Raw genomic sequence first — 223,900 nt, forward strand, 5'->3', positions numbered from 1 at the left:
GGGGCGACCGAAGTCAGCCCGCGCCGCGTCTGTGGATCCGATCAGGCAGAGACGATCGGCTTGTCGTTCAGGCGCACACCCGACTCGATGTCGAACGCGTGCACGTGGCCCGCGTTCGCAGCCAGCGTGACGGTCTCGCCGGCGTTGGGGTGGCTGCGGCCGTCGACACGTGCGACCAGGTCGGCGCGCTTGCCGTTGATCTCGGTGTGCCCGTAGAGGTAGCCGTCGGCGCCGAGCTCCTCGACGAGGTCGACGACGACCGAGAGGCCCTTGCCGTCGGCGGGGCCGACGGTGATGTCCTCGGGGCGCACACCGACCGTGACCTGCGAGCCGTTGGCGCGGCCGACGGTGTCGCGGTCGAGCGGGACGATCTCGGTGCCGAAGCGCACGCCGCCCTCAGCCAGGTCTGCGCTGAAGAGGTTCATGGCGGGGGAGCCGATGAAGCCGGCGACGAACACGTTCTCGGGCTTCTCGTACAGGTCGCGCGGCGTTCCGACCTGCTGGAGCAGGCCGTCCTTGAGCACGGCGATGCGGTCGCCCATGGTGAGCGCCTCGGTCTGGTCGTGCGTGACGTAGACCGTGGTGACGCCGAGACGGCGCTGCAGCGACGCGATCTGCGTGCGGGTTTGGACGCGCAGCTTGGCGTCGAGGTTCGACAGCGGCTCGTCCATGAGGAAGACCTGGGGCTGACGGACGATCGCACGGCCCATCGCGACTCGCTGACGCTGGCCACCCGAGAGGGCCTTCGGCTTGCGGGTCAGGTACTCCTCGAGGTCGAGCAGCTTCGCGGCCTCGAGAACGCGGGTCGCGCGCTCTTCCTTGCCGACGCCGGCGATCTTGAGCGCGAAGCCCATGTTCTCGGCGACGGTCATGTGCGGGTACAGCGCGTAGTTCTGGAACACCATCGCGATGTCGCGGTCCTTCGGCGGCACGTCGGTGACGTCGCGGTCACCGATGAGGATGCGGCCGGCGTTGACCTCTTCGAGGCCGGCGAGCATACGAAGCGAGGTGGACTTTCCGCAGCCGGACGGGCCGACGAGGACGAGGAATTCGCCGTCGGCGACCTCGAGGTTGAGCTTGTCGACAGCCGGGCGGGTTCCGCCGGGGTAGAGGCGGGTGGCCTCGTCGAAAGTCACAGATGCCATTGTGTTTCTCCTTCACCGGCAGGTACGTGCCGGACGATCCGTAGTGATAGAGCGGCGGAGTGATCCGCCGTGACCCCTCATTGGGTCGGAATCAGTATGGCAGAAGCCCGTCCATCTGGGTATTTCTCAGCCTGGCTGGTTAACATCGATCTCGGCCGCCTTTCGCGGCGTTCGCCGCCCGAGTGGCGTCCGGGGCCACCCTGCCCCCCTGAGACTGTCTAGAGGAACGATGTCGAGCGACGAGACGCCGAACGTCCCCAGCACTCGCAATACGCGTGAGGCTGTGCGGGAGAAGGCCCAGAAGGTGCACGCCCAGCAGTCGAGGGCGCGCGTGATGCGACGGATCATCCTCGGCGCGATCGCCATCGTCGCCGTCGGTGCCATCGGAACCGCCATCACCCTCGCCGTTTCGGCGCAGGTGTCGAAGCCTCAGCTCACCCCGGGCGGTATGGACGACGACGGCATCCTCGTCTCGGACATCAGTGCGTCGGCGATGTCCGACGAGACCGTCGCACCCCCGAGCCCGGGGGAGACCGAAGCGGGTGGCGAGGCTGCGCCCACTCCGGAGCCCACCACGTCGAGCACGGTCGACATCCACATCTACGTCGACTACCTGTCTCCGGACGCCGGAGAGTTCGAGCGTGCGAACGCGCGGCAGCTCGTCAACTGGATCTCCGAAGGCGCGGCGACCGTCACCTACCACCCGGTCGCGCTGCTCACCGCGAGCTCGAACGGCACCAAGTACTCGCTTCGCTCGGCGGCGGCCGCGGCCTGTGTCGCGACGCACTCGCCCGCGCAGTTCTACGCGTTCAACCACGACCTGCTCGACGACCAGCCGGAGGTGAACACCGACGGCTTCTCCGACGAGGAGCTCGCCGCGATCGCCGGCGCCGTCGGCTCCGACAACGTGAAGAGCGTCCGGTCGTGCATCGAGAACCAGGACTACGTCACGTGGGCGAAGGAAGCCACCTCGCGCGCACTCGAGGGCCCGCTCGTGGGCTCGGATGATCTCGTGCTCACCGCGGCTCCCATGATCGTCGTGAACGGCGAGGCCTACGTCGGCGCGCTCGACGACCCGAGCGAGTTCTCACAGTTCGTGCTCACCGTCGCCAGCGACGCCTACTACGCCACGGAGACGCCGACCCCGACGCCGGCACCGACCGTGACCACGGAGCCGGCACCCTCGGAGACTCCCGCGTCGTAGTTCGTCGCCGCCCGCCGCCCATCGCTAAGCTGGGAGGCATCCGCCGACTTGGCGCAATTGGTAGCGCACCGTACTTGTAATACGGGGGTTGCAGGTTCAAGTCCTGTAGTCGGCACCAGAAATCTCAGGTCAAAACGAAGAAGACCGCCCCGGTTCCGTTTCGGAATCGGGGCGGTTCGTTGTTTACTCATGGTTTCAGGCGGCGTGCCCGAGATGCGAGCTGATGGCCGTCGGGATGCAGCCATTCGAAGGACGATGACGGCGTCTGACTTCCGTGTTCGTTGAGGCGGCGCCGCCGGACATCCGCGTGCACGACCCGCGATAGCTGACCCTCGTCGACGCAGCTCGTCTTGTCGATCGCACGCCAGGCACGGCTCCTTCCTGGTTTGTCGTTGACGGCCCGACGGCGGCGTTCGACATCACCGAGATCACGACCCCATCACCGCCGGTTTGCTCTACTGTCGAGCCTGTTCGGCTTTGCGGTCACCGTGCCGAATGTGCCAACGCCGGGCGCCCTCCTGCGCCGCGACGTCCGCTGAGCGCAGCGCGCACGAGAGACCCCCACCTAGCCTTCGGGCCTGGTGGGGGTCTTCCTCCGTGAAAGGACCTACTGAGTGGGTGCACCGATGTACTGTGCCAAGAAGGTGAACGTCTCCCAAGTGATGCCTGGGACCGTGGCGAGCTCCGGAAGGGGCATCAGATCGGTGGCGCCGAGGCTCCGAAGGGTGTTCACTTGCATCCGGAAGGCGTTGTATTGCTCGACGCTGCCGAAATCGGTCTTTCCTCCAGTGCGAAGGTGAACGATTGCGCCTGTGGGAACCTTGACGATTGCTTCCATGTTGTCCTCTTTGGTGGTGGGGGTTTCGGGCGAGCCGGGGCTGTTGTTGATGTACGAAACTGGGTCGATTGCGGCACCAGCGGGCGTGCGCACTTCCAGGTGCAGGTGTGCGCCCGTGGTCCAGGTGCCAGTGTTGCCAATCTGGCCCAGGACGGCGCCGACCGCTACGGTGGTACCCACGCTGAGGGGCGAGCGGCTCAGCATGTGCATATATGTCGAGGTGTGATTGTCCGCATGTCGAATCCGGATCACGTTGCCACCTCCGCCCCAGACCTCATTGAGAACGACGGTTCCACCGGTTATAGCCCGGATCGGCGCTCCCGACCATGAGTTGACGTGATATTTTCCGTAGTCCTGGCCCTCGTGCAGCTTGATTACCCCGGTGACCGGATGCTTCCGCAGACCGAATACGTCGCGGTACTCGAACGGTGCGTCGAGCGGATGGCGCATGCCTGCCGCTGCATGTGCAGGTGTGGCATCAAATGCATCGACACCCAGAGCGGCAGCGCCGACTGCGACGCCAGCGCCGACTAGCAGGGCGCGTCTGGAGATCAGGTACTTCGCGATCTCAGGCGGTGGTGGTTGCTTCATATACGAACATTATCGGCGCGCTCGTGTCCGGCGCTGTCAGCATTTTGGCCTACAGACAATCGCTTGCTCGTTCGATAGGATCACCGGCACGATCCATCGGGCTGCCTCGAACATGGGCCCTCAAGATGAAGAAGACGCCCACGTACCTTCGGGCAGAGTGGGGTTTTCGTCGTTCCGCGGCTGCCGCTGGGTCGAAGAGCCGGGCTCAGGACTGACCAGCCAGGGTTAGGCCTGGCAGCTCGCGAAGCGCCATCGCGAGCGCGATCGTATAGTCGTCCTCGTGGTACGCCCTGGAATCACCGGGGATGCGGGCCTGTGATCTCTATACCGCGGGCACTCGGTTGAGGAATCGCTCCACCGTCTGACCCAGCACGACGTCAGGTCGCAGTTCATCCACGAGATCCCAGTCGACGTCCGGTCCCCAGTGGAAGTGGAACTCTCGGAACAGGTGTTTTCCCCACCACGACAGGTAGCCGGCGAAGTCGCCGGTCCCGAAGAACGAGTTGCCGAAGACGAGCACCCTGAGCGGGCTCGGAGCGGTGCTGTTGGTCCACCGGAACCGCCGGCCCCTCATGCCACCCTCGGCAGGGAAGTGCTTCTCGACCATCGTGATGCCGCCCGCGTAGGCGGCAAGCTCATCGTCGCTCGGCTCGACGATCCGCGAGTAGACGGGCAGCCCGAAGCGCCCGGTGAGGTCACCGACGGCATACCTGAACTGGTACATGCGAACGGCGTCCGTGAGAGGCACGAGCTGCGGGTCGATCTGAGCGGCCAGGGCAGAGAACATCCTCTGAGCGCCGACCGCCGAGAAATGCGTGTCCGTCATCAGGTACGGATCGTCGATATCGCTCCACTGCTCGAAGGGGAAGAGGCCGCTGACGTAGAAGTCGGCGTCGCGCAGCCTGCTCTCGATCTCTTGGAGAACGGGGCTCGCACCCTCGATATCGAGAGGTGCGTCGTCGCGCAGGACGGTCAGCTTCTCCGGAATGATGGTCTGCACGAACCGCATCCCACGTGCGTCGCATTCTTCTCGTCGCTGGTCGAGCACGTCCATCCAACGGTCGACTCGCGACATGAGCGCGTCGTCGACGGGTTCCTGGTAGAGGGAAAGCAGAGAGTTGCTCCCACCGGTGAGGAAGAGATGCCCGCGCAGCCCGATGACCGCCGACCCATCCATCGACGGCAACCCTGCCGGGAGGAGCATGGGGGACAGGTTGCCCGCCTCGACCAGTGGTTTGACCGCGTCACGCTCAGCCCGAGACCACAGGGCGGGTGACGACACTCCATCGAGCTCTTCGACGGCAGCCTTCTTGAGGACGGCGAGACCGTCATTCCCGAGGCTCATCGGATGCGATCTGCCGTCGCTGTGTGCGGTGACGACAAGCCGGCCGGAAACGACATCGAGCGCGGTGATTCGTCGTGAACACTGTAGGGAGAACGTCGTGTCTTGGCTCGTGATCTTCAGCAGATCACCACGGGAGCCGCTCGGATTGGTTTCCCCGACGGCGTCACCGTCGAAGGTTGCGACCACGCGAACATCCCGGTTGTCCTGCGTCTCCGCGTCGAACACCCAGCCACTGATGGTCTGTCGGTCGAAGTCGAAGCGTTCCGCGTATCCGTGCACCCGGCTTACTGTAGCGAACACGCTCAATGCCACGTCCGGGCCACGAAGCACCCGCGTGCGCGGTCGGGTCCCGGTGGTCGGGCTGCACCCGCCGGTGCCCGCACGGGCTATGACATGTCACACATCGTCACACGGGAAATAGCGCGAGCAGGTCACGGGTTGTCCCGAGTATGACTCTCATCGGACACAGTGATCTCGACGTCTTCCCCCTCTCGCTCGGCGGCAACGTGTTCGGCTGGACGGCCGACCGCGATGCATCGTTCGCGGTGCTCGACGCGTTCGTCGACGGGGGTGGCGACTTCATCGACACTGCCGACGTGTACAGCGCCTGGGTGCCAGGCAACTCGGGCGGCGAGAGCGAGACGATCATCGGCGAGTGGCTCGCATCCCGCAAGCCGGAGAGCCTCGTCGTCGCGACCAAGGTGAGCCAGCACCCGGAGTTCACGGGCCTCTCGGCGTCGAACGTGCGCAGGGCCGCCGAGGCCTCGCTCGCTCGCCTCGGCGTCGACACGATCGACCTCTACTACGCCCACTACGACGACGAGAGTGTGCCGCTCGAGGAGACGGTGGGCGCGTTCGCGCGGCTCGTCGACGACGGCCTGGTTCGGCATGTCGCCGTGTCGAACTACTCGGCCGACCGCATCCGCGAGTGGGTCGAGATCGCCCGTCGCACCGGCGTCGATCGTCCGGTCGCGGTGCAGCCGCATTACAACCTCGTGCATCGGAACGACGTCGAGGAGACGATCATCCCGGTGGCCGAGGAGTTCGACCTCAGTCTCGTGCCCTACTACTCGCTGGCGAGCGGCTTCCTCACCGGCAAGTACCGCTCGGTCGATGTCGAGGGGCAGACGTCTCCGCGTGCGTCGGGCGCGGCGAAGTACGCGACCGAGGCGGGGCTGCGGATCATCGACACCCTCGAGGAGATCGGCGACGCGCACGGCGCCTCGATCGCCGCGACCTCGCTGGCCTGGCTGCGTGCTCAGCCGACGGTCGCCGCGCCCATCGCGAGCGCTCGCACGGTCGAGCAGGTTCCCGATCTCCTCGCCGGCGGGCGGCTCGATCTGGCCCCTGACGAGGTCGAGGCTCTGAACCGCGTCTCGGAGTGGACCTCGGCGAAGGCCTGAGGGCCCTCGTTCTGCCCTCCGCCCCGAGCTAGGGACCGGAGGGCAGAGCGTCGTCGTCGACGAGACCGAGACGATGCGCCAGGATCACCAGGTGGATGCGGTCACGGGATCCGAGCTTCGAGAGGATCCTGCCGACGTGCGTCTTGACGGTCGATTCGCTGACGAACAGCGCCTGGGCGATCTCCGCGTTCGTGAGTCCGCGCGCGATCTCGACGAAGACGTCGTGCTCACGGTCGGTGAGCTGCGCCGTGATGTCGTCGATCGCAGGCGTCTGCGGTGCAGCGGGCGTCGCACCGAGCGTCGGTGTCACATGCTCCAGCAGCATCCGCGTGATCCGTGGCGAGAGCGCGGCATCACCCCTGTGGATGGCGCGGATCGCCGCGATCATCTCGTGCCGCTGGGCGTCCTTCAGCAGGAAACCGCTCGCCCCGGCGCGGATCGCACCGAAGGCGTACTCGTCGAGATCGAACGTCGTCAACACCAGCACGCGGGTCTGCGGGTGCTGGCGGACGATGGCCTCGGTCGCGGCGATCCCGTCGAGCCCCGGCATCCGGATGTCCATCAGCACCAGGTCGGGGTGCAGCTCGGTCGCCTGTGCGATGGCGTCGTGCCCGTCTGCGGCTTCGCCGACCACGACCATGTCGGGCTCGGCGTCGAGCACCATCCGGAATCCCACACGGATGAGGGCCTGGTCGTCGACGAGGAGCAGTCTGATCGGATCGGTCATGGTCTCTCCTTCGGTTCGCTGTCTGTCGCTGCCGGTGACGTCGTGGGGAGCTCGGCGCGCAGCATCCACCGCCCGCCGTCGACGGGTTCGGAAGTGATGGTTCCTCCCGAGTGCGCTGCACGCTCGGCGAGACCGCGCAGGCCGAACCCCGATGACCCGACAGGGCCGACGACGCCGTCGTTCGCGATCTCGATGGTCACCGCATCCGCGGCGTGCACGAGTCGCACCTCGATCGACGTGGCCGCCGGAGCGTGCCTCATGGCATTCGTGACGCCCTCCTGCACGATGCGCCCGACCGCGTGCGCCAGGGCGGGGGAGAGCGAGGTGGCTCCGTTGACCGAGAGCGACACGGGAAAGCCGGCTCGCTGCGCCGCAGCGACGGTCTCCTGAGGCGGCGTCGGCTCGAGGGGTGCCAGGGGCAGCGGCGAATCGTCGGCTCGGAGCACGCCGAGCATCGCACGCATCTCGGTGAGCGCGCTGCGGGCCGTTTCGGCGGCGGAGGATGCCGCTGATCGCGCCTGCTCCTGGTCGGGGGTCGCAGCCGCGCCCTCGGACAGCGCGACGATCACGGTGAGCGAGTGCGAGACGATGTCGTGCATCTCGCGGGCGATGCGGGCGCGCTCTCCCGCGGCGGCCAGCTGAGCCTGCTGATCGCGTTCGACGAGCAGCTGACGGGAGCGGTCGATCACGGCGGCGAGGTAGCGCTTGCGCCCGCCCACGTTGACGCCGATGAGAGTGCCGATCAGGCCGAGCACGAGCGACATGATCACCGCGTTCGCGGCGATCTGCAGAGTGATGACGCCGGAGAGCACGAGCAGGCCGCCGAACGCGGCGAGCGACGCGAGGGCGATGCCGAAGCCTGTCCACGCGGCCCGCGACGAACGGTAGACGGCGAGCGAGTAACAGGTGACCAGCAGCAGCGGCGAGCCGATCGGCTGCAGCGCGAAGAGGAACCCGGCCTCGAGCGCGAAGGATGCGACGAACGGCACGAGCGGCCGACGGCGCCGCCACAGGAGCGTCGCGCAGGCTGCGACGACCGACGCGGGCACCAGGATCGCGACGCCGATGGCGAGAGGCATCGGGAGGTCGCGGGTGATGACACCGGCCGGAACGAGCGAGAGCAACAGGCACACGAGCGCGATCAGGACGTCGGCGACCACCGGATGCCGCGCCCAGAAACGACGCAGGACGCCCGGGGGACGCGGCAGCCGCAGCCCCTCGTCCTCGCGGACTGAGGTGCTGCGGCTGCGCGTGCGGGTCACCGGGCGACTCTACGCGGGTTCATCGTGTGGCGATCTCGCATCACGCATCGCGAGTGCGGAGAACGGCCCAGGCTGCGAGCATGCCCGCAGCGACCCAGCCGGCGAGCGTGAGATATGCGGCCGGGCCCTCGAGAGCAGCGCCCTCGGGGAGGATCGCACTCTGGGCTGCGGCCACCGGGAGGTAGTTCGCTGCATCCATGACCCAGGCCCAGGCCTCGCCGGCGACCGCGAAGAAGCTCGCGACGATCGGCAGCACGAACAGCAGACCGACGGTTGCGGCGATCGCTCCGGCGCCCGAGCGCAGGACGAAACCGAACGCCACCCCGATCAGGGCGAACACGGCCATCGCGAGCGATGAGACCACGATGGGCAGGATCGACGTTGCGGGGTCGCCCCAGTCGATGCCCTGATCACGCGAGGCGACGACCGCGGAGACCGCCACAGCCGCTGCCGCGAAGATGACCAGCGACGACACGAACATGAACAGACCGACGACGACCGCCTTGGCGCCCAGCACGGATCCGCGCTTCGGGTTGGCGGCCAGCGTCGAGCGGATCATTCCGGTCGAGTACTCGCCGGTCACCGAGATCGCGCCGAGGATGCCGGCGAGCAGCATCGTGAACTGGATCGGCATGACGACGGCCTGGATCGGTTCGAAGCCCGGCATGTCGATCGCCTGAGCGATGAGCACGGCGATGCCGATCGTGAGGATCGCCGCGATGCCGATCGACCACCAGGTCGATCGGAGCGTGGCCAGCTTGATCCACTCGCCGCGCACCGCCCGGACGAACGAGAGACGGTGGCCGGTGTCGACATGCTGACGGCGGAGGGGAGGAGCCTGGACGGTCATGAGATCTCCTTGGTGCGGTACTCGACCGAGTCGCCGGTGAGGGCGAGATACGCGTCTTCGAGCGATCCGGTGGTCGGGGTGAGTTCGTGCAGGGGGATGCCGCGCTCCGCGGCGAGGTCTCCGATGCGTGACGCGGGCAGACCCACGATGTCGATCAGATCGGGAGCCGAGCTCACGATCTCTACCGACGGGCCGCCGACTGCGGCAGCCAGGTCGGCTGCTCGGGGCGTGCGTACGCGCACGGTGTTGGTGGTCCAGGCGCGCACGAGCTCCTCGAGCGGAGCGTCGGCGAGCACCTTCCCCCGGCCCATCACGATGACGTGATCGGCGGTCTGCGCCATCTCGCTCATCAGGTGGCTGGAGAGCAGCACGGTGCGTCCCTCGGAAGCGGCATGACGGACGAACTGCCGCACCCAGCGCACACCCTCGGGGTCGAGACCGTTGACCGGCTCGTCGAGGATCAGCGTGTGCGGATCGCCGAGCAGGGCGGAGGCGATGCCGAGCCGCTGGCCCATGCCGAGCGAGAACTTGCCCGCACGCTTGCGGGCGACGGGACCGATGCCGGCGAGATCGATGACCTCGTCGACGCGGGATGCGGGGATGCCATGGGTCGCCGCCATCGCACGCAGGTGATTGCGCGCCGTGCGGCCGGTGTGCACGGCCTTGGCGTCGAGCAGCACTCCCACCTCGGTGAGCGGGGCGCGGAGCTTGCGGTATTCGCGCCCGCCGACGGTCGCGATGCCCGAGGTCGGCCGGTCGAGGCCGACGATCATGCGCATCGTGGTGGACTTGCCCGCGCCGTTCGGCCCGAGGAACCCCGTGACCGTGCCCGGCTGCACCGTGAACGACACGTCCTGGACGGCTGTCTTGTCTCCGAATCTCTTCGTGAGGCCTTCTGCTGTGATCATGTCTACGACGCTATCGACCGGCGCATCGCCCTCGCGTCCCCCCTGGGTACCGTTCCATGAACGTCAGGAGTCATCCTCTCGGCGGATACTGTGGGCCTGGCCGCCTCAGACGTCGGGACGCCCGAACAGCTCGGGGTCGACCGGACGCTGCGCTCGGGGAAGCTTCTGGACCACCAGTCGGTACGACTCGGTGACGAGCTCGGTCACGAGGTCCTCTTCGAGCGACGGCCCCGGCATCAGGGTGATCCAGTGCTTCTTGTTCATGTGATAGCCGGGCACGATGTCGGGGAACGTCTCGCGCAACGCGAGGGAATCGTCGGGGTGGGATTTGAGCGTCACGCGCCCTGTGCCGTCGAGGGGAATCAGCAGGAAGACACGCCCTCGCACCTTGTAGACGTCCCACTCGGGGCCGAACGGATTGTCGCGCGCCGCACCGGGAAGCTCTTCGGCACGCGCAGTGGCGGCAGCGCCCAACTGTGTCGAGTCCATGCTCAGAACAGCCGATCCGCGCCTTTGTCGTCTGCCCGGGGCGCAGCCTGAACTCGCTCGTCGATCCCGGCCGCCGCGAGCAGCGCCTCGTCGATGATCTCCTTGGTGGGCTGGGCGGTCAGCCAGTCTTCGCTCAGCGCCGCGGGGATCAGCAGCGGCATCCGATCGTGGATGCCTGCGAGATGCGGCGGAGCCGGGCGCATCACGATCGAGTAGCAGGTGAAGGACTCGCCGTCGGCCGTTCGCCCTCGCTGGGTGACGGCCGCCATCCCGAAGAGCGCACCGTCGTCGACGACGAACTCGTGCCAGACGCGCTCGGGCTTCTTCATCTCGTACCAGCTCGTCGCCGGCACGAGAGCCCGGGTCTTCAACCCGCCGGGGCGCTCCTGCAGGCGCTCGGAGCGCGTGTTGATCGACGGGAACTTCGAGGGCTCTCCACCGATCAGGAACCCCCACCAGGCGGGTTCGAGCACGGGCTCGCCCTCGGGCTGCACCACGATCGGGTTGAGGTTGCGCAGATTCCTGCCTGTGGGGCGCACGGTCTCGCGCGCGTTCTGCTCGGCCCAGCCACGGAGACCGTCGAGCACCGCCTCGTCGGCGGCGGCCAAGAGCTCGGTGTCGGTGAACCGGGGGTCAAGTCCGTAACTCGCGCACATGCCGTCAGGGTACGCCCGGCCACCGACATCGTGCGCCCGACGGGAAGGCGGCCGACGCTCGGCTAGGGTCGACAGGTGACCCAGGCCCGTCGACTGCCTCCGCCCCTCGCGCTCGGCGGAGCAGTGGCCATCGGAGTCATGACCGCGATCCAGGCGCGCATCAACGGCGTGCTCGGCGTCGAGGTCGACAACGGCATCGTGGCCGGCCTCATCTCCTTCGCGGTGGGTCTCGCGGCTCTCGCGGCGGTGATCGCCTGCGTCCCCTCGGCGCGTCGAGGCGTCGGACGCCTGCTCGGCGGCATCCGTGATCGGTCGATCCCGTTCTGGATGCTGCTCGGCGGCGCCTGCGGCGCACTCACCGTCTCGACTCAGGGCATCACGGCCGGAGTGCTCGGCGTCTCGCTGTTCACGGTGGGAGTCGTCGCAGGACAGACCCTCCACGGGCTCGTGCTCGACCGCATCGGGTTCGGTCCGGCCGGCGTCGTCGCGATCACGCCGGGGCGCGTGCTGGGCGGAGCGCTCGCGCTCGCCGCGGTGGGCATCTCGCTGAGCGGAGACGTCCTGACCACGGCGCCGCTCTGGATGCTCCTCCTGCCGTTCGCGGCCGGCGTCGGCATCGCCTGGCAGGCCGCGACCAACGGCCGTCTGTCGCAGCGGGTGCACTCGCCCCTCGCGGCGACGTTCATGAGCTTCATCGCCGGCACCGTCGCCCTGCTGGTCGCCGCCGGCATCAGCATCGCGGTGCGGGGTGCACCCGACGTGCCGCCGACCGAGCCGTGGCTGTACCTCGGCGGATTCCTCGGTGCCGCATACATCCTGCTCGGCACCTTCATCGTCGCGCACACCGGCGTGCTGCTGATGGGACTCGGATCGGTGCTGGGTCAGCTCGCGACCTCGGTGATCATCGACCTGCTCTGGCCAGCCGCCGCAGGGCCAGCGCCCTGGCAGATCGTCGGGATGGTGGTCGTCGCCGTGGCATCCGTCGCCGTCGCGCTGCCCCGCCGCAGGCGCAGCTGACCTACTGCTTCTTCTTCGCCTTCGGCTTGGGCTTCGGCATCCGCGTCACGAGACCGCGGGCATCGACGGGCTTGCGACGACCGGGCCTGCGGCCGGCGGGCTTGCCGCCGACGTACAGCCATCCGAGCAGCTCCTCGTTCTTGCCGAGTCCGTGGGCCTTCGCGACGGCCTTCGAGCGCGTGTAGTGGCCCGTGCGCCACAGCACCCCGAATCCGGCCTCGTCGAGCAGCAGGCTGAGCATGTGGGCGACTCCCGAGGCCACGGCCTCCTGCTCCCAGCGGGGCACCTTCTCGCTCTTGCGGTAGCTGGCGACGACCGCGATCAGCAGCGGAGCGCGAAGCGGCTTCGTCGAGGGGGACTTGTCGCCCTCGGCCTTCGCGATCGCGGCGCCCAGCAGCTCTCGGTCGGATCCGCGCAGCTCGATCAGGCGCCACGGGCGCAGCGACGAGTGGTCGGCGACGCGTCCGGCGGCGGCGACGAGCTTCAGCAGCTCGTCGCGCGAGGGCGCCTCGTCGGTGACCTTCGAGGAGGACTGCCGTGCGCGTACGGCCTCGAGGGCGCTCACGACTCTTCGGGCGTGAAGTTCAGGGCGATGGAGTTCATGCAGTAGCGGTCGCCGGTCGGCGTGCCGAAGCCGTCGGGGAAGACATGCCCCAGGTGCGAGCCGCAGTTGGCGCAGCGCACCTCGGTGCGCACCATGCCCAGGGTCGTGTCCTCGATGAGCTGCACCGCGTCGGGGCGGATCGATTCGTAGAAGCTCGGCCACCCGCATCCGGAGTCGAACTTGGTGCCGCTCTTGAACAGCTCCGCATTGCACGCGCCGCAGGTGTAGAGGCCGGCGCGGCCCTCGTCGAGCAGCTCGCCCGTCCATGCACGCTCGGTCGCGGCTTCGCGAAGCACGGCGTACTGTTCCTCGCCGAGCTCGTTGCGCCACTCTTCTTCGGTCTTGTCCACGCTGTACGACATAGGTCCTCCTGGGGTCTGCTCCATTCTCTCGCGTTCAGAGGCACTCGGCGTCACGAGAGAATGGACGCATGACGGATGCCGTGCGGCTGCGCTATCGGCGCTTCGCCGATGAGGAAGCCCCGGGGCGCAGCGACCTGTATGTCGAGTGGGCGTCCGGTGTGGCGGACGACCCCGAGATGCAGCGGGTGCTCGCTCGGATTCCGGAGAACCGCAGGCAGCCGCCGCTCGTGTTCGCCGTGACGCGGATGCTGGGTGTGGGCCTCGGCCGCTACGGCGCCTGGCGTGCGTTCGTGCTCGCCCGCGCCGACGAGATCGTGCGCGAATGCGGCGATCGGCGCCTGCAGACCAACGAGCCGCTCCGGCTCGCCCCGCTGCTCCCGGTGCTGTCGGAGATCGACGGACCGATGGCCCTGCTCGAAGTCGGGGCCTCGGCCGGTCTGTGCCTCTATCCCGATCGCTACTCGTACCGCTTCGTCGGGGCCGACGGTCGGATGCGCGCGGCACTCGATCCGGCGGACGGACCGAGCCCCGTCGTGCTGCAGAGCAGAGTCGACGGGCCACTCCCCGCCGTGAGGATGCCGGACATCGCCTGGCGCGCCGGCATCGACCTCGCGCCGCTCGATGCACGAGACGACCGAGATCGTCGTTGGCTTCAGGGACTCGTCTGGCCGGGGGAGGAAGGGCGCGAGCAGCGGGTGCGAGCGGCGCTCGACATCGCGGCATCCGATCCGCCCCGCCTCGTCGCCGGAGACGCGCTCGAGAGGATCGACGCGCTCGCAGCCGAGGCGCCCCGGGGTGCGACTCTCGTGATCACGACCCCCGGCGTGCTCGTGCACATCCCGAGAGAGACGCGCACGGCGCTCGTCGAGCGCATCAGAGCTCTCGACGCCCGCTGGGTGACGATAGATCCTCCCGCGCTGCTGGACGTATGGCAGCCCCCCGTGCTCGCCGAGGAGTGGCCCGGCTTCGTCGTGGCGCTCGACGGGGAGGTGCGCGCGGCGGCAGATCCGCTCGGCAGATGGTGGGAGTGGCGCACCGGAGTCGGCGCTTCCGCGACCTAATCTGGTCACATGCTGGGAGATCTGAGCGAGCGTGATCGCGCGATCCTCGCGCTCGAGACCGCGTGGCCGCGGCACAGTGGTGCGAAGGAAGAGGTCATCCGCACTCAACTGGGCATGAGCGCGGCCCGCTACTACCAGCTCCTCGGTCGCCTGATCGAGTCGGAGGCCGCATTGGAGTACGACCCGATGCTCGTGCGACGGCTGCGTCGCATCCGTGATGCCAGGTCGTTCCAGCGCGCCGCACGCACCCCGGGCTTCGTGGGCTGACGAGTCCCGCGCCACGCGTCGGTGCCGCTCGATGCGGATACACGGGTCGGTGCCATTAGCATCGAGGAGTGTCAAAGCTCAGCCGAGATCGATTCGACGACGTCCCCCGATCGTCCGGACGCGTCGGAGCGCATCGCGCCGAAGCCCCCGGGATGAACGGCTGGGTGGTCCTCCTGTGGTCCTTCGTGGCTGCTCTCGTGCTCATCATCGGCGGCATCTTCGGCTCGCTCGTGGTGATGGGGCGCATCAGCCTCTTCCCAGAGGCTGTGCCCACATCGAGCCCGGCGCCAGTCGAGACCGGTGTCGTCGACGTCACATACTCGGTGATGATCCTCAACGCGTCGCCGGGCGAGGGTCTCGACGAGCAGATGCGTGATGTGCTGATCAACAACGGCTGGGCCGCCGATGTCGTGTTCGCGAGCGACAGCGCGAGCCAGGACTTCTCGACGACCACCGTCTATTACGTCGCAGAAGAAGACGAGCTCGCGGCCCTGGGGCTCGCGAACCTGATCGGCGGTGCCGAGGTCGAGCAGAGCGACTTCTACTCCGATCTGAACGACACGGGCGCGAAGCAGCTGACGGTCGTGATCGGACTCGATCGTGCGACGACCACGCCGGAGACGCCTGCAGACTCTCCTGCCCCGTAGACCGCCGCGCGGTCCGTCGGCGCAGCTTGCACTCGATGGGGTCGAGTGCCAGAATGGCGTTAGCACTCTCTCACTCTGAGTGCTAAACCCAACGTCTACGTCCAGGAGGGACGAAAAAACTCATGGCAAAGATCATTGCTTTCGATGAGGAGGCCCGACGCGGCCTCGAGCGCGGCCTCAACATCCTCGCCGACGCTGTCAAGGTGACCCTCGGCCCGCGCGGTCGCAACGTCGTGCTGGAGAAGAAGTGGGGCGCCCCCACGATCACGAACGACGGTGTCTCCATCGCCAAGGAGATCGAGCTCGACGACCCGTACGAGAAGATCGGTGCGGAGCTCGTCAAGGAGGTCGCCAAGAAGACCGACGACGTCGCCGGCGACGGAACCACCACCGCCACGGTGCTCGCTCAGGCTCTGGTGCGCGAGGGTCTGCGCAACGTCGCAGCCGGCGCTGACCCGATCTCGCTCAAGCGCGGCATCGAGAAGGCCGTCGCGGCCATCACCGAGGAGCTCCTCGCCAGCGCGAAGGAGATCGACTCCAAGGAGCAGATCGCCGCCACCGCATCGATCTCCGCTGCTGACCCCGCCATCGGCGAGCTCATCGCCGAGGCGATCGACAAGGTCGGCAAGGAGGGCGTCGTCACCGTCGAGGAGTCGCAGACCTTCGGCACCGAGCTCGAGCTCACCGAGGGCATGCGCTTCGACAAGGGCTACCTGAACCCGTACTTCGTGACGGACCCCGAGCGCCAGGAGGCTGTCTTCGAAGACGCCTACATCCTCATCGCGAACCAGAAGATCTCGAACATCAAGGACCTTCTGCCCATCGTCGACAAGGTGATCCAGGACGGCAAGGAGCTCGTCATCATCGCCGAGGACGTCGAGGGCGAGGCTCTCGCGACTCTCGTGCTCAACAAGCTCAAGGGCATCTTCAAGTCGGTCGCCGTCAAGGCTCCCGGCTTCGGCGACCGTCGCAAGGCGCAGCTGCAGGACATCGCGATCCTCACCGGTGGTCAGGTCATCACCGAAGAGGTCGGCCTGAAGCTCGAGAACGCCACGCTCGACCTGCTGGGTCGCGCTCGCAAGGTCATCGTCACCAAGGACGAGACCACGATCGTCGAGGGTGCCGGTGAGGCAGACCAGATCGAGGGTCGCGTCACGCAGATCCGTCGCGAGATCGAGAACACCGACAGCGACTACGACCGCGAGAAGCTGCAGGAGCGCCTCGCCAAGCTCGCAGGTGGCGTCGCCGTCATCAAGGCGGGAGCGGCAACCGAGGTCGAGCTCAAGGAGCGCAAGCACCGCATCGAGGACGCCGTTCGCAACGCGAAGGCAGCCGTCGAGGAGGGCATCGTCCCCGGTGGTGGCGTCGCGCTGATCCAGTCGGGCACCAAGGCCCTCGACGCTCTCTCGCTCACGGGCGACGAGGCGACCGGTGCGAACATCGTTCGCGTCGCGATCGAGGCTCCGCTGAAGCAGATCGCCCTCAACGCCGGTCTCGAGCCGGGCGTCGTCGCGAACAAGGTCTCTGAGCTTCCCTCGGGCCAGGGCCTCAACGCGGCAACGGGTGAGTACGTCGACATGTTCGCCGCAGGCATCATCGACCCGGCGAAGGTGACCCGCTCGGCTCTGCAGAACGCAGCGTCGATCGCGGCTCTCTTCCTCACCACCGAGGTCGTCGTCGCTGACAAGCCTGAGAAGGCTGCTGCTCCGATGGGTGACCCGTCGGGTGGCATGGACTTCTGATCCATCAGCACTGACAGAAACGCCCCGACCTCGGTCGGGGCGTTTCTGCGTTCGCGGGTGATCGAACCCGTGGATCAGCGGAACAGGCTCGCCGAGTACTGATCGGCGTCTGCATACTGTGTCGCCGCGCTGCCCAGCGAGTGCCCGATCGATTCGAGCACCTGCTCGACGTGCAGCTGCGCTCCTCGCCATTCCTCGGCACACGACTGGAATGCGGCCGATGCAGTGCCGACCCACGTTGCCTGCAGCTGGGTGAGCTGCGACATGAGCGTCGCGGACTCGGTCTGCAGGCGCTCCATCGTGGCCAGCGCCGCGCCTTGCGCGGCACCTACGGCTTCGGTGTCGACGGTGATGACGGACATGGGAACTCCTCTCGATTGGTGCTCTGACGATAGGGGAGAGGAGATTCCCGAATGCGGGGCGCGTGAACCTCCCGACGCCCGCTGTGGAGAACCCGCGGATGCCCGTAGACGTGCAGAAGCGCCGTGCAGAACTGCGAAGGGTGGGCGGTCAGAGATCCAGTCGCTCGAGCGGCTGAGTGTCCTCCAGAAGGTGGGCGGGCGTCGCGCGTGAGGGGGCGAGGGGCAGGGTGACGGTGAAGGTCGCTCCGCCACCCGGCGTCTCCGACACCGCGACGCTTCCGTGCAGCGCCTTGACGATGGATGACACGATCGCGAGCCCGAGTCCGGACCCGCCGGTCTCGCGTGCTCGCGAGGTGTCGGCGCGCCAGAAGCGCTCGAAGATCTGCTCGCGGATCTGGGGTGGGATACCCTCGCCGTGGTCGACGATCGCGATGCTCGCCGTGCCTCGCACGCGATCCGCGTCGACGACGATCTCGATCGGACTCTCCTCGGGTGAGAAGCGACGCGCGTTGCCGAGCAGGTTCGTCACCACCTGACGCACCTTGTTCTCCTCGCCGAGCACGATCGGCGGGGTGCGCACGGGGATGTCTGCGGCTTCGGTGAAGTCGATCGCGGGCACGTCCGCCGCGGAGGTTCGCGAGCGACGGCGCAGGCGGGCGAGCGTACCGCGCGAGAGCCCACGCGGAGCCGGCATCTCGGGTGCGGCGGGGACGACAGGCGTCGACCGAGTGGTGACATCGATGAGCGGAGCGTCGACCGTGCGATCGACGACGGTCACGGTGCGCGCCGGAGCAGCGGCCCGCAGATCGAGGGCGGCGTCGCGGGCGATGGGGCGGAGGTCGAGTGCCTCGATCTCGGGTTCGCGCTCTTCGTCCAGGCGCGCGAGCGCAAGGAGATCCTCGACGAGCACGCCCATGCGGATCGCCTCCTTCTCGATGCGCTCCATGGCACGTGCGGTGTCCTCCTCTCCCTTGATCGCGCCCATCCGGTAGAGCTCGGCGTACCCGCGCACGCTCACCAGGGGCGTGCGCAGCTCGTGGCTGGCATCGCCGATGAAGCGACGCATGTGCTGCACGGTGCGGTCCCGCTGCGCGAGAGATCCGTCGACGCGATCGAGCATCGTGTTGATCGCGCTGTTGAGGCGGCCGACCTCGGTCGTCGGCTCGAGATCGGTGAGACGCTGCGTGAAGTCGCCCGCGGCGATCGACATCGCCGTGGACTCGACCTGCCCGAGCCTTCTGAACGTCAGAGTCACGAGCCCTCGGGTGAGCAGCGCGGCCAGGAAGATGGTGACGAAGGCGACCGTGATGTAGATGCCGAAGTACTGACTGATGATGCGATCCGCGTACTCGAGCGGCATCGCGACGATCTGGATCCGCAGCGACCCGTCACCCTCTCCCGGCACTCGCGCGACGGCCGCGCGGAAGCTCGAGCCCTTGGTGCCCTCGATCGTGAACCGGGTGTCCTCGTTGGCCTGCACATCGAGGGGGGAGTACGACGATGGGAAGAGCGGGGCTCCGTTGGCCGAGTTGCCTGTGGTCGTCTGCAGCACGCCCTCGGCATCGTAGATCGCGACGAAGAAGTCACGGGGTGAGTCGGTGGGGGTGTAGACGGTCCTGCCGTCTTCGACCGTCACCTCGAAGTACCGATTCGCGAGATCGGCGGACACCAGGGCGGGCAGCTGTGCATCGATGTTGTCGACCAGCGAGTTGCGCAGGATCGGCGCTGTGCCGATGCCTGCCGCGAGCAGCCCCAGGGCGAGCACGGCGACCGTGACGCCCGTCACCTTGGCGCGCAGGCTGATCGACCGCCACCACTTGGTGATCGCGTCAGGCTTGTGCGCCATGCGGACCTCCCTGGAGACGGATGCTGTGCGGCGTCAGCGTGCGGCGGTGAGCCGGACTACTTGCCGACCTTGAGCATGTATCCGAAGCCGCGCTTCGTCTGGATCACCGACTCCTCGGTGTGCGGGTCGATCTTGCGACGAAGGTACGAGATGTAGCTCTCGACGATGCCGGCATCCCCGTTGAAGTCGTACTCCCAGACGTGATCGAGGATCTGCGCCTTCGACAGCACGCGGTTGGGATTGAGCATCAGATACCGCAGCAGCTTGAACTCAGTCGGGCTGAGCTCGATCGACTCCTTGCCCACGTGCACGTCGTGGGTGTCCTGGTCCATCGACAGCTCGCCTGCGCGGATGATCGACTCCTCGTCGGCCTGCATGGTGCGGCGCAGGATCGCCTGGGCGCGGGCGACGATCTCGTCGAGGCTGAACGGCTTGGTGACGTAGTCGTCGCCGCCGGCGTTGAGCCCCTCGATCTTGTCGTCGGTGCCGTCCTTCGCGGTGAGGAACAGGATCGGCGCAGTGAAACCCGCGCCGCGAAGACGCTTTGTCACGCTGAAGCCGTTCATGTCCGGAAGCATGACGTCGAGGATGATGAGGTCCGGCTCTTCCTCGAGCACCGCCGAGATGGTGGCGGCGCCATTGGCCACCGTCTTCACCTGGAACCCGGCGAAGCTGAGACCTGTCGAGAGCAGGTCGCGGATGTTGGGTTCGTCGTCGACGACCAGGATGCGCGCATCAGTCATGTCCCCATTATGGTGACTTCGGCCATGCGGATGCTGACTATCCGTCGGAGCGGCGCTTTCGCCCTCCGCGTAGCGGTGCTGTGCGGAGGGCCCTCGAGGTGGTCAGGCCGCGATCGCGTCCGCGTCCATGATCGTGTAGCTGTACCCCTGTTCGGCGAGGAACCGCTGGCGATTCTGGGCGTAGTCCTGGTCGATCGTGTCGCGGGCGACCAGCGTGTAGAAGCTCGCCGTGTGCCCGGACTGCTTGGGGCGCAGCAGCCGACCGAGGCGCTGAGCCTCTTCCTGCCGCGACCCGAACGAACCGGAGACCTGGATGGCGACGGACGCCTCGGGGAGGTCGATCGAGAAGTTCGCGACCTTCGACACCACGAGCAGCGAGATGTCTCCCTCGCGGAAGGCGCGGTAGAGCTCCTCGCGCTCGTCGATGGGCGTGGAGCCCGTGATCTGCGGGGCGTTCAGTGACTGCGACAGTGTGTCGAGCTGGTCGAGGTACTGACCGATCACCAGGATCCGCTCGCCCTCGTGCTTGGCGATGAGCTCACGCACAGCCGAGATCTTCGCGGGTGCGGAGGCCGCGAGACGATAGCGCTCATCGTCTGTCGCGGCGGCGTACTCGAGCCGGTCGTCCGGCGGCAGGTCGACCCGCACCTCGTAGCAGACGGCGGGGGAGATGAACCCCTGCGCCTCGATCTGCTTCCACGGAGCGTCGAAGCGCTTGGGGCCGATCAGGCTGAACACGTCGCCCTCGCGGCCGTCCTCGCGGACGAGCGTGGCGGTGAGGCCGATCCGGCGTCGAGCCTGGAGATCGGCGGTCAGCTTGAACACGGGCGCGGGCAGCAGGTGCACCTCGTCGTAGACGATGAGGCCCCAGTCGAGGGCGTCCAGCAGTGCGAGGTGGGCGTACTCGCCCTTCCGCTTCGCCGTGAGGATCTGGTAGGTCGCGATGGTGACCGGCTTGACCTCTTTGGCCTGGCCGGAGTACTCGCCGATCTCCTCGGGCGTGAGGCTCGTGCGCTTGAGCAGCTCGTCGCGCCACTGTCGTGCCGAGACGGTGTTGGTCACGAGGATCAGGGTCGTGGTCTTGGTGGCGGCCATGGCTGCGGCGCCGACGATCGTCTTGCCTGCGCCGCACGGCAGCACCACGACGCCCGAGCCGTCCTTCGAGAAGGCGTCGACGGCATCCTGCTGGTAGGGGCGGATCTGCCAGCCGTCCTCGGCGAGCTCGATCTCGTGAGGGGTTCCGGGGGTGTACCCGGCGAGGTCCTCAGCCGGCCAGCCGATCTTCAGCAGCTCCTGCTTGATCTGCCCGCGCGCCCACGCATCGACCACGAACGTGTCGGGTGCCGGGTGGCCGATCAGCAGCGGCTGGATGCGCTTGTTGTTCGCGACCTGGGCGAGCACGGCGGGGTCGGTCGATCGAAGGATCAGGGTCCCCTCGTCGTCACGCTCGATCACGAGGCGTCCGTAGCGGTTCACGGTCTCGCGCAGGTCGACGGCGACCGACGGCGGCACGGGGAAGCGCGACCAGCGGTCGAGCGTCTCGAGCATGTCTTCGGCGGTGTGCCCTGCTGCGCGCGCGTTCCACAGTCCGAGCCGCGTGATGCGGTAGGTGTGGATGTGCTCGGGCGCGCGTTCGAGCTCGGCGAAGATCGCCAGCTCGTGGCGGGCGCTCTCGGCGTCGGAATGGGCGACTTCGAGCAGCACTGTGCGATCGCTCTGGACGATCAGGGGTCCATCAGACATAGCTGTCCAGTTTACTGGGGTATCACGACGGCGGCGCGGATGCTCGACACCGGTAGCGTGCGTTCTACATCCGCCGCGCGATCTCGACCGCGGAGGCGTCCGCCGCCGAGCCCGGTGGCTTCGAGGATCAGCTCTCTCGTCGACCCGTCCGGCATGCCGACGCTCACGCGGAGCACCGCCTTCGCCCGGACCGCGGCGTCGAGTTCGCGGTCGAGCCAGGCGGCATCCGCGTCCGGCCCCTGATGCGCGCGCATGGCGGCGATGAGCGAGGAGTAGTCCGGAGCGGGGTCGGGCGTCGTTTCGGAGATCGGATTCCGTTCCCGTGCGATCGGGTGTCCCTCGTCGTCGACGAGCGTCGCGGGGTACCGTGCGTCCGTCAGCGCCCAGTAGACGGTGTCGCGCCCCACGCGCGTGGTCAGAGAGGCGACGTGCTTCGTGAGGGCCAGCGGCCGCAGCCCCTGGTCGACGGCCATCGCCTCGATCAGATGCTGGTCGCTGCTCTCGATGCGCGTTCGACCGGTCTCGGGGTCGATCGACACGCGAACCAGGCCGTGACGCTGCGCGGTCTGGGTGACGAGGTAGCGGAGCGGCTGCGGGATGCCGGTGAGTGAGAGCGATTCGAGGAACTCGAGGATCGACTGCTCGGTCTCGCCGGCGACGAGCGCGTGGGCGATCGATTCCGGGGTGAAGCGATAGGTGGAGGCCTGGGCTGCGGACTCTCTCGCGGCGATCGTGCGCAGCCGCACGTCGAGCCCGGGGGCGAGAGGGCCCGGCGAGATCGCGCTCAGGTCGTTCTGAAGGAAGATGCGATCGACCTCGTTCGGGAGCAGTGCGACGAGCGCAGCGGCGTCGACGCTCGCGCCTCGGCGGATCGATGCCGCCCATGCGGGTTCGCTGTCGCCATCGACGATGAGCCCGAGCAGGCGAGCGCGCTCGAGCAGCGCGGCGCTGCGATCGGCCCAGGCGGGGTCCCACGGGTGCGCCTGTGCCCAGGTCATCGTGGGCAACCACCCGCCGTCTGACGTGCGCACCCCGCGAGGGAGAGCGTCACGGAAGCCCTCCACGAGCGCGCTCCACCGGTCCGCCACCGGCGATCGCAGCCACTCCTCGGTCCGCGGAGTGGTGCGCAGCCTGCGAGCATCGGGCGCGACGAGACCCGAATCGATCGCGATCGCGATCAGTGCGTCGATCGACTCGGCGGTGACGCCCGATTCGCTGAGCTGCCGCTTCTCTCCCGCGCTGACGTTGCCGCCGGTGAGAAGGGCGAAGGGCTTCTCCCGTGCCAGCAGCAGCAGATCGGCGAGGGCGGAGACGGTCGTGAAGGCCCGCTCGGCCGCGTGGGCGGTCTCGGAGTCGGTCGCCGGCGTCGGTGCCCAAGGGCTGAGCGGAGTCGGCTCGGGACGGTCCTCGACGGCGGCGATGACCGGAGGAAAGGGCGCTCCGTCGGGGCGCAGCAGTGCGAGGTTCTCGAGCGTCGTCCGGTGGGCGGACCGCTCTGCGGCAGGGGTGCTCGCAGCTGCAAGGAGCATCGCTGCCTCGCCGTGCGTCAGCAGGGGCAGGACCCGCGCGATAGACGCCGGGTCGAGGAGTGCCTCTGCGGCGTCGAAGAAGTCCTGCCAGCCGACGTCGGCACGCACACGCCGCGCTGAGAACAGAGTCGTGAGCTGCTCGTCGCTCGCCGCGGAGAGCCATTCGGCCAGCGGACGGGCGTGCGTGCTCATGACGGATACCTCAGGGCCGCGATGCCGCGCGCCCCTTGCGGATGAAGCTCATGGCGAGGAGCACGATGATCATGACGAATGCGGCGGGAAGCCCCCAGTAGGGGATCGCGGCGATGAACGGCCAGGCGCCGGTGCCGAAGTCCTCCTGCTGCATGCCGACGGCGGTGCCGATGATGATCGCGAAGAAGCAGATGATGGACGCCGCGGCGAGTCCGAGTGCCGTGAACGCCAGGATGCGATCGATGCGGCGAACGGGAACCTCAGGTTCGGGACTCTTGGTGCTCATCCGTCTCAGCCTAGTCGCTGCGGGGTCTGGCGGTTCCGCATCGTGACCTACGGATTCCCTGCCCGGCGACCGGTAGGCTGGAGGTGGTCGCACACGTGCGTCCGATCCAGCTCCACACCGACTCAGCGAGGTTTCTCCCATGCCCACCGGCAAGGTCAGGTTCTACGACGAAGACAAGGGTTTCGGCTTCATCGCCAGCGATGACGGCCAAGACGTCTTCCTGCACGCTTCCGCCATGCCCACCGGCGCGGCAGTCAAGGCGGGTTCACGCGTGGAGTTCGGTGTCGCCGACGGCAAGCGCGGCCTCCAGGCGCTGTCCGTGCGGGTGCTCGAAGCCCCGCCGAGCCTCTCGAAGGCGAAGCGCAAGCCGGCGGACGACATGGCGATCATCGTCGAGGACCTCGTGAAGCTCCTCGACGGGATGGGCGGCGATCTGCGACGCGGCCGGTATCCCTCGTCGGCGCACGGCCGCAAGATCGCGGCAGTTCTGCGCAAGGTAGCCGATGACCTCGAAGCCTGAGGTGGACCAGCGTCTGATCGACGCTCACGATCTCGCGCTCGCCGCGCTGCACGAGATCACTCCGCCGTCGACCGTCGGACCCGCAGCCGACTACATCCCCGAAGAGGGCGGCTCTGTGTCGCTGCGCTTCGAGAACCGACTTCCCGGGTACCCGGGCTGGTACTGGACGGTCACGGTCGCGCGCGTCGACGACGAGGAGCCGACCGTGCTCGAGCTCGAGCTGCTGCCGGGCGACGGAGCGCTGCTCGCGCCCGAATGGGTGCCGTGGGCCGAGCGCCTCGCCGAGTACCGCGCCCACCAGGTGGAGCTCGCGGCGCAGGCGGCCGCGGCCGCTGCGGACGGCGCGGACGCGACATCGGTCGACGACGAATCCGAAGACGACGACGATCTCGATGACGACGACCTCGACGACGATGACGACGACATCGACGAGGACGAGCTCGCCACCGAGCCGCGCGTGCTGCATGCGGGCGACCTCGACGGAGTCGACATCGACGAACTCGATGACTCGGCCGCTGCGGACGACGACTCGGACTCGGATGACGAGGACTCCGACGACGGTGACTCCGAGGACGACGAGGACTCCGATGACGAGGACTCCGATGACGAGGACTCCGATGACGAGGACTCCGATGACGAGGACTCCGACGACGAGGAATGACCGTCCGCTGAGGCGAACGAGAGAAGGGGCCGCGTGCGAACGCGGCCCCTTCTCTCGTTGACTCCCGGCGTCAGGCGCTCTGCTGCTCGAGCACGTAGTCGAGAGAGCGAGTGAGCTGTCGGATGTCGTCCGGTTCGATCGACACGAAGGTGGCGACCCGCAGCTGGTTGCGGCCGAGCTTGCGGTAGGGCTCGGTGTCGACGATGCCGTTGGCCCGCAGGGTCTTGGCCACGGCTGCTGCGTCGACGCTGTCGTCGAAGTCGATGGTCGCGACGACGGGCGAGCGGTGTGCGGCATCCGTGACGAACGGGGTCGCCACGGCGGATGCCGATGCCCAGTCGTAGAGGAGTCCCGAGGACTCCGCAGTGCGGCCTCCGGCCCACGACAGGCCGCCGTTCGACAGGATCCAGCTGAGCTGGCTGTCGAGCAGGTGCAGGGTCGTCAGTGCCGGCGTGTTCAGCGTCTGGTTGAGCCTCGAGTTGTCGACGGCGTTCTTCAGGCTGAGGAACTCCGGGATGTACCGGTCGGAGGCGGCGATGCGCTCGATCCGGTCGACCGCGGCAGGGGACACCGCGGCGAACCACAGGCCTCCGTCGGAGCCGAGGTTCTTCTGAGGCGCGAAGTAGTAGACGTCCGCCTGCGCGGCGTCGAAGTCGATGCCACCGGCAGCGCTGGTCGCGTCGATGACGGTCAGAGCGCCGTCAGCGGCCACGCGCTCGATGGGCGCCGCGACGCCGGTGGACGTCTCATTGTGCGGCCAGGCGTAGACGTCGACGCCCTCGACCACCTCTGCGGCCGTGCGTGAACCCGGCTCGGACTTGCGGACGTCGGGGGCTTCGAGCCACGGGGCGGCGGCTGCGGCGGCGAACTTGCCGCCGAACTCGCCGAAAACGAGGTTCTGACTGCGGCGCTCGATCAGGCCGAAGGCCGCAGCATCCCAGAACGCCGTCGAACCGCCGTTGCCGACGATGATCTCGTAGCCCTCGGGAAGGCGGAAGAGCGCTGCCAGCTGCTCCCGGACGCTGCCGACCAGGTTCTTGACCGGCGCCTGGCGGTGCGAGGTGCCGAGCAGTGTCGGAGCCGCGGCGAGCAGCGCCTCGAGCTGCGCGGTGCGCACCTTCGAAGGACCGCAGCCGAAGCGGCCGTCAGCGGGCAGGAGGTCACGGGGAATCTCGATCGCCATGCGTCGATCCTACGGCGTGAACCCCGAGCGCCCCGACCTCATGACGCCCTGATGTCCGCGCGGGAATGTAGGCTTGCCTAAGAAGACCCGGAGGGCCACATGACGGACTTGATCGACACCACGGAGATGTACCTCCGCACCATCCTCGAACTCGAGGAGGAGAACATCGTGCCGCTGCGTGCGCGAATCTCCGAGCGTCTCGGCCACTCGGGTCCGACGGTCTCGCAGACGGTCGGGCGCATGGAGCGCGACGGTCTCGTCGTCGTGTCCGAAGACCGCACTCTCGAGCTGACCGACGCGGGCCGCCGCAAGGCCGTCAACGTCATGCGCAAGCACCGTCTTGCCGAGCGTCTGCTCTCCGATGTCATCGGTCTCGACTGGGCGTACGTGCACGAAGAAGCCTGCCGCTGGGAGCACGTCATGAGCGAGCAGGTCGAGCGTCGACTGGTCGAGCTGCTGGGCCACCCGACCGAATCCCCGTACGGCAACCCGATCCCCGGACTTGACCAGCTGGGAGACACCCCGGCGCGCACTTTCGACGAGGGCGTCATCGGGCTGGTGCAGAAGCTGAACGCCGCAGGCGCCCCGATCGACGGAACCGTACGTCGTCTCGCCGAGCCCGCTCAGGTCGATCCCGAGCTGCTCGAGCAGCTCCGCGATGCGGGAGTCGTTCCGGGCGCGAAGGGCGACTACCGCTTCAACGAGGGGTACGTCCTCATCCAGATGGAGGGCAAGGAAGACGGACTGGAACTCCCCGTCGAGCTCGCCTCGCACATCTTCCTGGTCGGCGAACCCGCCTGACGCATCGGTCCGATCGGCCCGAAATCCGCGTGATTCCGCCTCTCCGAGGATTGCCAGGTTCGTGGGGTGACAGGATCGTTATCTTCCGGTAACCTCGGACAAGTCGTCGCAGAAGCCCACTGATGACACCCGAGAGGACTCGCCTTCCAGGCTCGTCGACCTCTCGGTCAGACCGCACAACGTACCCGAGCTACATTCGTGCCACGAGAGCAGAGTGCCGACGAGCCAGCGCTACCCGAGCGCGCAGGCGCTGGAGGATCAAGTTTTGGCCAAAGACATCGAATCGCCCATGAAGACAACTGAAGATCGAGCAGTCGCACGCAGCTCTCGCAGCCGCGTCGACGCTCGCAAGGTCGTGAAGCCCTTGCGTTCGATCGCCATCTTCGGGGCCGTCGGTGCTCTTGTCGCCGCTGTCGCTCTTCCCGCCTACGCCGCGACGAAGCCGGCCGAGACGGCGACGACTCTGCAGCAGATGGCTGCTGTCGACGCCCAGTCGCTGGTCGTCGCCTCGGATGCCACCTCTGCCCCGCTCAGCCGCGGCACGTTCACCGCCACGACTCCGGGCGAGATCGAGAAGAAGAAGGCGGAAGAAGCAGCCGCGGCCCGTGCGGCCGCCGCTGCCGCCTCCGTCGCTTCGACGTCGGGGACCAAGATCGACATAGGGCGCTATGCGCTGGTGTCACCCGGCTCCGGCGAGGTCCGGTATCCGCTTCCGCAGGGTTCGTACAACGTCAGCCGCACGGTCGGCGGCGCCCACCAGGGTGCTGACATGCTTGCTCCTGCCGGAACCCCGATCTATGCCGCCGCTGCGGGCGTCGTGCGTGCCTCGGCAGAGAGCATCGGCGGGTACGGCGTCGCAGTCATGCTCGACAGCGTCGTGGGTGGCCAGCGCGTGCAGACCACGTACGGCCACATGATCTACGGCTCGCGCCAGGTCCAGGCAGGCCAGACGGTCGCCGCTGGTCAGCTGATCGGCTTCGTCGGCAGCACCGGGCGTTCTACCGCCAACCATCTGCACTTCGAGGTCTGGGTCAACGGCGGGCTCATGGAGCCGATCGCCTGGCTCGGCGCCAACGCGGGCTGATCGCGCTACCCACCTCGCTTCCTCCCGGACACGCCTCCGGGAGTTCACCCGCAGTTTCGCCCTCGGGCACTCCTGATGGGTTAGCCTGAACCCGTTGTCGCACAGGCGGGAGAAGCTGATGGAGCGAATACCGAGCATCCGAACCATGGATGCCCTCGGTCGTCACGTCCTTCTGCATCGTCCGCAGGGACACCACGGCGTTGCCGTGCGTATGAGGCGCTGTCTGTAGACAGCGCCTTTTTTCGTCCCTGCGAACGCTTCCACTCCGTGCGGCTTCGTGTGAGTCGAGAGTGCCGGGAAGCCGTCCCGGCGGATCGAGAGGATGACGATGCGCACACTTGTACTGAACGCAGGATACGAACCGCTCGCGATCGTGTCGTTCAAGAGAGCCCTGGTCCTGGTCATGAACGACAAGGCCACCGTGATCGAACGCGTGGAAGACGACCCCGTCTGGGGCAGCCACGGCGTCTACGACCGCCCCGCCGTCATCGTCCTCTCGCGTTACGTGCGCATTCCCGCAAGCAGACGGGTGCCGGTGACCCGGCGGGGAGTCCTGCGCCGCGACAATCACCGCTGCGGCTACTGCGGCAAGGCGGCGTCGACCATCGACCACGTGATGCCGCGATCACGGGGCGGAGCCGATTCATGGGAGAACCTCGTCGCCTGCTGCCTGCGCTGCAACAACACCAAGAGCGACCGCACTCCGCAGGAGATGCGCTGGGAGCTGCGGTTCGCGCCGCGTCCTCCTCACGGCACGGCGTGGACGGTGCGTGGCACCGAGCGGAGCGATCCGAGGTGGGAGCCGTACCTCGCCCTCGCGGCGTGAGCGGAAGGCGGGGGCGAGGCTTCCTCTAGAATGGAATCCTCGCCCCCGTAGCTCAGCAGGATAGAGCAGCCCTCTCCTAAAGGGCAGGTCGCTGGTTCGAATCCAGTCGAGGGCACCCCTCAGTCGCGACCGCTGCGCCACAGCTTCGACGGCCACCAGATCACTCGGCCCAGGTCGTAGGCGAGCGCCGGCACGAGCAGCGAGCGCACCACGAACGTGTCGAGCAGCACGCCGAACGCGACGATGAACGCGAGCTGCGCCAGGAACAGGATCGGGATCACACCCAGCGCGGCGAAGGTCGCAGCGAGCACGAGGCCGGCGGAGGTGATCACGCCTCCTGTGATCGAGAGCCCTCGAAGAACGCCCTCGCGTGTGCCGTGCTCGAGAGATTCCTCGCGCACCCTGGTCATCAGGAAGATGTTGTAGTCGATGCCGAGCGCGACCAGGAACACGAACCCGTACAGCGGCACGGCAGGGTCGGCGCCGGGGAAGTCGAACACGCCGTTGAACACCAGCGCCGAGACGCCCATGGCCGTGCCGAACGACAGCACGGTGGTGATGATGAGCAGCACCGGGGCGAGGATCGAACGCAGCAGCAGCATGAGGATGAGCATGATCACCACGAGGACCACCGGGATGATCAGGTTGCGATCGTGGATCGAGGCATCGTTGGTGTCGATGGCCGTCGCGGTGACTCCTCCCACCAGCGCATCGATCTCGTTCAACTCTGCGCGCAGATCACGCACCGTGGCGGCAGCCGCATCCGAGTCCGCTGCGTCGGTCAAGGTGCCCTGCAGCAGGACCTCGCCGTCGACGACGGTGGGCTCGGGAACCGGGGTCCCCGGAGGGCCGACCGCCACCAGTCCGTCTTCGGTGACCGTGGCCGCGCCGCTCGGCGAATCGGCAGCCGTCACCGAGACCCCGTCGACGCCGTCGTCGGCGAGAAGCACGTCGGCGGCATCCTGCAGGCGGTCCTCCTGGACCACCACGTAGACGGGGCTGCCCGAACCGCCGGGGAAGTGCTCGCCGAGGGCCACCTGTCCGTCACGGGCTTCAGAGGCGCCGAGCACGAGGTCGGACTGCGGCACGCCGACGGCGTTGAGCTGCAGCACGCCGGAGGCGCCGGCGAGCAGCACCAGGGTCGTGACGATCCAGATGACGCGCGGACGCTTGGTGATCAGGCGCGCGAGTCGCGCCCACAGCCCCGTCTTGCGCATGCCGTGCTCCTCGGCGACGACCTCGGGCTCGAACTTCGGCCGCCGGGGCCAGAACACCGCACGGCCGAACAGCAGCAGCAGCGCAGGAAGCAGTGTGAGCGCGGCGAGCATCGCGAACACGATGCCGATCGCGGCCACGGGCCCGAGAGTGCTGTTGGACTTGAGGTCGCTGAGCAGCAGGCACAGAAGACCGGCGATCACCGTGCCGCCGGAGGCGACGATCGGCTCGAACGAGCCCTTCCACGCCGCGAGCACGGCCGTTCCTTTGTCCTGAGACACTCGGAGTTCTTCGCGGAACCGCGCCACCAGCAGCAGGGCGTAGTCGGTGGCGGCTCCGATGACCAGGATGAACAGGATGCCCTGGGTCTGGCCGCTGAGCAGCAGCACCTCGAACTTCGCCAGCCACCAGACGACGAGCAGCGCCACGCAGAGCGCGAACAGGCTCGTCGAGAGCACGACGATGGGCAGCAGGAACGAGCGGTAGACCAGCACCAGGATGACGAGCACCGCGAGAAGGGCGACGCCCAGCAACAGTCCGTCGATCCCCGCGAACCCGGCCACGAGGTCTGCGCTGAAGCCCGCAGGACCCGTGATGTAGACCGTAACACCGTCCGGAGCCGCTTCGCGCAACTGAGACCCGAGTGCGTCGATCGCATCGGCGAGCTCGGCGTCGCCCTCGATGGGGATGAACGCCTGCACGGCCTTGCCGTCTTCCGAGGTCAGAGCGGGGGAGACATCCTCGCTCACGCCCTCGACGGACGGCGCGTCGGCCACGGCATCCGAGATGTTCTGGACATCCGACTCCGAGAGTTCGCCATCGGAGACGAAGACGGCGATCGCCGGGATGGCGTCGCTGTCGTTGAACTCGCCGAGGAGCTTCTGCACCTGAGTGGCATCGGCCGACTCGGGCAGATAGCTCGTCTGATCGTTCGACGAGACCTCGTCGACCTTGCCGAACAGCGGGCCACCGAGCCCTGCCCCGACCAGCCACACCAGGATCAGCGCGACGGGGATGAGGACGCGCGCCCAGGAATGGCGCCGCGTACGCACTCTGGTCGGCGGGGTCGGCGCGTGCTCAGGGCGGGACATCGGGTTCCTCTCGGGACGTGCAGGGTGGGGATCAGCGGTGATGGGCGTCAGGAGACCCAGGCGAGGATGAGGATCATCGTCGCGAGGAACCCGGCGAAGTAGTTGAGGAAGATGAATCGCCGCCAGGCGCGGTTGGTGCCCGCGGAGGTCTCGTCGGTGACGTTCCACCAGGGTGCGGCGTTCACGATGTAGGGCAGCGCGAGCGCGGCACCCAGAGGGCCCGGCCACGAGGTGAACAGCATCGCGACTCCGGCCATCGCCCAGAGCGCGATCGACAGACGCACGGTCGCACGGGCTCCGATCACGGTCGCGATCGAGCCGATGCTCCCTTCGCGGTCGGGTGTGATGTCCTGCACCGCTCCGAAGGCGTGTGCGGCCATGCCCCACAGGAAGAAGGCGACGAGCACGATGACCGCCGTGGGCGTGACGGACGCGTCGGCCAGGGCGAGACCCACGATCGCCGGGGTCACGAAGTGCAGGCTCGACGTCGTCGAATCGACGAACGGCCGCTCCTTGAAGCGGAGCTTCGGCGCGGAGTAGGCGATCACGGCGAACACACTGATCGCGAGCCAGAGCCAGGCCGCAGGGTTTCCGACCGCGACGAGGTAGACGAGGAACGGCACGTTCGTCACGACCGCCGCCCACAGGGTGGCCCGGTGGATGCGCGGAGAGAGCAGCGCGCCCTCGATCCCGCCCTTGCGCGGATTGGCGAGGTCGGACGCGTAGTCGAACACGTCATTGATGCCGTACATCGCCAGGTTGTAGGGCACCAGGAAGTACAGCGTGCCGATGATCAGCGTGAGGTCGATCTCGCGCGTGGAGAGAAGGTAGGCGGCTGCGAACGGGAAGGCGGTGTTGATCCAGCTGATCGGACGGGATGACAGAACGATCTGAGCGATGTCGCGACCGACGGAACCGCGCGTCGATGAGGTCATGAGGGCTCCTCATCGGTGGCGCGGATGCGAGCGCGTCGACGGGCGCGCAGCGCCGCCCACAGGGCCGGAAGCAGCACCGCCCCGGCGAGCGGATAGGCGAAGTCCTCGAGAGGCGCGAGGCCGATGTGCAGACCGAGCAGATGATCGGCGGAGTAGTGGAACAGGCCCGTCGCGATCATCACCGTGTCGAACACGGCGGTGAGGATGAGGAGCACCGCGATGGTAGCGGCCATCGCGCCGAGATGGGCGCGATGCCGACCCGAGATGACGGACAGGACGACGGCCGCCACCACCGCTGCGCCGACGAACCATGCGGAGAGCTCGATGTAGGTCACTGCGCGACCTCGCTCGGGCGGCGGCTCAGTCGTGTCAGGATCCGCACGGCACCGGTGTAGACGATCATCGTGCACACGACGAGGAAGACGAGGAAGACGGGCTCCTCGATGGGCAGCTCGGGTGCGAGGACGATCCCTGTCGCGATGGCCGAGTCGCCGCGGAAGAAGATCCCTCCGGCGATGCCCGCGACGTCCCAGACGAGGAAGAACGCGAGCCCGACGGCCGTGACGACGGCCGCGGTCACGGCGTCGCGCCAGAAGAACAGTCGAAATCGCCAGTCGAGCAGCAGCATGCATCCGAGTGTGGCGAGCAGGACTGCCGGATACACGAAGCCCATCACGCTGTTCCGCTCGGGGACGCAGCGGTGGCCGAGACATCGAGGGGTCCGCTGGAGTGGTCGCCGCGGATCCGCTTGAGGACGATCTCGGCACTGATCAAGCACATCGGCACACCGACTCCCGGAGCGGTCGTGGCACCGGCGTAGTAGAGGCCGGACACCTGTCGCGACTCGTTCTGAGCCCGGAACATCGCACTCTGGGAGAGGATGTGCGCAGGCCCCAGCATCCCGCCGCGCCATGAGTTGTAGTCCGTGAGGAAGTCGGCGGGGCCCTTCGTCTCACGCACCACGATGCGCTCGCGCAGATCGTCGATTCCGGCCCAGCTCGCGATCTGGTCGATCGCGGCATCCGCCGCATGCTCGATCGCGGCTGATCCGCCGCCGTCGGAGCCTCCCGCGCCCAAAGCCGTGTCGGCCGGGATCGGCACGAGCACGAAGAGATTCTCGTGCCCTTCGGGTGCGACGCTGCTGTCGGTGGCGCTCGGCCGGCAGACGTAGGTCGAGGCGGGGGAGGGGATCTCGGGCGCATCGCCGAAGATGGCGTCGAAGTTGGCATCCCAGTCTTCGGTGAAGAACAGCGAGTGGTGCGGCAGCTCGGGCAGAGAGCCGCGGACGCCGAGCATCACGAGCACGGCACCCGGTCCGCTCGTCCGCCGCTGCCACCACGAATCGGGGTACGTGCGAAGGTGCGGTGGGAGCAGCGCCGTCTCGGTGTGGTGCAGATCGGCGCCGGAGACGACGATGTCGGCGTCTGCCGTGTGGGCCACTCCGTCGGAGTCGCGCCACTCGACACCCGTCACGGTGGGTGCGCCCGAACGGATGCCGGTGCTGATCGCCGTGACGTCGGCATCCAGCACGATCTTGGCGCCCGCCTTCTCGGCCAGATCCGCGATGCGCTCGACGACCCGCCAGAACCCGCCCTGCGGATAGCTGACGCCCTCGTCGAGGTCGAGAGCGCTCATGAGGTGATACATCGCCGGCGCGGTGCGGGGGTCGGTGCCGAGGAACACCGCGGGGTATCCGAGCAGCTGACGGATTACCGGATCGCGGAAGCGTCGAGCGGCGAACGACTGCAGGCGTGTGCCCAGCAGCGTGAAGAGACGAGGGAGGGCTCGCAGCACCTCCGGCGTCATAAGCGTGCGCAACCGCGTGAACGGGTTGTAGAGGAAGTAGCGTTCGGCCATGACGCGCGCATCGTGCGCCGAGTCGAGGTACGCGTCGAGCGCCTGCGCCGAGCCGGGCTCGCGAGACTCGAACAGACGGGACACGGCTGCGCGCCCGGTGGGCACCGTGACGGAGGGCGAAGGGCGCCCGTCCGACTCCGGCGCCTGGAAGACCCGGTACCCGGGATCGAGCAACGTCAGGTCGAGCTGATCCTGCGTCGAGGTGCCCATCATCTCGAAGAAGTGATCGAACACCTCGGGCATGAGGTACCACGACGGCCCGGAATCAAATCGGAAGCCGTCGCGCTCGATCGTTCCCGCGCGACCGCCGACCCGGTTGTTCTTCTCGTAGACGGTCACATCGTGACCGTCGCGGGCGAGCAATCCGGCGACAGCGAGACCGGCGACGCCTGCGCCGATCACCGCGACCCGACTCATCGGTTCCGCTCCATCGCCGTCACGAGCACCGATCGCGCGGCCAGCAGCGCCTTGATCGGATCGGGGACCCGCACTCGGCGCTCGTAGAGGCTCGAGGCCGGAGTCCTCGCGACGCGTCTCGTCAGTGCGGCGAACAGCGCGTGGGCGCTGCGCACGGCTGCGCGCGAGTCTTTGGGCAGCAGGGGGATCGAGCGTGCCGCGTCGTCGAGCTGCGCTGTGATCGTGCGAACCCAGTCGTCGCGGTCGGCGTCGGTGAGCCGGCCGCTGTCCCCGAGATACCCGCGCTGCAGGCGCTCGGTGTCGTCTGCGAGGTCCCGCAGGAAGTTGACGTTCTGGAAGGCCGCGCCGAGCTGTCGCGCTCCGTGGGTCAGGGTCTCGAGCTCGCCGGTCGTGCGCTTCTCGTCTCGTAGGAACACGCGGAGGCACATCAGTCCGACCACCTCGGCAGAGCCGTACACATAGCGCTCATGCGCCGCCGCGTCGTACGCGGTGAAGTCGGTGTCGGACGCGATGTCAGCGGCCATCGAGTCGAAGAAGGGCTGCGTGAGGTCCTCGCCGATCCCGCTCTCCCTCGCTGTGCGCGCGAAGGCGTGCAGCACGAGGTCCGTGCTGTATCCGACGCTCATCGCCCGGTGTGTCTCGGCCACATAAGACGCGAGCGCGTCGGTCTGGGCGGACTCGTCGAGTCCTGCCTGCGCGGCGACCCCGTCGACGATCTCGTCGGCGATGCGCACCATGGCGTAGATGTTGCGCACGTGCTGGCGATGTCTCTCGCCGAGCAGTCGCGTCGCGAGCCCGAACGACGTCGAGTAGGTGCGGATGACCTCGGTGGATGCGGTGTCGGCGGCGCGGTTGAATCGCCCCAGACTCGCACTCGACGCGTCGTGAGGGGTCGGGCTCATGCCTGGCGTCCTTCGAGGCGGGACGCGGAGACCAGGATCGACCGCGCGGCGTCCGAGCTGATCTCGCCGGCGAGCTCAGCCTCGGACAGCAGCGCGTAGACCGCGTCGAGCTGATCGCCGATGAGCCCGACGACGAATCGCTCGGCTCCGCATTCGCGCAGCAGATCGCGCATCGCGGTGGCGTCCTGCAGGCTCAGGTCTGCGGAACCGAATCGGGGCGCGATGCTCTCCCAGGTGCTCGTCGAACGGGCGAAGGCGATGAGGGCGGTCTCCTTGCCCTCCCGCAGATCGGAGAACGCGTCCTTGCCGTGCGTGCGGTGGTCGCCGAACACACAGAGCAGATCGTCCTGCAACTGGTAGGCGAGGCCCAGGTGGCGGCCGACGGACTGCAGTGTCGCTTCGGCAGAAGCCGAGGATTCGGCCAGGAGCGCGGCCGCTCGCAGCGGCAGGGAGAACGAGTAGGTGGCCGTCTTGTAGACGCTCATGCTGAGAACGGTGTCGACATCCGAGGCGATGATCCCATGGCTCAGCGCGACGTCGGTGTGCTCGCCGGCCACCGTCTCGATGATGGTCTGTTCGACGAGATCGAGCAACCGTCGCCGCGCGTGCGCCGAGACCTCTGCCCGGGCGAAGCCCATGATCGCTGCCGAGAGCATCAGGTCACCCATCAGGATCGCACTGGACCGTGCCCAGTGCAGCGCGCCCTCTTCGGAGGTGCCTGGCGCGCCTGCCGCGAGCTGTCCGATCAGGTTCGGTCGCTTGCGGCGGGTGAGGTCTCCGTCGATGACGTCGTCGTGGAGCAGGAAGGCGTAGTGCAGCAGCTCGATGTGCGTCGCGATGTCGACGGCGGCCGTCGTCGCGCTCTCATCGGCGGACGGGACCAGTGCGCGGTGGATGTCGAGCAGCAGCCGCGGGCGCACGAGTTTGCCGCCGAGGGCATGGTCGGCGGTCGCGCGCCAGAGTGCGGCGAACTCGCTTCCGTACGCCTCGGCGTTCTCGCAGTGCAGGTCGAAGCGCTGACGGAGCACCGATTCGACCCGCATGCTCATGTCTTCTCGCGGCGCGGCCTGCGTCACGGTCACGGTCATGGTCACACCACCCCGAGGTCGCGGAGCTGGGGGAGCTGCTCGACGAGCCAGGGGCTGAAGGCGAAGGGGGCGCCGATCACGGAGTCGGCGAACTCCGCCGGGTCCACCCATTCCCACTCGGCGACCTCGTCAGGGTCGGGGGAGAGGGGGCCGTCCGCGATGGCCACATGGACGGGACAGATCTCGTTCTCGACGATCCCGCTCGCGTCGACGGCCCGGTAGCGGTAGTCGGGCAGCACCACGGAGACGTCGGTAAGGCGGAGCCCGAGCTCGTCATTCGCGCGGCGATGCACCGCGTCGGTCATGTCCTCGCCGGGTCGCGGGTGACCGCAGAAGCTGTTGGTCCAGACGCCGGGCCACGTGCGCTTCGCGAGTGCTCGTCGCGTCACCAGCAGTCGCCCGTCACGGTCGAAGACGTGGCAGGAGAAGGCCAGGTGAAGAGGGGTATCGGTCGTGTGGACCGTGTCTTTCGCACTGGTGCCGATCGCGACTCCGTCTGCAGAAAGGAGGGTGACCTCATCCAACGGGGGAACCTCCTAGATTTTCGCTAGCTTAGCTAATAATCAACATAACATGAAACATTCGTGTGTAGCATGATGTCATGCACGACGGACCCGACGCCACCCCCCGCGGAAGCGGCGCGTCCGACGTCCTCTCTCGACAGGAGGCGGGCTCGCCGGACGGCGTCGCGCACGCGGCGATCTACGACGTCGAATCCGCGGATCCGCGGAGCACCCTGATCGACCGGTCGGGAGTCGCGCCGGAGGACCTGCGCCAGATCGCGCTGGTGATGGGAGCACTTGGCGAGCTCAGGGACGCTGAGCAGAAGCTGTCGCTCGCCTCGCGCCGCTACATGCGCCTCAATGACACGGACATGCGAGCGCTGCATTATCTGATCGTCTGCGCGAACCGCGGTGCGACGGCCACTCCTGGGGGCATCGCCACCCACCTCGGCATCTCGACGGCGTCGACGACCAAGCTACTCGACCGCCTGGAGAAGGGCGGCCACATCCGGCGCGCACCGCATCCGACCGACCGGCGCGCTCTGGCGATCACCATCACTCCGGAGACGCGACAGGCGGCGATGGAGACGGTGGGTCGTCAGCAGGCCAAGCGCTTCTACTCAGCGGCGCGGTTGACGGCGGACGAGCGTGACGTCGTCATCCGATTCCTGTCGGACATGGCGAAGGAGATCACGCTCCGGGATGAGCCGTGGGCCCAACCCGGAGTCGCGACCTCCGAGTGAGTCAGTGCGCGGCGTTGTACGCCTCGACGACCGGAGCAGGAATCCGGCCCCGCTCTGAGAGCGTGTAGCCGTTGTCGTTGGCCCACGCCCTGATCGCGGCGACCTCCGGATTGCGGCCGGCACGCTTGCGAGGTGCCGCCGATCGCGCAGACACGGCGGAGCCGGCCCGACGCCCTGCCGAGATATACGGCTCGAGTGCCGCGCGCAATTCCTCTGCGTGAGCGGTATTCAGATCGATTTCGTACGAGGTTCCATTCAGCGAGAAATGCACGGTCTCGCCTTCACCGACGTCCAGAACGCTTCCGTCGATGTCGTCTACCAGCTGGTGCACAATTCTTCTTGCCATGGAAATGACAATACTCCGAATTGACGAGTCTGAGGATATTACTCGTGACCGGGGTCGATCAATTTCAAACCGACGATGCATCCGACGAGTCCGAGAAGCAACAGGATGCGCGCCCAGGAGATCTCGCTGTCACCCGTGACCATCGCCCAGACGACGGTGAGTGTCACCCCGATTCCGACCCACACCGCATAGGCGGTGCCGGTCGCGATATCACGCATCGCGAATGCGAGCCCGATCATCGAGAGCGCGAGTCCGCCCACGAAGATGAAGCTGGGCCACAGTTTGGTGAGTCCCTCGGATTTGCCCAGGGCAGTCGCCCACACGGCCTCGAGGACTCCGGAGATGATCAGCACTATCCACGACATGACGGTCCTTTCGGACCAGTCTTTTCGCTCACCGGGTACTGGTCTGCCTCGTCCGGGGCCGGGGTTCACCGACCGGTATTCACGATAGCCGTCGGCGCTGGGCAGTGCCTGTGCAGCTCTTGCTCGGCGATTGTCGCGCGTGCAGAAGGCTCAGGGGAGCAGCCCGGCGCGGCGCGCCTTGGCCACGGCGGCGTGGCGGGTCGACGCGTCGAGCTTCGACATCGCGGTTCCGAGGTAGGCCTTGACCGTGCCCTCGCGGAGGCCGAGTTGGCCGGCGATCTCCGCATTCGTCGCCCCCAGGGCCGCGCAGGCGAGCACATCGGTTTCACGACGGGAGAGATGAACGGTCGAGATCGGTCCGGTGCCCGTCGGCACAGCGTCCTCCGCGAGCATCACGAGACGCTGCTCCACCTGCGCGATCCGCGCGCGCAGCTCGGCATCGTCGACGGACGCCCCGATGCTGCGAAGCTCTGCGAAGCTCTCGCGCAGCTCTTCGCGATGGCGAGGCGCGACGGATTCAGATGCCGGCGTCACCGCGCGCAGTCGCCGCTCCACCTCGTCGCGAACGCGAAGCTCCTCCGCCACCGACTGCGCGACCTGCATCGCCGGAGCGGTCGTCACGCCTCCGACGGGTGTCGTGTCCCAGGTGCCGGCGTAGAGCACGCCCCGAGGGCGACCGCTCACGATGATCGGCAGAGCGAGCAGCGTCCGCAGCCCCTCTCCGAGCACGAACACGTCGTAGTCATGGGTGATCTGCTGCGAGGAACCGTAGTCGCTGGTCATCCGAGGGCGCAGCTCCATCATCGCCCGCCCGCCGAGACCACGCTCGGGTCTCACTCGCAGTCCGTCGAGGCTGCGAGTGCGATTTCCGACGATGCTGGTGACGCTGACGACACCCTCGTCGACGAGTCCTCCGAAGGTGACGGGGAACCGGGTGCGCTGAGCGAGCTCGCGCACTGCTCTGGCGACGAGCTCGGTCTCTGATTCCATCTGGGTCGATGTGCTCACGACTACCTACTTTCGGGGGTGACGGCGCTGTTCCCCGTTTCGTAGCGTCGACCCTATCATTCGCCTGGGAAACCGGGGCGAGCCGCAGCACATGAGGCAAGGAGGCCCCATGACCGACCATTCAACGGCAGATTCGCCGGGAGCGATCGACTACATCGCTGTCGAGCAATCACCACGATTCCGCGAGTTGAAGAAGACGCAGCGATCGTTCATCTTCCCGCTCGCGGCGTTCTTCCTCATCTGGTACTTCGTCTACGTCTTGCTCGCCGCATTCGCGATCGACTTCATGTCGCAGAAGGTGTGGGGCGATATCACCGTCGGACTGCTCATGGGTCTCGGGCAGTTCGTCACCACCTTCGCGATCACGATGGGCTATGTCGCGTTCGCGAATCGCAGGCTCGACCCGATAGCGACCGAGATCCGTGACGAACTCGAGAAGGCGCAGGCGGAGGCATGAACATGATCCAGACTGCAACCCAGGCGGTCGAGGTCGAGAGCAATCCCATTCTCAACATCTCGATCTTCGGTGCATTCGTCGCGGTGACGTTGTTCATCGTTATTCGCGCGAGCAAGAACAACAAGACGGCGGCTGACTACTATGCCGCCGGGCGCTCGTTCACGGGGCCGCAGAACGGCTTCGCGATCGCCGGCGATTACCTTTCCGCGGCGTCGTTCCTCGGAATCTGCGGAGCGATCGCGATCAACGGCTATGACGGATTCCTCTATTCGATCGGATTCCTCGTCGCCTGGCTCGTCGCGTTGCTTCTCGTCGCAGAGCTCATGCGCAACACCGGCAAGTTCACAATGGCCGACGTGCTGTCCTTCCGTCTGAAGCAGCGCCCGGTGCGCATGGCGGCCGCGATCACGACGCTCGCCGTGTGCTTCTTCTATCTGCTGGCGCAGATGGCGGGTGCCGGCGGCCTCGTCTCGCTGCTGCTCGGCATCGACGGCCGCGTCGGGCAGTCGATCGTGATCGCTGTGGTCGGTCTGCTGATGATCGTGTACGTCCTCATCGGAGGCATGAAGGGCACGACCTGGGTGCAGATCGTCAAGGCGTTCCTGCTCATCGGCGGGGCCATCGCGATGACGATCTGGGTGCTGGCGATCAACGGGTTCAGCCTCAACACGCTGCTCGAGGCGGCCGTGGCGAACTCCGACAAGGGCGACGCGATCCTCGGGCCGGGGCTGCAGTACGGTGCGAACCCGTGGGACTTCGTGTCGCTCGGCATGGCTCTCGTGCTCGGAACAGCTGGACTCCCGCACGTGCTGATGCGCTTCTACACGGTGCCCACGGCCAAGGAAGCCCGCCGTTCGGTGGTGTGGGCGATCTGGCTCATCGGCGGCTTCTACCTGCTGACGTTGGTGCTCGGGTACGGAGCGGGCGCGCTCGTCGGCGCGGATGTGATCGCGGCGGCTCCGGGTGGACCGAACTCCGCCGCTCCGCTGCTAGCGCTGTACCTGGGCGGACCGGTGCTGCTCGGCTTCATCTCGGCGGTCGCGTTCGCGACCATCCTCGCCGTGGTCGCCGGACTCACGATCACGGCAGCCGCCTCGTTCGCGCATGACATCTATGCGAACGTGATCCAGAAGGGCAAGAAGGACTGCGCGGGCAACCCGGTCGAGCCCGACCCTGACGGCGAGGTGCGCGTCGCGCGGCGAACGGTGGTCGTGATCGGCATCCTCGCGATCGTCGGCGGCATCGGCGCGCAGGGGCAGAACATCGCCTTCCTCGTGGCGCTCGCCTTCGCGGTCGCCGCCTCGGCGAACCTGCCGACGATCCTCTACTCGCTGTTCTGGAGACGATTCAACACACGCGGGGCCGTCTGGAGCATGTACGGCGGTCTTGCGGCGGCGATCATCCTCATCGTCCTGTCGCCCGTGTTCTCCGGTTCGCCGACGTCGATGATCCCCGGAATCGACATCGTCCTGTGGCCGATGAACAATCCGGGCATCGTGTCGATCCCGCTCGGCTTCTTCCTCGGCTGGCTCGGAACCGTCACGAGCCGCACCAAGGAGTCGCCACTCCTGGCCGCCGAGATGGAGGTGCGCTCGCTCACCGGGTTCGGAGCGGAGAAGGCCGTGGATCACTGATCCGGCGGTGATGCGAACGTGGACCCCGACGGCCTACACGTCGGGGTCCACGTCGTGTGCGGTCAGCGGTGCGACTCGAGGTCGAGAAGGAATCTCTTGCGCTCGGGATGCGCGCCGTACTGCCCCGCCGTTCCGTCCCACCGCACCACGCGGTGAACGGGGACGACGATCGAGAAGGGCGTGAGGCGGCAGGCGGTGCCGACGGCGCGCGCGGCACCGGGGCGACCGGCGAGAGCTGCGATCTCGCCGTAGCTCATCGTCTCTCCCCACTCGATCGTGCTGATCGTCTGAAGCGCGGTGCGGGCGAACCCGTCGACGAGCCGCCAGTCGAACGCCAGATGATCCTGGAAGCGCACCGGCGAGCCGTCGAAGTACGCATCGAGGAGCTCGGTGACCTCGTCGGCTGCTCCCGGGTCCGGCTCGGGCACGGCGCGAAGCTGGCCCGAGACGTTCTCGAGAACCCAGGGAACCGAAGGGTCGTCTGATTCCGAGAGGTCGAATCGGACGAGACCCTCGTCGGAGAACACGGCGAGGACGTCTCCGAACGGGGTCGGTGCGAAGTCGTAGCGGAAGGTCATGCATCCATACTGACCGCAGCGATCCGGCACGGGCATCATCGTGAGCGCGACCGGGGGAGACCCTGCCGACTCGCTGCCTGCGTGCAGAAGCAGTCCGCATGCGCCCGGTGCAGGCCTCTGATGGGCGGAAATACGGCGAAACCCGCCAGGGATACCGGCTGTGCGGCGAGGCGCGCTTAGTGTGTGAGGTGTGTGGCGACGTGAAGGCAAGGCTGCGGATGACGCAGCGACCGATGCCGCAGTGACCCTCGGCGAGTTGCACGAGCCGGTCTCCGGTATCGGCATCGCGCATGCCGCAGAGGCGGAGCGCACCCGTCTGCGTGCGGAGGCCGCCGACCTCGGCGGCTCATCGCCGCTCGTCAACTTCCGCGACACGGTCGAGTCCGGCATCGACATCTCGAAGGCTCACCCCGGCAGCCTTCCGCAGTTCATCACCGGCAAATCAACCCTGCTGTCGAACCTCTATCGCGACGAGGTCGGTCTGCGGACCGCGAGGCTCGCCGCCGAGCGGATCACCGCGAAGAACACCGAGCTGCGCACCGTCCGAGGCATCGAAGCCGTGCATCTCGCGGTCGGAGTCGCGGGATGGCGCATCGGCGGGGCGGAGTTCTCGGCACCCGTGCTGCTGCGGCCGCTGGCGATCCGTCGGCACCACTCCGACTTCGAGCTCAAGCTGCAGGGGGCGTTCGAGGTGAACCCGGAGCTCGTGCGGATCGCGCGCGAGCACTTCGGCATCACGATCGACGCCGCGGCGCTCGCCGCCCTCGCCTACGACGGCGGGATCTTCAAGCCGCAGCCGGTGATCGACAGCCTGCGGGCCACGACGCGATCGATCGACACGTTCACGGTGCTGCCGAGGCTCGTGGTCTCGACCTTCGCCGACGTCGGCGGCGCGATGTCCCGCGACGGCGGCAGCCTCGACCATGTCGTGCTCAACGCGCTCGCCGGGCACGTGGGCGACCGCGAGCAGGTCTCCGCGCGCAGACCCGACCCCCATCACACCGGACCGGATGACCGCGCGCCGGCATCCGACAATCTCCTGCTCGACGCGGATGCCGAGCAGGAGGCGCTTCTCGCGAAGATCGCGGCCGGCCACTCCCTCACTGTCGCGACCCTCCCCGGCACCGGCGGCACGCAGACCGTGATCAACGCGCTCGGCGAACTCGTGCGTGCCGGCAAGCGCGTGCTCGTCGTCTCGGCTCGGCGCTCGACCCTCGACGGCGTGCGGCATCGCCTGGCGGGCATCGGTCTCGACAGCCTGGCCGTCTCGCCCGCCAGTGTGCGCCGCGACCTCGTGCGTGCGATCGGCCGGAACGAGAAGGCGACTGCTCCGAAGGTCAGCGACGTCGATGACGCACTGGTGCGTCTGCGCGCCGTGCTGCGGGACTACCGGCAGGCGCTCACCGCTCCGGTCGCCGGGACGAACTCCTCGGTGCTCGACGCCACGCGCCACCTCACGAGGCTCGCCTCGCTGCCCACTCCGCCGTCGACCACGGCGCGCCTCAGCGCCGAGACCCTTCGCCGTCTCGCCGATGACCGCTCGTCTGCTGCCGCCGCGCTCGCGCAGGCGGCGCGCCTGGGCGAGTTCCGCTTCGGCCCTGACGACTCGCCCTGGTACGGCGTGACCTTCTCGAGCACGGAGGCGGCGAAGTCCGCGCATCAGCTGGCGGCGCGCCTGCACTCCGAGAGCGTGCCTGCGCTGCTCGAGCGGGGCTACGCGCTGATCGCCCAGACGCACATGCGTCCGTTCTCGACCATCGACGAGCTCGGCGAGTACATGCGGCTCCTGCAGGGCATCCGTGATTCCCTCGACCGATTCAGCCCCACCGTGTTCGAACGCCCGCTGGGGGAACTGATCCAGGCCCACGGTTCGCGACGCGATGCGCCGGCGATGTCCGGAGCCAACCGGCGCCGTCTGCGTCGACTCGCCAAGGAGTACGTCCGCCCGGGCGTGCACGTCACCGAGATGCACGAGTCGCTGCTGCGCATCCAGGCGCAGCGCACCCAGTGGCAGCGATTCGTGGAAGCCGGTGTCGCACCCGAGGTGCCGCTCGGCCTCGCCGACGTCTACGCCTCCTGGCAGCGCGTCACCGCCGAGCTCGCAGAGCTGGATGTCGCACTCGGACGCAGGGAGCCGCTCTCGACGCTCCCCGTCGCGCGACTCGTGCGCACTCTCGCGGGCCTCGCCGCCAAGTCCGATGTCTTCGACAACCTCGTGGAGCGCGCGCAGCTGCGCGATCGGCTGGCCGAACTGGGTCTCGAGCCGCTGCTCGCGGAGTTGTCCGTTCGCCATGTCGCCGAGTCGCGCGTGGGCGACGAGCTGGAGTTCGCCTGGTGGCAGACGCTGCTCGAACGCGCTCTGCGGGAGGACCGTGCGCTGCTCGGCGCGAACACCGCTGTGGTCGATCGGCTCGAGCGGGACTTCCGTCTCGTCGACGAGGCGCATGCCGCGATGGCGGGCCCGCTGCTCGCGTGGCAGCTCGCGAACCAGTGGAAGATCGCGATCGTCGACGAGCCGCAGGAATCCCAGAATCTGAGGCGCGCACTGAAGCAGCCGGCGACGACGACGGCCGAGATCGTGAGCTCTGCGCCCACCCTCGTCGACGTGCTCGCACCGGTCTGGATCTCGTCGCCCTACCTCGTGCCGCAGATCCCCGACTCGGTCGAATTCGACACGGTGCTCCTCGTCGACGCGGCCGCCATCAACCTGGCAGAGGCCGCCCCGGCGATCCGCCGCGCTCGTCAGGTCGTGGCGTTCGGCGACCCGGTCACGCAGCTGCCGACCGCGTTCCACGTCGCCGTCGACCCCGGGTCCGAGTGGGAGCACGAGGTTCCCTTCGACTCGGTATCGGTGTTCGAGCGGCTCTCCGAGCTGCTCCCGGTGATGACCCTCACGCGCAGCTACCGCGCCGGCGGCGAAGACCTCGCCGAGCTCATCAACGACGCGTTCTACGGCGGCGAGATCGTCTCCCTGCCCTGGGCGGGCTCGTACCTCGGCCGTGGCAGTCTCACCGTCGACTATGTCGAAGGCGGCACCGGAGCCCCCGACCCCGTGTCGGGTGCGGTGGAGAGCCCCGAAGCCGAGGTCGCGCGCGTGGTCACGCTGGTCGTGGAGCACGCCGTGCACCGCCCGGACGAGTCTCTGATGGTCGTCACGGCGAGCAGACGTCACGCTGAGCGTGTGCGCGCCGCGGTCACCTCCGCCTTCGCCGGACGATCGGATGTCGCCGACTTCGTCGGCCGCGACACCGCCGAGCCCTTCGCGGTGCTCACTCTCGAGGAGTCGGTCGCCGAGAGCCGCGACCGCGTGATCTTCTCGCTCGGCTACGGGCTCACCAAGCACGGCCGGGTGCTCAGCGACTTCGGAGATCTCTCGACGCCGGATGGCGAGCGGCTGCTCACGGTGGGGATGACCCGCGCGCGGCGATCAATGGTCATCGTCTCGTCGATCCGGCCCTCTTCGTTCGACGACGGTCGCCTCGAGTACGGTGCGGCCACGCTGATGTCGATCCTGGGCGGCCTCGCCACCCGCGCACGCGATGCGCGCCTTGAGGATCTCGCGGATCCGCTGACGCTCGCGCTCGCGCGCGAGCTGCGTCGCCTCGGCGCGGCCGTCGACGTCGACTACCGCGGCCTGCTGCCGCTCGTCGCCCAGCACAACGGCAAGGCGGTCGTGATCGAGTCAGACCCGGAGTCTCGGGGGGAGTCGCTGCGCGAGACGCTCCGACTGCGCCCGCATGTGCTGCGTCGCCTCGGCTGGCACTACGTGCGCGTGCATGCGTTCGACCTCTACAGCGACCCGGTCACCGCGGCCACGCGTATCGCGGGAGTCCTGGGCATCTCGGCATCCGCCGCTCGCGCCGAGAACGACACGCAGCCGATCGATCTCTCAGATCCGCAGAATGACTGACGAGCGCGACCCTGACGCGCCCCGGCAGAAGGTCGTTCGGGTCGTCGGATCGAGACGGGCCCGGCTGACTCCGGTGGCGGGAACCGACACCGACCCGGAGCGGGTCTCGAAGGAGACGCATCGGCCGAAGGGCCCGAAGGGTCCGAACGACGATCAGCTGATGCAGGACGTGCCCCCGCACTACTGAGCGACTGCCCCGAGTTCTCCGCAGGGGATACGACGAAGCGCACGGCCCGATCAGGACCGTGCGCTTCGTCGTAGGACGACGGTGCGTCAGCTGCGCGAGCTGTTCCTGGCGAGCAGGTCGCGGATCTCGACGAGCAGCTCGGCCTCGGTGGCCGCGGCCGGCTCCTCCTCGGGCTGCTCGGCCGGGGTGCCCTTGCGGGCCTCGACGTGCGCCTTGAACGTGTTCATCGGCAGGACGAAGACGAAGTACACGACCACGGCGACCGAGAGGAAGCTGATGATCGCCGAGATCAGGTCGCCGATCGGGAACGTGACCTGGTCGCCGTAGATGCTCGTCAGTTGCGGACCGAAGTTGCCGGTCGCGTCGGCCTTGAAGAACAGCGAGACGAGCGGGGTGATGATGCTGTTGACCACGGCGGTGACGATCGCCGTGAACGCGGTGCCGATGACGACCGCGACCGCGAGGTCGATCACGTTGCCGCGGAGGATGAAGTCCTTGAAGCCTTTGAGCATGAATGCCTCCGAAGAGTCGATGTTGTCAGGAAGAAGTGCTGGTCGACGCGGGTGCCGGAGTGGTGCTCTTGGCCGGCTCCGACTTCGATGATGCCGGGGCGGGGGCGGAAGCGCCGGAGCCCGCGCGCGAGTCGGTGCGATAGAAGCCCGATCCGTTGAACGTCACGCCGATCGATCCGTACTGCTTGCGCAACTCGCCGCCGCACTCGGGGCACACGGTGAGGGCGTCGTCCGAGAAGCTCTGCACGGCGTCGAAGGCGTGGCCGCACGAACGGCAGGCATAGGCATAGGTGGGCATTGCGATCCTCGCGGGTCAGCGTCGCGTCGGCGACAGGTGCAGGGTCTGCGTCGGAGTCACGATGCCGGAGACCGGCTGATCGTGCACCTCCCTCGGCAGGAAGTCGAGTACCTCGGAATCATAGATGACTGCGTAGACAGGTGGGCACTTCTCCATCGATCCGATGGTCTTGTCGAAGTATCCGCGCCCCCAGCCCATGCGCATCCCGGTGCGGTCGACAGCGGCGGCGGGGATCACCATCAGATCGACGTCGTTGACCGCGATCGGACCGAGGACCTCACCGGTGGGCTCGGGCAGCCCGAACAGGCCCTCGGTGATGTCGTCGTCATCGGTCGCCACCGCCCAGTCGAGCAGACCGTCTGCGCGCGTCACCGGAAGCAGGACCCGGATGCCGCGGCGCACGGCCCCGGTGACGAACTCCCTCGTGCCCGGCTCGGTCGTGGTCGAGAGGAAGCACGAGATCGATCGGGCGCCGAGCGACTCGACGAACTCATCGAGTCGCTGCGTGATGGCGGATGCCGCGGTCTCTCGCTGCGCGTCGCTCAGCCGCTGGCGGCGCTCGCGGAGTTCGGCGCGAAGCGCGCGCTTCTCATGCTCGACGTCATGGGACATGCCTCCGAGTCTACGGTGGCATCCCCACTAGGCTGTGTGGATGGGTATTAGGAAGATGAAGGCTGTCATTCCCGCTGCAGGACTGGGAACACGGTTCCTGCCGGCGACGAAGGCGATGCCGAAGGAGATGCTGCCGGTCGTCGACAAGCCGGCCATCCAGTACGTCGTCGAAGAGGCCGCCTCCGCCGGGATCGACGACATCCTCGTCATCATCGGCCGCAACAAGAACGCGATCTCCAACCACTTCGACTCGGTTCCCGAGCTCGAGGTGAAGCTGATGGAGAAGGGCGACACCGGTCGCCTGGCGCGGGTCATCCACTCGAGCGATCTCGCCGACATCCACTTCGTCCGACAGGGCGAGCCGAAGGGCCTCGGTCACGCGGTGCTGCGTGCTCGCACGCACGTCGGCGACAGCTCCTTCGCCGTGCTTCTGGGCGACGACCTCATCGACGAGCGCGACCAGCTGCTCACCGAGATGATCGCGGAGCACGAGCGCACCGGCGCCGCCGTGATCGCCCTCATGGAGGTCGACCCCGCGAGCATCCACATGTACGGCGCCGCAGCCGTCGAGGACATCGAGGGGTCGGACGCCGTGCGGGTGACCGACCTCGTCGAGAAGCCGGCTGCCGAAGACGCTCCGTCGAACCTCGCGATCATCGGTCGCTACGTGCTTCCCGCGTCGATCTTCGAGGTGCTCGAGCGCACCGAACCGGGCAAGGGCGGAGAGATCCAGCTGACCGATGCGCTGCAGGAGCTGGCGACCAGCCCCGAGGGCCCCGGTGTGGTCGGCGTGATCTTCCGCGGACGCCGGTATGACACCGGTGACCGCGTCGACTACATCAAGGCGATCGTGCAGCTGGCATCCGATCGCGAAGACCTCGGTCCCGAGCTGCGTCCGTGGCTCAAGGAGTTCGCGGAACGCCTCTAGGCGTCGTCGCGGTCGTGGGCGCGCGGATGGATCAGGCGACGGGGATGCGGCACGGGCCCATCGAGCTGCGCCTCGTGCGCTCCCGGGACGCGAGGGCTCTGCAGCACGAGCTGCTGAGCAACCGCTCCTGGCTGCAGCCGTGGGAGGCAACCGTGCCGTACGGCTCGGTCTCGTTCGACATGCGGCTCAGCATCCGTCGTCTGCTGCAGCAGTACCGCGACGGTGCGGGCTATCCGTTCGTCATGGAGTATGAGGGCGAGATCGCCGGGCAGCTCAACGTCTGGGGGGTCTCGCGCGGGTCGCTGTGCTCGGCGACCATCGGCTACTGGGTGAGCGAGCGCTTCGCGGGCAAGGGCATCACTCCGACGGCTGTCGCACTCGCGACGGACGCGTGCTTCACGGAGTACGCCCTGCATCGGATGGAGATCTGCATCCGGCCCGAGAACGTCGCGAGTCTGAGGGTCGTGCAGAAGCTCGGGTTCCGCTACGAGGGGCTGCGTCGCCGGTACATCCACATCGACGGCGACTGGCGCGATCACTACGCGTTCGCCCTGACGCGCGAGGACGTGCCGCAGGGTGTGCTCGCCAGGTGGCTGAACGGCGAGGTGCCTCCCGACGCCGCGACGATCCCTCCCTCCGACCGTTTCGCGCTCTGACACGCCGCGGAGTTCAGAACTCGTCGCGACACACGCTGCCACTGAGCGTCGTGACCACCGATGTTCCCGTACCGTTGTCGACATGGACGGGCCAGTGCTGAGCGGGGGAGTGATAGTCCTCGTCGCCGTGCTCCTGTGGATGCTCTATCTGCTGCCGTCGTGGCGCGGACGCTTCCAGTACGACGCCGCAGAGCGCAACGCCGTCCGCCTGAATCAGGCCCTTCGGGTGCTCGCCGAGACCAGCGAGACTCCCGGCGAAGTGCGCCTCGAGCTCAACGCGCGGACCGCTCTCGCGCAGCAGAAGCTCGCGAAGCGCCTGCAGTCGGAGAAGGAAGCGGCCGAGCTCATGGCTCTCCGTGAAGAGCTCGCGGCAACGAGGGCTGATCCTGTCATCCGCCAGGCACGCGCTCGTCGCCGCGTGCGCATCGTCGCCACCTCGACTCTTCTTCTCGGTCTCGTCATCGCAGGACTGGGCGTGTGGCAGCTGATCGCCCTTCAGGCTCAGCTGCTGCTGTGGGTCGGCGGCGCGTTGATCGTCGTGGCCGGTTACGCCCTGCAGCGCATGTCGGCGGTCGCCGCCCGCGCCGCCCGACGTTCCGTCCGGGTCGCCGAGAAGCCCGTGCAGAGGGTGGCGCCCGAACTGCACGATCAGGGTCGAGCGACGTGGACTCCGCGTCCGTTGCCCGAGCCGCTGGTGAGCGTCGCAGGCTCTCGCGCGCAGGTCGCGCGAGCAGAGTTCGATGCGCAGGAGGAGCGCCGGACCGCGGCTCGCCTCGCCGAGCTGCGCGAGCGTGCCGAGCGCCTGGCACCCGCGGCACCCGTGCAGATCCCCGCCGCCGCTCCGGCAGCCGCTTCTCCCTTCTCGAAGATGGGATACGTGGACGACGCCGAGATCGAGGCGCACGTCCGCGACCTGCTCGCGAAGCGTGCAGCAGGCTGATCCGCGCGGCACGAACGGGTCTTCGAGCGTGATAGCGTAGAAGACGTCAGGGCCTATGGCGCAGTTGGTAGCGCGCCTCGTTCGCATCGAGGAGGTCAGGGGTTCGAATCCCCTTAGGTCCACAGACAGACGAGAGCCCCCCGAGCGAAGCACGGGGGGCTCTCGTCTGTCTATCCGGCTGAGTGATTCGGGGAGCCACCGCAGCGCAGCGCGGATGGCGGAGTCCCCTTAGGTCCACAGACAGAGGAGAGCCCCCCGAGCGAAGCACGGGGGGCTCTCGTCTGTCTATCCGGCTGAGTGATTCGGGGAGCCACCGCAGCGCAGCGCGGATGGCGGAGTCCCCTTAGGTCCACAGACAGAGGAGAGCCCCCCGAGCGAAGCACGGGGGGCTCTCTTCTATCTGTCAGACGTGTGCGCGACGACGTCGGCTGACCATCACGTCGACGAGGGTCGCGACGCCGGCACCCACCGCGTACGCGATGAGATCGCGCGCGTCGAAGCCGACCCCCAGGACGAGCCGAACAGGCCAGACGGTCTGAGCCCACAGCGCCGGCAGGCCGGTGAGCTGGAAGCACTCGATCAGCGTGCACAGGGCCAGCGCGGTCGCTCCAACGAGCCAGAAGGCGGCGCGTGGGAACGCGATGGCGATGACGAGGTAGATCATCACCGCGTAGAGGGCGTCGCCGGCGAAGTCCGCTATCGGACCGGTGCCGGAGATGTGCGTGACGAGACCCGCCCCGACCACCAGCACGGCGCTGACGAGCAGGCGACGTCGACGCGCACGGACCGATGGATCGCGGGGTGAGAGCGACGGCATGTGCGTCTCGGTCTTCACCTACTTCCGATTCGCGCGGTAGTACGCGAGCAGTGCCTTCGTCGATGCATCCTGAGCCTCGATCGCCGACTCGTCGCCGCCGATCGCCGGGGCGATCTGCATCGCGAGCTGCTTGCCGAGCTCGACGCCCCACTGGTCGAACGAGTTGATGCCCCAGATCGTGCCCTGGGTGAACGTGATGTGCTCGTAGAGCGCGATGAGCTGGCCGAGCACCTGCGGCGTGAGTGCGGGCGCGAAGATCGAGGTGGTCGGACGATTGCCGGCGAACGTGCGTGCGGCGACCAGTGCTCCCGTGGTTCCCTCGGCCTCGACCTCTTCGGCGGTCTTGCCGAAGGCCAGGGCCTTGGTCTGAGCGAGGAAGTTCGCCAGGAACAGCTCGTGCACGTCCTGCCCGCCATCGGTCAGCGGGTAGGCCGGATTCACGAAGGCGATGAAATCGGCAGGGATCAGTCGTGTGCCCTGATGGATGAGCTGGTAGAACGCGTGCTGGCCGTTGGTGCCGGGCTCTCCCCAGAACACCTCACCGGTGTCGGTGGTGACGGGTGTGCCGTCCCACCGGACGGACTTGCCGTTGGACTCCATCGTGAGCTGCTGCAAGTAGGCAGGGAACCGGCTCAGCTGCTGCGCGTAGGGCAGCACCGCGTGCGACTGCGCGCCGTGGAAGTTCACGTACCAGACGTTGAGCAGACCCATCAGCACGGGGACGTTGCGCTCGAGCGGGGTGGTGCGCACATGCTCGTCGACGGCGTGGAAGCCCGCCAGCAGCTCGCGGAACGCGTCTGGGCCGAGCGCGATCGCGAGCGACAGCCCGATCGCGGAGTCGACCGAGTAGCGACCGCCGACCCAGTCCCAGAACCCGAAGGCGTTGGCCGGATCGATGCCGAACGCGGCGACCTTGTCGAGAGCGGTGGACACCGCGACGAAGTGGTGTGCGACGGCGTCTGTGCGGGCGTCTTCGTCGTCGGAGATGGCGCCGGAGGCCAGGAGCCCGGCCCACAGCCAATCGCGCGCCAGACGGGCGTTCGTGAGCGTCTCGAGGGTGGTGAAGGTCTTGGACGCCACGATGAAGAGGGTCGTCTCGGGGTCGAGGTCCGCGGTCTTCTGCGCGAGGTCGGTCGGATCGATATTCGACACGAACCGCGCCTCGATGCCGGCATCCGCGTAGGGCTTGAGCGCCTCGTAGACCATGACCGGTCCGAGGTCTGAGCCGCCGATGCCGATGTTGACGACGTGCGTGACGCGCTTGCCGGTGATGCCGAGCCACTCGCCGGAGCGAACCCGGGTAGCGAACGCGCTGAGCGCGTCGAGCACGGCCTGCACATCGGCATCCACGTCCTGCCCGTCGACGACGAGCGCGGGGGAGGACCCGGCCGGTCGGCGCAGCGCGGTGTGCAGCACGGCCCGGTCTTCGGAGGTGTTGAGGTGACTGCCCTCGAGCATCGCCGCGTATCGATCGGCGACACCCGTCTGCTCGGCGAGGCGCAGCAGCGCCGCCAGCACCTCCTCGGTGATGAGGTTCTTCGACAGGTCGACATGCAGATCGGCGAGGGGGAACGTGAGGCGCTCGGCGCGGTGCGCATCGGCGGCGAACCAGCCTCGCAGATCGGCGGTGATCGACTCGCGCAGCGCGGCGAGCTCGGACCAGGCGGGAGTGTGTGTCGGATCAACAGGAGCGGTCATGGAACCACGGTACTGCCGCATGCGGCGCGATGCGCCCGCGATGACGTCGGGTCTCACCCTAGGATTGCTGCGATGACCGACACCGCGCCCGAGGCGACCTCAGAGAGGCGGCTGAGGCTCGAGATCGCTCGCAGGTTCGTGCGTGCCCCGCTCGCGTGGGGAGTGTTGCTCTTGATCGCCGCGATGGTGCGGACCATCGCGGGTGACGACCTGAGCTTCTTTCCGTTCCTGCTCATGCTGCTCGGCGGCTGGAGCGTCGCGTTCTCGTTCGCGCCGGGTCTTCCGACGGCTCGAACTCGCGGGGTTGAGCGTGGAACGCTCGCGCCGTGATGAGGTCGTGACGTTCCGCCGCCCCTGACCGCGCACGCGTGTACACGATGACGCGCGCCCCGGGGTACGGTTTCCTTCATGGGAAGACTGCGATACGACGGCACATCGGAGCCGATCCTCATCGACGACGAGACGCTGGCTCATCTGAAGGTCATCGTCGGCACGAAGCTGCGTCGCCAGGAGAGCTTCATGATGACCTGGCTTCCTCCCGAGGGCGGCGATCCTGGGCGTGTCACGGTATGGATCCATCCGGCGATCCCCCTGCAGTTCCTCTTCAGCTCAGCTGAGCCCCAGGCCATCCAGAAGCCGCGCATCGAAGAGATCATGCACGCCCTCAACGCGACCGGGGAGCTCGTGATCGACGACTACGTGCAGGCGAAGATCGCCGACGGGAGCACCTCGAAGTCCTGAGCTACTCGGCCGGGTAGCCGTCCGTCTTGAGCAGGCGTGCCAGGTGCGCCGCATTGCGCGCGGCGGTCGCGGTCGCCTGCGCGACCTTCTCGGGGGTCTCGTCGAGATCCTTGTAGTCGACGGTCTGCATCGCCTCGCCGTTCCAGTAGATCGACGCCTGAGCGGGCACGGAGTATCCGACATCGTTCAGAGATTGGAACAGGATCGCGGCGATGTGGTGTGCGCCGTCTTCGTTGCCGACGATGCCGGCGATAGCGACCTTGTCGAAGAGGATAGGCCTGCCCGCGTCGTCCGTCTCGCTCAGCTCGGCGTCCAGCCGTTCGAGCACGCGCTGCGCGACGCTCGAGTGCTGACCCATCCAGGTGGGCGTCAGAAACACGAGGATGTCGGCGGCATGAACCTTCTCGCGCAGCGTGGGCCACTCGTCGTCGCCGCCCATGTCCGCCTCGACCCCGGGGCTGATGACGTGATCGACGGCGCGAACGAGTTCGCCCGTGACCCCGTGCTCGGCGAGCGCCGACAGGATCTGCGAACCGAGAAGGTCGGAGCTCGATTCGGCGGGGGAGGGCTTCAGTGTGCAGGAGATGGCGAGGGCGGTCAGTCGTGTGCTCATGACTTCACGAAATCACCGTCCGGAGCGAACGCCCAGGGGGTTCCGTCGCTGGGTCGTCTGCGCTAGACGGTATCCTGGATGACGGCCGCTACGACTAGGAGATCCCGTGATCCTCAGCTTCATCTTCTTCATGATCCTCTTCCTCGGAGGCATCTGGCTCATGGGGCTCGCGCAGTCGCTCGAAGACTTCCAGGCGATCGTCTTCATCGGCGGACTCCTCGTCACCAGCCTGTCGATCGCATTCATGATGCGTGCGGGCGGTTCGGCCACTCGTCGCAAGGACAACTGGTCGGGCAACGCCACCGAGTAGTCAGCGCCGTCTGGCCAGCCTCGCCTCGAGGTTGGCCTTCACCGCCGGCCATTCCGGCTCGATGATCGAGAACTCGACGCTGTCGCGCAGCGCGCCGTTGCGGTATCGGCTGATCGCGCGCATGACGCCGTCCTGCTTCGCGCCGAGGCGTTCGATCGCGGCGCGCGACTGGAAGTTGACCCACTGCGTGGTCAAGCCCACTCTGAAGACCCCGAGCTCTTCGAACGCGTGCGTGAGCAGCAGCAGCTTCGACTCGGCGTTGGTGCCGGTTTCGTGCGCCGACGGGCGGTTCCACGTATAGCCGATGTGCAGCCGTGGGACGTCTGCTTCGAGGTCGTAATACGAGGTGAGACCGAGAATGCGGCCCGAGGCGTCGAACGCCGTGAAGGGGACCATGCCGCCGCTCTCGATCAGACCGATGCGGCGGTCGATCTCGGCGGCGAGACCCTCGGGAGAGGGAACCGAGGTGTACCAGGCCTGCTTCCACAGATCGCCTTCGCTCAGCGCATCGAGGAGGCCGTCGTGATGCGAGGTCTCCAACGGGCGGAGTTCGACGAGGCGTCCGGTGAGGGTGATCGGGGCCGGGGCGGTGCGGAAGGTCATGCAGCCATTCAATCAGCGCCGCGCCCGGTGGCGGATCACGCGATCAGCGTGCGGTGCTCCCACTGGCCTCGGCCCATCTTCGCGCTGACGTACGTGGCGTCGCCGACTCGGCGGAGCAGTCGCTGGTAGGCGGTCACGATCTCGATGGTCACTCCCAACTCGAACGCGAGGCTGGCCGGATGGGTGCCTCGCACCTTCTCGGCTTCGGCATAGGCGTCGGCGCTGATCAGTAGACGCGCAGCCCATTCGTCGGCGCGTCGCTCCTGTCGCGCGCGGATCGACGGATCTGCGGTGGGGATGTGACCGAGCACGGCGTGCGCCAGCTCGTGCGCGATCACGCTGCAGGTCGCTCTGCGGCTGAGGCCAGGGGCGACGCGGATGGTCGCCGTGTGGGGTTCGTAGCCGCCGTGGCTGCGACCCCGGCGTTCGACGAGGTGCAGCCCGTTCTCTTCGAGCAGGCGGAGGAGGGCTTCCATCGTCCTCCTCGTCGCAGGGGCGTCAGTCGTACAGGTCGTCGGTGTCGTCGGCGTGGGCGAGGGGAGACTCGAACGCGACTTCGGATCGATCTTCGCGTCGACCACTGACATCGGTGCGGGGGCGGAGCGGGGTGATCGTGGCGCCGCCACGCTCGACCTCGGAGCGAAACCGCTCCTCCGCGCGAGTGATCATGATGTGGGGCGCGAGGTCGACGGACGCGCTGACCGCGTACACGATGGGAACCGGGATCGATCGCTTGCCCGTCACGTAGTTGTCGAGTGCGCTCCTCGCGATGCCGATCTCCCGTGCCATCGCGGCGATGCTGCTGCCCGCAGCGCCGATCTCGGCACGGAGCTGGCGGCCGACCGCCGCGTTGAACTGCTCACCCGGTGTCTTCACGTGAGTCACGATAGCACCGTGATGAAGCCAGGATGCTGTCATACTGGTGCGCGGAACGCTTGCTGCTCCACGTATGCAGCGATACTGTCTATGAATGACGACAGATGTGCGACGTGTGGTGGCGACCGCGGTCGAATACGAACTGCTGCGCGCGGGTCGCAGCGCTCAGTGGCTCTCCCGACAGGTGGGGATCACCGGCGCCGAGCTGCGTGAGAGGCTCGCAGGCGAGGCCGACTTCACCGTCACCGATCTGGCCGAGATCGCGCGGGCGCTCGACATCGCCGTCGCGCAGCTCACCCCTCGCCCGCACTAGCGTGGGGGTATGAAGACCATCCCGTTCGGATCCGCCACCGCCCCCGCCGTCGTCGCCGGAATGATGCGCATCGACGACAAGAATGACGCTCAGATCCGCGAACTCTACGACACGGCCCGCAGTGCGGGCATCGACTTCTTCGACCACGCCGACATCTACGGCGGGAGCATGCACTTCTGCGAGGGGCGCTTCGCCGAGGCGCTGGGTCTGAGCACCGCAGAGCGTGACGAGATCGTGCTGCAGACCAAGTGCGGCATCCACCCGGCTGAGGGCACGTTCGACTTCTCGTACGAGCACATCGTCCGTCAGGTCGAGGGGTCCCTCGCGGCGCTGCGCACCGACCACATCGACGTGCTGCTGCTGCACCGTCCGGACGCGCTGGTCGAACCCGAAGAGGTCGCCAGGGCGTTCGACGAGCTCGAGGCCGCAGGCAAGGTCCGCGCGTTCGGCGTCTCGAACCACACGCCTCGGCAGATCGATCTGCTCCGCACCGCGGTCACGCAGCCCCTGGTCGCCAATCAGCTGCAGCTCTCGATCACACATGCGCCGATCCTCGCGCAGCCCGTGGCGGCGAACATGGCCGGCGAAGACCAGAGCGTCGTCCGCGACGGCGGCGGCATCGTCGAGTACTGCCGCATCAACGGCATCACGATCCAGGCCTGGTCGCCGTTCCAGGGCGGCTTCTTCACCGGTGTCTTCCTCGGCAACCCCGAGTACGCGGAGCTCAACGTTGTGATCGATCGACTGGCGGCGTCGTACGGAGTCGCGCCGATCGCGATCGCGACCGCGTGGATCACGCGTCACCCCGCCAAGATGCAGGTCGTTCTCGGAACCACGACTCCGCAGCGGATGCAGGATGCTGCTGCGGGTGCCGACATCGAGCTCACCAGGGCCGAGTGGTACGAGCTCTTCCGCGCGGCCGGGCACCTGCTGCCGTAGCCCCGGCGGGTGACGCGCGCGTCGTCTACCCTGAACACATGCCGTTCCTGTTCTCGCTCCTCGTCATCGCGCTGATGGTCGCCGCGATGGTCGACATCATCAGGAGAGACGACGCGCAGGTGAGGTACCTGCCGAAGATGGCGTGGGTCATCATCGTGATCCTGCTGCCGCTGATCGGCAGTCTGCTGTGGTTCGCGATCGGCAGGGAGTACTCCGAGGCCGGTCTTCGGATCCCGCGGATCCCCCGCATGCGGCCGGCTGCTCGACCTGCGGCTGCTCGACCTGAACCGCGCCCGACACCGCCCGTCGACGCCCGCAGCACCGAGCAGCAGATCGCCGATCTCGATCGTGAGATCGAGGAGTGGCGGTTGCGTCAGGAGATCGAGAAGCGCAGGCGCGAGGGCGGGGACTCGTCGAGCGGCGCCGCTGACGCTCCTCGCTAGCCGACGCGCTCGAGGTCGAACGACTCCCGCAGGGCGTCTTCGAGGTGCGGGTACGCGAACTCGAATCCGGCGACAGTGAGCTTCTCGGGGATCACCCAACGGCTCTTGAGGATCAGCTCGGTCTCGGTGCGGATGCCGATGGCGCCGAGCTCGAGCATCCACCGCGGCATCGGCGGCCCGATGCGCGCGCCGAGCAGCCGCCGTACGGTCGCCATGAAGTCGGCGTTGTCCGTCGGGTTCGGGGAGGCCGCGTTCACCGGCCCATCGAGGGTCGGCGTCACCTCGAGGAAGTCGATGATGCGGGCGATGTCCTCGACGTGCACCCAGCTGAACCGCTGCCGCCCGCGGCGTGCTCCGGGGTGGTGCGCAGTGCCGGCGGCCCTTCGGGCACGACTGATCGGCCACCAACCGTCGTACTGGGCCCCGCCGAGCCCGAGCCGGGCCAGGTTCTTGAGCGGGCCGAGCACGCCGCCGTGGCCCAGCACGATCGCGCTGCGCAGAGCCACCCGGCGCGTGTGCGGCAGATCGTCCGCGAACAGGGCGCGCTCCCACGCCTTCGCGACCTCGACGGAGAACCCTGTGCCGATCTCGCCTGACGACTCGGTCATGGGTCGCTCTTCCGCATGGCGGTAGATCGTCGCCGTCGACGAGTTGATCCACAGCGGGGGAGGACTCGCGGCTCTCGAGATGGCGGAGCTCAGCGACGCGGTTGTGTCGAGGCGCGAGCGGAAGATCGCTGCGCGATTCTCGGGTGTGTAGCGGCAGTTCACGCTCTTGCCCGCCAGGCCGATCACGAGCGATGCGCCGTCGACGGCACGATCGATCGCCCCCTGGTCGCCCCAGGAGATGTCGGCGCCTGAACGCGAGATCGTGATCACCTCACGGCCTGCCGACCGCAGGCGCGGGATCAGGTACTGCCCCATGAACCCGGTCGAGCCGCCGATCACGACGGGGCCTGCCGAGAGGGAGGTCGGGTCTGTCACGGGGTCTCGCTCTCGATCGCGTACTCGAAGAAGCCGGTGTACTCGTAGACCCGACCGAGCAGAGGGGCATCGATGGTCATGTTCACGTGGTGCCGCTCGCGCTGCTCATCCCAGCGCTCGACGAGACCGATGCGCGGGCGGAGGAAACTCGGTGCGGCGATGCGCAGCCGTCCGAAACGCATCCCGACGCGGCGGATCGTCAGCACGACGGCCCCGTCGTGCACGTCGATGTCGAAGGTCGTGACGACCGTGCGATGCGGGCCGATCTCGTTGCGCAGGATGCGGTTCGCGCCGAGGGAGACGACATCGGGCATGACCCACGTGCGCCCGGGAAGGTCGAAGTGCCTGACGGCCAGCGCTTCGCCGTCGACCGTGCGGTTCTCGATGCGGAACGGCACGTCGTGCTCCCACCCGGCGAACGCGACTCCGAGGGACTCCGCGATGCGGAACACGGGCCACAGCCAGCGATGACGAGACCCCGCGGTCGTGAAGACCCCGGTGCCGACACCGACGTGACCTTCGGGGATCGTGCGGAAGTACCAGGCTGTCTTCGGGTGGAGTTCCGAGATGCGCTCGCCGAGCGCGCGCTCGTAGGGCGACCGTCGATCAGTGCCTGGTGCTGTCACCCCTTCACCCTAGCGAGAGGTCGGCCGCAGCAGTCGGTCGAGCAGCGCGAGCGCCTCGTGCTGCGGGGCGGTGTCGTCGAGCAGCCACTGCGTCTGCAGGCCGTCGGAGGCGGCGACGACCAGGGCGGCGACGGCCTCGGCATCCACGTCCTCGCGCATGCGTCCGGTCTCCTGCTGCTCCCGCACGACCTCGGCCATGTCCGCGCGCAGCCGCGCGAAGCGGGTCGTCGCGAACTCGCGGGCGGCGGGGTGACCTTCTTCGAGCGCGGCGGCGACCAGCATCGAATACAGCTGCACGAGACCGGGGACCTCGCGGTTGGTGCGCGCGGATTCGATCATCCGCTCGACGGGGGTCGCGTCCGGCTGGAACGAGTCGGGGTGCTGACGCTCCGGCGCCGTGCTCTCCTGGTAGACCGCGACGAGCAGCTCTTCGAGCGACCCGAAGTAGTGCGTGAGGGCTGAGTGCGTGACGCCGACGGCGCTCGCGATGGAGCGCAGGCTCGTGCGGTCGGCCCCGCGCGCGGCGAACACCTCGATCGCGCGATCGAGGATCTCCTGGCGCCGGGCGATGCCCTTCGCATACGCACCGCGCTGGCGCGGGCGATCCTGATCGTCGGTCATGGTGAGAGTGTAGCGATATGAAAACTTCCGCGCGGAGGTATTTGGTGGTAGCGTGCTCGGACAGACGGGCGAAGACAGCCCGCACGTCACCGACGACCGAAGGAGACCCCGTGGCGATTCAGACTTCCATCCAGCTGTTCACGATCAAGGATCAGCTCGAGACCGACCTCGAAGGCTCGCTGAAAGAGGTCGCCGCCAGAGGCTTCACGGCCGTCGAGCCCTACGACTTCGTGCGCCGTGCCCAGCCGCTCGCCGACGCGCTGTCCGTCGCCGGTCTCACCGCGCCCTCCGGTCACGCATTCCTCGCCTCCGAGTCGTTCGTGAACCCCGACGGCAGCGGAACCACGCTCCCCGTGCCGTCGCCCGCCGAGGTCTTCGCCGCGGCGAAGGTGCTCGGCATGGACACGGTCATCGACCCGTACACCGAGCCCGCGCGCTGGGAGACGGTCGAGCAGATCGAAGAGACCGCACGTCTTCTCAACGAGGCGGCCGCCGTGGGCGCCACCGTCGGCGTGCGCGTCGGCTATCACAACCACGCTCACGAGCTCGAGGCCGTCTTCGACGGCGTCACCGGACTCGAGGTGCTCGCGGGCCTGCTCGACGAGCGCGTCGTGCTCGAGGTCGACCTGTACTGGGTCGCCCGCGGCGGCGTCGACCCTGTCGCGCTGCTGCAGCGCCTGGGCGACCGGGTCATCGCCGTGCACGCCAAGGACGGTACGCTCGACCCCGCGCTGCTGAGCGCCTACCCGCCCGCCGACCAGGTCGCGGCCGGAGAGGGCGAGGTTCCGCTGGTCGAGGCCATCGCTGCCGCCCCGGCGCTCGAGCTCGCGATCGTGGAGTTCGACCACTTCGAGGGCGACCTCTGGGACGCGATCGAGCGCAGCCGCGTCTACCTCGACGAGAAGGTGGCCGGCTGATGGCGATCGGCAACGGCCCCGTCGGCGTCGGCATCATCGGCGCGGGAAACATCAGCGACCAGTACCTGTCGAACCTGACGACCTTCCCCGATGTGCGGATGATCGCGATCGGCGACCTGCTCGAGGAGCGCGCGAAGGCGCAGGCCGAGAAGTACGGCGTCCCGCGGGCGGGCGGCGTCGAGCTCGTGCTGAACGACCCCGAGATCGACATCGTGGTGAATCTCACGATCCCCGCGGTGCACGTCGAGGTGTCCGAGGCGATCCTCGCCGCCGGCAAGCATGTGTGGACCGAGAAGCCGATCGGCGTCAGCCGCGACGAATCGCTGCGCCTGCTGCAGAAGGCGGATGCAGCGGGACTGCGCGTCGGCGTCGCTCCCGACACCGTCCTCGGGCCTGGCGTGCAGACGGCGAAGCGCGCGATCGCCCGGGGCGACATCGGTCGTCCGCTGTTCGCCCAGACCACGTTCCAGTGGCAGGGGCCGGAGATCTTCCACCCGAATCCCGCGTTCCTGTACGCCAAGGGTGCGGGTCCGCTGCTCGACATGGGGCCGTACTACGTCTCGGCTCTCGTGCACGTGTTCGGACCGGTCGCCGCCGTCGCCGCCCTCGGCCTTCAGGGCGCCCCGACCCGCACCGTGCAGGTCGGCGAGCTCGCCGGTCAGGAGTTCCCGGTCGAGATCCCGTCGACGCTGAGCGTGCTGATGGACTTCGAGCAGGGCGGACAGGCGCAGAGCCTCTACAGCACCGACTCGCCGCTGCTGCGCACGGGCATCGTCGAGATCACCGGCACGGAGGGCACGATCGTGATCCCCGACCCCAACACCTTCGGGGGCGAGATCACGATCACCCGGCCGCTGACGCAGGCCTTCGTCCCGCCGGCGCCCATGACGCAGGAGGTCATCGACGTCGTCCAGGAGGGCGTGCTCTCGGGCCGCGGTGTCGGTCTGCTCGACATGGCTCGATCCATCGCCGCCGGCCGGCCGCATGTCGCCACGGGTGAGTTCGGCTACCACGTGCTCGACACGTTGCTGTCGATCGAGGAGGCTGCCGAGTCGCGCAGCTTCGTGCAGGTCGCGAGCACGATCGACGAGGTCGGCTCGCTCGACGCTGACTTCGACCCGTTCGAGGCGACTCTCTGAGATCCGCCGATGTGGCGACGAGGGTGCGGTCAGCGCGCCTTCGTCGCCACATAGCGGTCGACGTTCGCGGGTGAGAGCACCTCGCGGGCGACCATGATCGCGGCCCCGAGCACGGCGGCCCTGTCGCCCGCCTGTGACTGCACTATGGCGAGATGCTGTGTCGCCAGGGGGATGGACCGCCGGTAGACGACCTCGCGCACCCCGGCGAGCAGGTGCTCGCCGGCCCGGGCGATGCTTCCGCCGAGCACGATGATCGACGGATTGAGAAGGTTCACCACCGTCGCCAGAACCTCGCCCACATCGCGTCCTGCCTGCCGCGTCGCCTCGATGGCGGCCGGGTTGCCCGATCGAACCAGATCGATCACGTCCGCGGGGCTGTGCGCCTCGTGCCCGGCGTCGCGCAGCGCCGTCGCCAGAGCCGACCCGCTCGCGAGTGCCTCCAGGTCGCGCTCGTCGCCGGGTTCCCTCGTCGACCCGGCGCCGCTCGGCACCTGAACGTGCCCCATGTCGCCGGCTGAGCCCTGCGCGCCCCGCTGCAGCTGCCCGCCGGCGATGATGCCGGCTCCGATGCCGGTCGAGACCTTGACGAAGATCAGGTCGTCGACGTGCGGCCACATCGTCGCGTGCTCGCCGAGGGCGAGGATGTTCACGTCGTTGTCGACCAGCACGGGCACGTCGAACGTGCGCTGCACATAACCGGGCACGTCGAAACGATCCCAGCCGGGCATGATCGGCGGGTTGGTCGGCCGACCCGTCGAGTGCTCGACCGGTCCGGGGACGCCGATCCCGATGCCGAGCAGCGGGATGCCCCCGGCGGTCGGGGTCTCGAGCAGCGTCGCCCCGTCGGCGAGGATCACGTCGAGCAGGCTCTCGGGCCCGTCGGCGATGTCGATCGTGCGGGTGCGCGAATCGAGGATCACGCCGGCGAGATCCGCGACGGCGATCGTGGCATGCGTGGCGCCGAGGTCGACGGCGAGCACGACTCCGGCGCGGGAGTTGAAGGCCAGCCGCGCCGGCGGACGCCCGCCGGTCGAGACGGCCTCGCCCGCGGGGCGGAGAAGGTCGGCGGTGAGCAGGGCGTCGACGCGCAGTGCCACGGTCGAACGGGCGAGGCCGGTGATGGCTGCGAGCTCGGCCTTGGTGCGAGCGGTGCCGTCGCGGAGGATCTGGAAGATCTCGCCTGCGCCGGGGTTCGCGGCCGCGGCGGTGCGGAGTGCGTCGACCATTTCGTCAGTAAACCACAGACTTGGCACAGCTCTCGATCGACTTCCGATTCGTTACAAAGAACTTTTGACAAAGCTCTAGCAAAAGTCGGAGAGCCTGTGCCAGACTCGCCGGCATGACAACGGATGTCACTGGCACCGGTCTCGGGACGATCCGAGCCGGCATCCTCGGCGGAGGATTCATGGCCCGCGTGCATCGCACTGCGGCCAGAGACGCGGGCGGCGAGCTCCGCGCCGTCGCCACCCGCTCCGCCTCGGGCGGACGCCAGGCCGCAGACGAACTCGGTGCCGTGCGGGCCGAGATCGACGCCGCCGCCCTGCTCGACGCCGACGACATCGACGTGGTGCACATCTGCACCCCCAATGCCACCCACGCCGAGCTGGCGCTCCGAGCGCTCGAGTCGGGCAAGCACGTCATCTGCGAGAAGCCTCTGGCCACGAACGCCGCAGACGCCCGCAGGCTCGCCGAGACAGCGGCGTCGCGAGGGAGAGTCGGCGCGGTCCCCTTCGTCTACCGCTACCACCCGATGGTGCGGGAGGCGCGTGCGCGCGTCGCGCGGGGAGACATCGGCGAGCTCCTCACCCTCGACTGCTCGTATCTGCAGGACTGGATGCTGCGCGACACCGACGACGACTGGCGGGTGCGCTCGGCATCCGGTGGCTCATCGCGGGCGTTCGCCGACATCGGGTCGCATCTGTGCGACCTCATCGAGTTCGTGATCGGTCAGCGCATCCGCTCCCTGAGCGCTCGCACCCGTCGGGTGTTCGCCGAGCGGGCAGGCCAGGCGGTCGACACCGAGGACATCGTCGCGATTCTCGTCGAGACGGAGTCCGGTGCCCTCGGAACGCTGCTCATCTCGCAGATGGCGGCGGGTCGCAAGAACGCCCTGACGCTCGAGCTGCACGGCTCCAGGCAGGCACTCCGTTTCGAGCAGGAGCGGCCGGAGGAGCTGTGGATCGGCATGCGCGACGAGTCCCGGCTGCTGCTTCGCGACCCCGCCACGGCCGCGCCCGACTCGGCCCGCCTGCAGCGGGTGCCGTCGGGGCACGGGATGGGCTACCAGGACGCGTTCAACGGCTTCATCGCCGACGTGTACGCGGCGATCGCCGGTGCGACTCCCGACGGGCTGCCGACGTTCGAGGACGGATTCCGCTCGGCCGTGCTGACCGAGGCGGTCCTCGCCTCTGCCGCCGCGCACGGACGATGGACGGAGGTGGCGACATGACCGCGACGATCACCCAGCCGGTGCTGGAGGTGTCGGGCATCCGCAAGTCGTTCTTCGGCGTCGAGGTGCTGAAGGGCATCGACTTCGACGTGCGGCCGGGCGAGGTGCACGGCCTCGTCGGCGAGAACGGCGCCGGCAAGTCGACGCTCATGAAGATCATCGCCGGGGTGCAGCCCGCTGACGAGGGCATGGTGCGGTACCGCGGCGCAGAGGTGCGACATGCCCACCCCCGACAGGCGATGGATGACGGCATCGTGACCGTCTTCCAGGAGTTCACGCTGCTGCCCGAGCGCACGGTCGCGCAGAACGTCTACCTCGGGCGCGAGCCCCGCCGAGGCGGTTTCGTGGATCAGAAGGCGATGATCCGTCGCACCGGAGAACTGCTCGCCGACCTCGGCGTCTCGTTCATCGACCCTCAGGCGCGGGTCGGGTCGCTGACCGTCGCCGAGCAGCAGATCGTCGAGATCGTCAAGGCGCTGTCGTTCGAGGCGCAGGTCATCTCGATGGACGAGCCGACGGCCGCTCTCAGCGACCGCGAGGTCGAGCTGCTCTACGCCATCATCCGTCGGCTCACGTCTCGCGGGGTGGCGGTCATCTACGTCTCGCACCGACTCAAGGAGATCTTTGACCTGTGCGACCGCATCACGATCCTCAAGGACGGCGCTCTCGTGTCGACCGATGAGAAGGGCGCGCTGACGACCGACGAGCTCGTGCGCCGCATGGTCGGCCGCTCGATCCAGTCGTACTACCCGGATGCCGTGGCAGACACGGTCGTGGGCGAGCCGCGTCTCGAGCTCGACGGCTGCGGCAACGCGTTCGTCGACGGAGTGTCGCTCACCCTGCGCGCCGGGGAGATCGTCGGCATCGCAGGACTCCAGGGCTCCGGGCGCACCGAGCTGGTCGAGGGGATCTTCGGGATCGATCCGTTCGTGCGGGGGGCGATGCGCGTCGACGGCTCTCCGACGCGCATCACGAGCGCCAGGATGGCGGTCCGGGCAGGACTCGCGCTCGTCTCGGAGGATCGCAAGGCCCAGGGCCTGGCGCTGGGCCAGTCGGTGCTCGACAACACCCTGCTCGTGATCCGCAGCGTCTTCGCCGGTCGGACCGCCCCGTCACGACGCGAGGTACCGGGAGTGCTCAGCTCGCTGGAGATCAGCTCGCGGGGTCTCGACCAGGAGGTGCGGTTCCTCTCCGGCGGCAACCAGCAGAAGGTCGTGCTCGCCAAGTGGCTGCTCACCCAGCCCCAGATCGTGCTCTTCGACGAGCCGACACGCGGCATCGACGTCGGGGCGAAATACGCCGTGTATCAGCTCATGCGCGAGCTGGCGGCTCAGGGCAAGGCGGTGCTGATGGTGTCGAGCGAGCTGCCCGAGGTGATCGGCATGAGCGATCGGATCCTCGTGATGCACGACGGCGAGCTCGTCGCCGAGCTGCCTGCAGGGTCGGCCGAGCATGAGATCCTCGGCGCGGCCACAGGAGCGACCATCGACGGAGGTGCACGATGAAGCGGCTCCGGATCGACTCGACGGTCATCGTGCTCGGCATCCTGATCCTGACCCTCATCGTCGGCGCCATCCTCGTCGGCACCGTGGGGCGCAACTTCTTCAGCCCCGGCAACATCCGCGACATCCTCACCGGCATGAGCGTGCTCGGACTCGTCGCGATCGGCCAGACCCTGGTGGTGCTGGGTGCGTCGCTCGATCTGTCGGTCACCTATGTCGTGAGTCTCTCGAGCCTGCTGGCCGCGACGATCATGAACGGCAACCCCGCGAACGTCCCGGCGGCCGTCGCCGTCACCCTGCTCGTCTGCGCCGCCATCGGCCTGGTCAACGGCCTGATCGTCACCGTGCTGAAGGTCAACGGCTTCATCGCCACCCTCGGCGTGGGCCTCATCCTGCAGGGCATCCTCAACACGAACTTCGAAGGCTCGGCAGGCAGCGTCCCCTGGGAGTTCCAGCTCATCGGCGCCACCGGCGTCGGACCCGTTCCCGTCTCTACCATCATCATGATCGTGCTCGCGGTGCTCGTCTGGTTCCTGCTGAACCGCACCCGCACCGGCGCCCACCTGTACGCGGTCGGCGGCGACCCCGAGATCGCCCGCCTGTCGGGCGTGCGAACGAAGCCGCCGCTGATCGCCGCGCACGTGCTGTGCTCGGTGTTCGCAGGACTCGCCGGTCTGCTGCTCGCCAGCCGTCTGGGAGTCGGCAGCCCCACCGTCGGACAGCAGGGCGGCTACGCGCTGCTGTCGATCGCCGCGGTCGTGCTCGGCGGCACGCTGCTGCTGGGTGGACGAGGCTCGATCTGGGGCGCGATCGGCGGCGTCGCGATCCTCGCGGTCGTCGACAACGTCATGAGCGTCATGCAGGTCAACCCGTTCCTGAAGGACGTCGTCCGCGGCGTCGTGATCGTCGCCGCCGTCGCGGTCTACAGCCGGCGCTCGATCGTCCGTCGTCGCCCGCGCTTCGGAGCAGGCGGCACGCGGACCGGGGGAGACGATGCCGCCAAAGCGGCGGAGTCCGAGATGGCGGCCGCAGCATCCGAACTCGCCGATACGAGCCCCACCGCGGAAGGAGGACGCGCATGAACGCGCTGCGTACACTCGTGAGCCCTCGGGGCGCGGTGTTCCTGCTGCTGGCGATCCTGCTCGTGGCGGTCATGATCCTCAATCCGAGCTTCGCCGAGCCCGGCCAGTTCATGAGGTTCATCCAGCGGGTCGCCCCGATCGCGATCGTCGCGATCGGTCAGTACTTCGTGATCATCGCGGGCGAGTTCGACCTGTCCCAGGGTTCGCTGATCACGGCGCAGGTGATCATCGCCGGCAACCTCGTCGGGCAGGACGATTCGCGCACGATCCCCGTGCTGCTGCTCATGATCGTCTTCGGAGCGATCGTCGGACTCGTCAACGGCGTCATCACGACGCTGCTCAAGGTGCCGTCCTTCATCGTCACGCTCGGCATGATGCTCGCGCTTCTCGGCGGCGTCATGTGGTGGACGGGCGGAGCGGCCACCGGAAACCCGGCAGACAGCTTTCGCGAGATCGGTCGCGGCGGCATCCGCGATGTGCCGCTGCTCGAGTTCATCCCGTGGGCGGTGTTCATCCTCATCGGCTGGCTCGCGCTCGGCATGTGGATCACCAAGCGCCCGCTCGGCAAGCTGCTCATCGCGGTGGGCGACAACGCCACGGCGGTCGACTTCGCCGGTGCGCGCAGCGCCTGGGTCACGACCCGCGCCTTCGTGATCTCGTCGCTCTCGGCGACGCTCTCGGCCGTGCTGCTCGTCGGATACGCCGGGGTGCACCCCTCGGTCGGCCGCGGCTACGAGTTCGTCGCGATCACCGCGGTCGTCCTCGGCGGGGTCGTGCTGGGCGGCGGTCGGGGGTGGATCGTCGCGGCGGCGGCCGGTGCCTTCGCTCTCGAGGCCCTCTTCATGCTCCTGAACATCGCCGGCGTTCCGTCGACACTGCGAGACGCCGTGCAGGGCGTCATCATCATCGCCGCCGTCGCGTACTCCGCGGTCGCCTTCCGCGCACGACGCAAGCGCGGCCCACAGACTTCTCCGGTCCTCGAGACCGCAGAACCCGCAACAACCAGCACCATCCACACAGAAACCAGAGGAGATTAGCAATGCGACGATCAATGAAGATCGCCACCGCAGGGGTGGCTCTCTTCGGCCTCATCGCGCTCGCCGGGTGTACGACAGACCCGTCCGTGGCGCCGGCGGAGTCGGAGAACCCGGAGGAATCGGCGGAGACCACGGAGTGGTTCGACCAGGAGCTCTTCGACAAGCAGATGGAGGAGCGCGGTGTCGAGCCCCAGGGTCCGGCTGACGAGCCGTACCTCCAGCACATCAACGCCGAGATGGTCGACACCTCCGAGTTCGCGAGCGAAGGGCCCAAGAAGGCCTGCTTCGCGAACGCCTCGATCTCGAACCCGTGGCGGCAGACCGGCTGGATCACGATGAACGAGCAGCTGAAGGCGCTGCAGGAGGCGGGCGCGATCAGCGAGATGGAGACCCGCGACGCGCAGGACTCGGATGACACGCAGATCGCGGACATCGACTACTTCATCTCCGAGGGCGGCTGCGACGTCTTCCTCATCTCGCCCAACAGCACCGCGGCGATGACCCCGGCCGTCGAGCGTGCGTGCGAGACCGGCAAGCCGGTGATCGTGTTCGACCGCGGTGTCGACACCGACTGCCCGGTCACGTTCATCCACCCGATCGGCGGATTCGCGTGGGGCATCGACACCGCCGAGTTCCTCATCGACAACCTCGAAGAGGGCGACAAGGTCGTCGCGCTGCGGATCCTCCCCGGCGTCGACGTGCTCGAGCACCGGTGGGCCGCGGCGGAGAAGCTCTTCGACGAGGCCGGCATCGAGGCTGTGGACTACTTCACAGGCGCGGACCCGGCGGAGATCAAGAGCATCATCAGCGACGAGCTCGCCAAGGGAGATGTGCAGGGCGTCTGGATGGATGCCGGTGACGGCGCTGTCGCGGCGATCGAGGCGTTCGAGGACGCCGGCGCGGACTACCCGGTGATGACCGGTGAAGACGAGATGAGCTTCCTCCGCAAGTGGAAGGACACGGGGCTCACCGGGCTCGCACCGGTGTACTCGAACTTCCAGTGGCGGACGCCGCTGCTCGCCGCGCAGATGATCTTCGCCGGCGAAGAGGTGCCGAAGGAGTGGGTGCTGCCGCAGAAGCCGATCACCGAGGGTGAGCTCGACGACTACCTCACCGCCAACGAGGGCATGCCGGACGGGCACTACGCGAAGTTCGGTGGAGAGAACCTTCCCGGCTACCCGACGGTGTGGCAGGAACGTCAGATCCCGTAACGAGCAGTGACGCTCCCACTCTTCCGTCCGCGCACCCGCGGATGGGAGGGTGGGAGCACACGCGTCATCCCCGAAGGAGCAGGATGCCTCGCACGATCGCCGTCAACACCTGGGTGTGGACGTCTCCGCTGACCGATGCGACGCTCGGTCCGCTCGCACGCAAGGCCGCGGGCATGGGGTATCAGGCGCTCGAACTGCCTCTCGAGAGCATCGGGGACTGGGATCCGGCGCGGGCCCGCGACGTGCTCGACGACCTCGGTCTCGGCGCGATCGTCATCGGAGCCATGGGACCGGGCCGATCGCTGCTCGCCCAGGCGGGCGACGTCGCTGCGACTCGGGACTACCTGCGGTCGTGCATCGCGGCGGCCACGACGCTCGGCTCGGCCGTGGTCGCCGGCCCGTTCTACGCGCCCACCGGCGTGGCCTGGCGGATGACGGCCGACGAGCGCGCTCGGGTGGTGCGGGAGCTGCGCGAGAACCTCGAACCGCTGGCGTCGGATGCCGCGGATGCCGGGGTCACCCTCGCCGTCGAACCGCTCAACCGCTATGAGACCAGCGTGCTCAACACCGTGGAGCAGAGTCTCGACGCACTCGCACCGCTGCTCGGTGCGGGGGTGGGGCTGGCGCTCGACACCTACCACCTGAACATCGAGGAGAAGAAGCCGGCGGAGGCGATCCGCTCGGCGGGGTCGGCGATCGCCCACGTGCAGGTGTGCGGGAGCGATCGGGGCGCGGTCGGCGACGACCACACCGATTGGCCGGAGATCCTCCGCGCCCTCGACGATGCGGGGTATCGGGGGCCGCTCGGGCTCGAGAGCTTCACGGGCGAGAACGCGACGATCGCCGTCGCCGCGTCCGTGTGGCGACCACTCGCGGCGAGTCAGGACGATCTCGCCGCACGCAGCATCCAGGCGCTCAGAGTGCTCGGTGCCTGAGCCGTCCAGCGATACGAAGGAGTGTCCATGACCATGCACCCGGTCACCCTGTTCACCGGCCAGTGGGCGGATCTGCCCTTCGACGAGGTCGCCCGGCTCGCGGCCGAATGGGGATACGACGGCCTCGAGGTCGCCGCCTCCGGCGATCACCTCGACCTGCGGCGGGCAGACGAGGATGACGCCTACGTCGCCTCGCGCCTCGAGATCCTCGACCGGCACGGACTGCGGATCTTCGCGATCTCGAATCATCTCGCCGGTCAAGCGGTGTGCGATGCGCCCATCGACTTCCGTCACCAGGCGATCCTGCGCGACTACGTGTGGGGCGACGGGGAGGCCGAGGGCGTGCGCGCACGGGCGGCCGACGACATGAGGCGGGCCGCGCGAGTGGCCCGCAAGCTCGGCGTCGACACCGTGGTGGGGTTCACCGGCTCGTCGATCTGGCCGTATCTGGCGATGTTCCCGCCGGTGCCGGCATCCGTCATCGAGGCCGGCTTCGAGGACTTCGCCACCCGCTGGAACCCGATCCTCGACGTGTTCGACGGCGAGGGCGTGCGCTTCGCGCACGAAGTGCATCCGGGCGAGATCGCCTACGACTACTGGTCGTCGGTGCGGGCGCTGGACGCGATCGACCACCGCGAGGCGTTCGGATTCAACTGGGACCCGTCGCACATGATGTGGCAGAACATCGACCCCGTCGGGTTCATCGTCGACTTCGCCGACCGGATCTATCACGTCGACTGCAAGGACACCCGGATGCGGCCGCACAACGGGCGTGCGGGAGTGCTCGGCTCGCACCTGCCCTGGGGGGATCCCCGACGCGGGTGGGACTTCGTCTCGACCGGTCACGGCGATGTGCCGTGGGAGGACTCGTTCCGGGCGCTCGACGCGATCGGATACGACGGGCCCATCTCGATCGAGTGGGAGGATGCCGGAATGGACCGCCTGCACGGAGCGCCGCAGGCGCTCGCCTACGTGCGGTCGCTGCTGTGGCCCGTGCCCACTGCATCCTTCGACGCCGCCTTCAGCAACCAGACGACCGGAGACACCGCATGACCATTCAGCACACCGTCGTCTTCCGCCTCGTGCACGAGGCGGGCGGCCCCGAGGAGCGCGAGTTCCTCGCCACCGGCAGAGCCGTGCTCGCTTCTATCCCCGGGGTCGAGGACTTCACGATCCGTCGCCAAGTCAGCCCGAAGAGCGACCTGGAGCACCAGGTCTCGATGGTGTTCCGGGACAGGGAGGCGTACTGCGCTTACGACGCGCACCCGGCGCACACCGCTTTCGTGGCGGAGCGCTGGGTGCCCGAGGTCGCCGCCTTCCAGGAGTACGACTTCGAGGAGTGACCGGACCGACCACGCGACCGGCCGGTCGCGTGGCGCTGATCAGGCCGAGTCGCGCAGCTTCACCAGACGCTCGTGCCCGGTCTCCTCGAGCTCTGCGATGCTCTCACGCGACTTGAGGAAGTCCGAGAACGACCGGTATCCGAGGGCCTTCTCGCTGAACGACGGGTCCATGCGGCGCATATGCGTCTTCACGGCCGAGCTGTGCAGCCACTCGTCGGCGTCGGCCTTGTCGTGCCCGAGGCGCAGCGCGCGATGCAGCAGCTCCGTCGCCTCACCCTGCTCTGTGCCCTCGGCGTGCTCGTCGACCTTGACCGGAGCCGCGGTCGCAGCTGTGGCGGCGGCCGCCTGTGCCTTGGCCTTGGTGGTCTTGGCCGGCGGCCGGGACTTCGCCTTCGCAGCTGGCTCTGCGGCGGGCTCGGCGGCGGGCTCAGCCGCGACCTCCGGCACCGCGACGACGGTCGCCGGAGCGGTCTTGCTCGGACGCACCACACCGGGAAGCGAGTCGTATGCCTCGAACTCGTCGCACGCGGCGGCGAGCGACTTGGCCGTCGACCCCGCGACGCCGACGCCGATGACGTAGCGGCCCAGGCGCTTGCAGCGCTGCGCGAGGGGGACGTAGTCGCTGTCGCCGGCGACGATCACGACGTGCGTGAGGTCGGGCAGACGGAACATGTCTTCGACCGCGTCGACGGCGAGGCGGATGTCAGCGCCGTTCTTCGCATAGGCGGCGGCCGGGAAGAGCTGCACCAGATCGACGGCGCGGGCCACGAGCTGCGAGCGGTACACGGCGTTCACCGGCGACGACCAGTCGGCGTAGGCACGCGTGAGCACGAGCGTGCCGAAGGACGCGGCGTAGTCGATGATCGCGCCGACCTCGATCATGGCGCGGGAGAGCCGCTCCATGACCTCGGGGTCGGTCGGGTTCTCGGTGATGCGCTGACGATCTTTGCCGTAGGCGTTGCGTCCGTGCACACGGTCGTACCAGGAGATGACGATGTTGTCGAAGTCGAGGTAGACGGCGACACGGGCGTCGTTGGCCTCAGCCATGGTTGACTCCTTCGCGCGGGTAGCGCACCCCGATCTGGGCGCGGATCTCGTCGAGTGTGCCCATGATCGCGACGCTCTCGGCGATCGGCAGGATGTCGCCCTCGAGCACGCCGTCGGCGACGAGGCGCTCGGCCGCATGGGCCTGGTACTGCATGCCTCGGCCTGCGACCTCGGACACGTACTCCTCGACGACGCTGCCGTCGGGGAGCACGACACGGAACGTCGTCGGGGTGTACCAGACGCGATCGATGTCGATGCGCGCCTTCGTGCCGATGATGCTCGCGGCGTTCGGGCCGGCGGCACGCGACGACGAGAGGGTGGTCGAGATCGCGCCGCCTTCGTGGGTCATGACGGTGGCGACCTCGGCATCCGCTCCGGTCTCGATGAGCCGGGCCACGGAATGGATGGAGGTCGGTGCGCCCAGGACGTCCCACACGAACGAGACGGGGTAGATGCCGAGGTCGAGCAGTGCACCCCCGCCGAGCTCGAGAGCGTTCAGGCGGTGGCCGGGGTCGTCGGGGAGGAGCTGGGTGTGGTCGGCGCTGACGGCGCGGATCTCGCCGAGCGTGCCGTCGGCGATGATCTCGCGGATGCGCACCATGTGCGGCAGATACCGCGTCCACATGGCCTCCATCGCCAGCAGCCCCCGTTCGGCGGCGAGGCGCTGCAGGTCTTCGGCCTCGCTGCGGTTGAGGGTGAACGCCTTCTCGACGAGCACGTGCTTGCCGGCTTCGAGTGCGAGACGGGCGTTCTCGTGGTGCATGGGGTGCGGGGTGGACACGTAGATGATGTCGACCTCGGGGTCGGCGACCAGCGCCTCGTACGAGGGGTGCGCCCGGGCGATGTCGAAGCGGGCGGCGAACGCGTCTGCCGACTCCTGCGAGCGCGAGCCGACGGCGACGAGATCGAGCCCCGCCGTGCGCAGATCGGATGCGAACGCGCCGGCGATGCCGCCGGTCGCGAGGATTCCCCAACGAAGACCAGTCATGGTCTCAGCGTAGAGGTTCGCACCGACAGCCGGATCGTCGCGAGGATGTGTCGCCGTATTGCGCTCCGTGTCTCCGAGCTTCCGCGGCGATTGGCAGCGGCCAGGGGCGCTCGTACTTTCGGGGCATGACCGAACCGCTCATCATCGGCGCCATGGTGCGCACCCTCGGCGCCTACCCGTCGGGCTGGCGCCAGCCGGGCGCGCATCGGGATCCCTCGTCGGATGCCGACATCCTCCGTCGCATCGCGCGCGAGGGTGAGGACGCCGGACTCGACTATCTGTTCTTCGGCGATTGGCTGGCCACCGGGCCCGACCTCGAGTTCCGCGACCCGTATCTGCTGGCGCGCATCGATCCGGTGAGCGCGGTTCTGTTCCTGGCCGGCGTCACGTCGCGCATCGGCCTCATCGCCACCGTGAACACGACCTACTCAGACCCCTATGCGACCGCTCGCTCGCTCGCCTCGCTCGACGTGCTGACACGGGGCCGCGCCGGCATCAACCTCGTCACGGGTGCCGAGCCGCGCGCCGCGGGCAACCACGGTCGAGACGCGCACGCCGACAACGAGACCCGGTACGACCGCGCCGAGGAGTTCGTCGCCGCGCTGCGACGCCTGTGGGATTCGTGGAGTGACGACGCCTGGATCGCGGATGCCGAACGCGGCGTGCTGATCGATCCTGACGGCCTCCGCGGCGCCGACCTGCACGGGGAGCACGTGCGGGTCTCGGGGCCGTTGAACGTGGCCAGGCCGCCGCAGGGGCAGATCCCGATCGTGCACGCGGGGACGTCTCCTCGGTCTCGCGCACTCGCGGCCACCGAGACCGACCTGGCCCTGATCGCCGCGCCGCACCTCGCGGATGCGATCACCACCCGTCGTGAGCTGCGCGACATCGCGGCCGCTGCCGGACGCTCGCCCGAGACGCTCGCGGTGATCGCCCCGGTGCTGCCCGTCGTCGCGGACTCGGATGCCGAGGCCCGCCGCATCGTCGAGCGGCTGCTCGCCCTCGTGCCCCTCGCCGAAGGGCATCAGCCGTCGCGCACGGCCTTCCCGGCGAACCGATCGGTCGCGGCTCTGGCCGACGCCTTCGGGGTGGCGCCGGACGACCGGCTGCGAACGGCCGGTTTCGACGACGAGGTGTCCGCCGACGAGGCCCGTCGACTGGGCGAAGCCGGTGCCGCACTCATCGATCGGCTCACGCGCATCGCGGGCGTGCGCGTCGCGGGGCAGGGGAGGTCCGCTGCGCTCACCTGGCGTCATCTTGTGGCGGCGCACGCCGTGCCTGCCGCCTTCGTGGTCGGCGATGCCGCCACGATCGCCGACCACTTCGAGACCTGGCGCGACGAGGGTGCGGCAGACGGTTTCAACGTGCTCTCGGCCTTCCAGCCGGCGCAGTTCGAAGCGTTCACCCGCCTCGCGGCCCCGGAGCTGCGTCGCCGCGGCCTCCTCGGGCGCGCAGACATCGGCCACACCGGCACCCTGCGCGACCGTCTCGGCGTCGACCGGCGAGACGGGGCCGCGGCCATGCTCGCGACCTGGTGACTCCCCGGATCATTACGTCACGTTGCGCCGGGTGACCGGTCATGACGCCTCGTGACAGGGCACGTCCGTGCATGACGACTCCATTGGCGGCGGGGCTCGGAGAGTCCCTAGCGTGACCATCACCCGCACACACCACGAACCACAGCATCCCTTCTCAGGAGGACCGCATGACCCGCCGTCTCATCCGCGCAGCAGCAGTCGCGCTCCCGCTCGTCCTCGCCGCGAGCCTCGCGGCGTGCGCCTCGTCGCCGGCGCCCTCCGGAGCGTCGGACGCCTCCGGTGCCCCCGTCACCGGAGGTACGCTCACGTACCTCGAGCACCAGACGTTCACGAACCTGTACCCGCCGCAGGCGGGGTTCTATCCGAACGGCGGCGTGGTCAACAACATCACCGCGCGCCTCACCTGGCAGAACCCGGACTCGCTCGAGATCGAGCCGTGGATCGCGTCGGACTGGACCGTGAACGACGACGCCACCGAGTACACGTTCACCCTGAAGCCGGACGTCACTTTCTCGGACGGCACCCCGGTGGACGCCGCGGCCGTGGCGAAGAACTTCGACACCTACGGCCTGGGCGACCCCGAGCGCGGCCTCACTGTCTCTGAGGCGATCAACAACTACGCGTCGAGCGAGGTCGTCGACGACGACACCGTCACGTTCCGCTTCTCGGCCCCTGCTCCCGGCTTCCTGCAGGCGACCTCCACCATCAACTCCGGGCTCCTCTCGCCCGAGACGCTCGACGGAACGATCGAGGACTTCGGCGCGGGCAATGCCGAGGCCATCGTCGGCGCAGGGCCCTTCACGGTCACCGACGAGAAGCTCGGCACCGAGTTCACCCTGACGGCCCGCGAGGACTACGCGTGGGCACCCGAGAGCGCCGAGAACCAGGGGCGCCCATACGTCGACGCCGTGCACGTGCTCGTGACCCCCGAGGACTCGGTGCGCATCGGCTCGCTGCTCGCCGGTCAGGCCGACTACGTGCGCTACGTGCAGGCCTTCGACGAGGACCGCGTCGAGAGCGCAGGCTTCACCCTCTATGCGCCGCAGACCCGCGGAGTGAACAACTCGATCTCGCTGCGGCCGGAGAACCCGCTGCTCGCCGACATCACGGTGCGCCAGGCGCTCGTGGCTGCGGTCGACGCGCAGGAGGTCGTCGACACCCTGTTCACCGAGAACTACCCGGTCGCGACGTCTGTGCTGTCGCAGGAGGCGCTCGGCTACAAGGACGAGTCCGAGCACTACGCCTACGACCCCGAGAAGGCCGAGGAGCTGCTCGACGAGGCCGGATGGGAGGCGGGATCAGACGGCATCCGCGAGAAGGACGGCGAGCGTCTGTCGATCACCGTCTACGAAGCCGCCCCGCAGCCGCTGTCGAAGCAGACGCTCGAGCTCGTCGCGCAGCAGCTCGCCAAGGTGGGCGTCGAGCTCACGGTCAAGCCGGCGGATGCCGGTTCGTACGCCGAGGACACTCGTGACCCGCTGAAGACGGGGTTCTACCACTCGATGGTCGGCCGCGCGGACTTCGATGTGATCAAGAGCCAGTTCCACACGAAGAACCGTGACGCGCTGATCTCGAACGACGCCGAGCTCGATGCTCTGCTCGAGGCTGTCGCCTCTGAGCCCGACACCGAGAAGCGCGCTGAGGCGTCGCAGGCGGTGCAGGACTACATCGCCGAGCAGGCGTACGTCATCCCGCTGTTCGAGGAGCCGCAGGTCTACGGCGCCGCGACCTATGTGCACGGCGTGGACTTCGAGTCGGTCGGTCGCCCCACCTTCTCGGGCGTCTGGCTCGCCGAGCACTGAGCCTGAGCGACGGTGCATCGATGAACTTCGTCCTCCGACGAGCCGGGCAGGCCGCGATCGTCCTGATCGCGGCCTTCACGGCCACCTTCTTCCTGCTGCAGCTGCTGCCGGGCGACGCGATCCTGATCAAGTTCTCCGACCCCAGTCTCGGACTGTCGCCCGAGCAGCTCGACGGGATCCGCGCCACCTACGGCACCGACCTGCCGTGGTGGCAGCAGTACCTGCACGCGGGGCTCGGGTTCCTCGGAGGCGACTTCGGCTTCTCGACGCAGTTCGGCACCCCGGTGCTGACGATGCTCGGCGAGGCACTTCCGTCGACGCTGCTGCTCGCGTCGCTCGGACTCGTGGTGGCGCTGCTGATCGCGGTGCTCGTCGCAGGGCTCTCGTCGCTCGCACCGTTCGCGTGGCTGCGCGACGGCATCCGCCAGGTGCCGGGTCTGTTCGTCGCCGTGCCGGTGTTCTGGCTCGGCATCCTGCTCATCCAGGTCTTCTCGTTCGGTCTCGGCTGGGTGCCGGTCGTCGGCGCCGACCCGATCGCGGGGCTCATCCTGCCGGTGCTCACGCTCGCCGTGCCGATCTCGGCGCCGCTCGCACAGGTGCTGGTGCGGGCGATCGACCAGGTGCAGGCGCAGCCCTTCATCACCGTAGTGCGCGCCAAGGGCGCGCCGCCGTCGTGGGTCCTGACCCGCTCGGTGGCGCGCAACGCGGCACTGCCGACGCTCACGATCGCCGGCGTGCTGTTCGGTGAGCTGGTCGGCGGCGCGGTCGTCACCGAGACCGTGTTCGGCCGCACCGGCATCGGCAGGCTCACCGAACAGGCGGTGTCGAACCAGGACATCCCGGTGCTGCAGGGCGTCGTGCTGCTGTCGGCGCTCGGCTTCGTGCTCATCAGCTTCGCCGTCGACCTCGTCACCCCGCTGATCGATCCCCGTCAGCGCACCCTCTCGAAGGCAGGAGTCTCGGCATGACCGTCGCAGCCATCGCCGCATCCGCCGACCCCGCCGTCGAGCCCCCGCACGAGGATGTCGCGGCATCCGCCCCGAGCAGACGGTCCCGGCGACTCGGGGCCCGACCCTGGGATCTGTACCTCGCCATCGCCGTGGTGGCTCTCGCGGTGCTCTGGGCTGTGATCCCGGGCGTCTTCGCGCCGGGCGACCCGCTCACCGGCACCCCCGCAGACAAGCTGCTGCCGCCGAGCGCGGCGCACTGGTTCGGCACCGACACCCTGGGGCGCGACCTGTTCGGTCGCGTCGTGCACGGGTCCGTGCACTCGCTCTCCGGCGCCCTCATCGCCGTCACCCTCGGCCTCGCGCTGGGCACGATCCTCGGCGCGATCGCCGGGGCCGTCGGCGGTGTCGTCGACGACATCCTGATGCGCGTGGTCGATGTGCTGCTGGCGATCCCCGGCCTGCTGCTCTCGCTCTCGGTCATCATCCTGCTCGGCTTCGGCACCGTGAACGCGGCGATCGCCGTCGGGCTCGGCAGCGTCGCGGCATTCGCCCGTCTGATGCGATCGGAGGTCGCACGGGTGCGCCGCAGCGAATACGTCGAGGCGGCGTACGGCAGCGGCGGCACCTTCTTCACGGTGCTCCGCCGGCATGTGCTGCCCAACTCGCTCACCCCGATCGTGGCGCTCGCCGCACTGCAGTTCGGCACCGCGATCCTGGCGATCTCGACCCTCGGCTTCCTCGGTTACGGTGCTCCGCCGCCCACACCGGAATGGGGACTGCTCATCGCCGAAGGGCGCAACTACACGGCGACCGCGTGGTGGCTGACCGCTCTGCCCGGTCTCGTCGTGGTCGCGGTCGTGCTGAGCGCCAATCGCATCTCGCATCGCATCGGAAGGAAATCACGATGACCGTTCTCGCCGTCGACGACCTCAGGGTCTCGTACGCCACCCGGGAGGGGCGGCGCGAGGTCGTGCACGGCGTCTCGTTCGAGATCGCCGAGGGCGAGGCGCTCGCGCTGGTGGGGGAGTCCGGCTCGGGCAAGTCGACCACCGCGCACGCCCTGCTGGGTCTGCTGCCTGCCGGCGGCAGGGTCGAAGGCGGCGCGGTGCGCCTCGGCGACCTCGACATCTCGGGCTGGACGGATCGTGCCCTGCGCAGCATCCGCGGCCCCGAGATCGGTCTCGTCCCGCAGGATCCGGTGACTTCGCTCGACCCCGTGCGCACGATCGGCGCGCAGGTCGAGGAGGTGCTGAAGCTGCACGGTCACCGCGACCGTCGCTCGCGCCGGGCGCGGGCGATCGAGCTGCTCGAGCGGGTCGGCATCGACGACCCGGAGCTTCGCGTGCGCCAGTATCCGCACGAGCTCTCCGGTGGCATGCGGCAGCGGGTGCTCATCGCATCCGCGATCGCCCTGCGCCCCCGACTGCTGATCGCCGACGAGCCGACCAGCGCGCTCGATGCCACCGTGCAGCGCAAGGTGCTCGATCTGCTCGACGAGCTGCGCCGCGAGGAAGGCACGAGCATCCTGCTCGTCACCCACGACCTCGGAGTCGCCGCCGACCGTGCGCAGCGCCTGGTGGTGCTCAAGGACGGGCGCATCGTCGAGCAGGGCGCGAGCGAGAAGGTGCTCGCGTCACCGTCCGACGGCTACACGAAGCAGCTGCTCGCCGACGCCCCAGCGTTCGTCACCGGGTTCCGTCGGCCCGAGGCGCCGCCGTTCCTGCGGGATGCCGCGGCGGTGGCCGCCGAGAACCCGTTCGCGATCACCGCGACCGGACTCGTCAAGGAGTTCGCGGTCGCCCGACGCGAGCGCTTCCGTGCGGTCGACGACGTCTCGTTCCGGGTGCGCCGGGGCACGACGCACGCCCTGGTCGGCGAATCGGGATCGGGCAAGACCACGACCGCGCGCCTGATCACGCGGTTCCATCAGCCGGATGCCGGGGCGATCGAGATCGACGGCGAAGATGTCACCGGCCTGTCGGGGCAGCGCCTGCGCGCCCTGCGCCGCCGCATCCAGCTCGTCTACCAGAACCCGTTCGCCTCGCTGGACCCGCGGCAGCAGATCGTCGACATCATCGCCGAGCCATTGCAGAACTTCGGTGTCGGGTCGCGCGCCGAGCGCAACGACCGCGCGCAGGCGCTGCTCGACAGGGTGTCGCTGCCGAGCGACGTCGCCCGGCGCACGCCGCGTGAGCTCTCGGGCGGTCAGCGCCAGCGGGTGGCGATCGCGAGGGCGCTCGCCATCGACCCCGAGATCGTCGTGCTCGACGAGGCGGTGTCGGCTCTCGATGTGACGGTGCAGGCGCGCATCCTCGAACTGCTCACCTCTCTGCAGTCGGAACTGGGGCTGACGTACCTGTTCATCTCGCACGACCTCGCCGTCGTGCGTCGGATCAGCCACACGGTCTCGGTCATGCGCCGCGGCCGCATCGTCGAGGAGGGCAACACCGAGCACCTCTTCCACGACCCGCAGCACGAGTACACCCGGGAGCTGCTCGCAGCAGTCCCGGGACGAACGGAGCAGCCCGCATGACCGGACCCACGATCGCCTTCTTCACACGTCTGCTCGACGACGCACCTCCTGCCGAGCGGTATGCGCTCGCGACCGAGCAGATCCAGCACGCCGAGCGACACGGCGTCGGTCGCGCCTGGGTGGCGCAGCATCACTTCCGCGCCGCAGAGGGCGGGCTCCCTTCGCCCCTCGTGTTCCTCGCGAACGTCGCGGCGCAGACGTCGCGCATCCGCCTCGGCACCGGGGTCGTCACGCTTCCGCTCGAAGATGCAGTGCGCGTAGCCGAGGATGCCGTGGTCGCCGATCTGCTCGCGGGCGGGCGCATCGATCTGGGCCTGGGAAGCGGCGGGACGCCGTCCTCGTTCATTCCGTTCGGAGAGGACGTGCGCGACAAGGCGTCGACCTACGACCGCAAGCTCCGCCTGCTCCTCGACGCGCTCTCGGGGCGAGACATCGGCGCGGACAACACTCTCTATCCGGATGCAGGCAGCCTCGCCGACCGCATCTGGCAGGCCACGTTCTCGTCGCCGGGCGGTCACCGCGCCGGCATCCACGGGCACGGCCTGCTGCTCTCTCGCACTCAGCCGAGATCGGCCGATGACCTGCACGCACCTCTCTCGGCGCTGCAGGATCCGGTGATCGATGCCTACCTCGACGCTCTGCCCGCCGGCATCGCTCCGCGCATCACCGCCTCGCGCACGGTTTTCGTGGCGGACGACCGCGCCGAGGCCCTGCGCTTCGCGGAGGTCGGCCTGCGCCGAGCGGCCGAGGGATTCCGGCGTCAGGGGCAGACGATTCCGGGTGACGACCTCGACGAGCTGATCGTCGCGCTCGATACCCATCTCGGCACCCCCGAGCAGGTCGCCGAATCGCTCGCCGCCGACGCGACTCTCGCGAGGGCCACCGAGGTGGCGTTCCAGGTGCACTCGGTCGATGCGCCGCACGCGCACGTGCTGCGCTCGATCGAGCTCTTCGCCGAGCAGGTGGCCCCCGCTCTCGGCTACACCCTCACCGACATCATCAAGGAGAAGGCATGACCACCGACATCGTCGACCAGATCGTGGGGGTGACGCCCGAGCTCGACGCGCTGCGGCGCCGTCGCCCCGTCACCAGGGAGCAGCTGCAGGCGAGCTTCGACGCGCTCTTCGCGCCCGTGTCGACGGAGGAGGTGTCGCAGGCCGAGCGCGAGCTGATCGCCGCCTTCGCCACGCGCCTCGCCGGAGACGACGATGCCACGGGCACGTTCTACGCCGACCGAGCGCTGGCAGTCGACCCGCAGCGCGGGGCCGTCGTGATCGCGGAGGCAGTGGATGCCGCGGTCACCGGGCCGTTCGGCTCGTACACCGAGGTGGGATTGCAGGCGGAGAACACCGAGGGCGAGCGCTACACGCCGTCGGCCGAGGTCTCCGGGGCACTCGGCGAGCGTCTCGCCGCCGCGCTCGTGCACACGCACCTGCTCGTGTTCCGCCCGCGGGAGTCGTCGGCTGACGACATCCAGCGGCTGGTCGATGCGGGGTGGTCGGCCGACGGCATCGTGACGCTGTCGCAGCTGGTGTCGTTCCTCGCGTTCCAGCAGCGCGTGATCACAGGACTGACCGCACTTCAGAAGGGAATCGCCGCATGACCGCTCTGCTGCACGACATCGCACCGCACCCCGAGGCATTCACCCGTGCCGAAGTCGGCTGGACCCCTCACCTCCCGCCGCTCGCAGAGGAGGAGCTGACCGAGCGCCACTACGACGGACTCGTCGACGCCTCGCGCGCGAAGAACGACTACTTCCGTCTGCTGGCGCGCGATCCCGAGGTGCTCAAGGCGCGCACGCTCGTCGACAAGGACATCTTCTACAACGCCGCTGAAGGGCTGCCTCGCGCCGAACGCGAGCTCTCGGCGACGGCCGCCTCTCGCCGCAACGGCTGCGTGTTCTGCGCCTCGGTGCACGCACGCTTCGCGGCGCACCACAGCAAGCGCGTCGACGACGTCGATCGCCTGCTGGACGAGGGCGTCGATGCCGATCTCGGCGAGCGATGGAACGCGGTGGTGGCGGCATCCGTTGCGCTGACCGACACCCCGAGTGTGTTCGGCGCCGACGAGATCGCCCGTCTGCGCGCGGCCGGCCTCGACGATCTCGAGATCGCCGACGTCATCCACGGGGCCGCGTTCTTCAACTGGGCGAACCGACTGATGCTCTCGATCGGTCGCCCGGTGGCTCCCGCCTGAGCGGGGGTCTCTACGGGATCAGCACGATCCTGCCCGAGGCGGCGCCGGACTCCATGAGCTCATGGGCCTGTGCCGCTTCGGCGAGCGGCAGCTCGGGTCCGAGCTCGATGACGAAGTCTCCGGTCGCGAGCAGCTCGACGGTCGCGCCCAGGGCCTCGGCCCGCCACGCGAGCTCCTGCTCTGTGAGCGGCTCAGGCGAGCCGCCCGAGAAGGCGCGGATGCCGAAGGATGCGGCGTCCGGTCCGCGCACGATCGTCGCGATGCGGTCGCGGTCGGCGACGAGTTCGAGAGACGCCTCGATGGCCTCATCGGTGCCGGCACAGTCGAGGGCGACGGTCACGCCGTCCGGTGCGGCCTCGCGCACGCGTTCGAGCAGACCGTCGCCGTAGGCGACCGGGGTCGCGCCGAGTTCACGTAGCTGTTCGTGCCGCGCGGGACTGGCCGTGGCGATCACGGTGGCACCCCACGCGACGGCGAACTGCACGGCCGCCTGGCCGACCGAGCCGGAGCCACCGTGCACGAGCAGCACGTCGCCCTCGATGACGTCGAGCGAGCGGAGCGCCTGGTAGGCGGTGCCGGCGGGGATGCCGATGCCGGCCCCCTCCGCTGAGGTGACCGCATCGGGCAGCGCCACGAGCTTCTCGACCGGCACGGCGAGCATGCTCGAGTAGGTGCCGCGAGTGTCGCGGATCGCGACGCGGTCACCCACCGCGAAGCCGTCGACGTCGTCGCCGAGCGATTCGATCACCCCGGCGCCGTCGAAGCCGACGGCACGTGGCTCGGTGATCGGCGGCGAGGGGCGCTTCGCGCTGCGCAGCTTGGCATCGATCGGGTTGGCCCCTGCCGCCTCGATGCGCACCACGGCTTCGCCGCTCAGCGCGATCGGATCGGGGATCTCGATCAGGTGCAGCACATCAGGGGAACCGAACTCTGTGTAGACGATCGCGCGAGCCATGCCCTCAGGCTACCCCCGGGATGCCAGCACTTTCATGATGCGCTGCGGCGAGACGGGCTGCGCGGTGCCGAGGCGCTGTGCGAACACGCTCACGCGATACTCCTCGAGCAGCCAGCGGGTCTCGACGAGCGCAGCGGGGGCGCCGGGCTCGAGCGGGATCGTCCCTCCGGCATCCTCGAACACCTTCGCCATGCGCTCGAACTCGCTCATGCGCGTGCGGTCCTTGCCCGGTTCGTTCGCCAGGGTCTTCAGCCGGTCGAGCATGCCGTCGAGGTAGCGGGGGAAGTGCGCGAGGCGGTCGACGCCCGCCGCAGAGACGAACCCGGGATGCAGCAGCCCCGAGAGCTGAGTGCGGATGTCGTTGAGCGGCCCCAGCAGAGCGAGCGAGTTCTGCGACTTGATGCCGCGCTCGACGTCACGTGCCTTGGTGAGGATGCGGGCGACGAGCGAGACGCAGGCGAAGAGCTCGTCGACGAGGGACGCCGAGACGGCGTCGCGCACGCGTTCGAACTCAGCCCGGGTGCGCACGATGCCCCCGGGCGCCAACCGGTCGATCGCGCTCTGCACCACGGCGGCGCGGCAGTCCTCGATGAGGGCGGCTGCGGATTGATACGGCGACGCGGCGAGTGCGAGCTTCTCCTGGCTCGTGAGGTGCTGCTGCACGTACGACGAGGGTGAGGGCACGCCGAGCAGCACGAGACGCAGCACGCCGGCGCGGGTGGCCGCGCTCGCAGCATCCGCCGTCGATTCGACCCGCACCGACACGGTCTTGCCCTGATCGACGATCGCGGGGTACCCGCGCACGACACCACCGGCGACTCGGGTGTCGAGCACCTCGGGCAGGTCACCGAACGTCCAGGCGGTCAGGCCGTCCTGCTCGATGGAGGCGGCGGCAGCCGCGGCCGGCTGCGGGCCCTTCGACGGCCCCGGTCTGCGGGGCGGGGCCGCGATCGAGCGGGCCACGCTGCTGCGGGCCCGATCGGCGAGCTCCGCCTGCAGTGTGCTGAGGTCGCGGTTCGATCCTGCGACGCGTCCGCGCTCATCGACGGCGCGGAAGTTCATGCGCAGGTGCGCGGGCACCCGGTCGTCCTCGAAGTCGGCAGCCGACACGAGCTGATTCGCGAGGGGCTGGATGAGGCGGGCGAGCGCCTCCTTCAGCGTGCGGTTCGGGAGGCCGCCGTGCGACTCGGGCCCGTCTCCGGCGAGCTCGGCGCCGAACTTGTCGGCCCAGTCGGCGGCGGGAACCACGTGACGGCGGATCGCCTTGGGCAGCGCACGGAGCAGACCCGTGACGAGCTCGGCGCGGAGGCCGGGCACCTGCCAGTCGAAGCCCCTGTCCTCGATCTGCGCGAGCAGGGGGAGCGGGATCACGACGCTCACGCCGTCGTCGGCGGCTCCTGGCTCGAAGCGGTAGGCGAGCCCGAGCACCTGGTCGCCCTGGGTCCATCGCGTGGGGAACTCGCTCTGATCCGCCCTGCTCTCGTCGTCGAGCAGGTCGGCCTCGCGCATCACGAGCAGCTTCGGCGTGGCGGCCAACGTCTCGCGCCACCATTTCTCGAACGAGCGCACGTCGAAGACGTCGGCGGGGATGCGCTCGTCGTAGAAGCGGAAGACCGCCTCGTCGCCCGCGAGGATGTCGCGGCGGCGCTCGCGCTCCTCGAGCTTCTCGAGACGCTTGCGCAGCTCGGCGTTGCTGCGCCAGAACGCGCTGACCCGCTTGTCGATGCGCGTCGGATCCCACTCGCCTTCGACGAGCGCGTGCCGCACGAACATCTCTCGCGAGGCCGCTCGGTCGATTCGGGCGAACTGCACGCGGCGGCGGGGGATGATCTCGACCCCGAACAGCGTCACCTTCTCGTAGGCGACAGCCGCCCCTGCATCCTTCGACCAGTGCGGCTCGGTCACCTGGCGCTTCGCGAGGTCGCCGGCGAGCGCCTCGGCCCACGCGGGGTCGATCGCGGCGACCGTGCGGGCATAGGTGCGCGAGGTCTCGACGATCTCGGCGGCCATGACCGCCTGCGGCGCCTTCTTGCGCAGCGCCGAGCCGGGGAAGATCGAGAAGCGGATGCCTCGGGCGCCGCGATACTCGGCCTGACGGCGCTTCGCATCCTTCGGCGGAGTCTTGGTCTGGCCCCGGCTCGGCGTGTTGCGCTCGTCGAGGATCCCGATCTGCGACAGCAGACCGGCGAGCAGGGCGCGGTGGATCGCATCCGGATCAGCGGTGCCGGTGCCTCGGGCGTCTTTGTCCTTCACCAGCGACCGCAGCTGACGGTGCACGTCGAACCATTCGCGCACCCGCACGTAGTTCAGGTGCTCCGAGCGGCAGAGCCGGCGGAACGCGCTCGAGCCGAGCTCGCGCTGCTGCTCTCTGAGGTGGTTCCAGAGGTTCAGGATCGAGAGGAAGTCGCTCGTCGGATCGGCGAACCGGGCGTGCATGCGGTCGGCCTCGTCGCGCACGCTCTGCGGCGCCTCCTGCGAGGGACGCTCGCGCACGTCCTGGATCGACATGCCGGCGACGATCGCGAGCACGTCGCGCGTGACGTCGGCCCCGCCGGGTCGTCCGGCCTCGATGAGCATGCGGGCGAAGCGGGGATCGATCGGGATGCGCGAGATGTCGCGGCCGATGCGGGTCAGGCGAGGGGTGTCACCGCTTCCGGTCACGGCGCCGAGTTCGGTGAGCAGGTCGACTGCGGCCTTCACGCCGCGGGAGTCGGGCGGGGTGAGGAACGGGAAGGCGGTGATGTCGCCGAAGCCGAGCGACAGCATCTGCAGGATGACGGAGGCGAGCGAGGTGCGCAGGATCTCGGGTTCGGTGAACTCCGGTCGACTGTCGAAGTCCTCTTCGCTGTACAGCCGGATCGCGATGCCGTCGCTCGTGCGACCGGCGCGGCCGGAACGCTGGTTCGCGGAGGCCTGCGAGATCGCCTCGATCGGCAGCCGCTGCACCTTCGAGCGGTTGCTGTATCGCGAGATGCGCGCGGTGCCGGTGTCGATCACATAGCGGATGCCGGGAACCGTGAGGCTGGTCTCGGCGACGTTCGTGGCGAGCACGACGCGGCGGCGCACCCCGGCGACGCGGCTCTTCTCGAACACCCGGTGCTGCTCGGCGGCCGACAGTCGGCCGTAGAGCGGCAGCACCTCGGTGGGGGAGCGGTCCTTCGAGTAGGCGCCGCGCACGGCATCCGCCGCGTCCCTGATCTCGGCCTCGCCGGGCAGGAAGACGAGCACGTCGCCCGGCTCCTCGCGGTCGAGCTCGCGCAGCGCAGCGACGATAGCGGTGACCTCATCGGCTTCCGCCTCCTGGGCTGCTGAGCCCGCCGAAGCGTCCTCCGTCTGGGCGCGATAGCGGATCTCGACCGGGAAGGTGCGTCCCGACACCTCGATGACCGGCGCCGGCACGCCGTCGGGCGAGGCGAAGTGCCGGGCGAAGCTCTCGGGGTCGATCGTCGCCGAGGTGATGATCACCTTGAGGTCGGGGCGTTCGGGAAGGATCCGCACCAGGTAGCCGAGCAGGAAGTCGACGTTGAGCGAGCGCTCGTGCGCCTCGTCGATGATGATCGTGTCGTAGCGGCGCAGCAGCCTGTCGCGGTGGATCTCGTTGAGCAGGATTCCGTCGGTCATCAGCGCGATGCGCGTCTCGTCCGACACCTTGTCGGTGAAGCGCACCTTGTAGCCGACGAGGGAGCCGAGCTCGACCTGCAGTTCCTCGGCGACGCGCTCGGCGATGGTGCGGGCGGCGAGACGACGGGGCTGAGTGTGCGCGATGCGCTCGCGCCCGAGGTCGAGGCAGATCTTCGGCAGCTGGGTCGTCTTGCCCGAACCCGTGGCACCGGCGACGATGACGACCTGGTTGTCGCGGATGGCGTCGGCGATCTCGTCCCGCGCGGCGCTGACGGGCAGCTCGGGAGGATAGAAGATCACAGGGGAAGGCATAGAACTCCCATCGTACGATTCATCCGTGAGCACTGTGTCGAAGCCCCTCCCCGCAACGCGGTGGTTCCGCGAGTTCGGGCGCGCTCCCCGCATCCTCGGGCTCGACGTGGCGCGAGGGCTGGCGGTCCTCGGCATGGCGGGTGCGCACATCGGTGAGACCGAGGCGTTCGATCCGTCGGACCTGTCGACGTGGACCGATCTGGTGCACGGCCGCTCGTCGATCCTGTTCGCGGTGCTCGCCGGCATCTCGATCGCCCTGATGACGGGACGCAGCACGATCCCGGAGCCAGAGCGGATGCCGAGCATCCGCCTGCAGCTGGTCGGTCGTGGCGCGGTGATCTTCATGATCGGGCTGGCCCTCGAGATGCTGAACACGCCGATCGCGGTGATCCTCACGATCTACGGACTTCTGTACGTGGCCGTCATCCCGTTCCTCCGGTGGCAGCCGTGGAAGCTGCTGATCGCCGCCGGCATCCTGGCACTCGCGGCGCCGGCCGTGCTCGCGCTGCTGGCCGCGCTCACGCTGAACCCCACCGGAGCGGGCATCAGCCTCGTGCTCTACGGCTCGTATCCGATCACGGCCTGGCTCGCGTTCGTCTTCGCCGGCATGGCTCTCGGGCGCCTGCACGTCGAGAAGCTCGAGACCGCGGCGATCACGTTCGGCGTCGGCGTGGGGCTGATGTTCGTCGGCTATGGGCTCGGCCTCGTCGGGGGTGTCGCCGGCATCAGATCCTCCTCGTGGATGACAGGCGGAGAGGGGGCATCGGGATGGGACACGTACCCCGATGCACTGGCCGCGGCCGACCCCGGTGGCGCCGTCGTCCGAGCGATCTTCGCCGTCGACCCGCACTCGGGTGGGACGGCCGAGATCCTGGGCTCGGGCGGGTTCGCTCTGTCGGTCATCGCACTGTGCGTGCTGCTCAGCGGGCCGCTGCGCGCCGTGCTCCTTCCGCTGGGGGCACTGGGGTCGATGCCGCTGTCGGCCTACAGCGTGCACGTCGTGTCGGTCGCGCTGATCGCAGGACCCGGAGGTTTCTTCTCGAGCAACGCCTTCTGGGCCGCCACCGCGATCGTGCTCCTTCTCGTCACGTCGCTGTGGTCGATCCTGTTCGGTCGAGGGCCGCTCGAGCGGCTCGTCGGATGGGCTGCGACGAGGATGGCCGCCGTTTCCCCTGAGCCACCTGTCATCACCGGTCGTAGGGTGGAACCATGACGATTCCTGCACTCGAACTGAACGACGGCCATTCCATCCCGCAGCTCGGCTACGGGGTGTTCAAGGTGCCGGCCGACGAGACCGAGCGCGCTGTGAGCGAGGCGCTCGAGATCGGCTACCGCCACATCGACACGGCCGCCATCTACGGCAACGAAGAGGGCGTCGGCGCGGCCATCGCCGCTTCCGGCATCGCCCGCGACGAGCTGTTCATCACCACCAAGCTCTGGAACGACCGTCACCACGGCGAGGAGCCGCGTGCGGCCATCGCCGAGAGCCTCGAGAAGCTCGGGCTCGAGAACGTCGACCTCTACCTCGTGCACTGGCCCACCCCGGCCAAGGACGACTACGTGCACGCGTTCGCCAAGCTCATCGAGTTGCGCGAAGCGGGCCTGACTCGCAGCATCGGCGTCTCGAACTTCCTCGTGCCGCACCTCGAGCGAGTGGTGAACGAGACGGGTGTGACCCCTGCGGTCAACCAGATCGAACTGCACCCGGCCTACCAGCAGCGCGACGTCGTCGACTGGGCGACCGAGCACGGCATCCGCATCGAGTCGTGGGGCCCGCTCGGCCAGGGCAAGTACGACCTGTTCGGCACGCCGGCGATCGCCGAGGCCGCAGCCGCGCACGACGTCACCCCTGCTCAGGCGGTGCTGCGCTGGCACCTGCAGAAGGGGTTCATCGTCTTCCCGAAGTCGGTGCGGGCCGAGCGCCTGCGCGAGAACCTCGACGTGTTCGGCTTCGAGCTGACGGATGCCGAGATGGGGAAGATCGACGCGCTCGACCCGCTCGACGGCTCGGGCCGCGTCGGCTCGCACCCCGACGACGTGAACTGAGGCGCCCCGTTTCGACAGATGACGCCCCGTGTCGCTTTGCGCGACACGGGGCGTCGTCGTGAGTAGCGTCAACGGCATGACTGCTCCCTACCGCGTCGTCGCCGTCTCCGGCTCTCTGCACGAGCCCAGCAAGACCACGGCACTCGTCCGTGCGATCGCCGGGGCGATCGCCGAGCGCGCCGAGGTCGAGATCGAGGTCATCGAGCTCACCGACATCGGTCCGTCGCTCGCGGGGGCACTCCGTCGTGACCAGCTGCCGGCGAGCGTCGAGGAGAAGCTCGTGGCCATCGAGGCGTCCGACCTGCTGATCGTGGGCAGCCCCGTCTACCGTGCGTCCTTCACCGGACTGTTCAAGCATCTGTTCGACTTCGTCGGCCAGTACGAGCTCGTCGGCAAGCCGGTGCTGCTCGCGGCGACCGGAGGCGGCGAGCGCCACGCGCTGATCATCGAGCATCAGCTGCGGCCGCTGTTCGCCTTCTTCCAGGCACTCACGCTGCCGCTCGGCGTCTACGCCAGCGACACCGACTTCGACGGCTATGTGATCGCGTCCGACGTGCTCCGCGCGCGCATCGACCTCGCCGCCGACCGTGCACTGCCGCTCGTCGGCTACGCCGCCTCTCGACCGGCGGAGCTGCTCGTCTCCTGACGCTCTCGTCGTGCGCTGATCGGCGTAGCGTGGGCGTATGACGAACCGGCTCGCCGACACGCTCAGCCCCTACCTCCGTGCACACGCGGACAACCCCGTCGACTGGTATCCCTGGGGGCCGGAGGCATTCGCCGAGGCGCAGCGCCGTGATGTGCCGCTGCTGATCTCGATCGGCTATTCGACCTGCCACTGGTGCCACGTGATGGCGAGGGAGTCGTTCGCCGACCCCGACACGGCCGCCCTGATCAACCGCGACTTCGTGGCGATCAAGGTCGACCGTGAAGAGCATCCCGATGTCGACGGCGCCTACATGGCCGCCGCGTCGGCGTTCACCCAGAACCTCGGGTGGCCGCTGACGGTGTTCGCGACGCCGCGGGGTCGCACGTTCTACGCGGGTACCTACTGGCCACCCGAGGCACGACAGCCGATGCCCGCGTTCCGCGACGTCCTCGCCGCTGTTCAGGAGGCCTGGACCCTGCGGCGGGTGCAGGCCGAGGAGTCGGCCGATGCTGTGACCGATGCGCTCGCCAGGGCGGGGGCCGCGATGCCCTCCGACCTGCCGGACGCCGTGGCGCTCGCCGGAGCGGCCGAGACGATCGCCGCGCGCGAGGATCGCCAGTTCGGCGGGTTCGGCGGTGCCCCGAAGTTCCCCGTCGCGACGACCCTGAGCCTGCTGCAGACACCGCTGGTGCGGCGAGAGGCTCCGGATGCCGCGGCCTCAGCCGACCGGGCGCTCGCGGCGATGTCGGCGTCGGCTCTGCGCGACGCCGACGGCGGCTTCTTCCGCTACGCGACCCAGCGCGACTGGACGGTGCCGCACTACGAGCGGATGCTGACCGACAACGCCCAGCTGCTCGCCATCGCGCTCGACGCGGGGGACGAGACGACGGCGCGGGGTATCGCGGACTTTCTCGTGGGCACGCTGCGTCGAGAGGGCGGCGGGTTCGGCGCTGCGCAGGACTCGGAGTCGTGGATCGACGGCGAGCGCAGCGAGGGTGGCTACTACCTGCGGCCGGTGTCGGAGCGCGCGGGCCTCGAATCGCCGGCCGTCGACGGCAAGGTCATCACCGGCTGGAACGGCTTGGCTATCGGGGCGCTCGCCCGCGCCGGGGCGAGGCTCGGCGAGCCGACGTGGATCGCGAAGGCGGAGGATGCCGCGGCCTACGTGCTGTGGGTGAACCGCGACACGGCGGGTGCGCTGGTGCGCGCGTCTCTCGACGGCACCGCGTCGCAGGCCGTCGCGACCGCCTCCGACGTCGCGCTGCTGGCCGACGGGCTGTTCGCGCTCGCCGTCGCGACCGGCGACCCGCGGTGGGCCGCCGAGGGCCGTGGTCTGCTCGATGTGGTTCTCGCCGGCATCGAGGGCGATCCGCTGCTCGCCGAGCACGGCATCGCGGTCGCGCCCGACCAGACCGACGGCGACCTGCCCTCGGATGCGGCCGCGGTCGCCGCCGCGTCGCTCACCGCATGGCGGCTCGGGGCAGGGGACCGCTATCGCGAAGCCGCCGCCGTGCGGGTGCGCGAGCACTCCGGGTCGTCGATCGGTCAGCCGTTCGCGCATGGCAGCCTGCTGCGGGTCGCCGCGGGGCTCGTCGATGCGCCGAGGCAGCTCGTCGTCGTCACGGAGGCGCCGGAGGGGGCTCTGGCCTCCAGGGCCCGCACGGCCGACGCGGATGTGATCGCGGTCGTCAGTCCTTCGCAGGCGCGGGCATTCGCGGATGCCGGTTTCGAGCTGTTCGAGGGCAAGGGTAGCGCGGTCGAGAAGGCCTTCGACTGTCGAGCCTTCCTGTGCCGACTGCCCGTGAGCGATCCGTCCGAGGTGGCGATCGAGCGCTGAGGGCTCAGCGGGACTTGTGTGGCTGCGATCGTAGTCCGCGTCGATTGGCCTGCCGTGCGGCATCCGGTCTAGTGTTGCGCGATGGCAGGCGCCACCTCGCGCCCCGCTTCAGGAGGCACGCGCATGACCACCGAGGTTCCGACCACCACGACCACGACCAAAGGGCTGCAGCCCGGGCTGACCCGTCGGCAGATCTCGATGATGGGGCTCGGCGGCGCGATCGGCGCCGGGCTCTTCGTCGGCTCAGGGCAGGCGATCAGCATCGCCGGTCCTGCCGTGCTGATCTCCTACCTCGTCGCCGGTGCGATCGTGGTGCTGATCATGGCGATGCTCGCCGAGATGGTCGCCGCTCGTCCGAGCTCGGGCGCCTTCAGCTCGTACGCGCAGAAGGCTATGGGCCGCAGCGCCGGCAGTGCCGTGGGCTGGCTCTACTGGATCCAGCTCATCGTGGTGATCGCCGCGGAGGCCACCGGTGCCGGCGCGATCGTCGCGGCGTGGATCCCCGGCATCCCGGCCTGGGCGTGGGTGCTCGTCTTCGTCGTCGCACTGACCGCGGTGAACCTCTTCGGGGTGCGCAACTACGGCACGTTCGAATTCTGGTTCGCGGCGATCAAGGTCGCCGCGATCATCGTCTTCCTGGTCGTCGGAGTGTGCGCGATCCTGGGCTTCATCCCCGGGGTGGCGGGGAGCGGAATCGGCAATCTCGTCGACAACGGCGGCTTCGCCCCGAACGGCCTGACCGGCATCGCTGCCGCTCTCCTCATCGTGGTCTTCGCTTTCGGAGGCACCGAGGTCGTCGCGATCGCGGCCGCCGAGTCCGACAACCCCTCGCGCAACATCCGCCGGATCGTCCGCGAGGTGCTCGTGCGCATCCTGATCTTCTACGTCGGCTCGATCTTCGTGATCGTGTCGGTGCTCCCGTGGAACGACCCGGCCGTCAAGGACGGTCCGTTCTCGGCCGTGCTCGACACGCTGCGGGTGCCGGGCGTCGGGCTCGTGATGGACCTCATCGTCGTGATCGCGCTGCTCTCGGCGATGAACGCGAACATCTACGGCGCATCGCGCATGGCCTACTCGCTGGGCGAGCGCGGCCTCGCGCCCCTGGCAGCGACCCGCACCACGCTCAAGGGCGTGCCGGTCGTGGCCGTGCTCGCCTCGGTCTCGTTCGGCTTCATCACCGTCGGACTGAACTGGGCATTCCCCGACGTGGTGCTCCCGGCCCTCCTGAACGTCGTCGGGTCGACGCTGCTGATCATCTGGACGGCGACGGCGGTGTCGCAGATCATCCTGCGTCGCCGCGCCGACCGGGCGGGAGACGAGATGCCGATGCGCATGTGGGGCTTCCCGTGGCTCTCATGGGTATGCCTCGCGCTGCTCGCCGGCGTGATCTCGCTCTCGATGATCGATCCCGCCGCCCGCGTGCAGCTGCTGCTGACCATCGGTCTCACCGCCGTGCTGCTGGTGGTCGCGCGCCTGACCCGCGGCGCCTCGCGCCCCGGCGTCGCCGTCGATGCCCGCTGACGGGTCAGATCCAGCCGGGCAGCCAGTTGTGGAGCAGCCAGAAGTCGTAGGGCACGCTCATACCGGTCCACACCGGGTAGAAGAAGGCCGAGACCAGCAGCACGACGGCGAGGAAGATCATCACCGTGCGCTCACCTGACTGGCGGCGATGCAGCGTGTCGTCCTGTCGCCCGGCGATCTGACGCAGAGCGACCGCGAGCGCGATCACCAGGAACGGCGCCATCGCGACCGTGTAGAACTGGAAGATCGTCCGTTCGGGGAACAGCAGCCACGGGACGTAGGTCGCCGCGAGTCCGACCAGGGGGAACGTGAACGCGCCGCCGACGGGCTTGCGGTCGATCCATCCGCGCACGAACCGGTAGAGCAGGTAGAGAGCCGCGGCGACGCCGGAGTACCAGATGATCGGGTTGGGGATCGTCGAGATCACCGCGATGCAGTGGTCGACGCCGCAGGGCCCGGGGTCGCTGCCCACCCACACCGCCGTGGGCCGCAGCAGCAGCGGCCACTCCCAGGCGGGACTCGCGTAGGGGTGGCCCTTGCTGAGACCGACGTGGAAGTTCAGGATCGCCTCGTGGTAGTTCCACAGCGCGATCAGCGGGTTCGGATCGCTCTGACGGGCATAGCCGCCTGCGGTGACGAGCCACCCCGTCCAGCTGACGAGGTAGGTGGCGAGCGCCGGCAGCACCAGCAGCACGAACGAGACCGGCCCCTGACGGAACGCTGCCGCAGTGGGCCAGAGGACCACGCCCGCGCGGCGTCTCGCGAGAGCATCCGTGACCACGACGTACAGACCGAAGGCGGCCAGCGCGTACAGACCGGACCATTTCACGGCACAGGCCGCGCCCAGCGCGACACCCGCCGCGATCAGCCAGGGGCGCCGCCAGAGCACGGGACCCCACATCGGCTCGGGGGAGTCGGGAGCGGTGCGCTCGAGCAGGGGTATCGACCGGTCGCGGTCGATCAGGATGAACAGCGCGCCGAGCATGAGGAAGAACGTCAGCGGGCCGTCGAGCAGTGCGGTGCGACTCATCACGATGCTGAGGCCGTCGATGGCGAGCAGGGTGCCGGCGACGGTCGCCACCACGATCGACCCGGTCACCCTGCGGGCGACCAGGTAGGTGAGGAGCACGGTGGCCGTGCCCAGTAGGGCCGTCGCGATGCGCCAGCCCACCGTGTTGTCGGGGCCGCCGACGGCCATCCCCAGAGCGATCAGCCACTTGCCGAGGGGCGGATGCACGACGAACGCCCCAGCGTCCGACAGCGGCAGCTGCTGCAGCGTGATGAACGCCTCGTTCGCGTCCTTGCCCCAGGTGCCCTCGTATCCGAGAGTCCACAGCGACCAGGCGTCCTTGACGTAGTAGGTCTCGTCGAAGGCGAGCTGGTGCGGGTGTCCGAGGTTGACCAGGCGCAGCACCGCAGCGAGCGCGGTCACCACGAGCGGCGCGAACCAGCGCATCATGCGCCCCCAGTCGGGATCCCGCAGCACGCGGTCGCGCAGTCGCCCGTAGCGCGTCAGTCGCTGCTCGGGCGGAGGCAGCAGGGGCAGGGGCGCGGTCACCGCACCAGCCTAGACACTCCGGCGAGGGGCGCCGCCTAAGCTGGGCGGGTGATCATCCTCGCCGCAACACCGATCGGAAACCTGGGGGATGTCTCGCGTCGCCTCGTCGAAGTGCTCGAGAACGCAGAGGTCGTCGTCGCCGAGGACACCCGCACCACGCAGAAGCTGTTGCAGGCGCTGCAGATCTCGAACCGTCCGCGGCTGATCGCGCTGCATGATCACAACGAGAAGCAGAAGGCAGCAGAGCTCGCGACCCTCGCCATCGAGACCGACGTCGTCGTCGTGAGCGACGCGGGGATGCCGGCGATCAGCGATCCGGGCTACGGTCTCGTCGCCGAAGCCGTCGCGCAGGGCGTGACCGTGACGGCCATCCCTGGGCCCAGCGCCGTGCTGATGGCCCTCTCGATCTCGGGCCTGCCGACCGATCGCTTCACGTTCGAGGGGTTCCTGCCGCGCAAGCCGGGGGAGCGGCGGTCGACGCTGAGGGCGCTCGCCGCCGAGCCTCGCACCATGGTCTTCTTCGAATCTCCCGCCCGGCTGGCGTCGTCGCTCGCCGACATGGGCGCCGCATTCGGCGACGACCGTCGCATCGCCGTCTGTCGCGAGCTGACCAAGTTCTACGAGGAGGTGCGTCGTGGCACCTCCGCCGAGCTCGTCGAGTGGGCCACGGCGGGCGTCAAGGGCGAGATCGTCGTCGTGGTGGAGGGGGCGCCGCATCGTGAGGCATCTGCGGACGACGCGCTGGCGCAGGTGCAGAGTCTCGTGGCATCCGGTGTGCGCCTGAAGGAGGCCTGCGCCGAGGTCGCCGCGGCCACAGGCCTGTCGTCGCGCGACCTGTATCAGGCAGCGCTCGCCGCTCGCAGCTGATGGTGCAGGGCGCTGACGCCGTGATCGGCTCCGCCTACGACGCGAGGGCCGCGGAGTACGTCGAGCTGGCCGGCTCGATCGAGCAGATGGACGCCCGGGATGCGGCGGTCATCGGAGCCTGGCGAGACGCGACCCCGGGGCGGTTGCTCGATGCCGGCTGCGGGCCCGGCCACTGGACCGAGTTCCTCGGCAGGGGTGGGCGCGAGGCCCGGGGAGTCGACCTGTCGGCGGAGTTCATCACGACCGCGAAGAGCCGGCATCCCGGCATCGCCTTCCAGGTCGGGACGTTCCGCGATCTGCCGCTAGAGGAAGGGGCCGTCGGCGGCATCCTCGCCTGGTACTCGCTGATCCACACGCCTCCGGTCGAGCTGCCCGAGATCTTCGTCGAGTTCGGTCGCGTGCTCGCTCCCGGCGGCAGCATCCTCATCGGGTTCTTCGACGGCGAGCCGCGCGAGCCGTTCGCGCACGCCGTCGCTCCGGCATTCTTCTGGTCTGCCGACGCACTCGCCGAGCTTCTCGCCGATGCAGGCTTCGATCTCGTGTCGAGTGAGACCCGCGGCCGGGAGGAGGGCGAGATCAGCGCCCGGCCCCACGGCTCGCTGGTCGCCGTCCGCTGAACTCGACTCGAAGCCGAGCGCCTCGCAAGTCCGATCGCGCTTCACAGGTCCGGATCCGCGGCATTCGGACTTCGCAGGCGCACATGGCCTGGTGGAGCGCGCAGGCGGTGCTTCGCTTCCCGGGTACCCTGGTGCACACGCGACCCGAGGAGGACCGAGCGTGACCAAGAAGGCGACCGTCTACGACGTCGCAGAGCGCGCCGGAGTGTCGATCGCGACGGTCTCGCGCGTGCTGCGGCAGCCGGATGCGGTGCGCCCTGTGACGCGCGAACGAGTGCTCGACGCGGTCGCAGCCCTCGGCTACGTGCCCAGCGGCAGTGCGCGCGGCCTGGCCGAACGACGCACCGGCGTGCTGGGGCTGTACTTCCCGGGTTTCGACGCCTCGGAGGACGCTCCCGTGCTCGATGTGCTCGCCGAGGATCGGGTCGAGGTGCCGCCGTTCACGGTCGAGCAGGCGTCTGCCGACGCGGGGATGCCGCATCCGACCATGCTCTTCCTCGACGAGGTGCTGCGCGGTGCCGAGCTGGAGGCATGGAAGCAGGGATTCGTGCTCATGATCGGCGTCGGGCGGGGTGACCCCGCTCGCGAGACCGTGCGCGACATCGCCGGTCGGGTCGACGGACTGATGGTGCTGGCGCAGAGCGTGCCGGACGACGTGCTCGCTCGTCTCGCCCAGCGGATCCCCGTGGTCGTGCTCTCGGGCCCGGCTCGGGGCGACAGCTACGACCACGTGACGGTCAGCAACGCCGAGGCGATGTCAGAGCTGACGCGCCTGGTGCTCGCGCAGGCCGACCCTGGCCCGCTGGCGTTCCTCGCCGGCCCCGAGGACTCGCCCGACGGTGCGCAGCGCTGGGAGGGCTTCGCCGCCGCGATAGCCGAGGCGGGCATCGCGACGGATGACGTGACGGTGCTGCGCGGTGACTTCACGCGCGCATCGGGACACCGGGCCGCCGAGCAGCTGATCGCCCGCGGCGCGCCGGCCGCGCTGGTCGCGGCGAACGACCAGATGGCTCTCGGGGCGATCGACGCGTTCCGCTCGGCCGGCATCCGCGTGCCCGATGATGTGCGGGTCACCGGATTCGACGGCATCGAGGCCGCCGCGCTCTCGCGGCCGACCCTGACCACGGTGCGCCAGCCGATGATCGACCTCGGCCGCGCCGCCGTGCAGCTGCTCGCGCGCCGTCTCGAGCAGCCGGAGGCCGATCCGATGACGGTGCGTCTGTCGCTGCAGATCCTCGTCCGCGAGAGCTCGCAGCGCCCCGCCTGAGCGATCTGACGATCCGCTCAGGCGCGATCGTGCAGCGTGATGCGGTAGCCGTCGGGGTCGGCGAAGGTGAACGTGCGGCCGAACGGACCGTCGATCGGTGCCGAGACGATCGGATGCCCTGCGGCGGCGAGAGCGTCGTGGATCGCCTGCACGTCGCTGGCATGCAGCCAGATCGCGGCGCCGATCCCCGGCTGGTCGACGCCGTCGAGGTCGGTGCCAGGGGCGATGTCGCGCAGCGCGAACGCGATGGGTGTGGTCTCGAACACGACCGCATGCGGCGGGCCCGTGGGCGAGCGGACGAGGCCGAGGTACTGCTCGTAGAACGCCTGCGACGCGGCGAGGTCGCGAGTCTGGAGGGAGATGAAGTCGGGTCCGGTGACGGGCATGATGTGCTCTTTCCTTTGATGTCAGTTATCTGACATGGATCAATGTATGTCAGAATACTGACATGAGTCAAGACGCCGGCGGCATCGACCTCGAAACATCGCTCGGATACCTCCTGAAGGAGGCCTCCAGCGCGCTGCGTTCGGCGATGGAGGAGGTGCTGCGTCCGCTCGGCATGACCATCACGCACTACTCATGTCTGGAACTGCTCGCCCAGCGGCCCGGCCTCTCGAACTCCGAGCTGGCCCGCGGTGCATTCGTGACGCGGCAGTCGATGAACGTGCTGCTGCAGGCGCTCGAGCGGGATGGATTCGTCACGAGACCGCCCGCGGCTCCGGTGGGCAAGGCGCTGCCGACGACGCTCACACCGCGGGGGAGGAGCAGTCTCGCGCAGGCCACGGCCGCTGTGCGGTCGGTCGAGGTGCGGATGCTCGCCGGCATGACCGACGACGAGCAAGGTGCTGCGCTCCGGGCGCTGCGGAGCATGGTGCGCTCCCTTCGCGATTCGCCGCGGTAAAGACACGTTTGGCACCGCTCTCATCCCCGCGATGACGGGGAATCCGTCTTCCCCACGAAGCTGTCATGGGGTTGCGCTCGCAAAATGTATGCGCTTACAATCGCTCATGCGGCCTTGGCCGTGGGGCGCCCCGACCCCCGGGACCCCCTTCATGACACAGACGACATGAGGTGGCAGTGTGGCGAAGACGCACATGCTCCGGCGCTGGCGGAGAGCCGCGATCGTGGGACTGGCGGCAGCAGCCGTCGTGCTCAGCGGTTGCAGCATCCAGATCAGTTCGCAGCCCGATCCATCAATCGGCGACGACACGATGCTCATCAATGCGGACAAGGGGAACCCGTTCTTCACGCGGAACTTCAACCCGTATCTCACCAACACGCGCACCGCGTCTCGGTGGATCTACGAGCCTCTGATCCTGGTGAACCCGCTCGACGGAACCGAGAACCCCTGGCTGGCGAGCGAATGGTCGCAGCCCGACGCCCGCACGGTCGTGATGACGATCCGCGACGACGTCGAGTGGAGCGACGGCGAGAAGCTGACGCCCGATGACGTGGCGTTCACGTTCCAGCTGCTCAAGGACAACCCTTCGCTCGACATCAAGGGCGCCTGGCAGCACCTCGAGACCGTCGAGGTCGACGGCAACGACGTGATCATGCACCTCCAGACCGACGACGCCCCGTCCCTGCCGATCCTCGGTCAGACGATGATCGTGCCCGAGCACCTCTGGGCCGATGTCGAGGACCCCGGCACGTATCGCAACGAGAACCCGGTCGGAACCGGCCCGTTCGTGCTCGGCAACTACAACGACCAGCAGTACTCGGTCGACAAGAACCCCGACTACTGGCAGGCCGACAAGATCGAGATCGAGCACATCATCCTGCCGTCCACGAACTCGCAGCTCGACACCGTCACGCGCGGATACGACTGGGCCTACTCGTTCATCTCCGATGTCGAGGGCACCTGGGGTGCGGCCAGCGAGCACAACGCCTGGTGGTTCCCGCCGGGCGGTGTCATCGCGCTGATGCCGAACCTCGAGGTCGCGCCGTTCGACGACGTGAACGTGCGCCGCGGCATCGCCCTCTCGCTCGACCGCGAGGAGATCGCCGAGACCGCCTCCGAGGGCTACATGGAACCCGCGGGGCAGACCGGACTCATCCTCCCCAACCAGGAGGAGTACCTCGACCCGAGCATCCCCGATCAGGGCATGATCACGCAGGACGCGGATGCCGCACTCGCCGCGTTCGCCGAGGCGGGGTACACCCTCGACGGCGACCGCCTCGTGGGCGCCGACGGCAAGCAGCTCGAGTTCGCGCTGACGACCGCCAACGGCTTCTCGGACTGGACCCGCGCGGCACAGACCGTGCAGAGCCAGCTCGCAGACGTCGGCGTCAAGGTGACTCTCAAGCTCCCGCAGCCGGCGGGATATCAGAGCGCCATCAGCAACGGCGACTTCGAGATGGCCATCGGCGGCATGGGCAACGGCAACGTCTACCAGGCGTTCAACAACCTGCTGTCGAGTGAGTTCTACGTGCCGTCCGGCGAACCCACCGCCAACAACTTCGAGCGGTACCGCTCGGATGAGGCGGACGCGCTGCTCGCGGAGTACCGCGAGACCGTCGACCCCGCGCGCCAGACCGAGATCGTGGAGGAGCTGCAGGGCATCGTCTACGACGACCTGCCCGTCATCGGCCTCTACTACGGCGGGATCTGGGGCCTGTTCAACGACTCCAAGTTCACCGGCTGGCCCACAGAGGACGACCCGTACATGATTCCGCAGAACTACGACTCGGCGCCGCTGGGCATCTTCACCCGGCTCGAGCGCGTCAAGGAGGATGACCGATGAAGTACGTCCTCCAGAAGGTCGGGCTGTTCGTCCTCACACTGTGGGCGGCCATCACCCTGAACTTCTTCCTACCGCGTCTGATGCCGGGTTCGCCGGCCGATGCCGCGATCGCGAAGCTCTCGCAGAACGGCCCGGTGTCGGATGCGACGCGGGCCGCGATCGAGGCTCAGCTCGGAGTGCCCACCGGATCGATCTGGGATCAGTACGTGGCCTATCTCGGTCAGGTCGCCCGGCTCGACTTCGGCGTCTCGTACACGTTCTATCCGCAGAGCGTCTCGAGCATGGTCTCGACCGCGCTGCCCTACACGATCGGCCTCGTCGGCATCGTCACGATCCTCGCGTTCGTGATCGGCACCCTGATCGGCACCGCCGCAGCCTGGCGCCGCGGCACCTGGCTCGACAGCCTGCCGACGCTGACCGGATCGTTCCTCAGCACCTTCCCGTATTTCTGGACGGCGCTGCTGCTGCTGTTCTTCTTCGGGTACGTGCTGCACTGGTTCCCGACGACGGGAGCGTACGCGGCGACGACCACGCCAGGGTTCACCTGGGACTTCATCGTCGACCTCGCGCAGCATGCGGTTCTCCCCGCGCTGACGATCCTCTTGACCTCGCTCGGCGGGTGGATCATCGGCATGCGCAACGCGATGATCAACACGCTGGGTGAGGACTACGTGACCTTCGCCGAGGCGAACGGTCTGCACGGTCGCACGATCGCCCTCCGATACGCCGCACGCAACGCGATCCTGCCGAACCTCACCGGCTTCGGGCTCACGCTCGGCGGTGTGGTCGGCGGATCGATCCTCGTGGAGCAGGTGTTCGGGTATCCGGGCATCGGCTATCTGCTCTTCAACGCCGTGATCGGGCAGGACTACCCGCTCATGCAGGCGCTCTTCCTGATGATCACCGTGAGCGTGCTCATCGCCAACTTCCTCGTCGACATCCTGTACGGCGTGCTGGATCCAAGGACCCGCCGATGACCTCCACCATGAATGTCAAGGTTCCCTCCGACCGGATCGCGGCTCCCAGCCCGTGGCGCTCGTTCGCCCGGATGGTGGGCACCCTCTGGTCCAACGGCAAGGCCCGACTGGGCCTCATCATCCTCGGGCTGTTCGTCGTGGTGGCGGTGTTCGCACCGCTGCTCGCCCCATACGGCCCGAAGGTCAACACGTTCGAGCGCAACGCCGATGCGTCGGCCGCGCACTGGCTCGGCACCACCGCCGCGGGTGAGGACGTGCTGAGCCAGCTGATCTACGGCTCGCAGGTCAGTCTGCTCGTGGGCATGGCCGCCGGCATCCTCTCGACGATCGTCGCCGTGCTGATCGGTCTCAGCTGGGGCTACATGCGTGGCTTCCTGGGCGAGGTGGTCGGCTTCATCGTCAACCTCTTCCTCGTGATCCCCGGTCTCCCGCTCATGATCGTGATCGCCGCCTACCTGCAGAACGGCGGCATCCTGATGATCATCGCGGTCATCGTCGTCACCGGATGGGCCTGGGGTGCGCGCGTGCTGCGCAGCCAGACCCAGTCGCTCCGGGGCAACGACTTCGTCACCTCGGCGCAGTTCTCGGGTGACAGTCGGGCGCGCATCGTGTTCCGCGAGATCCTGCCGAACATGACGTCGATCATCGCGGGCACGCTCTTCGGAGCGGCGACCGCGGCGATCCTCGCCGAGGCCGGACTCGAGTTCCTCGGGCTCGGCGACTCCAGCATCGTCAGCTGGGGAACGATGCTCTACTGGGCGCAGAACTCGAACTCCCTGCTCACCGGGCAGTGGCTGCTGCTGTTCGCCCCCGGTCTCTGCATCGCCCTGCTCGCTCTGAGCCTGACACTGATCAACTTCGGCGTGGATGGCATCTCCAATCCGCGCCTGCGAGAGGGGAAGGGCCGATGAGCGCCATGCAACCCGATGACGTCCTGCTCGACGTCCAGGGCCTGTCCGTCGAGTACGCCTCGCCGGGTACGACGCCGGTCACCGCGGTCGAGAACGTGTCGTTCACGCTCCGTCGTGGCGAGTTCGTCGGTCTCGTCGGCGAGTCGGGCTCGGGCAAGTCGACGCTCGGCTTCGCGCTGACGCGGCTGCAGAAGCCGCCCGCACGCATCAGCGACGGGCGGATCCTGTTCGACGGCCGTGACATCCGCGAGCTCGACGCCGAAGAGCTGCGTCGACAGCGTCAGGGCGGGTTCGCGATGGTGCTGCAGTCGGGCATGAACGCGCTGAACCCCGTCCGCACGATCGGCAACCACTTCCGCGACATCTTCGCCGCGCACGGGCATGTGGCCCGCGACGCACGGGATGCGAGGGCGAAGGAGCTGGTCGGCAAGGTGGGTCTCGACCCCCTCGTCCTGTCGCGGTACCCGAGTGAGCTGTCGGGCGGCATGCGCCAGCGTGCCTCCATCGCGCTGGCTCTCTCGCTCGAACCGCAGCTCATGGTGTTCGACGAGCCGACCACCGCGCTCGACGTGCTCGTGCAGCACGCCGTCATGGACACGATCAAGGATCTGCAGCGCTCCGAGCACTTCACCGCGATCCTCATCAGTCACGACCTCGGCATCGTGCTCGAGGCCACCGACCGGGTGATGGTCATGCACGAGGGGCGGATCGTCGAGGACGCTCCGAGCCTCGACATCCTGCACCGTCCTCAGGACGAGTACACGCGGATGCTGCTGAGTCACTACGCCGACCCTCGGGCCGAGTCGATCTCGATCCCCGGGTTCGTCGACCTCGGCACCCGCCGGCGGGAGGGGCAGTCGCGCACCGACCTGACCGAGACCCTGCCGACCGTGTCGCAGCGCGACACCCGCCGGGCGGATGCCGCGATCGTGGTCGAGGGCGTGTCGAAACGCTACCCGGCGCCCCGTCGGGGCGAGCAGCCGGTGACCGCCGTCGACGACGTGTCGTTCCGTCTGGAGCCGGGTGAGGCGCTCGCGCTCGTCGGCGCCTCCGGTTCGGGAAAGTCGACGATCGCGAAGCTCATCACCGGCGTCGAGAAGCAGAGCGAGGGCACCGTGCGCTTCGGCGATGTCGACGTCGCGACGCTCGGTCGCAAGGGACTCCGCGATCTGCGCAAGGACGTGCAGATGGTGTTCCAAGACCCCTATGCCGCGCTGAACCCGCTCCACACGGTGGAGTATGCGCTGAGTCGGCCGATCCGCAACTACACCCCGCTCCGAGGGCAGGAGGCGAGAGCCCGCGTGCTCGAGCTGCTCGAGACGGTGGGGCTGACTCCCGTCGAGCAGTTCGCGGCCAAGCTGCCGCATCAGCTGTCGGGTGGCCAGCGCCAGCGCGTGGTCATCGCCCGGGCGCTCGCGAGCGATCCGCAGGTGCTGATCGCCGACGAGCCCGTGTCGATGCTCGACGTGTCGCTGCGAGCCGGCGTGCTCGCGCTGCTCGAGGATCTGCGCGAACGGTGGGGCATCAGCATGCTCTACATCACGCACGACCTGCTCAGCGCACGTCTCGTCACCGAGAACATCCTCGTGCTCAACAGCGGTCGCGTCGTCGAACGCGGCGAGACCTCTCAGGTCCTTCAGCATCCGGAGGACCCGTACACGGTGCAGCTGCTGGATGCCGTGCCGAACCCGGCACGCGCCGAACGCTGACCGAAGACCATCGCAAGACGAAAGGAGCACTCGTGCTCACATTCCCTGACGGCTTTCTCTGGGGCGCTGCGACCGCAGCCCATCAGGTGGAGGGGAACAACACGACCAGCAACTGGTGGGCCATGGAGCATGCTCCCGGCTCGCCCATGGTGGAGCCCTCGGGCGACGCCGCCGACCACTTCCACCGGTACCCGGAGGACATGCGGCTGCTGGCGGATGCCGGTCTGAACTCGTACCGATTCTCGATGGAGTGGGCCCGCATCGAGCCCGAGCGCGGGTTCGTCTCGCGGGCGATGCTCGACCACTACCGCCGCATGATCGACACGGCGCGCGAGAACGGGCTCGACCCCACGGTGACGCTGATGCACTTCACGGTGCCGCAGTGGTTCCAGAAGGACGGCTTCTGGCGTGCGGACGACGCGGTCGACCTGTTCTCGCGCTACGTCGAGACGGTGCTCCCGATCCTCGAGGGCGTGAAGTACGTCTGCACGATCAACGAGCCGAACATCGCGGCGATGCTGGCCGGGGGAGAGGATGCGGCGAACCTCGTCGCGTTCGGACTGCCGAACCCCGACCTCGCGGTCGCCGACACGCTGCTCGACGCGCACCACCGCGCGAGCGAGATCCTGCACTCCGTCTCGGGTGTGCAGGCCGGATGGACGATCGCCACGCAGGCCTTCCACTCCACCGGAGAGCCCGGTGCAGACGAGATGCTCGCCGAGTACGGCGACCCTCGCGATCACTGGTACCTCGACCAGTCGGCCGGTGACGACTTCGTCGGCGTGCAGGCCTACACCCGCACCTTCATCGGACCCGAGGGGCCGCGGCCGGTGGCCGACGATGTCGAGACGACGCTCACCGGATGGGAGTTCTTCCCCGAGGCGCTCGAGATGGGTGTCCGCAGCGCCTGGGAGCGCAGCGGCGGAGTGCCGGTGCTCGTGACCGAGAACGGCATCGCGACCGCCGACGACACTCGTCGCATCGCCTACACGCAGGGTGCGCTCGAGGGTCTGCACCGGGCCATCTCCGACGGCATCGAGGTCAAGGCGTACCAGCACTGGAGCGCGCTCGACAACTACGAGTGGGCCAGCGGATTCCGTCCGACCTTCGGGCTGATCGGCTTCGACCACGAGACGTTCGAACGCTCGCCGAAGCCGTCGCTCGCATGGCTGGGCGAGGTCGCACGCCGCAACGGGCTCTGAGCCGGACGGCCCCGGGGTCATGCCCCGGGGCTACTCTCGGATCATGACCCACGCAGTCCGCACGAAGCGCGGAGACAGGCTCCGATCGGCGGCCGCCGGGCTGAGCGCGGCGGTCGTCGCGGTCGGCCTGGCGGAGCTGGTCGCGGCGGTCGTCGAACCGAGCGCGAGTCCGTTCGCCGTGATCGGCAGCGGGCTGATCGACCTCGCCCCGAGCTGGGCTAAGGATGCGGCGATCGCACTGTTCGGCACCGGCGACAAAGTCGCTCTCCTCACCGGGATCGCCATCGTGCTGGCCGGGGTGGCGGCGCTCGCCGGCATCCTGGAGTCACGCCGGTCGGGCGTGGGATCCGCGATCCTCGCCGCTCTCGGCGTGCTCGCGCTCGTGGCCGCGATGATCCGTCCGGGGGCGGGGCCGTTCGCGTGGCTTCCCGGTCTCGTCGCGGGGGTGGTCGCGGTCGTCGCGTTGCGGCTGCTCATGCGCAGGGTGCACCCGGTGCCGTATCTCCGCGCCGAGCATGACGAGCGCCGTCAGTTCCTGCTGTGGACGCTCGGTGTCGCCGCCACCGGCGTCGTCGCGCTCGCGGTCGGCAACGCGGCCCGTGGTGTGACCCGGTCGATCGAGGCGGTGCGCGGTGCGCTGCGACTGCCGAAGGCAGCCACCCCGGCCCCGGCAGTGCCGGCCGCCGCGGAACTCGACATCCAGGGGCTTGCGCCCGTCGTCACCCCGAACGCGCAGTTCTACCGCATCGACACCGCGCTGATCGTGCCGCGGATCGACCCCGCCGACTGGTCGCTGCGGATCCACGGGATGGTCGACCGAGAGATCGTCATCACGTGGGACGAGCTGATCGCCCTGCCGATGCAGGAGTCGCATGTGACGCTCGCGTGCGTGTCGAACGAGGTGGGTGGAGACCTGATCGGCAATGCCCTGTGGCTCGGGCATCCGGTCCGCGAGCTGCTCGCCCGGGCGGGCGTCGACCCCGAGGCCGACATGGTGCTGTCGACCTCGTCCGACGGATTCACGGCCTCGACCCCGATCGAGGCTCTCACCGATGACCGCGACGCTCTGCTCGCCGTCGGCATGAACGGCGATCCGCTGCCCATCGAGCACGGCTTCCCGGTGCGCATGGTCGTGCCTGGGCTCTACGGCTATGTCTCGGCGACCAAGTGGGTGACCGATCTCGAGGTCACACGGTTCGACCGAGCCACGGCCTACTGGACCGATCGCGGGTGGTCGGAGCGCGGGCCGATCAAGCTGCAGTCGCGCATCGACGTGCCGCGCCGAGGGATCCGGATCGAGGCGGGAGACGCGGTCATCGCCGGCATGGCATGGCAGCAGCACGTGGGCGTCGAAGGGGTCGAGGTGCGGATCGACGGCGGCCCATGGCGTCGCGCCGAGCTCGCCACCGCCATCTCGGACGACACGTGGGTGCAGTGGCGTCTCGACTGGTCGGCCGAGAGCGGAGCGCACACGATCGAGTGCCGCGCCATCAGCGCGGACGGCGAGACGCAGACCTCCGATCCGGCCGACGTCGTGCCAGACGGAGCTCAGGGGTGGCACCGCATCCAGGTGTCGGTCGCCTGAGCGTAACGACCCCCTGCATCCCACCTAGAATTGTCCCCATGCCCGCAGGCGAATCGTTCTACATCACCACGCCCATCTACTACCCCTCCGATGTGCCTCACATCGGCCACGGGTACACCTCGGTGGCGGTCGACGCGCTCGCCCGCTGGCACCGTCAGGGCGGCGATGACACGTGGATGCTGACGGGCACCGACGAGCACGGCCAGAAGATGCTCCGCGCGGCGGCGGCGAACAACGTCACCCCGCAGGAGTGGGTCGACAAACTCGTCACCGAGGCGTGGTTCCCGCTGCTCGAGACGCTCGACGTCGCGAACGACGACTTCATCCGCACGACGCAGGAGCGCCACGAGACCAACGTGCAGACGTTCTTCCAGCGTCTCTACGACCGCGGTTACATCTACGCGGGTGAGTACGAGGCGCTCTACTGCGTCGGCTGCGAGGAGTTCAAGCCCGAGTCCGAGATCGTCGACGGCACCGGTCCGTTCGAGGGCCTCAAGGTGTGCGCGATCCACTCGAAGCCCCTCGAGCTGCTGCAGGAGAAGAACTACTTCTTCAAGCTCAGCGAGTTCCAGGACCGCCTGCTCGAGCTCTACAAGACCCAGCCCGACTTCGTGCGCCCCGACTCGGCGCGCAACGAGGTCGTCTCCTTCGTGAGCCAGGGACTCAAGGACCTCTCGATCTCGCGGTCGACGTTCGACTGGGGCATCCCGCTGCCCTGGGACGAGTCGCACGTCATCTACGTGTGGGTCGACGCACTGCTCAACTACGCCACGGCCGTCGGCTACGGCTCCGATCAGGAGACGTTCGACCGCCGCTGGCCCGCTTATCACGTGGTCGGCAAAGACATCCTGCGCTTCCACGCGGTGATCTGGCCCGCGCTGCTGATGGCCGCCGGTCTCGACGTGCCCAAGGGCGTCTTCGCGCACGGCTGGCTGCTGGTCGGCGGCGAGAAGATGTCGAAGTCGAAGCTCACCGGCATCGCGCCGACCGAGATCACCGACGTCTTCGGATCCGACGCCTACCGCTACTACTTCCTCTCGGCGATCGCGTTCGGCCAGGACGGCTCGTTCTCGTGGGAAGACCTGTCGGCCCGTTACCAGGCCGAGCTCGCGAACGGCTTCGGCAACCTCGCCTCGCGCACCACGGCGATGATCGAGAAGTACTTCGAGGGCATCGTGCCGCCGCCCGCCGAGTACTCCGAGAAGGATCTCGAGATCCAGAGGATCGTCGCGGATGCCGCCTCGAACGCGGATGCCGCGATCGAGCAGTTCCGCATCGACGAGGCCATCTCGTCGATCTGGACGATCGTCGACGCGCTCAACGGGTACATCACCGAGAACGAGCCGTGGGCGCTGGCCCGCGACGAGGCTCAGCGTGGCCGCCTGGGCACCGTGCTCTACACGTGTGCCGAGGGTCTTCGTGCGCTCGCCGTGCTGCTGTCGCCGGTGATGCCGCAGTCGACCGAGAAGCTCTGGGTCGCCCTCGGCGCCGCCGAGAGCCTCGGGCGTCTGCAGGACCAGCCGATCCGCGAGGCCGGAGCCTGGGGCGTGCTGCGCCCCGGAACCAGCGTCAACGGTCTCAGCCCGCTGTTCCCGCGTGTGGAGTCCAACGCCTGAGCATGACCTACGTGCAGCAGCGAGACGGCGAGGGGCGCAAGAACCTGCGGTATCCGGCGGCCCCCGAGCCGCTCGCCGTGCCCGTCTACGACAACCACGCGCACCTCGAGATCGTCGACGGCGATGAGCCTCTGTCGCTGACCGAACAGCTCGATCGCGCCGCGGCCGTGGGCATCGCAGGAGTCGTGCAGGCGTCGGGCGACATCGAGTCGTCTCGCTGGGCGGTCGAGGCCGCGGAGTCGGACTCCCGTGTGCTCGCTGCTGTCGCGATCCACCCGAACGATGCTCCTGCCTACGCCGAAGAGGGGCGCCTCGATGAGGCCATCGCGGTGATCGATGAGCTCGCGGCGCACCCCCGCACGCGGGCGATCGGCGAGACGGGACTCGACTTCTTCCGCACCGAACCCGAACGCAGAGCGCCGCAGTTCGAGTCCTTCGAGGCGCACATCGCACTCGCCAAGAAGCACGGCATCGCGATGCAGATCCATGATCGCGATGCGCATGACGCGGTGCTCGAGACGCTGACCCGCGTCGGAGCGCCCGAGCGCACGGTCTTCCACTGCTTCTCGGGCGATGACGCGATGGCCCGGATCTGCGCGGATGCCGGCTATCACCTGTCCTTCGCGGGCAACGTCACATTCAAGAACGCACAGAATCTGCGGGATGCGCTGCAGGTGACGCCGCTCGATCGCATCCTGGTCGAGACCGATGCGCCGTTCCTCACGCCCACCCCGCTGCGCGGTCGGCCGAACGCCCCGTATCTCGTGCCGATCACGGTGCGGTTCATGGCCGCCGAGCTCGGCATCGAGGTCGACGAGCTGTCTGCCCGGCTCGCCGCGAACACCCTGCGGGTCTACGGTTCGTTCGACTGAGGCTCGTTCGACTGAATCTCGATCGCCTGCGTGTCGGAGACCGGCTTCGCCGACACGATCTGCGAGATCGGCTTCCACACGAACAGCAGTGTGAGCGCCGCGCCCACGAACGCGAACCACCACGGGGCGGTGAGCCCCCAGAACTGGGCGATCACGCCGCCGAGCGCCTGTCCGATCACCATGCCGCCGAACACGCCGACCATGTTGACCGAGGCGACCCGGCCCTGCAGCTCGGGCGGCACGAGGCGCTGACGCACGGTCGTCGAGATCGTGCCCCAGATGAACGCGTAGGCGCCGAAGACGAACATGATCACGAGCGCGACCCACCCGGTGCTGGTGAGCGCGAAGGCGAGGTGCATCAGCACTTCGAGAGACAGCACGACGCGCATGAGCGTGGCGAACGACACGTGCCGCTCGAGCCACCCGAAGCACAACGTGGCGAGGATGCCGCCGGCCGCCGATGCGGTCGTCAGCACTCCATAGCCGACGGCTCCCATGTTGAGGTGCTCGGTGGCGTAGAGCACGAGCACGCCCCACGGGGCCGCCCAGGTCACGTTGAACACCAGGATGATGAGCACCAGCATCCGCACCGGCGGGTTCTGCCACAGCCAGCGCAGCCCCTCGGCGATGTCGGTGTGCACGTGCGTCTTCGCGGCGTCGCCCGTCGCTCGAGGAGGCACGGGCGTGCGGGCCATGCGCGAGATCAGCACGACCGCGAGGAGCACGCAGACGACCTCGAGCAGGAAGGGCCATGCCGTACCCGCTGCGAAGAGGAAGGCACCCAGGGGTGGGCCCGCGAACTGGTTGGCGACCAGATACCCGGCCTGCAGGCGCGCGTTGCCGATGCCGAGATCCGCCGGCTTCACGAGCATCGGCAGCAGAGTGCTGCCGGCCGTGTCGACGAAGACCTCTGCCGTGCCGTAGAGGAAGGCCACGGCGAGCACGATCCAGATGTTCGCCGTGCCGGTGAGCAGGAATGCGCAGAGACCCGCGAGCACCACAGCTCGCGCGGCGTTGGCGAACATCACCAGCCGCCGGCGGTCGAACCGGTCGGCGATCGCTCCGGCGTGCAGGCCGAACAGCAGCCACGGAAGAAACTGCATGATGGCGCCGGCCGCGACGAGGATCGGCGACGACGTCATCGACGCGATGAGCAGGGGAGCGGCTGCGAGAGCGACACCGTCTCCGACGTTGCTCGTCCACGACGATGCGAGCAGCCAGCGGAAATCCCTGCCCATCCGACGAGGCGCGATCAGTTCACCGAGGGAAGGCACCACAGAAGACTACTGGGCGGGTCGGACACCGGTGGCGGCGTCGAATGCAGAGGCAGTGGGGGACAATGGAGCAATGACAGTCACCCTGCTCGGCGCCACCGAGATCCGCCGCCTCGCCGCCGAGCTCGACGTCACCCCGACCAAGAAGCTCGGACAGAACTTCGTCGTCGACGCCAACACCGTGCGCAAGATCGTGCACGCCGCCCGCGTCCAGCCGGGCGAGCGCGTCGTCGAGGTGGGGCCGGGGCTCGGGTCGCTCACCCTCGCGATCCTCGAGACCGGGGCGTCCGTCACCGCCGTCGAGATCGATCACCGGCTCGCGGCCCGTCTGCCCCAGACTGCAGAAGAGCACGGTGTGCCCGCCGACATGCTCACGGTCGTCGACGCCGATGCGCTGCGCATCACCGAGCTGCCCGGCGAGCCCACCGTGCTCGTCGCGAACCTCCCCTACAACGTCTCCGTCCCGGTGCTGCTGCACTTCCTCGAGAACTTCTCGTACCTCCAGCGCGGCGTCGTGATGGTGCAGGCCGAGGTCGCCGAGCGCATCGCAGCCAAGCCCGGCTCGAAGATCTACGGCTCGCCGAGCGTCAAAGCCGCCTGGTACGGCGAATGGAAGCTCTCGGGCACCGTGTCGCGTCAGGTCTTCTGGCCCGTGCCCAACGTCGACAGCCTTCTCGTCGGCTTCGACCGCTCGGAGGGCGAGCGCGGCACCGAGGACGAACGTCGACTCACCTTCAAGATCGTGGATGCCGCCTTCAACCAGCGGCGCAAGATGCTGCGTCAGGCGCTGTCGGGTCTCTTCGGCAGCTCCGCCGCAGCATCCGACATCCTGATCGCGGCAGGCGTCGCGCCGACCGCTCGTGGCGAAGATCTCACGGTCGACGACTATCACCGTGTTGCGCGACACGTCGCTCAGATCGAAGACGCCGCCGTCACCGGCTAACCTGGCACGGTGACCGAGTCCCCCCGCTTCCGTCCGAACGTCCCTGAGCTCCACCGGCCGTACGCCGCCGATGAGAGCCGCTATCAGCAGTTCGAGTACCGCCAGGTCGGCACCTCGGGGCTCTACCTGCCGCCCATCTCGCTGGGCCTGTGGTGGAACTTCGGCGACAACATCCCGCTCGACAACCAGCGCGCACTGCTGCGCCACGCGTTCGACCGCGGCATCACGCACTTCGACCTCGCGAACAACTACGGTCCGCCGTACGGCTCGGCCGAGAAGAACTTCGGCCGCATCTTCGCCGAGGACTTCCGCCCCTACCGCGATGAGCTGATCATCTCGTCGAAGGCCGGCTGGGACATGTGGCCGGGGCCGTACGGCGACCTCGGAAGCCGCAAGTACATCCTCGCGAGCGCAGAGCAGTCGCTGACGCGCATGGGCCTCGACCACGTCGACATCTTCTACTCGCACCGCGCAGACCCGGTGACTCCGGTGGCCGAGACCATCGGCGCACTCGACACGCTCGTGCGTCAGGGCAAGGCCCTCTATGTGGGCATCTCGTCGTACAGCGCCGAGCGCACGGCCGAGGCCGTCGCCGTCGCCTCCGAGCTCGGCACTCCGCTCGTCATCCATCAGCCGGCCTATTCGATCCTCAACCGCTGGGTCGAAGACGGGCTCACCGAGAAGCTCGAGCAGTCCGGTGTCGGCGCGATCGCCTTCACCCCGCTCGCGCAGGGGCTCCTCACCGACAAGTACCTCGGTGACGGCACCGCCGCGCGCGCGCAGAAGCGCGGGTCGCTGCCGGATGCTCCGCTGTCGGATGATGCTCTGCGGACGCTCCGTTCACTCAACGCCATCGCCGAGCAGCGCGGGCAGTCGCTGGCGCAGATGGCGATCCAGTGGACGCTGCGCAACCCGGTGGTCGCCTCCGCCCTGGTCGGGGCGTCGCGCCCCGAGCAGCTCGACGAGAACATCGCCGCCGTCAACGGCCCGGCGTTCACGGCCGACGAGCTCAGCCGCATCGACGAGGCGGCCGGCGCCATCGACGTCGACCTGTGGGCGTCGTCCACGGAGCTGTGACGGGAGCACCGAGATGAGCTTCGCCGCCCCCGTCGACTCCGTGCATGTGCGCGCGCCAGGCAAGATCAACGTCTACCTCGGCGTGGGCGGCCGTCATGACGACGGGTACCACGCGCTGGCGACCGTGTTCCAGGCGGTGTCGCTCTATGAGGACGTGATAGCCCGGCACGCCGACGACTTCTCGATCACGGTGTCCGGGGTCGACGACCCCGACACGGTGCCGTTGGACGATCGCAACCTCGCGATGCGGGCGGCCAAGCTGCTCGCGACCGCAGCCGAGTACGACGGCGGGGTCGCACTCGAGATCCGCAAGAGCGTGCCGGTCGCCGGGGGCATGGGAGGTGGATCGGCGGATGCCGCCGCTGCGCTCGTGGCCTGCGATGCGCTGTGGGGCACCGGGTTCTCGACGGCCCGCCTGCACGATCTCGCGGCCCGCCTCGGTGCGGATGTGCCGTTCGCGTTGCACGGCGGAACCGCCGTGGGTACCGGTCGAGGAGATCAGCTCAATCCGGCACTGGCGAGGGGGCGCTTCGACTGGGTGCTCGTCCCGAGCGACGAGGGGCTCTCGACGCCGGTCGTCTATGCGCGGCTCGATGCTCTGCGCGATGCCGAAGGTGCGCTCGCCGACGATCCGCCGATGTCGCTCGAGGTTCCGGCGCCCGTGCTGCAGGCGCTGCGCTCGGGGGACCCGGATCTGCTGTCCGAGAGCATCTACAACGACCTGCAGGAGGCTGCTCTGCATGAGCGGCCGGAGCTCGAGACCACGATCCTGCGCGGCATCCACGCCGGTGCCCTCCAGGGGATCGTGTCCGGTTCAGGGCCCACCATCGCACTCCTCTGCGGGAGCCCCGAGGGCGCGCAGGAGGTCCAGTCGCTGCTGCGCGAGCACGGGCTCGAGTCGCTGCACGTGCACGGCCCGGTGCCGGGCGCGCGCATCCTCGCCTGACACGCCCCGCCCGCGTCCTCGCGTCGGCGAGGTGCGCTCGGCGCGCCTGGCATACATAATGAAGTGACGATGTGACCGTGCACATACAAGGAGGTCTGTGATGTCGACTGCCTCCGACCGTGCCCGGATGCCGAGCATCCGAGACGTCGCCCGACTCGCAGGGGTGTCGCACCAGACCGTCTCCCGGGTGCTGAACGATCACGCGAGCATCCGTCCCGAGACGAAGGCCAAGGTCCTCGACGCCATCGCGGTGCTCGACTATCGCCCCAATCTCGCGGCGCGGGCGCTGGTGACCAGCAAGTCCAACATGCTGGGCATCCTGTCGGCGACCGTGGGGGAGTTCGGACCCACCTCCTCGATCGTCGGCATCGAGGATGCCGCGCGTGAGGAGGGGTACTCGGTCTCGACCCTGAACCTCTCGGCCACGACGCCGGAGGCGATCGGCAACGCTCTGCGCCAGCTGGCGCGCGAGCAGGTCGACGGCATCGTGGTGCTGGCCCCGCAGGTGCGGGCTTTCCATGTGCTCAAGGGCATGGCGGTCGAGATGCCGTTCGTGTCGCTGCAGACCGCCTCGGGCTCCGACGGCGTGACCCTGTCGGCCGACCAGGTCGCGGGAGCACGCACCGCCACCGAGCACCTGATCGGACTCGGCCACAGCGACATCATCCACATCGCCGGGCCCCAGGACTGGATCGAGGCCGAGTCGCGCATGCGCGGATACCTGGATGCTCTGCGCGAAGCCGATCTTCCGACCTTCCCGCCGATCCGCGGCGACTGGACGGCGGACTTCGGCTACTTCGCGGGGCAGGAGCTGTCGCGACGTCGTGATTTCACGGCTGTGTTCGTCGCGAACGACCAGATGGCGATCGGTCTGCTGCACGGCTTCCGGGATGCCGGCGTCCGCGTGCCCGAGGACGTGAGTGTCGTCGGCTTCGACGACATCCCCGTGGCTGCCCACGTCGCGCCGACTCTGAGCACCGTGCATCAGGACTTCCCCGAGCTCGGGCGTCGGGCTGTGCGGATCCTGCTCGCTCAGATCCGAGGGGAGCAGGTGCCTCAGTTCGGGCCGCTCCAGACCACCCTGCGCACGAGAGAGTCGTCGGCACCTCGATAGAGCCACAATTTGGCTCGTGGTCTTGACAGCGTCTCGGCGAGCGTAGACTATGTAATCCAATGTGAACGGTCACATCGAAGGTGACCGCCCGTCGCGAGGAAGATCTTGTGAGCACCACAGCAACGTTGCCGGTCGTGTCAGGCCCCATCCTGGAGATGCGCAGCATCACCAAGGAGTTCCCGGGTGTCAAGGCGCTGTCCGACGTGTCCATCACCGTCCGCGCCGGGGAGATCCACGCGATCTGCGGCGAGAACGGTGCCGGGAAGTCGACCCTGATGAAGGTCCTCTCCGGCGTGTACCCCTACGGCACGTATGAGGGGGACATCCTGCTCTACGGCGAGGAGCAGCGCTACCGCGACATCGCGGCGAGCGAGCAGGCGGGAATCGCGATCATCCACCAGGAACTCGCGCTGATCCCCGAGCTCTCGATCACCGAGAACATCTTCCTCGGCAACGAGATCCGCCACTTCGGCAAGATCGACTGGCGCGCACAGCGCCAGCGCACGGTCGAGCTGCTGGCCCGTGTCGGCCTGCGCGAAGACCCCGACGTCGCCGTCAAGACTCTCGGTGTGGGCAAGCAGCAGCTGATCGAGATCGCCAAGGCCCTCAACAAGGACGTCAAGCTCCTCATCCTCGACGAGCCCACCGCCGCCCTCAACGAGAACGACTCGCAGCACCTGCTCGATCTCATCCTGGGCCTCAAGGCCAAGGGCATCGCGTCGATCATGATCAGTCACAAGCTCAACGAGATCGAGCAGATCGCCGACGAGATCACGATCATCCGCGACGGTCGCACGGTCGAGACGCTCGACATCTCGCGCGGCGAGATCAACGAAGACAGGATCATCCGCGGGATGGTCGGACGCTCGCTCGAGAGCCGCTACCCCGACCGCACCCCCGAGATCGGCGAGGTCTTCTTCGAGGTCAAGGACTGGTGGGTGCAGCACCCGACCGTCTCCGAGCGCATGGTCGTCAAGGGATCGAACCTCAACGTCCGCCGCGGTGAGGTCGTCGGCATCGCCGGCCTGATGGGCGCGGGGCGCACCGAGTTCATGATGAGCATCTTCGGGCGCTCGTACGGCAACTTCCAGGGCGGACAGATCGTCAAGGACGGCCGCGAGATCTCGATCCCGGACGTCTCCTCCGCCATCAAGCACGGGCTCGCCTACGTCAGCGAGGACCGCAAGGTGCTCGGCCTCAACCTGCTCGACACGATCAAGCGGTCGGTCGTGGCGGCCAAGCTGTCGAAGATCTCGAAGCGCGGCGTCGTCGACGAGCGCGAGGAGTACTCGGTCGCCGAGCGCTACCGCAAGGCGCTGCGCATCAAGACGCCCAGCGTCGAAGAGGGCGTCGGCAAGCTCTCGGGAGGAAACCAGCAGAAGGTCGTGCTGGCGCGGTGGATGTTCACCGACCCCGACCTGCTGATCCTCGACGAGCCCACCCGCGGCATCGACGTGGGGGCGAAGTACGAGATCTACGCGATCATCAACGAGCTCGCCTCGCAGGGCAAGGGCGTCATCGTCATCTCCAGCGAGCTGCCCGAGCTGCTCGGCATCTCCGACCGCATCTACACAGTCTTCGAAGGTCGGGTCACCGACTGCATCCCGGCCGACCAGGCGACACCCGAGGCCCTCATGCGCAGCATGACCTCCGCGACTCAGAAAGCATCAGCATGACCACCGACCTCACGACAACGAAGCGTGGCTTCCACTTCGGCGACATCCGCAAGATGTTCGGAAGCAACGGCACCTCGTCACTGCGCCAGTTCGGCATCCTGGGCAGCCTCATCGTCATCATCGCCCTCTTCGAGATCCTCACGCTGCTGCGCAACGGACCGAACGGTGCGACGCTGACGTCGGGCAACCTGATCAACGTCATCAACCAGTACTCGTTCATCCTGATCCTCGCGATCGGCATGGTGATGGTCATCATCATGGGGCACATCGACCTGTCGGTCGGCTCGGTGGCGGCCTTCACCGGCATCATCGTCGCGAAGTCGATGGCCGACTGGAACCTCCCTTGGCCGGCGGCGATCCTGCTCGGTCTCGGCGTGGGCGCCCTCGTGGGTGCCTGGCAGGGGTTCTGGGTGGCGTATGTCGGGGTGCCCGCGTTCATCGTGACGCTCGCCGGCATGCTCTTCTTCCGCGGTGCGCAGCAGTGGATCGGTGACGCTCAGACGATTCCGGTGCCCAAGGGCTTCCAGGTGATCGGCACCGGCTACCTGCCTGAGGTCGGGCTGCCTCTCGACTTCAACGTGCCGACCATGCTCCTCGCCCTGGTCGCCGTGGCGTGGCTGGTCTTCTGGGAGATCCGCACCCGTCGTCAGCAGCACAAGATGGGCTCCGACAGTGCGCCTCTGTGGGTCAGCGTGGTCAAGGTCGTGCTGCTCTCGGTCGTCGTCCTCGCCGCTGCGTGGATGTTCGCGACCGGTCGCCCCGGCACGAGCTTCCCGGTTCCGGGTCTGATCCTGCTCGCCCTGGTCATCATCTACTCGTTCATCACGCGGAACACCGTGTTCGGCCGTCACATCTACGCGGTGGGTGGCAACCGGCAGGCCGCACGCCTCTCGGGTGTCAAGGACCGCTGGGTCGACTTCTTCGTCATGATGAACATGTCGATGATGGCCGCTCTCGCCGGCATGATCTTCGTCGCCCGTTCGCAGGCATCCGGACCCAACGACGGCACGGGCTGGGAGCTCGACGCCATCGCATCCGTGTTCATCGGTGGCGCCGCCGTCGCCGGTGGCATCGGAACCGTGATCGGTTCGATCATCGGTGGTCTGGTCATGGCCTTCCTCAACAACGGTCTCGCTCTGCTCGGTCAGGGCGCCGACGTCGTCTCGATGATCAAGGGCCTCGTGCTCCTGCTCGCGGTCGGCATCGACGTCTGGAACAAGCAGCAGGGCCGCCCGTCGCTCATCGGTTTCATGATGCGTCGCTCGAACCGTCAGGTGGATCCGGCGACCGAGACCTTCGAACCCAACAGGACTTACCAAGCCCCTCCCGTCGACAAGACAAGGGCCGAGTAAGCGGAATCTCCGCGCAGTGCTCGCACGCAGAATCCGTCACATCACACAGAAAGAGATCACATGAAGAAGATCATCGTCACAGCGACAGCGCTCGTCGCGACGGCTGCCTTCGCACTCACGGGTTGCTCCGGTGAGCGCGGCGGCGGAACCGACACGGGATCCGGCGAAGAGGCCGAAGCAGGCTTCGAAGCAGGCTCCCCGATCGGTGTCGCGCTTCCCGACAAGACCAGTGAGAACTGGGTTCTCGCGGGCCAGCTCTTCACGGACGGCCTCGAAGAGGCCGGCTTCAAGGCCGACGTGCAGTACGCCCCGGCGAGCAACACGGTCGCCGAGCAGCAGAACCAGATCCAGGCCATGGTCACCAACGGTGCCAAGGTCATCATCATCGGCGCGAAGGATGGCAAGCAGCTCGCCACCCAGGTGCAGGCCGCCAAGGACGCAGGCGCGTACGTGATCGCGTACGACCGTCTGATCGAGAACACCGAGGCAGTCGACTACTACGTCGCATTCGACAACTTCAAGGTCGGCCAGCTGCAGGGCCAGGCTCTGCTCGACGGTCTCGCCGAGCGTGCGGGCCACGAGGCTCCGTACAACATCGAGCTGTTCTCGGGCTCGCCTGATGACGCCAACTCGAAGGTCTTCTTCGACGGCGCCATGGACGTGCTCCAGCCGGAGATCGACAACGGCAACCTGGTCGTCGTGTCGGGGCAGACCGAGATCGCGCAGACCGCGACCGAGGGATGGCTCCCGGAGAACGCCCAGAACCGTATGGACACGCTGCTCACCTCGTCGTACAGCGGTGACACCGTGGTCGACGGCGTGCTGTCGCCGAACGACACCCTTGCTCGCGCCATCATCACCTCGGTGCAGCAGGCCGGCAAGCCGGTTCCGGTCGTCACGGGTCAGGACTCCGAGGTCGAGTCGGTGAAGTCGATCATGGAGGGCATCCAGTACTCCACGATCAACAAGGACACCGCGCTGCTCGTCGAGCAGTCGATCAAGATGGTCGGCCAGCTGCAGGCGGGCGAGACCGTCGATGTCAACGACGAAGAGTCGTACGACAACGGCGCGAAGGTCGTTCCGGCCTACCTGCTCGACCCGATCATCGTCACGAAGGAGAACGCCGCTGAGGCGTACGCCAACGTGCCGAGCCTCCTCGAGATCGTGCAGTCGTACCAGTAATCCTCGAGTCCTCGCCGAGGGCACACTAGGGGCCGTCCGGGTCATACGACCCGGGCGGCTCTTTGCCATGTCGGGTCGACTTTCACACCGCGCGCGGGCGATCTGCTGGCGGGAAGCGGACGTCCTGTCGGAGGATGTCCGCACACGGTGTGCTAGCCCCAGAGGGGGTCGTCGGGATCGGGAGAGTCTGTGCCGTCGGCATCTGTCATGATGCGCGCTTCAGCGATCCACGACGTCAGAGGGCCATCGCGGAGGAGATGAGGTCGCGGTGTGTCGAGCAAAGCGGCGGCGGTCACTTTGTCCAGCGGCTCATCGCTCGCGAAGATGACGACGTTGCCGAGTGGCCCTTCCGCATCCTCCGGCTCTGCGTCGAGCACGACAGCGACGTGATCGAACACGGTGCTCAGGGTCGCGGCCTGTCGTCGTGAGTATTCGAACGGATGCCCGTCGAGCAGGTTCACGGCGACCACGCCCGCCGCCGCGGAGCGCGCGGCGACCCGGCGATAGAACTCCTGGCTGGCCACACGATGCCGGATGACGGCGGCATCCCAGAGATCGACGACGGTGAAGCACGCCTCCACCCAATCGGTGTCGACTGCGGTGCGATAACTCGCTGCGTCGTCAAGTCCGGGGGACGGAGACGACTGCACCGGCGATGTCTTCTCATTCGGCAAAGCGGTGTCCGCGACCGTCCGAGCGTCACCGAGGATGACTCGTACGTCAGACCCGGGTGGCAATGGCAGCGCGTCGATGACGGCGGCGTAGAGCGCGGGTTCGAACTCCACCACCAGCTGAGATGATCCGGCGCGCGTCGCCTGGACGTAGCGTGCCAGCGTGAGTGCTCCGGCCCCCAGATGCACGGTGAACAGCGGCGCATCAGGCTCGGCGGCGGCATCCATCGCGCGGGCGATGTGTTGGGTGTAGCTGTACTCGAGGGCGGTGGGTTCGGTGATCGAGACGACGGACTGCGGAATTCCATCCACGCTGAGCTCGAAGCGACCGGGTCGCCTTCTCGACTGCACCAGCTTTGCCTTGCGGTTGGCTAGTGAGAGCGAGAACACCCGGCGACTCCATGGCACCTGTCTAGTTTAAGCCGGAGGGGATCGGCCGGCGGCTGCCTCTCGAAAGGCCGAGCCTCGGCGTGCTGCTGTGGTGCGTTCTTCAGCAGCCGACGCCGGCCGGGTTCTCGTCGCAGGTGTGGGCGACGAGCGCGGTGCGCGCCTCGAGGATGCGGATCTCCTGCGTGGCGCCATTGGTCGTGAGCTGCCCGGGAACGTCGATCCATCCGCCGCCGAGATACACCTGAGCGGTGTACCGGATGTCCACCCGGGCCGGGTATACGCCGGGTTCGCGGTAGACGTGGCTGGTCGGGGTCGGCGTGAACTGCGCCTGACCGAGCGCCTCCCAGGTCTGCCCCGGTGTCGTCACTGTCGCGGAGCTGCCGTCGCCGTACGTGTAGTCGTATCCGGCCGGGGCGAACCGCACGCGCAGTGGCACGCCGAACAGGTCGCCGTCTTGGACCTGCGGTGTCGCAGCAGCGGTGAAGTTGGTCGGCATCCCGGCGATTCCGACGTTTCCGGGTTCGGCGGTGGCGAGGACGGATGCCGGGGCGAACCGCGCGAGGTCGGAGATGACGATCGTCGGAGTGCCCGTCGCCGGCGGGGTCGTCGCCGGGGCAGCGGGTCGGTTCAGACGGGGTGCACATCGCGTGGTGCCTGAGTCGTTCATGCACGCCGCGAGATCGATCGCCTCCTGGCTCGGTCCCGACGGTGCGGCTGGGCCGCTAGGGCCTCCGTTGCTCGGACGCGAGTTCGTGTTGGGGTTGGTGCCCTGTTGCTGTTGCGTGCCGGTTATGGTGAGAGACGAGCCTTCAGTGGAGCCGCAGAGGCCCATCATTTGCGAGGACGTGGTGCAGCCCGAACTAGCCCGAGTGGCAGCGTTAGGCATCGCCAGCACTAGTGCGACGGCCATCAAGGCCATCGCGGTCCTGGTTAGCATCTCTCCCCATCTCCGGAATCCTCGTGAGCGATCAGCAGGTTATCGCCGTCTCCGGAGAATTCCACGAGCTGCGCGACAACGTCGCCTCGGTCAGGAGGCGTGACGTCGATGCCGCCCGCATCAACGACTCGAAACTCAGATACGTCGATGCACACCATTCCTTCGACTTTCGCGGTCGGCTCACCAACACTTGCCTCTGTCCCGCGGAAAGACAGGATCTTCGCCTCCCCGCTGGCCCGTAGTCCCCATTCTCGTAGTGACCTTTGAGCCTCGATGTCGCTTTCGAGCGCGAGAGACGTGAGAAACTTTTGTGGGTCAGGCTCAGAATCACCACGTGCCCGAGCGCTTAGGGCGTCAAAATACGCCCGGTACACCTCTTCCGCCGCCGCAAAGGCTTCCTCCTCGCTGGCGAATGCGGGTGTCGGCGTGGGCTCCGGTGCCGGGCCCGGTGCGCACCCGAGCAGCTGGCCGAGCGCGATCGCAACCAACACGACAGCCACACTTCTTGTGCGCGTCGTCATCGGTCGGGTAGCGGGCGAAGGTCGCGAGCGAGGAGGGGTCACCGCGCCACCGTAGTCAAAGTGCGGTCGGTGCCGCCGCAGTTATCCACAGCGCCAGACGGCGACCAGCGCCTCGCTCAGAACGGCGCGCGTCCAGCATCCTCCGTCACGGTGAAGGTCACCGTGTTCGGTGCAGGAGGGGTGTCGACGTAGGTTCGGCCCGTGGGGCTCGTCCACTCCATGACTCCACCGGGTTTCTGCTCGACGTGCCAGGGGGAGTGGTGTTTCAGAACGTGATGTCGGCGACAGAAGGACGCGAGGTTGGTCTCGCAGGTCGCGCCACCGGTCGAGGCCGAGTGATTGTGGTCGAGATCGCACTTGCGCGCAGCAATCCCGCAGGTGGGGAAGCGACATCGTTGGTCACGTGCACGCAGGTGCCTGCGGAGGTGGCGACTGGGTCGATAGCGGTCGACCGCGAGCACTCGACCGCTGATCGGATGCGTCAGCACCCGATCCCACCCCTTCGTCTGACCGGCCACGGTGCGTGCGGTGTCGACGTCGATCGGGGCCCGCCCATCGAGCTCGGCGGGCGGCGTCGCATCGGCATCCGACGCCTCGTCCGCATCGTCATGCATCAGGGTCGTCACCGGAACGGTGATCTCGATCCGCGCACTGATGGCTCCGAGCAGCCCGTCTTCGCTGTCGTGACCGGTCGGCTGTCCGCTGAGCACGAGATCGGCGAGCAGGTCGGCGCGGATCTCATCGACCGTTCGGTCATCCGCCTCGAACTCGCTGCCGTCGCGAGCTGCCTGTCGCTTCGCGCGAAGGTTCTCGTTGCGCAGTGCATGCGCCATCTGCGAGAGACGGTCGAACATGCCGTGGACGAGCGCGGCGGGCGCATGCGTGTGCAGCGCCGCCATCCCGTCTTCGCCCTCCGTGACCCATACCCGTCGCTGAGACCTGGCTCGCCGGTGTCGCTCCGACACGGTCGTCGGAGCGAACCGTTCGACGACTCGCCGTGCCAACGCGCGCAGACGGTTGGGCGACTCCGTCTCGGCGATCGGGAGGATGACCGCGGAGTACTTCTCGCGATCGCTGGGCGATTCGATGCCCGACCCCGCGTCGACGATCACCCGGGAGTGCGCCGGGCTGATCCGCCCCGCCCCCTGAGCAGCCCATACGTCCGGAAACTGATCGACCAGCAGCTCCGCGGCCGCCATCCGCCGCTCGATCGTGCGGTCGCTGACGTGCTGCACTGCAGCGATCTCGGCAGCCACGGTGCGAAGAGAGTGGTCTCCGCGATCAGGGTGATCACCCTGCTTGGCGATGTCGATCGCCAGTCGCGCGGCGATCGCCAGCAGCCCGTCGCGTGCGGCGCTCATGCTGCTGAGCGTCGCCTCCGCGACCTGCAGCGCGTCGACGAGATCGGCGAGTGTCGCCATCTGCGTGTCCGTCGCGTCGAGCAGTGCTGTCATGCCATAAGTAGATCAGGGACCACCGACATTCGAAGATAGATACGAGACATTCCACTCCTGACATGATCACGGAAAGGTAACGAAAGCATGCGACACTGGCGGCATGCTTCTCCACGCGATCGACGCCGGGACCGGGCCGAGCACTGTGCTCCTGCTCCACGGAATGATGGGGTCGTCCGACAGCTGGCGGCGCCTGATCCCGCCGCTCACAGCCAACGGCCACCGCGTCATCGCGCTCGACCTCCCCGGTCACGGCCTGTCGGAACGCGACCCGCAGCTCACGATCGAGCAGGCGGCGGCGTCCGTGGTCGAGACGGTCCGGCACGTCGGACCAGGGCATCCGCTCGCAGCCGTCGGCCATTCCTACGGGGCGACAGTCCTCGCCGCGGCCGCCGATATGCTGCAGCCCGACCTGTCTGTGTACGTCGACGCGGCGCTCTCCCTGACCGGAGGGCACGACCGTGCGGCCCTCACAGCGCAGTACGCGCGCGACCGCGGAGCGCGCCTGACTCCGGAGGATCTGCTCGCATCCCGACCCTTCTACTCCGCGCAGGATGCCGAGGTGGAGGCCCGCGCCGCCGCACTCTTCGACCCGGCCACGACCGCATCCATCTCCTGCGACACCGATCACTCCTGGCTCCCCGACGACGGTTCGATCGTCGTCAAGGCTCAACCGAGCTCGTGGGTCAGCGACGACGACGCCCGCAGATTCGCGGCGAACGGCGCCGATGTCCGCAGCATCCCCGGGGCCGCGCACACCATCTGGTACAGCCATTTCGACGAGTTCACCGCATCCCTCCCGGAACTCTTCGGGCCACCGGCGGCACGCACGCTGCCATAGCCTCTTCGACCGGACGCCACGCTCCCGCTGTCGCCGCAGTGCTCGGCTGACCGGCCCACCCAGCGTGCCCGACTACCCTGGGGAGTGATATGGCACATCTTCTCGGGGCAGAAGCCCTTCACCTCGAATATCCGACCAGGGTCGTCTTCGACTCCGTGACCCTCGGCATCGAAGAAGGTGACCGCATCGGCATCGTCGGCCGCAACGGCGACGGCAAGTCGAGTCTGCTCGGCATGCTGGCGGGCATCAAGGAGCCGAACTCCGGACGCGTGACGGTGCGTGGCGGCACGACGATCGGCGTTCTCGACCAGGCCGACACCCTCAGCGACGACCTGACCATCAGTGCCGCGGTCGTCGGCGACACGCCGGAGTACGAATGGGCCGGCGACCCCCGCATCCGCGACGTGATCGAGGGGTTGCTGAAGGATCTGCCGTGGGATGCCGAGATCGGCTCCCTCAGCGGTGGCCAGCGTCGTCGCGTCTCGCTCGCCAAGCTGCTGACGGGCGACTGGGACGTCATCGCGCTCGATGAGCCCACCAACCATCTCGACGTCGAAGCCATCACCTGGCTGGCCGGACACCTCAAGAAGCGATGGAGCCCGAACTCGGGAGCCCTCATGGTCGTCACCCACGACCGGTGGTTCCTCGACGAGATCTCGACCGAGACGTGGGAGGTGCACGACCGCATCGTCGAGCCCTTCGAGGGCGGCTACGCGGCATACATCCTGCAGCGCGTCGAACGCGACCGGATGTCGGCCGCGACCGAGGCCAAGCGCCAGAACCTCGCCAAGAAGGAGCTCGCCTGGCTGCGCAGAGGCGCGCCCGCTCGCACCGCGAAGCCGAAGTTCCGCATCGACGCCGCCAACGAACTCATCGCCGACGTGCCGGAGATCCGCGACAAGATCTCGCTGCAGTCGCTCGCGGTTTCGCGCCTCGGAAAGGACGTCGTCGATCTCCTCGACGTGGGAGTGACCTATCCGACCGTCGACGGCGGCACGCGAGAGGTGCTGCGCGACGTCGAGTGGCGCATCGCGCCGGGGGAGCGCACGGGCATCCTCGGCGTCAACGGCGCCGGCAAGTCGACGCTGCTCGGCCTCATCTCGGGCACCGTCGAGCCCACCGTGGGCCGCGTGAAGCGCGGCACGACCGTGAAGGTCAAGACGCTCACCCAGCGCCTCGACGAGCTCGAAGACGTTCGGCGTGAGCCGGTGCGTGTCGTGATCTCGCGGCTGCGCACCTCGTACACGATGGGCTCCGGCTCGAAGGCTCAGGAGCTCACGCCGGGCCAGCTGCTCGAGCGGCTCGGCTTCGACTCGGCCCAGCTCTCCACCCCCGTGAAGGATCTCTCGGGTGGCCAGCAGCGCCGATTGCAACTGCTGCTCGTGCTCCTCGACCAGCCCAACGTGCTGATCCTCGACGAGCCGACCAACGATCTCGACACCGACATGCTCGCGGCCATCGAGGACCTCCTCGACTCGTGGTCGGGAACCCTGCTCGTGGTCAGCCACGACCGGTACTTCCTCGAGCGCGTCACCGACCAGCAGTTCGCCATCCTCGACGGGCACCTGCGGCACCTGCCCGGAGGTGTCGACGAGTACCTGCGACTGCGTCAGCTGCAGACCTCGGCGCCCGGCAAGTCCCAGACCGCCGTCAACACGGAGAAGAAGGCCTCCAGCCTCGACGGCGCCGCCCTGCGCTCAGCGCAGAAAGAGGTCTCGTCGCTCGAGCGCCGCATCCAGAAGCTCACGCAGCAGGTCGACAAGGCGAAGACCGCGCTGGCGGAACACGACCAGTCGGACTTCGCGGGTCTCGGCGACAAGATGAAGGCGATCAGCGATCAGCAGGCCGAGATCGAGCAGCTCGAACTCCGCTGGTTCGAGCTGACGGAAGAGCTCGACTGACGCAGGGTCTCGCCATTCAGCCGTAGCGGGAATACGGTGGCACTGCGATGCGCTGTGCTCTGGGCGGGGTTCGATGCCATCCGGGATCGCACAGCTTGATCCTGCGGTTCCCGGGAGGTTCAGATGGAAGGACTCGAGGTCACCGTCCTGATCGGACTCACGATCCTCGTGGGCACGTTGCTGGCGCCGCGCGTGCGGCTCGCGCTGCCGCTCGTGCTCGTCATCCTGGGTCTGCTGCTCGGCTTCGTGCCTCAGCTGCGCGAGATCCAGCTGCCGCCCGAGACCGTGCTGCTGCTGTTCCTCCCGGTGATGCTGTTCTGGGAGAGCCTGACCACCTCGCTGCGCTCGATCCGCCGCGACTTCCGCTACATCCTGCCGATGAGCACGCTGCTCGTCGTGGGATCCGCCTTCGCCGTCGCGGGCGTCGGACTGCTGTTCGGGATGCCGTGGGAGACCGCCCTCATCCTCGGCGCAGCCGTCGCTCCACCCGACGCCACGGCCGTCGCGGCCCTCGGACGCCTGCTGCCGACGCGGATGTTCATGAAGCTCAAGGCCGAGAGCCTGACGAACGACGGCACCGCCCTGGTGCTCTACGCGATCGCGATCTCGCTGGCCCTCGGCGGCAACGTGACGCCGCTGTCGGTGACGATGTCGGTGCTCGTCTCGTACGTCGGAGGCGTCGCCGCCGGTGTGGTGATCGCCGCTCTCTCGTACCTGCTGCTGCGGCGCACCTCCTCGACGATCGTCATCAACGTCACGCTTCTGCTGATCCCGTTCTCGTCGTTCCTGCTCGCCGAGATCGTGCATGCTTCGGGTGTCCTCGCCGTCGTGGTCGCGGGGCTCATCGTCGCCTACGTGTCGCCCCGGGTGACGACAGCCTCGTCCCGCCGTCAGGTGGCCGCAGCCTGGCCCTTCGGGGTCTTCCTGCTCAACGGCGCGCTCTTCGTGCTCATCGGTCTCGAGGTGCAGTTCGTCGCGCATGAGATTTCGGCGGCGGCGATCGGACGCCTTGTGCTGATCACGCTGGCCGTGTGGATGACGCTGCTGGTCGTGCGCTATCTGTTCCAGGTGATGAACTCCCTGTTCCAGCGGCGCAACCCTGCGCGTCCGTCGCGCGGTGCACGGGCGCGGTCGATGGCGGTCTCGACCGTCGCGGGCATGAGAGGCGCGGTGTCTCTCGCGATCGCGCTGTCCGTGCCCGTGTCCAGCGCGACCGAGGGCGAGATCGCAGGGCGTGACGAGATCGTCTTCGTGACCGCCGGGGTCATCCTGCTCAGCCTGCTGGTGCAGGGGCCGCTCCTGCCCGCCATCGTCCGCTGGGCCCGTTTTCCCGTCGACCACGCCGAAGACGAGGAGTACGAGCTGGCCGAACGGACGATCTCCGGTGCGGCCCTCGCTGCCCTCGACGATCTCGCGGTCGAGCACGGCATCGGGCAGGAGATCCGAGACAGGGTGCGCGCCGAGGGCTATCAGATGCTCGAGTTCTCGAACGCACGCGCTCTGGCCCGCGAGCAGGCCATCGTCGACGCCGAGGCCCGAGCGCTCGACGTGATGCTCGACGAGCCCGATCCGCTCGGAGGCAGCGGCTCGATGCCCGAGGCAGGGGAGGACGACGAAGCGGATGCCGCGCAGACGGCGGTGCGGATGCCGGACCCGACGCGCATCGTCGATGACGAAGACAGCGCCGACGGCGAGGTCAGGACCCTGCAGATGCTCGCGACCTCGGTCGACGTCGACGTCATGCAGCGGTCACCGCTGCTGCGCCACGAGGAGCACACGCGCCTCAAGCTCGCCCTCCTCGACCGCAAGCGAGAGGTGCTGCTCGGGCTGCGCAGAGACCGCACGGTCGACGACCTCGTGTTCCGTCGCATCTCGGCCAGACTCGACCTCGAACAGGTGAGGCTGCAGGGCATCGAGGACTACGACTGACAGCTGTGACGCTCTGTGACGCTCGATTGTCGCGCACCGCCTCGCCCTGCCTAACGTATTCGAGTCCCCCAAGAGAGGAACCCGAACACTCATGTCCATCACAGCATCCCGTCGGACCACATCCGTCATCGCCGCGCTCGCCGCGGTCCCGCTCTTCGTCGCACTCGCAGGCTGCGCGACGGCATCCTCCGAGGCCGGTTCCGGCGACGGAGACGAGACCGTCAAGATCGGTGTCGTCGGCAAGGGAGACGCGCAGTGGGCTCCCTTCGTCGAGGCAGCCGCTGAAGAGGGCATCACGGTCGAGCTCGTCGACTTCGGCTCGTACGAGCAGCCGAACCCCGCGCTCACCGAAGGCGAGATCGACCTCAACCAGTTCCAGCACATCGTGTACCTCGCCGAGTACAACAGCGCCTCGGGTTCTGACCTGACCCCGATCGGCTCGACCGCGATCTACCCGCTCGGCCTGTACTCGCAGAAGTACGACGATGTCGACGACATCCCCGAGGGCGAGACCGTCGCCGTTCCGGACGACGCGTCGAACCAGGCCCGCGCGCTGCTCGTGCTGCAGTCGGCCGGACTCATCGAGCTCAAGAGCGGAGGCACGATCTTCTCGGATCTCGCCGACGTCGACACCGAGAAGTCCAAGGTCGAGGTCACCGCACTCGAGGCCGCACTGATCCCCACCTCGCTGCCCGATGTGGCCGCGGCGATCATCAACAACGACTTCGTGGAAGACGCCGGACTCAGCTTCGACGACGCCATCGCTCAGGACGACCCCGAGGACGCGAACGCGCTGCCGTATGTGAACATCTTCGCGGCACGCGCTGAGGACGCCGACAACGAGACGTACCTCAAGCTCGTCGAGATCTTCCAGACGAACGAGGACGTCCAGGCGGGTCTGATCGAGTCGTCGGGTGACACTGCGGTGCCGCTCCAGACCCCGGTCGAAGATCTCGTCTCCTCGCTCGAGAAGGTCCAGGAAGACACCGAGGCCAACAAGTAGGACGATCGGGGTGAACGACACCCCCGTCCGATGAGGGAGAATCGGGTGGCGCTTCGTGCGTCACCCGATTCTTCGTTCCCGAAGCAGACCGGAGCACCACATGCCGATCGTCACCCTGACGAATGTCTCGAAGACCTATCCATCCCGCACCCGTGACGAGTCCGAGATCGTGGCCGTGGACGACGTGTCCCTCTCGATCGAGAAGGGCGACGTTTTCGGGATCATCGGATACTCCGGCGCCGGCAAGTCGACGCTCGTGCGGTTGATCAACGCCCTCGAGCCGGCGACGAGCGGAACGATCACCGTCGACGGCGTCGACATCACTGCTCTCAAGGAGAGCGAGCTGCGCAAGGTCCGCGGCGGCATCGGCATGATCTTCCAGCAGTTCAATCTCTTCGCCTCGCGCAGCGTGAAGGCGAACATCGCCTACCCTCTCAAGCTCGCGGGCTGGTCGAAGCCCGACATCGAGAAGCGGGTCACAGAGCTGCTGAGCTTCGTCGGCCTGGCCGACAAGGCCAAGGCCTACCCCGAGCAGCTGTCCGGGGGCCAGAAGCAGCGCGTCGGCATCGCCCGCGCTCTCGCCACCGGTCCGGCGATCCTCCTCGCCGACGAGGCGACCAGCGCCCTCGACCCGCAGACCACGCACGAGGTGCTCGATCTGCTCAAGCGCGTCAACCGGGAGCAGGGCGTCACGATCGTGGTCATCACGCACGAGATGGACGTCATCCAGACCATCGCCACCAAGGTGGCAGTGATGGAGAACGGTCGGGTGATCGAGCAGGGCGACGTGTTCGATGTCTTCTCCGCACCGCAGAACCCCGCATCGCAGAGGTTCGTCGGCACGGTCGTGAAGGGCGTGCCCTCTCCGTCGGAGCGCGCCGTGCTGCGCGACCGGCACCAGGGACGCCTCGTCACCTTCTCGTTCCGCGACGGCGACTCGTCTCAGGCGCAGGTCTTCCTCGACCTCGCCGGCGCCGGGCTCGACTTCGAACTCGTCTACGGCGGCATCAACGACATCCGTGGGCGAGCCTTCGGCCACCTCACGCTCGCGATCCGCGGTGACGACGCGGTGATCGACCGCGCGCTCGCCGACATCGCACAGCGCGTCGAAGTGACCGAGATCGTCGGAGAGGAGGCACGCTGATGGATCGTCTGAACGAACTGTGGCCGGAATTCTGGGAGGCCGCGCTCGAGACCCTGTACATGACGTCGTTCGCACTCGTGCTCGGTGGCATCCTCGGTCTCGCGATCGGTGTCATCCTCTATGTCACGCGGCCAGGCGGGCTCGCTCAGAACCGCGCGGTGGCTGTCGTCGCCAACCTCGCGGTGAACTTCTTCCGGCCGATCCCGTTCGTGATCTTCATGGCCGTCGCTCAGCCGTTCGCACGCGCAGTCGTCGGCACCGGAATCGGAACCACGGCAGGCGCGTTCATCATCGGTCTGGCCGCAGCCTTCGCGATCGGCCGCATCGTCGAGCAGCACCTGGTGTCGGTCTCGCCCGGCGTGATCGAGGCGGCGCGCGCGATGGGCGCCGGACCCTGGCGCATCCTCTTCACGGTGGCGATCCCCGAGTCTCTCGGCCCGCTCATCCTCGGCTACACGTTCATCGTCGTGGCGCTGATCGACATGACGGCGATGGCCGGACTCATCGGCGGCGGCGGCCTCGGAGCTTTCGCGCAGATCTATGGCTTCCGCCAGTTCGAACCGCTCGTCATGTGGGCGGCGATCGTGCTGATCGTGGTGTTCGTGCACCTCGTGCAGATGCTGGGCACGAGGCTCGCGCGCAAGATCATGCGCCGCTGAACGGAGCCTCCTGCAGCGTGCGCGTCGTGGTGAAGACCCGCGGCGCGCCGCTCAGCGGATCCACGAAGTGCAGCTCGCGGGCGAGCAGCTGCATGGGGTGATCGAAGTCGTCGGGCTTCTCGCCGCGGAGCTCGGGGTAGAACGGATCGTTCAGGATGCCGAGGCCCAGCGCCGCGAGATGCACCCGCAGCTGGTGCATCTTGCCGCTGTGCGGGCGCAGCAGCGTGTGCACGACGCGATCGTCGGCATCGATCACCTCGATCAGCGTCTCGGCGTTCGGCTCCCGCTCGTCGTCGACCTGCACCTTCAGCTCGTTGCGGAGCTTCACGATGTGGTTGCGGTACACGAGGGGGAATCTCGACGCATCCCAGTCGGCCGGTCGAGCCGACACCGCCTCGTAGACCTTCTGCACCTGCCGGGTCTCGAAGAGCAGCTGGTACGGCCCTCTGGTGGCCGGTCGCGCCGAGAACATGAGAACCCCTGCGGTCGCCCGGTCGAGGCGGTGGATCGGCGCGAGCTCGTCGTTGCCGAGCAGGTTGCGCAGCCGGATCAGGGCGGAGTTCTGCAGGAACTTGCCGCCGGGGATGGTCGGCAGGAAATGCGGCTTGTCGATGACGACCAGGTCGTCGTCCTGATGGATGACCTCGATCTCGACGGGCAGTCGCGTCTCGACGGGGGGATCACGGTAGTACCAGATGAACTCCTCGACGCCCAGGGGCGTGTCCCGCGTGAGGGGGCTGCCATCGCGGGCGACGATCTCTCCGCGGTCGAAGCGGCTGAGCAGGCCCTCGGGATCGAGGTGGAAGAAGCGCTCGATCATGTAGGCGCCGACGGTCGGCCATTCGCCGCTCATCGGGACGTGCAGGCGCGTGGCGCCGACGCCGTCGCGCACGGGAAGAGGGGAGAGCATGGCCATGGCGTCAGAACCTCACGCGTCGAAGCTGAGGCTCAGCTTGCGCAGCAGCGCAGCCAGGCGATCGCGGTCGCCACGCGACAGCGCCTGGAGCAGGTCGTCCTCGACGTCGACCAGACGCGTGATCGCGGCATCCACCCTGATGCGTCCGTCGTCGGTGAGCGTCACGAGCACGCTGCGGCCATCGGCCGGATCGCCCTCGCGTCGCACGAAGCGACGCCCGACGAGACGATCGATGCGATTGGTCATGGTGCCGCTCGACACCAGCGTCTGCTGCAGCAGCTGCTTCGGCGAGAGCTGGAAAGGCGCCCCCGCACGGCGCAGCGCCGACAGCACGTCCCACTCCCAGGCCTCCAGATCACTGCGCCGGAACACATCTCTGCGGGCTCGATCGAGCAGCCGCGTCAGTCGGTCCATCCGCGACAGCACCTCGAGGGGTGAGAAGTCGAGGTCGGGGCGCTGGGTGTTCCAGGCGCCGACGATCCGATCAACCTCATCCGCCTCAGTCATCCGTCCATTATCGCCGGTAGCACGCAGGCGGACGTGGCAGACTTGATCCGCGGCGCTCTCGGGGGCCGCGGTCCGCCGTGGTGTAATGGCAGCACGACAGCCTTTGGAGCTGTTAGGTCTAGGTTCGAGTCCTGGCGGCGGAGCATGACTGGGAACAATCTCGCGATCATCATCCTCGCCGCAGGCCAGGGAACCCGCATGCGCTCGCGCCTGCCCAAGGTGCTGCATCAGATCGGCGGGCGCCCACTGGTCGGGCACGTCCTGACGACGGCCGGTCGCCTCGAGGCCGAGCACGTCGAGGTCGTCGTGCGGCACGAGCGCGACCAGGTGGTCGCTGCGCTCGAGAAGGACTACCCGGCGGCCGTGTTCATCGACCAGGACGAGGTTCCGGGCACCGGTCGAGCGGTGCAGGTCGCGGTCGACGCGCTCCCCGCGGACTTCGACGGCGATGTACTCGTACTCTCGGGAGACTGCCCGCTCGCCGACGCCGACACGCTCCGTTCCTTCCTCGACGCGCACCGCGCCGCCGAGGCGGAGGCGACGCTGATGACGGCGGTCGTCGACGACCCGACCGGCTACGGTCGCGTCATCCGCGATGCCGACGGCGGTGTCGACCGCGTGGTCGAGCAGAAGGACGCCACGGCAGACGAAGCCGCGGTCAGCGAGATCAACGCGGGCATGTACGTCTTCCGCGTCGCGACGCTGCGCAAGTACCTCCCCTCGGTGGGTGTCGACAACGCGCAGGGCGAGATGTACCTGACCGACGTGCCAGGACTCCTGCGCCGCGACGGCAGCCGTGTGGCGGCATCCGTCGTCTCCGATGTCACCGTCACCTACGGCGTCAACGACCGTGCTCAGCTCGCCGAGGTCGGACGGCTGCTCAACCGCCGGATCGTGCGCCGCTGGCAGCTGGAGGGCGTCACGGTGATCGACCCGGCGACGACATGGATCGACGACGACGCCACGCTGGCGCCCGACGTCACGATCCTCCCGAACACGCATATCCTGCGGGCCACCACGATCGCCGAAGGGGCGATCATCGGACCCGACACGACCCTCGTCGACTGCGAGGTGGGTGCGGATGCGATCGTCCGCCGCACCGATGCCACGCTCGCGGTGATCGGGGCCGAGGCCACGGTCGGCCCCTTCTCGTTCCTGCGCCCCGGCACCGTGCTCGGCGCCCGCGGCAAGATCGGCGCCTACGTCGAGACGAAGAACGCCGAGATCGGCGAGGGCAGCAAGGTTCCGCACCTGTCGTACGTCGGAGACGCGACCATCGGCCGAGGCGTCAACCTCGGTGCCAGCACGATCACGGCGAACTACGACGACGTGAACAAGCACCGCACGGTCGTCGAGGACGAGGTGCACACCGGCTCGCACACGACCCTCGTCGCGCCCGTTAGGCTGGGTGCTGGCGCCAAGACAGGTGCCGGCGCTGTCGTCCGCAAGGACGTCCCTGCCGGCTCCCTTGCCATGAGCGTCGCCCCTCAGCGCAACATCGAGGGTTGGGTCGAGAAGAACAGGGCAGGCACGGGCGCGGCAGATGCCGCAGCCCGAACCCGAGTGGCGGAGTAGGCAGAACGATGGCGCGCAAGAAGAAGACGGTCGATCTGGACAGGGACAACGGCATCGCTCCGGGTCTCGTAGCCAAGACCAAGAAGCGACTCGTGGTCGCCGGTGGTCGATCGCACCCCGAGCTGACCGCTGCGGTCGCCGCGTCTCTCGGCACCGAGGTCGTGCCGACCGAGCACCGCACCTTCGCATCCGGCGAGATCTACGCGCGGTTCGAGGTGTCGATCCGAGGCTGCGACCTGTTCCTGATTCAGACCTTCGGCGAGCCGGTCAACGAGTGGCTCATGGAGACGCTCATCATGATCGACGCCGCGAAGCGCGCCTCCGCCAAGCGCATCACCGTCGTCGCCCCGTACTATCCGTATTCACGTCAGGACAAGAAGGGCCGCGGCCGCGAGCCGATCAGCGCCCGCCTCGTCGCCGATCTGCTGAAGACGGCCGGTGCCGACCGTGTCATGAGCGTCGACCTGCACGCCGCGCAGATCCAGGGCTTCTTCGACGGTCCTGTCGACCACCTGTTCGCCAAGCCCGTGCTGATGGACTACTTCAAGAGCACGCTGAGCGCCGAGGACCGTGAGATCCTCACCGTCGTCTCGCCCGACATGGGGCGCGTCCGCGTCGCCGACACCTGGTCGGACAGCCTCGGGGCACCGCTGGCCATCATCCACAAGCGTCGCGACCCGAAGGTCGCCAACCAGGTCTCCGTGCACGAGATCGTCGGCGCCGTCGAAGGACGCACCTGCCTGCTCGTCGACGACATGATCGACACCGGCGGCACGATCGTGAAGGCGGCGCAGGCCCTCAAGGCGAGCGGCGCGCACCGCGTGATCGTCGCCGCGACCCACGCGATCTTCAGCGACCCGGCATCCGAGCGTCTGCAGGACGCGTCGATCGACGAGGTCGTGATCACCGACACGATCCCGCTGACGGAATCGCGTCGCTGGGACAAGCTCACGATCCTGCCGATCGCTCCGCTGCTCGCACGCGCGATCCACGAGGTCTTCGAAGACGGATCGGTCACGAGCATGTTCGGCGGAGACGCCTAAGCAACCCATATATCGGACACAGCCCGCGCATAGATGCTGTCCCTACGGTCGAATCAACACACCGATCAAAGGCCGGGAGGACCATCATGATCCGCACGACTGTACCGACTTCTGTTCGCAAGGGCGCAGCCCTGGCCGGCGTCGCAGGACTCCTCGTCCTCGCGGGATGCTCCGGCACGGCTGACGCCGAAGACCAGTCGACCGACACCGGAACCGACACGAGCACCGAATCCACCGATTCGGGCGCGGCGGCCGGCGGCGACTACACCGACGGCACCTACACCGCCGACGGTTCGTATCAGACCCCTGAGACCGTCGAGACGATCAGCGTGACTCTCACCGTCGCCGACGGCCTGGTCACGGATGTCGAGGTGACCGGCGACCCGCAGGCCCGCGAGAGCGAGCAGTACCAGGGCGAGTTCATCGGCGGCATCTCGGACGAGGTCGTGGGCAAGTCGCTCGACGAGATCGAGGTCAGTCGGGTGGCGGGTTCGTCGCTCACCAGCGGTGGATTCAACGAGGCCGTCGAGTCGATCAAGGAGCAGGCCGCCGCCTGAGGCGCCTGATCACGGCATGACGATCTGGCGTTTCGACGCGATCGGCACGCGCTGGGAGATCGAGACGTCGCACGAGCTCGGCGCGGATGACCGTGAGCGCGTCGGCGCCGAGATCGAGCGGTTCGACCGGGAGTGGTCGCGGTTCCGCGAGGACTCATCGGTCACACGTGTCGGTCGAGACGGCGGCTCGATCTCGTCTCCCGACGCGGGAGCGATGCTCGATGCCTACCGCGACCTCTCCGAGGCGACCGGCGGCGCGGTGAACCCGCTCGTCGGGGACAGCCTCGCAGCCCTCGGCTACGACGCGTCGTACTCGCTCGTAGCGACCTCGCCGGTCGCCGCCCCGAGCGACTGGACCGATCGGGTGCGCTGGACGGTGGGGGAGGCCGCGGCATCCGCTCCAGCCCTCCTCGATGTCGGAGCTCTCGGCAAGGGGCGTCTGGTCGATCTCGTGGTCGCGGTCCTCGACGATGTGCCCGGTGATCTCGTCGTGGATGCCGGGGGCGACATGAGGGTCCGCGGAGACGCGGTGCGCGTCGGCCTCGAGCATCCGTACGATCCGACGAAGGCGATCGGCGTGATCGAACTGCAGGATGCCGCGCTCTGCGCCTCGGCGGTCAATCGCCGTGCGTGGGGCGACGGACTCCACCACGTGCTCGACGCCCGCACCGGGGTGCCGGTCCGCACCTGGGCGGCGACATGGGCGATCGCCGGTGAGGCGATGCGAGCGGATGCCGTCGCGACCGCCCTGTTCTTCGAGGGCGGCCCCGAGCTCGCCGCGTCGTGGGGCGTCGAGTGGGTGCGCATGACGACCGACGGACGCGCAGAGCGTTCGCCCGGCTGCCCCGCACAGCTGTTCACCACCCGCCGATGAGGCGTCGAAGTAGGGAAGAGTAGACCTGTGATCACCTCCATCACCGCGCTGCGGCAGCGGGTCCTTGCGTTGCTCGGCGGAATCTCGATGTACCGTCTGGTGCTGTTCGCCCTGTCGACGCTCGCGCTCATCGCCGTGGTGCTGTCGGCCCTCGGCGTGATCGTGTCGCCGACACCCCTCGAGATCCTCGCGTCCTTCGTCGTGCTGGCGGTGGTCATCTCACTGGTGGATGCCGCGGCCCAGCGCATCCTGCGGCTGCCCTGGCGCATCGAGTCGTCACTCGTCACGGCGCTGATCCTGCTCTTCGTGCTCCGCCCCGGCATCGAGCCGAACGCCCTGCTCGGGCTGGCCATCGCCGGAGCCGTCGCGAGCCTCTCGAAGTATCTCATCGCGTGGCGAGGTCGGCACATCCTCAACCCGGCGGCTTTCGGTGCCGCCGTCGTATCGATCCTCGGATCCTTCGGTGCCTTCGAGTGGCTCGGGACGTCGTCGTCGTGGTGGGTCGGCACACCGTCGCTCTTCGTGCCCGTGCTGATCCTCGGACTCGCGGTGCTCTGGCGCACCGAGAAGGTGCGCATCGTCGTCGTCTTCCTCATCGTGGCGATCGCGGTCTCGATGCTGCGGCAGGCCGTGCAGGCGCAGGAGTTCTCGCTCGCATTCGATCCTGGCGCCGCCCTCTCGTTCGCGATCCTCCAGTCGCCGTTCCTGTTCCTCGGAGCGTTCATGCTCTCCGAGCCGCTGACTCTGCCGCCGCGCCGGTGGCAGCAGTTCTCGGTGGCGGCTCTCGTCGGAGTGCTCGCGGGCTGGCCGATCACGATCGGCGGCCTCTTCACCCTCGGGCAGGAGCGCGCGCTGCTCATCGGCAACCTGCTCGCATTCGCCTTCGCGCTGCGAGGGGCGGTGCGGCTCGTGCTCGAGAAGCGGCAGTTCATCACGCCGACCGCTCAGGAGCTGACGTTCCGAGCGAAGGGGAAGCTGAAGTTCCTCCCGGGGCAGTACCTCGAGCTCGACGTGCCGCACGCCCGTCCCGATGCCCGCGGAACCCGCCGCGAGTTCAGCATCGTCTCGGCTCCGGCAGACCTCCCGACACTCCGCATCGCCTACAAGGACGGCGACCAGAAGCATCCGTCGAGCTACAAGCGCGCACTCGCTGCGGCGGAACCGGGCTCTGCTCTCGCCGTGACGGGCACCTGGGGCGACTTCCTTCTGCCGCGTTCGGAGACCCCCGTGCTGATGGTCGCCGCCGGCATCGGCGTCACGCCGTTCGTGTCGCAGCTGCGGCAGCTCCAGCTCACGGAGCAGCAGCGTGACGTCGTGCTGGTCTATGTGGCATCCGACAGCTCAGAGCTGGCCTTCCGCGACGAGCTGGCTGCGACCGGTGCGCGCGTCATCATCTTCACGCGCGATGAGCCCGCCGACCTTCCCTCGCACTGGACCTGGGCTCAGGGCGCGCGCCTCGACGCCGCCGGCCTCGATCACTACGTTCCCGACATCGGCGAGCGGCACTCGTACATCTCGGGACCTCCGCGGCTCATCGCCGACCTCGCCCCCGCGCTGCAGAAGGCCCGCTCCCTCACGACGGACGCCTTCGCCGGGTACTGACCCGAGCTCGCTCCGGTCCGGTCCGGTCCGTTTGCAGGACGCTGCACGTTCTGCGGGGGATCCCCATCGGTGTGGTCCTGCAGGCGTGCCTTGGTCCTGCAGACGGTACTTCAGACGCGTGCCCGAAGGCGATCTATGGCCGCGACGATCGCTGCTTCGACGATCGGCCAGTCGTGGACGATCATCGCGTAGTCGAAGCAGACGTTCCTCGGTCCTGCAGACGGCACCGAGGAACGGGCGACAGTCGCGCCTAGTCGGCTGCGGGGGCCGGGCTCAGGGGGAGTCGTACGGTGAACGTCGTGTCGCCGGGTTCGCTGGCGACGGTGAGGTGGCCGCCGTGGCCCTCGACGATCGCCTTCGCGATGGCGAGCCCGAGGCCGGTGCCGCCGGTCTGACGGGCGCGCGAGCTGTCGCCGCGGGCGAACCGCGCGAAGAGTTCATCTCGCACGCCGGGGTCGATACCGGGTCCGTCGTCGTGCACCCGCAGCACGGCCTCATCGCCGTCGCGGGTCACGCTGAGGGTGATCGAGGTGCCCGCGGGTGTGTGCGTCCGCGCATTGGCGAGGAGGTTCGCGACGACCTGATGCATCCGCCCCGCGTCGCCGACGATGACGATCGGCTCGTCAGGAGCCTCGATGTTCCAGTGATGGTCTGCCGCGGTCGGACGCGCGTCGGAGAGGCCCTCGAGCGCGAGCTGCGTCAGATCGACGGTGCCGTAGACCAACTCGCGTCCCTCATCGAGACGAGCGAGCAGCAGCAGGTCCTCGACGAGGCGCGTCATGCGCAGCGACTGGGCCTGGATGCGTTCGAGCGACGTGGTGGTGCTCTCGATGGCCGCCTCGCCGCCCTGCTGCTTCAGCGCGCGCAGCGAGAGCTCGGAGTACCCGCGGATCGACGACAGCGGGGTGCGCAGCTCGTGGCTCGCATCGGCGACGAAGCGCCGCATCCGCTCCTCGTTCTTCTGCCTCGACGCGAGGGAGTCGTTGACGTGGTCGAGAAGCTTGTTGAGAGACGAACCGACCAGACCGGTCTCGGTGCGCGGATCTGCCTCGGACGCCGGAACGCGCTCGGTGATCTGCACTTCACCTCGATCGAGCGGCTGGTTCGCGACGCGTGTGGCGGTCGCCGCGACGGCGCGCAGCGGTCTCAGCCCCACGCGGATCGTGATGGCAGTCGTGAGCGCAAGGAGGATCAGACCGCCGATCGTCGCGAGAGCGATCACGGTGAGCAGCGTCGCGAGCTGATTCTGGATCTCGGTGCGGGGGAGGCCCGTCACGACATTGACGCCGTTGGGTGCCTGTTTCACGACCACTAGATAAGAACCGAAGTCATCCAGGGTCACCGTGCCGCTGGCTCGACCACCCAGAGCCGCGTCGATGCGATCGAGGTCAGCGCTCGTGAGAGTCTGGGACACGCCGTCCCACTGGCCCCTCGTGTCGGGAAAGACGACCCCCCCGGTGCCCCCTTCGGAACTCGATACTGCGACGAGGATTCCGGGTATTGGGTTGGTCTTGCTGACGACGTAGTCGATCGTCGCGTACTTGGCAGGGACCAGACTGACGCCCTTGGCCACGTCGCTCGAGTAGCCGTTCAGCCGATCCTCCAGCTGGCGTTCCAGAGTAGCTCCGAGGGTTGCACTGGTGATCACCGCGACGATCACGAGGATGAGCGAGACGAATCCGATCACGGCTGTCATCAGCCGCGTCTGCAGACTCATCGGTCGCCGAGTCATCCCCGTCATGCTCACTGAGGCGCCTTGATCATGTAGCCGACACCTCGCACCGTGTGCAGCAGCGGGGTGCGTCCGGCGTCGATCTTCTTGCGCAGGTACGAGATGTAGAGCTCGACCACCGACGACTTGCCGCCGAAGTCGTAGCTCCAGACCCGATCGAGGATCTGCGCCTTCGACAGCACTCGTCGCTCGTTGCGCATGAGGTAGCGGAGCAGCTCGAATTCGGTCGCGGTCAGCTCGATCTCGGTGCCGTCGCGCATCACCTCGTGGCTGTCCTCGTTGAGGGTGAGGTCGGCGACGCGGAGGATCGACTGGCCGTCGTCGGCTGTCGCGTGACCGGTGCGGCGGATGATCGCGCGCAGCCGGGCGATCACCTCTTCGAGGCTGAAGGGCTTCGTGACGTAGTCGTCGCCGCCGGCGGTGAGTCCGGCGACCCGGTCGCCCACGGCATCCTTCGCCGTCAGGAAGAGCACCGGCACGAGGCTGCCGGATTCGCGCAGTCGGCGCAGCACGGCCATGCCGTCGAGATCGGGCATCATGATGTCGAGCACGAGTGCGTCGGGCTCGAACTCGCGAGCGACCTGCAGCGCCTCGAGGCCGGATGATGCGGTGCGCACCTCCCAGCCCTCCATCCGCAGAGCCATCGCGAGCAGATCGGTGAGCATCTGCTCGTCGTCGACGGCGAGGATGCGCAGGGGAGAGCCGTCGGGGCGGCGCAGTTCGGGAAGGTCGGAGCTCATGAGTACATTCTGCGGAATCACCTATGGGGTTTCTATGGAGAGCGCTATGCGTGGGCTGTGAGATCTGCCGGCCATAGCCTTCTCATCACTCCTCCCTCGATCTCGCAAAAGTCCCTTCTTTAGCGTCATCATCGGCCCGCGAACGGCGCGGCGGAAGGAGACACATGTACGGGACATATCTGCGGCGCGAGCTGGCTGGCCGCAAGAGACAGACGATGATCGTCGCGATCGGGCTCGCCATCGCGATCGCCCTGGTCATCATCGTCAATGCCCTCACCGCGGGAGTGCGTGACGCGCAGGCCCAGGCGCTGGAGTCGGTCTACGGCGTCGGCACCGACCTCACGGTCACGGGTGCCGCTGCAGAGCCGGGGGAGGGCGGCGGTCAGCGCTTCGACTTCGGATCGGAGGACGGATCGACCGAAGGCGACACGACGACGTTGAGTCAGTCGACCTTGATGACGGACTTCATGCGCGGAACGCTCGACGCGTCCGTGCTCGACACGGTGACGGCGACGGAGGGCGTGACGGCGGCATCCGCTGCTCTCAGCCTCACGAACGCGACCTTCTCGGGGGAGCTGCCCAGCGGCGGTTTCGGAGCGCAGGACGGGACCGCTGACGGCGCCGCACCCACCGAGGGCGACGCGCCGCCCCAGGGCGGTGCCGGCGGAGGCTCGTTCGGCGTCGACTCGTTCACGGTGCTCGGCATCGATCCTGCCGTGACGTCAGTGGGTCCGCTCGCCTCGGTCGAGATCAGCGACGGCCGAGCTCTCGACAGCGATGACGCGGGTGCGCTCGTCGCGCTCGTCGACGCCACCTACGCGAGCACGAACGAGATCGCCATCGGCGACACGATCGATGTCGCCGGTTCCGACGTGGAGGTCATCGGCATCGTGGCATCCACCTCAGACTCCGCCGATACCGCGGCCAACGTCTACTTGCCCCTCGACACGGCCCAGGAGCTCTCGGGCGCCGGTGGCGTCGTCTCCACCGTCTACGTGCAGGCCGAGTCGGCAGCGTCCATCGACGCCGTGCAGACAGCACTCGCCGACGAGCTTCCCGATGCCACGATCACGTCGCAGTCCGAGCTCGCGTCGACCGTCTCGGGGTCGCTGTCGAGCGCGACGTCGCTGATCACGAACCTCGGCACCTGGCTGTCGATCATCGTGCTCGCAGTCGCGGTGCTGCTCTCGGTGCTGCTCACACTCTCAGGAGTCTCGCGTCGCACCCGTGAGTTCGGCACCCTCAAGGCGATCGGCTGGTCGAACGGACGGGTCGTGCGTCAGGTCGCAGGCGAGTCGATGGTGCAGGGCCTGATCGGGGGAGCGGTCGGACTCGTGCTCGGAATCGCCGGCATCGTCGTCATCAACCTCGTGAAGCCGACGGTCGCTGCGGCGGAAGCGGGGGGAGCCGAAGCGGGCCCCGGCGGCATGAGCGGCGGTCCGGCTGGCGGCGGCGGCATGTTCCAGACACAGCAGGCGGCCGACATCGTGCTGCAGGCGCCGTTCACGCCGTGGGTGCTCATCGCCGCGGTCGGCCTGGCCGTGCTCGGAGGCCTCGTGGCCGGAGCGTTCGGCGGCTGGCGTGCCGCGCGACTCAGCCCCGCCGAGGCACTGCGTTCCGTCGCCTGACCAACACCGGACACCACAGATTAGGAGAGACCATCATGACCATCGCAGACATCGCCCCCACGGCGAACGGCACGGATGCCACAGCGCCGATATACCACGCACAAGACGTCACTCGCACCTACCGGCAGAAAGGGCGGACGGTCAAGGCGCTCACCGGCGTCGATCTGACGATCAACCCCGGCGAGTTCGTCACGATCCAGGGGCCGACCGGGGGAGGCAAGTCGACACTGCTGCAGCTGCTCGGCGCGCTCGACAAGCCGTCGACCGGGTCGCTGAAGCTCGGCGACATCGAGCTCGCCTCCGCTTCCGCTCGTGAGCTCACGCGCATCCGGGCCGAGGAGATCGGCTTCGTCTTCCAGGGGTTCAATCTGATCCCCACACTCACAGCGGCAGAGAACGTGAACATGGCGCTCGAACCGACCTCGCTGAGCCGCGCCGAACGGGTGACCCGCGTGGCGCAGGCACTCGCCCACGTCGGCCTCGACGACCGCGGCGACCATCTGCCGACCGAGCTCTCGGGCGGCCAGCAGCAGCGTGTGGCGATCGCCAGGGCGATCGTGAAGCGGCCCCGGGTGCTGCTGGCCGACGAGCCGACCGGCAACCTCGACGAGAGCATGCGCGACGAGATCCTCACACTGCTCGAGGGGCTCTGCGCCGAGGGCATCACCATGGTCGTCGTCACGCACGACTCGGCGGTGGCTCGCAGGGCGACCAGGCGGCTCCGGCTCGCGAAGGGGACGGTGCAGGACATCACCAGGTGAAACACGAAGAAGGCCCCGGCGACACTCGCCGGGGCCTTCTTCGCTGTCTCAGACAGCGCTCAGTGCGTGTCTTCGGCTTCGATCTCGGTGCGGTCGCCCGACCACTGCGTGTGGAAAGTGCCCGGCTTGTCGATGCGCTTGTAGGTGTGCGCACCGAAGAAGTCGCGCTGGCCCTGCACCAGGGCTGCGGGGAGACGGTCGGCGCGGATGCCGTCGTAGTACGACAGCGACGAGGAGAACGCTGGAGCGGGGATGCCGGCCTGAGCCGCTGCGACCACGACGCGACGCCACGGCGCCTGCGCGCGTGTGATCGCCTCGGTGAAGTACGGAGCCGTGAGCAGCACGGGCAGGCCGGGCTCTGCGGCATACGCGTCTGCGATGCGGTTGAGGAACTGCGCACGGATGATGCAGCCGCCGCGCCAGATCTTGCTGATCGCGCCGAGGTCGATGTTCCAGCCGTACTCGGCGGCGCCGGCGCGGATCTCGTCGAAGCCCTGCGAGTAGGCGACGATCTTCGACGCGTACAGCGCGAGACGGACGTCCTCGATGAAGGCTGCCTCGTCGGCGACGACGAACTCGTCGTCGGGGCCGGGGAGCGAACCCGCGACCTCGCGCTGCTCGGGGTGCGACGACAGCGAGCGGGCGAACGTGGCCTCGGCGATGCCCGAGACGGGGACGCCGAGCGACAGTGCGGTCTGCACGGTCCACGCGCCGGTGCCCTTGGCGCCGGCCTGGTCGAGGATGACGTCGACGAGGGGCTTGCCGGTCTCGGCATCGACCTGGCGCAGCACCTCTGCGGTGATCTCGATCAGGTACGACTCGAGCTCGCCCTTGTTCCACTCGGCGAAGATCTCGGCGATCTCGGCGGGCGACTTGCCCGTGCCGCGGCGGATGAGGTCGTAGGCCTCGGCGATCAGCTGCATGTCGGCGTACTCGATGCCGTTGTGCACCATCTTCACGAAGTGCCCTGCGCCGTCGTGCCCGACGTGCGTCACGCAGGCCTCGCCCTCGGCGATCGCGGCGATCGACTTCAGGATCGGGCCGAGGGTGATCCACGACTCGTCCGAGCCGCCGGGCATGATCGACGGGCCCGTGAGCGCCCCCTCTTCGCCGCCGGAGATGCCGGCGCCGACGAAGTTGATGCCCGTCTCGCGGACGGCCTTCTCGCGGCGGATCGTGTCGGGGAAGTACGCGTTGCCACCGTCGACGATGATGTCGCCCGGCTCGAAGACCTCGACGAGCGAGTCGATCACGGCGTCGGTCGGGCCGCCGGCCTTGACCATGATGATCGCGGTGCGCGGCTTCTGCAGCGAGTCGGCGAACTCCTGGTAGGTCTTGGCAGCGATGAAGCCTGCCTCAGGGTGCTCGGAGACGAGCGTCTCGGTCTTCTCGTAGCTGCGGTTGAAGATCGCCACCGTGTTGCCCTCGCGGCTGGCGAGGTTGCGGGCGAGGTTCGAACCCATGACGGCGAGTCCGACGACTCCGATGTTCGCTGATGCTTCGGGCACAGATGGCTCCTAGATCGAGAAGAAGGGGATGCTCTCAGATTATCGCGGCGTCCGGGGTGGTGCTCCCGCGTGACGGGCGATGTCGGACGCGAGGTGGTCAGTCCTTGCGGTATCCGGAGCGCCCGAGGGAGAACAGGGCCGCGAAGGTGAGGCCGGCGGCGCACACGGTCATCGCGCCGATGAGCCAGGCGATCGCGTGGGAGAAGAAGACGCCGTCGAGCATGAGGGAACTCCGTGTTCTGCAGAGAGGGATCGGTGTTCTCAGCCTACCGGCTCATCCGGTACCATGAGAGGAGTACCTCGGCGAGGGATGCTTCTGCGCGTGCGCTGGCATCCGTTATCGACGCGGCGAAGCAAGCCGGTGGCTTTCCTCACGTGTCTGCGTTCGAGAACAATTCCAAGACCACCGCGTAGCTGTCGCTGCGTGCCCCGAAGGAGAACCCCATGTCTGAAGACACCAAGGTCAAGGCCGAGCTCCGCGAGAGCTTCGGCAAGGGCTTCGCCCGTCGTCTGCGCGCCGCAGGCAAGATCCCCGCCGTCATCTACGGACACGGCACCGACCCCGTGCACGTCGCACTGCCCGGCCACCAGGTCTCGCTCATCATCCGCCGCGCGAACGCGCTGCTCGAGCTCGACATCGACGGCAAGGAGCAGCTCGCCCTCGTCAAGGACGTCCAGCGCGACCCGGTGCACCAGATCATCGAGCACATCGACCTGCTGGTCGTCCGCAAGGGCGAGAAGGTCACGATCGACGTTCCCGTCATCGTCACCGGCGAGCCTGCCCCCGGCACGATCGTCAACCAGGACGCGAACACGATCTCGATCGAGGCAGAGGCCACGCACCTGCCGCAGAACGTCGAGGTCTCGGTCGAGGGTCTCGAAGAGGGCGCACACATCACCGCCGCCGACGTCACGCTCCCCAAGGGCTCGACGCTGCTCACCGACCCCGAGGTGCTCGTCGTCGCGATCTCGATCCCGGCTGAGGAGTCGCTCGGCGAGGACGAGGACGCCGCCGACGAGGCTGCCGCCGAAGAGGCTCCCGCCGCGGAGTGATCTCCGCAGGCGCAGCGCACAGCTGACTGCATCACAGAGGGGGCGCGAGCACATCGCGCCCCCTCTGTCGTATCCTGACCCGGGCACCGCGAAGGGCCCGCATGCGAGAGGACGACCACATGGCATCCACCTGGCTCGTGGTGGGGCTCGGCAACCCCGGCCCGCGATACGCGGATACGCGTCACAACATCGGCCAGATGGTCGTCGACGAGCTCGCCTCGCGGCGCGGCGAGAGCTTTCGCGAGCACAAGGGCGGGGCTCGTGTCGTCGAGACCTGGTTGCGCCCAGGCGGCGACAAGCTCGTGCTCGCCAAACCGAACACGTTCATGAACGTCTCCGGCACGCCGGTCGCCGCCCTGGCCCGGTTCTACTCGGTGCCGCCCGAGCAGATCATCGTCGTCCACGACGAACTCGACATCCCGTTCGACACCGTCAAACTCAAGATCGGCGGGGGGCACGGTGGACACAACGGCGTGCGCGACATCGCACGCGCGATCACGACGCCGGAGTTCCCGCGGGTGCGCGTCGGCATAGGTCGTCCGGTGGGTCGACAGGATCCTGCCGACTGGGTGCTCTCGCCGTTCGGCAAGGACGAGCGCGCGATCCTGCCCATCCTCGTGTCGGATGCGGCCGACGCGGTCGAGCTGCTCGTCGAGGACGGGCTCCTCGCCGCTCAGCAGAAGCACCACGCTCCCCGCTGACCTCGGCGAGGTGCCGACGTCGCGGCGCTGTTACGGCAGGAAGCCGGTGGCTGTGCCGGTCGACAGGGTCACCAGCAGCACGACCCAGAAGATGATCGGGCCGAGCACTGCGATGACGAGCGCCGTGATGCCCGCGCCGCGCGCCTGCTTCTTGCGAATCGCGATGATGCCGATGACGATCGCGGCGATGCCGAGGATGGTTCCCGTCCAGAACGAGATCTCGGCCCACAGCACCTGATCCCGCGCGGGAGCGAGGACCGACAGAAAGTCGGGATCGGTCGTGTCGAGACCGCCCGGGAGACGACGGCCGATCTCGAACCCCGCCACCCCGGCGACGATCGGCGTGACGACAGCCGCCACGATCGCGAGGATCAGCGCCAGGATGCCGAGCATTCCGGACTTCTTCTCTCCGGTGACCGGTGCCTGGTAAGCGCCTGCGGGCGCCGTGTAGCCACCGACTGGAACCTGATAGGCGCCGGGAGGAGCCGCCTGGTAGGTCGGCGCACCGGGCTGCTGACCCGCGAGATGCGGGTACACGGGTGCTCCCGTCGGTGCCGGGTATGCGGGTGCGGGCTGACCAGCGGGAACCGCGGAAGGTGCACCCTGGTACGCGGGTGGTGCGCCCTGGTATGCGGGCGGTGCGCCCTGGTATGCGGGCGGTGCGCCCTGGTACGCGGGAGGTGCCGGGGGCGCCGCATACGAAGGCGGAGCGGGCGGCGCCGGCGGTGACGACACGGGCGAAGCGAACTGCGGCTGCTCGTCGTCCGGCCGGGGCACGGGAGGCACAGGAGGGACGGCACCGGACGGGGGCTGCTGCGGATCAGTCACGCCCCCATCCTATGGCTGTCGAGGTCAGACGCGACGAAGCAGTCCGACCCGGTCGTAGACCGCTCCGAGGGTGGCGTCGGCCACGGCATCCGCGCGTGCGGCGTTCTGCGCGAGGATCCGATCGAGCTCGGCGGGATCGTCGAGAAGCTCGAGTGCGCGGGCGCGCACGGGCTCGAACTCGTTCACGACGACTTCGGCGAGCCCCTTCTTGAAGTCACCGTAGCCGCGGCCCGCATACTCGTCTTCGATCGCGGGAACCTGTCGTCCCGAGAGCGCTGCGTAGATGGTCAGCAGGTTGGAGACGCCGGGCTTGTTCTCGCGATCGAAGCGCACCGAGCCTTCGTTGTCGGTCACCGCGCGCATGATCTTCTTCGCCGACTTCGCCGGGTCGTCGAGCATCCACAGCACGCCCGCGTCGCTCTCTGCCGACTTCGACATCTTCGACGTCGGGTTCTGCAGGTCGTAGATGCGCGCGGTGTCCTTCTGGATCACGGGCCTGGGCACGGCGAACGTCTCTCCGAACCGGGAGTTGAAGCGCTCGGCGAGATCGCGCGTCAGCTCGACGTGCTGCTTCTGGTCGTCGCCCACAGGCACCACATCGGTCTGGTACAGCAGGATGTCGGCGGCCATGAGCACCGGATACGTGAACAGACCCACGCTCGTGGCGTCGGCGCCGTACCGCGAAGACTTGTCTTTGAACTGCGTCATGCGGCCGGCCTCGCCGAAACCGGTGATCGTCGACAGGATCCAGGCGAGCTCTGCGTGCGCGCGGACGTGCGACTGCACGTACAGCGTCGACAGCGAGGGCTCGATGCCCGCGGCGATGTACTGGGCAGCGGTGCGACGGGTCTTCTCTCGCAGCTCTGCTGGGTCCTGCGCGACCGTGAGCGCGTGCAGATCGACGACCGAGAAGTACGCGTCGTAGGAACTCTGCAGGTCACGCCACTGCAGGAGCGCTCCGATGTAGTTGCCGATCTGCAGAGAGTCGGCGGAGGGCTGCATTCCTGAGTAGAGGCGTGGTTTCGTCACGGTATCAATCCTATGGGGGTGGTGGTCAGCGAGCCGACGGGGATGATCACCGGCATCCTCGTTGCGATCGCAGTGCCGCTCATGTTCCCGCGCGCCCGCAGGGGCACGGCCTATCCGGGGAGCATGCTCGGCTACCTCGCGATCGCGGCCGGGCTGATCGTCGCTCTCGTCACGGCCTGATTACGGGGCCGCGGGCAGCCGACGTGACTGTGATCAGTAGGTGTAGTCGACCACGACCGGAGCGTGGTCGCTCCAGCGCTGGTCGTATGCCGCCGCACGCGCGACGTGGTAGGCGGTGGCTCGTTCTGCGAGCGCCGGGGTCGCCAGGTGGTAGTCGATCCGCCATCCGGAATCGTTGTCGAAAGCCTGGCCGCGCATCGACCACCAGGTGTACGGGCCGTCGACCTCGCCGTGGAAGGCGCGTCCGACGTCGACCCAGCCGAGACCGGTGCCCGTCGAGCCGTCGACGCCCTCGACCGTCTCGCCCGCCGCCCCGAGGAACCGGTCGAAGTACGCGCGCTCGCGGGGGAGGAAACCGGCCTTCTTGCGGTTGCCGCGCCAGTTCCTGATGTCGAGTTCGCGATGGCCGACGTTCAGGTCACCGGTGACCAGGGCGAGTGCGCCGTCAGCGCCGCCGAGCTCGGCGAGCCGCACGCCGAACGCGTCGAGGAACTTCCACTTCTCCTCCTGCTTCGGAGTGTCGGCCTCGCCGCTGTGCACGTAGGCACTGACCACCGTGAGCGGGCGGTCTCCGATCAGGAAGTCGGCCTCGATCCAGCGCCCCTTCGAATCGAAGTCGTCGTCGCCGAAGTCGGTGCGCGAGGCCAGGGCCGGGATGCGGCTCGCGATCGCCACTCCGGCGCGGCCCTTGGCCGTGGCTTCGTCGTGCACGAACGTCCAACCCGGAAGTGCGGCCTCGAGGTGCTCGTCCTGCCCGCGGACCTCCTGCAGCGTCAGGATGTCGACGTCGGCGGCGTCGAGCCAGCTGCTCATGCCGTTGCGAGCCGCCGCTCGGATTCCGTTGACATTGACCGAGGCGATACGCAGATGAGGCATGCTCACCAGCCTAACGAGGGCCGCCGACATCCTTGGACGGACGCTGCAACTCGGCCAGCAGTCGCTGGGCGAGCGGCGTGCTCGAATCGATGGGCGGGGGAGCGGAGGCCTCCAGGTCGGCGAGCTCCTGCTCCGCCGCGTGCACGGCCCTGGTGGCGGCCCAGGCGCGATACCACGGGGCCGTTTCGCGAGCCTTCTGGGCCTCTCGCACCCGAATGCGGGCTGCGGCCACCAGAGTCTGGTGCTCGGCCGCCCGCCGCTCCGCGTCGGACTGAGCCAGGAGTGGCAGGTCACGGTCCTTCGCCGCGACGGCGATCCATGAGGAGGCGACCAGCATCACCACGCCGTTGACGCGGAACCACAGCAGGAGGCCGATGAAGATCGCGAACGTGGCGAGCAGGGGATTCGTCGGTGTGTAGCTCAGCAGGTATCCCGCACCGAACTGGAGGATCGTCATCGCCCCGCCGCCGAGGAGTGCGCCCGGCCAGATCGTGCTCCAATGCAGGGATGTGCCGGTGAGGAAGCGCACCATCGCCGCGAGTGCACCCGACAGCAGCGCGAAGGACACCAGCACCGTGCCGATCCGGATGCTGGTGAGGCCGTCGAGGGCGGATCCCCACCCCAGCAGGCTGAGGATCCAGCTCAGTGCGACCGCGCTGGCAGAGCTGAGCAGGGAACCGGCGATCAGCGACGCTCCGAAGATCAGAGCGGCGAGCAGATCCCGTGCCTTCAGGATGACGTAGCTGCGGCGGTCCGGCGGCAGGCCGAAGATGTCGCGCGTCGCACGCCGCGAGAACGTCACCCAGCCGATGGCCGTCCAGATCACGGTTCCGAGCGCGATCAGACCGGTGATGCTGAGCAGCCCGGTCGTGTTGACCGCGATCTCCTGCACCTGCTGCGGGGTGAACACCCCGCCCTCTTCCTGGATCAGGTTGGGGATGTAGCTGTTGATGATGTCGATCATGCCGTCGACCGCTTCGGTGCTGCCTCCGAGCCAGAGGCCGGCGATGGCGAAGGCGAGATAGATCGCCGCGAAGATCGCGAACAGGGCCTGGTAGCTCACGCCCGCGGCGAGGAGGAACCCGTTGTGCTGCAGGAAATGCCGCCACACCCGCACGGGGAACAGCCCGAGCGTGCGCTGCGTCAGTGCGGTGGCCCGTTCTACGGCCGCGTCGAGGCGGCGGGGCTCGCTCTCAGCGCCAGCGGGATCAGACACATCCTCACCCTATCCACACACGGAGAACGGGCGGACTCCGTGAAGGAGTCCGCCCGTCGTCGTCAGCGCGAGAGAGTCAGGGACGACCGCGCAGCACAGCCTGCTTGACCTCGGCGATGGCCTTGGTGACCTCGATGCCGCGGGGGCATGCCTCGGAGCAGTTGAAGGTCGTGCGGCAGCGCCACACTCCCTCCTTGTCGTTCAGGATGTCGAGGCGAACCGCGGCGTTGTCATCGCGGGAGTCGAAGATGAAGCGGTGCGCGTTCACGATCGCCGCCGGGCCGAAATACTGTCCGTCGGTCCAGAAGACGGGGCACGACGAGGTGCACGCGGCGCACAGGATGCACTTGGTCGTGTCGTCGAAGATCTCTCGATCGGCGATCGACTGGACGCGCTCCTTGCCCTTCTCCGGCACGGAGTTCGCGACGAGGAACGGCTGCACCTCGCGGTACGACGCGAAGAACGGCTCCATGTCGACGACGAGGTCCTTCTCGAGGGGCAGGCCCTTGATCGCCTCGACGTAGATCGGCTTCGAGATGTCGAGGTCCTTGATCAGCGTCTTGCAGGCCAGGCGGTTGCGGCCGTTGATGCGCATGGCGTCAGAGCCGCAGATGCCGTGGGCGCACGAGCGGCGGAAGGTCAGCGAGCCGTCGACCTCCCACTTGATCTTGTGCAGCGCATCGAGCACGCGGTCGGTCGAGTAGAGCTCCACGTCGTAGTCGACCCAGTGCGGCTCGGAGTCGACCTCGGGGTCGAAGCGGCGGATGTTGAAGGTGACGATGAACGACTGGATGCCCGTCTCCTGCGTCGTGTCCGCGGGAGCTTCTGCGATGGCGTTCGACATGCTCAGTACTTCCTCTCCATCGGCGGGTAGTTCAACTCGCCCTGCTCGTTCTTCGTGAACACGACCGGCTTCCAGTCGAGCTTGATGTGATCGCTCGGAGTGGAGGAGTGCGGATCGCCCGTCAGATAGGCCATCGTGTGCTGCATGTACTTCTCGTCATTGCGAGTGGGGAAGTCGTCGCGCATGTGTCCGCCGCGGCTCTCCTCGCGGTTCTGCGCGGCGTAGACGACGACCTCGGCGATGTCGAGCAGGAACCCCAGCTCGACGGCCTCGAGCAGGTCGGTGTTGAACCGCTTGCCCTTGTCGTCGACGTGCACGTTCATGTACCGGTCGCGCAGCTCCTTGATGACACCGAGCACGTGCTCCAGCGACTCGTGCGTGCGGAAGACCTGCGCGCCCTTGTCCATCTCGTCCTGCAGCGCCTTGCGGAGCACGGCGATGCGCTCGGTGCCCTGGTTGTTGCGCAGGCCTTCGAGCATGCCGGAGACGAACCCGGCGGGGTTCTCGGGCAGCGGCACGAATTCGGCGGTCTTGACGTACTCCACCGCGTTGCGGCCTGCGCGCTTGCCGAACACGTTGATGTCCAGCAGCGAGTTGGTGCCGAGACGGTTGGCGCCGTGCACCGAGACGCAGGCGCACTCGCCGGCGGCGTAGAGACCCGGGACGACCGTGGTGTTGTCTGCGAGAACCTCTGCGTCGTTGTTCGTGGGGATGCCGCCCATCGCGTAGTGCGCAGTCGGCATCACCGGCACGGGCTCGACGACCGGGTCGACGCCCAGGTACGTGCGAGCGAACTCCGTGATGTCCGGAAGCTTGGTCTCGAGCACCTCGGCACCCAGGTGCGTGCAGTCCAGCAGCACGTAGTCCTTGTGCGGACCGGCGCCGCGGCCTTCGGCCACCTCCTGCACCATGCAGCGGGCGACGATGTCGCGAGGCGCGAGGTCCTTGATGGTCGGGGCGTAGCGCTCCATGAAGCGCTCGCCCGAGGCGTTGCGCAGGATGGCTCCCTCGCCGCGGGCGCCCTCGGTGAGGAGAATGCCGAGTCCGGCGAGGCCGGTCGGGTGGAACTGGAAGAACTCGAGGTCCTCGAGGGGGAGGCCCTTGCGCCAGACGATCCCGACACCGTCACCCGTGAGGGTGTGCGCGTTCGAGGTCGTCTTGAAGATCTTGCCGAAGCCGCCGGTCGCGAAGATCACGGCCTTGGCCTGGAACACGTGCAGCTCACCCGTGGAGAGGTCATAGGCGACGACGCCAGAGACCTGGGTCTTGCCGTCGGCATCCTTCACCGTGAGCAGGTCGAGCACGTAGAACTCGTTGAAGAAGTTGATGCCGAGCTTGACGCAGTTCTGGAAGAGCGTCTGGAGGATCATGTGGCCGGTGCGGTCGGCGGCGTAGCATGCGCGGCGCACCGGGGTCTTGCCGTGCTCGGCGGTGTGGCCGCCGAATCGACGCTGGTCGATCTTTCCCTCGGGCGTGCGGTTGAAGGGCAGACCCATGTTCTCGAGGTCGATGACCGCGTCGATCGCCTCCTTGGCGAGGATCTCCGCGGCATCCTGGTCGACCAGATAGTCGCCACCCTTGACGGTGTCGAAGGTGTGCCACTCCCAGCTGTCCTCCTCGACGTTCGCGAGTGCAGCCGCCATGCCGCCCTGTGCCGCACCGGTGTGCGACCGCGTCGGGTAGAGCTTGGAGATGACCGCGGTCTTCGCGCCGGAGCCCGCCTCGATGGCGGCTCGCATGCCGGCGCCGCCGGCGCCCACGATGACGATGTCGAACTGGTGGTAGTGCACGCCGTCGCGCACGACGGAATCCTGGGTCTCGGTAGTCACTTCTCGTATGCCTTCTCTTCTACTTGACCAGCGTCTGGCACTGTTCCCACAGTGTGCTCGACTCGGTCACGCCGAGGCACGGGTCAAAGGTGAAGACGACCAGGGTGCCGAGGATGATGAGCAGGGCTGCGGCCAGGCCGAGGGCCCAGATCAGCGCCTTGCGAGCGGTGTTGTTCGTCACGTAGTCGTTGACGATCGTGCGCATGCCGTTGGCGCCGTGGATCAGCGCGAGCCAGAGCATGATGACGTCCCACCACTGCCAGAACGGCGTGGCGAACTTGCCGGCGATGAACGCGAAGTCCAGGGCGTGGATGCCCTCGCCCACCATCAGGTTGATGAAGAGGTGGCCGAAGATGAGCACGACGAGCACGACGCCGGAGGCGCGCATGAAGAGCCAGCCCCACTTCTCGAGGTTGAATCCGCGCTGACGGCGGACAGGGGCTGCGACGGTCTGAGCGGTCATCAGTGTCCTCCTCCGAAGCCGGCGAACGCGAGCATCAGGTGGCGAGGCACGAAGCCGGCCATGATGATGCCCCACACGAGAAGCACGCCCCAGAAGAGCTGGCGCTGGTACTTCGCGCCCTTCGACCAGAAGTCGACGGCGATGATGCGGAGACCGTTCATCGCGTGGAACACGATGCCGGCCACCAGCACGACCTCGCCGAGCGCCATGATCGGGTTCTTGTACGTGCCGATGACGGCGTTGTACGCCTCGGGGGAGACCCTGATGAGTGCAGTGTCGAGCACATGCACCAACAGGAAGAAGAAGATGGCGACTCCGGTGATGCGGTGAAGCACCCACGACCACATGCCTTCGCGACCCCGGTAGAGGGTGCCGCGGGGCGTCTTGGAAGTGGTTTCCGAAATCGACGGTGTCAAGCGAGCGCTTGTGGACACGGTCGTCCTCCCTGGATCGAAGTGACTCGGTCGCGTGCGGTGCGTCTTCCAAGCGTGAGCCTGCTGTCATCAGGCACGGCCGATCGGACACCATCCTATTCCCGTGAGGCGACCGCGGGCGACGAAGGGGAGCCTAAGTGTCTCGATGTCGAGACTTTCCGGGGCGCTACCCTTGCGGGGTGAGCCAACCCATCGAGAACTTCTACGCCGTGATCCCCGCCGGCGGAATCGGCAGCCGACTCTGGCCCCTCTCCCGTGCGGACGCACCGAAGTTCCTGCACGATCTCACGGGCTCGGGGCATTCGCTGCTGCGTGACACATGGGACAGGCTGGAGCCGTTGGCCGGGGCGGACCGCATCGCCGTGGTCACGGGGCGGGCCCACCGCGCGGCCGTGGAGGCGGAACTGCCCGGAATACCGGATCTGAATGTGTTCCTGGAGTCGGAGCCGCGCGAATCCGCGGCGGCGATCGGGTTGGCTGCCGCGATCCTGCATCGGCGGGACCCCGACGTGATCATCGGCTCGTTCAGCGCCGACCACGTCATCCGCAGCACACGTGTGTTCGAGTTCGCCGTGCGTGACGCCGTCGAGGTCGCGCGGGAGGGATACATCTGCACGATCGGCATCTCCCCGACCGAGCCCGCGATCGGCTTCGGATACATCAAGAGGGGAGCGGAGCTCGTGGTCGAGGGGGCGCGCGAGGCCGCCCTGGTCGAGAGCTTCGTCGAGAAGCCCGACCTCGACACCGCCAAGGCCTACTTCGCCGACCGCGGCTACCTCTGGAACGCAGGCATGTTCATCGCCAAGGCGAGTGTGCTGCTCGATGAGCTCGCCGCGAACGAACCCGCCCTGCATGCCGGGCTGCTCGAGCTCGCCGAGGCGTGGGACGACCGCGAGCGCCGCGGCCCCGCCGTGGATCGGATCTGGCCCGGGTTGAAGAAGATCGCGATCGACTACGCGGTGGCCGAGCCTGCTGCGCGACGCGGGCGCCTCGCGGTCGTGCCCGGTCACTTCGATTGGGACGACGTGGGGGACTTCGCGTCCCTCACCAAGCTCATCAACAACGGTCGGAAGAACGACCTCGCCGTGCTGGGGCCGAAAGCGCGCGTGCTGTCGGATGCGGCCAGCGGCATCCTGGTCAGTCAGACCTCTCGCGTGATCAGCCTGATCGGCGTGAAGGACATCGTGGTGGTCGACACCCCCGACGCTCTGCTCGTCACCACCGTCGAGCACGCGCAGCGGGTGAAGGGCGTCGTCGAGTCCCTGAAGCTGACCGGGCGGAGCGACGTGCTCTGATGAGCACGTTCGGTCGCTCATCGGCTGTCTTGGTTTCAGCTTTGTAACCATTCGCCAGCGCTTCGCCCTCGTGCATGCACAAAAGTCGAAACACTGGGTAACTTTGAGCGATCCGCGAGGGCCGCGGCACCGTTCAGGAGGCATGAGTTGACCATCTCCACCACCAAGAAGCTGCTCGGCGCGACCATCGCCGCTGGCGTCGTCTTCGCACTTGCCGGCTGCGGCCAGGCTCCCACCGAATCGGGCGGCACCGGCGGCGGCGAGGCTGACTCCGACTTCATCCCCTGCCTCGTCTCGGACGCGGGTGGCTGGAACGACAAGTCGTTCAACCAGTCCGCCAAGGAGGGCATGGACCGCGCAGCGGAGACTCTCGGCGTCGAGCCGATCGAGTTCGAGTCGGCCAACGACAACGACTATGCGCCGAACCTCGAGACCGCTGTCTCGGAGGGCTGCTCGCTCATCGTCGCCGTCGGCTTCAAGCTCTCGGCCGCGACGGTCGAGTCCGCTCTCGCCAACCCCGAGATCGACTACGCGATCATCGACGACTACGCCGACAACGACTTCGACGGCACCACCGATGCTCCCAACATCAAGCCCCTCGTCTTCGACACGGCTCAGGCCGCCTACCTCGGTGGCTACGCCGCGGCCGGCTGGTCTGCTGCATCGGGCGTGAACAAGGTCGGCACCTTCGGCGGAATGCAGATCCCGTCGGTCGCCGTGTTCATGGACGGCTTCCAGCTCGGCGTCGAGAAGTACAACGAGGACAAGTCGGGCGCCGTCGAGGTCTTCGGCTGGGACGCCGCCACGCAGAAGGGCTCCTTCACCGGAGGCTTCGACGCGAACGACACCGCCAAGCAGACCGCCCAGGGCGTGCTCGACCAGGGTGTCGACGTGATCCTGCCGGTCGGTGGACCGATCTACCAGAGCGCTGCTGCGGCCATCGCCGACAGCGGCAAGGACACGCTGCTGGTCGGCGTCGACAGCGACCTCGCGGTGGCCGATGAGAGCGTGGCCGATGTCACCCTCTTCTCGATCATGAAGGCCATCGACGTGGCCGTCGAGGACGCGACCGTCGCCGCATCCGAGGGCGACTTCGACCCGGCTCCCTACATCGGCACCCTCGAGAACGAGGGCGTCAAGCTCTCGGGCTTCGGTGCTTTCGAGGGCGACCTGCCCGACGGGCTGCTCGACGAAATCACGGCTCTGCAGGAGCAGATCATCTCGGGTGACATCACGGTGGAGTCGGAGAACTCCCCGTAAGCAGTTCACATCCATGGCGGGGCGAGTGGTGCAAGCGGCCACTCGCCCCGCGCCGTGGACGGACGATGACGACTGTTCGCGGCGCATCCGGGCGATCCCCGTACGATGCGCCGAAGATTCTTCGGACTCTTCTGGATGACACTTCTGGATAAGGTGCAGATATGAAGCTCGAACTTCGCGGTATCACCAAGCGGTTCGGAACCCTGGTGGCCAACGACCACATCGACCTGGTCGTCGAGCCGGGGCAGATCCATGCGCTGCTCGGTGAGAACGGTGCAGGCAAGTCCACTCTGATGAACGTCCTCTACGGGCTGTATCAGGCCGATGAGGGCGAGATCCTCCTGGACGACGTCGTCCAGCGGTTCCGCGGCCCCGGCGACGCGATGAACGCCGGCATCGGCATGGTGCACCAGCACTTCATGCTCGTCCCCGTGTTCACGGTGGCCGAGAACGTCATGCTCGGCCACGAGCAGACCAAGGGCCTGGGCACCCTCGACATCACGAAGGCGCGTGAGCACGTCCGCGCCGTCGCCGCCCGCTTCGGCTTCGACATCGACCCTGACGCCATCGTCGGCGACCTCCCCGTCGGTGTGCAGCAGCGCGTCGAGATCATCAAGGCGCTCTCGCGCGACGCCAAGGTCCTGGTGTTCGATGAGCCCACCGCCGTGCTCACGCCGCAGGAGACCGACGAGCTCATGGGCATCATGCGTCAGCTCCGAGACGAGGGCACGGCGATCGTCTTCATCACCCACAAGCTGCGTGAGGTGCGCGAGGTCGCGGACACCATCACGATCGTCCGCCTCGGCCGCATCGTCGGCGAGGCGTCGCCCACGGCGACCAACGCCGAGCTGGCCTCTCTGATGGTCGGACGTGCGGTCGAGCTCACGGTGCACAAGGACCCGCCGCGACTCGGCGAGGGCGGCCTCGACGTCAAGGGGCTGCGCGTGCTCACCTCCGCGGGAGCCATCGTCGTCGACGGCGTCGACTTCTCCGTGCGCCCAGGTGAAGTTCTCGCGGTGGCCGGGGTGCAGGGCAACGGCCAGACCGAGCTCGTCGAGGCCATCGTCGGCCTCGCGGCCAGGGTCGAAGGATCGATCACGCTCGGTGGCACCGAACTGGTCGGCAAGAGCGTGCGAGCCATCCTCGACGCCGGTGTCGGCTTCGTCCCGGAGGACCGCACCGAAGACGGACTCGTCGCGGGCTTCTCCGTCGCGGAGAACCTGATCCTCGACCGCACGGGCGACGAGGAGTTCAGCCGAGGCGGCACCATCCGCCGATCCGCGCTCGAGGACTTCGCCCGCGCACGGATCAGCGAGTACGACATCCGCACGCAGGGCCCGCACACTCCGGCAGGCACCCTCTCCGGAGGAAACCAGCAGAAGGTCGTGATCGCCCGGGAGATGAGCCGCGAGCTCAAGCTGCTCGTCGCCGCGCAGCCGACGCGTGGAGTCGACGTCGGCTCCATCGAGTTCATCCACAAGAGGATCATCGAGACGAGAGACGCGGGCATCCCCGTCGTGGTCGTCTCGACCGAGCTCGACGAGGTGGCGGCTCTCGCCGACCGCATCGCTGTCATGTACAGAGGCACGATCGTCGGGATCGTTCCCGGCGACACCCCGCGCGAGACGCTGGGTCTGATGATGGCGGGCGCCGCCGAGGGAGAGGTGGCCGCATGAGCGGTACGACGCCACAGGGGAGCAGCTCGGCGGGCCAGGGATCCGCCGACCAGCTCTCGGTGAACACGACCACGACGATGCGCGATTCGGGCGCGGTTCCGCCTCCTCCTCGCGGCAACGTGATCCTGAAGGAGATGCTCCGAGGCAGCGCAGTCACGACGATCCTCGCGATCTTCCTCGCTCTGGTCGTCGGCGGCATCCTGATCGCCTTCACCAACGAGGATGTGCTGGAGGCCTCCGGCTACTTCTTCCAGCGTCCGAGCGACACCTTCGCCGCGATCTGGAACGCGGTCTACAACGGCTACGAGGCACTCGTCCGCGGAGCGATCTTCAACGCACGAGGCGCTGACTTCGCCGCGCAGATCCGTCCGCTGACCAACACGCTGGGCTTCGCCGCACCGCTGATCGCCGCCGGCCTCGGCGTCGCCCTCGCCTTCCGCGTCGGCCTGTTCAACATCGGTGCACGCGGTCAGATGCTGATCGGCGTCGCGGCTGCCGGTCTCCTCACCTTCCAGCTCGACCTGCCGTTCTGGCTGCACATCCCGGTCACCCTGATCGCCGGCATCGCCGGTGGCGCACTGTGGGGTGCGATCGCCGGTCTGCTCAAGGCGCGCACCGGCGCGCACGAGGTCATCCTCACGATCATGCTCAACTACGTGGCGTACTACCTGCTGCTGTGGATGATTCGCACACCCGGACTGCTGCAGAAGCCTGGCACGAACCAGGCCCTCGGCTACGCCACCCCTGAGAGCGCGCAGTTCCCCGAGCTCCTCGGGCCGCAGTTCCCGCTGCTCGATCTCGGGTTCGTGATCGTGATCATCGCGACCCTGTTCGTCTGGTGGCTGATCGAGCGCTCGTCGCTCGGAATGCGGATGCGCGCAGTGGGTGAGAACCCCCACGCCGCGCGCGCGGCCGGAATCAGCGTGCAGCGCGTCTACGTCTACGCCATGCTGCTCGCCGGTGCTCTCGCCGGTCTCGCGGGCATGAACCAGGTCCAGGGCGCGGTCACGACCGGTATCACCGAGACCATCGACGCCGGAATCGGCTTCGACGCGATCACCGTCGCCCTGCTCGGCCGCAGCCGCGCCTGGGGCACCTTCGCCGCCGGCATCCTGTTCGGCGCACTCAAGGCCGGATCGTTCTCGATGCAGGCGCAGGACATCCCCGTCGACATCGTGCTCGTCGTGCAGTCGCTCGTCGTGCTGTTCATCGCCGCGCCGCCTCTGCTGCGCGCCGTGTTCTTCCTTCCCAAGTCCGATGCGGAGAAGGCTGCCAAGGCGAGAGCCAAGGCCACGAAGAAGGCGGTGACAGCATGACCTCCCTCGTCCAGAGCGAAGCCGCTGACGGAACCGTGCAGCTCGCCACCGTGCGCGAGCGGCACCTGAAGGCGCCGATCGTCCTCGCCGCAGCCACCGTGCTGCTGGCGCTCCTGATCCTGCTCGTGCCGCGCAGCGGCACCAGCACCTTCCGGCTCAACGACCCGTCTTCACCGTTCGCGCTGCCCGATGTGGCGCTGCCGACGGGGCCGACCAGCTGGGTCGTCATCGTGATCCTCGTGCTGCTGTCGGCGCTCGCGTTCCTGCGGGCGTGGACGTACCGCAAGCCCTCGATCTGGCTCGTGATCGCCTTCAGCGTGATCGCCGTCTTCGGGTTCCTCGTGTGGGCGGGCGCGGGAGGTCTCGTGCCCGTCAGCAGCCTGCTGTTCGGAGCTGTCTCCCTCTCCGTCCCCCTCGTGTTCGGTGCCCTCGGCGGCGTCATCGGCGAGCGGGCGGGTGTGGTCAACGTCGCCATCGAAGGCCAGCTGCTCCTCGGAGCGTTCGCGGCCGCGCTGCTCTCGAGCGTCACCGGCAGCCCGTTCATCGGACTGCTGGGCGCCATGCTCGGCGGCGTGCTCGTCGCCGCCGTGCTGGCCGCGTTCGCGATCAAGTACCTCGTCGAGCAGGTGATCGTCGGTGTGGTGCTCAACGTGCTCGTCAGCGGTCTCACCGGCTTCCTCTACGGCGCGCTGCTCGCACCGAACGAGACGGAGCTCAACACCCCCGTGCGCTTCAGTCGCATCGAGATCCCGCTGCTCAGCGACATCCCGATCATCGGTCCGGTGCTCTTCAACCAGACGTTCATCGTCTATCTCATGTTCGTCACCGTCGCCATCGTCGCCTGGGGCCTGTACCGCACGAAGTGGGGACTCCGCGTCCGCGCCGTCGGCGAGCACCCGCAGGCCGCAGACACGGTCGGCATCAAGGTCAACTCGACGCGCTTCTGGAACGTGCTGCTCGCGGGCGCGATCGCCGGCATCGGCGGTGCGTACTTCACGCTGGTGTCGGTGCCGCAGTTCGGAAAGGACATGACCGCCGGTCTCGGCTTCATCGCCCTCGCCGCGGTGATCTTCGGACGCTGGGATCCGATCCGCGCGACTCTCGCCGCGCTGCTGTTCGGCTTCGCCACGAACCTGCAGAACCTGCTGTCGATCCTCAAGACACCGATCCCCGGCGAGTTCATGCTGATGCTCCCGTATGTCGTGACGCTGCTCGCGGTCGCCGGTTTCGCCGGTCAGATCCGTGGGCCGGCGGCCAGCGGCAAGCCGTACATAAAGTCCTAGGAGACACATGACTGACATCGACTGGGACGAGCTCCGCCAGGTTGCGACCGACGCCATGACCAAGGCCTACGCGCCGTATTCGCGATACCGGGTCGGAGCCGCCGCGCTCGTCGGCGACGGTCGCATCGTCGCCGGCTGCAACGTCGAGAACGCGTCGTACGGGGTGACCCTGTGCGCCGAGTGCGCACTGGTGGGTGACCTGCACATGTCCGGCGGCGGCCAGCTCGTCGCCTTCGTGTGCGTGAACAACGACGGACAGACGATCATGCCCTGCGGCCGCTGCCGACAACTGCTCTACGAGCACGCGATGCCCGGGATGCTGCTGGAGACAGTCTCCGGCATCCGGACCATCGATGAAGTACTGCCGGATGCGTTCGGCCCCCGAGACCTGGAGGACGCCCGATGAGCGTTGAGCCCTTCGACGCCGTCGATGTGATCCGTGCCAAGCGCGACGGAGGCGCCGTGCCCGAGAAGGCGCTGCGCTGGATGGTCGACGCCTATACGCGCGGCTACGTGTCGGACGCGCAGATGGCGTCGTTCGCGATGGCGATCTTCCAGCGCGGCATGGAGCGCGATGAGATCCGTGTGCTCACCGACGCGATGATCGCCTCGGGGGAGCGGATGAGCTTCGCGACCCTCGGCAAGAAGACCGTCGACAAGCACTCGACCGGAGGGGTGGGCGACAAGATCACTCTGCCGCTCGCACCGCTGGTCGCCGTGTTCGGCGTCGCGGTGCCGCAGCTCTCCGGCCGCGGACTCGGCCACACGGGCGGCACGCTCGACAAGCTCGAGTCGATCCCCGGCTGGCGCGCCGCGCTCAGCAACGAAGAGATGTTCGCGCAGATGCAGGGCGATGTGGGCGCGGTGATCTGCGCCGCAGGTTCCGGTCTCGCTCCTGCCGACAAGAAGCTCTACGCGCTGCGTGACGTCACCGGCACGGTCGAGGCAATTCCGCTGATCGCATCGAGCATCATGTCGAAGAAGATCGCCGAAGGCACGGACGCGCTGGTGCTCGACGTGAAGTTCGGCTCGGGCGCGTTCATGCAGGACATCGATCGGGCACGTGAGCTCGCGCGCACGATGGTCGCGCTCGGCACCGACTCCGGCGTCGCCACGACCGCACTGCTCACGGACATGAACGTGCCCCTGGGGCGCGCGATCGGAAACGCCAACGAGGTCCGCGAATCGGTCGAGGTGCTGGCAGGTGGAGGCCCCGCCGACGTCCGCGAGCTGACGATCGCCCTGGCGCGCGAGATGCTCGCGCTCGCAGGACAGCCGGATGCCGATGTCGAGGCCGCTCTCGACGACGGACGCGCGATGGACGGCTGGAAGGCCATGATCCGTGCGCAGGACGGCGACCCGGACGCACCGCTGCCGACAGCACGCGAGACGCACGTGGTCACCGCCCCCGCCGACGGCGTGGTGTCTCAGCTGGACGCGCTGCCGTTCGGCATCGCGGCGTGGCGTCTCGGCGCAGGACGCGCGCGGGCCGAGGACCCGGTGATCTTCGAAGCCGGCATCGATCTGCACGCCAAGCCGGGCGACCGCGTCGTGGCGGGCCAGCCGCTGTTCACCCTCTCCGCCGCCGATGAGGCCAGGTTCCCGCGTGCCCTCGAGGCGATTGAGGGCGCCTGGGCGATCGGTGACGAGGCTCCGGCCGCGGGGCCGATCGTGCGCGAGCGCATCACGGCCTGATGCGCAGACCGCTAGCCTGAACACAGCGAATCCGCGACCGAGAGGAATCCCCATGTCGATCGACGCGAACGGCGATGTCACCATCCAGGGGGCGTCTCTGCGAGGCCTGCCCAAGGTGTCGCTGCACGACCACCTCGACGGCGCAGTGCGCCCGTCGACCATCATCGAGCTGGCGGATGCGATCGGCGTCGATGTGCCGGAGTCGAACCCGGCCGCTCTCGGCAAGTGGATCGCGAAGAAGAGCGACTCGGGTTCTCTGGTCGAGTACCTCAAGACGTTCGATCTGACGACCGCCGTCATGCAGACGACGGAGGGGCTGACGCGCGTCGCACGCGAGTTCGTGCAGGACCTCGCGCATGACGGAGTGATCTACGGCGAGGTCCGCTGGGCGCCCGAACAGCACCTCACCCGCGGTCTCTCGCTCGAGCAGGCCGTCGAGGCCGTGCAGCAGGGCATCGAGGAGGGCGAGGACGCCGCTGACAGCGACGGCCACAGCATCCGCGTCGGACAGCTGATCACCGCGATGCGTCACACCGACCGCTCTCTCGAGATCGCAGAGCTCGCGGTCGGGTTCCGCGGACGCGGAGCCGTCGGCTTCGACATCGCCGGTCCCGAGGACGGCTTCCCTGCCTCGAACCATCGGGCCGCCTTCGACTACCTCGCCGAGAACTTCTTCCCCGTCACAGTGCACGCGGGTGAGGCGGCCGGCCCGGCCTCGATCCGGTCGGCGCTCGTCGACGGACGAGCCCTGCGACTCGGCCACGGCGTGCGCATCGCCGAGGACCTCCACGTGATCACTCAGGAGGGCGACGAGGTGCAGGTGCAGTTCGGTGACCTCGCCCGCTGGGTGCGCGACCGCGAGATCCCGCTCGAGCTCTCGCCGTCGTCGAACCTGCAGACCGGCGCGATCGCGGCGTGGGGCGACACCCTCGCCGATCACCCGTTCGATCTGCTCTACCAGCTCGGCTTCGCCGTCACGGTGAACGTCGACAACCGCACGATGAGTGCGACCTCGCTCACTCGTGAACTGTCGCTCCTCGTGGAGACCTTCGAGTACAATCTCGACGACCTCGAGACCTTCCAGTTCAACGCCGCGGCCGGAGCCTTCCTTCCGGTCGAGGAGCGCGAGGAGCTCGTGGAGATGATCGCCGACGGATTCGACATCTAGACCATGGCTTCCGGGGGGAAGCGACGCCGCATCGGCGTCGCACTGATCATCAGCGCCGTCATCGTGCTCGGGGCTGGCGCGGCAGCGGCGTACTCCTGGTCGACGCGCGCGCCGGAGGAGAGTGTTCCGCGCGCCGGCGCCGCCGTTATCGAGCGTCCGCTGACACCCGCTCAGCAGCTCCTCGCCGATGCCGACGACCCGCTCGCGTGTGCGGTGAGCTTCTTCGGCGACGGAGCTCCGGCCGAGCCCATGCTGCAGCGGCAGGACGCGCTCTACGCGGCCCTTCCGATACCGGCGCAGGACGGGCGCGTGTTCGCGGGGTGGTACACGACCGAGGCGGATGCTGCCGCATACACGGTCGCCGCACGCGTGAACGGTGCCGACCCCGTCGCCTGCGTCGATCAGCAGACCGAGCTGTTCGCCGGGTGGACGACCCCCGAGGCGAACGCCGCTGCCGACGTGCAGGTGCCGATCCTGATGTACCACCAGTTCACCGCGAACCCGGACGGCGAGTCCGGGTGGCTGCGCGGCAACTACGCGTACATCGGCGACTTCGAGGCGCAGATGACCCACATCGCGACGACGGGCTTCTACCTTCCGACCTGGGACGAGCTCAGCGCGTTCATCGACGGCCGCCTCTCGCTGCCCGCCCGATCGGTGATCATCACCGACGACGACGCCGACCAGACCTGGTTCGACCTCGCGGTTCCGGTGATCGAGCGGAACAGGCTCCTGTCGACGTCGTTCATGATCACGGCCTACCGGCAGGACCCACCGCCGTCGATCTATGTGCTGCGCCGTTCGCACACCCATGACATGCACCAGGCCGGAGAGAACGGCAAGGGCCGGATGACGAACTGGACGGCCGACGAGATCGCGGCCGACCTGAACGCGTCAGGGGACGTGCTCGGGGTGCGCGAGGTGATCGCGTACCCGTTCGGACACTACAACGACACCGCGAAGCAGGGCGTCGCGCAGGCCGGCTTCGAGATGGCACGGACCATCGAACCCGGATACGTCGAGATCGGGACCGACAAGCTCGCGCTGCCGGTCGTGCGCATCGACTACGGAATGGGCCTCGACTCGCTGATCAAGCGGATCGGCTGATCAGGCGGCCACACCGGGCAGGATGGAGCCATGACCGCATCCGTCTTCATCGCGGGGCCGGCTTCCTGGAACTCGATCGTCGTGCTCGATCGTCTGCCGGAGCCCGTGCCCCACATGCAGTTCGCCGAGGACTCCTGGGAGACGGTCGGCGGCACGAGTGCAGGCAAGGCGCTCAGCCTCACCGCGCTCGGGCGCCCCACGCTGCTGTATGCGCTGAGCGCGGCGGACGAGCCGGGGGAGCGCGTGCGCGATGGCCTCGGCCGGGCAGGGGTGAACGCTCTCTGGGGCCAGGGTGACGTCACTGAGCGCCACCTGAACCTGATGACCCGTCGAGGCGGGCGCGTGTCGCTCTACCTCGCCTCGCCGTCGGCTACGGATGGGGCTGACGACGCTGCTCTGGTCGAGGCGATGCGAGAGGCCGATGCGATCGTGCTCGACCTCGCGGCGGAGCCCCTCCGGCTTCTCCCCGCGGCCAGAGCGACGGGGCGCCCGATCTGGGTCGACGTGCACGACTACGACGGTGAGGCCGACTTCCACCGGCCGTTCCTCGACGCGGCCGACGCCGTGTTCTGCAACGCCGATCGTCTCTCCGATCCCGTGGCCTTCCTGCGCTCGCGCATCTCTGCGGGAGCGACGCTCGCGGTGTGCACGCTCGGTGCGGACGGCGCTGTGGCGATCGATGCGGACGGCGTGGAGCACCGCGTGGCGGCGGCGCCCGTCGACGTCGTCGACACGAACGGGGCCGGCGATGCCTTCCTCGCGGGTGTGCTCGATGCCCGACTCTCCGGCGCGGACGTGCCGTCGGCACTCAGCGCGGGCGCACGGACAGCGGCAGGGGTGCTCGGCACGCGGCATCTGCATCCGCTGCTCGATCCCGTCATCGTCGGAGACCGCGGCGCTGAGACGCAGGGCGTCTGAGACAGGGGCGAAGAGCAGATCAGCCCTGGGGGAGTGCGGCCATGAAGGGAATCAGGAGCTCGGCGACCTCGGAGTGCATCTCGTCGTCCGTGATCGTCGGCGTCCCATCGCCCGCCTGGGTGCCGTAGTCGCCGAAGGATGCGTGGGATGCACCCTCGATCTCGATCATCTCGGCGTCGGCAGGAAGCAGATCGCGGGCCGCATCGACCTTCTCGGGCGTCGAGAGTCCGTCCTCGCTGCCGGAGATGCTCAGGACGGCGAGATCGGTGTCGGAGACATCGTTCGAGCAGTACGACCCGAACAGCACGAGCGCCTCGGCGTCTGCGGCGAGCTGACAGGCGCGCACGCCGCCCAGCGAGTGACCGCCGATCGCCCACTCGTCGATGTCGGGGGCCGCAGAGGTGAAGGAGTCCAGGCCGCGCAGGTCGAAGAACGCGAGGTTCAGCCACGGGCGGGTGATCACGACCGTCACGCCCTCCTCGGCGAGGCTCTGCAGGATGGCTGCGTACGCCCACGGGTCGACCTTCGCCCCGGGGACGAACACGAGACCCGTCTCGGACTCGCCGTCTGCGGGCGTGAGGACGATGCCCTGATCGGCGTCCTCGACGTGGATCGCCGAGTTCTCGCGGACGCTCGCCAGCGGTGCCTTCTCAGCGGGCATCACCCCGATCTGGCTCCAGGCGACGATGCCGCCGATTCCGAGCACGAGGACGGCGACGAGTCCCCAGACGATCACTTTCAGGACACGGCGTCCACGCTTCTTCTGCACGGGATCAAGGGTAGAGCCCGCGCATGTGAAGGACCCCGGCGCGAGACATCACGGACGTCGCCCCGTCGGGTTCTCCAGAGTCAGCTTCTCTCGGCGGACGGCGCCTCGGTAGGCGTCCTTGTTGACGTAGTAGGCCATGCGGTCGATTCCGAGGTAGCGATAACCGCCGGTGAGATCGGGCCACGGCTCCGAGGTCACCCGGTCACGGAACCGCGTCGCGGTGGCCGGAGCGTGCTCGGCGGCGTCGAGGTAGGTCGCCAGCAGGTCGGCCTGCTCGTAGCGCCCCTGCCATCCGATCCCGGACGCTTCGATCATGCCCATCACGTAGAGGCCGTTGAACGAGGCGGGGAAGATGTTCAGGAACAGCCGAGGAGCCGCGCCGCGCCAGTGCAGGTGCGTGCGGTCGACGAACGGATAGTCGAGCGTGTAGCCGGTCGCGAGCAGCACGAGGTCGTAGTCGTCGGCCGTGCCGTCGCGGAACCGCACGGTCGACCCGTCGAACCGGTCGACGTCCGGGCGGATGCGCAGGTCACCTTGGCCGAGGTGGTTGAGGATCATCGTGTTCACGATCGGATGGGATTCGTAGATGCGATAGTCGGGCTTCGGGAACCCGAACCGCACCGGATCGCCGGTGAACGCCCGCAGCACGCGACTGTCGACGGCCTGCTTGATGCGCGCGGGCAGCGGACGGCCCTGGTTGAGCGTGTCGCTCGGCCGACCGAAGAGATAGCGCGGCACGAAGTAGTAGCCGCGACGCACGCTCATGTCGACCGACGCGGCGTGATGCACGGCATCCACCGCGATGTCGCAGCCCGAGTTGCCCGCGCCGATCAGGAGCACGCGCTTGCCGGCGAGTCGGTCGGGTGACCTGTAGGCGCTCGTGTGCATCAGCTCGCCGGTGAAGGTGCCCGCGAAAGCGGGGATGTTCGGCTCGGCCAGAGTGCCGTTCGCGAGCACGACGCCGGCGTACCACCGGGTGTGCTCGCCTTCGGGGCCGTCGCTGGTGAGGTCCCAGCCGCCCTCGCGCGGTTCGAGGCGGGTGACCCTCGTCTCGAACCGGAAGCGGCCGGTGAGCCCGAAATGGTCGGCGTAGTCGCGGAAGTACTGCCGCAGCACGCTATGCCCCGGGTAGTCGACCGTCGATCGCAGAGGGAACTCGGTGAACTCGGTGGTGGTGCGTGACGAGATCAGATGCGCCGACTCGTACATGGTGCTGCGCGGGTTCTCGATGTCCCAGAGACCGCCGACCCCTGCCGAGGCCTCGTACCCGTCGATGCCGATTCCGCGCCGCGTGAGCGCGCGGGCGGCAGCGAGCCCTGACGGCCCTGCGCCGATGACGGCGTATCTGTTCATGCTGCTCCCGCACCTCGCTGTGCACGCACCTGCGCCCTCCGCCGATCGTATCGGCAGAGGGCGCAGGTGATGCGTGCTGCGGCGCTCAGGAGGCGTTCAGAGCCGTCTGACGCGAGATCACGGCGTCGAGCACCGCAGGGAACAGCGGGTGCTCGGGATCCAACCCCGTCGTGCGCACGGTGAAGGCGAGAGCGTCGTCAGTGCGCAGGGCATCCTGCATCTCGACTGCCTGCTCGTCGTCGGGCGCTTCGAACTCCAACGCGGCGGTCACGGCGCCGACCAGGGCGATGGTCGACAGCCCTCGCTCGGCGGCCATCGCCGCGGGCCCGATGAAGCGTTCGTGCCGCGAGATCTTGCGCAGCGGCTGACGCCCGACGCGCTGCACGGTGTCGACGAGTGCGGGGTTGCGGAACCGCTCGAGGATCGTCGAGCGATACTGCGCGAGCTCGGCGGGGTCGAGGCCGTGTTCGGCGACCAGGACCGCGGAGGTCTCCTCGAGGGTGGCGGACACGCGAGCGGCGATGTCGGGATCCGCCAGTGCATCCGAGATGCGCTCGATCCCGGCACGAGCGCCGAAGTACGCCGTCGCGGCGTGACCGGTGTTCACCGTGAAGAGCTTGCGCTCGATGTAGGGCGCGAGGTTCTCGACGAAGTGCGCTCCGGGGATCTTCGGCAGTGCGCCGCCGAAGGCCTCCGACTCGATCGCCCACTCGAAGTACGGCTCGACGGTGACGTCCACTCCGCCGTCTGCGGGCTGCCCGGGCACGATGCGGTCGACCGCGGTGTTCGCGAACACCGCGCGGGAGAGCAGCTCGTCGGCATCCACTCCCGCCGCTTTCGCGATCTCGACACGGAGGGTGTCGGTCGCGCCGATCGCGTTCTCGCACGCCATGACCTGCAGCGGGGCCGCGCCGGCCGAGCGGCGGGCGAGGCCCGCGACGATCGTCGGAGCCACGAAGCGCAGCACCGTCGGTCCGACGGCCGTCGTGACCACATCGGCGGTCGCGACCTCGTCGGCGACGGCATCCGGATCGGTCTTGCTGTTCACCGCGCGGAAGCCCGTGACCACGTGGTCGGTGCCGCCGGGGCCGGCCTCGTGCACGGTGTAGGAGTCGACGGCGTTGATCGCGTCGACCAGGGCGTCGGCGACGTCGGAGAACACGACCTCGTAGCCGCCCTCGTGCAGCAGCAGTCCGACGAAGCCTCGGCCGATGTTGCCAGCACCGAAGTGGACGGCCTTCATCAGTCGTTCACCGCCGAGAGCAGGGCGTACAGCTCGTCGGGGGTCTGTGCGGCGTTGAGCTTCGCGACGTCGTCGTCATCCGAGAACAGGATCGCGATCTGCGAGAGGATCTCGAGGTGCTCGTCGCCGCGTCCGGCGATGCCGATCACGAAGGTCGCGGGTTCACCGGCCCAGTCGACGCCGCCGTCGTAGCGCACGACCGAGAGACCCGAGGCGAGGATCGCATCCTTGGTGTCGTTCGTGCCGTGCGGAATCGCCAGACCGTTGCCCATGTAGGTCGACACGGTCTCCTCGCGCTGACGCATCGCGTCGACGTAGGCGGGAGTGACGGCGCCGACGGACACGAGGATGTCGGTCGCCTCCTGCAGAGCCTCCTGCTGAGTGCTGGAGCCTGCGTGGATGCGGACCTGGTCGAGGGTGAGAACGCTCATGGTGATTCCTTCTTTCTGAGAATGTGGGGGCGGGGCGGATGCCGTGGCATCCGCCCCGCCCGGTCTGTCACGCGTCGGAGTCGCGCTGCTCGCGCACCATCTCGACGACCTCTTCATACTTCGGAGAGTTCATGAAGTTGTCGACCGACACGTGGATCGAGTTCGGCGACTGCGCCTGCGCCCGGTCGGTCAGCTGCTGCTGCGTGATGACCAGGTCGGCGGTGCCGTCGAGGTTCGCGATGGCCTGGTTCGTGACGGTGACGCCGTCGACCCCTGCCTTCTTGAACTTGTTGCGCAGCACGCTCGCGCCCATGGCCGACGAGCCCATTCCGGCGTCGCAGGCGAACACGATGTTCTCGATGCGGCGGTCGGTGGCGACACCAGCACCTGCACCGGCGGCTGCCCCGGCCGCACCCGCGCCCGACGAGGCACGCAGGGCGTCCATCGCGGAGGAGGACTTGCCCTTGTTCGCCTCGGTCTGTGCGATCGCGTCGCCGAAGCTGTCTCCCTCGGCCTCGAGGTCGCGCTTGCGCGAGGCGCGCAGGATGACTCCGGTGATGAGGAACGTGACGACGGCGGCGATGACGACCGACAGGTACACGACCAGCAGATTGCCGACGCCCGGGCCGATTGCTGCGGCGGTCACGGCGATGATGCTGCCGGGAGCTGCCGGGAACGCCAGGCCTCCGCCGAGCACCATGTTCGTGGTCACACCGGCTGCGCCACCCGCGATCAGAGCGAGGATCGTGGTCGGCTTGCTGAGGGCGTACGGGAAGTAGATCTCGTGGATGCCACCGAAGAACTGGATGATCGCCGCACCGGGTGCGGATGCCTTCGCGACGCCGACACCGAAGAAGGTGAACGCGAGCAGCAGACCGAGGCCGGGGCCGGGGTTCGCCTCGATGAGGAACAGGATCGACTTGCCGGTCTCTGTGGCCTGCTCGATGCCGAGCGGGGTGAACACGCCGTGGTTGATGGCGTTGTTGAGGAACAGCACCTTCGCCGGCTCGACGATGATCGAGACGAGCGGGAGCAGGTTCAGCGCGACCAGCCAGTCGACCGCACCGCCGAGGACCGCACTGATGCCGAGCATCACGGGACCGAAGGCGAAGAAGCCGAGGATCGCGAGGAGCATGCCGAGGATACCGGCGGAGAAGTTGTTCACCAGCATCTCGAAGCCGGGGCGGATCTTGCCGTCCCACAGCCGGTCCATCTGCTTGGTGATCCAGGCTGCGAGCGGTCCCATGATCATCGCGCCGAGGAACATCGGGATGTTCGTGCCGACGATGACACCCATCGTCGCGATCGTCGCCACGACTCCACCGCGCTCGCCGTAGACCATGCGGCCGGCGGTGTTGGCGATCAGCAGGGGCAGCAGGTAGGTGACCATCGGGCCGACCAGGCCCACGTAGCCGAAGAAGTTGCCGTCGGCACCCTCGGCCACGGCGGTCATGGCCCCCTGCCAGCCGATGATGGCCGAATCGCCGCCACCGCCCACGAGCTCGGCGACCGGGTACCAGTGCCAGCCGAACGGACTGTCGACACCGAAGAACCCGGCAGGGATGAACAGCATCGTGATGAATCCCCACGCGATGAACGCGGCGATGTTGGGCATGATCATGCCCGAGAGGAACGTGCCGAAGCGCTGCACGCCCGTTCGGAGGCCGCCTGCCTTCGTGGCGGCGGGTGACGTCGTCGTCATGATGTCGTCTCTTTCTGGTGAGGGGGAAGGGTTGCCGCTTCGTCAGCCACGGCGAGGCGAGCACCGGCGGCGTCGTCCGCCGCCAGTGCGAGTTCGGCGAAGTTGCGGGCTTCGTCGAGAGTGTGCTGCGACAGGGTGTGCCGCACGTCCGCGAGGGCCGACGGCGCCATCGAGAGACTCGTCGCGCCGAGCCCCACGAGCACGACGGCGAGCATCGGGTCAGCGGCAGCCTCGCCGCAGATCCCGACCGGCTTGCCGAGGCGAGCGCCTGCTGCGCCCACCTCGCGCACGAGTCGGAGCACGGCGGGGTGCCAGGGGTCCTGGAACGCGGCGACCGAGCCGAGCATCCGGTCCGCCGCCATCGTGTACTGCGTGAGGTCGTTGGTGCCGATCGAGGCGAAGTCCGCGTGCGCGAGGATCCGGTCGGCGAGCAGGGCGCTGGACGGGATCTCGACCATGACGCCGGCGGTCTTGAGGCCGTACTCGCGGGCGAGCGAGGTGAAGTACTCGGTCTCCTCGACGGTCGCGACCATGGGCGCCATGACCCACAGGTCGGCCTCGGTGGCGGCATCCGCCTCTGCCAGCGCGGTCAGCTGCTCGCGCAGGATGTCCTCGCTCGCTCGGAGCGCGCGCAGTCCGCGCAGACCGAGCGCGGGGTTCTCCTCGTGCGCGTCGTTGAGGAACGCCAGAGGCTTGTCGGCCCCGGCATCCAGCATCCGCACGACGACCTTCTGGCCGGGGAAGGCGGCAAGCAGCTCCCGATACGACTCGCGCTGCTGCTGCACCGTCGGTGCCTGCGCCGAAGAGAGGAACAGGAACTCGGTGCGGAACAGCCCGACGCCCTCGGCCCCGCGTTCGACGGCATCGGATGCGTCTGCAGGTTTCCCCAGATTCGCCAGCAGCGGGATCCGAGTGCCGTCGGCGAGGGCGCCGGGGGTAAGCGGTGCGGCGTCCGCCGAGCGGCGGGCGGCTGCGCGCTGTTCGGCGCGCGTCTTCTCGTCGTCGGAAGGATCGACGGTCACGATCCCGGCGGCGGCATCGACGATGACCTGGCTGCCGGTGACGAGGTCGGATGCGGATGCCGCGCCGACGATCGCGACGATGCCCTTCTCGCGGGCGAGGATCGCCGTGTGCGAGGTGGGTCCGCCGTCGAACGTGACCAGAGCCAGCACCTGATCGAGGTTCAGCAGCGCGGTGTCCGCCGGGGCGAGGTCGCGGGCGACCAGGACGAACGGATGCCCCGGGTCGGGAACCCCTGGCGCATCGACGCCGCGAAGGCGGGCGAGCACCCGCTGGGCGATGTCATCGAGGTCGGCTGCACGCTCCCCGAGGTAGCCCCCGACGGCTTCGAGCGTCGCGCGGAAGCCCGCGAACGCGTCGTGCACGGCCCATTCGGCGGTCGCACCGTCGTCGATGCGCGTGTCGACCTCGTCCTGCAGCGTCGGGTCCTCGGCGATCATCGCCTGCGCTTCGAGCACCTCCTGCGCCGAGCCGCCGGCCGCCTCACCGCGTGCGGTGAGCTCTTGCGCGACTGCGGCGACGGCCTCACGCACCCGTGCGCGCTCGGTGTCGACACCCTGGGTGCTGGGGGTGTTCTCGGGAGCGGGCAGCGGCTCGGTCATCCGGACGACGACGCCCTGGGCGACTCCGAGACCGATACCGACTCCTCTGAGCTCGCTCACGCGCCGGCGTCCTGGTCATGGTCGGTCGTGAGCAGCTCGGTGAGCGTGTCGAGCACGCCTTCGGCGCTGTCGCCCTCGGCCGTCAGCGTGACGTAGTCCCCGTGTTCGATCGCGAGCGCGATGACGCCGAGGATGCTGGCCGCGTTGACCGCCTTGCCCGAGTCCTTCGCGATGGTCACAGGGATACCCGAGTCCTTCGCCGCCTGCGCGAACAGCTTCGCCGGACGGGCGTGGAGTCCATGGGATGAGCCGATGCGGACGGTGCGAGAGACGGTCATGATGTTCCTTTCGGGGTGTTCCTGGCGTCGGCGACGATCGACCGCGCCAGCGCCAGCGTGCGGGTGCCGTCGCGGTCGGCGAAGACGTCGTCGGGGAGCACGGCCACCTGAGCGGGGGCGGCCTGGCGGATCGCTTCGAGGCGATCGGCGAGATGAGGACCGACGAGGATCAGGTCGTGGTCGCTGCCGGCGACGGAGTGCTCCATGCCGGCTGCGGCGTCCCAGTCGAGGCCGGCCTCGGAGGCCGCCCGGCGGAGTCGTTGCGCGACGAACGTGCTCGACGCACCGGCGCCGCACACCACGAGGATCTTCATCGATGCTCACCTTTCCTGAGAACAGTCTGGGAAGAGGCGGGGTGCGGTCGCCAACAGGTTCCTTTCCGCCCCTGCGGAACATCTGTTTCGGAGCGGGGCACCCTGCTTCCTGACATCATGGAAGTCACGTCAGGACAGTGCAGTCGGCACGGAGGAGGGAGCATCATGTCGCGACAGCGCCAGGACCAGCTCCTGTCGTCCCTGCTCCGACAGGAGAAGTGGGTGACGGCGGCGAATCTCGCCGACCAGCTCGGCGTCACCCCGCGCAGCATCCGCTCGTACGTCGCCGCCCTGAACGCCAGGACCGGAGCCGCGGATGCCGTCGAGTCGGGCCCCGCCGGGTACCGCGCAGGGTCGGGGGCTCGCAACGCGCTGCGCGCCCGGCAGAGTGGGGATTCCGCTCCGCGCGACCGCCTGCACGGTCTCGTGCGCACCCTGCTCGATGTGCCGGACGGCGTCGACGTCTTCGCGACGGCCGATGCGCTGCACGTGAGCGAAGCCACTCTCGAGGCTGACCTCGCCCGCGTGCGCACGCTGCTCGACGGCACCGACCTCACCCTCGAGAGAGACCGGGAGATCGTGCGGCTCCGCGGCAACGAGGCGGCACAGCGGCGCCTGCTGTCGCGGCTGGCGCACGACGAGATGGACGCCGCGTCGTTCCACCCCGAGACGTTCCGCCGCGCGCTCGCCGGAGGGGTCATCGCCGCGGATGCCGTCGGACCCTTCAAGTCCGAGCTGGTGCGCGAACTCGGCGAGCAGGGCTACTACGTCAACGAGCTCGCGATCTCCGACGTCCTTCTGCACATCGCCATCGCCGCCGAGCGGGTCGCCGCAGGGCACGCGCTCGAGTCGGGGCCCGCCGGTGCACGTGAGGAGATCCCGCGGGTCGGCGCCGTGATCGCCCGCCTCGCCCAGCAGCACTTCTCGGTCACGCTCGGAGACGGCGACAGCGGCCATCTCGCCTCCCTCGTGCTCACCCGCATCGTGGCCCCGGGAGAGGATGCCGCGGGTGACGTCGCCCGCAGCGGTGTGGACCCGCGGGTCGAGACCGCCGTCCGGGCCGAGATCGCGAGGGCGGCGGAGGACTTCCAGGTCGATCTGGTCGACGAGACCTTCGTGCTGCGCCTCGCCCTGCACGTGCAGAATCTGATGCGTCGAGCCGAGGAGAGCGCGCTGACCCGCAACCCGCTCACCCGCTCGCTCAAGACCTCGTATCCGATGATCTTCGAGGTCGCCGTCTCGATAGCCAGTGGACTGCACGACCGACTCGGCACGCCGATCCACGACGACGAGATCGCGTACATCGCCATGCACGTCGGCGGCCGGATCGAGCGCAGCCGCAAGGCCGAGTCGATCCTCACCGCGACCATCGTGTGTCCCGGCTACTACGAGCTGCACGAGCTGCTGCGCTCGAGCGTCGACCGCTCGCTGGGATCGGCGATCGAGGTGACCAGCGTCATCACCAAGGTCGACCCGGATTGGTCGTCGTTCGACACCGATCTGGTGCTCAGCACGATCGAACCGGGGGCGGCGGGCGATCGCTTCGTGCGCATCCAGCCGTTCCTCACGGATGCGGATGTCGATCGGATCCAGCAGGCTGCAGCGCGCGTCAGACGCGGCAGACGCCTGACCAGACTCCGTGCCGAGCTCGCGCGCTATTTCGTCGCCGATGCTTTCGTCTACCCGCTGCCCGATGAGGGCGAGGAGGCGATCATCCGACGACTGGGCGGGCTGCTCGTGGATGCCGGTCTCATCGGCGACGACTACGTCGACAACACGATCCTCCGCGAACGGATGTCGTCGACGGCGTTCACCGATGCCCTCGCGGTGCCGCACGCGCTCCAGATGACGGCGACGCGCACCGCGATCGCGATCGGCGTCGCCGACGGTTCGGCGGCCTGGGGGGAGGGGCGAGTGCAGGTGGTCGCCCTCGCCGCCTTCAGCGAGAGCGACCGCGCCGCGTTCCAGACCGTGTTCGAGCAGCTCGTCGAGGTGTTCAGCGAACGAGAGAGCGTGCAGCGGATACTCCGTCGAGGAACGACCTTCGAGGCGTTCCTCGACGAGCTCGTCGCCGTCATCGACGGCTGACGGCAGCTTCAGGTCCGAGGATCCAGCACGCCGGCCAGAGTCTCGAGGACCGATTCGGCATCCGCCGACTCCGCAGTCTCGAGCACCACCGCGTCGCCGGGCGCGAGTGCGAGGTCCATCAGCGCGAGAACGCTGCTGAGGTCCACGACCGCGCCCGACGACGTGCTCAGAGTCACGGCGTGCGGGTGCGCCTGCACGAGCCTGACGAGCTCGGCGACGGGGCGCGCGTGCACCCCGTTATGGGCGCTGATCACGACATGTCTTCTCGGCATGCGGCCTACGAGCGTTCTTCCAGGAGCACACGCACCGCGGCCTCGAGCTCGCCGACCGTCGCACTGGCCCGCTCCGCGGAGTCGGCGGTGGCGTCGATGTAGACCTTGAGCTTCGGCTCGGTGCCGCTCGGACGCACGATGATGCGCGAGCCGTCTGCGAGCCGGTAGCGCAGCACGTCGCCCGACGGCCGACCCTCGTCGGCGTGCAGCAGATCCTCCGCAGAGGCGATGACGTGGCCGCCGAGCTGCTGCGGCGGGAGGGTGCGCAGCGACAGCATCACACTGCCGATGACCGAGAGGTCGTCGACGCGAACCGACACCTGTCCGCTGGCGAAGTGGCCGTAGGTGTCGCCCAGCTCCGACAGCAGGTCGGCCATCGACTTGCCCCGCTCGTGGGCTTCGGCCGCGAGACCGAGAACCGCCACGGCGGCCGAGATGCCGTCCTTGTCGCGCACGGTCTCGGGGTTCACGAGGTAGCCGAGGGCCTCCTCGAATCCGAACACGATGCCGGGGGCCCGCGAGATCCACTTGAAGCCCGTCAGCGTCTCGTGGAAGTCGAGCCCGTGGTGCGCGGCGACCGCGCCGAGGCCGGGGGAGGACACGAGCGAGCACGCCAGCGAGGCGCCGGGAGTGCCCGCGGCCGCCCTCGCGGCTCGAGCGCCGAGCAGCAGCCCGACCTCGTTGCCGGTGAGGCGTCGCCATCCGTTCTCCGACGACGCATCCGGGATGGCCACGGCGAGGCGGTCGGCATCCGGATCGTTCGCGATGATGAAGTCCGCCTGCACCCGACGCGCCCGAGCGAACGACAGGTCCATCGCCCCCGGCTCCTCCGGGTTGGGGAACGACACGGTGCGGAACGTCGCGTCGGGCTTCAGCTGCTCCTCGACGACCATGGGCTGCGGATATCCGGCGGCCGACACGATCTTCGACAGTGTCTCCCAGCCGACCCCGTGCATCGCGGTGTAGACCCACCGCAGGTCCGATGCGCCCGCAGGCGCCGGAGCGATCGCGGCTGTCGCGGCCACGTACGCCTCGACGACGTCCTCACCCGCCGTCTCGTAGTCGGTGGAGCGAGACAGTGCCGAGACGTCATCCGCGTCGGCGATCCGCTGGATGTGCGCGGCGATCTCGGCGTCGGCGGGTGCGACGATCTGCGAACCCTGGTCGGCGCCGCCCAGGTAGACCTTGTAGCCGTTGTCGTTCGGCGGGTTGTGCGACGCCGTGACCATGACACCGGCATCCGCTCCCAGGTGGCGCACCGCGAAGGCGAGCACCGGCGTCGGCAGCAGCCGCGGAAGCAGGATCGCGCGGAGACCGGCCCCGGCGAACAGCTCGGCGGAGTCGGTCGCGAACACTCGGGAGTTGCGGCGTCCGTCATAGCCGACCACGACCGTCGGCGTGCCGCCGCGCGACTTCTCGCGCAGGTAAGAGGCGAAGCCCGCGGCCGCCTGCGCGACGAGCACACGGTTCATGCGGTTGCTGCCGGCCCCGAGCGCCCCGCGGAGCCCTGCCGTGCCGAACGCGAGCCTCGTGCTGAAGCGGTCGTCGAGGTCGGAGGCAGCCGCCTCGTCACCGGCCGCCGCTCTCGTGATGACCGCGGCCAGTTCGTCGCGGGTCTCGTGATCCGGGTCCTGTCTCATCCAGGCGCGCGCCTGCGCGAGGCGCTCGTCGTTCACAGCGCCTCGACCACTCGTGCCAGCAGGGCCGAGATCACCGGCTCCGCCTCGCGGCCGGCCTCGATGACCTCGGCGTGGCTGAGCGGCGTCTTCTGGATGCCGGCCGCGAGGTTGGTGATGAGCGAGAATCCGAGGATCTCCATGCCGGCCTCGCGTGCGGCGATCGCCTCGAGGGCCGTGGACATGCCGACGATGTGGCCGCCGATGTGCTTCGCCATCTGCACCTCGGCGGGCGTCTCGTAGTGCGGGCCGCGGAACTGCGTGTATACGCCCTCATCGAGCGAGGGATCGACGCCGCGGGCGATGTCACGCAGGCGCTGGGAGTAGAGGTCCGTGAGGTCGATGAAGGTCGCGCCCTCGAGGGGCGAGTCGGCGGTGAGGTTGATGTGGTCGCTGATCAGCACCGGCTGGCCGGGGGTCCAGGTCTCGCGGACGCCTCCGGCGCCGTTCGTGAGCACCATGATCTCGGCGCCCGTCGCCGCGGCGGTGCGCACGGAATGCACGACCCGGCGCACGCCGTGGCCCTCGTAGTAGTGGGTGCGGGCACCGATGACGAGCACGTTCTTGCCATCGGGGGTGCGGATGCTGCGCAGAGTGCCGACGTGCCCTTCGAGAGCGGGCTTCGAGAAGCCGGTGACCTCGGTGGCGGGGATGGTCGCTGTGGTCTCGCCGATGATGTCGGCGGCCTTGCCCCAGCCGCTGCCGAGGGTGAGGGCGATGTCGTGCTTCTCGACTCCGGTCAGGCGCGCGATGTCGGCGGCTGCGGCGGCTGCGATCTCGAACGGGTTCGCGTTCGGTTCGTCGAGGGGGTTGCTGTGTGTTTCGGACATGGATCCACTCTAGGAAGGTGCAGGCTCGGGGGCCAGGATTGCGGAAGAATGGAGATCATGTCTTCCACCCCTTTTGAGCGCACTCAGCGCGTCGCCGTGCTCGGCGGCGGTCCCGGCGGCTACGAGGCGGCACTCGCCGCCGCCCAGCTCGGAGCCGAGGTGACCCTGGTCGAGCGCGTGGGCGTCGGCGGCGCGGCGGTCCTCACCGACGTCGTGCCCTCGAAGAGCCTGATCGCCACGGCCGATGCGGCCATCGCGATTTCGGAGGCATCCGACCTGGGTGTCCAGTTCTATGCGAAGGGCGAGCACGGCAAGCCGCTGAAGCCCGAGATCGCCATCAACCTCGCCGCCGTGAACAAGCGCCTCATCGCTCTCGCCGGCCAGCAGTCCGAAGACATGCGATCGGCGCTGCTCGAAGCCGGCGTGCGCATCCTGTCCGGGCACGGGCGCCTCGAGGGGCCGAACGCGATCATCGTCTCCACCGGTCACGGCGGCACGGACTTCGACCGCATCGAGGCCGACACGATCATCGTGGCGGTGGGTGCTTCGCCGCGCGAGCTGGATTCGGCCAAGCCCGACGGCAAGCGCATCCTCACCTGGACGCAGTTGTACGACATGAAGGCGCTTCCGGAGCACCTCATCGTCGTCGGCTCCGGGGTGACCGGTGCGGAGTTCGCCTCCGCCTACATGAACCTCGGCGCCAAGGTCACCCTGGTGTCCAGCCGTGACCAGGTGCTGCCGGGGGAGGACCAGGATGCCGCGCGCGTGCTCGAGAAGGTCTTCAAGCGCGGTGGCATGACGGTGCTCTCCAAGGCTCGCGCCGAGAAGGTCGAGGTCACGAAGGACGGCGTGACGGCGACGCTGTCTGACGGGCGCACGGTCGACGGCAGCCACTGCCTCATGGCCGTCGGATCGATCCCCAACACCGCGGGCATCGGCCTCGAGGATGCGGGAGTCGAACTCGACGAGAGCGGACACGTCCGCGTCAACCGCGTGGCGCGCACCTCGGTGCCCAACGTCTACGCCGTCGGAGACTGCACGAACTTCTTCCCGCTGGCCTCCGTCGCATCCATGCAGGGCCGTACGGCCGTCTTCCATGCGCTGGGCGACATCGTGATCCCGCTCGAGCTGATCAAGATCACGTCCAACATCTTCACCGCTCCCGAGATCGCGACGGTCGGCTACTCCGAGAAGGACGTCGAAGACGGTGTGGCTGACGGTCTCGTCTACAAGCTGCCCCTCGCCGCGAACCCGCGGGCGAAGATGATGGGCATCAAGGACGGCTTCGTGAAGCTCATCGCCCGCAAGGGCTCCGGCACCGTGATCGGCGGCGTGATCGTCGGACCGAAGGCATCCGAGCTGATCTACCCGATCGCCGTCGCTGTCGAGCGTCGCCTCACGGTCGACCAGGTCTCGCGCGTGTTCGCGGCGTACCCGTCGCTGTCGAGCAGCATCACCGACGCGAGCCGGGCGATGCACCTCGTCAACGCGAAGATCTCGTAGCACCCAGGGCGCAGTGACGGATACGAGCGCGTCTTCACCGATGCAGGAGTGGCCGGCGAAGTGGGGTGGACGTCGCCCCCGACGCAACACCGGCATGCTCTGGCTCGGCGTGGTCCTCTTCGCCGCCGCGGCCGCCATGATCGGATTCTCGGGCGGTGCCGCCGGGCCGCTGTGGTCGGGGGCGTTCGTCGCGCTGTTCGGTCTCACAGCCCTCGCCGTCGCTGCGCGCCCCCCTTTCGCCGAAGGGCGTGCGCGTCTGGTCGACTCAGCGACGCTGGCGCACGGGCGGATAGGGAGCCCTGATGCACGAGTGCACTTCGTGCCGGAGCGGCGGCCGGGCGTCGTCACCCTGACGCTGTGTGTCGTGTGGGCCATCGTGCTCACGGCCGCGACGATCGTGGCGGTCGGAATCGGGCTGGCCGGCCGACCCGAGGCCTTCCTCGGGGTGGCGGTGCTCGCGGCGACCGCCGCGCTGTTCGTCTACACGGCCGTGCGCGCGGCGATCACGCAATACCGCTCCGATTCCTTCGGCCGTCGACCGATGGGGCTGGGCATCGGCCTCGACGGGGTGCTCCTGATGCGTGCCACCGAGACCCTGTACGTGCCGTGGAGCGCGATCCGCCGCGTGGAGCCGGACACGACCGAGCCCCGGCGCGGCATGGACGAGCTCCCGCTCATCAGACTCCGCGTGGATCCGCGTCGCGTGACCGCATCCGACGGGATGCGCGTTCCCGTCACGGTCACCGTCGCCCCGGCGATGCTGAGGACGCACCCGCAGGTCGTCTGGTCGGCGTTGCGCGAGTTCCACGATTCGCCGGCGGCACGCGCTGCTCTCGGCACCTCGGCAGGGCAGCGGATGTTCGACGAGTGGTGCGCCTCCGCGCCTGCGGACTGAAGGAATGACGAAGGCCCCCGCCTCGCGGCGGGGGCCTTCGACGTTCCTACGCGATCAGCTGATCGTGAGCAGCTGGTGCCCGGCCGAGACCGTCGCACCGGCGACCGCGCTGATGTTGGCGATCGTGCCGTCCTTGTGGGCCTGCAGCGGCTGCTCCATCTTCATCGCCTCGAGGACGACGACGAGGTCGCCCTTGACGACCTGCTGCCCCTCCTCGACGGCGATCTTGACGACGGTGGCCTGCATGGGTGACTTCACCGCGTCGCCGGAAGCACCGGCGCTGACCGAGGTGGCGTGGCTGCGACGCGACGGCGGCACGGCGGCCGGTCGTCCGGCGGTGCCTGCAGCCACCGCGACGCGGTCGGGAAGACTGACCTCGAGGCGCTTGCCGCCGACCTCGACGACCACGGTGTGGCGGTTCTCCGATGCCGCGGGCGACTCCAGCTCGCCATCCCACGCGGGGATGTCGTTCACGAACTCGGTCTCGATCCAGCGGGTGAAGACGCCGAACTCGCCGTTCTCGGCCGTGAAGGCCGGGTCGTTCACGACCTTGCGGTGGAAGGGGATCACGGTCGGCAGGCCGGCGACCTCGAACTCGTCGAGAGCGCGGCGCGACCGCTCGAGAGCCTCGGCGCGGTCCTTGCCCGTGACGATGATCTTCGCGAGCAGCGAGTCGAACGCACCCGAGACCGAGTCGCCGGCGGTGACGCCGGAGTCGAGTCGGATGCCGGGGCCGCCGAAGGTCTTGAAGACGTGGATGGGGCCCGGCTGGGGGAGGAACCCGCGACCGGGGTCTTCGCCGTTGATCCGGAACTCGATCGAGTGTCCGGTCGGCTTCGGGTCGTCGTAGTCGATGATGCCGCCGGCGGCGATGCGGAACTGCTCCCGCACCAGGTCGATGCCGGTGACCTCTTCGGAGACGGGGTGCTCGACCTGCAGGCGGGTGTTGACCTCGAGGAACGACACGGTGCCGTCGGCGCCGATCAGGAACTCGCAGGTGCCGGCACCCACGTAGCCGACCTCCTTGAGGATGGCCTTGGATGCCGAGTAGAGCAGGTCGTTCTGCTCGTCCGTGAGGAACGGAGCCGGTGCCTCCTCGACGAGTTTCTGGTGGCGGCGCTGCAACGAGCAGTCACGCGTCGAGATCACGACGACGTTGCCCTCGGCATCGGCCAGGCACTGGGTCTCGACGTGGCGGGGCTTGTCGAGGTACTTCTCGACGAAGCACTCGCCGCGGCCGAAGGCCGCGACGGCCTCGCGAGTGGCGGACTCGAACAGCTCGGCGACCTCGTCGAGCTCGCGGGCGACCTTGAGGCCTCTGCCTCCACCGCCGTACGCGGCCTTGATCGCGATCGGCAGGCCGAACTCCTGGGCGAACGCGATGACCTCGTCCGCTCCGGCGACCGGGCCGGGAGTGCCCGGAGCGAGGGGTGCGCCCACCTTCTCGGCGACGTGACGGGCGGTGACCTTGTCTCCGAGCGCCTCGATGGCCTCGGGGGACGGGCCGATCCAGGTCATGCCTGCGCCGATGACGGCGCGGGCGAACTCGGCGTTCTCCGCGAGGAAGCCGTACCCGGGGTGCACGGCATCTGCGCCGGCGCGGCGGGCGATCGAGAGGATCTTCTCGATCTGCAGGTAGGTCTCGGCGCTCGTGGCTCCGCCGAGGGCGTAGGCCTCGTCGGCGAGGCGGGTGTGCAGAGCGTCGCGATCCTGGTCGGCGTACACGGCGACGGAGGCGATCCCCGAGTCACGAGCGGCACGGATGATGCGGACGGCGATCTCGCCGCGGTTGGCGATGAGCACCTTGGCGATATCAGGCATGCTTGCCAGCCTAGCGAGAAGGGTGGCGTTCTCTTTGACGACTCTCCACAAGAAAGTGGGAGAAACGTCGACGAGACTCTACGACCAGAGGTCGGTCCAGGTCACGCCGAGTTCTGCGGCGAGGCGGCGCACTGTCGACAGTGACATCCCGACCACCGTCGACGGGTCTCCGTCGACGCGCGTGATGAAGGCTCCGCCCAGGCTGTCGACCGTGAACGCGCCGGCGACGAGCAGGGGCTCGCCGGAGGCGACGTAGGCGGTGATCTCGGCATCCGTGATGTCATCGGCGAACGTCACCGAAGCCTCCGCGGTCGCGGTGGCCTCGATCGGCGCAGCACCGGGCGAGACCCGGAAGACGGAGTGTCCCGAGTGCAGGATGCCGGTGGCACCGCGCATCTCCTTCCACCGCCTCGTCGCCTCCTCCGGTGTGTACGGCTTGCCGTAGACACGGCCGCCGAGCTCGAACATCGAGTCTCCGCCGATCACGATGCCGTCGAACGACCCGTCATCCGCGAGCCGCTGAGCGACATCCGCGGCCTTGGCGCGAGCGAGCAGGAGCACGAGGTCGGCGGGCGCGAGGTCGGCGCCCCGTTCGGCTGCGGCGGCCGCGGCGACGGCATCCTCATCCACTCCCGGCGACTGGGTCAGCGGTTCGATACCGGCCTGACGCAGCAGCATGAGGCGGGCGGGAGAAGTGGAGGCGAGGCAGACGCGCATGTTCACCACCGTATCCTCGAAGGATGACTTCCTCCCCAGCCCTGCTCGATCTGGACATCACCGGCATCGCGCACGGCGGCACGTTCATCGCCCGCCACGAAGGTCGGGTCGTGTTCGTCTCCGACGCCATCCCCGGTGAGCGGGTCCGCGCGCGCCTGAGCGAGGATTCGACCGGTGACTCGAAGAGCTTCTGGCGCGCCGAGACGGTCGAGGTCCTCGAGGCGTCGCCGCACCGCCGGCCGCACATCTGGGCGGAGGCCGACGTCTCGCGCGCCCCGGAGGATCGGCCGGGTGGCGCCGACCTCGGACACATCGACCTCGCCCAGCAGCGCGTGCTGAAGCGCCAGGTGCTGACCGAGGCGCTCGATCGCTTCGCCGGCCCCGGACTCGAGGCCCCCGAGATCGAGGCCGTCGACTCGACCGACGGCACGGGGTGGCGCACGAGGGTCACCCTGCACGTCGATGACGAAGGCCGAGTCGGACCCTACGCCGCACGCAGTCACCGGGTGATCCCGGTGAACTCTCATCCGCTCGCCCGCCCGGCGGTCGCGCAGGCGGCGCTGCGCCTTGCCGGCGGCGAGGCCGGAAGCGTCGACCTCGTCGAACCCGGCGACGGTGACGTGCGGGTCATCCGTCGGGACCGCCTCGCAGAGCGCCCGGCGCGGGGCCAGCACCGTCGACCTGCACCCGAGGTCGTCTACGAGCAGGTGGGCGACCGTCGTTTCCAGGTCGATGCCGGGGGATTCTGGCAGGTGCACCCGCGTGCCGCCTCGGTGCTCGACGGCGCCGTCTACGGCATCCTCGACGGTCATGTCGACCCCGAGAAGAAGCACTTCGATCTCTACGGAGGCGTCGGGCTCTTCGCCGCGTCGCTCGCAGATCTCGGCGGCACCGATATCGTCACGGTCGAGTCGAGCAGGCGCGCGACCGCTCACGCCCAGCAGAACCTCGCACCGCTCGCAGTGAACGCCGTCACGGCGAGAGTCGACCGCTACCTCGCCGGAATCCCGGCGGGTACGCGCGCAGGAGCCGTCGTCCTCGACCCTCCGCGCGCGGGTGCAGGACGCGCGGTGGTCGACGCGCTGAACACGCTCGCCCCCGAAGCCATCGCCTATGTCGCGTGCGACCCCGTCGCCCTCGCCCGCGACCTCGGCACGTTCCGCGAGCACGGGTGGAACGTGGGGACTCTGCGCGGGTTCGATCTGTTCCCGCACTCGCATCACTTCGAGGTCGTCGCGCTGCTCACGCGGTGACCGATGATCTGCGAACGCCGACTTCTCAGTAGGCTGGGCGGATGAGCAGGGTCGCACTCATCGACGATCACGAATCCGTCCGCCTCGGTCTCGAGGCGGCGTGCGCTCGTGACGGAGCGCAGACCGTCGTCTTCTCCGGCAGCACCGTCGTGTCGTACCTCGAGTGGAGGTCGGCGACGTCAGCGCAGCCCGCCGATGTGGTGGTGCTCGACCTGACGCTCGGCGACGGCACCACGGTGACCGAGAACGTCCGATCGCTCGTCGCGGACGGCGCGAGCGTCGTGATCCACAGCGTCGCCGATCGCCCGGCAGCCGTGCGCGAGGCGCTCGCGGCCGGAGCCGCGGGCGTCGTGAGCAAATCCTCGGCGCTCGACGACGTGCTGGATGCCATCCGCACCGTCGCTCAGGGGGAGGCGCTCAACAACGTCGAGTGGGCGAGTGCGGTCGACGGCGATCGCGACTTCGCCGATGCCCAGCTGTCGACCCGTGAGCGCGAGGTTCTGCGGTTGTACGCCGCCGGACTGCCGTTGAAGGCGGTGGCCGAGCGACTCGGCGTCGCGTACTCGACCGCGAAGGAGAACATCACTCGCATCCGGGTCAAGTACGTGGAGGTCGGTCGACCGGCCCCGACGAAGGTCGACCTTCTGCGTCGCGCGATGGAGGATGGGATCGTCGCCGCAGACGGGGCACCGAGTGGCCGCTGATCCGCTCAGCATCCGCGAGGCCTGGAGCAAGATCCCGTCTCCTGGCAGCGTGGAGACCGAGTTCGAGCGCTTCACCGGCAAGCGCATGGAGCGCATCCTCGCCACTGTCGTCGCGATCGGATCGGGCGTTCTCGGAGCGCAGGCCCTGATCGCGGGCATCACGACGACATCGGCGTCGGATACCGCACGCATCGCGATGCTGCTCGTGGTCTTCATCCCGCTGATCGTGATGCTCATCGCGTGCATCATCGGTCGTGGCGTCAGGACGGCGTCGGGAGCGTTCGCGATCGTCTACACGCTCGCGCTCGGTGCGTGGCCGAGTTTCGTCGACCCGGTGGGCAAGGCGGCCGACCAGCCGTGGATCTTCTTCCTCGTCAACGTCGGCGTCGTGGCCGCCATGCTCGCATTTCCGCTCTGGCTCCAGTTCGCGTGGGCCCTGTGCCTGCCGTTCGTCTACGGCTACGTCCGTCTCGTCGAGGGCGACTTCTCGCGCGACTTCTGGGTGACGACGGCCTTCGACGTGTCGTTCACCCTGATTCTCGGGTTCGTCATCATCGCGCTGGGGTGGATGTTCCGTTCCGTCGCCGCGGGCGTCGACGAGGCCCGTGCACGGGCGGTCGCCTCGTACGCCGGGGCAGCGGCCGCAGCCGCGGCGGAGGAGGAGCGCGCGGCCATGTCGGCCCTCATGCACGACAGTGTTCTCGCGGCACTGATCGCCGCCGAGCGTGCGGAAGGCGAACGAGCGCAGGACCTCGCCGTGGGCATGGCCCGCGAGGCTCTGACGCGTCTGGCGAACACCGAGGCCGCTGTCGCGCAGGAAGGGAGTGACGAGCCGGTCGGCGCGGCGCAGATCGTCGTCGAGCTCCGGCGGGCGCTCTCGGAGCTCGGAGCGGATGCGATCGTCGAGGAGCGAGGCGGGATCGGCCTGATCCCCGGACGCGCTGCGAGAGCACTCGTGCTCGCCGCCAGACAGGCGCTCGGCAACGCCGTCACCCACGCGGGCGGGCGCGGCCTGCACATCCTCGTGGAGGGCCGAGGCGAAGAGGGCATCACCGTGACGATCTCGGACACCGGCCCCGGGTTCGATCCTCGGGCCATCGGTGCCGACCGCCTCGGAATCAGAGCATCGATCTTCGCGCGCATGGCCGGAGTGGCCGGCACGGCAGAGATCGACTCGAGCGAGTTCGGCACCACTGTGACTCTGGGGTGGGAGCTTCCATGAATCGCACCGTGCGTAGTGTCGCGACCTCGCTCGCCGTCGGCTTCGCGATGTACTTCGCCGCCAGAGGTGTCTGGTGGATCGAGCAGCCCTCCGCGCCGCTGCTGATGGTCGCGGCGATCGCCCTGTATCTCGTCGTCGTCAATGTCGCGATCCTGTGGGACTCGGCGATCTCCGTGCGAATGCCTCTCTGGGCGGCGTTGGCGACCCTGATCTCGAGCCTCCTGATCCCGGTACTCGTGACGCTGTCTCTCGATCCGCTCACGCGTACGGCGCCGTTCGCGACCTGGTACATCGGCGCGCTCGGTCTGATGGGCGTGGTGTGCATCGTGCGACGTCGGTTCGTGATCGGGTGGCTGGTGGTGGCCGTCCTCCTCGTCACATCGTCGGCGTATCTCGGATTCTTCGTCGCTCTGTCGCTCGGTCTCGTCGGCTCGCTCATGTGGGTCGTGATCGCTCACCTGCTGGTGATCTTCTGGGACAGAGCCGTGCGCGACACCGAGCGTCTCGCGGGGATCCAGCAGGCGGTGTCGGCGTGGCACGCGACTCAGCAGGTGCGCCAGAAGGAACGTCGCCTGCGCACGCAGTTCGCGCTCGCGGTCGCGGGACCCGTGCTCAGTCGCACGGTCGCATCTCGCGGTTCGCTCTCCGACGAGGAGCGTCTGCAGGCGCGTCTGGCCGAGGGGCGCCTCCGGGATGAGCTCCGCGGTGCTGATCTGCTCAACGACGCGGTGCGGGATGCGATCGAGGACGCGCGTCGCCGGGGTGCCGTCGTCACGGTCTTCGATGAGGGCGGCCTGGCCGATGTCGACGAGGAGAGGCGCGCGACGATCCGCGACGAGCTCGCGCGAGTGCTGCGTGACGCCGATGCGGAGCGGTGGATCATCCGCGCGGCCCAGGATCCGCTCACTGCGGTGACGGTGGTCGGGCGGGCAGGTGCAGGCGGGCAGAGCGATGACGACGCCGTCGACGTGTGGCACGAGATCCCACGAGACGCGCCAGAGGCCTGACGCATGGCCCCTGCCCTCGGCTCTGGCCGGGGGAGGAGGTCAGAGTCGAGGTCAGACAGAGTGGGCGAGGGGCGGCGAATCCGCCAGCCCCTCGCCAAGCGGACAAGTTACCCGAAAACCGTCCGCTGGTGGCCGGTCTGCGTCTATCTACCCTGGGACAGAGAGACCAGCCGAACGCTGAGCGTCTTACTCAGTTTCACCGTTATTCAAGTCGTTGTCTGTAGGTATTTTGGGGGACACGATTCCACCCCGGTGCGAGAAGATGGGGCATGGGAATGCGTCGAGGAACAAATCTCCCCCGTATGGGCGACTTCAATCAGTCGGTCATCCTCGAGGCCATCCGCCGGTCCGGTGAAGGACTCAGCAGGATCGAACTCGTCGAGGCGACGGGCCTCTCGGCGCAGACGATCACGAACATCACCCGCCGTCTTCTCGATGAGGGACTCATCGCCGAAGCCGGGCGCACCATCAACGGGCCGGGCAAACCGCGGGTCACGCTGCGCCTGGTGGCGGAGAGCCGTTTCTCGGTCGGCGTGCATCTCGATCCGGCGGTGATCACGTTCGTGCTGCTGAACATGACCGGTGAGGTCGTGGGTCGGCGGGTCGTGCGCACGCAGGATTCGGACCCGAGCCGCATCGTCGAGACGATCGCGCAGACGATCGACATCCTGATCGGAGAAGCGGGCATCGATCGGGACCTGGTCGCCGGGGTCGGCGTCGCTGCTCCCGGTCCGCTCGACGCTGAGAAGGGCACCGTGATCGACCCTCCGAAGCTCGACGGATGGCATCGGGTTCCGCTGCGATCGGTGCTCGCGGCGGCGACGGGCTTCGAGGTCACGCTGGAGAAGGACACCACCGCAGCTGCGGTGGGGGAGTTGTGGACCGGCGATGCGACAGACGAAGGCTCTTTCCTGTTCGTGTACCTCGGTACGGGGCTGGGGGCAGCTGCGGCGCGCGATGGCGGCGTGATCGCCGGCAGCACCCACAACTTCGGTGAGATCGGCCACATCATGGTCGACCCGGAGGGGCCGGCGTGCGCGTGCGGCTCGCGCGGATGTGTCGAGGTGATGTGCACGCCGCAGGCGATCGTCGAGCAGGCGGAGGCGGCCGGGGTGTTCGACGACGACCCTGAGGGTGGCTCCGCGAACGAGGTCGAGAAGCGATTCATGCGGCTGTGCGAGCGGGCGTCGGCGGGCGAGACGACAGCGCTCGGGGTGATGCGTCGATCTGCCGGCCATCTGGCAGTTCTGATCTCGGTGCTCTCGAACGTGCTCGACGTCGATCGGGTCGTCCTCGGCGGTCCGTTCTGGGGGCCGCTCTCCGACATCTACCTGCGCGAGATCCCCGAGCCGTTGCATCGGAGGAGCGCCACTCGCGCGGTTCGCACATTGACCGTCGACAGCGCTGTCGTGGGAGACGACGTGGGCGCGGTGGGCGCAGCCTGTGTCGTGCTCGACGCCGTTCTCACACCCCGAGCGTCGGACCTGTACCTCGAAGACTGAACGCGCCGTCAGTTTGCATACCGGTATATCGGTTACGCCCTGGGAGGGATAACTCCAATCGATGTACTATCGATGAGATGCGCCGTCTGGGGTGACAAGGTGCCAGGGGCGACGGCCCCGCATCAATCGGAGGGTCGTCTGCGTGGCCCGGTAGCTGGGGGGCTCCGGGTCTCGCAGGCACTCCGTGCCCGCCGAGCTCAGCCGGAGAAGCGCCCCCACGGGATGTCACGCCGCAGCGGACGTCGCAGCGGTCGCTGCGTGCGAGCCCATGCCGAGACGCGAGGCTCGTCGGCCACGGCCTCGGAAGCCTCCTGAGTGTAGGCGTCGGTCACCACCGCGATGAGAGCCGCGAGCTCCTCCTCGGTCGCGACACCCCGGGTGATCTCCATCGTAGGCAGCGGGTGGTCCTCCGACGCCGCGTCCTGCGTCGCACGTACGGTCACAGCGGGATGTTCCCGTGCTTCTTGGGCGGCAGCTCGGCGCGCTTCCCGCGGAGGGCGCGGAGCGCCTTGGCGATCGAGACCCGGGTGTTCGCCGGTTCGATGATCCCGTCGATCTCGCCGCGCTCGGCGGCGAGGAACGGCGAGGTCACACTGTAGGTGTACTCGTTGGCGAGACGGGTGCGCACGGCGGCGACGTCCTCGCCGGCCTCCTCCGCACGCTTGATCTCGCCGCGGTAGAGGATGTTGACCGCACCCTGACCGCCCATCACGGCGATCTCCGCTGTGGGCCAGGCGAGGTTGACATCCGCACCGAGCTGCTTCGAGCCCATCACGATGTAGGCCCCGCCATACGCCTTGCGGAGGATGACGGTGACCAGCGGCACCGTCGCCTCGGCGTAGGCGTAGATGAGCTTCGCGCCGCGGCGGATCACACCGGTCCACTCCTGGTCGGTGCCCGGCAGGTACCCGGGCACGTCGACGAGCGTGACGATCGGAATCGAGAAGGCGTCGCAGAATCGCACGAACCGGCTGGCCTTCTCGCCCGCCTCGATGTTCAGGGTTCCCGCCATCTGCGATGGCTGGTTGGCGATGATGCCGACCGACCGGCCCTCGACGCGGCCGAAGCCGATCACGATGTTCGGTGCGAAGAGCGGCTGGACCTCGATGAAGTCTCCCGCGTCGACGACGTGCTCGATGACGGTGTGGATGTCGTACGGCTGGTTCGCGGAGTCGGGGATGATCGTGTTCAGCGAGCGATCGGCATCCGTCGTCTCCCACTCGAAGCCGCTCTCGTAGGCCGGGATCTCCGCCATGTTGTTGTCGGGGAGGAACCCGAGCAGCGTGCGGGCGTAGTCGATTGCGTCATCCTCGTCTTCAGCGAGGTAGTGGGCGACGCCCGAGCGGGTGTTGTGGGTGAGGGCTCCTCCGAGCTCCTCCATGCCGACGTCCTCGCCGGTGACCGTCTTGATGACGTCGGGGCCGGTGACGAACATCTGGCTGGTCTTGTCGACCATGATCACGAAGTCCGTCAGTGCCGGGCCGTACACGGCGCCACCGGCTGCCGGGCCCATGATGAGTGAGATCTGCGGGATGACGCCGGACGAACGCGTGTTCAGTCGGAAGATCTCGCCGTACTTGCTGAGCGCGAGCACACCCTCCTGGATGCGGGCTCCGCCCGAATCGAGGATGCCGATGATCGGCATGCCGCCCGACAGTGCGAACTCCATGATCTTGATGATCTTGTCGCCTGAGACCTCGCCCAGCGAGCCGCCGAACGTGGTGAAGTCCTGCGAGTACACCGCCACCGTGCGCCCGTGGATCGTTCCGACGCCGGTGACGACCGAGTCGCCGTATGGGCGGTTGCGATCCATGCCGAACGAGGTGGTGCGGTGCCGCACGTACTCGTCGAACTCGACGAAGCTCCCTGGGTCGACGAGCAGCTCGATGCGCTCGCGGGCGGTCATCTTGCCCTTGGCGTGCTGCTTCTCCTGCGCGACCTTCTCAGCGTCGACAACGGCTTCGTTGTAGCGAGCGCGGAGGTCTGCGATCCTGCCGGCGGTGGTCGAGAGTTCGGGCTTGTCCGTCACGGATTCCACCCTATCGTCGGGTCGGCCCCGTCCGTTGGATGCTCGCCACAACGGGTCGCCGCATCCTTTGGCGGCCGTCGCGCAGTCAGCGATGGCGGCTGCGGGTGGCGGACGGCGTCAGTCCTTGGCGACGTCCGAGGCGCCGGATCCGAGTTCGCCCGGAAGATCGTGCGTTCCCGACGGTCCGATCTCATCGAGGCCGCTCCTGCGGCCCCGCCCTACGGATGCGATCTTCCGCCCCGCCCAGCCGACGCCGCGTGCTGCCGACCCGGCCGCGCCCGCAACGGCGCCCCCGACGAACTGCGCACCGTGCAGCATCCGCAGTTCGAGCTTCTCTGCCCCGTCGACCGCCTCGAGCTCGAGAGGCAGGTCCATGGGAGGTGCACCGAAGGCGTGATGCGACGTGGTCAGCACGCGGCGCCCGAGGATGTGGTTTCCCGCGCCGCCGACTGCGGCGCCCACACCGAAGGGCAGCGCCTTGCCGATGAAGGAGGCTCCGCCCTTCGCGGCGAACTGCTTGATGAACATGCTCTTGAGGCGGTCGACGAGGGGCCCCACGGCTGCGCGGGGAAGAGATTTCGTGACCATCTCACCCCAGTACGACGATCGTGTGCCTCCGCGACCCGTCGCCTGCCCCGCCAACTGTCCGACGAGCGCCACGCCCTCTTTGCCGAGCATCAGGGTCATGACGAGCGCCCTGGCCCTGTCGGGGTTGGAGACGGCGATCCCATGGACCTCGGCGACCGATTGCGCGAAGAGCGCGGTCGATTCGACGAACCCCACGGTCTCCACTCCCGAGAGGGCGAGGGTGATGCCTGTGCCGATGCCGGGAACGACGGCGGTCGCGCCGACGGCTGCGCCGCCGGTCGTGACAGCCGCGAGATAGCGACGCTCGAGGATGCGGATGATCTGCTCAGGTGACGCGTGGGGGTTCCTCAGGCGGATGCTGCGGATATGCGCCAGGACGAGAGGGCGCTGGATGGCGAGGACGCGATCGAGTCCTCGGACCATCAGCGGGTGCTCCGTCGAGCCCACCGGCGGCACCCCCCTGTCCCACGCGGCGTCGTCGGGGAGGGAGTGGATCTTGTGCACCTTGGGGGCCATGGAACGATCCTAGGAACCCAGGCCGCGAAAACGCCGAAAGCCCGGCTCCCCTTGACGGAGCCGGGCTTTCGTGAAAGACGATCAGACGAACAGGTTCGCCCGCTCGAGGTCCTCGGCGAAGTCGACCTCGACCGCGTACAGGTCGGAGACGTCCATCGGCTCGAGCAGCAGGCCGTCTTCGGCGATCGCGAGCTCGAGGCCGCGCTCGAAGTAGTCCTGGTCCTCGACACGCTGCAGCTGGCGCATGAACGCCTTCTTGTTGGCGGACGAGATGTAGTTGATGCCGACGGCCTCGCCGAGGCCGCCCTTGACGGTCTTGGAGAGCTCGTTGATGAACCCCTCGGCCGTGACCGTGTACTTGACCTCTTCGTCGCTGACCTTGGAGGTGTTGACGGTGACGAACGACTGGTCGCGCTCGATGTACGCGGCCGCCCGACCGAGGATCATCGGGTCGAAGACGACGTCGCCGTTCATCCAGAGCACGCCCGACTTGCCCGTGGCGCCGAGGGCGCGCAGGAGGCTCTTCGAGGTGTTGGTCTCGTCGTAGCGCTCGTTGTGCACGTAGTTGACGTTCGGGAACGCCTCGATGATGGTCTCTGCGCGGTACCCGACGACGGCGGTGATGCGGGCGTCCGATCCGAATGCGGCGCGGATGTTGTCGTGCTGCTGGCGCATGATCGTGCGGCCGTCGCTCAGCTCCGTGAGCGGCTTCGGCAGCGCGCGGCCCAGGCGAGAGCCCATTCCTGCTGCGAGGATGACGGTCTGAAGAGTCACGAGTGCTCCTAAATGAAGTATGTGTTCATGGTCGGTTCACCGACCGGACACTTCGTCGTGCCGTGAGTCATGCTAGCGATCAAGCCTGGGAAGCCCCGGGGGTTGACGTCGCTGTTGCCAATTCGTGATCCAGTACACACCCAACACTCAGATTCGCCCGTATTCGGGCGAAGAGAGGTCGTTGAGAAGATCCTATGGGCGATTTGTTGCGGTGACCCGAAGAAAGTCGGAACCCGTTGATACCGTAGGACGGTGACTGCTTCTTCCTCCGACGACCGCACTGATCAGGTGGCTGACGCCGCGCCCGCCGCCCCGAAGAAGACCCCCGCTCGCAAGACGACCGTCAAGAAGACGACCGGCACCCGTACTCCGTCCAAGGCAGCGGCCGAGAAGGCGGCAGCGACCGTCGAGGTGGTCGCCGAGCCGGCTCTGAAGAACGATCGGAGCGCTGAGAGCGCCGGCTCTCGAACGGCAGCACCGAAGAAGACCACGACCGCCGCTGCGCGCGCAGCCGCAGCGAAGAACTCGACGCGCGACACGACGGCGCGTGCGGCTGCGGCGAAGACCGCTTCGGCGCGATCCTCGGCGACCAAGACGGCTGCGGCGAAGACTGCCGCTGCCAAGGCGGCGGCCGCAAAGAGCACTGCCGCTGCGGAGTCGGAATCGACCGCATCGGCGGCGAAGGCCGCTGCGGCGAAGACGGCGGCAGCCAAGGCTGCTGCGGAGAAGAGCGCTGCAGCGAAGTCCGCGGCGCGCACGTCGGCCGCGAGGACAGCGGCTGCGAAGGCTGCTGCGGCGAAGACGGCCGCGGCCAAGGCCGCTGCGACGAAGGCTGCCGCAGCCGAGGCCGAGGATGCCGAGGCTGCGGAGGTCCAGGGCGTCGCTGTCGACCCCGCAGCAGCTGATGCGAACACCGTGGAAGCTGATGCACGCGACTCCGACGTCTCAGGGTCGGACGCGACAGATGCGACTGTCGAAGAGCAGGTCGATGTCGCAGTCGAGACGCGCGTCGAGGGCGAGCCGCAGCCGCTGACGACCGAGTCATCGGCATCCTCGGATGTGCTCGCCGTCGACGGTGAAGAGGAAGCGCCCACCCTCGAGGCGGCACCGGTCGAAGACACCGCGACCGAAGCCGCGATGGTCACCGAGTCCACTGAGGAGCCGTCCGTCGACGAGAACGCGACATCCGGGGTCGTCGATGCCGTGTCCGATTCGGACGAGACAGACGAGGCCGTCGGCGAAGTCGGAGCGGCATCCGGATCCGAGGCCATCCGCATCCGCGGCCTCGTGAAGAGCTTCGGCGACCACACCGCGGTCAACGGCATCGATCTCACAGTGCCCGCGGGGTCGTTCTACGGCATCGTCGGTCCCAACGGCGCCGGCAAGACGACGACCCTCTCGATCGTCGCGGGGCTTCTGCGTGCCGACGCGGGCGACATCGCGATCTGCGGCATCGATCAGTCGGCGAAGCCGCTCGCCGCGAAGCGCATGATGGGCGTGCTGCCCGATCGCCTCCGCACGTTCGACCGGCTCACGGGGCGGCAGCTCCTCTATTACTACGGGCTCCTGCGGGGGCTCGCATCGGCGGTGATCGAGAAGCGCGTCGCCGACCTCGCACGAGCCTTCGACCTCGGGGAGGCGCTGAACCGCGTCGTCTCCGACTACTCGGCCGGTATGACCAAGAAGATCATGCTCGCGGGCGCGATGATCCACTCGCCGCGGGTCCTCGTGCTCGATGAGCCGTTCGAGGCCGTCGATCCGGTGTCCTCCGCGGTGATCCTCGACATCCTGCGCGCCTATGTCTCGCACGGAGGAACCGTGGTTCTGTCGAGCCACGGCATGGATCTCGTCGAGCGCGTCTGCTCGCGGGTCGCGATCATCGTCGGGGGAGAGGTTCTCGCCGAAGGCACGATCGACGAGGTGCGCGCAGGGCAGACGCTCGAAGCGCGGTTCGTCGAGCTCTCCGGTGGTATCGGCGAGGTGGAGGGGCTCGAGTGGCTGCACACGTTCTCCGACTGAGGGCGGCGCTCCTGATCGGATCGCTTCGCGACGAACGTCGGGTGCGCACCCTGGTCATGCTCGCTGTCGTGGTGATCTTGACGGCGGTGGTCTGCGCTGCGGTCCTGAGCCTCGACGACGCCCCGGTCGCTGTCGCACGCACGGTCATCGTGCTCGGCAGCGCCGCTCTGCTCCTGGGGTTCCTGGTGGGCCCGATCCTCGTGGGGGCCGTCGACCAGCTCGATCCCCGGCGATTCGCCGTGTTCGGCGTCGACGAGCGGCAGATGCCCTGGATCCTCGCGCTCGCCTCATTCATCAGCGTTCCGAGTCTCGCTCTCGTCGCGGTGAACATCAGCGTGTGCATCGTGGCCATCAGGCTCGGCGCACCCTGGTTCATCGCAGTGCTGGTGAGCTTCGTCAGCCTGCTGTCGACGATCCTCTCGGCGCGCATCGGCATGGCGGTGAACGCCCTGCTGCTGCCCGAGCGTCGGTCGCGCGAGCTCACCGCCCTCTTCGCACTGGCCGTGATCGTGATCGCGTTCCCCGTCGCCGTGTTCCTCGCCTCGCTCAAGTGGGACGGGCAGGTTCCTGCGGCCGTCGCGTCGCTCACGGCGACGATCGGCTTCACTCCCTTCGCCGCGTCGTCGCGGTTCCTCTTCTCGTTCGCGACGGACGACGTCACCGGAAACTGGATCAGCGGCATCGTGGCGCTCATCACAGCCGTGGCTCTCTGGGTTCTGTGGTCATGGCTCGTGCGCAGACTGCTCACCACCACAGAGCGGCCCGTGACCTCGCGGGAACGCTCTGGCCTCGGCTGGTTCGGTCTGCTCCCGTCTAACGCCTTCGGTGCGATCGCCTCGCGCAGCCTGGTCTACTGGCTGCGCGACCGCAGGTACATCATGAACCTCATCGTCGTCCCCGTCGCCGGCGCGCTCACCGTGCTGCCGCTCCTGGTGGCCGGCGTTCCGCTCGAGATCGCTGCGCTCGTTCCGGTCCCGGTGATGGCTCTGTTCTTCGGGTGGCTCCCGCACAACGATGTCGCCTACGACTCCACGGCGCTCTGGACGCATGTGGCCAGCGGCGTCCGCGGCATCCCCGATCGTCTGGGACGACTCGTCCCGGTCATTCTCGTGGCCCTTCCGGTGCTCGCCATCGCCGTTCCCCTCACCCTGCTGTGGATCGACGACTGGCGTCTGCTTCTTCCGCTCACCGGCCTCGGAGCCAGCCTGCTGCTGTCAGCCCTCGGGTTCTCGAGCATCGTCTCGGTGATCGCTCCCTACGCGGTGTCGCGCCCCGGCGACAGCCCGTTCCAGCAGCCGCAGCGGCCGACGTCACGCGGCGCCTACGGCCCAGCTGCAGCCTTCCTCGGCGCGATCGTCGTGAGTGTGCCCACCATCTGGCTGCTCGTGCTCACGATGCTCGAGGGGTCGCAGTTCGCCCCCGCGACATTCTGGGCCGGACTCGCGACCGGCGCCGCGGTCTTCGCGATCGGTGTCGGTGTGGGGGGACGGATCTTCGAGCATGAGGGCGAGCGGCTGATGGAGTTCGTCGAGACCGCGTGACAGCCGCCCGAGTGGGCACTTCCGCGGCTAGACTCTCGGCATGAGTACTCCGCTGGACAGCCCCGATCAGGGCGGCGTGGCAACGCTTGATCGCGAACTGGAAGAACTCCTCCGCGAGGAGAACCTCGAGCCGGGCGATCACGAGCGCTTCTCCCATTACGTCAAGAAGGACAAGATCCTCGAGTCTGCGATCACCGGCAAGCCGGTGCGTGCGTTGTGCGGCAAGAAGTGGACGCCGGGTCGCGACCCGGAGAAGTTCCCGATCTGCCCCACGTGCAAGGAGATCTACGAGACGATGGTCGGCTGAGCTTTCTCCAGCTCAGCGGCACTCAGCTCGCCTCGACGAAGACGGTGGGGATCGCCGGGTCCGACTTGCTGAGCGCGAGCGCTCGCACAGGGAGCTCCTCACGCACCCGAAGGTGATGCGCACGCGCGGAAGCGGTGCCCTGGGGACCCTCGAACGCGGTGTCGATCTCGCCACCCTCGACGAACGTCGTCTGCAACGCGCGCCCGTCCGCGTGTTCCGCCGGAGTGTCGAGCTCTTCGAAGCCGTCTGAGACCACGACGGTCTCGGCCTCGGCGACGCCGTCGACGAGGGTGCGGAATGCGGCCTTGCGCCCGCCGTGCGACGCCTTGTCGGACGAGGCCTTCGCGACGCCGATCCATGCTCCGCTCGGATCCTGACGAGCCACGAGCTTGTAGACCATGCTCGCCGTGGGGTATCCGGAGCCTGTGACCACCGAGGTGCCGACGCCGTACGCGTCGACCGGTGATGCCGCCAGAGCGGCGATCGCGTACTCGTCGAGATCGCTCGTGACCGTGATGCGAGTGCTTGTCGCACCGAGCTCGTCGAGCTGTGCCCGCACTTCTGCGGCGACGATCGGCAGGTCGCCGGAATCGATCCGCACTCCGCCCAGGGCCGTGCCGGCGACGCGGATCGCCGTCTCGACGCCTGTGCGGATGTCGTAGGTGTCGACGAGCAGGGTCGTGTCGGTCCCGAGGCTGTCGATCTGCGACCGGAAGGCCTCCTCCTCGGTCTCGTGCAGAAGGGTCCACGAGTGCGCGGCGGTGCCCATCGTCGGAATGCCCCACCGGCGTCCGGCCTCGAGGTTGCTCGTCGCGCGGAAGCCCGCGATGTAGGCGGCGCGTGCTGCGGCGACGGCGGACTGCTCGGCGGCGCGGCGGGAACCCATCTCAGCCAGCGGGCGCTCGCCCGCCGCGATGCTCATGCGAGACGCCGCGGTGGCGACGGCCGAGTCGTGGTTGAGGACGCTGAGAGCCAGCGTCTCGAGCACGACGGCGTCGGCGAAGCTGCCCTCGACCGTGAGGATCGGGGATCCGGGGAAGTACAGCTCGCCCTCACGGTAGCCCCGGATCGATCCGGTGAAGCGGTAGTTCTCGAGATAGGTGAGCGACTCGGCATCCACGACGTGGTTGTCGCGGAGGAACCGCAGCTCGTCGTCTCCGAAACGGAACTCGCGCAGCAGCGTGAGCAGGCGTCCAGTGCCGGCCACGACGCCGAAACGGCGCCCCCCGGACAGTCGGCGGGAGAACAGTTCGAACACACTCGGTCGCGATGCCGTACCGTCGCGAAGCGCGGCGGCGAGCATGGTGAGTTCGTAACGATCGGTCAGAAGCGCCGTGGACGTCGTCATCCGCTCAGCTTAGTGACGACACCCGCACGGGTTGCTGAGCATGACGCGGTCGCGCGCAGGTAGGCTGGGTAGTCATGAACGACGCCCCGATCGGAATCTTCGACTCCGGTGTCGGCGGACTCACGGTGGCTCGTGCCATCCGAGCCCAGCTGCCCCGGGAATCGTTCGTCTACATCGGCGACACGGCCCATTCCCCGTACGGTCCGAAGCCCATCGCGGATGTGCGGCGCTACAGCCTCGAGGTCCTCGACACGCTGGTCGACCAGGGCGTCAAGATGCTGGTGATCGCCTGCAACACCGCATCCGCAGCCATGCTCCGCGACGCGCGGGAGCGGTATGACATCCCTGTCGTCGAGGTGATCGGTCCGGCAGTGCGCCGAGCCGTCTCGACCACCCGCAACGGACGCGTGGGCGTCATCGGCACAGTCGGGACGATCGGCTCCCGCGCGTATCAGGACATGCTCGAGGTGAACGAGCGCCTCGAGGTTTTCACCGCCGCGTGCCCGCGTTTCGTGGAATTCGTCGAGGGAGGCATCACCGGCACGCCGGAGGTGCTCGCCACCGCCGAGGAGTACCTTGCGCCGCTGCGAGACGCGGGCGTCGACACCCTGGTGCTCGGGTGCACGCACTACCCGTTCCTCCGCGGTGCGATCAGCTACGTGATGGGGGAGGGCGTCACGCTCGTCTCCAGCGACGACGAGACCGCGGGCGATGTGTACCGTCAACTGGTGCGCGGCGACCTCCTCGCATCGCCCGATGCCACTGCGTCGTATGTCTACGAGGCGACGGGCGACTCGACCACCGAGTTCACCGCGCTCGCCAACCGTCTGATGGGCCGGGAGGTGCGCGACGTGCAGCTCGTGCAGACCGGTGTCATCACGCTTCCGGAGTCGGCCGCCGGGCTCTGACTCCTCCACAGCATCCCCCGCTCCATCCACCTCCACCCGAAGGAACCCCATGACCAGCATCGTCCGCGCCGACGGCCGCTCCACAGACCAGCTCCGTGAGATCACGATCGAACGCGGATGGAGCAGCCACGCCGAGGGATCGGCGCTGATCAGCTTCGGCGGCACCAAGGTGCTGTGCACGGCATCGTTCACGAACGGCGTGCCCCGCTGGCTCACCGGCAAGGGAAAGGGCTGGGTGACCGCCGAGTACTCGATGCTTCCCCGCGCGACGAACAGCCGCAACGACCGTGAGAGCGTGAAGGGCCGCATCGGCGGCCGCACGCACGAGATCTCGCGCCTGATCGGCCGTGCGCTGCGTGCCGTGGTCGACACCAAGGCGCTCGGCGAGAACACGATCGTGATCGACTGCGACGTGCTGCAGGCCGACGGCGGAACGCGCACGGCTGCGATCACCGGCGCCTACGTCGCTCTGGCGGATGCGATCGAATGGGGTCGCGAGAAGAAGTTCATCGGCAAGAACTCGACACCGCTGCTCGACTCCGTCGCCGCCGTGTCGGTCGGGATCATCGACGGAGAGCCCATGCTCGATCTCGCATATGTCGAGGACGTCCGGGCCGAGACAGACATGAACATCGTCGTGACCGGTCGTGGCCTCTTCGTCGAGGTGCAGGGCACTGCCGAGGGTGCACCGTTCGACAAGCGCGAGCTCGACGCGCTGCTCGAACTCGGCGTCGCAGGCTGCGCCGACCTGAAGGACCAGCAGCTGAAGGCGCTCGCGGGCTGATGAAGGTCGTCCTCGCCACGCACAATCCGCACAAGGTCGCGGAGTTCCAGCAGATCGTCGCGTCCACGCGTCCCGATCTCGAGGTCGTCGGATACGACGGCCCGGAGCCGGTCGAGGACGGTGTGACCTTCGCCGAGAATGCGCTCATCAAGGCGCGTGCTGCATCGCTGCATACGGGGCTCGCGGCCCTCGCCGACGACTCCGGGATCTGCGTCGACGTGCTCGGCGGGTCGCCGGGGGTGTTCTCCGCCTATTGGGCGGGGCAGAAGAAGGATGCTGTAGCCAACCTCGAACTGCTGCTCGACCAGCTGCACGACATCGCGGATCCACACCGCGCCGCCCACTTCAACTCGACCATCGCGCTCGTGACCCCCGAGGGAGCCGAGCACGTGGTCGTGGGGAAATGGCCGGGTCGCCTCGCCACCGAGGCATCCGGCGGGGGTGGGTTCGGCTACGACCCGATCTTCATCCCGGACGGCCAGCCGGAGGGCGCCGAGCGCACCGTGGGAGACTTCACCGCCGACGAGAAGCAGGCGCAGTCGCACCGCGCCCGCGCGTTCGCAGAACTGGTGCCGCTGCTCGCCGATCTCTGACCCACCGAGCAGCAACCACTACTCTTGACGTACTTCATGCGTAGTGGTTACTGTGGTCGGCATGCGAGAACTCACCTATTACATCGGCGTGACCCTCGACGGGTTCATCGCGGGGCCGGCTGACGAGGTCGACTTCTATCCGGTGACCCCGGCATTTGCCGAGATGCTCGGCACGGAACTCTCCGACATCCAGCCCGCCTTCGTCAGAGCCGGTCGGGGAGGCGCCGACGAGCCGCTCACCCGTTTCGACACCGTGGTGATGGGGCGTCGCACATATGAGCCCGCGCTGCAGGCCGGCATCACCGATCCGTACTCGCAGTTGCGAACCATGGTGTTCAGCCGCTCCCTGGACGACCCGGGCGAGCCGAACGTCGAGATCGTCCGCACGGATCCCGTCGCGCGGGTGCGTGAGCTCAAGGCGGAGCCCGGGCTCGGCATCTACCTGGCCGGCGGTGCCGTGCTCGCGGGGGTGCTGCTCGACGAGATCGATCGCCTGATCGTCAAGAAGTACCCGGTGATCGCGGGGTCCGGCATCCCGATGACGAGCCACCCCTTCGCCCCGACGCAGTTCAGCGTCGATCAGGTGCGCTCGTTCGACAACGGCTGCGTCGTGCTCGAGTACACCCGAGTGCGCTGAGGGCGCGGCTACTGAGAATCATCACCATTCCCGACTGCGCGCAGACCCGCCGAGCGGCACGATCGCCGGTCTAGCCTGGAAGCATGCACGATCACGCACCCGCCGCCGGCGGCATCCGCTCGGCCAGCCATCGTCGGCTTCTGGCGATCTCGCTGACCCTGACCGCGACCATCATGGTCGTGCAGGTCGTGGGTGCGATCCTCACCGGGTCTCTCGCGCTGCTGGCGGATGCGGCCCACATGTTCACCGATGCGTCGGCTCTCGTGATCGCCCTCATTGCCGCGGCGGTCGCCGCGCGCCCGGCCGATGACCGCCGCACATTCGGGTACCAGAGGGCCGAGGTGTTCGGAGCCCTGATCAACGCGATCATCCTGATCGTGCTCGCGGGTTGGGTCGCGTTCGAGGCTGTCGGCCGACTGCTGAATCCGGGCGAGACCGAGGTAGTGGGCGGGCTGATGCTCATCGTCGCCGTCGTGGGCCTCCTCGCCAATGCGATCTCGATGTGGTTGCTCAGCCGTGCGCAGCGCACCAGCATCAACGTGCGAGGTGCGTATCTCGAGGTGATGGGCGACCTGATCGGCTCGGCGATGGTCATCATCGCCGCGATCATCATCGTGACCACCGGATGGATGCCGGCCGATGCGATCGCATCGATGATGATCGCCGTGCTGATCATCCCGCGGGCGATCTCGCTGCTGCGCGAGGTGTTCTCGGTGCTCTCGGAGTCAGCGCCCGCTGGAACCGCGGTCAGCGACATCCGTCAGCACCTGCTCGACTACGACGGCGTGGTGGGGGTGCACGACGTTCACGTATGGCAACTCACCCGTGGAGCCCCCGTCTTCAGCGCACACGTCAGCGTGGAACCGGCTCTCCTGGCCGACGGACGCTCGACCAAGCTGCTGAACGATCTCCAGTCGTGCCTCGCGCACCACTTCGACGTCGAGCATTCGACCTTCCAGATCGAGCCGGCCGAGCAGTCGGACTGCGAGCCGCATCACGCGTGAGTCGTCAGGCTTCGACGACGACCTCTGCGGGCGTCTTGTCGGGGCGCAGGCCGCGCCAGCGCGAGTGTCGCAGCACTCCGTCGGGAGTCCAATTCGCGAACTCGACCTCGCCGACGAGCTCCGGCTCGACCCACAGCGCGTCGGAGGCATCGAGCGCGGGGACGCCGTCGAGAGGCGCCGCGTCGACCCGCAGCGGGGCGAGGCGCGCGAGCAGGTCGCGCAGCATCCGGTCTGTGAAGCCCGTGCCCACGCGGCCGACGTACCTCAGCCGGCCGCCGTCGGGCACCGCGAGCAGCAGTGAGCCGAACGTCCCCTCGCGGTCGCCCTTGCCAGGGCGGATGCCGACGATCACGACCTCCTGCATCCGGGTGTGCTTGATCTTGAGCCAGGAGGGTGAGCGCTGACCCGGGCGATAGCGCGACGATGGATCCTTCACCACGACACCCTCGAGGCCGAACTCGTCGCTCGCAGCCAGCGCCGCATCGAGGTCGTCGAACACGGGCGGTACCTGCACCGGCGCATCGAGGTCGGAGATGACCTCCTCGAGCAGGGTGCGTCGCTGCGCGAGCGGCATCGAGCTGAGGTCATGGCCGTCGAGGCGCAGCAGATCGAATGCCATGTAGACGATCGGAGTGCGCACGACCTCGCGTTCGATCTCGCGCGGCCGAGTCAGGTGCATGCGGTTCTGCAGCATCGAGAAGCTCGGTCTGCCGTGTGCATCGAATGCCACGATCTCGCCGTCGATGATCGCGTCGGACACGGGGAGGAACGGCGCTCCGTCAGCGGTCAGCTCGGGGTAGCGGGCAGTGATGTCGGTGCCGCTGCGGGCGTGCAGCAGCATCCGTCCGTCGCCCCAGGTGCCGATCGCGCGAATGCCGTCCCACTTGACCTCGACCCACGAGGGCGAGCTGAGGCTGCGAGCGATGGCAGGGGTGCCGTTCTCGGCGAGCATGGGGGAGACTGACGCCGGGGTGACGGGTGCGGACGCACTCGGGGCCGCGGCGATTCGAGAGCGGTGGCGCGAGGTGACCGGTCGCGTGACGGTCGCATCTTCGGGCGTCTGCGCCGACTTCGCCTCGACCGAGTGCTGGCGCTCGTGTGGGTGATCGCTGCGCAGAGGTGAGAGCGGATCCAGCCCCGATTCCGCGCGCTCGAGCACGGTCGCGAAGTCGAGCTGCGCCAGGTCAGGATCGTCGAGTTCCTCCCAGGTGCGGGGCGCAGCAACCCACGGCTGCGCACGGCCGCGCATCGAATACGGCGAGATCGTGGTCTTCTTGCCGTTGTTCTGGCTCCAGTCGAGGAAGACCTTGCCTCCGCGTGCGGCCTTGGCCATGGTGCTGGTGGCGAGGTCGGGGTGCTCTGCCTCGATGAGCCGTGCGATCTCCTTCACGACCAGCGAGATCTCGTCACTCGTCTGCTGCTCTGGCAGGGCGGCGTACAGGTGGATGCCCTTGCTGCCGCTGGTCACAGGCACGGGGTCGAGTCCCATGTCGGTGAGCAGGCCGCGCGCCATGCGTGCGACCTCGGCGCACTGCGCGAGTTCGACGCCGGGTCCTGGGTCGAGGTCGAGCACCAGGCGGTCTGGTCTGCCTGGCAGCCCATCCGCGGCGAAGCGCCACTGCGGCACGTGGAGCTCGATCGCGGCGACCTGGGCGAGCCAGACCAGGGTCGGCACGTCGTCGACGAGCGGATAGTCCTTGGGTCCGTCGGAGTGCTCGATCGCAAGGCGGGGAATCCAGCTCGGAGCGCCCGGTTCGAGCTGCTTCGTGAAGAACGCGTCTGCGGGAGCATCCGCGGTTCCGACCCCCTCGACCCAGCGCTTGCGGGTGACGGGACGTCCGGCGAGCAGTGGCAGGATGTGGGGCGCGATCGCCGTGTAGTAGGCGATGATCTCGCCCTTGGTGGTGCCGGTCTCGGGGTAGACGACCTTGTCGAGGTTCGTGATGCGCAGTCGACGACCGTCGATCTGCACGTTCTGAGCCTCTGCGACCATGACGCCAGCGTAGTCAAGGTACTGGCCCCCACCGGCGCGGCTGGTGTTCACTGGGGGCATGAGAACGATCTGGAAGGGCGCGCTGACCTTCGGCCTGGTGAATGTGCCGGTCAAGGTGTACTCCGCGACCGAAGACCACGATGTGCCGCTGCATCAGGTGCACGAGAAGGACGGCGGTCGCATCCGCTATCAGCGCACGTGCGAGGTGTGCGGCGAGACCGTGGCCTATGCCGATATCGATCGCGCGTACGTCGACGAGGGGCAGACAGTCGTTCTCACCAAGGACGATCTGGCGGCGCTGCCGGCTGAGAAGAGCCGTGAGATCGATGTCGTAGAGTTCGTGCCCTCCGACCAGGTCGACCTGCTGACCCTCGACAAGCCCTACTACCTCGAGCCCGACTCGAAGTCCCCGAAGGCCTACGTGCTGCTGCGCAGGACGCTCGAGCAGACCGATCGCACGGCGATCGTGCGGTTCACGCTGCGTCAGAAGACCCGCCTCGCCGCCCTCAGAGTGCGTGGCAAGGTGCTCGTGCTGCAGACGCTGCTGTGGGCCGACGAGGTGCGCGAGGCCGAGTTCCCGGCACTGGACGAGGACGTGCGGATCTCGAAGAAGGAGCTCGAGCTCTCAGCATCCCTCGTCGACAGCTACTCGGCCGACTTCGACCCCGAGTCGTTCGTCGACGAGTACCAGAAGGAGCTGCGCACGCTGATCGACGCGAAGATCGAGGCGGGCGACACGTTCGATGTCTCGGAGACGTTCGCCGAGGCCGAGGGCGGTGGCGACGCCAAGAGCGGCGAGGTCATCGACCTGATGGAGGCGCTGCGCGCCAGCGTCGCGCGCACGAAGGCCGCGCGATCGGAGTCGTCCGACGCGAAGGCGAGCACCAAGAAGAGCCCGGGCAAGAAGAAGGCGGGCTGAGTCCTCAGCCCGCCTGTCTCACTCGTTCGAGATCAGTGCTTGCCGTCGCCGTCGAAGTCGGGAGCGCGGTCGAAGACCTCGGGGTCGAGGGCGAGCGCTTCGGCCTCGGCGGCGTCGGTCTCTCCCTCGCCTGCCGCGGCCTCCTTCTTGGCCTTGTGGCGCTCCGAGAAGTAGTGCCAGACGGTGATCAGCGCGGTGCCGCCGACGGCTGCGAGCAGGATCAGGTCGATGTAGCTCTCGACGAAGTGCGCGACCGGCGGGATGAACCCGATCGCGTAGCCGAACATCGTGAGCCCGAAGCCCCAGAGGATCGCGCCGATCAGGTTGTAGAGCGTGTAGCGGCGCCACGGCATGTGGCCCACACCGGCAGCGACGGGAGCGAACGTGCGCACGATCGGCACGAAGCGGGCGAGGATGACGGTGATGCCGCCGAACCGCTCGAAGAAAGCGTTCGTCCGCTCGACGTTCTTCTTGCTGAACAGGCCCGATTCCTTGCGCTCGAAGACCGCGGGGCCACCCTTGTGGCCGATGAGGTAGCCGACTTCACCACCGACGAAGGCGGCGAGACCGATGAGCAGTGCGACTATCCACACGTTGATGCCGAAGACGCCGTGCTCGGAGCCGGCGATCGGATGCGACAGCAGGCCGGAGATCACGAGCAGCGTGTCACCCGGCAGCAGGAATCCGACAAGCAGGCCCGTCTCGGCGAAGACGATGAAGCACACCACGAGAAGCGCCCAGGGGCCGGCCGAGCCGATGATGGTGGCGGGGTCGAGCCAGGGGATGAGAGCGGCGTGATGCATGGATGTCCCGTCGTCGTGCGCTGTGCGGCGGTCAGGTCGTCGGTCGCGGGGGACGCGACAGATCGGTGCGGAAGGTGGGACTTGAACCCACACGCCCTAGGGCACAGGAACCTAAATCCTGCGTGTCTGCCAATTCCACCACTCCCGCGCGGTGAAATCAGTCTACTGATCGGGGGATCGTGCGTAGCTGAGGATCCGCCCGCAGCCCGAACTCTGCGGCTGTGGATAACTCCGACGCGCGGTGCTCGATCCTTGCGAGGATGCTCGGGTGATCCAGCCTTCCGTCCTCGTCGCAGAGCGCGTCCGGCAGCGACTCCGCGCTGAGGGCACGGATCCGACCTTCGACTCCGCGGCCGCGCGCACGGTCACACTTGCGGAGGTGCGCAGGTTCAACGATCTGGCGCTCGCACGGGGTGCAGCGATGATCGACGACGAAGCCGCATGCGTGCGCGACGTGCTCGCAGCGGTGAGCGGCTTCGGGGCTTTGCAGCCGCTTCTCGACGACTCGGAGATCGAGGAGATCTGGCTCAACGGTCCCGAGAGCATCCACATCGCGCGCGGCGGAGTCGCAGAGCGCATCGAGCTGCGTCTCACGGAGTCGGCCCTGCGCGATCTCGTCGAGCGGATGCTGCAGTCGACCGGCCGCCGTGTCGACATCAGTCAGCCGTTCGTGGATGCTTCTCTTCCCGACGGGTCTCGCCTGCATGTCGCCATCGCGGATGTCGTCCGGGGATCCTGGTCGGTCAACATCCGCAAGTTCCTGCCCCGTTTTCGTACCCTCGATGCGCTGGTCGAGCACGGGGCCCTGACCGCAGAGCTCGGCGATCTTCTACGCGAGGCGATGCGCGCGGGCAAGAGTGTCGTGGTGTCGGGCGCCACCCATGCGGGCAAGACCACGTTCCTCGGGGCGCTGCTCGCCTCGTGCGCCGACCGTCAACGGATCATCACCGTCGAGGAGACCTTCGAGCTCGCTGTGCAGGGTCCTGATGTCGTCTCCTTGCAGGGGCGTCAAGCGAGCCTCGAAGGAACGGGCGAGATCACGCTGCGCAGGCTCGTGAAAGAGGCGTTGAGGATGCGGCCCGATCGCCTGGTGGTGGGTGAGGTCCGAGATGCGGAGGCACTCGACCTCGTGCTCGCGCTGAACACCGGTGTGCCGGGCGCTGCGACCGTGCACGCGAACTCCGCTGCCGAGGCGCTCGACAAGCTCACGCTGCTTCCGCTGCTCGCCGGGCGGAACATAGACAGAGCATTCATCGCGCCTGTGCTCGCGGGAGCGGTCGATCTCGTCGTGCACTGCGTTCGCGGCGACGACGGAGTCAGACGGGTGCACGAGGTCATCGCGCCGACCGGCGAGGTGATCGACGGGCGGATCGTTGCGCGAGAGGTTTACATCCGCGGCGGCGGTGCCGTCGCAGGCGGTGCGGCGTGGCGACGCGGCGAGCCGCAACCTGCGGGAGGCACACGATGACGGTGCTGCTCGGAGCGATGCTCGCCGCCGGTGTACTGCTGTGCGCGTCGCCATGGCTGTGGCCTCCGCGTCCGGAAGAGGAGAAGGCCAGACGCCGCGGGCGTCTGGCTCGGTTGCTCGAAGAAGGCGGCCTCGCCTCCGTCAGACCGCGCACACTTCTGCTGGTGATCGCGACGGTGGCGCTCGCCGCGGCCTCCCTCGTCTGGCTCCTCACTGCGATTCCGATTCTCGCCGGGCTGGCAGGCGCGGCCGCAGGCGTGGCGCCGATCGTCTTCGTGCGATCGCGACGCACGCGGCTGCGCAAGCTGCGGCGACAGCTCTGGCCCGACGTGTGCGACCTCCTGATCGCATCGATCCGCGTGGGGCTGTCGCTGCCGGATGCCGTCGCGAGCCTGGCTGAGTCATCGCCCGCGATGATCCGGCCCGCCTTCGTCGTGTTCGCCAGAGATCTGCGCGCCACCGGTCGGTTCGAGACGAGTCTCGACCGGCTGAAGTCCTCGCTGGCCGATCCCATCGCCGACCGCATCATCGAGACGCTGCGCATGGCAAGACAGGTCGGCGGTACCGAACTCTCCGGCGTTCTGCGCGCGCTGTCTTCGTCGGTTCGTGCGGATGCCGTATTGCGCGGCGAGGTCGAAGCCCGACAGTCGTGGATCCGTGGCGCCGCCGTGCTCGGGGCGGTCGCGCCCTGGGTGATCCTCGGTCTGCTCGTGCTGCGCCCCGAGGGCGCTGCCGCCTACGGCACAGCAGAGGGGATGTTGGTGATCTGCCTCGGTGCTGCCGTGTCGGTGATCGCGTACCGCATCATGATCCGCATCGGTCGTCTGCCCGAGCCGGGAAGGTGGTTCGGGTGAACCCGGTCTCCGCGGTCGCTGTCGCGATTCTCGGCGGCGTCGCGGTCGGATCCGGACTGCTCTGCATCCTCGCCGCGATGCCGCACTGGTCGGCATCGCCGCTGACACTGCGTATCGCACCGTACGTGCGCGACGTGGTGCCCGATGGCGACCTGCCCGACGGAGCACTCCCACGGGTCGGAGTGCTGTCGGCAGGTGACCGGACAGCGTGGCGCCGATCGCTGGCGATCTTCGAGCGCCTGCTCGGCGGTGGTGAAGCCCTTCGCCACAGGATCGAGCAGGCCGGGCTGCCGCTGGAGCATGGCGCCTTCCGCGGGCGTCAGCTCGGGTGGGTGCTCGCAGGCATCGTGACCGGCGCGATCGCTGTCATCGTGCTCGCGCTCGCGGGGCGCATGAGTCCGCCGGTCGCTCTGCTGCCCGGCGTCCTGGGCACCGCCGCGGGGTTCGGATACGACATGCAACTGACAGCACGTGTCTCAGCTCGTCGGGCTCGACTGACCGACGAGCTGCCGACTACCCTCGAGTTCCTCGCTCTGTGCCTGTCGGCGGGGGAGGGGTTCCTCGACTCCCTGCGTCGGGTGGCCGCAGTCGGATCCGGGGAGCTCACCGGCGAGCTCCGCCGTGTGGTTCTCGCTGTCGGCACGGGATCACCGCTCGCCGATGCCCTCGCCGAGATGGCCGCTCGACTGCAGCTTCCGGGGCTCTCACGTGCGATCGACCAGGTGATCGCCGCGCTCGAGCACGGTGCCCCGCTCTCCGCAGTCCTGCATGCTCAGGCCGGCGACGCACGTGAGGACGCCAAGCGGGTCCTCATCGAACAGGCCGGACGCAAGGAGATCCTGATGCTCCTCCCGCTCGTGTTCCTGATCCTCCCGCTCTCCGTTCTCTTCGCCATCTACCCGGGCCTCTTCATTCTGCGACTCGGCATCGGCTGAGCGATCACGAAAGGACGACATGAACACTTCTCGACTCCAGAGGACGCGCTTCGCGGACTGCCGCTCTCAGGATCTCCTCCAGGACCTCGTCGAAGACGAAACCGGAGACGTGCCCGGATGGGTGCTCGTCACACTGATGACGGCGGGTCTCGTGGTGCTGATCTGGGCGGTTGCCGGCCCGGCGCTCAGCGCGCTGTTCGAACAGGCCATCCAGCGTGTGTCGGGGCTCTGACGGGGCTCACCCGGTGTCCGTCAGATCGCCACGGCGCTTCGTCGCGGACGATGGCGGATCGAGCCCGGTCGAGTTCGTGCTCGTGGGGACGCTGCTCACCCTCCTCACCCTCGGCGTGATGCAACTCGCGCTCGCCGTCTACGTCCGCAACGTCGTGCACGACGCGGCGGTCGACGGCGCCTATCACGCCGCTCTGGCGGACACCACGACAGATCAGGGAGCCGAGCGCGCACGAGAGATCATCACCCGTGCGATCGGTGAGGCGTACGCCGAAGATGTGACGGTGGTTCGCTCGACGGCGCTCGCGCAGCCGACGATCGAGGTTCGCATTCGCACCACACTTCCGGTGATCGGGCTTCTCGGTGTGCCGTTCGCGTTGGAGGTGCAGGCGCATGCACCGGAGGAGTCGTTCGATGATGGATGACGACGGCTCGGCGGCCCTCGAGTTCATCGCCGTCGGCGTCACTCTGCTCGTGCCGCTCGTGTACTTGATCACCGCGCTGGGCGCTGTCCAGGAGCAGACGCTGGGTGTCGAGGCCGCCGCACGTCACACGGCGAGAGCGATCGCCCTGGCCCCGGATGCGGTCACGGCAGCCATGCGGAGCGAGCGAGTGCTTGCGAGCATCTCCGATCAGTACGGCATCGACGCGGAATCGACCGAGGTGTCTGTGGCCTGCGTGCCCGCCGACGCGGCATGCCCCTCGGCCGGCGCGACCATGACCGTCACGGTCGCGACGTCGGTGTCCCTGCCCCTCATCCCCGCGATCTTCGGATGGGACGAGGCCGCTTCCATCGGGGTCGAGGGGGCCGCCGTGCAGAAGATGTCTCGTCTGTGGGGCGGAGGGTGAGGCAGGCGGGCGAGGACGGAAGCGTACTGCTCTTGACCCTCGGCTACGCGATGCTCGCCCTCGCCCTCATCTTCGTGAGCGTGTGCGCGACAGACCTCTACATCTCGCAGAAGAGACTCGATGCGATCGCCGACGCGGCAGCGCTCGCCGGAGCCGACGGTTTCACGCTGGCAGTCGACGGCGAGACTGCTCGCGCCGATCTCACCGATCAGGGAGTCAGAGATCAGGCCGAGGGGCTGCTCGCAGCACTTTCGGCACCGGTGACTCTGGAATCGGCGTCGAGCCCCGACGGTCACTCGTCACGGGTGACCGTTGCGATCACATGGAGTCCGCCGCTCATGTCGCTGTTCGTTCCCGACGGGGTGCGGCTGGAAGCGACAGGGACGAGTCGCACGGCGTTGCGCTGACTGTCGTTCGCGAGCTCGTCGACGTCAGCTGAGCAGACGATCCCGCAGCCTGCGCACGCGCCCAGGGAACTCATCCGGCACATGCTCAGGCAGTTCGTCGATCGGCCACCAGCGCACGTCCTCCGACTCCTCGCTCACGACGAGCACGAGATCGTCGTCGACGACGACAGCCACCCCGATGTCGAGGTGCGAGGCGCAGCGACCGAAGGCGGAGGAGAGCTGGTGGTGATCGAGGTCGTAGACGAGGGGCTCGACGAGAGTGGGCAGGTCGACGCCGGTCTCCTCGCGCAGCTCGCGGAGAGCGGCCTCCGCGATCGATGCATCTTCGGGTTCGAGATGCCCGCCGGGCTGCACCCAGAACCGTCCCTTGGCGTGGAAGACCAGCAGCGTGCGAGTGAGCGAAGGGTCGAACACCAGTGCGGAGGCCGTGGCGTGGTCCGGCCCGTCATCGCGAGATACCGGCCCATGATCATCGCGGAAGAAGGCCGCGAAGTCCGCGACAGCGTCACGCTCGTGATCCGTCGACGATGGGGCTCCGATGACCATGCGACGCACGTCGGCGCCGAGAGCAGCGGTCATGAAGGCTCCTCCTTCGTACGGGGCACGAACCGGGGGATCCACCGGATGAAGCCACCCGCACCGACGAGGCCGATCACTCCCATGGCTGCTGCCGCGATCGGCAGCGAGAAGAGCGCCACGATCGCCGAGACCAGCAGGGGAGCGACGGCTCCTCCGGCATCCGTCAGCGTGCGCCACGAACCGAGGAACGCCGCAGGCTCGCTCTTCGGGGCGACGTCGGCTCCCAGCGTCAGCAGGATGCCGCTCGAGAGGCCGTTGCCGACCCCGAGCACGGCGGCGAACATGCCGAACCACAGCACGGCCGCATCAAGGTCATGCGTGAAGGAGAGCGCGAGGAACCCCGCTCCCATCAACACCATCGCCGGCATCGCCGCCCAGAGGCGTCCGAACCGGTCCATCACCTGGCCGCTCGCGTAGAACAGCGCGAAGTCGATCGCACCTGAGATGCCGACGACCAGCGCGATCGTCGAGGCATCCAGGCCGAGCGAGAGACCCCACAGCGGCAGCACCACCTGCCGGGCCGACCGCACGGCCGACAGCGATGCGGCGGCGAGCCCCAGCCGCCCGAGCACGCTGCGCTGCTGCCACATGGTGCGGAAGATGCCCGTGCGCGCGGCGGTGGGAATCGAACCGGTCACGGGCTCGCCCGAATCATCCGCAAGCGCGGCGGTCCGCACCGCAGTCGTCGGCGCGATCGTCTTCTCGGGATCCGGGCCGAGAAGCACGAGCAGCACCATCACGACGAGACACCCGAGGAAGAACCAGATCGCCGCGGTCTCGGAACCGAAGAGCTGCAGCAGACCGGCCGCGACGAAGGGCCCGATGAAGATGCCGAGCCGGAAGCTTCCGCCCAGCAGCGAGAGGGCCCGCGCGCGGAAGGCGATCGGGACCCTCGTCGTCATGAATGCATGGCGGGCGAGTCCGAAGGCGGCAGCGCAGAAGCCCAGGAGGAACACGGATGCCGCGAGCACCCCGAGCGTGGGGGCGAAGACCATGCCCACGCCTGCGCCGATCGCGATCACGCCGGCGATCACCATCGTGAAGCGTTCGCCGATGCGGCCCACGGCCCAGCCTGCGGGGAGGTTTCCGCAGAGCTGACCGACCACGAGCGCGGATGCCACGAGAGCGGCGAACGCGATATCGGCGCCCATTCGCGCGGCGATCACCGGGATCAGCGGGATGACGGCGCCTTCGCCGAGCGAGAAGAGCACGGTCGGGAGATACACCATCGGTCCGAATCGTCTCAGGACCGTGGATGCGTTGCTCACTCGTTTCACGCTACTCCGGTTCGAACGCCGTTCCCGCCCGTGCAGGCGGCACGTTAGGCTGGACGCGACATGCTCGAACTCGATCTCTCCGCCGACATCCAGGCCCTGCGACTCACCTACGGTGACATCCGCGAGGTCATCGATGTCGAGACCCTCCGCTCCGACATCGCGCGCCTCAGCGAGGAAGCCGGCGTGCCGGACCTCTGGGACGACCCCGAACGCGCACAGAAGGTGACCAGCGCGCTGAGCCACCGGCAGTCCGCGCTCGCCAGGGTCGAGGGCATCGGCCGTCGACTCGACGACCTCGAGGTTCTGGTCGGCCTCGCGAACGAGATGGGCGACGAGGAGTCGGCTGTCGAGGCTCGTGTCGAGCTGAACGCGCTCACCGAGATCATCAACCAGCTCGAGGTCCAGACGCTCATGGACGGCGAGTACGACGAGCGTTCAGCCATCATCACCATCCGCTCGGGTGCCGGCGGCGACGACGCCACCGACTTCGCCGAGATGCTCATGCGCATGTACCTGCGCTGGGCCGAGCGCCACAAGTACCCCGTCAAGGTGCTCGACACCTCATACGCCGAGGGTGCCGGCATCAAGTCGGCCACGTTCGAGATCGATGCGCCCTACGCGTTCGGCACGGTGTCGGTCGAGGCCGGAACGCATCGCCTCGCCCGCATCAGCCCGTTCGGCTCTGCTGACAAGCGCCAGACGTCGTTCGCCGCGGTCGAGGTCATTCCTCTGATGGAGGAGGCGACCGAGGTCGAGATCCCCGAGAGCGACATCCGCGTCGATGTCTTCCGCTCGTCGGGCCCCGGTGGACAGTCGGTCAACACGACTGACTCCGCCGTGCGCTTGACCCACCTCCCGACCGGCATCGTCGTGTCGATGCAGAACGAGAAGTCGCAGATCCAGAACCGCGCGGCGGCCATGCGCGTGCTGCAGACCCGGCTCCTGCTCCTCCAGAAGGAGGAGGAGGCCGCGAAGAAGAAGGAACTCGCCGGTAACATCACGGCGAGCTGGGGCGATCAGATGCGCTCGTACTTCCTCTACGGTCAGCAGCTCGTGAAGGATCTCCGCACCGGACACGAGTCGGGCAACCCTGCCGCCGTCTTCGATGGCGATCTCGACGGGTTCATCTCGGCCGGCATCCGCTGGCGCAAGCGCAAAGACGAGGACTGAGCGAACCCTCGGCTCTCAGCGGGCTGCGCCTTCGAGCGTGCCCGTGACCTCGTCGTAGCTGATCACGATGCACTGAATGGCTCGATCGTGCAGGCGATTCCACGACGCCTCGGTCGGGACGAACCAGTAGTTGTCGAACTCCGAGTCGGCGTAGGGGATGCCGACGAACTCCTCGAAGGCGGCATCACACCTGTCGGTCGCCAGAGTCTGCAACCCGTCGTCCCCGGGGTAGTCGCCCTCTGGTGCGTCGAAGATGAAGTAGACCTCGTCGGTGTGCGGCTGGTCGCAGGGGACGACCGGCAGCTCGTAGACCTCTTCCTCCCACTCGACCAGGGGAAGGCAGTGCCCGACCACCAGCTCGTTGACGGGAACGTTCTCGGCGCCCTCAACAACCGGTGACTCCTCGCCGCTCGCGCCGGCATCGCCTGGCCCTGAGTCCTGAGACGGTTGCGGGCTCGCACTGGGTGTCGACGCGATCGAAGACTGACTGGTGGCTCCGAGCGACAGGAGCAGCACGGCGACCGCAATGATGCTCCCCAGCACAGCGACAACCAGACCCACGGCGCCCGGCCACTTCGCACCGCGGAGGAAGAGGGAGATCAGCGAGAGCACGAGGCCGACCCCGAGCAGGACCCAACCTGCCGCCGCGATCGGCGGTACGCAGGAGAGCACCACTCCGAGCACGGCCACGCCGAGTCCGATGATGCCGAGAACGGGCACCTTCTTCTTCGGCGGAACGGGTGCGTATGACTCGTGCTGCGCCGGCGGGAAGAGGGCCGGAGACGTACCGGGCGCCGACGTATAGCCGACCTGGGATGCGCTCGCGGCGGGGCCGAGATTCGGGCCGTTCGGATTCGACGATTGCCAGGCGTAGGGCGGTTCGAAGATCGGTTCACCGGCGACGGCGGCGACAGGTTCCTCATGGGGCTGCTGCCCGGCCGCGTCAGACGGCATCGCCGTCGAGGATGCCTCGGTGGCGACGGTGTGCTGCGTCCAGGCCACACCGTCCCACCAGCGCTGACGGCCGGACCCGTCGTCGTACCAACCAGCCGGGATCGTCATGATCGCCGTTCCGCTCCTGGTCTCAGCCGGCTGACGGGACGACGGTGATGCGTGCGATGTCACGTCCGGCCTCGTCTGTGACGACGAAGACGTACGACTCGCTCTGGGCGATGTCGAAGGTTATAGGGCCGCTGACCGTCTGCCCCGGCTCGAGGAGCTCGTTCGGTGCACCCGTGACGTAGAAGTCGATCTGGCCCTCGGTTCCGTCTGCCGTCTCCAGCGAGGTGAACAGCGGGTTCGCGGCCGTCGTGCCCTCGACACCGGTCCATGTCGTCTCGAGGGTCACATAGCCGCCGTTGGTCGAGGGGATGTCCGAGCCATCACTGGTCGCCCAGCTCGCAGCCGTCACAGTGATCTCTCCGCTGCCGCCCAGAAGATTGAGCGTGACGATGTCGCCGATCGTGCCCTCCTCGACCTGCAGGGAGTCCGTGCCGTCATCGATCGTGCCGTCATCGGTGCCGGTGTCCGAATCGCTCGACGGGGGTGCCGTCGGCAGATCGCGGACGGCTTCGGACACCGTCGCGAACACGATGACGAAGAACATGACGACGGCGATGATCGCGCCGACGACCGAGAGGATGAGGCCTGAGATTCCCGGCCACTTCTTGCCCTTGAGGAACAGCGAGATGAGCGAGACGATGAAGCCCACGCCGAGCAGCAGCCAGCCGAGCCAGAAGATCACGGGGATGCAGGACAGGATCGTGCCGAGCGCCGCGAGCCCGAGTCCGACGAGACCGAGGATCGAGGGACCCGACGGTGCTGCGGGAGCCGTCGCTCCGTACGCGGCCGGGTAGCCCGTGGGGGCACCGTACTGCCGACCTGCGGGCGCGTAGGCGGCGTTGCCCGGGTAGCTCGGCGCTGCCGCCCCGGGATACCCGGGTGCCACAGGGTACTCCTGGGGCTGCACAGGAGCAGCAGCTCCGGGGTAGGAGGGTGCACCCCCGGCATACGGCGGCACGGTGTCGTCGGGCGGCGTCGCGCCTCCCGGAGCGGTGAACTCAGGTTCCGACGCGTTGCCGGGCGCTTCCGCGGGAGTCTCCAAGGGCGACGAGGATTCGGGCTGGGGATCTGCGACCGCGTCGGCGGGCGCCGCGACCGGGGCCTGTGCGTCGGCATCCGAGTCGGACGGCGCGGGGGTGTTCCACGACTGGCTCTCGACGGCAGCGACCGACTCGATCGACGCGGCGGTCTCGGCGTCGGCCGCGGACTCCGGGAACCCGGCGTGGTCTGCGCTCTCCGCGGACTCGGAACCGATGCTCGTCGCCTGGTTTTCGGCAGCACCACCGGCGTGCTCGTCTGCCGCGGACTCCGCAGACTCGACGATGGGCGCGAAATGCTCGGTCCACTGGGTGCCGTCCCACCAGCGCTGGCGTCCGGATCCGTCGTCGTACCAGCCTGCAGGCGTCGTCATGGTTCCCCCTCGGAGTCTCGTCCACGCGGCGGCATGGATCGGCACCTCCATGTATAGCAGTGCCGTGCGACACTCAGGGGGGCCGCGCGGGGTGTCGCTCGCGGGCAGACGAACGGGCGCGCTTAGGCTCGAACCGCCATGATTCGGTTCGAGAACGTCACGAAACGCTATCGCGGGACCTCACGGCCCGCTCTGTCCGATGTCGACTTCGAAGTGCAGCGGGGGGAGTTCGTCTTCCTCGTCGGCGCTTCAGGGTCGGGCAAGTCTTCCTGTCTGCGGCTCATCCTCCGCGAAGACGTGCCGACGACCGGACGTGTCGCCGTGCTGGGGCGTGATCTGCGCTCGCTCGCCAACCGCAAGGTGCCCTATTTCCGACGCCACATCGGATCCGTGTTCCAGGACTTCCGACTGCTGCCGTCGAAGACCGTCTACCAGAACGTCGCCTTCACTCTGCAGGTGACGGGCTCATCGCGCGGTTTCATCCAGCAGGCCGTCCCCGAGGCGCTCGCGCTGGTCGGGCTCGACGGCAAGCAGAAGCGGATGCCGCACGAGCTCTCCGGCGGAGAGCAGCAGCGCGTCGCGATCGCTCGTGCGCTCGTCAACCGCCCCCAGGTGCTGCTCGCCGACGAGCCGACCGGAAACCTCGACCCGGCGACGTCGGTCGACATCATGCAGCTTCTCGCGAGGATCAACGCGGGCGGCACGACCGTGCTCATGGCGACTCATGAGGCGGGCTTCGTCGACCAGATGCAGCGCAGAGTGATCGAGCTCCGCGATGGCGTGATGGTGCGAGACGAGGTGCACGGTGGCTACGGCGACACGTCGAACATCCCTCGCCTGGTCCCCGAGGAGGTGCGCGGCGCTGCAGCTGCGGCCGCCCTCACCGCGGTGCAGGAGGTGCAGCGCCAGACCGCCGATCTCTCCCTCGTTCGCGCGGCGCTCGCTGAGGAGCTCACTGCTCAGCGCAAGGCCGCCGGAGCATCCGCGGATGCCGTGCCGACCGCTTCCGAGACACCGGAGGCGCAGGCAGCCCCGATCGAGCCGCCGATCATCGAGGAACAGCCGACCACGGTCCAGGTTCCTGGCGCGCCTCGGACGCATCCCATCGTGATGCCGCAGGTCGACGTCGCGGAGCTCGGCGTGGCCGATCGCCTCGGCCTGTCCGATGACGGCTCCGAAGAAGTGGGGCCGACATCATGAGAATCGGACTCATCCTCACCGAGGCACTCGGGGGCCTTCGACGAAACATCTCGATGGTCATCTCGGTCGTGCTCGTCACCTTCGTTTCGCTGACGTTCGTCGGCGCCGCGATCCTCATGCAGGCGCAGATCGGCACCATGCGCGGCTACTGGACCGAGCGGGCCCAGGTCGCCGTGTACATGTGCTCGGACATCTCGGAGCAGGACACCTGTGTCGACGGGGGCGCTTCGGAGGAGCAGGTGAACGCCGTGCGAGCACAGCTCGAGGGCGAGGCGCTCGCTCCTCTGATCAGCGAGGTCAGCTTCGACTCCAAGGAAGACACCTACGCCAAGCTCGTCGAACAGCTCGGCGAGGATCAGGCGAGCGTGATCACCCCTGAACAGGCGTTCGAGGTCTTCTTCGTCACGATGAAGGACCCCGGCCAGTCCCAGGTGATCTCCGAGGCGTTCAACGGCGTCGCCGGAGTGGAGCAGGTGCAGGACCAGCTGCAGTACCTCGAGCCGCTCTTCTCGGCGTTGACGGTCGCGACCTACATCGCGGTCGGTATCGCCACGCTGATGCTGATCGCCGCGATCCTGCTGATCGGCACGACCATCAGGCTCTCCGCCTACGCCAGGCGCAAGGAGATCGGGATCATGCGTCTGGTGGGCGCCTCCAACCGCTTCATCCAGACGCCGTTCGTGCTGGAGGGCGTGTTCGCGGCGTTCCTCGGCTCGGCGCTCGCGAGCGCGGCAGTCGTCGCCGGAGTGCATTTCGGCGTCGACGGCTACCTGCGAGGACGCGTGCCGTTCATCACGACGTGGGTGACGATGCAGGATGCTGTCGTCGTCGTCCCGGTGCTGATCGGCATCGGCGTCGTGCTGGCCGCACTCTCGGCGGGCTTCGCGATCCGGCGCTGGCTTCGCACCTGACCGGCTCGCCGGTATAGACTGACAGGCTGTCGTGCGCCCGACCAGGGCTCTGGAACCACTGCACGACGCGGATCAGGAGAGAATCATGCCCAGGGAACGCGGGGAGAAGGTCATCGCGACCAATCGTCGCGCACGTCACGACTACAACATCGAGAAGTCGTACGAGGCGGGGATGGTGCTCACCGGCACCGAGGTCAAGTCGCTGCGCCAGGGGCGGGCGAACCTGAGCGACGGATATGCGTTCGTCAAAGGGAACGAGGTCTTCCTCGATTCCGTGCATATTCCGGAGTACTCGCAGGGGCACTGGACCAACCATTCCGCGAAGCGCGTCCGCAAGCTGCTGCTGCACCGCGAGGAGATCGCGAAGCTGCAGCATGCCGTGTCCGCGGGTGGGTACACGCTGATCCCGCTGAAGCTGTACTTCTCCGACGGTCGCGCCAAGGTCGAGATCGCCCTCGCGAAGGGCAAGAAGGAATACGACAAGCGTCAGACACTGCGCGAGCGTCAGGACACCCGCGAGGCCGATCGCGCCATGCGGCTGCGCAATCGCGTCGGAGAGTGATCAGCGCGCGGGCGTGAAGCCGAACACACGCCCGAGGAAGGCGAGCTCCCTTTCGAGAGCGTCGACGATGGTCTCGCTCGCACGGAAGCCGTGGCCTTCACCGGGGTAGAGCACGTACTCGTGCTCGACGCCCCGTTGCGCCAGCGCATCGCGGATCGCCTCGGACTGCGACGGCGGCACCACGCGATCGTCCGCGCCCTGCATGAGCAGCACCGGCACGTCGATCCGATCGACGTGCGTGAGGGGCGAGCGGTCGATGTAGACGGCCTCCGCGTCGGGCAGCGGACCCACCAGCCCCTCGATGTAGTGAGCTTCGAAGTCGTGCGAGTGCTCGCTCAGCATCCGCAGGTCGGCCACGCCGTATCTGCTGATGCCCGCGGCGAACGTCCCGCCTCGCACCAGGGACGAGAGCACCGTCCAGCCGCCAGCGGAGCCTCCCCGGATCGCGATGCGGTCGGGGTCGGCGAGCCCGGCGTCGGCGAGCCCGCGCGCCGCGGCGATGACATCGTCGACGTCGACCACACCCCATCCGCCATCGAGTCGTTCTCGGTATGCGCGTCCGTAGCCCGTCGATCCGCCGTAGTTGACGTCGAGCACGCCGATGCCGCGGCTCGTCCAGAAGGCGATGGCCGCTGATGCGGCGCCCGTGACGTGGGCGGTCGGGCCTCCGTGCACGAGCACGATGTACGGAGGGAGCTCGTCGTCCGCGGCTGCCGTCGAAGGATTCACCGGCTCATAGACGAAGGCGTGGACAGGCCCGTGCGCGCCGTCGACCAGGATCTCGGATGCCGGGGGCATCCACGAGGGATCCGACGGCGTCGCTCCCGCGACCACCTCGATCTCGCCGGAGTCGACGTCTACGCACCAGACACCGGGGGCTGTCGACGAGCTGTTGCCGGAGAGCAGCACCCGGGAGCCCGCGACATCGTCGACGCTGACATGGCCGTCGGCGGGGACGGGGATGAGGCGGGCGCTGCCGTCCCGTTCCATGACGACCACCTCGTCGCGTCCGTTCGTGCGGACCGCGACGATGCGGCCGTCGGCGAGCGGTCGGTACCAGTGGTTGCCGAGCACCCACAGCCCGTATCCCGTGTCGGCGTCCGCGTCGTCGATCTGCTCTGCAGGGCTGACCGCTCGGAGCCCCTCGACGCGCTGTCGGTGCAGTGCCCAGCGACCCGAGAGGTCATCCGAGTACAGGATCTCGTCGTCGTCAGTCCACTCCGGCTGGAGGGCGGCCCGTGTGGGCAGCTCCGTGCGCCGGGTGCCGTCGGAGAGCACCAGAGACGCGCGCTGCCACGGCATGCGTTCGCCCGACCACTCGACCCATGCGGTGCGAGTCCCGTCCGGAGAGAGCGCGGGATGCGCGTAGAACGACTCGCCCTGCACGATCACCGTCACCAGCGCCGGCACATCGGCGGCTGATCCGTCCGTCGGGATCTCGACGATCCCACGCTGGTGAGGGTCGACCGAGAGGTCCTCCCGCACGGCGAACAGTCGACCGTTCTGCAGGCGCAGGCCGCCGTGCGCCGGCCCTGCAGGGGTGAGCGGCACCGGGTCGTCCCCGCGCCGCATTCGATGCACGCGCTGATCCTTGGCGTCGACGAAGAACAGCGTGCCCTCGGCATCCGCCGTCCACGACCCGCCGCCGTACTCGTGCACCCGCGACCGCGCGCTCCAGGGGGCGGGAAGGATCTCGGCGCCGCTGGAGCTGCGAACGGTCAGGCGCCCGCCCTCGGAAGGCACCGACTCGCCCCACCAGATGTCATCACCCACGAAGGCGGCGCCGTCGATCCTCGGAGACGACGCGGCGATCCGCTCGGGAGTGAACGGGGAGGGCCAGGTACCGAACGGCGACGACATGATTCGAGCCTATGGTGCGCCGGCGCACGGCGTCACACGGGGTGTGGTCGAGAGGGAGGGCCCCAGATCTCGGAGAGCGAGCGGTTGACGAGCCCCGCGCGGCAGAGTCAGACGGAGCGCAGCACCGCGACGATCTTCCCGAGAACGACAGCCTCGTCGCCGAGGATCGGCTCGAACGCGGAGTTCCGGGGGAGCAGCCACGTGTGGCCGTCGCGTCGCCGGAGCACCTTGACGGTGGCCTCGCCGTCGAGCATGGCGGCGACGATCTCGCCGTTCTCGGCGCTGCTCTGGGAACGGACGACGACCCAGTCGCCGTCGCAGATCGCGGCGTCGATCATCGACTCGCCCGACACCTTGAGCATGAACAGGTCGCCCTTGCCGACGAGCTGACGGGGGAGGGGGAAGATCTCTTCGACCTGCTGGTCGGCCGTGATCGGAACGCCGGCGGCGATGCGCCCGACGAGGGGAACCAGCGCGGCGTCTCCGACGGGCGTCGCCACGTCGGCGGGGTTCTCGCCGCTCGTGCCGGGGAGGTCGATGAGAACCTCCATCGCGCGGGTCTTGCCCGGATCGCGACGCAGGTAGCCGCTGAGCTCGAGCTGACCTAGCTGGTGGGTCACGCTGGACAGCGACTTGAGCCCGACGGCGTCGCCGATCTCACGCATGCTCGGCGGGTAGCCGTAGTGACTGATCGACGTCTGGATGACCTCGAGGATCGCCATCTGCTTGGGGCTCAGGCTCTTGCGGCGACGAGTGCGCGGGGCATCGGCCTCGGGGGCGGAGTTGTCGCTCATGGTGCTCCTCAGGTGTGCGATCCGGCGTCTCAGTTCGAATGTCGGAGGCCCGTGGTGGGGTGTTCCTATCGAAACCGTATCCGAGAAACGCGCCGATGTGGAAGATCTGTTCGAGCGTGTCGGCCGATTCTCGCACTTCTGTTTCGAAGAACGCTTGACAGATATTCGAATTCGAAGATACCTTCGGTACGTAGCTTCGCATCCACGGCTCCCGGCCGAGGCGCGGATGCGAACGCTACGCCAACTTCACCGCCCACGCGGTAGATGCAGAGGAGCACGACATGAGCACCATCACCTTCAGCAGTGCAGCAGTCCTTCCGGCTCGTCCGGCGACGCGGCTCCGGCTGACGGCGCGTGGTCGACGCGTCGTGCTCGCCGTCGCGGCGGTGCCCCTCGCTGCCGGGATCGCGTTCGCAGCGCTCAGCGGTGGCAGTGCGATGGCCTCGGGGGAGCAGACGACCACGGCGTCGTTCGCGACCGTAACCGTGATGCCCGGCGACACGCTCTGGTCGATCGCCGAGGGCATCGCGCCCGGGGCCGACCCGCGTGAGGTGATCGGTGACATCACGCGCCTGAACCTCCTCCGTGGCGGGGAGCTGCAGATCGGTCAGGAACTCGCGATTCCGACGCAGTACTCGGAGTGAGCCTCGCCTTCACTGGTCGACCCAGTGAAGAGAGCTTTCGTCTTCATACTCGGTCGTCACGGGCATCCGTGAGGCGAACGCGGCCTACCATGGGAAGGGTGACTGCATCACTTGACGACCTGCCGCTTCGCGACGACCTCCGAGGGCTCACGCCGTACGGAGCACCTCAAGCGCCGCTTCCGATCGCGCTGAACGTCAACGAGAACACGCATCCGGTTCCGGATGCCGTGGCCAGCGACATCCTCGACGACATCGCGGTCGCGCTCCGAGACGTCAACCGTTACCCGGATCGCGAGTTCACCACTCTGCGCGAGGGCTTCGCCGAGTACCTCGGCCACGGCCTCGACGCCGGCCAGATCTGGGCGGGCAATGGTTCGAACGAGGTGCTTCAGCACATCCTCCAGGCTTTCGGTGGGCCGGGCCGCACGGCGTTCAGCTTCAGCCCGACCTACTCGATGTATCCGCTGATCTCGAAGGGGACCGGAGCCCGGTGGGTCGCAGGCGCCAGGCAGCCCGATTACACGATCACTCCGGAAGAGGCGGCAGCGCAGGTCAGGGATGTCGACCCTGACGTCATCCTCCTGTGCTCGCCGAACAATCCGACGGGCACTCCGCTCGGTCTCGACGTGGTCGAGGCGGTCTACGAGGCATCGACGGGAGTCGTGGTCGTAGACGAGGCATACCAGGAGTTCGCGCCACGAGACGCGGCATCCGCCCTCAGCCTGCTCGAAGGACGACCGCGGCTCGCGGTGTCACGCACCATGAGCAAGGCGTTCGCGTTCGCGGGTGCGCGCGTGGGCTATCTTGCGGCGGATCCCGCGTTCATCGACGCCCTGAGGCTCGTGCGTCTGCCGTACCACCTCAGCGCTCTCACTCAGGCGGCGGCCGTGGCCGCGCTGCGGAACTCCGACGTGATGCTGGGCATGGTCGAGGAGATCGTCGAGCAGCGCGACCGCATCTCCGCGACGCTCGAGGCCCTCGGCTACACGCCTCACGAGTCGTGGTCGAACTTCGTGCTGTTCGGCGGTGTCTCAGAACCTGCAAAGGTCTGGCAGCAGCTCTACGATCAGGGCGTCCTCATCCGCGACGTCGGAATCCCCGGTCACCTGCGTGTCACCGCGGGCACCGAGGCCGAGACCACCGCATTCCTCGATGCTCTCGCCTCGATAGGATCGGCTTCATGAGCACCCCCGCCCAGACCCCGCGTACCGCAACACGTGTGCGCAGCACGTCCGAGTCCACTGTCGAGCTCGAGCTGAACCTCGACGGCACCGGTGCAAGCCGCATCGACACGTCGGTGCCGTTCTTCGATCACATGCTGACTGCGTTCGCGAAGCACTCGCTCACCGACCTCACCGTGCGAGCCTCCGGCGACACGCAGATCGACGCGCACCACACAGTCGAGGACGTCTCGATCGTCCTCGGTCAGGCCATCCGCGAGGCGCTCGGAGACAAGTCGGGGATCTCCCGCTACGGCGATGCGCTCGTGCCGCTCGATGAGGCTCTCGCCCAGGCGGTCGTCGACATCTCGGGTCGCCCCTACCTCGTGCACACGGGGGAGCCTGCGGGCTTCGAACACCACCTCATCGGAGGCCACTTCACCGGGTCTCTGGTGCGCCATTCCTTCGAGGCGATCACCTTCAACGCGGGGCTGACAGTGCACGTGCGCGTGTTCGGAGGCCGCGACCCCCACCACATCGCCGAAGCCGAGTACAAGGCGTTCGCGCGGGCATTCCGTCAGGCCAAAGCGCTCGACCCGCTGGTCGACGGCATCCCCTCGACGAAGGGTGCGCTGTGAGCTCGGCACCCAGGGTCGCCGTCTTCGACTACGAGTCGGGCAACGTCCACTCAGCGGTGAAGGCTCTCGTCGCAGCGGGCGCTGACGCGGTGCTCACGCGCGATCGCAAGGAGGCGCTCGAGGCAGACGGCCTCGTGGTGCCCGGTGTCGGTGCCTTCCAGGCCGTCCGAGACGCGCTCTACGCGCACGGAGGCGACGAGATCATCGACCGTCGTCTCGCCGGTGGACGCCCTGTGCTCGGCATTTGCGTCGGCATGCAGGTTCTCTTCGCGCACGGCGTCGAACGCGGCCACGATTCCGAGGGCCTCGGCGAGTGGCCGGGAGCGGTCACCGAACTCAACGCGCCCGTACTGCCGCACATGGGGTGGAATACCGTCGAGCCGGGCACCGACTCGGTGCTGTTCAAGGGTATCGAGAACGAGCGCTTCTACTTCGTGCACTCCTACGCCGCGCAGTCGTGGGAGCTCGACGTCATTCCGCCGTTCCCGCAGCCGGTGCTCACATGGTCGACCTACGGAGACCCGTTCCTCGCCGCTGTCGAGAACGGACCGCTCTCAGCGACCCAGTTCCACCCGGAGAAGTCGGGAGAGGCCGGAATCCAGCTGCTCCGCAACTGGGTCGACAGCCTGCGAGCCTGACGGACGAAGCTGTTCAGAACCCGCGTGCGACGGCCGCTGCGGCGGAGAGCCAGGATCGCTGCGTCGGCGCTGCGAGTGCACGGAGACGAAGGTGGCCGTCGACCATCTCGCGGTCGAAGGGGATGCCGACGACCTCGCGCGCGAGGGGCTGGTAGCCCGCGATCACGTCTGTCACTTCTGCGGGCGATGCCTTCGGATCCGCCTGGCTGACGACGACCACCGACTCTCGCGCGAGGCGGGCTGAGCGCTCATCGCGGTCCTCGAGAGCCTCCAGCAGCAGAGCTCCGGCTTCGGCATGGTCGTCGCGCGTCGTCGTCGCGACGACGATCTGGTCGGCGAGGTCGATCATCCGCAACCACATGGGATCGGACTCGTCGTTACCGGAGTCGATGATGATCAGGCGATA

General features: G+C 68.2%; 221 protein-coding genes, 5 tRNA genes and 1 riboswitch (1 of these 227 cut by a window edge). Of the genes, 130 read left to right on the forward strand and 96 right to left on the reverse strand.

Translation table 11 applies throughout. The features are described 5' to 3' along the window. Positions 1-41: 41 nt before the first annotated feature. Complete coding sequence (locus ACLKOY_RS16515) at positions 42-1,145, reverse strand: sn-glycerol-3-phosphate ABC transporter ATP-binding protein UgpC (RefSeq protein ID WP_363574995.1); 1,104 nt, start codon at positions 1,143-1,145, stop codon at positions 42-44. A 229-nt stretch (positions 1,146-1,374) separates the two neighbouring features. On the opposite strand from ACLKOY_RS16515, the gene ACLKOY_RS16520 reads away from it, so the two are divergent. Then, entirely contained in the window at positions 1,375-2,349 is a 975-nt protein-coding gene (locus tag ACLKOY_RS16520) for a thioredoxin domain-containing protein (protein ID WP_436454601.1), read from the forward strand. 42 nt (positions 2,350-2,391) lie between these two features. Beyond that, positions 2,392-2,467: transfer RNA gene (locus tag ACLKOY_RS16525), tRNA-Thr, on the forward strand. Positions 2,468-2,956: 489 nt separating this feature from the next. Here ACLKOY_RS16525 and ACLKOY_RS16530 read toward each other — a convergent pair. Next, positions 2,957-3,778 carry a M23 family metallopeptidase gene (locus ACLKOY_RS16530; RefSeq protein WP_436454602.1) on the reverse strand — a complete coding sequence of 274 codons (822 nt, stop codon included), beginning with the start codon at positions 3,776-3,778 and terminating at the stop codon, positions 2,957-2,959. A gap of 322 nt (positions 3,779-4,100) precedes the next feature. After that, positions 4,101-5,123, reverse strand: a complete 1,023-nt coding sequence (locus ACLKOY_RS16535) for an alginate O-acetyltransferase AlgX-related protein (RefSeq protein ID WP_436454603.1) — start codon at positions 5,121-5,123, stop codon at positions 4,101-4,103. A gap of 449 nt (positions 5,124-5,572) precedes the next feature. On the opposite strand from ACLKOY_RS16535, the gene ACLKOY_RS16540 reads away from it, so the two are divergent. After that, a complete protein-coding gene (locus ACLKOY_RS16540; RefSeq protein ID WP_436454604.1) occupies positions 5,573-6,526 on the forward strand; it encodes an aldo/keto reductase in 954 nt (317 codons plus the stop codon). A gap of 28 nt (positions 6,527-6,554) precedes the next feature. Here ACLKOY_RS16540 and ACLKOY_RS16545 read toward each other — a convergent pair whose 3' ends face one another. The 6 genes from ACLKOY_RS16545 to ACLKOY_RS16570 form a co-directional block, all read right to left on the reverse strand. Then, positions 6,555-7,253: a response regulator gene (locus ACLKOY_RS16545; protein WP_436454605.1), complete on the reverse strand. Its 699-nt coding sequence runs from the start codon at positions 7,251-7,253 to the stop codon at positions 6,555-6,557. Beyond that, entirely contained in the window at positions 7,250-8,515 is a 1,266-nt protein-coding gene (locus tag ACLKOY_RS16550) for a sensor histidine kinase (RefSeq protein ID WP_436454606.1), read from the reverse strand. Before ACLKOY_RS16550 ends, ACLKOY_RS16545 begins: the two co-directional genes overlap by 4 nt. A gap of 40 nt (positions 8,516-8,555) precedes the next feature. Beyond that, a complete protein-coding gene (locus ACLKOY_RS16555; RefSeq protein WP_436454607.1) occupies positions 8,556-9,365 on the reverse strand; it encodes an ABC transporter permease subunit in 810 nt (269 codons plus the stop codon). Then, positions 9,362-10,273: an ABC transporter ATP-binding protein gene (locus ACLKOY_RS16560; RefSeq protein ID WP_042539792.1), complete on the reverse strand. Its 912-nt coding sequence runs from the start codon at positions 10,271-10,273 to the stop codon at positions 9,362-9,364. The genes ACLKOY_RS16555 and ACLKOY_RS16560 overlap by 4 nt, the downstream gene beginning before the upstream one ends. Positions 10,274-10,378: 105 nt before the next feature. Further along, positions 10,379-10,762 (reverse strand): MmcQ/YjbR family DNA-binding protein, encoded by a 384-nt coding sequence (locus tag ACLKOY_RS16565; protein ID WP_436454608.1) that lies wholly within the window; start codon positions 10,760-10,762, stop codon positions 10,379-10,381. Between the two features lie 2 nt (positions 10,763-10,764). Further along, positions 10,765-11,418, reverse strand: coding sequence for an SOS response-associated peptidase family protein (locus tag ACLKOY_RS16570; protein WP_436454609.1), 654 nt, complete (start codon positions 11,416-11,418; stop codon positions 10,765-10,767). Between the two features lie 75 nt (positions 11,419-11,493). Between ACLKOY_RS16570 and ACLKOY_RS16575 the strand changes: the two genes are divergently transcribed. Beyond that, positions 11,494-12,435 (forward strand): DMT family transporter, encoded by a 942-nt coding sequence (locus ACLKOY_RS16575; RefSeq protein WP_436454611.1) that lies wholly within the window; start codon positions 11,494-11,496, stop codon positions 12,433-12,435. A 1-nt stretch (position 12,436) separates the two neighbouring features. Here ACLKOY_RS16575 and ACLKOY_RS16580 read toward each other — a convergent pair whose 3' ends face one another. Then, the gene (locus ACLKOY_RS16580; RefSeq protein WP_436454612.1) at positions 12,437-13,000 is read right to left on the reverse strand and encodes a nitroreductase family protein; all 564 of its coding nucleotides are present in this window, start codon (positions 12,998-13,000) and stop codon (positions 12,437-12,439) included. Further along, positions 12,997-13,401 carry a peptide-methionine (R)-S-oxide reductase MsrB gene (gene msrB, locus ACLKOY_RS16585; RefSeq protein ID WP_363575021.1) on the reverse strand — a complete coding sequence of 135 codons (405 nt, stop codon included), beginning with the start codon at positions 13,399-13,401 and terminating at the stop codon, positions 12,997-12,999. The genes ACLKOY_RS16580 and msrB overlap by 4 nt, the downstream gene beginning before the upstream one ends. Before the next feature lie 68 nt (positions 13,402-13,469). Between msrB and ACLKOY_RS16590 the strand changes: the two genes are divergently transcribed. From ACLKOY_RS16590 to groL, 4 genes are all read left to right on the forward strand, one after another. After that, the gene (locus tag ACLKOY_RS16590) at positions 13,470-14,462 is read left to right on the forward strand and encodes a DUF2332 family protein (RefSeq protein ID WP_436454613.1); all 993 of its coding nucleotides are present in this window, start codon (positions 13,470-13,472) and stop codon (positions 14,460-14,462) included. 9 nt (positions 14,463-14,471) lie between these two features. Continuing rightward, positions 14,472-14,729 carry a DUF3263 domain-containing protein gene (locus ACLKOY_RS16595; protein WP_436454614.1) on the forward strand — a complete coding sequence of 86 codons (258 nt, stop codon included), beginning with the start codon at positions 14,472-14,474 and terminating at the stop codon, positions 14,727-14,729. 68 nt (positions 14,730-14,797) lie between these two features. Then, positions 14,798-15,376: a LytR C-terminal domain-containing protein gene (locus tag ACLKOY_RS16600; protein ID WP_436454615.1), complete on the forward strand. Its 579-nt coding sequence runs from the start codon at positions 14,798-14,800 to the stop codon at positions 15,374-15,376. A 122-nt stretch (positions 15,377-15,498) separates the two neighbouring features. Continuing rightward, complete coding sequence (gene groL / locus ACLKOY_RS16605; RefSeq protein ID WP_042539806.1) at positions 15,499-17,118, forward strand: chaperonin GroEL; 1,620 nt, start codon at positions 15,499-15,501, stop codon at positions 17,116-17,118. A gap of 74 nt (positions 17,119-17,192) precedes the next feature. Here groL and ACLKOY_RS16610 read toward each other — a convergent pair whose 3' ends face one another. The 6 genes from ACLKOY_RS16610 to ACLKOY_RS16635 all read right to left on the reverse strand — a co-directional run bounded on the left by ACLKOY_RS16610 (position 17,193) and on the right by ACLKOY_RS16635 (position 23,819). After that, a complete protein-coding gene (locus tag ACLKOY_RS16610) occupies positions 17,193-17,480 on the reverse strand; it encodes a WXG100 family type VII secretion target (protein ID WP_042539808.1) in 288 nt (95 codons plus the stop codon). 148 nt (positions 17,481-17,628) lie between these two features. Next, positions 17,629-19,326, reverse strand: coding sequence for a HAMP domain-containing sensor histidine kinase (locus tag ACLKOY_RS16615; protein WP_363575030.1), 1,698 nt, complete (start codon positions 19,324-19,326; stop codon positions 17,629-17,631). Positions 19,327-19,382: 56 nt separating this feature from the next. Next, on the reverse strand, positions 19,383-20,069 hold the full coding sequence (locus tag ACLKOY_RS16620) for a response regulator transcription factor (RefSeq protein WP_042539813.1): 687 nt from the start codon (positions 20,067-20,069) through the stop codon (positions 19,383-19,385). A gap of 102 nt (positions 20,070-20,171) precedes the next feature. Further along, positions 20,172-21,812 carry a DNA repair helicase XPB gene (locus ACLKOY_RS16625; RefSeq protein ID WP_436454616.1) on the reverse strand — a complete coding sequence of 547 codons (1,641 nt, stop codon included), beginning with the start codon at positions 21,810-21,812 and terminating at the stop codon, positions 20,172-20,174. Positions 21,813-21,823: 11 nt separating this feature from the next. After that, a complete protein-coding gene (locus ACLKOY_RS16630; protein ID WP_436454617.1) occupies positions 21,824-23,533 on the reverse strand; it encodes a helicase-associated domain-containing protein in 1,710 nt (569 codons plus the stop codon). Positions 23,534-23,543: 10 nt separating this feature from the next. After that, positions 23,544-23,819 carry a multidrug ABC transporter ATPase gene (locus ACLKOY_RS16635; protein ID WP_140037689.1) on the reverse strand — a complete coding sequence of 92 codons (276 nt, stop codon included), beginning with the start codon at positions 23,817-23,819 and terminating at the stop codon, positions 23,544-23,546. Positions 23,820-23,958: 139 nt separating this feature from the next. On the opposite strand from ACLKOY_RS16635, the gene ACLKOY_RS16640 reads away from it, so the two are divergent. After that, on the forward strand, positions 23,959-24,339 hold the full coding sequence (locus tag ACLKOY_RS16640; protein ID WP_140037688.1) for a cold-shock protein: 381 nt from the start codon (positions 23,959-23,961) through the stop codon (positions 24,337-24,339). Continuing rightward, positions 24,323-25,000 (forward strand): DUF3027 domain-containing protein, encoded by a 678-nt coding sequence (locus tag ACLKOY_RS16645; protein WP_436454618.1) that lies wholly within the window; start codon positions 24,323-24,325, stop codon positions 24,998-25,000. The genes ACLKOY_RS16640 and ACLKOY_RS16645 overlap by 17 nt, the downstream gene beginning before the upstream one ends. 70 nt (positions 25,001-25,070) lie before the next feature. Here ACLKOY_RS16645 and serC read toward each other — a convergent pair whose 3' ends face one another. Continuing rightward, a complete protein-coding gene (gene serC / locus ACLKOY_RS16650) occupies positions 25,071-26,183 on the reverse strand; it encodes a phosphoserine transaminase (protein WP_436454619.1) in 1,113 nt (370 codons plus the stop codon). 99 nt (positions 26,184-26,282) lie between these two features. On the opposite strand from serC, the gene ACLKOY_RS16655 reads away from it, so the two are divergent. The 4 genes from ACLKOY_RS16655 to ACLKOY_RS16670 all read left to right on the forward strand — a co-directional run bounded on the left by ACLKOY_RS16655 (position 26,283) and on the right by ACLKOY_RS16670 (position 29,009). Then, positions 26,283-26,984, forward strand: a complete 702-nt coding sequence (locus tag ACLKOY_RS16655) for a metal-dependent transcriptional regulator (protein WP_290159458.1) — start codon at positions 26,283-26,285, stop codon at positions 26,982-26,984. Positions 26,985-27,273: 289 nt separating this feature from the next. Then, the gene (locus tag ACLKOY_RS16660; RefSeq protein WP_436454620.1) at positions 27,274-28,068 is read left to right on the forward strand and encodes a M23 family metallopeptidase; all 795 of its coding nucleotides are present in this window, start codon (positions 27,274-27,276) and stop codon (positions 28,066-28,068) included. Between the two features lie 328 nt (positions 28,069-28,396). Continuing rightward, positions 28,397-28,894 carry an HNH endonuclease gene (locus ACLKOY_RS16665; protein WP_042539885.1) on the forward strand — a complete coding sequence of 166 codons (498 nt, stop codon included), beginning with the start codon at positions 28,397-28,399 and terminating at the stop codon, positions 28,892-28,894. 41 nt (positions 28,895-28,935) lie between these two features. Next, a tRNA-Arg gene (locus ACLKOY_RS16670) sits at positions 28,936-29,009 on the forward strand. 4 nt (positions 29,010-29,013) lie between these two features. Here the strand turns inward: ACLKOY_RS16670 and ACLKOY_RS16675 are convergent. From ACLKOY_RS16675 to idi, 8 genes are read right to left on the reverse strand one after another with little or no spacing between them, the layout of a single operon-like run. Next, positions 29,014-31,200, reverse strand: coding sequence for an MMPL family transporter (locus tag ACLKOY_RS16675; RefSeq protein WP_436454621.1), 2,187 nt, complete (start codon positions 31,198-31,200; stop codon positions 29,014-29,016). A 47-nt stretch (positions 31,201-31,247) separates the two neighbouring features. Continuing rightward, positions 31,248-32,135 (reverse strand): prenyltransferase, encoded by an 888-nt coding sequence (locus ACLKOY_RS16680; protein WP_436454622.1) that lies wholly within the window; start codon positions 32,133-32,135, stop codon positions 31,248-31,250. Continuing rightward, complete coding sequence (locus ACLKOY_RS16685; RefSeq protein ID WP_436454623.1) at positions 32,132-32,470, reverse strand: lycopene cyclase domain-containing protein; 339 nt, start codon at positions 32,468-32,470, stop codon at positions 32,132-32,134. The genes ACLKOY_RS16680 and ACLKOY_RS16685 overlap by 4 nt, the downstream gene beginning before the upstream one ends. Next, a complete protein-coding gene (locus tag ACLKOY_RS16690; protein WP_436454787.1) occupies positions 32,467-32,808 on the reverse strand; it encodes a lycopene cyclase domain-containing protein in 342 nt (113 codons plus the stop codon). Before ACLKOY_RS16690 ends, ACLKOY_RS16685 begins: the two co-directional genes overlap by 4 nt. Next, positions 32,808-34,409 carry a phytoene desaturase family protein gene (gene crtI / locus ACLKOY_RS16695; protein ID WP_436454624.1) on the reverse strand — a complete coding sequence of 534 codons (1,602 nt, stop codon included), beginning with the start codon at positions 34,407-34,409 and terminating at the stop codon, positions 32,808-32,810. Before crtI ends, ACLKOY_RS16690 begins: the two co-directional genes overlap by 1 nt. Continuing rightward, positions 34,406-35,311 carry a phytoene/squalene synthase family protein gene (locus tag ACLKOY_RS16700; RefSeq protein WP_436454625.1) on the reverse strand — a complete coding sequence of 302 codons (906 nt, stop codon included), beginning with the start codon at positions 35,309-35,311 and terminating at the stop codon, positions 34,406-34,408. The genes crtI and ACLKOY_RS16700 overlap by 4 nt, the downstream gene beginning before the upstream one ends. Continuing rightward, positions 35,308-36,399 carry a polyprenyl synthetase family protein gene (locus ACLKOY_RS16705; protein WP_436454626.1) on the reverse strand — a complete coding sequence of 364 codons (1,092 nt, stop codon included), beginning with the start codon at positions 36,397-36,399 and terminating at the stop codon, positions 35,308-35,310. Before ACLKOY_RS16705 ends, ACLKOY_RS16700 begins: the two co-directional genes overlap by 4 nt. Positions 36,400-36,401: 2 nt before the next feature. Further along, on the reverse strand, positions 36,402-36,923 hold the full coding sequence (gene idi, locus ACLKOY_RS16710) for an isopentenyl-diphosphate Delta-isomerase (protein WP_436454627.1): 522 nt from the start codon (positions 36,921-36,923) through the stop codon (positions 36,402-36,404). 77 nt (positions 36,924-37,000) lie between these two features. Between idi and ACLKOY_RS16715 the strand changes: the two genes are divergently transcribed. Beyond that, the gene (locus ACLKOY_RS16715; protein WP_079113264.1) at positions 37,001-37,645 is read left to right on the forward strand and encodes a MarR family winged helix-turn-helix transcriptional regulator; all 645 of its coding nucleotides are present in this window, start codon (positions 37,001-37,003) and stop codon (positions 37,643-37,645) included. A gap of 1 nt (position 37,646) precedes the next feature. Here ACLKOY_RS16715 and ACLKOY_RS16720 read toward each other — a convergent pair whose 3' ends face one another. The 3 genes from ACLKOY_RS16720 to ACLKOY_RS16730 form a co-directional block, all read right to left on the reverse strand. Continuing rightward, positions 37,647-37,991, reverse strand: coding sequence for a histone-like nucleoid-structuring protein Lsr2 (locus ACLKOY_RS16720; protein WP_042539847.1), 345 nt, complete (start codon positions 37,989-37,991; stop codon positions 37,647-37,649). A gap of 38 nt (positions 37,992-38,029) precedes the next feature. Beyond that, the gene (locus ACLKOY_RS16725) at positions 38,030-38,356 is read right to left on the reverse strand and encodes a DMT family transporter (RefSeq protein ID WP_436454628.1); all 327 of its coding nucleotides are present in this window, start codon (positions 38,354-38,356) and stop codon (positions 38,030-38,032) included. 10 nt (positions 38,357-38,366) lie between these two features. Then, positions 38,367-38,434: riboswitch (guanidine-III (ykkC-III) riboswitch) on the reverse strand. A 72-nt stretch (positions 38,435-38,506) separates the two neighbouring features. After that, on the reverse strand, positions 38,507-39,364 hold the full coding sequence (locus ACLKOY_RS16730; protein ID WP_363575060.1) for a LuxR C-terminal-related transcriptional regulator: 858 nt from the start codon (positions 39,362-39,364) through the stop codon (positions 38,507-38,509). A gap of 109 nt (positions 39,365-39,473) precedes the next feature. On the opposite strand from ACLKOY_RS16730, the gene ACLKOY_RS16735 reads away from it, so the two are divergent. Next, positions 39,474-39,821: a DUF485 domain-containing protein gene (locus ACLKOY_RS16735; protein ID WP_436454629.1), complete on the forward strand. Its 348-nt coding sequence runs from the start codon at positions 39,474-39,476 to the stop codon at positions 39,819-39,821. 2 nt (positions 39,822-39,823) lie between these two features. Further along, positions 39,824-41,455 carry a solute symporter family protein gene (locus tag ACLKOY_RS16740; protein ID WP_436454630.1) on the forward strand — a complete coding sequence of 544 codons (1,632 nt, stop codon included), beginning with the start codon at positions 39,824-39,826 and terminating at the stop codon, positions 41,453-41,455. A 62-nt stretch (positions 41,456-41,517) separates the two neighbouring features. Here the strand turns inward: ACLKOY_RS16740 and ACLKOY_RS16745 are convergent, their stop codons facing one another. Next, positions 41,518-42,033 (reverse strand): methylated-DNA--[protein]-cysteine S-methyltransferase, encoded by a 516-nt coding sequence (locus tag ACLKOY_RS16745; protein WP_436454631.1) that lies wholly within the window; start codon positions 42,031-42,033, stop codon positions 41,518-41,520. Between the two features lie 190 nt (positions 42,034-42,223). On the opposite strand from ACLKOY_RS16745, the gene ACLKOY_RS16750 reads away from it, so the two are divergent. Further along, on the forward strand, positions 42,224-45,943 hold the full coding sequence (locus ACLKOY_RS16750; protein WP_436454632.1) for an AAA family ATPase: 3,720 nt from the start codon (positions 42,224-42,226) through the stop codon (positions 45,941-45,943). Next, positions 45,936-46,130 carry a hypothetical protein gene (locus ACLKOY_RS16755; RefSeq protein WP_436454633.1) on the forward strand — a complete coding sequence of 65 codons (195 nt, stop codon included), beginning with the start codon at positions 45,936-45,938 and terminating at the stop codon, positions 46,128-46,130. Before ACLKOY_RS16750 ends, ACLKOY_RS16755 begins: the two co-directional genes overlap by 8 nt. An 86-nt stretch (positions 46,131-46,216) precedes the next feature. On the opposite strand, the gene mscL is transcribed toward ACLKOY_RS16755, so the two are convergent. The 3 genes from mscL to ACLKOY_RS16770 are packed head-to-tail and all read right to left on the reverse strand — an operon-like array spanning position 46,217 to position 47,552. After that, positions 46,217-46,642 (reverse strand): large conductance mechanosensitive channel protein MscL, encoded by a 426-nt coding sequence (gene mscL, locus ACLKOY_RS16760; protein ID WP_436454634.1) that lies wholly within the window; start codon positions 46,640-46,642, stop codon positions 46,217-46,219. A 25-nt stretch (positions 46,643-46,667) separates the two neighbouring features. Continuing rightward, entirely contained in the window at positions 46,668-46,940 is a 273-nt protein-coding gene (locus ACLKOY_RS16765; protein WP_140037666.1) for an FmdB family zinc ribbon protein, read from the reverse strand. Positions 46,941-46,955: 15 nt separating this feature from the next. Further along, entirely contained in the window at positions 46,956-47,552 is a 597-nt protein-coding gene (locus ACLKOY_RS16770) for a 5-formyltetrahydrofolate cyclo-ligase (protein ID WP_436454635.1), read from the reverse strand. A 40-nt stretch (positions 47,553-47,592) separates the two neighbouring features. Between ACLKOY_RS16770 and galU the strand changes: the two genes are divergently transcribed. From galU to ACLKOY_RS16790, 4 genes are all read left to right on the forward strand, one after another. Continuing rightward, a complete protein-coding gene (galU, locus tag ACLKOY_RS16775) occupies positions 47,593-48,480 on the forward strand; it encodes a UTP--glucose-1-phosphate uridylyltransferase GalU (protein WP_363575072.1) in 888 nt (295 codons plus the stop codon). Between the two features lie 44 nt (positions 48,481-48,524). After that, a complete protein-coding gene (locus tag ACLKOY_RS16780) occupies positions 48,525-49,136 on the forward strand; it encodes a GNAT family N-acetyltransferase (protein WP_167947883.1) in 612 nt (203 codons plus the stop codon). An 82-nt stretch (positions 49,137-49,218) separates the two neighbouring features. Continuing rightward, on the forward strand, positions 49,219-50,076 hold the full coding sequence (locus ACLKOY_RS16785) for a hypothetical protein (RefSeq protein ID WP_436454636.1): 858 nt from the start codon (positions 49,219-49,221) through the stop codon (positions 50,074-50,076). A gap of 49 nt (positions 50,077-50,125) precedes the next feature. After that, positions 50,126-50,198 (forward strand) — tRNA-Ala (locus tag ACLKOY_RS16790). A gap of 281 nt (positions 50,199-50,479) precedes the next feature. On the opposite strand, the gene ACLKOY_RS16795 is transcribed toward ACLKOY_RS16790, so the two are convergent. Both ACLKOY_RS16795 and pgi read right to left on the reverse strand, forming a co-directional pair. Further along, positions 50,480-50,911, reverse strand: a complete 432-nt coding sequence (locus ACLKOY_RS16795; protein WP_436454637.1) for a DUF2809 domain-containing protein — start codon at positions 50,909-50,911, stop codon at positions 50,480-50,482. Further along, positions 50,912-52,591 carry a glucose-6-phosphate isomerase gene (gene pgi / locus ACLKOY_RS16800; protein ID WP_436454638.1) on the reverse strand — a complete coding sequence of 560 codons (1,680 nt, stop codon included), beginning with the start codon at positions 52,589-52,591 and terminating at the stop codon, positions 50,912-50,914. A gap of 72 nt (positions 52,592-52,663) precedes the next feature. Here pgi and ACLKOY_RS16805 point away from each other — a divergent pair, with 72 nt between their 5' ends. Together ACLKOY_RS16805 and ACLKOY_RS16810 are read left to right on the forward strand one after the other, a co-directional pair. Then, positions 52,664-52,921, forward strand: coding sequence for a hypothetical protein (locus tag ACLKOY_RS16805; protein ID WP_436454639.1), 258 nt, complete (start codon positions 52,664-52,666; stop codon positions 52,919-52,921). 78 nt (positions 52,922-52,999) lie between these two features. Further along, positions 53,000-53,332 (forward strand): DUF7882 family protein, encoded by a 333-nt coding sequence (locus ACLKOY_RS16810; RefSeq protein ID WP_436454640.1) that lies wholly within the window; start codon positions 53,000-53,002, stop codon positions 53,330-53,332. A 1-nt stretch (position 53,333) separates the two neighbouring features. On the opposite strand, the gene ACLKOY_RS16815 is transcribed toward ACLKOY_RS16810, so the two are convergent. Then, positions 53,334-53,945, reverse strand: coding sequence for a flavodoxin family protein (locus tag ACLKOY_RS16815; protein WP_436454641.1), 612 nt, complete (start codon positions 53,943-53,945; stop codon positions 53,334-53,336). 106 nt (positions 53,946-54,051) lie between these two features. Between ACLKOY_RS16815 and ACLKOY_RS16820 the strand changes: the two genes are divergently transcribed. After that, positions 54,052-54,255, forward strand: coding sequence for a hypothetical protein (locus tag ACLKOY_RS16820; protein ID WP_140037657.1), 204 nt, complete (start codon positions 54,052-54,054; stop codon positions 54,253-54,255). Here the strand turns inward: ACLKOY_RS16820 and ACLKOY_RS16825 are convergent, their stop codons facing one another. The 3 genes from ACLKOY_RS16825 to ACLKOY_RS16835 are packed head-to-tail and all read right to left on the reverse strand — an operon-like array spanning position 54,256 to position 55,743. Then, positions 54,256-54,858: a GNAT family N-acetyltransferase gene (locus ACLKOY_RS16825; RefSeq protein ID WP_436454642.1), complete on the reverse strand. Its 603-nt coding sequence runs from the start codon at positions 54,856-54,858 to the stop codon at positions 54,256-54,258. A gap of 35 nt (positions 54,859-54,893) precedes the next feature. Further along, the gene (locus ACLKOY_RS16830) at positions 54,894-55,334 is read right to left on the reverse strand and encodes an ImmA/IrrE family metallo-endopeptidase (protein ID WP_363575089.1); all 441 of its coding nucleotides are present in this window, start codon (positions 55,332-55,334) and stop codon (positions 54,894-54,896) included. 22 nt (positions 55,335-55,356) lie between these two features. Further along, positions 55,357-55,743: a helix-turn-helix transcriptional regulator gene (locus ACLKOY_RS16835; RefSeq protein ID WP_363575091.1), complete on the reverse strand. Its 387-nt coding sequence runs from the start codon at positions 55,741-55,743 to the stop codon at positions 55,357-55,359. A gap of 85 nt (positions 55,744-55,828) precedes the next feature. On the opposite strand from ACLKOY_RS16835, the gene ACLKOY_RS16840 reads away from it, so the two are divergent. The 3 genes from ACLKOY_RS16840 to ACLKOY_RS16850 are packed head-to-tail and all read left to right on the forward strand — an operon-like array spanning position 55,829 to position 57,429. Further along, the gene (locus ACLKOY_RS16840) at positions 55,829-56,047 is read left to right on the forward strand and encodes a hypothetical protein (protein ID WP_436454644.1); all 219 of its coding nucleotides are present in this window, start codon (positions 55,829-55,831) and stop codon (positions 56,045-56,047) included. Positions 56,048-56,056: 9 nt separating this feature from the next. After that, positions 56,057-56,986 carry an aldo/keto reductase gene (locus tag ACLKOY_RS16845; RefSeq protein ID WP_436454645.1) on the forward strand — a complete coding sequence of 310 codons (930 nt, stop codon included), beginning with the start codon at positions 56,057-56,059 and terminating at the stop codon, positions 56,984-56,986. 38 nt (positions 56,987-57,024) lie between these two features. Further along, positions 57,025-57,429 (forward strand): PLD nuclease N-terminal domain-containing protein, encoded by a 405-nt coding sequence (locus ACLKOY_RS16850; protein ID WP_436454646.1) that lies wholly within the window; start codon positions 57,025-57,027, stop codon positions 57,427-57,429. Here ACLKOY_RS16850 and ACLKOY_RS16855 read toward each other — a convergent pair. The 3 genes from ACLKOY_RS16855 to ACLKOY_RS16865 are packed head-to-tail and all read right to left on the reverse strand — an operon-like array spanning position 57,426 to position 59,659. Next, entirely contained in the window at positions 57,426-58,412 is a 987-nt protein-coding gene (locus tag ACLKOY_RS16855; protein ID WP_436454647.1) for an epimerase, read from the reverse strand. The two genes, ACLKOY_RS16850 and ACLKOY_RS16855, sit on opposite strands and share 4 nt — an antisense overlap. Beyond that, positions 58,409-59,038, reverse strand: a complete 630-nt coding sequence (locus ACLKOY_RS16860; RefSeq protein ID WP_436454648.1) for a DUF4166 domain-containing protein — start codon at positions 59,036-59,038, stop codon at positions 58,409-58,411. Before ACLKOY_RS16860 ends, ACLKOY_RS16855 begins: the two co-directional genes overlap by 4 nt. A 9-nt stretch (positions 59,039-59,047) precedes the next feature. Then, positions 59,048-59,659, reverse strand: coding sequence for a TetR/AcrR family transcriptional regulator (locus ACLKOY_RS16865; RefSeq protein WP_436454649.1), 612 nt, complete (start codon positions 59,657-59,659; stop codon positions 59,048-59,050). Positions 59,660-59,769: 110 nt separating this feature from the next. On the opposite strand from ACLKOY_RS16865, the gene ACLKOY_RS16870 reads away from it, so the two are divergent. Both ACLKOY_RS16870 and ACLKOY_RS16875 read left to right on the forward strand, forming a co-directional pair. Then, on the forward strand, positions 59,770-60,576 hold the full coding sequence (locus tag ACLKOY_RS16870) for a sugar phosphate isomerase/epimerase family protein (RefSeq protein ID WP_436454650.1): 807 nt from the start codon (positions 59,770-59,772) through the stop codon (positions 60,574-60,576). Next, entirely contained in the window at positions 60,576-61,715 is a 1,140-nt protein-coding gene (locus ACLKOY_RS16875) for a Gfo/Idh/MocA family protein (RefSeq protein ID WP_436454651.1), read from the forward strand. The genes ACLKOY_RS16870 and ACLKOY_RS16875 overlap by 1 nt, the downstream gene beginning before the upstream one ends. A 29-nt stretch (positions 61,716-61,744) precedes the next feature. Here ACLKOY_RS16875 and ACLKOY_RS16880 read toward each other — a convergent pair whose 3' ends face one another. Next, complete coding sequence (locus tag ACLKOY_RS16880) at positions 61,745-62,941, reverse strand: ROK family protein (protein WP_436454652.1); 1,197 nt, start codon at positions 62,939-62,941, stop codon at positions 61,745-61,747. 113 nt (positions 62,942-63,054) lie between these two features. On the opposite strand from ACLKOY_RS16880, the gene ACLKOY_RS16885 reads away from it, so the two are divergent. The 8 genes from ACLKOY_RS16885 (at position 63,055) to ACLKOY_RS16920 (ending at position 71,274) form a co-directional block, all read left to right on the forward strand. Next, positions 63,055-64,164: a Gfo/Idh/MocA family protein gene (locus tag ACLKOY_RS16885; RefSeq protein ID WP_436454653.1), complete on the forward strand. Its 1,110-nt coding sequence runs from the start codon at positions 63,055-63,057 to the stop codon at positions 64,162-64,164. Then, entirely contained in the window at positions 64,161-65,669 is a 1,509-nt protein-coding gene (locus tag ACLKOY_RS16890; protein ID WP_436454654.1) for a sugar ABC transporter ATP-binding protein, read from the forward strand. Before ACLKOY_RS16885 ends, ACLKOY_RS16890 begins: the two co-directional genes overlap by 4 nt. Next, complete coding sequence (locus ACLKOY_RS16895) at positions 65,666-66,748, forward strand: ABC transporter permease (protein WP_436454655.1); 1,083 nt, start codon at positions 65,666-65,668, stop codon at positions 66,746-66,748. Before ACLKOY_RS16890 ends, ACLKOY_RS16895 begins: the two co-directional genes overlap by 4 nt. Beyond that, positions 66,745-67,785, forward strand: coding sequence for an ABC transporter permease (locus ACLKOY_RS16900; RefSeq protein WP_436454656.1), 1,041 nt, complete (start codon positions 66,745-66,747; stop codon positions 67,783-67,785). Before ACLKOY_RS16895 ends, ACLKOY_RS16900 begins: the two co-directional genes overlap by 4 nt. Before the next feature lie 2 nt (positions 67,786-67,787). Continuing rightward, positions 67,788-68,996 carry a substrate-binding domain-containing protein gene (locus tag ACLKOY_RS16905; protein ID WP_436454657.1) on the forward strand — a complete coding sequence of 403 codons (1,209 nt, stop codon included), beginning with the start codon at positions 67,788-67,790 and terminating at the stop codon, positions 68,994-68,996. Between the two features lie 83 nt (positions 68,997-69,079). Beyond that, complete coding sequence (locus ACLKOY_RS16910) at positions 69,080-69,931, forward strand: sugar phosphate isomerase/epimerase family protein (RefSeq protein WP_436454659.1); 852 nt, start codon at positions 69,080-69,082, stop codon at positions 69,929-69,931. Between the two features lie 27 nt (positions 69,932-69,958). Next, positions 69,959-70,984: a sugar phosphate isomerase/epimerase family protein gene (locus tag ACLKOY_RS16915; protein WP_436454660.1), complete on the forward strand. Its 1,026-nt coding sequence runs from the start codon at positions 69,959-69,961 to the stop codon at positions 70,982-70,984. Beyond that, the gene (locus ACLKOY_RS16920; RefSeq protein ID WP_436454661.1) at positions 70,981-71,274 is read left to right on the forward strand and encodes a Dabb family protein; all 294 of its coding nucleotides are present in this window, start codon (positions 70,981-70,983) and stop codon (positions 71,272-71,274) included. Before ACLKOY_RS16915 ends, ACLKOY_RS16920 begins: the two co-directional genes overlap by 4 nt. A gap of 39 nt (positions 71,275-71,313) precedes the next feature. Here ACLKOY_RS16920 and ACLKOY_RS16925 read toward each other — a convergent pair whose 3' ends face one another. Together ACLKOY_RS16925 and ACLKOY_RS16930 are read right to left on the reverse strand one after the other, a co-directional pair. Beyond that, positions 71,314-72,321 (reverse strand): NYN domain-containing protein, encoded by a 1,008-nt coding sequence (locus ACLKOY_RS16925; protein WP_436454662.1) that lies wholly within the window; start codon positions 72,319-72,321, stop codon positions 71,314-71,316. Then, on the reverse strand, positions 72,314-73,309 hold the full coding sequence (locus tag ACLKOY_RS16930) for a Gfo/Idh/MocA family protein (RefSeq protein ID WP_436454663.1): 996 nt from the start codon (positions 73,307-73,309) through the stop codon (positions 72,314-72,316). The genes ACLKOY_RS16925 and ACLKOY_RS16930 overlap by 8 nt, the downstream gene beginning before the upstream one ends. 125 nt (positions 73,310-73,434) lie before the next feature. Between ACLKOY_RS16930 and ACLKOY_RS16935 the strand changes: the two genes are divergently transcribed. The 8 genes from ACLKOY_RS16935 to ACLKOY_RS16970 all read left to right on the forward strand — a co-directional run bounded on the left by ACLKOY_RS16935 (position 73,435) and on the right by ACLKOY_RS16970 (position 82,328). Continuing rightward, positions 73,435-74,847: an NtaA/DmoA family FMN-dependent monooxygenase gene (locus tag ACLKOY_RS16935; protein ID WP_436454664.1), complete on the forward strand. Its 1,413-nt coding sequence runs from the start codon at positions 73,435-73,437 to the stop codon at positions 74,845-74,847. 167 nt (positions 74,848-75,014) lie between these two features. Then, positions 75,015-76,649, forward strand: coding sequence for a TIGR04028 family ABC transporter substrate-binding protein (locus tag ACLKOY_RS16940; RefSeq protein WP_436454665.1), 1,635 nt, complete (start codon positions 75,015-75,017; stop codon positions 76,647-76,649). Between the two features lie 20 nt (positions 76,650-76,669). Continuing rightward, positions 76,670-77,617, forward strand: a complete 948-nt coding sequence (locus ACLKOY_RS16945) for an ABC transporter permease (RefSeq protein WP_436454666.1) — start codon at positions 76,670-76,672, stop codon at positions 77,615-77,617. Further along, positions 77,614-78,507 carry an ABC transporter permease gene (locus ACLKOY_RS16950; protein ID WP_436454667.1) on the forward strand — a complete coding sequence of 298 codons (894 nt, stop codon included), beginning with the start codon at positions 77,614-77,616 and terminating at the stop codon, positions 78,505-78,507. Before ACLKOY_RS16945 ends, ACLKOY_RS16950 begins: the two co-directional genes overlap by 4 nt. Further along, positions 78,504-80,132, forward strand: a complete 1,629-nt coding sequence (locus ACLKOY_RS16955; protein WP_436454668.1) for a dipeptide ABC transporter ATP-binding protein — start codon at positions 78,504-78,506, stop codon at positions 80,130-80,132. The genes ACLKOY_RS16950 and ACLKOY_RS16955 overlap by 4 nt, the downstream gene beginning before the upstream one ends. Continuing rightward, positions 80,129-81,148, forward strand: a complete 1,020-nt coding sequence (locus ACLKOY_RS16960; protein ID WP_436454669.1) for a putative FMN-dependent luciferase-like monooxygenase — start codon at positions 80,129-80,131, stop codon at positions 81,146-81,148. The genes ACLKOY_RS16955 and ACLKOY_RS16960 overlap by 4 nt, the downstream gene beginning before the upstream one ends. Further along, entirely contained in the window at positions 81,145-81,735 is a 591-nt protein-coding gene (locus ACLKOY_RS16965; RefSeq protein ID WP_436454670.1) for a CMD domain protein, read from the forward strand. The genes ACLKOY_RS16960 and ACLKOY_RS16965 overlap by 4 nt, the downstream gene beginning before the upstream one ends. After that, positions 81,732-82,328: an alkylhydroperoxidase domain protein gene (locus ACLKOY_RS16970; protein WP_436454671.1), complete on the forward strand. Its 597-nt coding sequence runs from the start codon at positions 81,732-81,734 to the stop codon at positions 82,326-82,328. The genes ACLKOY_RS16965 and ACLKOY_RS16970 overlap by 4 nt, the downstream gene beginning before the upstream one ends. Before the next feature lie 10 nt (positions 82,329-82,338). Here the strand turns inward: ACLKOY_RS16970 and ACLKOY_RS16975 are convergent, their stop codons facing one another. Together ACLKOY_RS16975 and hrpA are read right to left on the reverse strand one after the other, a co-directional pair. Beyond that, positions 82,339-83,283: a quinone oxidoreductase family protein gene (locus tag ACLKOY_RS16975; RefSeq protein WP_436454672.1), complete on the reverse strand. Its 945-nt coding sequence runs from the start codon at positions 83,281-83,283 to the stop codon at positions 82,339-82,341. 9 nt (positions 83,284-83,292) lie between these two features. Beyond that, positions 83,293-87,216, reverse strand: coding sequence for an ATP-dependent RNA helicase HrpA (hrpA, locus tag ACLKOY_RS16980; RefSeq protein WP_436454673.1), 3,924 nt, complete (start codon positions 87,214-87,216; stop codon positions 83,293-83,295). Between the two features lie 25 nt (positions 87,217-87,241). On the opposite strand from hrpA, the gene ACLKOY_RS16985 reads away from it, so the two are divergent. The 5 genes from ACLKOY_RS16985 to ACLKOY_RS17005 all read left to right on the forward strand — a co-directional run bounded on the left by ACLKOY_RS16985 (position 87,242) and on the right by ACLKOY_RS17005 (position 93,266). Then, positions 87,242-88,429, forward strand: a complete 1,188-nt coding sequence (locus ACLKOY_RS16985; protein WP_436454674.1) for a heparan-alpha-glucosaminide N-acetyltransferase domain-containing protein — start codon at positions 87,242-87,244, stop codon at positions 88,427-88,429. Continuing rightward, a complete protein-coding gene (locus tag ACLKOY_RS16990) occupies positions 88,426-89,262 on the forward strand; it encodes an aldo/keto reductase (protein ID WP_436454675.1) in 837 nt (278 codons plus the stop codon). Before ACLKOY_RS16985 ends, ACLKOY_RS16990 begins: the two co-directional genes overlap by 4 nt. Before the next feature lie 76 nt (positions 89,263-89,338). Further along, positions 89,339-89,908, forward strand: coding sequence for an FMN reductase (gene msuE / locus ACLKOY_RS16995; RefSeq protein WP_140037622.1), 570 nt, complete (start codon positions 89,339-89,341; stop codon positions 89,906-89,908). A 37-nt stretch (positions 89,909-89,945) separates the two neighbouring features. Next, entirely contained in the window at positions 89,946-91,745 is a 1,800-nt protein-coding gene (locus ACLKOY_RS17000) for a thioredoxin domain-containing protein (RefSeq protein ID WP_436454676.1), read from the forward strand. Positions 91,746-91,868: 123 nt separating this feature from the next. Further along, positions 91,869-93,266: an amino acid permease gene (locus ACLKOY_RS17005; protein ID WP_436454677.1), complete on the forward strand. Its 1,398-nt coding sequence runs from the start codon at positions 91,869-91,871 to the stop codon at positions 93,264-93,266. A gap of 4 nt (positions 93,267-93,270) precedes the next feature. On the opposite strand, the gene ACLKOY_RS17010 is transcribed toward ACLKOY_RS17005, so the two are convergent. Continuing rightward, positions 93,271-94,824: a dolichyl-phosphate-mannose--protein mannosyltransferase gene (locus ACLKOY_RS17010; RefSeq protein ID WP_436454678.1), complete on the reverse strand. Its 1,554-nt coding sequence runs from the start codon at positions 94,822-94,824 to the stop codon at positions 93,271-93,273. A 48-nt stretch (positions 94,825-94,872) separates the two neighbouring features. On the opposite strand from ACLKOY_RS17010, the gene rsmI reads away from it, so the two are divergent. From rsmI to ACLKOY_RS17025, 3 genes are all read left to right on the forward strand, one after another. Further along, on the forward strand, positions 94,873-95,691 hold the full coding sequence (gene rsmI, locus ACLKOY_RS17015; RefSeq protein WP_436454679.1) for a 16S rRNA (cytidine(1402)-2'-O)-methyltransferase: 819 nt from the start codon (positions 94,873-94,875) through the stop codon (positions 95,689-95,691). Further along, positions 95,691-96,308, forward strand: a complete 618-nt coding sequence (locus tag ACLKOY_RS17020; RefSeq protein WP_436454680.1) for a class I SAM-dependent DNA methyltransferase — start codon at positions 95,691-95,693, stop codon at positions 96,306-96,308. The genes rsmI and ACLKOY_RS17020 overlap by 1 nt, the downstream gene beginning before the upstream one ends. Positions 96,309-96,468: 160 nt before the next feature. After that, the gene (locus ACLKOY_RS17025) at positions 96,469-97,575 is read left to right on the forward strand and encodes a LacI family DNA-binding transcriptional regulator (RefSeq protein ID WP_436454681.1); all 1,107 of its coding nucleotides are present in this window, start codon (positions 96,469-96,471) and stop codon (positions 97,573-97,575) included. A 17-nt stretch (positions 97,576-97,592) separates the two neighbouring features. On the opposite strand, the gene ACLKOY_RS17030 is transcribed toward ACLKOY_RS17025, so the two are convergent. Next, on the reverse strand, positions 97,593-97,961 hold the full coding sequence (locus tag ACLKOY_RS17030; protein ID WP_436454682.1) for a VOC family protein: 369 nt from the start codon (positions 97,959-97,961) through the stop codon (positions 97,593-97,595). Positions 97,962-98,023: 62 nt separating this feature from the next. On the opposite strand from ACLKOY_RS17030, the gene ACLKOY_RS17035 reads away from it, so the two are divergent. From ACLKOY_RS17035 to ACLKOY_RS17075, 9 genes are all read left to right on the forward strand, one after another. Then, entirely contained in the window at positions 98,024-98,476 is a 453-nt protein-coding gene (locus ACLKOY_RS17035) for a MarR family winged helix-turn-helix transcriptional regulator (RefSeq protein ID WP_436454683.1), read from the forward strand. A gap of 178 nt (positions 98,477-98,654) precedes the next feature. Next, complete coding sequence (locus tag ACLKOY_RS17040) at positions 98,655-100,319, forward strand: ABC transporter substrate-binding protein (protein WP_258184239.1); 1,665 nt, start codon at positions 98,655-98,657, stop codon at positions 100,317-100,319. Then, positions 100,316-101,296: an ABC transporter permease gene (locus ACLKOY_RS17045; RefSeq protein ID WP_042537382.1), complete on the forward strand. Its 981-nt coding sequence runs from the start codon at positions 100,316-100,318 to the stop codon at positions 101,294-101,296. The genes ACLKOY_RS17040 and ACLKOY_RS17045 overlap by 4 nt, the downstream gene beginning before the upstream one ends. Further along, a complete protein-coding gene (locus ACLKOY_RS17050; protein ID WP_042537384.1) occupies positions 101,293-102,207 on the forward strand; it encodes an ABC transporter permease in 915 nt (304 codons plus the stop codon). Before ACLKOY_RS17045 ends, ACLKOY_RS17050 begins: the two co-directional genes overlap by 4 nt. Before the next feature lie 5 nt (positions 102,208-102,212). Further along, the gene (locus ACLKOY_RS17055) at positions 102,213-103,916 is read left to right on the forward strand and encodes an ABC transporter ATP-binding protein (protein WP_436454788.1); all 1,704 of its coding nucleotides are present in this window, start codon (positions 102,213-102,215) and stop codon (positions 103,914-103,916) included. 32 nt (positions 103,917-103,948) lie between these two features. After that, entirely contained in the window at positions 103,949-105,118 is a 1,170-nt protein-coding gene (locus tag ACLKOY_RS17060; protein ID WP_363575178.1) for a glycoside hydrolase family 1 protein, read from the forward strand. Between the two features lie 43 nt (positions 105,119-105,161). After that, the gene (locus ACLKOY_RS17065) at positions 105,162-106,703 is read left to right on the forward strand and encodes a molybdopterin-dependent oxidoreductase (RefSeq protein ID WP_436454684.1); all 1,542 of its coding nucleotides are present in this window, start codon (positions 105,162-105,164) and stop codon (positions 106,701-106,703) included. 38 nt (positions 106,704-106,741) lie between these two features. Next, entirely contained in the window at positions 106,742-108,319 is a 1,578-nt protein-coding gene (gene metG / locus ACLKOY_RS17070; protein ID WP_140037611.1) for a methionine--tRNA ligase, read from the forward strand. A gap of 2 nt (positions 108,320-108,321) precedes the next feature. Continuing rightward, on the forward strand, positions 108,322-109,191 hold the full coding sequence (locus ACLKOY_RS17075; protein ID WP_436454685.1) for a TatD family hydrolase: 870 nt from the start codon (positions 108,322-108,324) through the stop codon (positions 109,189-109,191). On the opposite strand, the gene ACLKOY_RS17080 is transcribed toward ACLKOY_RS17075, so the two are convergent. Continuing rightward, positions 109,173-110,465: an MFS transporter gene (locus tag ACLKOY_RS17080; RefSeq protein ID WP_436454686.1), complete on the reverse strand. Its 1,293-nt coding sequence runs from the start codon at positions 110,463-110,465 to the stop codon at positions 109,173-109,175. The genes ACLKOY_RS17075 and ACLKOY_RS17080 overlap by 19 nt on opposite strands. Positions 110,466-110,538: 73 nt before the next feature. Between ACLKOY_RS17080 and rsmA the strand changes: the two genes are divergently transcribed. From rsmA to ACLKOY_RS17115, 7 genes are all read left to right on the forward strand, one after another. After that, entirely contained in the window at positions 110,539-111,408 is an 870-nt protein-coding gene (gene rsmA, locus ACLKOY_RS17085; RefSeq protein WP_140037609.1) for a 16S rRNA (adenine(1518)-N(6)/adenine(1519)-N(6))-dimethyltransferase RsmA, read from the forward strand. A 9-nt stretch (positions 111,409-111,417) separates the two neighbouring features. Next, on the forward strand, positions 111,418-112,485 hold the full coding sequence (locus tag ACLKOY_RS17090) for an aldo/keto reductase (RefSeq protein WP_436454687.1): 1,068 nt from the start codon (positions 111,418-111,420) through the stop codon (positions 112,483-112,485). A gap of 13 nt (positions 112,486-112,498) precedes the next feature. Then, complete coding sequence (locus ACLKOY_RS17095; RefSeq protein ID WP_436454688.1) at positions 112,499-113,431, forward strand: 4-(cytidine 5'-diphospho)-2-C-methyl-D-erythritol kinase; 933 nt, start codon at positions 112,499-112,501, stop codon at positions 113,429-113,431. A 100-nt stretch (positions 113,432-113,531) separates the two neighbouring features. Beyond that, positions 113,532-114,545, forward strand: coding sequence for a LacI family DNA-binding transcriptional regulator (locus ACLKOY_RS17100; protein ID WP_436454689.1), 1,014 nt, complete (start codon positions 113,532-113,534; stop codon positions 114,543-114,545). A gap of 155 nt (positions 114,546-114,700) precedes the next feature. Continuing rightward, a complete protein-coding gene (gene mmsA / locus ACLKOY_RS17105; RefSeq protein ID WP_308810395.1) occupies positions 114,701-116,221 on the forward strand; it encodes a multiple monosaccharide ABC transporter ATP-binding protein in 1,521 nt (506 codons plus the stop codon). Further along, positions 116,218-117,573, forward strand: coding sequence for a multiple monosaccharide ABC transporter permease (gene mmsB, locus ACLKOY_RS17110; protein ID WP_363575194.1), 1,356 nt, complete (start codon positions 116,218-116,220; stop codon positions 117,571-117,573). The genes mmsA and mmsB overlap by 4 nt, the downstream gene beginning before the upstream one ends. A gap of 60 nt (positions 117,574-117,633) precedes the next feature. Then, positions 117,634-118,755 (forward strand): sugar-binding protein, encoded by a 1,122-nt coding sequence (locus ACLKOY_RS17115; protein ID WP_363575196.1) that lies wholly within the window; start codon positions 117,634-117,636, stop codon positions 118,753-118,755. Positions 118,756-118,907: 152 nt separating this feature from the next. Here ACLKOY_RS17115 and ACLKOY_RS17120 read toward each other — a convergent pair whose 3' ends face one another. The 4 genes from ACLKOY_RS17120 to ACLKOY_RS17135 all read right to left on the reverse strand — a co-directional run bounded on the left by ACLKOY_RS17120 (position 118,908) and on the right by ACLKOY_RS17135 (position 122,728). Then, entirely contained in the window at positions 118,908-119,738 is an 831-nt protein-coding gene (locus ACLKOY_RS17120) for a hypothetical protein (RefSeq protein WP_436454690.1), read from the reverse strand. A gap of 178 nt (positions 119,739-119,916) precedes the next feature. Next, positions 119,917-120,483: a hypothetical protein gene (locus ACLKOY_RS17125; protein WP_436454691.1), complete on the reverse strand. Its 567-nt coding sequence runs from the start codon at positions 120,481-120,483 to the stop codon at positions 119,917-119,919. A gap of 263 nt (positions 120,484-120,746) precedes the next feature. Then, on the reverse strand, positions 120,747-121,244 hold the full coding sequence (locus ACLKOY_RS17130; RefSeq protein ID WP_436454692.1) for a hypothetical protein: 498 nt from the start codon (positions 121,242-121,244) through the stop codon (positions 120,747-120,749). A gap of 146 nt (positions 121,245-121,390) precedes the next feature. Next, on the reverse strand, positions 121,391-122,728 hold the full coding sequence (locus tag ACLKOY_RS17135; RefSeq protein WP_436454693.1) for a DUF222 domain-containing protein: 1,338 nt from the start codon (positions 122,726-122,728) through the stop codon (positions 121,391-121,393). Positions 122,729-122,831: 103 nt separating this feature from the next. On the opposite strand from ACLKOY_RS17135, the gene ACLKOY_RS17140 reads away from it, so the two are divergent. From ACLKOY_RS17140 to ACLKOY_RS17165, 6 genes are all read left to right on the forward strand, one after another. Then, entirely contained in the window at positions 122,832-123,569 is a 738-nt protein-coding gene (locus ACLKOY_RS17140) for an alpha/beta fold hydrolase (protein ID WP_436454694.1), read from the forward strand. 89 nt (positions 123,570-123,658) lie between these two features. After that, positions 123,659-125,470, forward strand: coding sequence for an ABC-F family ATP-binding cassette domain-containing protein (locus tag ACLKOY_RS17145; protein ID WP_436454695.1), 1,812 nt, complete (start codon positions 123,659-123,661; stop codon positions 125,468-125,470). A 123-nt stretch (positions 125,471-125,593) separates the two neighbouring features. Further along, on the forward strand, positions 125,594-127,399 hold the full coding sequence (locus ACLKOY_RS17150; RefSeq protein WP_436454696.1) for a Na+/H+ antiporter: 1,806 nt from the start codon (positions 125,594-125,596) through the stop codon (positions 127,397-127,399). Between the two features lie 91 nt (positions 127,400-127,490). Then, the gene (locus tag ACLKOY_RS17155; protein WP_436454697.1) at positions 127,491-128,402 is read left to right on the forward strand and encodes a MetQ/NlpA family ABC transporter substrate-binding protein; all 912 of its coding nucleotides are present in this window, start codon (positions 127,491-127,493) and stop codon (positions 128,400-128,402) included. Positions 128,403-128,502: 100 nt separating this feature from the next. Continuing rightward, positions 128,503-129,546 carry a methionine ABC transporter ATP-binding protein gene (locus ACLKOY_RS17160; protein ID WP_436454698.1) on the forward strand — a complete coding sequence of 348 codons (1,044 nt, stop codon included), beginning with the start codon at positions 128,503-128,505 and terminating at the stop codon, positions 129,544-129,546. Continuing rightward, positions 129,546-130,205 (forward strand): methionine ABC transporter permease, encoded by a 660-nt coding sequence (locus ACLKOY_RS17165; protein ID WP_311259753.1) that lies wholly within the window; start codon positions 129,546-129,548, stop codon positions 130,203-130,205. The genes ACLKOY_RS17160 and ACLKOY_RS17165 overlap by 1 nt, the downstream gene beginning before the upstream one ends. On the opposite strand, the gene ACLKOY_RS17170 is transcribed toward ACLKOY_RS17165, so the two are convergent. Both ACLKOY_RS17170 and ACLKOY_RS17175 read right to left on the reverse strand, forming a co-directional pair. After that, positions 130,192-131,115, reverse strand: coding sequence for a pseudouridine synthase (locus ACLKOY_RS17170; protein ID WP_436454789.1), 924 nt, complete (start codon positions 131,113-131,115; stop codon positions 130,192-130,194). The genes ACLKOY_RS17165 and ACLKOY_RS17170 overlap by 14 nt on opposite strands. A gap of 18 nt (positions 131,116-131,133) precedes the next feature. Next, on the reverse strand, positions 131,134-131,628 hold the full coding sequence (locus ACLKOY_RS17175) for a MarR family winged helix-turn-helix transcriptional regulator (RefSeq protein WP_053097060.1): 495 nt from the start codon (positions 131,626-131,628) through the stop codon (positions 131,134-131,136). 71 nt (positions 131,629-131,699) lie between these two features. On the opposite strand from ACLKOY_RS17175, the gene ACLKOY_RS17180 reads away from it, so the two are divergent. The 6 genes from ACLKOY_RS17180 to ACLKOY_RS17205 all read left to right on the forward strand — a co-directional run bounded on the left by ACLKOY_RS17180 (position 131,700) and on the right by ACLKOY_RS17205 (position 137,279). Further along, positions 131,700-131,771 (forward strand) — tRNA-Gln (locus ACLKOY_RS17180). A gap of 1 nt (position 131,772) precedes the next feature. After that, positions 131,773-133,203 (forward strand): bifunctional UDP-N-acetylglucosamine diphosphorylase/glucosamine-1-phosphate N-acetyltransferase GlmU, encoded by a 1,431-nt coding sequence (gene glmU, locus ACLKOY_RS17185; RefSeq protein ID WP_436454699.1) that lies wholly within the window; start codon positions 131,773-131,775, stop codon positions 133,201-133,203. Between the two features lie 8 nt (positions 133,204-133,211). Beyond that, on the forward strand, positions 133,212-134,246 hold the full coding sequence (locus ACLKOY_RS17190) for a ribose-phosphate diphosphokinase (RefSeq protein WP_140037590.1): 1,035 nt from the start codon (positions 133,212-133,214) through the stop codon (positions 134,244-134,246). 86 nt (positions 134,247-134,332) lie between these two features. Next, entirely contained in the window at positions 134,333-134,803 is a 471-nt protein-coding gene (locus tag ACLKOY_RS17195; RefSeq protein WP_363575222.1) for a hypothetical protein, read from the forward strand. A gap of 16 nt (positions 134,804-134,819) precedes the next feature. Beyond that, a complete protein-coding gene (locus ACLKOY_RS17200) occupies positions 134,820-135,677 on the forward strand; it encodes an FAD:protein FMN transferase (protein WP_436454700.1) in 858 nt (285 codons plus the stop codon). Between the two features lie 27 nt (positions 135,678-135,704). Then, positions 135,705-137,279, forward strand: a complete 1,575-nt coding sequence (locus ACLKOY_RS17205) for an FAD-dependent oxidoreductase (RefSeq protein ID WP_436454701.1) — start codon at positions 135,705-135,707, stop codon at positions 137,277-137,279. Positions 137,280-137,529: 250 nt separating this feature from the next. Here ACLKOY_RS17205 and ACLKOY_RS17210 read toward each other — a convergent pair whose 3' ends face one another. Further along, entirely contained in the window at positions 137,530-139,011 is a 1,482-nt protein-coding gene (locus ACLKOY_RS17210) for a sensor histidine kinase (protein WP_436454702.1), read from the reverse strand. An 11-nt stretch (positions 139,012-139,022) separates the two neighbouring features. Further along, entirely contained in the window at positions 139,023-139,751 is a 729-nt protein-coding gene (locus ACLKOY_RS17215) for a response regulator transcription factor (RefSeq protein WP_140037585.1), read from the reverse strand. 164 nt (positions 139,752-139,915) lie between these two features. Between ACLKOY_RS17215 and ACLKOY_RS17220 the strand changes: the two genes are divergently transcribed. Next, positions 139,916-141,379, forward strand: coding sequence for an ABC transporter permease (locus ACLKOY_RS17220; protein WP_436454703.1), 1,464 nt, complete (start codon positions 139,916-139,918; stop codon positions 141,377-141,379). Between the two features lie 35 nt (positions 141,380-141,414). Next, complete coding sequence (locus tag ACLKOY_RS17225; RefSeq protein ID WP_436454704.1) at positions 141,415-142,140, forward strand: ABC transporter ATP-binding protein; 726 nt, start codon at positions 141,415-141,417, stop codon at positions 142,138-142,140. Positions 142,141-142,199: 59 nt separating this feature from the next. Here ACLKOY_RS17225 and gndA read toward each other — a convergent pair whose 3' ends face one another. Together gndA and ACLKOY_RS17235 are read right to left on the reverse strand one after the other, a co-directional pair. Further along, positions 142,200-143,648, reverse strand: a complete 1,449-nt coding sequence (gndA, locus tag ACLKOY_RS17230) for an NADP-dependent phosphogluconate dehydrogenase (RefSeq protein ID WP_436454705.1) — start codon at positions 143,646-143,648, stop codon at positions 142,200-142,202. Between the two features lie 97 nt (positions 143,649-143,745). Then, positions 143,746-143,871 carry a hypothetical protein gene (locus ACLKOY_RS17235; RefSeq protein ID WP_258184237.1) on the reverse strand — a complete coding sequence of 42 codons (126 nt, stop codon included), beginning with the start codon at positions 143,869-143,871 and terminating at the stop codon, positions 143,746-143,748. A gap of 221 nt (positions 143,872-144,092) precedes the next feature. Here ACLKOY_RS17235 and ACLKOY_RS17240 point away from each other — a divergent pair, with 221 nt between their 5' ends. Then, positions 144,093-144,701 (forward strand): 50S ribosomal protein L25/general stress protein Ctc, encoded by a 609-nt coding sequence (locus ACLKOY_RS17240; protein WP_436454706.1) that lies wholly within the window; start codon positions 144,093-144,095, stop codon positions 144,699-144,701. A gap of 119 nt (positions 144,702-144,820) precedes the next feature. Then, entirely contained in the window at positions 144,821-145,402 is a 582-nt protein-coding gene (gene pth, locus ACLKOY_RS17245; RefSeq protein WP_436454707.1) for an aminoacyl-tRNA hydrolase, read from the forward strand. Between the two features lie 30 nt (positions 145,403-145,432). On the opposite strand, the gene ACLKOY_RS17250 is transcribed toward pth, so the two are convergent. Together ACLKOY_RS17250 and trpS are read right to left on the reverse strand one after the other, a co-directional pair. Then, on the reverse strand, positions 145,433-146,230 hold the full coding sequence (locus tag ACLKOY_RS17250; protein WP_436454708.1) for a hypothetical protein: 798 nt from the start codon (positions 146,228-146,230) through the stop codon (positions 145,433-145,435). 24 nt (positions 146,231-146,254) lie between these two features. Further along, entirely contained in the window at positions 146,255-147,259 is a 1,005-nt protein-coding gene (trpS, locus tag ACLKOY_RS17255; protein ID WP_436454709.1) for a tryptophan--tRNA ligase, read from the reverse strand. 18 nt (positions 147,260-147,277) lie between these two features. On the opposite strand from trpS, the gene ACLKOY_RS17260 reads away from it, so the two are divergent. Beyond that, the gene (locus tag ACLKOY_RS17260) at positions 147,278-147,439 is read left to right on the forward strand and encodes a hypothetical protein (protein WP_436454710.1); all 162 of its coding nucleotides are present in this window, start codon (positions 147,278-147,280) and stop codon (positions 147,437-147,439) included. 33 nt (positions 147,440-147,472) lie between these two features. Here ACLKOY_RS17260 and ACLKOY_RS17265 read toward each other — a convergent pair whose 3' ends face one another. The 6 genes from ACLKOY_RS17265 to sdhC all read right to left on the reverse strand — a co-directional run bounded on the left by ACLKOY_RS17265 (position 147,473) and on the right by sdhC (position 153,101). Further along, positions 147,473-148,315, reverse strand: a complete 843-nt coding sequence (locus tag ACLKOY_RS17265; protein WP_436454711.1) for an exodeoxyribonuclease III — start codon at positions 148,313-148,315, stop codon at positions 147,473-147,475. 10 nt (positions 148,316-148,325) lie between these two features. After that, positions 148,326-149,531: a YhjD/YihY/BrkB family envelope integrity protein gene (locus ACLKOY_RS17270; protein WP_436454712.1), complete on the reverse strand. Its 1,206-nt coding sequence runs from the start codon at positions 149,529-149,531 to the stop codon at positions 148,326-148,328. 76 nt (positions 149,532-149,607) lie between these two features. Beyond that, positions 149,608-150,375 (reverse strand): succinate dehydrogenase iron-sulfur subunit, encoded by a 768-nt coding sequence (locus tag ACLKOY_RS17275; protein WP_140037577.1) that lies wholly within the window; start codon positions 150,373-150,375, stop codon positions 149,608-149,610. 2 nt (positions 150,376-150,377) lie between these two features. Next, complete coding sequence (gene sdhA, locus ACLKOY_RS17280; protein ID WP_436454713.1) at positions 150,378-152,204, reverse strand: succinate dehydrogenase flavoprotein subunit; 1,827 nt, start codon at positions 152,202-152,204, stop codon at positions 150,378-150,380. 19 nt (positions 152,205-152,223) lie between these two features. Next, entirely contained in the window at positions 152,224-152,667 is a 444-nt protein-coding gene (locus ACLKOY_RS17285) for a succinate dehydrogenase hydrophobic membrane anchor subunit (protein ID WP_290160414.1), read from the reverse strand. Next, positions 152,667-153,101, reverse strand: coding sequence for a succinate dehydrogenase, cytochrome b556 subunit (gene sdhC / locus ACLKOY_RS17290; RefSeq protein ID WP_072591539.1), 435 nt, complete (start codon positions 153,099-153,101; stop codon positions 152,667-152,669). Before sdhC ends, ACLKOY_RS17285 begins: the two co-directional genes overlap by 1 nt. A 179-nt stretch (positions 153,102-153,280) precedes the next feature. On the opposite strand from sdhC, the gene ACLKOY_RS17295 reads away from it, so the two are divergent. The 10 genes from ACLKOY_RS17295 (at position 153,281) to ACLKOY_RS17340 (ending at position 164,819) form a co-directional block, all read left to right on the forward strand. Continuing rightward, positions 153,281-154,396, forward strand: a complete 1,116-nt coding sequence (locus ACLKOY_RS17295) for a mannose-1-phosphate guanylyltransferase (RefSeq protein ID WP_140037574.1) — start codon at positions 153,281-153,283, stop codon at positions 154,394-154,396. A gap of 147 nt (positions 154,397-154,543) precedes the next feature. Beyond that, on the forward strand, positions 154,544-155,656 hold the full coding sequence (locus ACLKOY_RS17300; protein ID WP_140037573.1) for a BMP family lipoprotein: 1,113 nt from the start codon (positions 154,544-154,546) through the stop codon (positions 155,654-155,656). A 161-nt stretch (positions 155,657-155,817) separates the two neighbouring features. Next, positions 155,818-157,332: an ABC transporter ATP-binding protein gene (locus tag ACLKOY_RS17305; protein ID WP_436454714.1), complete on the forward strand. Its 1,515-nt coding sequence runs from the start codon at positions 155,818-155,820 to the stop codon at positions 157,330-157,332. Next, complete coding sequence (locus ACLKOY_RS17310; protein WP_436454715.1) at positions 157,329-158,648, forward strand: ABC transporter permease; 1,320 nt, start codon at positions 157,329-157,331, stop codon at positions 158,646-158,648. The genes ACLKOY_RS17305 and ACLKOY_RS17310 overlap by 4 nt, the downstream gene beginning before the upstream one ends. After that, positions 158,645-159,931, forward strand: a complete 1,287-nt coding sequence (locus ACLKOY_RS17315) for an ABC transporter permease (protein WP_363575265.1) — start codon at positions 158,645-158,647, stop codon at positions 159,929-159,931. Before ACLKOY_RS17310 ends, ACLKOY_RS17315 begins: the two co-directional genes overlap by 4 nt. 7 nt (positions 159,932-159,938) lie before the next feature. After that, the gene (locus tag ACLKOY_RS17320; protein ID WP_042536471.1) at positions 159,939-160,337 is read left to right on the forward strand and encodes a cytidine deaminase; all 399 of its coding nucleotides are present in this window, start codon (positions 159,939-159,941) and stop codon (positions 160,335-160,337) included. Further along, complete coding sequence (locus ACLKOY_RS17325; protein ID WP_436454716.1) at positions 160,334-161,626, forward strand: thymidine phosphorylase; 1,293 nt, start codon at positions 160,334-160,336, stop codon at positions 161,624-161,626. The genes ACLKOY_RS17320 and ACLKOY_RS17325 overlap by 4 nt, the downstream gene beginning before the upstream one ends. 52 nt (positions 161,627-161,678) lie before the next feature. After that, positions 161,679-162,794 (forward strand): adenosine deaminase, encoded by a 1,116-nt coding sequence (locus ACLKOY_RS17330; protein WP_436454717.1) that lies wholly within the window; start codon positions 161,679-161,681, stop codon positions 162,792-162,794. A gap of 3 nt (positions 162,795-162,797) precedes the next feature. Next, complete coding sequence (locus ACLKOY_RS17335) at positions 162,798-163,901, forward strand: polysaccharide deacetylase family protein (protein ID WP_436454718.1); 1,104 nt, start codon at positions 162,798-162,800, stop codon at positions 163,899-163,901. 30 nt (positions 163,902-163,931) lie between these two features. Beyond that, positions 163,932-164,819, forward strand: coding sequence for a carbohydrate kinase family protein (locus ACLKOY_RS17340; RefSeq protein ID WP_436454719.1), 888 nt, complete (start codon positions 163,932-163,934; stop codon positions 164,817-164,819). A 19-nt stretch (positions 164,820-164,838) separates the two neighbouring features. Here the strand turns inward: ACLKOY_RS17340 and ACLKOY_RS17345 are convergent, their stop codons facing one another. From ACLKOY_RS17345 to ACLKOY_RS17380, 8 genes are all read right to left on the reverse strand, one after another. Beyond that, entirely contained in the window at positions 164,839-165,588 is a 750-nt protein-coding gene (locus tag ACLKOY_RS17345; protein ID WP_436454720.1) for an alpha/beta hydrolase, read from the reverse strand. 48 nt (positions 165,589-165,636) lie between these two features. Beyond that, the gene (locus ACLKOY_RS17350) at positions 165,637-166,941 is read right to left on the reverse strand and encodes a flavin-containing monooxygenase (RefSeq protein ID WP_436454721.1); all 1,305 of its coding nucleotides are present in this window, start codon (positions 166,939-166,941) and stop codon (positions 165,637-165,639) included. Between the two features lie 85 nt (positions 166,942-167,026). Then, entirely contained in the window at positions 167,027-168,184 is a 1,158-nt protein-coding gene (locus ACLKOY_RS17355; protein ID WP_436454723.1) for a mannitol-1-phosphate 5-dehydrogenase, read from the reverse strand. Continuing rightward, on the reverse strand, positions 168,184-168,615 hold the full coding sequence (locus ACLKOY_RS17360; RefSeq protein WP_363575281.1) for a PTS sugar transporter subunit IIA: 432 nt from the start codon (positions 168,613-168,615) through the stop codon (positions 168,184-168,186). The genes ACLKOY_RS17355 and ACLKOY_RS17360 overlap by 1 nt, the downstream gene beginning before the upstream one ends. 67 nt (positions 168,616-168,682) lie before the next feature. Further along, on the reverse strand, positions 168,683-170,317 hold the full coding sequence (locus tag ACLKOY_RS17365; RefSeq protein ID WP_436454724.1) for a PTS mannitol transporter subunit IICB: 1,635 nt from the start codon (positions 170,315-170,317) through the stop codon (positions 168,683-168,685). After that, a complete protein-coding gene (gene ptsP / locus ACLKOY_RS17370) occupies positions 170,314-171,939 on the reverse strand; it encodes a phosphoenolpyruvate--protein phosphotransferase (protein WP_436454790.1) in 1,626 nt (541 codons plus the stop codon). Before ptsP ends, ACLKOY_RS17365 begins: the two co-directional genes overlap by 4 nt. A gap of 56 nt (positions 171,940-171,995) precedes the next feature. Continuing rightward, on the reverse strand, positions 171,996-172,277 hold the full coding sequence (locus ACLKOY_RS17375) for an HPr family phosphocarrier protein (protein ID WP_042536481.1): 282 nt from the start codon (positions 172,275-172,277) through the stop codon (positions 171,996-171,998). Next, positions 172,274-172,591, reverse strand: coding sequence for a PTS sugar transporter subunit IIB (locus tag ACLKOY_RS17380; RefSeq protein WP_436454725.1), 318 nt, complete (start codon positions 172,589-172,591; stop codon positions 172,274-172,276). The genes ACLKOY_RS17375 and ACLKOY_RS17380 overlap by 4 nt, the downstream gene beginning before the upstream one ends. 165 nt (positions 172,592-172,756) lie before the next feature. Between ACLKOY_RS17380 and ACLKOY_RS17385 the strand changes: the two genes are divergently transcribed. Further along, positions 172,757-174,679 carry a BglG family transcription antiterminator gene (locus ACLKOY_RS17385; protein WP_436454726.1) on the forward strand — a complete coding sequence of 641 codons (1,923 nt, stop codon included), beginning with the start codon at positions 172,757-172,759 and terminating at the stop codon, positions 174,677-174,679. An 8-nt stretch (positions 174,680-174,687) separates the two neighbouring features. Here the strand turns inward: ACLKOY_RS17385 and ACLKOY_RS17390 are convergent, their stop codons facing one another. The 3 genes from ACLKOY_RS17390 to ACLKOY_RS17400 are packed head-to-tail and all read right to left on the reverse strand — an operon-like array spanning position 174,688 to position 177,457. Beyond that, positions 174,688-174,951, reverse strand: coding sequence for an HPr family phosphocarrier protein (locus tag ACLKOY_RS17390; protein ID WP_436454727.1), 264 nt, complete (start codon positions 174,949-174,951; stop codon positions 174,688-174,690). A gap of 5 nt (positions 174,952-174,956) precedes the next feature. Next, positions 174,957-176,627, reverse strand: coding sequence for a phospho-sugar mutase (locus ACLKOY_RS17395; protein ID WP_436454728.1), 1,671 nt, complete (start codon positions 176,625-176,627; stop codon positions 174,957-174,959). Next, positions 176,624-177,457, reverse strand: coding sequence for a purine-nucleoside phosphorylase (locus ACLKOY_RS17400; protein WP_436454729.1), 834 nt, complete (start codon positions 177,455-177,457; stop codon positions 176,624-176,626). Before ACLKOY_RS17400 ends, ACLKOY_RS17395 begins: the two co-directional genes overlap by 4 nt. A gap of 48 nt (positions 177,458-177,505) precedes the next feature. On the opposite strand from ACLKOY_RS17400, the gene ACLKOY_RS17405 reads away from it, so the two are divergent. Both ACLKOY_RS17405 and ACLKOY_RS17410 read left to right on the forward strand, forming a co-directional pair. Next, positions 177,506-178,960, forward strand: a complete 1,455-nt coding sequence (locus ACLKOY_RS17405) for an NAD(P)H-quinone dehydrogenase (protein ID WP_194285947.1) — start codon at positions 177,506-177,508, stop codon at positions 178,958-178,960. Between the two features lie 13 nt (positions 178,961-178,973). Next, positions 178,974-179,855: a hypothetical protein gene (locus tag ACLKOY_RS17410; RefSeq protein ID WP_436454730.1), complete on the forward strand. Its 882-nt coding sequence runs from the start codon at positions 178,974-178,976 to the stop codon at positions 179,853-179,855. A gap of 54 nt (positions 179,856-179,909) precedes the next feature. On the opposite strand, the gene ACLKOY_RS17415 is transcribed toward ACLKOY_RS17410, so the two are convergent. Then, complete coding sequence (locus ACLKOY_RS17415; RefSeq protein ID WP_436454731.1) at positions 179,910-181,676, reverse strand: acetyl/propionyl/methylcrotonyl-CoA carboxylase subunit alpha; 1,767 nt, start codon at positions 181,674-181,676, stop codon at positions 179,910-179,912. Between the two features lie 78 nt (positions 181,677-181,754). Continuing rightward, positions 181,755-182,393, reverse strand: a complete 639-nt coding sequence (locus tag ACLKOY_RS17420) for a Maf family protein (RefSeq protein WP_436454791.1) — start codon at positions 182,391-182,393, stop codon at positions 181,755-181,757. A 23-nt stretch (positions 182,394-182,416) separates the two neighbouring features. Between ACLKOY_RS17420 and ACLKOY_RS17425 the strand changes: the two genes are divergently transcribed. From ACLKOY_RS17425 to ACLKOY_RS17445, 5 genes are all read left to right on the forward strand, one after another. After that, positions 182,417-183,646, forward strand: a complete 1,230-nt coding sequence (locus tag ACLKOY_RS17425; protein ID WP_436454732.1) for a class I SAM-dependent RNA methyltransferase — start codon at positions 182,417-182,419, stop codon at positions 183,644-183,646. Positions 183,647-183,687: 41 nt separating this feature from the next. After that, positions 183,688-184,350 carry a response regulator transcription factor gene (locus tag ACLKOY_RS17430; RefSeq protein WP_140037550.1) on the forward strand — a complete coding sequence of 221 codons (663 nt, stop codon included), beginning with the start codon at positions 183,688-183,690 and terminating at the stop codon, positions 184,348-184,350. Continuing rightward, positions 184,340-185,572 carry an ATP-binding protein gene (locus ACLKOY_RS17435; RefSeq protein WP_363576000.1) on the forward strand — a complete coding sequence of 411 codons (1,233 nt, stop codon included), beginning with the start codon at positions 184,340-184,342 and terminating at the stop codon, positions 185,570-185,572. The genes ACLKOY_RS17430 and ACLKOY_RS17435 overlap by 11 nt, the downstream gene beginning before the upstream one ends. Beyond that, positions 185,569-186,579, forward strand: coding sequence for a hypothetical protein (locus tag ACLKOY_RS17440; protein ID WP_436454733.1), 1,011 nt, complete (start codon positions 185,569-185,571; stop codon positions 186,577-186,579). The genes ACLKOY_RS17435 and ACLKOY_RS17440 overlap by 4 nt, the downstream gene beginning before the upstream one ends. A gap of 302 nt (positions 186,580-186,881) precedes the next feature. Further along, positions 186,882-188,081 carry an ROK family transcriptional regulator gene (locus tag ACLKOY_RS17445; RefSeq protein WP_436454734.1) on the forward strand — a complete coding sequence of 400 codons (1,200 nt, stop codon included), beginning with the start codon at positions 186,882-186,884 and terminating at the stop codon, positions 188,079-188,081. A gap of 197 nt (positions 188,082-188,278) precedes the next feature. Here ACLKOY_RS17445 and ACLKOY_RS17450 read toward each other — a convergent pair whose 3' ends face one another. The 4 genes from ACLKOY_RS17450 to ACLKOY_RS17465 all read right to left on the reverse strand — a co-directional run bounded on the left by ACLKOY_RS17450 (position 188,279) and on the right by ACLKOY_RS17465 (position 191,988). Continuing rightward, the gene (locus tag ACLKOY_RS17450) at positions 188,279-188,524 is read right to left on the reverse strand and encodes an acyl-CoA carboxylase subunit epsilon (RefSeq protein ID WP_436454735.1); all 246 of its coding nucleotides are present in this window, start codon (positions 188,522-188,524) and stop codon (positions 188,279-188,281) included. After that, positions 188,521-190,110, reverse strand: coding sequence for an acyl-CoA carboxylase subunit beta (locus ACLKOY_RS17455; RefSeq protein ID WP_375137374.1), 1,590 nt, complete (start codon positions 190,108-190,110; stop codon positions 188,521-188,523). The genes ACLKOY_RS17450 and ACLKOY_RS17455 overlap by 4 nt, the downstream gene beginning before the upstream one ends. A gap of 117 nt (positions 190,111-190,227) precedes the next feature. After that, a complete protein-coding gene (locus tag ACLKOY_RS17460) occupies positions 190,228-191,214 on the reverse strand; it encodes a hypothetical protein (protein ID WP_363575991.1) in 987 nt (328 codons plus the stop codon). An 81-nt stretch (positions 191,215-191,295) separates the two neighbouring features. Further along, positions 191,296-191,988 (reverse strand): NTP transferase domain-containing protein, encoded by a 693-nt coding sequence (locus tag ACLKOY_RS17465; protein WP_060927173.1) that lies wholly within the window; start codon positions 191,986-191,988, stop codon positions 191,296-191,298. A 252-nt stretch (positions 191,989-192,240) separates the two neighbouring features. On the opposite strand from ACLKOY_RS17465, the gene ACLKOY_RS17470 reads away from it, so the two are divergent. The 3 genes from ACLKOY_RS17470 to ACLKOY_RS17480 are packed head-to-tail and all read left to right on the forward strand — an operon-like array spanning position 192,241 to position 195,855. Then, positions 192,241-194,007, forward strand: coding sequence for an ABC transporter ATP-binding protein (locus ACLKOY_RS17470; RefSeq protein WP_436454736.1), 1,767 nt, complete (start codon positions 192,241-192,243; stop codon positions 194,005-194,007). Further along, positions 193,983-195,548, forward strand: coding sequence for a hypothetical protein (locus ACLKOY_RS17475; RefSeq protein ID WP_436454738.1), 1,566 nt, complete (start codon positions 193,983-193,985; stop codon positions 195,546-195,548). The genes ACLKOY_RS17470 and ACLKOY_RS17475 overlap by 25 nt, the downstream gene beginning before the upstream one ends. A gap of 40 nt (positions 195,549-195,588) precedes the next feature. Then, entirely contained in the window at positions 195,589-195,855 is a 267-nt protein-coding gene (locus tag ACLKOY_RS17480; protein ID WP_042536500.1) for a DUF3039 domain-containing protein, read from the forward strand. Between the two features lie 22 nt (positions 195,856-195,877). Here ACLKOY_RS17480 and ACLKOY_RS17485 read toward each other — a convergent pair whose 3' ends face one another. Next, positions 195,878-197,203, reverse strand: a complete 1,326-nt coding sequence (locus ACLKOY_RS17485) for a nicotinate phosphoribosyltransferase (protein ID WP_436454739.1) — start codon at positions 197,201-197,203, stop codon at positions 195,878-195,880. Between the two features lie 74 nt (positions 197,204-197,277). Between ACLKOY_RS17485 and murI the strand changes: the two genes are divergently transcribed. The 5 genes from murI to ACLKOY_RS17510 all read left to right on the forward strand — a co-directional run bounded on the left by murI (position 197,278) and on the right by ACLKOY_RS17510 (position 201,129). Further along, positions 197,278-198,111, forward strand: coding sequence for a glutamate racemase (gene murI, locus ACLKOY_RS17490; RefSeq protein ID WP_436454740.1), 834 nt, complete (start codon positions 197,278-197,280; stop codon positions 198,109-198,111). 49 nt (positions 198,112-198,160) lie between these two features. Further along, positions 198,161-198,895 carry a ribonuclease PH gene (rph, locus tag ACLKOY_RS17495; protein ID WP_056312237.1) on the forward strand — a complete coding sequence of 245 codons (735 nt, stop codon included), beginning with the start codon at positions 198,161-198,163 and terminating at the stop codon, positions 198,893-198,895. Beyond that, positions 198,895-199,488 carry an RdgB/HAM1 family non-canonical purine NTP pyrophosphatase gene (rdgB, locus tag ACLKOY_RS17500; protein ID WP_436454741.1) on the forward strand — a complete coding sequence of 198 codons (594 nt, stop codon included), beginning with the start codon at positions 198,895-198,897 and terminating at the stop codon, positions 199,486-199,488. Before rph ends, rdgB begins: the two co-directional genes overlap by 1 nt. A 61-nt stretch (positions 199,489-199,549) precedes the next feature. Further along, positions 199,550-200,125, forward strand: a complete 576-nt coding sequence (locus tag ACLKOY_RS17505; RefSeq protein ID WP_436454742.1) for a dihydrofolate reductase family protein — start codon at positions 199,550-199,552, stop codon at positions 200,123-200,125. An 83-nt stretch (positions 200,126-200,208) separates the two neighbouring features. Continuing rightward, on the forward strand, positions 200,209-201,129 hold the full coding sequence (locus ACLKOY_RS17510; protein WP_436454743.1) for a cation diffusion facilitator family transporter: 921 nt from the start codon (positions 200,209-200,211) through the stop codon (positions 201,127-201,129). Between the two features lie 4 nt (positions 201,130-201,133). Here the strand turns inward: ACLKOY_RS17510 and ligD are convergent, their stop codons facing one another. Further along, complete coding sequence (ligD, locus tag ACLKOY_RS17515; RefSeq protein ID WP_436454744.1) at positions 201,134-203,122, reverse strand: non-homologous end-joining DNA ligase; 1,989 nt, start codon at positions 203,120-203,122, stop codon at positions 201,134-201,136. A gap of 58 nt (positions 203,123-203,180) precedes the next feature. Between ligD and ACLKOY_RS17520 the strand changes: the two genes are divergently transcribed. Beyond that, entirely contained in the window at positions 203,181-204,041 is an 861-nt protein-coding gene (locus tag ACLKOY_RS17520) for a Ku protein (protein WP_436454745.1), read from the forward strand. Positions 204,042-204,073: 32 nt separating this feature from the next. Here ACLKOY_RS17520 and ACLKOY_RS17525 read toward each other — a convergent pair whose 3' ends face one another. Together ACLKOY_RS17525 and ACLKOY_RS17530 are read right to left on the reverse strand one after the other, a co-directional pair. After that, a complete protein-coding gene (locus tag ACLKOY_RS17525; protein ID WP_140037537.1) occupies positions 204,074-204,844 on the reverse strand; it encodes a DedA family protein in 771 nt (256 codons plus the stop codon). A 66-nt stretch (positions 204,845-204,910) separates the two neighbouring features. Next, a tRNA-Leu gene (locus ACLKOY_RS17530) sits at positions 204,911-204,992 on the reverse strand. A gap of 120 nt (positions 204,993-205,112) precedes the next feature. Between ACLKOY_RS17530 and ACLKOY_RS17535 the strand changes: the two genes are divergently transcribed. The 7 genes from ACLKOY_RS17535 to ACLKOY_RS17565 are packed head-to-tail and all read left to right on the forward strand — an operon-like array spanning position 205,113 to position 209,588. After that, on the forward strand, positions 205,113-206,312 hold the full coding sequence (locus ACLKOY_RS17535; RefSeq protein WP_436454746.1) for a CpaF family protein: 1,200 nt from the start codon (positions 205,113-205,115) through the stop codon (positions 206,310-206,312). After that, positions 206,309-207,166 carry a type II secretion system F family protein gene (locus ACLKOY_RS17540; protein ID WP_436454747.1) on the forward strand — a complete coding sequence of 286 codons (858 nt, stop codon included), beginning with the start codon at positions 206,309-206,311 and terminating at the stop codon, positions 207,164-207,166. The genes ACLKOY_RS17535 and ACLKOY_RS17540 overlap by 4 nt, the downstream gene beginning before the upstream one ends. Then, positions 207,163-208,101 (forward strand): type II secretion system F family protein, encoded by a 939-nt coding sequence (locus ACLKOY_RS17545; protein WP_436454748.1) that lies wholly within the window; start codon positions 207,163-207,165, stop codon positions 208,099-208,101. Before ACLKOY_RS17540 ends, ACLKOY_RS17545 begins: the two co-directional genes overlap by 4 nt. Positions 208,102-208,120: 19 nt before the next feature. Next, positions 208,121-208,333 (forward strand): hypothetical protein, encoded by a 213-nt coding sequence (locus ACLKOY_RS17550; protein WP_436454749.1) that lies wholly within the window; start codon positions 208,121-208,123, stop codon positions 208,331-208,333. Between the two features lie 13 nt (positions 208,334-208,346). Further along, positions 208,347-208,757, forward strand: a complete 411-nt coding sequence (locus tag ACLKOY_RS17555; RefSeq protein ID WP_436454750.1) for a TadE/TadG family type IV pilus assembly protein — start codon at positions 208,347-208,349, stop codon at positions 208,755-208,757. Next, positions 208,747-209,181 carry a TadE family protein gene (locus ACLKOY_RS17560; protein ID WP_436454751.1) on the forward strand — a complete coding sequence of 145 codons (435 nt, stop codon included), beginning with the start codon at positions 208,747-208,749 and terminating at the stop codon, positions 209,179-209,181. The genes ACLKOY_RS17555 and ACLKOY_RS17560 overlap by 11 nt, the downstream gene beginning before the upstream one ends. A 32-nt stretch (positions 209,182-209,213) precedes the next feature. Further along, positions 209,214-209,588 carry a hypothetical protein gene (locus tag ACLKOY_RS17565; RefSeq protein WP_436454752.1) on the forward strand — a complete coding sequence of 125 codons (375 nt, stop codon included), beginning with the start codon at positions 209,214-209,216 and terminating at the stop codon, positions 209,586-209,588. Positions 209,589-209,612: 24 nt separating this feature from the next. Here ACLKOY_RS17565 and ACLKOY_RS17570 read toward each other — a convergent pair whose 3' ends face one another. Next, entirely contained in the window at positions 209,613-210,167 is a 555-nt protein-coding gene (locus tag ACLKOY_RS17570) for an NUDIX hydrolase (RefSeq protein WP_436454753.1), read from the reverse strand. Then, entirely contained in the window at positions 210,164-211,396 is a 1,233-nt protein-coding gene (locus ACLKOY_RS17575) for an MFS transporter (protein ID WP_436454792.1), read from the reverse strand. Before ACLKOY_RS17575 ends, ACLKOY_RS17570 begins: the two co-directional genes overlap by 4 nt. A gap of 108 nt (positions 211,397-211,504) precedes the next feature. Here ACLKOY_RS17575 and prfB point away from each other — a divergent pair, with 108 nt between their 5' ends. Then, entirely contained in the window at positions 211,505-212,614 is a 1,110-nt protein-coding gene (gene prfB / locus ACLKOY_RS17580) for a peptide chain release factor 2 (RefSeq protein WP_140037528.1), read from the forward strand. 15 nt (positions 212,615-212,629) lie between these two features. On the opposite strand, the gene ACLKOY_RS17585 is transcribed toward prfB, so the two are convergent. Both ACLKOY_RS17585 and ACLKOY_RS17590 read right to left on the reverse strand, forming a co-directional pair. After that, positions 212,630-213,676 (reverse strand): DUF2510 domain-containing protein, encoded by a 1,047-nt coding sequence (locus tag ACLKOY_RS17585; RefSeq protein WP_436454754.1) that lies wholly within the window; start codon positions 213,674-213,676, stop codon positions 212,630-212,632. Between the two features lie 22 nt (positions 213,677-213,698). Then, a complete protein-coding gene (locus tag ACLKOY_RS17590) occupies positions 213,699-215,087 on the reverse strand; it encodes a DUF2510 domain-containing protein (protein ID WP_436454755.1) in 1,389 nt (462 codons plus the stop codon). Positions 215,088-215,225: 138 nt separating this feature from the next. Between ACLKOY_RS17590 and ftsE the strand changes: the two genes are divergently transcribed. The 3 genes from ftsE (at position 215,226) to smpB (ending at position 217,760) form a co-directional block, all read left to right on the forward strand. Beyond that, positions 215,226-216,287 (forward strand): cell division ATP-binding protein FtsE, encoded by a 1,062-nt coding sequence (gene ftsE, locus ACLKOY_RS17595; RefSeq protein WP_436454756.1) that lies wholly within the window; start codon positions 215,226-215,228, stop codon positions 216,285-216,287. Continuing rightward, complete coding sequence (gene ftsX / locus ACLKOY_RS17600) at positions 216,284-217,198, forward strand: permease-like cell division protein FtsX (protein WP_140037525.1); 915 nt, start codon at positions 216,284-216,286, stop codon at positions 217,196-217,198. Before ftsE ends, ftsX begins: the two co-directional genes overlap by 4 nt. A gap of 85 nt (positions 217,199-217,283) precedes the next feature. Next, a complete protein-coding gene (gene smpB / locus ACLKOY_RS17605) occupies positions 217,284-217,760 on the forward strand; it encodes an SsrA-binding protein SmpB (protein ID WP_042536531.1) in 477 nt (158 codons plus the stop codon). Here smpB and ACLKOY_RS17610 read toward each other — a convergent pair whose 3' ends face one another. Both ACLKOY_RS17610 and lexA read right to left on the reverse strand, forming a co-directional pair. Further along, entirely contained in the window at positions 217,761-219,620 is a 1,860-nt protein-coding gene (locus ACLKOY_RS17610) for a prolyl oligopeptidase family serine peptidase (RefSeq protein WP_436454757.1), read from the reverse strand. It abuts the gene before it with no gap. A gap of 107 nt (positions 219,621-219,727) precedes the next feature. Further along, positions 219,728-220,414, reverse strand: a complete 687-nt coding sequence (lexA, locus tag ACLKOY_RS17615; protein ID WP_140037523.1) for a transcriptional repressor LexA — start codon at positions 220,412-220,414, stop codon at positions 219,728-219,730. Between the two features lie 281 nt (positions 220,415-220,695). Between lexA and ACLKOY_RS17620 the strand changes: the two genes are divergently transcribed. From ACLKOY_RS17620 to hisH, 4 genes are all read left to right on the forward strand, one after another. Next, positions 220,696-221,058, forward strand: a complete 363-nt coding sequence (locus ACLKOY_RS17620) for a LysM peptidoglycan-binding domain-containing protein (RefSeq protein WP_363575909.1) — start codon at positions 220,696-220,698, stop codon at positions 221,056-221,058. Between the two features lie 89 nt (positions 221,059-221,147). Next, positions 221,148-222,242: a histidinol-phosphate transaminase gene (locus ACLKOY_RS17625; protein WP_363575907.1), complete on the forward strand. Its 1,095-nt coding sequence runs from the start codon at positions 221,148-221,150 to the stop codon at positions 222,240-222,242. Beyond that, positions 222,239-222,856, forward strand: a complete 618-nt coding sequence (gene hisB, locus ACLKOY_RS17630; RefSeq protein ID WP_436454758.1) for an imidazoleglycerol-phosphate dehydratase HisB — start codon at positions 222,239-222,241, stop codon at positions 222,854-222,856. Before ACLKOY_RS17625 ends, hisB begins: the two co-directional genes overlap by 4 nt. After that, on the forward strand, positions 222,853-223,494 hold the full coding sequence (gene hisH, locus ACLKOY_RS17635; RefSeq protein ID WP_140037519.1) for an imidazole glycerol phosphate synthase subunit HisH: 642 nt from the start codon (positions 222,853-222,855) through the stop codon (positions 223,492-223,494). The genes hisB and hisH overlap by 4 nt, the downstream gene beginning before the upstream one ends. A gap of 13 nt (positions 223,495-223,507) precedes the next feature. Here hisH and ACLKOY_RS17640 read toward each other — a convergent pair whose 3' ends face one another. Beyond that, a protein-coding gene (locus ACLKOY_RS17640) for a MinD/ParA family ATP-binding protein (protein ID WP_436454759.1) crosses the window boundary here: on the reverse strand, positions 223,508-223,900 show its end. It continues 1,113 nt past the right edge of the window; only the last 393 of its 1,506 coding nucleotides appear in the window; its start codon lies off the right edge, out of view — the gene reads right to left on this strand; it ends in the stop codon at positions 223,508-223,510.

The organism is Microbacterium sp. K2 (assembly GCF_051365005.1).
Lineage (GTDB): Bacteria > Actinomycetota > Actinomycetes > Actinomycetales > Microbacteriaceae > Microbacterium > Microbacterium foliorum_B.

Bases quoted from the DNA above. Each gene is read 5' to 3' on its own strand.
- ACLKOY_RS17520 (WP_436454745.1), top strand. From the start codon at position 203,181: ATGAGAACGATCTGGAAGGGCGCGCTGACCTTCGGCCTGGTGAATGTG.
- ACLKOY_RS16925 (WP_436454662.1), bottom strand. From the start codon at position 72,321: ATGGCTGAGGCCAACGACGCCCGTGTCGCCGTCTACCTCGACTTCGAC.
- ACLKOY_RS16565 (WP_436454608.1), bottom strand. From the start codon at position 10,762: ATGGACTCGACACAGTTGGGCGCTGCCGCCACTGCGCGTGCCGAAGAG.
- ACLKOY_RS16970 (WP_436454671.1), top strand. From the start codon at position 81,732: ATGACCGCTCTGCTGCACGACATCGCACCGCACCCCGAGGCATTCACC.
- ACLKOY_RS17315 (WP_363575265.1), top strand. From the start codon at position 158,645: ATGACCTCCCTCGTCCAGAGCGAAGCCGCTGACGGAACCGTGCAGCTC.
- ACLKOY_RS17350 (WP_436454721.1), bottom strand. From the start codon at position 166,941: ATGAACAGATACGCCGTCATCGGCGCAGGGCCGTCAGGGCTCGCTGCC.
- ACLKOY_RS16830 (WP_363575089.1), bottom strand. From the start codon at position 55,334: ATGGAAGCCCTCCTCCGCCTGCTCGAAGAGAACGGGCTGCACCTCGTC.
- ACLKOY_RS17420 (WP_436454791.1), bottom strand. From the start codon at position 182,393: ATGCGCGTCTGCCTCGCCTCCACTTCTCCCGCCCGCCTCATGCTGCTG.
- ACLKOY_RS16920 (WP_436454661.1), top strand. From the start codon at position 70,981: ATGACCATTCAGCACACCGTCGTCTTCCGCCTCGTGCACGAGGCGGGC.
- ACLKOY_RS16555 (WP_436454607.1), bottom strand. From the start codon at position 9,365: ATGACCGTCCAGGCTCCTCCCCTCCGCCGTCAGCATGTCGACACCGGC.
- ACLKOY_RS17285 (WP_290160414.1), bottom strand. From the start codon at position 152,667: ATGACCGCTCAGACCGTCGCAGCCCCTGTCCGCCGTCAGCGCGGATTC.
- crtI (WP_436454624.1), bottom strand. From the start codon at position 34,409: ATGAGTCGGGTCGCGGTGATCGGCGCAGGCGTCGCCGGTCTCGCTGTC.
- ACLKOY_RS16890 (WP_436454654.1), top strand. From the start codon at position 64,161: ATGACCGCGACGATCACCCAGCCGGTGCTGGAGGTGTCGGGCATCCGC.
- ACLKOY_RS16545 (WP_436454605.1), bottom strand. From the start codon at position 7,253: ATGACCGATCCGATCAGACTGCTCCTCGTCGACGACCAGGCCCTCATC.
- ACLKOY_RS16780 (WP_167947883.1), top strand. From the start codon at position 48,525: ATGCGGCACGGGCCCATCGAGCTGCGCCTCGTGCGCTCCCGGGACGCG.
- ACLKOY_RS16680 (WP_436454622.1), bottom strand. From the start codon at position 32,135: ATGACCTCATCGACGCGCGGTTCCGTCGGTCGCGACATCGCTCAGATC.
- ACLKOY_RS17055 (WP_436454788.1), top strand. From the start codon at position 102,213: ATGCAACCCGATGACGTCCTGCTCGACGTCCAGGGCCTGTCCGTCGAG.
- ACLKOY_RS16520 (WP_436454601.1), top strand. From the start codon at position 1,375: ATGTCGAGCGACGAGACGCCGAACGTCCCCAGCACTCGCAATACGCGT.
- ACLKOY_RS16990 (WP_436454675.1), top strand. From the start codon at position 88,426: ATGACGATTCCTGCACTCGAACTGAACGACGGCCATTCCATCCCGCAG.
- ACLKOY_RS17050 (WP_042537384.1), top strand. From the start codon at position 101,293: ATGACCTCCACCATGAATGTCAAGGTTCCCTCCGACCGGATCGCGGCT.
- ACLKOY_RS16665 (WP_042539885.1), top strand. From the start codon at position 28,397: ATGCGCACACTTGTACTGAACGCAGGATACGAACCGCTCGCGATCGTG.
- ACLKOY_RS17220 (WP_436454703.1), top strand. From the start codon at position 139,916: ATGTACGGGACATATCTGCGGCGCGAGCTGGCTGGCCGCAAGAGACAG.
- ACLKOY_RS17460 (WP_363575991.1), bottom strand. From the start codon at position 191,214: ATGGCCCCCAAGGTGCACAAGATCCACTCCCTCCCCGACGACGCCGCG.
- ACLKOY_RS17115 (WP_363575196.1), top strand. From the start codon at position 117,634: ATGAAGAAGATCATCGTCACAGCGACAGCGCTCGTCGCGACGGCTGCC.
- groL (WP_042539806.1), top strand. From the start codon at position 15,499: ATGGCAAAGATCATTGCTTTCGATGAGGAGGCCCGACGCGGCCTCGAG.
- ACLKOY_RS16635 (WP_140037689.1), bottom strand. From the start codon at position 23,819: ATGAGCACCAAGAGTCCCGAACCTGAGGTTCCCGTTCGCCGCATCGAT.
- ACLKOY_RS17165 (WP_311259753.1), top strand. From the start codon at position 129,546: ATGGATCGTCTGAACGAACTGTGGCCGGAATTCTGGGAGGCCGCGCTC.
- ACLKOY_RS16940 (WP_436454665.1), top strand. From the start codon at position 75,015: ATGACCCGCCGTCTCATCCGCGCAGCAGCAGTCGCGCTCCCGCTCGTC.
- ACLKOY_RS16930 (WP_436454663.1), bottom strand. From the start codon at position 73,309: ATGACTGGTCTTCGTTGGGGAATCCTCGCGACCGGCGGCATCGCCGGC.
- ACLKOY_RS17445 (WP_436454734.1), top strand. From the start codon at position 186,882: ATGGGCGACTTCAATCAGTCGGTCATCCTCGAGGCCATCCGCCGGTCC.
- ACLKOY_RS17610 (WP_436454757.1), bottom strand. From the start codon at position 219,620: ATGTCGTCGCCGTTCGGTACCTGGCCCTCCCCGTTCACTCCCGAGCGG.
- rsmA (WP_140037609.1), top strand. From the start codon at position 110,539: ATGACAGTCACCCTGCTCGGCGCCACCGAGATCCGCCGCCTCGCCGCC.
- mscL (WP_436454634.1), bottom strand. From the start codon at position 46,642: ATGCTCAAAGGCTTCAAGGACTTCATCCTCCGCGGCAACGTGATCGAC.
- ACLKOY_RS16840 (WP_436454644.1), top strand. From the start codon at position 55,829: ATGACGACAGATGTGCGACGTGTGGTGGCGACCGCGGTCGAATACGAA.
- ACLKOY_RS17510 (WP_436454743.1), top strand. From the start codon at position 200,209: ATGCACGATCACGCACCCGCCGCCGGCGGCATCCGCTCGGCCAGCCAT.
- ACLKOY_RS16875 (WP_436454651.1), top strand. From the start codon at position 60,576: ATGGCGATCGGCAACGGCCCCGTCGGCGTCGGCATCATCGGCGCGGGA.
- ACLKOY_RS17425 (WP_436454732.1), top strand. From the start codon at position 182,417: ATGACTTCCTCCCCAGCCCTGCTCGATCTGGACATCACCGGCATCGCG.
- ACLKOY_RS17125 (WP_436454691.1), bottom strand. From the start codon at position 120,483: ATGAACGACTCAGGCACCACGCGATGTGCACCCCGTCTGAACCGACCC.
- ACLKOY_RS17235 (WP_258184237.1), bottom strand. From the start codon at position 143,871: ATGCTCGACGGCGTCTTCTTCTCCCACGCGATCGCCTGGCTCATCGGC.
- ACLKOY_RS17585 (WP_436454754.1), bottom strand. From the start codon at position 213,676: ATGACGATCCCGGCTGGTTGGTACGACGACGGGTCCGGCCGTCAGCGC.
- ligD (WP_436454744.1), bottom strand. From the start codon at position 203,122: ATGGTCGCAGAGGCTCAGAACGTGCAGATCGACGGTCGTCGACTGCGC.
- ptsP (WP_436454790.1), bottom strand. From the start codon at position 171,939: ATGACCGAGCCGCTGCCCGCTCCCGAGAACACCCCCAGCACCCAGGGT.
- ACLKOY_RS16530 (WP_436454602.1), bottom strand. From the start codon at position 3,778: ATGAAGCAACCACCACCGCCTGAGATCGCGAAGTACCTGATCTCCAGA.
- glmU (WP_436454699.1), top strand. From the start codon at position 131,773: ATGACTGGGAACAATCTCGCGATCATCATCCTCGCCGCAGGCCAGGGA.
- ACLKOY_RS17390 (WP_436454727.1), bottom strand. From the start codon at position 174,951: ATGCCGAGAAGACATGTCGTGATCAGCGCCCATAACGGGGTGCACGCG.
- ACLKOY_RS17160 (WP_436454698.1), top strand. From the start codon at position 128,503: ATGCCGATCGTCACCCTGACGAATGTCTCGAAGACCTATCCATCCCGC.
- smpB (WP_042536531.1), top strand. From the start codon at position 217,284: ATGCCCAGGGAACGCGGGGAGAAGGTCATCGCGACCAATCGTCGCGCA.
- ACLKOY_RS17030 (WP_436454682.1), bottom strand. From the start codon at position 97,961: ATGCCCGTCACCGGACCCGACTTCATCTCCCTCCAGACTCGCGACCTC.
- ACLKOY_RS17195 (WP_363575222.1), top strand. From the start codon at position 134,333: ATGATCCGCACGACTGTACCGACTTCTGTTCGCAAGGGCGCAGCCCTG.
- ACLKOY_RS16845 (WP_436454645.1), top strand. From the start codon at position 56,057: ATGAAGACCATCCCGTTCGGATCCGCCACCGCCCCCGCCGTCGTCGCC.
- ACLKOY_RS16675 (WP_436454621.1), bottom strand. From the start codon at position 31,200: ATGTCCCGCCCTGAGCACGCGCCGACCCCGCCGACCAGAGTGCGTACG.
- ACLKOY_RS16825 (WP_436454642.1), bottom strand. From the start codon at position 54,858: ATGACCTTCCGCACCGCCCCGGCCCCGATCACCCTCACCGGACGCCTC.
- pgi (WP_436454638.1), bottom strand. From the start codon at position 52,591: ATGACCGCTCCTGTTGATCCGACACACACTCCCGCCTGGTCCGAGCTC.
- ACLKOY_RS16630 (WP_436454617.1), bottom strand. From the start codon at position 23,533: ATGAGCACGCACGCCCGTCCGCTGGCCGAATGGCTCTCCGCGGCGAGC.
- ACLKOY_RS16705 (WP_436454626.1), bottom strand. From the start codon at position 36,399: ATGACCGTGACCGTGACGCAGGCCGCGCCGCGAGAAGACATGAGCATG.
- ACLKOY_RS17140 (WP_436454694.1), top strand. From the start codon at position 122,832: ATGCTTCTCCACGCGATCGACGCCGGGACCGGGCCGAGCACTGTGCTC.
- hisB (WP_436454758.1), top strand. From the start codon at position 222,239: ATGAGCACCCCCGCCCAGACCCCGCGTACCGCAACACGTGTGCGCAGC.
- ACLKOY_RS16610 (WP_042539808.1), bottom strand. From the start codon at position 17,480: ATGTCCGTCATCACCGTCGACACCGAAGCCGTAGGTGCCGCGCAAGGC.
- ACLKOY_RS17620 (WP_363575909.1), top strand. From the start codon at position 220,696: ATGAGCACCATCACCTTCAGCAGTGCAGCAGTCCTTCCGGCTCGTCCG.
- murI (WP_436454740.1), top strand. From the start codon at position 197,278: ATGAACGACGCCCCGATCGGAATCTTCGACTCCGGTGTCGGCGGACTC.
- ACLKOY_RS17150 (WP_436454696.1), top strand. From the start codon at position 125,594: ATGGAAGGACTCGAGGTCACCGTCCTGATCGGACTCACGATCCTCGTG.
- ACLKOY_RS16885 (WP_436454653.1), top strand. From the start codon at position 63,055: ATGACAACGGATGTCACTGGCACCGGTCTCGGGACGATCCGAGCCGGC.
- ACLKOY_RS16935 (WP_436454664.1), top strand. From the start codon at position 73,435: ATGACCGAACCGCTCATCATCGGCGCCATGGTGCGCACCCTCGGCGCC.
- ACLKOY_RS16965 (WP_436454670.1), top strand. From the start codon at position 81,145: ATGACCACCGACATCGTCGACCAGATCGTGGGGGTGACGCCCGAGCTC.
- ACLKOY_RS16895 (WP_436454655.1), top strand. From the start codon at position 65,666: ATGAAGCGGCTCCGGATCGACTCGACGGTCATCGTGCTCGGCATCCTG.
- ACLKOY_RS17000 (WP_436454676.1), top strand. From the start codon at position 89,946: ATGACGAACCGGCTCGCCGACACGCTCAGCCCCTACCTCCGTGCACAC.
- ACLKOY_RS17330 (WP_436454717.1), top strand. From the start codon at position 161,679: ATGTCGATCGACGCGAACGGCGATGTCACCATCCAGGGGGCGTCTCTG.
- ACLKOY_RS16805 (WP_436454639.1), top strand. From the start codon at position 52,664: ATGACCGACACCGCGCCCGAGGCGACCTCAGAGAGGCGGCTGAGGCTC.
- ACLKOY_RS16700 (WP_436454625.1), bottom strand. From the start codon at position 35,311: ATGAGCCCGACCCCTCACGACGCGTCGAGTGCGAGTCTGGGGCGATTC.
- ACLKOY_RS17335 (WP_436454718.1), top strand. From the start codon at position 162,798: ATGGCTTCCGGGGGGAAGCGACGCCGCATCGGCGTCGCACTGATCATC.
- ACLKOY_RS16645 (WP_436454618.1), top strand. From the start codon at position 24,323: ATGACCTCGAAGCCTGAGGTGGACCAGCGTCTGATCGACGCTCACGAT.
- ACLKOY_RS17365 (WP_436454724.1), bottom strand. From the start codon at position 170,317: ATGACGACGACGTCACCCGCCGCCACGAAGGCAGGCGGCCTCCGAACG.
- ACLKOY_RS17340 (WP_436454719.1), top strand. From the start codon at position 163,932: ATGACCGCATCCGTCTTCATCGCGGGGCCGGCTTCCTGGAACTCGATC.
- ACLKOY_RS16745 (WP_436454631.1), bottom strand. From the start codon at position 42,033: ATGACCTTCCGCTACGACTTCGCACCGACCCCGTTCGGAGACGTCCTC.
- metG (WP_140037611.1), top strand. From the start codon at position 106,742: ATGCCCGCAGGCGAATCGTTCTACATCACCACGCCCATCTACTACCCC.
- ACLKOY_RS16720 (WP_042539847.1), bottom strand. From the start codon at position 37,991: ATGGCAAGAAGAATTGTGCACCAGCTGGTAGACGACATCGACGGAAGC.
- ACLKOY_RS17065 (WP_436454684.1), top strand. From the start codon at position 105,162: ATGACCCACGCAGTCCGCACGAAGCGCGGAGACAGGCTCCGATCGGCG.
- ACLKOY_RS17430 (WP_140037550.1), top strand. From the start codon at position 183,688: ATGAGCAGGGTCGCACTCATCGACGATCACGAATCCGTCCGCCTCGGT.
- ACLKOY_RS17075 (WP_436454685.1), top strand. From the start codon at position 108,322: ATGACCTACGTGCAGCAGCGAGACGGCGAGGGGCGCAAGAACCTGCGG.
- ACLKOY_RS17525 (WP_140037537.1), bottom strand. From the start codon at position 204,844: ATGCATCACGCCGCTCTCATCCCCTGGCTCGACCCCGCCACCATCATC.
- ACLKOY_RS17305 (WP_436454714.1), top strand. From the start codon at position 155,818: ATGAAGCTCGAACTTCGCGGTATCACCAAGCGGTTCGGAACCCTGGTG.
- galU (WP_363575072.1), top strand. From the start codon at position 47,593: ATGGGTATTAGGAAGATGAAGGCTGTCATTCCCGCTGCAGGACTGGGA.
- ACLKOY_RS17095 (WP_436454688.1), top strand. From the start codon at position 112,499: ATGAGCTTCGCCGCCCCCGTCGACTCCGTGCATGTGCGCGCGCCAGGC.
- prfB (WP_140037528.1), top strand. From the start codon at position 211,505: ATGCTCGAACTCGATCTCTCCGCCGACATCCAGGCCCTGCGACTCACC.
- ACLKOY_RS17560 (WP_436454751.1), top strand. From the start codon at position 208,747: ATGATGGATGACGACGGCTCGGCGGCCCTCGAGTTCATCGCCGTCGGC.
- ACLKOY_RS16915 (WP_436454660.1), top strand. From the start codon at position 69,959: ATGACCATGCACCCGGTCACCCTGTTCACCGGCCAGTGGGCGGATCTG.
- ACLKOY_RS16590 (WP_436454613.1), top strand. From the start codon at position 13,470: ATGACGGATGCCGTGCGGCTGCGCTATCGGCGCTTCGCCGATGAGGAA.
- ACLKOY_RS16975 (WP_436454672.1), bottom strand. From the start codon at position 83,283: ATGGCTCGCGCGATCGTCTACACAGAGTTCGGTTCCCCTGATGTGCTG.
- ACLKOY_RS16725 (WP_436454628.1), bottom strand. From the start codon at position 38,356: ATGTCGTGGATAGTGCTGATCATCTCCGGAGTCCTCGAGGCCGTGTGG.
- ACLKOY_RS17405 (WP_194285947.1), top strand. From the start codon at position 177,506: ATGGAGATCATGTCTTCCACCCCTTTTGAGCGCACTCAGCGCGTCGCC.
- ACLKOY_RS17550 (WP_436454749.1), top strand. From the start codon at position 208,121: ATGAACACTTCTCGACTCCAGAGGACGCGCTTCGCGGACTGCCGCTCT.
- ACLKOY_RS17215 (WP_140037585.1), bottom strand. From the start codon at position 139,751: ATGAGCTCCGACCTTCCCGAACTGCGCCGCCCCGACGGCTCTCCCCTG.
- ACLKOY_RS17310 (WP_436454715.1), top strand. From the start codon at position 157,329: ATGAGCGGTACGACGCCACAGGGGAGCAGCTCGGCGGGCCAGGGATCC.
- ACLKOY_RS16740 (WP_436454630.1), top strand. From the start codon at position 39,824: ATGATCCAGACTGCAACCCAGGCGGTCGAGGTCGAGAGCAATCCCATT.
- ACLKOY_RS17385 (WP_436454726.1), top strand. From the start codon at position 172,757: ATGTCGCGACAGCGCCAGGACCAGCTCCTGTCGTCCCTGCTCCGACAG.
- ftsE (WP_436454756.1), top strand. From the start codon at position 215,226: ATGATTCGGTTCGAGAACGTCACGAAACGCTATCGCGGGACCTCACGG.
- mmsA (WP_308810395.1), top strand. From the start codon at position 114,701: ATGCGCAGCATCACCAAGGAGTTCCCGGGTGTCAAGGCGCTGTCCGAC.
- ACLKOY_RS16960 (WP_436454669.1), top strand. From the start codon at position 80,129: ATGACCGGACCCACGATCGCCTTCTTCACACGTCTGCTCGACGACGCA.
- ACLKOY_RS16735 (WP_436454629.1), top strand. From the start codon at position 39,474: ATGACCGACCATTCAACGGCAGATTCGCCGGGAGCGATCGACTACATC.
- ACLKOY_RS17210 (WP_436454702.1), bottom strand. From the start codon at position 139,011: ATGACTCGGCGACCGATGAGTCTGCAGACGCGGCTGATGACAGCCGTG.
- ACLKOY_RS17020 (WP_436454680.1), top strand. From the start codon at position 95,691: ATGGTGCAGGGCGCTGACGCCGTGATCGGCTCCGCCTACGACGCGAGG.
- ACLKOY_RS16865 (WP_436454649.1), bottom strand. From the start codon at position 59,659: ATGACCGACGATCAGGATCGCCCGCGCCAGCGCGGTGCGTATGCGAAG.
- ACLKOY_RS17145 (WP_436454695.1), top strand. From the start codon at position 123,659: ATGGCACATCTTCTCGGGGCAGAAGCCCTTCACCTCGAATATCCGACC.
- ACLKOY_RS16905 (WP_436454657.1), top strand. From the start codon at position 67,788: ATGCGACGATCAATGAAGATCGCCACCGCAGGGGTGGCTCTCTTCGGC.
- ACLKOY_RS16815 (WP_436454641.1), bottom strand. From the start codon at position 53,945: ATGAGCACACGACTGACCGCCCTCGCCATCTCCTGCACACTGAAGCCC.
- ACLKOY_RS17325 (WP_436454716.1), top strand. From the start codon at position 160,334: ATGAGCGTTGAGCCCTTCGACGCCGTCGATGTGATCCGTGCCAAGCGC.
- ACLKOY_RS17485 (WP_436454739.1), bottom strand. From the start codon at position 197,203: ATGACGACGTCCACGGCGCTTCTGACCGATCGTTACGAACTCACCATG.
- ACLKOY_RS16810 (WP_436454640.1), top strand. From the start codon at position 53,000: ATGGGAAGACTGCGATACGACGGCACATCGGAGCCGATCCTCATCGAC.
- ACLKOY_RS17355 (WP_436454723.1), bottom strand. From the start codon at position 168,184: ATGAAGGCCGTCCACTTCGGTGCTGGCAACATCGGCCGAGGCTTCGTC.
- ACLKOY_RS17480 (WP_042536500.1), top strand. From the start codon at position 195,589: ATGAGTACTCCGCTGGACAGCCCCGATCAGGGCGGCGTGGCAACGCTT.
- ACLKOY_RS17170 (WP_436454789.1), bottom strand. From the start codon at position 131,115: ATGCTCTCCCCTCTTCCCGTGCGCGACGGCGTCGGCGCCACGCGCCTG.
- rdgB (WP_436454741.1), top strand. From the start codon at position 198,895: ATGAAGGTCGTCCTCGCCACGCACAATCCGCACAAGGTCGCGGAGTTC.
- ACLKOY_RS17175 (WP_053097060.1), bottom strand. From the start codon at position 131,628: ATGACTGAGGCGGATGAGGTTGATCGGATCGTCGGCGCCTGGAACACC.
- ACLKOY_RS16515 (WP_363574995.1), bottom strand. From the start codon at position 1,145: ATGGCATCTGTGACTTTCGACGAGGCCACCCGCCTCTACCCCGGCGGA.
- ACLKOY_RS17045 (WP_042537382.1), top strand. From the start codon at position 100,316: ATGAAGTACGTCCTCCAGAAGGTCGGGCTGTTCGTCCTCACACTGTGG.
- ACLKOY_RS17590 (WP_436454755.1), bottom strand. From the start codon at position 215,087: ATGACGACGCCTGCAGGCTGGTACGACGACGGATCCGGACGCCAGCGC.
- ACLKOY_RS17360 (WP_363575281.1), bottom strand. From the start codon at position 168,615: ATGAGCGTTCTCACCCTCGACCAGGTCCGCATCCACGCAGGCTCCAGC.
- ACLKOY_RS16620 (WP_042539813.1), bottom strand. From the start codon at position 20,069: ATGACTGATGCGCGCATCCTGGTCGTCGACGACGAACCCAACATCCGC.
- msrB (WP_363575021.1), bottom strand. From the start codon at position 13,401: ATGTCGTACAGCGTGGACAAGACCGAAGAAGAGTGGCGCAACGAGCTC.
- ftsX (WP_140037525.1), top strand. From the start codon at position 216,284: ATGAGAATCGGACTCATCCTCACCGAGGCACTCGGGGGCCTTCGACGA.
- ACLKOY_RS17035 (WP_436454683.1), top strand. From the start codon at position 98,024: ATGAGTCAAGACGCCGGCGGCATCGACCTCGAAACATCGCTCGGATAC.
- ACLKOY_RS16655 (WP_290159458.1), top strand. From the start codon at position 26,283: ATGACGGACTTGATCGACACCACGGAGATGTACCTCCGCACCATCCTC.
- ACLKOY_RS17570 (WP_436454753.1), bottom strand. From the start codon at position 210,167: ATGACCGCTGCTCTCGGCGCCGACGTGCGTCGCATGGTCATCGGAGCC.
- ACLKOY_RS17505 (WP_436454742.1), top strand. From the start codon at position 199,550: ATGCGAGAACTCACCTATTACATCGGCGTGACCCTCGACGGGTTCATC.
- ACLKOY_RS16540 (WP_436454604.1), top strand. From the start codon at position 5,573: ATGACTCTCATCGGACACAGTGATCTCGACGTCTTCCCCCTCTCGCTC.
- pth (WP_436454707.1), top strand. From the start codon at position 144,821: ATGGCATCCACCTGGCTCGTGGTGGGGCTCGGCAACCCCGGCCCGCGA.
- hrpA (WP_436454673.1), bottom strand. From the start codon at position 87,216: ATGCCTTCCCCTGTGATCTTCTATCCTCCCGAGCTGCCCGTCAGCGCC.
- ACLKOY_RS17200 (WP_436454700.1), top strand. From the start codon at position 134,820: ATGACGATCTGGCGTTTCGACGCGATCGGCACGCGCTGGGAGATCGAG.
- ACLKOY_RS17375 (WP_042536481.1), bottom strand. From the start codon at position 172,277: ATGACCGTCTCTCGCACCGTCCGCATCGGCTCATCCCATGGACTCCAC.
- rph (WP_056312237.1), top strand. From the start codon at position 198,161: ATGACCAGCATCGTCCGCGCCGACGGCCGCTCCACAGACCAGCTCCGT.
- ACLKOY_RS16880 (WP_436454652.1), bottom strand. From the start codon at position 62,941: ATGGTCGACGCACTCCGCACCGCCGCGGCCGCGAACCCCGGCGCAGGC.
- ACLKOY_RS16660 (WP_436454620.1), top strand. From the start codon at position 27,274: ATGAAGACAACTGAAGATCGAGCAGTCGCACGCAGCTCTCGCAGCCGC.
- ACLKOY_RS17005 (WP_436454677.1), top strand. From the start codon at position 91,869: ATGACCACCGAGGTTCCGACCACCACGACCACGACCAAAGGGCTGCAG.
- ACLKOY_RS17135 (WP_436454693.1), bottom strand. From the start codon at position 122,728: ATGACAGCACTGCTCGACGCGACGGACACGCAGATGGCGACACTCGCC.
- ACLKOY_RS17265 (WP_436454711.1), bottom strand. From the start codon at position 148,315: ATGCCTCATCTGCGTATCGCCTCGGTCAATGTCAACGGAATCCGAGCG.
- ACLKOY_RS16625 (WP_436454616.1), bottom strand. From the start codon at position 21,812: ATGTCTGATGGACCCCTGATCGTCCAGAGCGATCGCACAGTGCTGCTC.
- ACLKOY_RS17275 (WP_140037577.1), bottom strand. From the start codon at position 150,375: ATGTCGAACGCCATCGCAGAAGCTCCCGCGGACACGACGCAGGAGACG.
- ACLKOY_RS17575 (WP_436454792.1), bottom strand. From the start codon at position 211,396: ATGGTGTATCTCCCGACCGTGCTCTTCTCGCTCGGCGAAGGCGCCGTC.
- ACLKOY_RS17440 (WP_436454733.1), top strand. From the start codon at position 185,569: ATGAATCGCACCGTGCGTAGTGTCGCGACCTCGCTCGCCGTCGGCTTC.
- ACLKOY_RS16595 (WP_436454614.1), top strand. From the start codon at position 14,472: ATGCTGGGAGATCTGAGCGAGCGTGATCGCGCGATCCTCGCGCTCGAG.
- ACLKOY_RS16640 (WP_140037688.1), top strand. From the start codon at position 23,959: ATGCCCACCGGCAAGGTCAGGTTCTACGACGAAGACAAGGGTTTCGGC.
- ACLKOY_RS17320 (WP_042536471.1), top strand. From the start codon at position 159,939: ATGACTGACATCGACTGGGACGAGCTCCGCCAGGTTGCGACCGACGCC.
- ACLKOY_RS16955 (WP_436454668.1), top strand. From the start codon at position 78,504: ATGACCGTTCTCGCCGTCGACGACCTCAGGGTCTCGTACGCCACCCGG.
- serC (WP_436454619.1), bottom strand. From the start codon at position 26,183: ATGGCGATCGAGATTCCCCGTGACCTCCTGCCCGCTGACGGCCGCTTC.
- ACLKOY_RS17100 (WP_436454689.1), top strand. From the start codon at position 113,532: ATGTCGACTGCCTCCGACCGTGCCCGGATGCCGAGCATCCGAGACGTC.
- ACLKOY_RS16945 (WP_436454666.1), top strand. From the start codon at position 76,670: ATGAACTTCGTCCTCCGACGAGCCGGGCAGGCCGCGATCGTCCTGATC.
- ACLKOY_RS16560 (WP_042539792.1), bottom strand. From the start codon at position 10,273: ATGATCACAGCAGAAGGCCTCACGAAGAGATTCGGAGACAAGACAGCC.
- ACLKOY_RS16910 (WP_436454659.1), top strand. From the start codon at position 69,080: ATGCCTCGCACGATCGCCGTCAACACCTGGGTGTGGACGTCTCCGCTG.
- ACLKOY_RS16570 (WP_436454609.1), bottom strand. From the start codon at position 11,418: ATGTGCGCGAGTTACGGACTTGACCCCCGGTTCACCGACACCGAGCTC.
- ACLKOY_RS17625 (WP_363575907.1), top strand. From the start codon at position 221,148: ATGGGAAGGGTGACTGCATCACTTGACGACCTGCCGCTTCGCGACGAC.
- msuE (WP_140037622.1), top strand. From the start codon at position 89,339: ATGACTGCTCCCTACCGCGTCGTCGCCGTCTCCGGCTCTCTGCACGAG.
- ACLKOY_RS16755 (WP_436454633.1), top strand. From the start codon at position 45,936: ATGACTGACGAGCGCGACCCTGACGCGCCCCGGCAGAAGGTCGTTCGG.
- ACLKOY_RS17380 (WP_436454725.1), bottom strand. From the start codon at position 172,591: ATGAAGATCCTCGTGGTGTGCGGCGCCGGTGCGTCGAGCACGTTCGTC.
- ACLKOY_RS17415 (WP_436454731.1), bottom strand. From the start codon at position 181,676: ATGCCTGATATCGCCAAGGTGCTCATCGCCAACCGCGGCGAGATCGCC.
- ACLKOY_RS16900 (WP_436454656.1), top strand. From the start codon at position 66,745: ATGAACGCGCTGCGTACACTCGTGAGCCCTCGGGGCGCGGTGTTCCTG.
- lexA (WP_140037523.1), bottom strand. From the start codon at position 220,414: ATGAGCGACAACTCCGCCCCCGAGGCCGATGCCCCGCGCACTCGTCGC.
- ACLKOY_RS16850 (WP_436454646.1), top strand. From the start codon at position 57,025: ATGCCGTTCCTGTTCTCGCTCCTCGTCATCGCGCTGATGGTCGCCGCG.
- ACLKOY_RS16785 (WP_436454636.1), top strand. From the start codon at position 49,219: ATGGACGGGCCAGTGCTGAGCGGGGGAGTGATAGTCCTCGTCGCCGTG.
- ACLKOY_RS16535 (WP_436454603.1), bottom strand. From the start codon at position 5,123: ATGAGCCTCGGGAATGACGGTCTCGCCGTCCTCAAGAAGGCTGCCGTC.
- ACLKOY_RS16770 (WP_436454635.1), bottom strand. From the start codon at position 47,552: ATGTCCCATGACGTCGAGCATGAGAAGCGCGCGCTTCGCGCCGAACTC.
- ACLKOY_RS16950 (WP_436454667.1), top strand. From the start codon at position 77,614: ATGACCGTCGCAGCCATCGCCGCATCCGCCGACCCCGCCGTCGAGCCC.
- ACLKOY_RS16615 (WP_363575030.1), bottom strand. From the start codon at position 19,326: ATGGCGCACAAGCCTGACGCGATCACCAAGTGGTGGCGGTCGATCAGC.
- ACLKOY_RS16765 (WP_140037666.1), bottom strand. From the start codon at position 46,940: ATGCCCACCTATGCCTATGCCTGCCGTTCGTGCGGCCACGCCTTCGAC.
- ACLKOY_RS17155 (WP_436454697.1), top strand. From the start codon at position 127,491: ATGTCCATCACAGCATCCCGTCGGACCACATCCGTCATCGCCGCGCTC.
- ACLKOY_RS16715 (WP_079113264.1), top strand. From the start codon at position 37,001: ATGCACGACGGACCCGACGCCACCCCCCGCGGAAGCGGCGCGTCCGAC.
- ACLKOY_RS17190 (WP_140037590.1), top strand. From the start codon at position 133,212: ATGGCGCGCAAGAAGAAGACGGTCGATCTGGACAGGGACAACGGCATC.
- ACLKOY_RS16690 (WP_436454787.1), bottom strand. From the start codon at position 32,808: ATGGGCTTCGTGTATCCGGCAGTCCTGCTCGCCACACTCGGATGCATG.
- ACLKOY_RS17540 (WP_436454747.1), top strand. From the start codon at position 206,309: ATGACGGTGCTGCTCGGAGCGATGCTCGCCGCCGGTGTACTGCTGTGC.
- ACLKOY_RS17400 (WP_436454729.1), bottom strand. From the start codon at position 177,457: ATGTCCGAAACACACAGCAACCCCCTCGACGAACCGAACGCGAACCCG.
- mmsB (WP_363575194.1), top strand. From the start codon at position 116,218: ATGACCACCGACCTCACGACAACGAAGCGTGGCTTCCACTTCGGCGAC.
- ACLKOY_RS17225 (WP_436454704.1), top strand. From the start codon at position 141,415: ATGACCATCGCAGACATCGCCCCCACGGCGAACGGCACGGATGCCACA.
- ACLKOY_RS17240 (WP_436454706.1), top strand. From the start codon at position 144,093: ATGTCTGAAGACACCAAGGTCAAGGCCGAGCTCCGCGAGAGCTTCGGC.